General features: G+C 62.8%; 201 protein-coding genes, 1 pseudogene and 2 riboswitches (1 of these 204 running past the window's edge). Of the genes and pseudogenes, 95 read left to right on the forward strand and 107 right to left on the reverse strand.

Features of this window, described 5'->3' with window-relative positions:
- The 11 genes from lpxD to rpsB form a co-directional block, all read right to left on the reverse strand.
- Window positions 1-421, reverse strand: the start of a protein-coding gene (gene lpxD / locus ACP7DW_RS17155; protein WP_426055894.1) for a UDP-3-O-(3-hydroxymyristoyl)glucosamine N-acyltransferase. Its footprint begins 635 nt before the window's first position; only the first 421 of its 1,056 coding nucleotides appear in the window; the start codon lies at window positions 419-421; the stop codon falls past the left edge of the window.
- 70 nt (window positions 422-491) lie between these two features.
- Window positions 492-1,010, reverse strand: coding sequence for an OmpH family outer membrane protein (locus tag ACP7DW_RS17160; protein ID WP_071077751.1), 519 nt, complete (start codon window positions 1,008-1,010; stop codon window positions 492-494).
- A gap of 51 nt (window positions 1,011-1,061) precedes the next feature.
- The gene (gene bamA / locus ACP7DW_RS17165; RefSeq protein WP_426055895.1) at window positions 1,062-3,398 is read right to left on the reverse strand and encodes an outer membrane protein assembly factor BamA; all 2,337 of its coding nucleotides are present in this window, start codon (window positions 3,396-3,398) and stop codon (window positions 1,062-1,064) included.
- Between the two features lie 83 nt (window positions 3,399-3,481).
- Window positions 3,482-4,843: an RIP metalloprotease RseP gene (gene rseP / locus ACP7DW_RS17170; RefSeq protein ID WP_426055896.1), complete on the reverse strand. Its 1,362-nt coding sequence runs from the start codon at window positions 4,841-4,843 to the stop codon at window positions 3,482-3,484.
- Complete coding sequence (gene ispC / locus ACP7DW_RS17175) at window positions 4,840-6,024, reverse strand: 1-deoxy-D-xylulose-5-phosphate reductoisomerase (protein ID WP_426055897.1); 1,185 nt, start codon at window positions 6,022-6,024, stop codon at window positions 4,840-4,842. Before ispC ends, rseP begins: the two co-directional genes overlap by 4 nt.
- Before the next feature lie 8 nt (window positions 6,025-6,032).
- Window positions 6,033-6,866 carry a phosphatidate cytidylyltransferase gene (locus ACP7DW_RS17180; protein ID WP_426055898.1) on the reverse strand — a complete coding sequence of 278 codons (834 nt, stop codon included), beginning with the start codon at window positions 6,864-6,866 and terminating at the stop codon, window positions 6,033-6,035.
- Window positions 6,866-7,633, reverse strand: coding sequence for a polyprenyl diphosphate synthase (gene uppS / locus ACP7DW_RS17185; RefSeq protein ID WP_426055899.1), 768 nt, complete (start codon window positions 7,631-7,633; stop codon window positions 6,866-6,868). Before uppS ends, ACP7DW_RS17180 begins: the two co-directional genes overlap by 1 nt.
- A 99-nt stretch (window positions 7,634-7,732) precedes the next feature.
- Window positions 7,733-8,293, reverse strand: a complete 561-nt coding sequence (gene frr, locus ACP7DW_RS17190; protein ID WP_426055900.1) for a ribosome recycling factor — start codon at window positions 8,291-8,293, stop codon at window positions 7,733-7,735.
- A 163-nt stretch (window positions 8,294-8,456) separates the two neighbouring features.
- On the reverse strand, window positions 8,457-9,173 hold the full coding sequence (gene pyrH, locus ACP7DW_RS17195) for a UMP kinase (RefSeq protein ID WP_071077758.1): 717 nt from the start codon (window positions 9,171-9,173) through the stop codon (window positions 8,457-8,459).
- Between the two features lie 148 nt (window positions 9,174-9,321).
- Complete coding sequence (gene tsf, locus ACP7DW_RS17200) at window positions 9,322-10,233, reverse strand: translation elongation factor Ts (protein WP_298405017.1); 912 nt, start codon at window positions 10,231-10,233, stop codon at window positions 9,322-9,324.
- Between the two features lie 158 nt (window positions 10,234-10,391).
- Window positions 10,392-11,144: a 30S ribosomal protein S2 gene (gene rpsB, locus ACP7DW_RS17205; protein WP_071077760.1), complete on the reverse strand. Its 753-nt coding sequence runs from the start codon at window positions 11,142-11,144 to the stop codon at window positions 10,392-10,394.
- A 390-nt stretch (window positions 11,145-11,534) separates the two neighbouring features.
- On the opposite strand from rpsB, the gene map reads away from it, so the two are divergent.
- The 4 genes from map (at window position 11,535) to ACP7DW_RS17225 (ending at window position 16,637) form a co-directional block, all read left to right on the forward strand.
- Window positions 11,535-12,347: a type I methionyl aminopeptidase gene (gene map, locus ACP7DW_RS17210; RefSeq protein WP_096238442.1), complete on the forward strand. Its 813-nt coding sequence runs from the start codon at window positions 11,535-11,537 to the stop codon at window positions 12,345-12,347.
- Between the two features lie 36 nt (window positions 12,348-12,383).
- Complete coding sequence (locus ACP7DW_RS17215; RefSeq protein WP_426055901.1) at window positions 12,384-14,951, forward strand: [protein-PII] uridylyltransferase; 2,568 nt, start codon at window positions 12,384-12,386, stop codon at window positions 14,949-14,951.
- 41 nt (window positions 14,952-14,992) lie between these two features.
- Window positions 14,993-15,742, forward strand: a complete 750-nt coding sequence (locus ACP7DW_RS17220; protein WP_096235107.1) for a pseudouridine synthase — start codon at window positions 14,993-14,995, stop codon at window positions 15,740-15,742.
- 130 nt (window positions 15,743-15,872) lie between these two features.
- Complete coding sequence (locus ACP7DW_RS17225; RefSeq protein ID WP_426055902.1) at window positions 15,873-16,637, forward strand: flagellar brake protein; 765 nt, start codon at window positions 15,873-15,875, stop codon at window positions 16,635-16,637.
- A gap of 177 nt (window positions 16,638-16,814) precedes the next feature.
- Here the strand turns inward: ACP7DW_RS17225 and def are convergent, their stop codons facing one another.
- The 7 genes from def to ACP7DW_RS17260 all read right to left on the reverse strand — a co-directional run bounded on the left by def (window position 16,815) and on the right by ACP7DW_RS17260 (window position 26,886).
- Window positions 16,815-17,351, reverse strand: a complete 537-nt coding sequence (gene def / locus ACP7DW_RS17230; protein ID WP_099759510.1) for a peptide deformylase — start codon at window positions 17,349-17,351, stop codon at window positions 16,815-16,817.
- A complete protein-coding gene (gene galU / locus ACP7DW_RS17235; RefSeq protein ID WP_426055903.1) occupies window positions 17,348-18,241 on the reverse strand; it encodes a UTP--glucose-1-phosphate uridylyltransferase GalU in 894 nt (297 codons plus the stop codon). Before galU ends, def begins: the two co-directional genes overlap by 4 nt.
- Window positions 18,242-18,266: 25 nt before the next feature.
- Window positions 18,267-20,618 carry an NAD-dependent DNA ligase LigA gene (gene ligA / locus ACP7DW_RS17240; RefSeq protein ID WP_426055904.1) on the reverse strand — a complete coding sequence of 784 codons (2,352 nt, stop codon included), beginning with the start codon at window positions 20,616-20,618 and terminating at the stop codon, window positions 18,267-18,269.
- 14 nt (window positions 20,619-20,632) lie between these two features.
- Window positions 20,633-21,799, reverse strand: coding sequence for a cell division protein ZipA C-terminal FtsZ-binding domain-containing protein (locus ACP7DW_RS17245; RefSeq protein WP_426055905.1), 1,167 nt, complete (start codon window positions 21,797-21,799; stop codon window positions 20,633-20,635).
- The gene (smc, locus tag ACP7DW_RS17250; RefSeq protein ID WP_426055906.1) at window positions 21,796-25,323 is read right to left on the reverse strand and encodes a chromosome segregation protein SMC; all 3,528 of its coding nucleotides are present in this window, start codon (window positions 25,321-25,323) and stop codon (window positions 21,796-21,798) included. The genes ACP7DW_RS17245 and smc overlap by 4 nt, the downstream gene beginning before the upstream one ends.
- Before the next feature lie 194 nt (window positions 25,324-25,517).
- Window positions 25,518-26,153, reverse strand: coding sequence for a phosphatase PAP2 family protein (locus tag ACP7DW_RS17255; protein ID WP_426055907.1), 636 nt, complete (start codon window positions 26,151-26,153; stop codon window positions 25,518-25,520).
- Between the two features lie 148 nt (window positions 26,154-26,301).
- Complete coding sequence (locus ACP7DW_RS17260; protein ID WP_426055908.1) at window positions 26,302-26,886, reverse strand: ATP-dependent Clp protease proteolytic subunit; 585 nt, start codon at window positions 26,884-26,886, stop codon at window positions 26,302-26,304.
- A gap of 169 nt (window positions 26,887-27,055) precedes the next feature.
- Window positions 27,056-27,142, forward strand: a riboswitch (glycine riboswitch).
- Between the two features lie 27 nt (window positions 27,143-27,169).
- Window positions 27,170-27,275, forward strand: a riboswitch (glycine riboswitch).
- An 80-nt stretch (window positions 27,276-27,355) separates the two neighbouring features.
- Here ACP7DW_RS17260 and gcvT point away from each other — a divergent pair.
- The 3 genes from gcvT (at window position 27,356) to gcvP (ending at window position 31,940) form a co-directional block, all read left to right on the forward strand.
- Window positions 27,356-28,477 carry a glycine cleavage system aminomethyltransferase GcvT gene (gene gcvT, locus ACP7DW_RS17265; protein WP_426055909.1) on the forward strand — a complete coding sequence of 374 codons (1,122 nt, stop codon included), beginning with the start codon at window positions 27,356-27,358 and terminating at the stop codon, window positions 28,475-28,477.
- Window positions 28,478-28,546: 69 nt separating this feature from the next.
- On the forward strand, window positions 28,547-28,927 hold the full coding sequence (gcvH, locus tag ACP7DW_RS17270) for a glycine cleavage system protein GcvH (protein ID WP_071077771.1): 381 nt from the start codon (window positions 28,547-28,549) through the stop codon (window positions 28,925-28,927).
- Between the two features lie 112 nt (window positions 28,928-29,039).
- Entirely contained in the window at window positions 29,040-31,940 is a 2,901-nt protein-coding gene (gene gcvP, locus ACP7DW_RS17275; protein WP_426055910.1) for an aminomethyl-transferring glycine dehydrogenase, read from the forward strand.
- 174 nt (window positions 31,941-32,114) lie between these two features.
- Here the strand turns inward: gcvP and ACP7DW_RS17280 are convergent, their stop codons facing one another.
- Complete coding sequence (locus ACP7DW_RS17280; protein ID WP_426055911.1) at window positions 32,115-32,273, reverse strand: hypothetical protein; 159 nt, start codon at window positions 32,271-32,273, stop codon at window positions 32,115-32,117.
- A gap of 147 nt (window positions 32,274-32,420) precedes the next feature.
- Between ACP7DW_RS17280 and ACP7DW_RS17285 the strand changes: the two genes are divergently transcribed.
- Window positions 32,421-33,638: a Bcr/CflA family efflux MFS transporter gene (locus tag ACP7DW_RS17285; RefSeq protein ID WP_426055912.1), complete on the forward strand. Its 1,218-nt coding sequence runs from the start codon at window positions 32,421-32,423 to the stop codon at window positions 33,636-33,638.
- A 25-nt stretch (window positions 33,639-33,663) separates the two neighbouring features.
- On the forward strand, window positions 33,664-34,272 hold the full coding sequence (locus ACP7DW_RS17290) for a TetR/AcrR family transcriptional regulator (protein WP_426055913.1): 609 nt from the start codon (window positions 33,664-33,666) through the stop codon (window positions 34,270-34,272).
- Between the two features lie 427 nt (window positions 34,273-34,699).
- On the opposite strand, the gene ACP7DW_RS17295 is transcribed toward ACP7DW_RS17290, so the two are convergent.
- The 4 genes from ACP7DW_RS17295 to ACP7DW_RS17310 form a co-directional block, all read right to left on the reverse strand.
- Window positions 34,700-36,019, reverse strand: coding sequence for a DUF4145 domain-containing protein (locus tag ACP7DW_RS17295; RefSeq protein ID WP_426055914.1), 1,320 nt, complete (start codon window positions 36,017-36,019; stop codon window positions 34,700-34,702).
- Between the two features lie 90 nt (window positions 36,020-36,109).
- Window positions 36,110-36,787: a DUF5677 domain-containing protein gene (locus ACP7DW_RS17300; RefSeq protein ID WP_426055915.1), complete on the reverse strand. Its 678-nt coding sequence runs from the start codon at window positions 36,785-36,787 to the stop codon at window positions 36,110-36,112.
- A 338-nt stretch (window positions 36,788-37,125) separates the two neighbouring features.
- Window positions 37,126-37,536, reverse strand: a complete 411-nt coding sequence (locus ACP7DW_RS17305) for a GNAT family N-acetyltransferase (RefSeq protein WP_426055916.1) — start codon at window positions 37,534-37,536, stop codon at window positions 37,126-37,128.
- 16 nt (window positions 37,537-37,552) lie between these two features.
- Window positions 37,553-37,906, reverse strand: a complete 354-nt coding sequence (locus ACP7DW_RS17310; RefSeq protein ID WP_426055917.1) for a hypothetical protein — start codon at window positions 37,904-37,906, stop codon at window positions 37,553-37,555.
- A 508-nt stretch (window positions 37,907-38,414) separates the two neighbouring features.
- On the opposite strand from ACP7DW_RS17310, the gene mgtA reads away from it, so the two are divergent.
- The 3 genes from mgtA to ACP7DW_RS17325 are packed head-to-tail and all read left to right on the forward strand — an operon-like array spanning window position 38,415 to window position 42,010.
- Window positions 38,415-41,099: a magnesium-translocating P-type ATPase gene (gene mgtA, locus ACP7DW_RS17315; protein ID WP_426055918.1), complete on the forward strand. Its 2,685-nt coding sequence runs from the start codon at window positions 38,415-38,417 to the stop codon at window positions 41,097-41,099.
- Window positions 41,100-41,135: 36 nt separating this feature from the next.
- Window positions 41,136-41,477 carry a hypothetical protein gene (locus tag ACP7DW_RS17320; RefSeq protein ID WP_426055919.1) on the forward strand — a complete coding sequence of 114 codons (342 nt, stop codon included), beginning with the start codon at window positions 41,136-41,138 and terminating at the stop codon, window positions 41,475-41,477.
- The gene (locus ACP7DW_RS17325) at window positions 41,459-42,010 is read left to right on the forward strand and encodes a ribonuclease HI family protein (RefSeq protein WP_426055920.1); all 552 of its coding nucleotides are present in this window, start codon (window positions 41,459-41,461) and stop codon (window positions 42,008-42,010) included. The genes ACP7DW_RS17320 and ACP7DW_RS17325 overlap by 19 nt, the downstream gene beginning before the upstream one ends.
- 5 nt (window positions 42,011-42,015) lie before the next feature.
- On the opposite strand, the gene ACP7DW_RS17330 is transcribed toward ACP7DW_RS17325, so the two are convergent.
- The 3 genes from ACP7DW_RS17330 to ACP7DW_RS17340 form a co-directional block, all read right to left on the reverse strand.
- Window positions 42,016-43,653: a methyl-accepting chemotaxis protein gene (locus ACP7DW_RS17330; RefSeq protein ID WP_426055921.1), complete on the reverse strand. Its 1,638-nt coding sequence runs from the start codon at window positions 43,651-43,653 to the stop codon at window positions 42,016-42,018.
- Between the two features lie 79 nt (window positions 43,654-43,732).
- Window positions 43,733-45,361 (reverse strand): methyl-accepting chemotaxis protein, encoded by a 1,629-nt coding sequence (locus tag ACP7DW_RS17335; RefSeq protein ID WP_426055922.1) that lies wholly within the window; start codon window positions 45,359-45,361, stop codon window positions 43,733-43,735.
- 216 nt (window positions 45,362-45,577) lie between these two features.
- Window positions 45,578-46,069 carry a chemotaxis protein CheW gene (locus ACP7DW_RS17340; protein WP_035818113.1) on the reverse strand — a complete coding sequence of 164 codons (492 nt, stop codon included), beginning with the start codon at window positions 46,067-46,069 and terminating at the stop codon, window positions 45,578-45,580.
- Between the two features lie 334 nt (window positions 46,070-46,403).
- Between ACP7DW_RS17340 and ACP7DW_RS17345 the strand changes: the two genes are divergently transcribed.
- The 4 genes from ACP7DW_RS17345 (at window position 46,404) to ACP7DW_RS17360 (ending at window position 50,194) form a co-directional block, all read left to right on the forward strand.
- Window positions 46,404-47,054 carry an HD domain-containing protein gene (locus ACP7DW_RS17345; RefSeq protein ID WP_426055923.1) on the forward strand — a complete coding sequence of 217 codons (651 nt, stop codon included), beginning with the start codon at window positions 46,404-46,406 and terminating at the stop codon, window positions 47,052-47,054.
- 72 nt (window positions 47,055-47,126) lie between these two features.
- Window positions 47,127-48,407 (forward strand): TCR/Tet family MFS transporter, encoded by a 1,281-nt coding sequence (locus ACP7DW_RS17350; RefSeq protein WP_426055924.1) that lies wholly within the window; start codon window positions 47,127-47,129, stop codon window positions 48,405-48,407.
- Between the two features lie 100 nt (window positions 48,408-48,507).
- The gene (locus ACP7DW_RS17355; protein WP_426055925.1) at window positions 48,508-49,329 is read left to right on the forward strand and encodes a substrate-binding periplasmic protein; all 822 of its coding nucleotides are present in this window, start codon (window positions 48,508-48,510) and stop codon (window positions 49,327-49,329) included.
- A 7-nt stretch (window positions 49,330-49,336) separates the two neighbouring features.
- Entirely contained in the window at window positions 49,337-50,194 is an 858-nt protein-coding gene (locus tag ACP7DW_RS17360) for an EamA family transporter (RefSeq protein ID WP_426055926.1), read from the forward strand.
- Here the strand turns inward: ACP7DW_RS17360 and ACP7DW_RS17365 are convergent.
- Window positions 50,191-52,134, reverse strand: coding sequence for a CocE/NonD family hydrolase (locus ACP7DW_RS17365; RefSeq protein WP_426055927.1), 1,944 nt, complete (start codon window positions 52,132-52,134; stop codon window positions 50,191-50,193). The two genes, ACP7DW_RS17360 and ACP7DW_RS17365, sit on opposite strands and share 4 nt — an antisense overlap.
- Before the next feature lie 297 nt (window positions 52,135-52,431).
- On the opposite strand from ACP7DW_RS17365, the gene trpS reads away from it, so the two are divergent.
- The 4 genes from trpS to ACP7DW_RS17385 all read left to right on the forward strand — a co-directional run bounded on the left by trpS (window position 52,432) and on the right by ACP7DW_RS17385 (window position 57,238).
- Window positions 52,432-53,508: a tryptophan--tRNA ligase gene (trpS, locus tag ACP7DW_RS17370; protein WP_426055928.1), complete on the forward strand. Its 1,077-nt coding sequence runs from the start codon at window positions 52,432-52,434 to the stop codon at window positions 53,506-53,508.
- 119 nt (window positions 53,509-53,627) lie between these two features.
- A complete protein-coding gene (locus tag ACP7DW_RS17375; RefSeq protein WP_426055929.1) occupies window positions 53,628-55,217 on the forward strand; it encodes a pyridoxal-dependent decarboxylase in 1,590 nt (529 codons plus the stop codon).
- A 36-nt stretch (window positions 55,218-55,253) separates the two neighbouring features.
- Window positions 55,254-56,510, forward strand: coding sequence for a voltage-gated chloride channel family protein (locus tag ACP7DW_RS17380; protein WP_426055930.1), 1,257 nt, complete (start codon window positions 55,254-55,256; stop codon window positions 56,508-56,510).
- Window positions 56,507-57,238 carry a class I SAM-dependent methyltransferase gene (locus tag ACP7DW_RS17385; protein ID WP_426055931.1) on the forward strand — a complete coding sequence of 244 codons (732 nt, stop codon included), beginning with the start codon at window positions 56,507-56,509 and terminating at the stop codon, window positions 57,236-57,238. Before ACP7DW_RS17380 ends, ACP7DW_RS17385 begins: the two co-directional genes overlap by 4 nt.
- On the opposite strand, the pseudogene ACP7DW_RS17390 reads toward ACP7DW_RS17385, so the two are convergent.
- Window positions 57,230-58,147: pseudogene (locus tag ACP7DW_RS17390) on the reverse strand (ADP-ribosylglycohydrolase family protein); the annotation flags it as partial. The gene ACP7DW_RS17385 and the pseudogene ACP7DW_RS17390 sit on opposite strands and share 9 nt — an antisense overlap.
- Before the next feature lie 15 nt (window positions 58,148-58,162).
- Window positions 58,163-58,720 (reverse strand): helix-turn-helix domain-containing protein, encoded by a 558-nt coding sequence (locus ACP7DW_RS17395; RefSeq protein WP_426055932.1) that lies wholly within the window; start codon window positions 58,718-58,720, stop codon window positions 58,163-58,165.
- Window positions 58,721-58,771: 51 nt separating this feature from the next.
- Between ACP7DW_RS17395 and ACP7DW_RS17400 the strand changes: the two genes are divergently transcribed.
- The gene (locus tag ACP7DW_RS17400) at window positions 58,772-59,683 is read left to right on the forward strand and encodes a DMT family transporter (RefSeq protein WP_426055933.1); all 912 of its coding nucleotides are present in this window, start codon (window positions 58,772-58,774) and stop codon (window positions 59,681-59,683) included.
- On the opposite strand, the gene ACP7DW_RS17405 is transcribed toward ACP7DW_RS17400, so the two are convergent.
- The 5 genes from ACP7DW_RS17405 to ACP7DW_RS17425 all read right to left on the reverse strand — a co-directional run bounded on the left by ACP7DW_RS17405 (window position 59,680) and on the right by ACP7DW_RS17425 (window position 65,861).
- Window positions 59,680-60,627, reverse strand: a complete 948-nt coding sequence (locus ACP7DW_RS17405; RefSeq protein WP_426055934.1) for a cupin-like domain-containing protein — start codon at window positions 60,625-60,627, stop codon at window positions 59,680-59,682. The genes ACP7DW_RS17400 and ACP7DW_RS17405 overlap by 4 nt on opposite strands.
- A gap of 226 nt (window positions 60,628-60,853) precedes the next feature.
- Window positions 60,854-61,597, reverse strand: coding sequence for a DNA-binding protein (locus ACP7DW_RS17410; RefSeq protein WP_426055935.1), 744 nt, complete (start codon window positions 61,595-61,597; stop codon window positions 60,854-60,856).
- Window positions 61,598-61,739: 142 nt separating this feature from the next.
- Entirely contained in the window at window positions 61,740-62,357 is a 618-nt protein-coding gene (locus ACP7DW_RS17415) for an LON peptidase substrate-binding domain-containing protein (protein ID WP_426055936.1), read from the reverse strand.
- Between the two features lie 66 nt (window positions 62,358-62,423).
- Entirely contained in the window at window positions 62,424-63,662 is a 1,239-nt protein-coding gene (locus tag ACP7DW_RS17420; RefSeq protein WP_426055937.1) for a DEAD/DEAH box helicase, read from the reverse strand.
- A gap of 117 nt (window positions 63,663-63,779) precedes the next feature.
- Entirely contained in the window at window positions 63,780-65,861 is a 2,082-nt protein-coding gene (locus tag ACP7DW_RS17425; protein ID WP_426055938.1) for a TonB-dependent receptor plug domain-containing protein, read from the reverse strand.
- A 384-nt stretch (window positions 65,862-66,245) separates the two neighbouring features.
- On the opposite strand from ACP7DW_RS17425, the gene asd reads away from it, so the two are divergent.
- A complete protein-coding gene (asd, locus tag ACP7DW_RS17430; RefSeq protein ID WP_426055939.1) occupies window positions 66,246-67,094 on the forward strand; it encodes an archaetidylserine decarboxylase in 849 nt (282 codons plus the stop codon).
- Between the two features lie 17 nt (window positions 67,095-67,111).
- On the opposite strand, the gene ACP7DW_RS17435 is transcribed toward asd, so the two are convergent.
- Window positions 67,112-68,017 (reverse strand): LysR family transcriptional regulator, encoded by a 906-nt coding sequence (locus ACP7DW_RS17435; protein WP_426055940.1) that lies wholly within the window; start codon window positions 68,015-68,017, stop codon window positions 67,112-67,114.
- 114 nt (window positions 68,018-68,131) lie between these two features.
- Here ACP7DW_RS17435 and ACP7DW_RS17440 point away from each other — a divergent pair, with 114 nt between their 5' ends.
- The 3 genes from ACP7DW_RS17440 (at window position 68,132) to ACP7DW_RS17450 (ending at window position 70,737) form a co-directional block, all read left to right on the forward strand.
- Entirely contained in the window at window positions 68,132-68,731 is a 600-nt protein-coding gene (locus tag ACP7DW_RS17440) for an FMN-dependent NADH-azoreductase (protein ID WP_426055941.1), read from the forward strand.
- A 56-nt stretch (window positions 68,732-68,787) separates the two neighbouring features.
- Complete coding sequence (locus ACP7DW_RS17445) at window positions 68,788-69,663, forward strand: pirin family protein (RefSeq protein ID WP_426055942.1); 876 nt, start codon at window positions 68,788-68,790, stop codon at window positions 69,661-69,663.
- Window positions 69,664-69,780: 117 nt separating this feature from the next.
- A complete protein-coding gene (locus tag ACP7DW_RS17450; protein WP_426055943.1) occupies window positions 69,781-70,737 on the forward strand; it encodes a cation diffusion facilitator family transporter in 957 nt (318 codons plus the stop codon).
- 88 nt (window positions 70,738-70,825) lie between these two features.
- Here ACP7DW_RS17450 and ACP7DW_RS17455 read toward each other — a convergent pair whose 3' ends face one another.
- The 3 genes from ACP7DW_RS17455 to ACP7DW_RS17465 are packed head-to-tail and all read right to left on the reverse strand — an operon-like array spanning window position 70,826 to window position 74,389.
- Entirely contained in the window at window positions 70,826-73,078 is a 2,253-nt protein-coding gene (locus ACP7DW_RS17455) for a RelA/SpoT family protein (RefSeq protein ID WP_282409158.1), read from the reverse strand.
- Window positions 73,079-73,110: 32 nt separating this feature from the next.
- Window positions 73,111-73,461, reverse strand: coding sequence for a RidA family protein (locus tag ACP7DW_RS17460; RefSeq protein WP_099759545.1), 351 nt, complete (start codon window positions 73,459-73,461; stop codon window positions 73,111-73,113).
- A gap of 46 nt (window positions 73,462-73,507) precedes the next feature.
- Window positions 73,508-74,389 carry an alpha/beta fold hydrolase gene (locus ACP7DW_RS17465; RefSeq protein WP_426055944.1) on the reverse strand — a complete coding sequence of 294 codons (882 nt, stop codon included), beginning with the start codon at window positions 74,387-74,389 and terminating at the stop codon, window positions 73,508-73,510.
- A gap of 226 nt (window positions 74,390-74,615) precedes the next feature.
- Between ACP7DW_RS17465 and ACP7DW_RS17470 the strand changes: the two genes are divergently transcribed.
- Both ACP7DW_RS17470 and ACP7DW_RS17475 read left to right on the forward strand, forming a co-directional pair.
- The gene (locus ACP7DW_RS17470; RefSeq protein ID WP_426055945.1) at window positions 74,616-75,953 is read left to right on the forward strand and encodes a dicarboxylate/amino acid:cation symporter; all 1,338 of its coding nucleotides are present in this window, start codon (window positions 74,616-74,618) and stop codon (window positions 75,951-75,953) included.
- 236 nt (window positions 75,954-76,189) lie between these two features.
- A complete protein-coding gene (locus ACP7DW_RS17475; RefSeq protein WP_099764159.1) occupies window positions 76,190-76,600 on the forward strand; it encodes a DoxX family protein in 411 nt (136 codons plus the stop codon).
- 49 nt (window positions 76,601-76,649) lie between these two features.
- Here ACP7DW_RS17475 and ACP7DW_RS17480 read toward each other — a convergent pair whose 3' ends face one another.
- Both ACP7DW_RS17480 and ACP7DW_RS17485 read right to left on the reverse strand, forming a co-directional pair.
- Window positions 76,650-77,300: a CoA transferase subunit B gene (locus ACP7DW_RS17480; RefSeq protein WP_072454554.1), complete on the reverse strand. Its 651-nt coding sequence runs from the start codon at window positions 77,298-77,300 to the stop codon at window positions 76,650-76,652.
- A 20-nt stretch (window positions 77,301-77,320) separates the two neighbouring features.
- A complete protein-coding gene (locus ACP7DW_RS17485; RefSeq protein ID WP_034784215.1) occupies window positions 77,321-78,022 on the reverse strand; it encodes a CoA transferase subunit A in 702 nt (233 codons plus the stop codon).
- A gap of 147 nt (window positions 78,023-78,169) precedes the next feature.
- Between ACP7DW_RS17485 and ACP7DW_RS17490 the strand changes: the two genes are divergently transcribed.
- A complete protein-coding gene (locus ACP7DW_RS17490; protein ID WP_298412661.1) occupies window positions 78,170-78,736 on the forward strand; it encodes a LuxR C-terminal-related transcriptional regulator in 567 nt (188 codons plus the stop codon).
- 30 nt (window positions 78,737-78,766) lie between these two features.
- Here the strand turns inward: ACP7DW_RS17490 and ACP7DW_RS17495 are convergent, their stop codons facing one another.
- The gene (locus ACP7DW_RS17495; protein ID WP_034752351.1) at window positions 78,767-79,543 is read right to left on the reverse strand and encodes an SDR family oxidoreductase; all 777 of its coding nucleotides are present in this window, start codon (window positions 79,541-79,543) and stop codon (window positions 78,767-78,769) included.
- A gap of 251 nt (window positions 79,544-79,794) precedes the next feature.
- Here ACP7DW_RS17495 and ACP7DW_RS17500 point away from each other — a divergent pair, with 251 nt between their 5' ends.
- From ACP7DW_RS17500 to ACP7DW_RS17550, 11 genes are all read left to right on the forward strand, one after another.
- Window positions 79,795-81,471, forward strand: a complete 1,677-nt coding sequence (locus ACP7DW_RS17500; protein WP_426055946.1) for an electron transfer flavoprotein-ubiquinone oxidoreductase — start codon at window positions 79,795-79,797, stop codon at window positions 81,469-81,471.
- Window positions 81,472-81,733: 262 nt separating this feature from the next.
- The gene (locus ACP7DW_RS17505; RefSeq protein WP_426055947.1) at window positions 81,734-84,295 is read left to right on the forward strand and encodes a tetratricopeptide repeat protein; all 2,562 of its coding nucleotides are present in this window, start codon (window positions 81,734-81,736) and stop codon (window positions 84,293-84,295) included.
- Window positions 84,296-84,299: 4 nt separating this feature from the next.
- The gene (locus ACP7DW_RS17510; RefSeq protein WP_426055948.1) at window positions 84,300-85,322 is read left to right on the forward strand and encodes a 3-oxoacyl-ACP synthase III family protein; all 1,023 of its coding nucleotides are present in this window, start codon (window positions 84,300-84,302) and stop codon (window positions 85,320-85,322) included.
- A 33-nt stretch (window positions 85,323-85,355) separates the two neighbouring features.
- Window positions 85,356-85,580 (forward strand): acyl carrier protein, encoded by a 225-nt coding sequence (locus ACP7DW_RS17515; protein ID WP_426055949.1) that lies wholly within the window; start codon window positions 85,356-85,358, stop codon window positions 85,578-85,580.
- A 68-nt stretch (window positions 85,581-85,648) separates the two neighbouring features.
- Window positions 85,649-86,410, forward strand: a complete 762-nt coding sequence (locus ACP7DW_RS17520; RefSeq protein ID WP_426055950.1) for an SDR family NAD(P)-dependent oxidoreductase — start codon at window positions 85,649-85,651, stop codon at window positions 86,408-86,410.
- A 7-nt stretch (window positions 86,411-86,417) separates the two neighbouring features.
- The gene (locus ACP7DW_RS17525; RefSeq protein ID WP_426055951.1) at window positions 86,418-87,050 is read left to right on the forward strand and encodes an acetyltransferase; all 633 of its coding nucleotides are present in this window, start codon (window positions 86,418-86,420) and stop codon (window positions 87,048-87,050) included.
- A 121-nt stretch (window positions 87,051-87,171) separates the two neighbouring features.
- Window positions 87,172-88,293 (forward strand): DegT/DnrJ/EryC1/StrS family aminotransferase, encoded by a 1,122-nt coding sequence (locus ACP7DW_RS17530; RefSeq protein WP_426055952.1) that lies wholly within the window; start codon window positions 87,172-87,174, stop codon window positions 88,291-88,293.
- Window positions 88,294-88,351: 58 nt separating this feature from the next.
- A complete protein-coding gene (locus ACP7DW_RS17535) occupies window positions 88,352-89,449 on the forward strand; it encodes a class I SAM-dependent methyltransferase (RefSeq protein WP_426055953.1) in 1,098 nt (365 codons plus the stop codon).
- Between the two features lie 263 nt (window positions 89,450-89,712).
- On the forward strand, window positions 89,713-92,652 hold the full coding sequence (locus tag ACP7DW_RS17540) for a tetratricopeptide repeat protein (protein ID WP_426085222.1): 2,940 nt from the start codon (window positions 89,713-89,715) through the stop codon (window positions 92,650-92,652).
- A 207-nt stretch (window positions 92,653-92,859) separates the two neighbouring features.
- A complete protein-coding gene (locus ACP7DW_RS17545) occupies window positions 92,860-94,041 on the forward strand; it encodes a flagellin (protein ID WP_426055955.1) in 1,182 nt (393 codons plus the stop codon).
- 98 nt (window positions 94,042-94,139) lie between these two features.
- Window positions 94,140-95,237 carry a hypothetical protein gene (locus ACP7DW_RS17550; protein ID WP_426055956.1) on the forward strand — a complete coding sequence of 366 codons (1,098 nt, stop codon included), beginning with the start codon at window positions 94,140-94,142 and terminating at the stop codon, window positions 95,235-95,237.
- Window positions 95,238-95,345: 108 nt separating this feature from the next.
- Here the strand turns inward: ACP7DW_RS17550 and ACP7DW_RS17555 are convergent, their stop codons facing one another.
- From ACP7DW_RS17555 to ACP7DW_RS17585, 7 genes are read right to left on the reverse strand one after another with little or no spacing between them, the layout of a single operon-like run.
- A complete protein-coding gene (locus tag ACP7DW_RS17555) occupies window positions 95,346-97,433 on the reverse strand; it encodes a flagellar biosynthesis protein FlhA (protein ID WP_426055957.1) in 2,088 nt (695 codons plus the stop codon).
- Window positions 97,430-98,569: an EscU/YscU/HrcU family type III secretion system export apparatus switch protein gene (locus tag ACP7DW_RS17560; protein WP_426055958.1), complete on the reverse strand. Its 1,140-nt coding sequence runs from the start codon at window positions 98,567-98,569 to the stop codon at window positions 97,430-97,432. The genes ACP7DW_RS17555 and ACP7DW_RS17560 overlap by 4 nt, the downstream gene beginning before the upstream one ends.
- Window positions 98,562-99,359 (reverse strand): flagellar biosynthetic protein FliR, encoded by a 798-nt coding sequence (locus ACP7DW_RS17565; RefSeq protein ID WP_426055960.1) that lies wholly within the window; start codon window positions 99,357-99,359, stop codon window positions 98,562-98,564. The genes ACP7DW_RS17560 and ACP7DW_RS17565 overlap by 8 nt, the downstream gene beginning before the upstream one ends.
- Before the next feature lie 12 nt (window positions 99,360-99,371).
- Entirely contained in the window at window positions 99,372-99,644 is a 273-nt protein-coding gene (locus ACP7DW_RS17570) for a flagellar biosynthetic protein FliQ (RefSeq protein ID WP_034757874.1), read from the reverse strand.
- 3 nt (window positions 99,645-99,647) lie between these two features.
- Window positions 99,648-100,418 (reverse strand): flagellar type III secretion system pore protein FliP, encoded by a 771-nt coding sequence (gene fliP / locus ACP7DW_RS17575; RefSeq protein ID WP_426055961.1) that lies wholly within the window; start codon window positions 100,416-100,418, stop codon window positions 99,648-99,650.
- Window positions 100,415-100,780: a FliM/FliN family flagellar motor switch protein gene (locus tag ACP7DW_RS17580; protein WP_426055962.1), complete on the reverse strand. Its 366-nt coding sequence runs from the start codon at window positions 100,778-100,780 to the stop codon at window positions 100,415-100,417. Before ACP7DW_RS17580 ends, fliP begins: the two co-directional genes overlap by 4 nt.
- Before the next feature lies 1 nt (window position 100,781).
- Entirely contained in the window at window positions 100,782-101,660 is an 879-nt protein-coding gene (locus ACP7DW_RS17585) for a FliM/FliN family flagellar motor switch protein (protein ID WP_426055963.1), read from the reverse strand.
- A gap of 551 nt (window positions 101,661-102,211) precedes the next feature.
- Here ACP7DW_RS17585 and ACP7DW_RS17590 point away from each other — a divergent pair.
- The 17 genes from ACP7DW_RS17590 to ACP7DW_RS17670 all read left to right on the forward strand — a co-directional run bounded on the left by ACP7DW_RS17590 (window position 102,212) and on the right by ACP7DW_RS17670 (window position 115,958).
- Window positions 102,212-102,550: a flagellar hook-basal body complex protein FliE gene (locus ACP7DW_RS17590; RefSeq protein WP_426055964.1), complete on the forward strand. Its 339-nt coding sequence runs from the start codon at window positions 102,212-102,214 to the stop codon at window positions 102,548-102,550.
- Between the two features lie 60 nt (window positions 102,551-102,610).
- Window positions 102,611-104,347, forward strand: a complete 1,737-nt coding sequence (gene fliF / locus ACP7DW_RS17595; RefSeq protein ID WP_426055965.1) for a flagellar basal-body MS-ring/collar protein FliF — start codon at window positions 102,611-102,613, stop codon at window positions 104,345-104,347.
- Window positions 104,322-105,365, forward strand: coding sequence for a flagellar motor switch protein FliG (locus tag ACP7DW_RS17600; protein ID WP_099759564.1), 1,044 nt, complete (start codon window positions 104,322-104,324; stop codon window positions 105,363-105,365). Before fliF ends, ACP7DW_RS17600 begins: the two co-directional genes overlap by 26 nt.
- On the forward strand, window positions 105,362-106,051 hold the full coding sequence (gene fliH / locus ACP7DW_RS17605) for a flagellar assembly protein FliH (protein WP_426055966.1): 690 nt from the start codon (window positions 105,362-105,364) through the stop codon (window positions 106,049-106,051). The genes ACP7DW_RS17600 and fliH overlap by 4 nt, the downstream gene beginning before the upstream one ends.
- The gene (gene fliI / locus ACP7DW_RS17610; RefSeq protein ID WP_282409128.1) at window positions 106,048-107,358 is read left to right on the forward strand and encodes a flagellar protein export ATPase FliI; all 1,311 of its coding nucleotides are present in this window, start codon (window positions 106,048-106,050) and stop codon (window positions 107,356-107,358) included. Before fliH ends, fliI begins: the two co-directional genes overlap by 4 nt.
- Window positions 107,359-107,366: 8 nt before the next feature.
- Complete coding sequence (locus tag ACP7DW_RS17615) at window positions 107,367-107,804, forward strand: flagellar export protein FliJ (RefSeq protein WP_426055967.1); 438 nt, start codon at window positions 107,367-107,369, stop codon at window positions 107,802-107,804.
- A gap of 86 nt (window positions 107,805-107,890) precedes the next feature.
- Window positions 107,891-109,306: a flagellar filament capping protein FliD gene (gene fliD / locus ACP7DW_RS17620; protein WP_426055968.1), complete on the forward strand. Its 1,416-nt coding sequence runs from the start codon at window positions 107,891-107,893 to the stop codon at window positions 109,304-109,306.
- 72 nt (window positions 109,307-109,378) lie between these two features.
- A complete protein-coding gene (gene fliS / locus ACP7DW_RS17625; RefSeq protein WP_373629684.1) occupies window positions 109,379-109,765 on the forward strand; it encodes a flagellar export chaperone FliS in 387 nt (128 codons plus the stop codon).
- On the forward strand, window positions 109,758-110,066 hold the full coding sequence (locus tag ACP7DW_RS17630) for a hypothetical protein (RefSeq protein ID WP_426055969.1): 309 nt from the start codon (window positions 109,758-109,760) through the stop codon (window positions 110,064-110,066). Before fliS ends, ACP7DW_RS17630 begins: the two co-directional genes overlap by 8 nt.
- Entirely contained in the window at window positions 110,063-111,250 is a 1,188-nt protein-coding gene (locus ACP7DW_RS17635) for a flagellar hook-length control protein FliK (RefSeq protein WP_426055970.1), read from the forward strand. Before ACP7DW_RS17630 ends, ACP7DW_RS17635 begins: the two co-directional genes overlap by 4 nt.
- Before the next feature lie 11 nt (window positions 111,251-111,261).
- Window positions 111,262-111,726, forward strand: a complete 465-nt coding sequence (locus ACP7DW_RS17640) for a flagellar basal body-associated FliL family protein (protein ID WP_298412522.1) — start codon at window positions 111,262-111,264, stop codon at window positions 111,724-111,726.
- A gap of 33 nt (window positions 111,727-111,759) precedes the next feature.
- The gene (locus ACP7DW_RS17645) at window positions 111,760-112,503 is read left to right on the forward strand and encodes a FliA/WhiG family RNA polymerase sigma factor (protein ID WP_071078416.1); all 744 of its coding nucleotides are present in this window, start codon (window positions 111,760-111,762) and stop codon (window positions 112,501-112,503) included.
- Window positions 112,504-112,572: 69 nt separating this feature from the next.
- Window positions 112,573-113,487: a flagellar motor stator protein MotA gene (motA, locus tag ACP7DW_RS17650; RefSeq protein WP_096235033.1), complete on the forward strand. Its 915-nt coding sequence runs from the start codon at window positions 112,573-112,575 to the stop codon at window positions 113,485-113,487.
- Window positions 113,471-114,475: a flagellar motor protein MotB gene (locus ACP7DW_RS17655; protein ID WP_298412509.1), complete on the forward strand. Its 1,005-nt coding sequence runs from the start codon at window positions 113,471-113,473 to the stop codon at window positions 114,473-114,475. Before motA ends, ACP7DW_RS17655 begins: the two co-directional genes overlap by 17 nt.
- Before the next feature lie 16 nt (window positions 114,476-114,491).
- Window positions 114,492-114,782 (forward strand): flagellar biosynthesis anti-sigma factor FlgM, encoded by a 291-nt coding sequence (gene flgM / locus ACP7DW_RS17660; protein WP_071077837.1) that lies wholly within the window; start codon window positions 114,492-114,494, stop codon window positions 114,780-114,782.
- The gene (gene flgN / locus ACP7DW_RS17665) at window positions 114,779-115,219 is read left to right on the forward strand and encodes a flagellar export chaperone FlgN (protein WP_426055971.1); all 441 of its coding nucleotides are present in this window, start codon (window positions 114,779-114,781) and stop codon (window positions 115,217-115,219) included. Before flgM ends, flgN begins: the two co-directional genes overlap by 4 nt.
- Window positions 115,206-115,958, forward strand: a complete 753-nt coding sequence (locus tag ACP7DW_RS17670) for a glycoside hydrolase family 73 protein (protein ID WP_426055972.1) — start codon at window positions 115,206-115,208, stop codon at window positions 115,956-115,958. The genes flgN and ACP7DW_RS17670 overlap by 14 nt, the downstream gene beginning before the upstream one ends.
- Window positions 115,959-115,963: 5 nt before the next feature.
- Here ACP7DW_RS17670 and flgA read toward each other — a convergent pair whose 3' ends face one another.
- The gene (gene flgA / locus ACP7DW_RS17675) at window positions 115,964-116,560 is read right to left on the reverse strand and encodes a flagellar basal body P-ring formation chaperone FlgA (RefSeq protein ID WP_426055973.1); all 597 of its coding nucleotides are present in this window, start codon (window positions 116,558-116,560) and stop codon (window positions 115,964-115,966) included.
- Window positions 116,561-116,865: 305 nt separating this feature from the next.
- Between flgA and flgB the strand changes: the two genes are divergently transcribed.
- From flgB to ACP7DW_RS17740, 13 genes are all read left to right on the forward strand, one after another.
- Window positions 116,866-117,228, forward strand: coding sequence for a flagellar basal body rod protein FlgB (gene flgB, locus ACP7DW_RS17680; RefSeq protein WP_034758109.1), 363 nt, complete (start codon window positions 116,866-116,868; stop codon window positions 117,226-117,228).
- A gap of 8 nt (window positions 117,229-117,236) precedes the next feature.
- On the forward strand, window positions 117,237-117,653 hold the full coding sequence (flgC, locus tag ACP7DW_RS17685) for a flagellar basal body rod protein FlgC (RefSeq protein WP_071077840.1): 417 nt from the start codon (window positions 117,237-117,239) through the stop codon (window positions 117,651-117,653).
- A gap of 3 nt (window positions 117,654-117,656) precedes the next feature.
- Entirely contained in the window at window positions 117,657-118,313 is a 657-nt protein-coding gene (locus ACP7DW_RS17690; RefSeq protein WP_426055974.1) for a flagellar hook capping FlgD N-terminal domain-containing protein, read from the forward strand.
- 58 nt (window positions 118,314-118,371) lie between these two features.
- Window positions 118,372-119,550 (forward strand): flagellar hook protein FlgE, encoded by a 1,179-nt coding sequence (locus ACP7DW_RS17695; protein ID WP_426055975.1) that lies wholly within the window; start codon window positions 118,372-118,374, stop codon window positions 119,548-119,550.
- A gap of 26 nt (window positions 119,551-119,576) precedes the next feature.
- Window positions 119,577-120,305, forward strand: coding sequence for a flagellar basal body rod protein FlgF (locus ACP7DW_RS17700; RefSeq protein ID WP_426055976.1), 729 nt, complete (start codon window positions 119,577-119,579; stop codon window positions 120,303-120,305).
- A 42-nt stretch (window positions 120,306-120,347) separates the two neighbouring features.
- On the forward strand, window positions 120,348-121,136 hold the full coding sequence (gene flgG, locus ACP7DW_RS17705; RefSeq protein ID WP_180287771.1) for a flagellar basal-body rod protein FlgG: 789 nt from the start codon (window positions 120,348-120,350) through the stop codon (window positions 121,134-121,136).
- Window positions 121,136-121,810: a flagellar basal body L-ring protein FlgH gene (flgH, locus tag ACP7DW_RS17710; protein ID WP_426055977.1), complete on the forward strand. Its 675-nt coding sequence runs from the start codon at window positions 121,136-121,138 to the stop codon at window positions 121,808-121,810. The genes flgG and flgH overlap by 1 nt, the downstream gene beginning before the upstream one ends.
- A gap of 9 nt (window positions 121,811-121,819) precedes the next feature.
- The gene (locus ACP7DW_RS17715) at window positions 121,820-122,932 is read left to right on the forward strand and encodes a flagellar basal body P-ring protein FlgI (RefSeq protein WP_426055978.1); all 1,113 of its coding nucleotides are present in this window, start codon (window positions 121,820-121,822) and stop codon (window positions 122,930-122,932) included.
- Window positions 122,932-123,324: a rod-binding protein gene (locus ACP7DW_RS17720; RefSeq protein WP_426055979.1), complete on the forward strand. Its 393-nt coding sequence runs from the start codon at window positions 122,932-122,934 to the stop codon at window positions 123,322-123,324. Before ACP7DW_RS17715 ends, ACP7DW_RS17720 begins: the two co-directional genes overlap by 1 nt.
- Before the next feature lie 83 nt (window positions 123,325-123,407).
- Window positions 123,408-124,769: a flagellar hook-associated protein FlgK gene (flgK, locus tag ACP7DW_RS17725; RefSeq protein WP_426055980.1), complete on the forward strand. Its 1,362-nt coding sequence runs from the start codon at window positions 123,408-123,410 to the stop codon at window positions 124,767-124,769.
- Window positions 124,770-124,779: 10 nt separating this feature from the next.
- Window positions 124,780-125,691, forward strand: a complete 912-nt coding sequence (flgL, locus tag ACP7DW_RS17730) for a flagellar hook-associated protein FlgL (RefSeq protein WP_426055981.1) — start codon at window positions 124,780-124,782, stop codon at window positions 125,689-125,691.
- Between the two features lie 5 nt (window positions 125,692-125,696).
- Window positions 125,697-126,740 (forward strand): hypothetical protein, encoded by a 1,044-nt coding sequence (locus ACP7DW_RS17735; protein WP_426055982.1) that lies wholly within the window; start codon window positions 125,697-125,699, stop codon window positions 126,738-126,740.
- 129 nt (window positions 126,741-126,869) lie between these two features.
- Complete coding sequence (locus ACP7DW_RS17740) at window positions 126,870-127,970, forward strand: glycosyltransferase family 9 protein (RefSeq protein ID WP_426055983.1); 1,101 nt, start codon at window positions 126,870-126,872, stop codon at window positions 127,968-127,970.
- Here the strand turns inward: ACP7DW_RS17740 and ACP7DW_RS17745 are convergent.
- Both ACP7DW_RS17745 and ACP7DW_RS17750 read right to left on the reverse strand, forming a co-directional pair.
- Window positions 127,955-130,120, reverse strand: a complete 2,166-nt coding sequence (locus ACP7DW_RS17745; RefSeq protein ID WP_426055984.1) for a putative bifunctional diguanylate cyclase/phosphodiesterase — start codon at window positions 130,118-130,120, stop codon at window positions 127,955-127,957. The genes ACP7DW_RS17740 and ACP7DW_RS17745 overlap by 16 nt on opposite strands.
- Before the next feature lie 117 nt (window positions 130,121-130,237).
- Window positions 130,238-130,681, reverse strand: a complete 444-nt coding sequence (locus ACP7DW_RS17750; RefSeq protein ID WP_426055985.1) for a hypothetical protein — start codon at window positions 130,679-130,681, stop codon at window positions 130,238-130,240.
- Between the two features lie 194 nt (window positions 130,682-130,875).
- Between ACP7DW_RS17750 and ACP7DW_RS17755 the strand changes: the two genes are divergently transcribed.
- Window positions 130,876-131,343 (forward strand): PACE efflux transporter, encoded by a 468-nt coding sequence (locus tag ACP7DW_RS17755; protein ID WP_426055986.1) that lies wholly within the window; start codon window positions 130,876-130,878, stop codon window positions 131,341-131,343.
- On the opposite strand, the gene ACP7DW_RS17760 is transcribed toward ACP7DW_RS17755, so the two are convergent.
- On the reverse strand, window positions 131,319-132,200 hold the full coding sequence (locus tag ACP7DW_RS17760) for a LysR family transcriptional regulator (RefSeq protein ID WP_426055987.1): 882 nt from the start codon (window positions 132,198-132,200) through the stop codon (window positions 131,319-131,321). The genes ACP7DW_RS17755 and ACP7DW_RS17760 overlap by 25 nt on opposite strands.
- 68 nt (window positions 132,201-132,268) lie before the next feature.
- Here ACP7DW_RS17760 and ACP7DW_RS17765 point away from each other — a divergent pair, with 68 nt between their 5' ends.
- Window positions 132,269-132,472: a DUF3460 family protein gene (locus ACP7DW_RS17765; protein ID WP_426055988.1), complete on the forward strand. Its 204-nt coding sequence runs from the start codon at window positions 132,269-132,271 to the stop codon at window positions 132,470-132,472.
- 6 nt (window positions 132,473-132,478) lie between these two features.
- Here ACP7DW_RS17765 and ACP7DW_RS17770 read toward each other — a convergent pair whose 3' ends face one another.
- Together ACP7DW_RS17770 and ACP7DW_RS17775 are read right to left on the reverse strand one after the other, a co-directional pair.
- On the reverse strand, window positions 132,479-133,228 hold the full coding sequence (locus ACP7DW_RS17770; RefSeq protein ID WP_426055989.1) for a YcbK family protein: 750 nt from the start codon (window positions 133,226-133,228) through the stop codon (window positions 132,479-132,481).
- A 90-nt stretch (window positions 133,229-133,318) separates the two neighbouring features.
- The gene (locus ACP7DW_RS17775; RefSeq protein WP_426055990.1) at window positions 133,319-134,164 is read right to left on the reverse strand and encodes an EAL domain-containing protein; all 846 of its coding nucleotides are present in this window, start codon (window positions 134,162-134,164) and stop codon (window positions 133,319-133,321) included.
- 232 nt (window positions 134,165-134,396) lie between these two features.
- Here ACP7DW_RS17775 and ACP7DW_RS17780 point away from each other — a divergent pair, with 232 nt between their 5' ends.
- Window positions 134,397-135,209, forward strand: coding sequence for a class II glutamine amidotransferase (locus ACP7DW_RS17780; RefSeq protein ID WP_426055991.1), 813 nt, complete (start codon window positions 134,397-134,399; stop codon window positions 135,207-135,209).
- Window positions 135,210-135,275: 66 nt separating this feature from the next.
- Here the strand turns inward: ACP7DW_RS17780 and ACP7DW_RS17785 are convergent, their stop codons facing one another.
- Entirely contained in the window at window positions 135,276-135,806 is a 531-nt protein-coding gene (locus ACP7DW_RS17785; RefSeq protein ID WP_298407000.1) for a GNAT family N-acetyltransferase, read from the reverse strand.
- A gap of 302 nt (window positions 135,807-136,108) precedes the next feature.
- Between ACP7DW_RS17785 and ACP7DW_RS17790 the strand changes: the two genes are divergently transcribed.
- Window positions 136,109-137,164, forward strand: coding sequence for a sulfate ABC transporter substrate-binding protein (locus ACP7DW_RS17790; RefSeq protein ID WP_426055992.1), 1,056 nt, complete (start codon window positions 136,109-136,111; stop codon window positions 137,162-137,164).
- A 37-nt stretch (window positions 137,165-137,201) separates the two neighbouring features.
- Here ACP7DW_RS17790 and ACP7DW_RS17795 read toward each other — a convergent pair whose 3' ends face one another.
- Entirely contained in the window at window positions 137,202-138,383 is a 1,182-nt protein-coding gene (locus ACP7DW_RS17795) for a helix-turn-helix transcriptional regulator (protein WP_426055993.1), read from the reverse strand.
- A 236-nt stretch (window positions 138,384-138,619) separates the two neighbouring features.
- On the opposite strand from ACP7DW_RS17795, the gene ACP7DW_RS17800 reads away from it, so the two are divergent.
- Window positions 138,620-138,838: a TOBE domain-containing protein gene (locus ACP7DW_RS17800; protein WP_034757699.1), complete on the forward strand. Its 219-nt coding sequence runs from the start codon at window positions 138,620-138,622 to the stop codon at window positions 138,836-138,838.
- 65 nt (window positions 138,839-138,903) lie between these two features.
- On the opposite strand, the gene ACP7DW_RS17805 is transcribed toward ACP7DW_RS17800, so the two are convergent.
- Both ACP7DW_RS17805 and ACP7DW_RS17810 read right to left on the reverse strand, forming a co-directional pair.
- The gene (locus ACP7DW_RS17805) at window positions 138,904-139,653 is read right to left on the reverse strand and encodes a LytR/AlgR family response regulator transcription factor (RefSeq protein ID WP_426055994.1); all 750 of its coding nucleotides are present in this window, start codon (window positions 139,651-139,653) and stop codon (window positions 138,904-138,906) included.
- Window positions 139,650-140,909 carry a sensor histidine kinase gene (locus tag ACP7DW_RS17810; protein WP_426055995.1) on the reverse strand — a complete coding sequence of 420 codons (1,260 nt, stop codon included), beginning with the start codon at window positions 140,907-140,909 and terminating at the stop codon, window positions 139,650-139,652. Before ACP7DW_RS17810 ends, ACP7DW_RS17805 begins: the two co-directional genes overlap by 4 nt.
- 417 nt (window positions 140,910-141,326) lie before the next feature.
- On the opposite strand from ACP7DW_RS17810, the gene ACP7DW_RS17815 reads away from it, so the two are divergent.
- Window positions 141,327-142,205 carry a serine hydrolase gene (locus tag ACP7DW_RS17815; protein ID WP_035826880.1) on the forward strand — a complete coding sequence of 293 codons (879 nt, stop codon included), beginning with the start codon at window positions 141,327-141,329 and terminating at the stop codon, window positions 142,203-142,205.
- Here the strand turns inward: ACP7DW_RS17815 and ACP7DW_RS17820 are convergent, their stop codons facing one another.
- The gene (locus tag ACP7DW_RS17820) at window positions 142,206-143,138 is read right to left on the reverse strand and encodes a DMT family transporter (protein ID WP_426055996.1); all 933 of its coding nucleotides are present in this window, start codon (window positions 143,136-143,138) and stop codon (window positions 142,206-142,208) included.
- Window positions 143,139-143,247: 109 nt separating this feature from the next.
- Between ACP7DW_RS17820 and ACP7DW_RS17825 the strand changes: the two genes are divergently transcribed.
- A complete protein-coding gene (locus ACP7DW_RS17825; RefSeq protein ID WP_426055997.1) occupies window positions 143,248-144,147 on the forward strand; it encodes a LysR family transcriptional regulator in 900 nt (299 codons plus the stop codon).
- 12 nt (window positions 144,148-144,159) lie between these two features.
- On the opposite strand, the gene ACP7DW_RS17830 is transcribed toward ACP7DW_RS17825, so the two are convergent.
- Window positions 144,160-146,112 carry a methyl-accepting chemotaxis protein gene (locus ACP7DW_RS17830; RefSeq protein WP_426055998.1) on the reverse strand — a complete coding sequence of 651 codons (1,953 nt, stop codon included), beginning with the start codon at window positions 146,110-146,112 and terminating at the stop codon, window positions 144,160-144,162.
- Window positions 146,113-146,310: 198 nt separating this feature from the next.
- Here ACP7DW_RS17830 and ACP7DW_RS17835 point away from each other — a divergent pair, with 198 nt between their 5' ends.
- A complete protein-coding gene (locus tag ACP7DW_RS17835; protein ID WP_426055999.1) occupies window positions 146,311-146,973 on the forward strand; it encodes a thiol:disulfide interchange protein DsbA/DsbL in 663 nt (220 codons plus the stop codon).
- A 1-nt stretch (window position 146,974) separates the two neighbouring features.
- Here the strand turns inward: ACP7DW_RS17835 and recD are convergent, their stop codons facing one another.
- The 15 genes from recD to ACP7DW_RS17910 all read right to left on the reverse strand — a co-directional run bounded on the left by recD (window position 146,975) and on the right by ACP7DW_RS17910 (window position 172,235).
- Window positions 146,975-148,933, reverse strand: a complete 1,959-nt coding sequence (recD, locus tag ACP7DW_RS17840; protein ID WP_426056000.1) for an exodeoxyribonuclease V subunit alpha — start codon at window positions 148,931-148,933, stop codon at window positions 146,975-146,977.
- Entirely contained in the window at window positions 148,923-152,585 is a 3,663-nt protein-coding gene (gene recB / locus ACP7DW_RS17845) for an exodeoxyribonuclease V subunit beta (protein ID WP_426056001.1), read from the reverse strand. The genes recD and recB overlap by 11 nt, the downstream gene beginning before the upstream one ends.
- Window positions 152,582-156,025, reverse strand: a complete 3,444-nt coding sequence (gene recC / locus ACP7DW_RS17850; protein ID WP_426056002.1) for an exodeoxyribonuclease V subunit gamma — start codon at window positions 156,023-156,025, stop codon at window positions 152,582-152,584. The genes recB and recC overlap by 4 nt, the downstream gene beginning before the upstream one ends.
- A gap of 75 nt (window positions 156,026-156,100) precedes the next feature.
- On the reverse strand, window positions 156,101-159,088 hold the full coding sequence (locus tag ACP7DW_RS17855; RefSeq protein WP_426056003.1) for a CHASE domain-containing protein: 2,988 nt from the start codon (window positions 159,086-159,088) through the stop codon (window positions 156,101-156,103).
- A 203-nt stretch (window positions 159,089-159,291) separates the two neighbouring features.
- Window positions 159,292-160,071: a uroporphyrinogen-III C-methyltransferase gene (cobA, locus tag ACP7DW_RS17860; RefSeq protein ID WP_426056004.1), complete on the reverse strand. Its 780-nt coding sequence runs from the start codon at window positions 160,069-160,071 to the stop codon at window positions 159,292-159,294.
- Window positions 160,072-160,085: 14 nt separating this feature from the next.
- Window positions 160,086-161,264: a CmpA/NrtA family ABC transporter substrate-binding protein gene (locus ACP7DW_RS17865; RefSeq protein ID WP_426056005.1), complete on the reverse strand. Its 1,179-nt coding sequence runs from the start codon at window positions 161,262-161,264 to the stop codon at window positions 160,086-160,088.
- 157 nt (window positions 161,265-161,421) lie between these two features.
- A complete protein-coding gene (locus tag ACP7DW_RS17870; protein ID WP_426056006.1) occupies window positions 161,422-162,060 on the reverse strand; it encodes an ANTAR domain-containing response regulator in 639 nt (212 codons plus the stop codon).
- A gap of 75 nt (window positions 162,061-162,135) precedes the next feature.
- Complete coding sequence (locus ACP7DW_RS17875; RefSeq protein ID WP_426056007.1) at window positions 162,136-163,635, reverse strand: CoA-acylating methylmalonate-semialdehyde dehydrogenase; 1,500 nt, start codon at window positions 163,633-163,635, stop codon at window positions 162,136-162,138.
- A 14-nt stretch (window positions 163,636-163,649) separates the two neighbouring features.
- Window positions 163,650-164,444: a 5-deoxy-glucuronate isomerase gene (gene iolB, locus ACP7DW_RS17880; protein ID WP_426056008.1), complete on the reverse strand. Its 795-nt coding sequence runs from the start codon at window positions 164,442-164,444 to the stop codon at window positions 163,650-163,652.
- On the reverse strand, window positions 164,441-165,355 hold the full coding sequence (iolE, locus tag ACP7DW_RS17885; RefSeq protein ID WP_426056009.1) for a myo-inosose-2 dehydratase: 915 nt from the start codon (window positions 165,353-165,355) through the stop codon (window positions 164,441-164,443). The genes iolB and iolE overlap by 4 nt, the downstream gene beginning before the upstream one ends.
- Before the next feature lies 1 nt (window position 165,356).
- Complete coding sequence (iolD, locus tag ACP7DW_RS17890; RefSeq protein ID WP_426056010.1) at window positions 165,357-167,198, reverse strand: 3D-(3,5/4)-trihydroxycyclohexane-1,2-dione acylhydrolase (decyclizing); 1,842 nt, start codon at window positions 167,196-167,198, stop codon at window positions 165,357-165,359.
- Complete coding sequence (locus ACP7DW_RS17895) at window positions 167,195-169,141, reverse strand: bifunctional 5-dehydro-2-deoxygluconokinase/5-dehydro-2-deoxyphosphogluconate aldolase (protein ID WP_426056011.1); 1,947 nt, start codon at window positions 169,139-169,141, stop codon at window positions 167,195-167,197. The genes iolD and ACP7DW_RS17895 overlap by 4 nt, the downstream gene beginning before the upstream one ends.
- An 8-nt stretch (window positions 169,142-169,149) precedes the next feature.
- The gene (locus ACP7DW_RS17900) at window positions 169,150-169,935 is read right to left on the reverse strand and encodes an ATP-binding cassette domain-containing protein (RefSeq protein WP_426056012.1); all 786 of its coding nucleotides are present in this window, start codon (window positions 169,933-169,935) and stop codon (window positions 169,150-169,152) included.
- 3 nt (window positions 169,936-169,938) lie between these two features.
- Complete coding sequence (locus tag ACP7DW_RS17905; RefSeq protein ID WP_426056055.1) at window positions 169,939-171,060, reverse strand: ABC transporter permease; 1,122 nt, start codon at window positions 171,058-171,060, stop codon at window positions 169,939-169,941.
- Between the two features lie 170 nt (window positions 171,061-171,230).
- Window positions 171,231-172,235 carry a sugar ABC transporter substrate-binding protein gene (locus tag ACP7DW_RS17910; RefSeq protein WP_298407164.1) on the reverse strand — a complete coding sequence of 335 codons (1,005 nt, stop codon included), beginning with the start codon at window positions 172,233-172,235 and terminating at the stop codon, window positions 171,231-171,233.
- Between the two features lie 260 nt (window positions 172,236-172,495).
- On the opposite strand from ACP7DW_RS17910, the gene ACP7DW_RS17915 reads away from it, so the two are divergent.
- From ACP7DW_RS17915 to ACP7DW_RS17925, 3 genes are read left to right on the forward strand one after another with little or no spacing between them, the layout of a single operon-like run.
- A complete protein-coding gene (locus ACP7DW_RS17915; protein WP_426056013.1) occupies window positions 172,496-173,362 on the forward strand; it encodes a MurR/RpiR family transcriptional regulator in 867 nt (288 codons plus the stop codon).
- Window positions 173,355-174,347, forward strand: a complete 993-nt coding sequence (gene iolG, locus ACP7DW_RS17920) for an inositol 2-dehydrogenase (RefSeq protein WP_426056056.1) — start codon at window positions 173,355-173,357, stop codon at window positions 174,345-174,347. The genes ACP7DW_RS17915 and iolG overlap by 8 nt, the downstream gene beginning before the upstream one ends.
- Before the next feature lie 50 nt (window positions 174,348-174,397).
- Entirely contained in the window at window positions 174,398-175,420 is a 1,023-nt protein-coding gene (locus ACP7DW_RS17925) for a Gfo/Idh/MocA family oxidoreductase (protein WP_426056014.1), read from the forward strand.
- 15 nt (window positions 175,421-175,435) lie between these two features.
- On the opposite strand, the gene ACP7DW_RS17930 is transcribed toward ACP7DW_RS17925, so the two are convergent.
- Both ACP7DW_RS17930 and ACP7DW_RS17935 read right to left on the reverse strand, forming a co-directional pair.
- Entirely contained in the window at window positions 175,436-175,783 is a 348-nt protein-coding gene (locus ACP7DW_RS17930; RefSeq protein WP_426056015.1) for a DNA-binding protein, read from the reverse strand.
- Complete coding sequence (locus ACP7DW_RS17935; RefSeq protein ID WP_426056016.1) at window positions 175,740-176,105, reverse strand: type II toxin-antitoxin system RelE/ParE family toxin; 366 nt, start codon at window positions 176,103-176,105, stop codon at window positions 175,740-175,742. Before ACP7DW_RS17935 ends, ACP7DW_RS17930 begins: the two co-directional genes overlap by 44 nt.
- 236 nt (window positions 176,106-176,341) lie before the next feature.
- Between ACP7DW_RS17935 and ACP7DW_RS17940 the strand changes: the two genes are divergently transcribed.
- Both ACP7DW_RS17940 and ACP7DW_RS17945 read left to right on the forward strand, forming a co-directional pair.
- The gene (locus ACP7DW_RS17940) at window positions 176,342-177,559 is read left to right on the forward strand and encodes a hypothetical protein (RefSeq protein ID WP_426056017.1); all 1,218 of its coding nucleotides are present in this window, start codon (window positions 176,342-176,344) and stop codon (window positions 177,557-177,559) included.
- A gap of 25 nt (window positions 177,560-177,584) precedes the next feature.
- Entirely contained in the window at window positions 177,585-178,613 is a 1,029-nt protein-coding gene (locus ACP7DW_RS17945) for a ParB/Srx family N-terminal domain-containing protein (RefSeq protein ID WP_426056018.1), read from the forward strand.
- Between the two features lie 71 nt (window positions 178,614-178,684).
- Here ACP7DW_RS17945 and ACP7DW_RS17950 read toward each other — a convergent pair whose 3' ends face one another.
- From ACP7DW_RS17950 to ACP7DW_RS17970, 5 genes are all read right to left on the reverse strand, one after another.
- The gene (locus ACP7DW_RS17950) at window positions 178,685-179,794 is read right to left on the reverse strand and encodes an ABC transporter ATP-binding protein (RefSeq protein ID WP_071077885.1); all 1,110 of its coding nucleotides are present in this window, start codon (window positions 179,792-179,794) and stop codon (window positions 178,685-178,687) included.
- 9 nt (window positions 179,795-179,803) lie between these two features.
- Window positions 179,804-180,679, reverse strand: coding sequence for a carbohydrate ABC transporter permease (locus ACP7DW_RS17955; RefSeq protein ID WP_141168740.1), 876 nt, complete (start codon window positions 180,677-180,679; stop codon window positions 179,804-179,806).
- On the reverse strand, window positions 180,676-181,560 hold the full coding sequence (locus ACP7DW_RS17960) for a carbohydrate ABC transporter permease (RefSeq protein WP_071077887.1): 885 nt from the start codon (window positions 181,558-181,560) through the stop codon (window positions 180,676-180,678). The genes ACP7DW_RS17955 and ACP7DW_RS17960 overlap by 4 nt, the downstream gene beginning before the upstream one ends.
- Before the next feature lie 113 nt (window positions 181,561-181,673).
- Window positions 181,674-182,927, reverse strand: coding sequence for an ABC transporter substrate-binding protein (locus tag ACP7DW_RS17965; RefSeq protein WP_298407156.1), 1,254 nt, complete (start codon window positions 182,925-182,927; stop codon window positions 181,674-181,676).
- 245 nt (window positions 182,928-183,172) lie between these two features.
- The gene (locus ACP7DW_RS17970; RefSeq protein ID WP_426056019.1) at window positions 183,173-184,459 is read right to left on the reverse strand and encodes a maltoporin; all 1,287 of its coding nucleotides are present in this window, start codon (window positions 184,457-184,459) and stop codon (window positions 183,173-183,175) included.
- A gap of 344 nt (window positions 184,460-184,803) precedes the next feature.
- Between ACP7DW_RS17970 and ACP7DW_RS17975 the strand changes: the two genes are divergently transcribed.
- Window positions 184,804-186,717: a glucokinase gene (locus tag ACP7DW_RS17975; protein ID WP_426056020.1), complete on the forward strand. Its 1,914-nt coding sequence runs from the start codon at window positions 184,804-184,806 to the stop codon at window positions 186,715-186,717.
- Entirely contained in the window at window positions 186,701-187,774 is a 1,074-nt protein-coding gene (locus ACP7DW_RS17980) for a LacI family DNA-binding transcriptional regulator (protein ID WP_426056021.1), read from the forward strand. Before ACP7DW_RS17975 ends, ACP7DW_RS17980 begins: the two co-directional genes overlap by 17 nt.
- Window positions 187,775-187,779: 5 nt before the next feature.
- Here the strand turns inward: ACP7DW_RS17980 and ACP7DW_RS17985 are convergent, their stop codons facing one another.
- The 4 genes from ACP7DW_RS17985 to ACP7DW_RS18000 all read right to left on the reverse strand — a co-directional run bounded on the left by ACP7DW_RS17985 (window position 187,780) and on the right by ACP7DW_RS18000 (window position 191,796).
- Window positions 187,780-188,703: a carbohydrate kinase family protein gene (locus ACP7DW_RS17985; protein ID WP_426056022.1), complete on the reverse strand. Its 924-nt coding sequence runs from the start codon at window positions 188,701-188,703 to the stop codon at window positions 187,780-187,782.
- Window positions 188,700-189,914: an AGE family epimerase/isomerase gene (locus tag ACP7DW_RS17990; RefSeq protein WP_426056023.1), complete on the reverse strand. Its 1,215-nt coding sequence runs from the start codon at window positions 189,912-189,914 to the stop codon at window positions 188,700-188,702. Before ACP7DW_RS17990 ends, ACP7DW_RS17985 begins: the two co-directional genes overlap by 4 nt.
- Window positions 189,915-189,979: 65 nt before the next feature.
- Complete coding sequence (locus ACP7DW_RS17995) at window positions 189,980-190,975, reverse strand: tetratricopeptide repeat protein (protein WP_426056024.1); 996 nt, start codon at window positions 190,973-190,975, stop codon at window positions 189,980-189,982.
- Window positions 190,972-191,796: a tetratricopeptide repeat protein gene (locus ACP7DW_RS18000; RefSeq protein ID WP_426056025.1), complete on the reverse strand. Its 825-nt coding sequence runs from the start codon at window positions 191,794-191,796 to the stop codon at window positions 190,972-190,974. Before ACP7DW_RS18000 ends, ACP7DW_RS17995 begins: the two co-directional genes overlap by 4 nt.
- Window positions 191,797-191,948: 152 nt before the next feature.
- Here ACP7DW_RS18000 and ACP7DW_RS18005 point away from each other — a divergent pair, with 152 nt between their 5' ends.
- Window positions 191,949-192,347, forward strand: coding sequence for a DUF1090 family protein (locus tag ACP7DW_RS18005; protein WP_426056026.1), 399 nt, complete (start codon window positions 191,949-191,951; stop codon window positions 192,345-192,347).
- On the opposite strand, the gene mmsB is transcribed toward ACP7DW_RS18005, so the two are convergent.
- The 3 genes from mmsB to ACP7DW_RS18020 all read right to left on the reverse strand — a co-directional run bounded on the left by mmsB (window position 192,344) and on the right by ACP7DW_RS18020 (window position 196,124).
- The gene (gene mmsB, locus ACP7DW_RS18010) at window positions 192,344-193,237 is read right to left on the reverse strand and encodes a 3-hydroxyisobutyrate dehydrogenase (protein WP_426056027.1); all 894 of its coding nucleotides are present in this window, start codon (window positions 193,235-193,237) and stop codon (window positions 192,344-192,346) included. The two genes, ACP7DW_RS18005 and mmsB, sit on opposite strands and share 4 nt — an antisense overlap.
- Before the next feature lie 10 nt (window positions 193,238-193,247).
- On the reverse strand, window positions 193,248-194,762 hold the full coding sequence (locus tag ACP7DW_RS18015) for a CoA-acylating methylmalonate-semialdehyde dehydrogenase (protein ID WP_426056028.1): 1,515 nt from the start codon (window positions 194,760-194,762) through the stop codon (window positions 193,248-193,250).
- A 144-nt stretch (window positions 194,763-194,906) separates the two neighbouring features.
- Window positions 194,907-196,124 (reverse strand): ABC transporter substrate-binding protein, encoded by a 1,218-nt coding sequence (locus ACP7DW_RS18020; protein WP_426056029.1) that lies wholly within the window; start codon window positions 196,122-196,124, stop codon window positions 194,907-194,909.
- A gap of 121 nt (window positions 196,125-196,245) precedes the next feature.
- Here ACP7DW_RS18020 and ACP7DW_RS18025 point away from each other — a divergent pair, with 121 nt between their 5' ends.
- From ACP7DW_RS18025 to ACP7DW_RS18035, 3 genes are all read left to right on the forward strand, one after another.
- The gene (locus ACP7DW_RS18025) at window positions 196,246-197,163 is read left to right on the forward strand and encodes a LysR family transcriptional regulator (RefSeq protein WP_426056030.1); all 918 of its coding nucleotides are present in this window, start codon (window positions 196,246-196,248) and stop codon (window positions 197,161-197,163) included.
- 50 nt (window positions 197,164-197,213) lie between these two features.
- A complete protein-coding gene (locus tag ACP7DW_RS18030) occupies window positions 197,214-197,744 on the forward strand; it encodes an isochorismatase family protein (RefSeq protein WP_426056031.1) in 531 nt (176 codons plus the stop codon).
- Window positions 197,745-197,850: 106 nt separating this feature from the next.
- Window positions 197,851-199,722, forward strand: coding sequence for a hypothetical protein (locus ACP7DW_RS18035; RefSeq protein WP_426056032.1), 1,872 nt, complete (start codon window positions 197,851-197,853; stop codon window positions 199,720-199,722).
- A 7-nt stretch (window positions 199,723-199,729) separates the two neighbouring features.
- Here ACP7DW_RS18035 and ACP7DW_RS18040 read toward each other — a convergent pair whose 3' ends face one another.
- Both ACP7DW_RS18040 and ACP7DW_RS18045 read right to left on the reverse strand, forming a co-directional pair.
- Window positions 199,730-200,893 (reverse strand): DUF1624 domain-containing protein, encoded by a 1,164-nt coding sequence (locus tag ACP7DW_RS18040; RefSeq protein WP_426056033.1) that lies wholly within the window; start codon window positions 200,891-200,893, stop codon window positions 199,730-199,732.
- Window positions 200,894-200,896: 3 nt separating this feature from the next.
- The gene (locus ACP7DW_RS18045) at window positions 200,897-202,999 is read right to left on the reverse strand and encodes a TonB-dependent siderophore receptor (RefSeq protein ID WP_426056034.1); all 2,103 of its coding nucleotides are present in this window, start codon (window positions 202,997-202,999) and stop codon (window positions 200,897-200,899) included.
- A 240-nt stretch (window positions 203,000-203,239) separates the two neighbouring features.
- Here ACP7DW_RS18045 and ACP7DW_RS18050 point away from each other — a divergent pair, with 240 nt between their 5' ends.
- The gene (locus ACP7DW_RS18050) at window positions 203,240-203,560 is read left to right on the forward strand and encodes a tetratricopeptide repeat protein (protein WP_426056035.1); all 321 of its coding nucleotides are present in this window, start codon (window positions 203,240-203,242) and stop codon (window positions 203,558-203,560) included.
- A 6-nt stretch (window positions 203,561-203,566) separates the two neighbouring features.
- Here ACP7DW_RS18050 and bla read toward each other — a convergent pair whose 3' ends face one another.
- The 12 genes from bla to ACP7DW_RS18110 all read right to left on the reverse strand — a co-directional run bounded on the left by bla (window position 203,567) and on the right by ACP7DW_RS18110 (window position 214,752).
- Complete coding sequence (bla, locus tag ACP7DW_RS18055; RefSeq protein ID WP_426056036.1) at window positions 203,567-204,517, reverse strand: subclass B3 metallo-beta-lactamase; 951 nt, start codon at window positions 204,515-204,517, stop codon at window positions 203,567-203,569.
- A gap of 59 nt (window positions 204,518-204,576) precedes the next feature.
- Window positions 204,577-206,340 carry a M56 family metallopeptidase gene (locus ACP7DW_RS18060; RefSeq protein WP_426056037.1) on the reverse strand — a complete coding sequence of 588 codons (1,764 nt, stop codon included), beginning with the start codon at window positions 206,338-206,340 and terminating at the stop codon, window positions 204,577-204,579.
- The gene (locus ACP7DW_RS18065; RefSeq protein WP_298408012.1) at window positions 206,337-206,729 is read right to left on the reverse strand and encodes a BlaI/MecI/CopY family transcriptional regulator; all 393 of its coding nucleotides are present in this window, start codon (window positions 206,727-206,729) and stop codon (window positions 206,337-206,339) included. The genes ACP7DW_RS18060 and ACP7DW_RS18065 overlap by 4 nt, the downstream gene beginning before the upstream one ends.
- A 61-nt stretch (window positions 206,730-206,790) precedes the next feature.
- Window positions 206,791-208,287: a hypothetical protein gene (locus ACP7DW_RS18070; protein ID WP_426056038.1), complete on the reverse strand. Its 1,497-nt coding sequence runs from the start codon at window positions 208,285-208,287 to the stop codon at window positions 206,791-206,793.
- 75 nt (window positions 208,288-208,362) lie between these two features.
- Window positions 208,363-209,709 carry a DUF3422 family protein gene (locus ACP7DW_RS18075; RefSeq protein WP_298408007.1) on the reverse strand — a complete coding sequence of 449 codons (1,347 nt, stop codon included), beginning with the start codon at window positions 209,707-209,709 and terminating at the stop codon, window positions 208,363-208,365.
- Window positions 209,710-209,831: 122 nt separating this feature from the next.
- A complete protein-coding gene (locus ACP7DW_RS18080) occupies window positions 209,832-211,040 on the reverse strand; it encodes a multidrug effflux MFS transporter (protein WP_426056039.1) in 1,209 nt (402 codons plus the stop codon).
- Window positions 211,037-211,699: a CerR family C-terminal domain-containing protein gene (locus ACP7DW_RS18085; RefSeq protein ID WP_426056040.1), complete on the reverse strand. Its 663-nt coding sequence runs from the start codon at window positions 211,697-211,699 to the stop codon at window positions 211,037-211,039. The genes ACP7DW_RS18080 and ACP7DW_RS18085 overlap by 4 nt, the downstream gene beginning before the upstream one ends.
- Before the next feature lie 123 nt (window positions 211,700-211,822).
- On the reverse strand, window positions 211,823-212,293 hold the full coding sequence (locus ACP7DW_RS18090) for a copper chaperone PCu(A)C (protein ID WP_426056041.1): 471 nt from the start codon (window positions 212,291-212,293) through the stop codon (window positions 211,823-211,825).
- Between the two features lie 17 nt (window positions 212,294-212,310).
- The gene (locus ACP7DW_RS18095; RefSeq protein ID WP_298407998.1) at window positions 212,311-212,907 is read right to left on the reverse strand and encodes an SCO family protein; all 597 of its coding nucleotides are present in this window, start codon (window positions 212,905-212,907) and stop codon (window positions 212,311-212,313) included.
- A gap of 64 nt (window positions 212,908-212,971) precedes the next feature.
- Window positions 212,972-213,370: a DUF2946 domain-containing protein gene (locus ACP7DW_RS18100; protein ID WP_426085224.1), complete on the reverse strand. Its 399-nt coding sequence runs from the start codon at window positions 213,368-213,370 to the stop codon at window positions 212,972-212,974.
- Window positions 213,371-213,394: 24 nt separating this feature from the next.
- Window positions 213,395-213,988 (reverse strand): hypothetical protein, encoded by a 594-nt coding sequence (locus ACP7DW_RS18105; protein WP_426056043.1) that lies wholly within the window; start codon window positions 213,986-213,988, stop codon window positions 213,395-213,397.
- Between the two features lie 62 nt (window positions 213,989-214,050).
- Window positions 214,051-214,752: a Crp/Fnr family transcriptional regulator gene (locus tag ACP7DW_RS18110; RefSeq protein WP_426056044.1), complete on the reverse strand. Its 702-nt coding sequence runs from the start codon at window positions 214,750-214,752 to the stop codon at window positions 214,051-214,053.
- 113 nt (window positions 214,753-214,865) lie between these two features.
- Here ACP7DW_RS18110 and ACP7DW_RS18115 point away from each other — a divergent pair, with 113 nt between their 5' ends.
- Window positions 214,866-216,500 (forward strand): acyl-CoA synthetase, encoded by a 1,635-nt coding sequence (locus ACP7DW_RS18115; RefSeq protein WP_426056045.1) that lies wholly within the window; start codon window positions 214,866-214,868, stop codon window positions 216,498-216,500.
- Window positions 216,501-216,502: 2 nt separating this feature from the next.
- Here the strand turns inward: ACP7DW_RS18115 and ACP7DW_RS18120 are convergent, their stop codons facing one another.
- The 3 genes from ACP7DW_RS18120 to ACP7DW_RS18130 all read right to left on the reverse strand — a co-directional run bounded on the left by ACP7DW_RS18120 (window position 216,503) and on the right by ACP7DW_RS18130 (window position 219,881).
- Complete coding sequence (locus ACP7DW_RS18120) at window positions 216,503-217,915, reverse strand: MFS transporter (protein WP_426056046.1); 1,413 nt, start codon at window positions 217,913-217,915, stop codon at window positions 216,503-216,505.
- A 77-nt stretch (window positions 217,916-217,992) separates the two neighbouring features.
- Window positions 217,993-218,709, reverse strand: a complete 717-nt coding sequence (locus ACP7DW_RS18125; protein WP_426056047.1) for a ribonuclease T2 family protein — start codon at window positions 218,707-218,709, stop codon at window positions 217,993-217,995.
- 71 nt (window positions 218,710-218,780) lie between these two features.
- Window positions 218,781-219,881: a branched-chain amino acid aminotransferase gene (locus ACP7DW_RS18130; protein WP_116744072.1), complete on the reverse strand. Its 1,101-nt coding sequence runs from the start codon at window positions 219,879-219,881 to the stop codon at window positions 218,781-218,783.
- A 196-nt stretch (window positions 219,882-220,077) separates the two neighbouring features.
- Between ACP7DW_RS18130 and ACP7DW_RS18135 the strand changes: the two genes are divergently transcribed.
- The 4 genes from ACP7DW_RS18135 (at window position 220,078) to ACP7DW_RS18150 (ending at window position 223,885) form a co-directional block, all read left to right on the forward strand.
- On the forward strand, window positions 220,078-222,633 hold the full coding sequence (locus ACP7DW_RS18135) for a PepSY domain-containing protein (RefSeq protein ID WP_426056048.1): 2,556 nt from the start codon (window positions 220,078-220,080) through the stop codon (window positions 222,631-222,633).
- Between the two features lie 111 nt (window positions 222,634-222,744).
- Window positions 222,745-222,930 carry a hypothetical protein gene (locus ACP7DW_RS18140; RefSeq protein WP_099402374.1) on the forward strand — a complete coding sequence of 62 codons (186 nt, stop codon included), beginning with the start codon at window positions 222,745-222,747 and terminating at the stop codon, window positions 222,928-222,930.
- A gap of 149 nt (window positions 222,931-223,079) precedes the next feature.
- Window positions 223,080-223,235, forward strand: a complete 156-nt coding sequence (locus tag ACP7DW_RS18145; protein WP_426056049.1) for a hypothetical protein — start codon at window positions 223,080-223,082, stop codon at window positions 223,233-223,235.
- Between the two features lie 251 nt (window positions 223,236-223,486).
- Complete coding sequence (locus ACP7DW_RS18150) at window positions 223,487-223,885, forward strand: bacteriohemerythrin (RefSeq protein ID WP_071077924.1); 399 nt, start codon at window positions 223,487-223,489, stop codon at window positions 223,883-223,885.
- Between the two features lie 2 nt (window positions 223,886-223,887).
- On the opposite strand, the gene ACP7DW_RS18155 is transcribed toward ACP7DW_RS18150, so the two are convergent.
- Window positions 223,888-224,727, reverse strand: coding sequence for a hypothetical protein (locus ACP7DW_RS18155; protein WP_426056050.1), 840 nt, complete (start codon window positions 224,725-224,727; stop codon window positions 223,888-223,890).
- Window positions 224,728-225,052: 325 nt separating this feature from the next.
- Here ACP7DW_RS18155 and ACP7DW_RS18160 point away from each other — a divergent pair, with 325 nt between their 5' ends.
- A complete protein-coding gene (locus ACP7DW_RS18160) occupies window positions 225,053-227,287 on the forward strand; it encodes a TonB-dependent siderophore receptor (protein WP_426056051.1) in 2,235 nt (744 codons plus the stop codon).
- Window positions 227,288-227,613: the final 326 nt, after the last annotated feature.

Consider the following 227,613-nt stretch of genomic DNA (forward strand, 5'->3'; position numbering starts at 1 on the left):
TGACGCAGCCGGCACCGACGATGGCGCCGGCCTCGATCACCGCGTGCACGCCGACAGAGGCGCTGGCATCGACCTGCGCGCTGGCATCGACAAAGGCGCGCGGATGGATGCCGGCCGGCGCCTTGATCTCATGCAGGGCGGCGAAATACTGCGCCGCGCGCGCGAAATACACATAGGGATTCGGTGTGACAATGCGCGCGCCGGCGTACTCGGCACCGATCAGCGCAGCGTCGGCCGGCGTGAGTATCAGCGCGGCAGCGCCGCTCTGGGCGGCCTGCGCGCGAAATTTGCTATTGCTGAGAAAGCTGATGTGCGAAGCGCCGGCGTCGGCCAGCGGCGCGATCCCTGAAACTTCCAGGTTGGGATCGCCCGCCAATTGACCACCGAAGCGTTCGACCAAGTCTCCTAGTCGAGTGCCCATCTGATTACCTTTATAAATACGCCTGCCGGTGCACGCAGCGCATGCACTGGCAGGCTTGAAACCGTTACTGTTACTTGTCCAGCGCCTTCAAGACCTTGTCGGTAATGTCGATGCGCGGGCTGGCCCACAGGGCTTCCTGCAGCACGATGTCATAGCCTTCGATATGCGCCATCTGCTGGATGATGGTGTTGGCTTTTTCCGCGATGGCGCTGCGCTCTTCGTTCGTGCGCTGGCTCAGGTCTTCGCGAAATTCGCGCTGGCGGCGCTGCAGCTCCTTGTCCAGCTCGAAGAACTCGCGCTGGCGCTTGGCACGCTCGGCCTCGCTCAGGGTGGGCATATCCTTTTCCAGGGCCTCGTTGGCCACCTTGAAGCGGCTGCCCAGTTCCTGCACGGCTTTTTCGCGCGAGCGGAACTCTTCGGCCAGCTTGGCGCTGGCCGCTTTGGCCAGCCTCGATTCGTTATAAATACGTTCGCTGCTGATCCAGGCGATCTTCGACTCCTGAGCCTGCGCCTGCACCGGCAACAGCGAACTCCAGCACAATGCGATCACGGCAAGGGACTTGGGCAGGGTAGCGGATGCGGTGTTCATGATACTCCATGGTCAAAAGGTAAAAGCTGTCGCCCCGGTTCAGATGGCCGGTCAGAAACCGGTGCCCATCTGGAACTGGAAGCGCTCCAGGCGGTCCGTCGGCTTGGCGTTCAGCGGTTTGGCATAGCTCAGCTTGAGCGGGCCCACCGGTGAAATCCAGCTGATGCCCAAGCCAGCAGAATAGCGCAATTGCGAGATCCGCATTTTTTCGCCTTCCTGGTAGACCTGGCCGCCGTCAAGGAAACCGAACCAGCGCAGGCTGCGGTCATTGCCCGAACCGGGGAACGGCATCTGCAGCTCGGCGTTGCCGAACATGCGCGAGGCGCCGCCCAGGGCATCGTTGGTGCTCGGTTCGACCGCGCCCAGCGAGGAACTCAGGTAGCCGCGCACCGAACCGATGCCGCCGCCGTAGAAGTTCTTGAAGACCGGGTACACGTGCTTGCCGATGCCGTGGCCGTAATCGATCTCGCCCCTCAACGCCAGGGTGACCTTGCTGAACAGCGGACGGAAATACTGGTGCTCATAGATGGCACGGAAGTACTTCTGGTCGCCGATCAGGTCAGCCTCCAGGTTGACGCGCTGTAAGCGGCCGATCGATGGCGTCAGGGCGCTGTCGCGGCTGTCACGCTGCCATGCCGCCGTCAGCGGGATGGAATTGGTGGTGGCAGAACCGATGCCGTCCGACGGGCCGCCGTTGTCTTTCACGTACTGCTTGAAGCGAATCGGGCTGGTGATGTCGGTTTCGATGCGCGAGCGCTCGGCGCCGATGCCGAAGAAGACGGTGTCGACTTCCGAGAATGGCACGCCGAAACTGACGCGGCCACCGGTTTGCTTGATCTTGTAGCTGCCGACGTTCAGCGCCGGCGGTTCCGTCGTGCGCAGGTACACTTCAAAGCTGCGCGAAATGCCATCGTCCGTAAAATACGGATTGGTTTGCGAAAACGCAATCGTGCGGCTGTAATGGCTGGTATTGAGTTCAATGCCGACCGTGTTGCCGCTACCGGCGAAGTTGGCCTGTGAAATCGATGCCGACAGGGTGAACTTCTCCGACTGCGAAAAGGCGCCGCCGATCAGGAAGTTACCCGTTGGTTTTTCCACCACCGTCACGTTGACGTCGACCTGGTCGGTCGTGCCCTGCGCTTCCGGCGTGTCGATGGTCACGTCCTTGAAGTAGCCCAGGCGGTCGACACGGTCGCGCGACAGCTTGATCTTGTTGCTGTCGTACCAGGACGATTCGAACTGGCGGAATTCGCGGCGGATGACTTCATCGCGCGTGGTGGTGTTGCCGGCGATATTCATGTGGCGCACGTACACGCGCTTGCCCGGATCGATGAAGAAAGTAAAACCCACTTCATGCTTGTCACGGTTGATTTCGGGATTGGCATTGACGTTGGCAAAGGCATAGCCGAACGTGGCCAGGCGGTCCTGGATGCGCTTATTCGTGGCCGTCAGGCGCGCGCCCGAGTAAATCTCGCCTTCGCGCATCAGGTTCAGCGCTTTCAGCTCTTCTTCGCGGCCGAACATCTCGCCTTCGAACTTGGTGCCGGCGATCTTGTACTTTTCACCTTCGGTGATATTGATCGTCAGGTAAATATCTTTTTTATCAGGCGTGATCGACACTTGCGTGGAGTCGACCTGCATCTCGATATAGCCACGGTCCAGGTAGTAGGACTTCAGCGACTCGATGTCGCCCGTCAGCTTGGTCTTCGAATACTGGTCGGCCTTGGTGTACCAGCTGAACCAGCCGCCCGTGTTCAGGGCCAGCTGTTCGCGCAGTTCCTTGTCCGTGAAAGCCTTGTTGCCGACGATGTTGATCTGCTTGATGCGGGCCACGTCGCCCTCGTCGACGGCGAACACCACGTTGACGCGGTTGCGCTCGATCGGCGTGACGGTGGTGGTGATCTTCACGCCGTACAGGCCATGCGACAGATACTGGCGCTTGAGCTCCTGCTCCGCGCGGTCGACCGACGCCTTGTCGAAAATTTTCGCTTCGCCGACGCCGATTTCCTTCAAGGCCTTGACCAGCACATCTTTTTCAAATTCCTTGGTGCCCGTGAATTCCACGGCAGCGATGGCCGGGCGCTCCTCGACCAGCACCACCAGCACGTCGCCATCGACTTCCAGGCGCACGTCCTTGAAAAAACCCGTCGCGTACAGGGCTTTGATGGCGGCGATACTCTTCTCGTCGGAGAACGTTTCGCCGACGCGCACCGGCAGATAGCTGAAAACAGTACCCGCTTCAGTACGCTGGATCCCTTCGACCCGGATGTCCTTGACAGTAAATGGCTGGACGGCCAGCGCATGGCCGGCACAGAAGGCCATGACGGCGGCGCCGATCAGGCTGCGACGAAAGGAAGGCAAGGCAAAACGAGCAGAATGTAATTTCATTGGGGTTATTCAATGGGTAAATCAATGGACAACATACACAAAAGATTGCTTGTGCGACTCACGCAATGGCATCAACCACCGCCCTAATTCAGCAATCGCAACACGTCATTAAAGACGGCAAGCACCATCAAGGTCAGCAACACACCGATCCCCAGGCGCTGGGCAATCTCGCCTACGCGCTCCGGCAAGGGGCGTCCGGTCAAAACTTCCAGCGAATAATACAGCAAATGCCCGCCATCCAGAACAGGAATGGGTAGCAAATTCATCACGCCCAGACTGATACTGATGAAGGCGATGAAGCTCAGGTAGCTTACCAGGCCGGTGCGCGCCGTCTGGCCCGCGTAATCGGCGATGGTAATGGGCCCCGTCACATTCTTCAGCGAGACCTGGCCGGTAACCATTTTACCCAGCATTTTCAGGCTCATGACGCTGGTGTCCCAGACCTTGGTGGACGCCTTGCCCACGGCAGAGAACGGTCCGGAGGCCACGCTGATCATATCCGGCACCTGCCCCAGCTTTGCCTGGATCTTACCAACTGTTACAGCTCCCTCTGTCCCCGCACCCGGCACGGCGTCCGGTGTAATGGGCAAGGTCAGGTCCTGGCCCTGGCGCAGGAGTTGCAATTGCAAGGTCCGGCCCGGCGCCTGGCTCAGGGTGGCGATGACGGCCGCCACGTCGTGCACGGGCTGCTCGTCGATGGCCAGAATCTGGTCGTTTTTCTGCAGACCGGCGCGTGCGGCGGCGCCGCCAGGCATGATTTCCATCAGGGTCGGCGCGGAACGGGCCAGGGTCAGGCCCAGCTTGCCCAGCACGTCGCCTTCCAGGTCCGTCTCCGTCAGGCTGGCCGTCGGCAAGGTCGCCTCCTGCTGGCCACGGTCGGGACGGCGCACTTCGATGCGCGCCGGCTGCTTGTCGAGGGTGGCCTGGATCAGTTCCCAGCGCAGCTCGGACCAGCTGGCCACGGCCTTGCCATTGACCGTTTCAACCGTATCGCCGCTGCGCAAGCCGGCGGCATAGGCGGCCGTTTGCTCGGCCACGGGACCGAGCTTGCTCGACGGCTCTTCGATGCCGTGCATGAACAGGCCCGCGTACAGCACGATGGCGACGAGGAAATTGGCCAGCGGGCCGGCGGCCACGATGGCGATGCGGCGCCACACGCTCTGGCGCGTGAATTCGCGGCGCAATTCGCTTTCCGGCAAATCGCTGAGGTCTTGCGCGCGGCTGTCGAGCATGCTGACATAGCCGCCCAGCGGCAGCGCGGAAATCGCCCATTCCGTCTGGTCCTTGCCGAACTTGCGCGAATACACCACTTTTCCCATGCCGATCGAGAAGCGCAGCACTTTCACGCCGCACCAGCGCGCCACCAGGTAGTGGCCCAGCTCGTGCAGGGTAATCAGTGAACCGAGCGCGACGATAAAGGCCAGCAAGGTGGTAATGAGCGTCATGCGGCCAGCCTTTGGGCGATATACGCGTGCGCGGCCGCTCTGGCCAGGCGGTCCTGCTCCATCACGGCCTCGATGCTGGAGGCGGCGCCATGCGGCACCGTCTCGATCACGTGGGCGATGACGCGGTCGATCTGGCGGAAGCCGATCTGCTCGTCGAGGAAGGCTTGCACGGCCACTTCATTGGCCGCGTTGAGCAGGGCCGGCGCCGTGCCGCCCGCGCGCAAGGCGTCGAACGCCAGCGCCAGACAGGGGAAACGGCGGAAATCGGGACGTTCGAACTGCAGCGTGGCCACTTGCGCCAGGTCCAGCTGCGCCACGCCGGAAGCGATACGCTGCGGGTAGGCCAGCGCATGGGCGATCGGCGTGCGCATGTCCGGGTTGCCCAGCTGGGCCAGCACGGAACCGTCGACATACGACACCATCGAATGGATCACGCTTTGCGGATGGATCAGCACCTCGATCTGCTCGGCCGGCGCGCCGAACAGCCAGTGCGCTTCGATCACTTCCAGGCCCTTGTTCATCATGGTGGCCGAATCGACGGAAATCTTGCGTCCCATGGCCCAGGTCGGATGCTTGCAGGCCTGGTCCGGCGTGACCGTGTCGAGCGTCTCGACGTCGCGCGTGAGGAAGGGGCCGCCGGAAGCCGTCAGCACGATTTTTGCCACGCCCGCGGCGCCTGGCGCGCGGCCATGCGCGTGCGGCATGCATTGGAAGATGGCGTTATGCTCGCTGTCGATGGGCAGCAGCACGGCGCCGTTATCGTGCACGGCATCGATGAACAGCTGGCCGGACATGACCAGCGCCTCTTTATTGGCCAACAATACTTTCTTGCCGGCGCGTGCCGCCGCCAGGGTGGGCGCCAGGCCGGCCGCGCCGACGATCGCCGCCATCACGCCCGTCACCTGCGGCGCGCTGGCGATGGCGCACAGGGCTTCCACGCCGTACTCGACCTGCGTAGCGACGCCCTGCCCGCGCAGCAAACGCGTCAGTTCAAGGGCGCCGTCCGCCGTGCCGACGACGGCGCGCTGCGGACGGAACTGCAGGCACTGGGCGGCCAGTTCGGCCACGCGGCTGTGCGCGCTCAGCGCATACACGCTGTATTGCTCGGGATGACGCGCGAGCACGTCCAAGGTAGACACGCCGATCGAGCCGGTCGCGCCAAGGATGGTGATGTATTGCATGAGTTTCCTTAAAGCCAGCTGGCCACGAGGGCGGCAAATGGCAGGACCGGGATCAGCGCATCGATACGGTCGAGTACACCGCCATGGCCAGGCAGCAGGTTGCTGCTGTCCTTGATGCCGGCGCGGCGCTTCAATTGGGATTCGAACAGGTCGCCGACGATGCTGGCCGCGACGACCAGCAGCAGCACCAGCAGGGCCACCAGCCAGCCGCGGCGCAATTGCAGCTGCACGGCGAAGGTGTCTTGCAGCACCGGCAACGATGGCGCGGCGATGATGGTGATGGCGGCGATGACGAGCACGGCGATGCCGCCGCCGATGGCGCCTTCCCAGGATTTACCCGGGGAAATGCTGGGCGCCAGCTTGCGCTTGCCGAACGCCTTGCCCGAGAAATACGCGCCGATATCGGCGATCCACACCAGCGCCATGACGGACAGCAGGTACAAGGGGCTATGCAGGAACAAGGCGATGATGGCGACGAAGCAGCCGACGATGGTCACCGGGTACACCAGGCTGAGCAAGGTATTGCCCAGGCCTTCGGTGGGCGGCAAGCCCGTCGCCAGCGAGGGCACGAAGCGGATCAGCCAGATGGCCACGCACAGGGCGAACCAGAAATTGAGCTGCGCCATGCCGTTACCGACAAAAAACGTATACGCAAAGGCGGCAGTCCAGACGGCAGCAATCAGGAGCGCCTGGCGATTTTTGAAAATGCGGAAGCTTTCCCAGACGGCGGCGCCGAAGAACGCCGTGGCGATCACGGCGAAGGCGGGGAAGTAATTCAGATACAGAACCGGCAGCAAGACCGCCAACAGGACCAGGGCGGTGATTATCCGTGTTTTCAGCATCAGTTTGTCTTTTCAGTTAATTGCGCGCTGGTACGGCCAAAGCGCCGTTCGCGCTGCTGGTAAGACGCGATTGCCGCGTCGAGGCACTCGTCATTGAAGTCGGGCCAGAAAGTCTCGGTAAAAAACAGCTCAGTGTACGCCAGTTGCCACAGCAGGAAATTGGAAATGCGCTGCTCGCCGCCCGTGCGGATGAACAGGTCAGGCTCGGGCGCATAGGCCATGGCCAGGTGCGGCGCCAGTTGTTCTTCCGTGTAAGCCTGCCCGGCGCTCTGGCCGTTGGCAGCGGCCTCGACCGTCATTTTATTGACTGCCTGCATGATGTCCCAGCGCCCGCCGTAATTGGCGCAGATGGACACCGTCAGGCGCGTGTTGTTCGCCGTCTTGCGCTCGGCATTGGCGATCAGGGTTTGCAGCTGTTCATTGAAGCGCGACAGGTCGCCCACCACTTTCAGGCGAATGTCGTTGGCATGCATCTTGACCACTTCGCGTTCCAGCATGGTGACGAACAGGCGCATCAGCATCGACACCTCTTCTTCCGGGCGGCGCCAGTTTTCCGAACTGAAGGCAAACAGGGTCAGGTACTCGACACCGCGTTCGAGGCAGGTCTCGACGATGCCGCGCACGGCGTCAGCGCCCTTGACGTGGCCAGCCACGCGCGGCAGGAAGCGTTTGGTTGCCCAGCGGCCATTGCCATCCATAATGATTGCCACATGGCGCGGCACTGTGCCAACCTCAGGTACTGCCGTTGTCGAACTCGAATAGATCATGAAAACACGAATACCAAAAATAAAAGATAACCATTATGCGCCAAATAGCACTGCCCGGAAAAGCCATGCTTTCCCGGGCAGCGTCAAAAGGACTGAAAACTAGACCGTCAGCACTTCTTTTTCTTTGTCGATCACCATCTTGTCGATGTCGGCAATAAACTTGTCCGTCAGTTTCTGCACTTCTTCCGACGAGCGGCGCTCATCGTCCTCGGAGCAGGCTTTTTCCTTGACCAGTTTCTTCAGCGACTCGTTCGCATCGCGGCGAATGTTGCGCACGGCGATCTTCGCGTCTTCCGCTTCGCTCTTGACCAGCTTGACCATTTCCTTGCGGCGCTCTTCCGTCAGCGGCGGCGTCGGGACGCGGATCATGTCGCCCTGTGCCGATGGGTTCAAGCCCAGGTCGGCGTCGCGGATGGCTTTTTCAACGGTCGAGGCCATCTTCTTTTCGTACGGCTGCACACCGATGGTGCGCGCGTCGATCAGGGTCACGTTGGCCACCTGGGTCAGCGCCGTCGGCGAACCGTAGTAATCGACCATCACGTGGTCCAGGATGCCCGTATGGGCGCGGCCGGTACGCACTTTGGCCAGGTCGGCCTTCAGTGTTTCCAGCGACTTCGTCATGCGTTCCTGGGTGTTCTTTTTAACGTCAGCTAAGGACATTACCTACTCCTTGTCTTGATAATAATGAATATTCTATTGCGCTTGCGGCTTGAATGCTGCCGCAGCCGGGAGTGCCGAAAACCGCTCAGGGCAAGGCGCGGCGCCGAATGTACGGCGAGGCGCTGCAACGCAGCCATGGACGGTTTCTCGGTGCTCCTTACTTCTATACGTGAACCAGCGTGCCTTCATCTTCACCCATGATGACGCGCATCAGCGCGCCTGGCTTGGTGATCGAAAACACTTTGATTGGCAGTTTCTGGTCGCGGCACAGGGCGAATGCGGTGGCATCCATCACTTGCAGGTGCTTGGCGATGGCGTCGTCGAACGTAATCGTGTGGAACAGGGTGGCGTTCGGATCCTTCTTCGGATCGGCCGTGTAGACGCCGTCGACCTTGGTGGCCTTCAGGACGATCTCGGCGCTGATCTCGGAACCGCGCAGGGCGGCTGCCGTGTCGGTGGTGAAGAACGGATTACCGGTACCGGCGGCGAAGACCACCACTTTGCCTTCTTCCAGGTATTGCAGGGCTTTCGGACGGACGTACGGCTCGACGACTTGCTCGATGCCGATGGCCGACATGACGCGCGCGACGATGCCGACGTGGCGCATGGCATCGGCCAGGGCCAGTGCATTCATCACGGTGGCAAGCATGCCCATGTAGTCGGCGGTGGCACGGTCCATGCCTTGCGCGCCAGGCGCGACGCCGCGGAAGATATTGCCGCCGCCAATCACGATTGCCAGTTCCACACCCAATTTCGCCACCTCGGCCACATCGGCCACCATGCGCTCGATCGTGGCACGGTTGATGCCGTAGGGATCATCGCCCATCAGGGCTTCGCCGGACAACTTGAGGAGGACGCGCTTGTAGGCTGGTTTTGACATGAGCTGGGGCTCCATAAATGAGGTTATTCGAGTATGACATGGCGCAGCGCCCTGCAGCGCCGGATAGGCGGGAGGAAGCTGCCCATGCCGCCGCCCGGCACGACAGGTGCGGGCGGGCCAAAAAAACGGGCCTCTCGGCCCGCTTTACTTACGCTCCCTGGGAGGCAGCCATCTGTGCTGCGACTTCTGCTGCGAAGTCGTCTTGCTTCTTCTCGATGCCTTCGCCTACCACGTACATGGCAAAACCTTTGACGCTGGTGTTAGCCGCCTTCAGCATTTGCTCAACCGACAGCTTGTCGTTTTTCACGAAAGCCTGGTTCAGCAGCGATACTTCTTTCAGGAACTTCTGTACGGAACCTTCCAGGCGCTTGGCCAGGATTTCCGGCGATTGCGCTGGTTTGCCTTCGGCGGCCGCTTTGGCTGCGTCTTCTTCGGCTTTCAGTTGGGCAACCGAACGCTCTTTTTCGATCAGTTCCGCTGGAACTTCGTTCGACGACAGCGACACTGGCTTCATGGCAGCGATGTGCATGGCCACGTCTTTGCCGACTTGCTCATCGGCACCGTCGAATTCGACGATCACGCCAATGCGCGCGCCGTGCAGGTACGACGCCAGCTTGTTGCTGGTTTCGAAACGCTGGAAGCGGCGGATGGTCATGTTTTCGCCGATTTTGCCGATCAGGGCAGCGCGCACTTCGTCCAGGGTCTTGCCATCGAGTGGCAAGGCCAGCAGGGCAGCGACGTCAGCCGGATTGTGTTCTGCTACCAGACGGGCAGCGTTGTTGGCCAGTGCCAGGAAATCGTCGTTTTTCGCAACGAAGTCGGTTTCCGAGTTCACTTCGACCAGGGCGCCTACGCCATTGGCGATGTAGGTTGCCACGACGCCTTCAGCGGTGATGCGTGCCGATGCTTTCGATGCCTTGCCGCCCAGTTTGACGCGCAGGATCTCTTCCGCACGCGCCATGTCGCCATCGGCTTCGGTCAGTGCTTTTTTGCATTCCATCATTGGTGCGTCGGTTTTGCCGCGCAATTCGCCTACCATCGCTGCTGTAATCGCTGCCATGTGTTTCTCCTGATTCGGTGAGTCGACAGTCGCGGCCGGGCAGATATGCCTCGCCAGCGGTCACTATCGTTTTTTTGTTAAAAAAAAGGGGGAGCTGCTGCCACCCCTTTTCCCTTACTGCTGTGCTTACAAACGGCTATCTCGCGATAGCCTGGCCATTAAGCCTGTTCGTTTACTTCGACGAATTCGTCGCCAGCGGCTGCTTTAACCATTTCAACAACTTCGTTACCGGCAGCTGCACGGCCTTCGATGATTGCATCAGCAACACCGCGAGCGTACAACATGATGGCTTTCGAGGAGTCATCGTTACCTGGGATCACGAAGTTCACGCCTTCTGGGGAGTGGTTGGTATCGACAACGCCGATGACCGGGATACCCAGTTTAGCTGCTTCGGTGATCGCACCTTTGTGGTAGCCGACGTCGACGACGAAGATTGCGTCAGGAATGCCGCCCATGTCCTTGATGCCGCCGATCGATTTTTGCAGCTTGATCATTTCGCGGGAGAACATCAGCGCTTCTTTTTTCGACAGCTTCTCGATCGAACCGTCTTCAACCATGACTTCCATGTCTTTCAGACGCTTGATCGAGGTTTTGATCGTTTTGAAGTTGGTCAGCATGCCGCCCAACCAACGTTGATCAACGAAAGGCACACCAGCGCGTTGTGCTTCAGCAGCGATGATTTCGCGCGCTTGACGCTTGGTGCCAACCATCAGGATGGTGCCACGGTTTGCAGCCAGTTGACGCACGTGCTTCATTGCGTCCTGGTACATCGCCATGGTTTTTTCCAGGTTGATGATGTGGATCTTGTTGCGATGGCCGAAGATGAACGGTGCCATTTTTGGATTCCAAAAACGGGTTTGGTGACCAAAGTGGACACCGGCTTCCAGCATTTCGCGCATTGTTACGGACATTATTAACTCCAGGGTTGGGTCTGGAATCCGATCAGTCACCATACAGGCACCCTTGTCGACCGGATTCGCGTGTTTATATAAATTAAAGACACTGTTTTACTGCATTGCCCAAAAGAGAATTCAAGCAACCCGGGATTCTACACCGAAATGCCCATTCCATCAAGTCCCCGGCGCAAATCGCGCGCGCAGCGACGGCCAGCATTGCACCACACTGGTGCAATGCGTATCGGCCATGGGCTTTCCCGCAAAAATCGCCTGCCAGCCATAGGATGGTGGCGGCGGATGCGGGGCGCCTCGTTTATAATTTCGACATATTTGCAGACGTTTCCTCCTCCGCTGAGATTCGTCTGTGCTTTTCACCTGAACATCTTGCAGATTGCGAATCACACCATGTCCACCATCCGTATCAACAGCGCCGCCGACATCGAAGGCATGCGCGTAGCCGGCAAGCTCGGCGCCGAAGTACTCGATTACATCACTCCCTTCGTCAAGGTCGGCGTCACGACCGGCGAACTGGACCGCCTGTGCCACGAATACATGGTCAACGTGCAAGGCACCATCCCTGCCCCGCTGAACTACTGCCCGCCAGGCTACACGCCTTACCCGAAGGCCATCTGCACCTCCGTCAACGACGTCATCTGCCATGGCATTCCCGGCGACAAGGTCTTGAAGAGCGGCGACTCCGTCAACCTCGACATCACCGTCATCAAGGATGGCTACCACGGCGACAACAGCCGCATGTTCCTCGTCGGCACGCCCACCATCCTGGCCAAGCGCCTGTCGGAAATCACCTATGAATGCATGTGGCTGGGAATCGACCAGATCAAGCCGGGCGCCCACCTGGGCGATATCGGCCACGCCATCCAGCAACATGCGGAAAAAGCCGGCTACAGCGTGGTGCGCGAATTCTGCGGCCACGGCATCGGCAAGGTCTTCCATGAAGAACCGCAAGTGCTGCATTACGGCAAACCAGGCACCCTGGAACGCCTGGAAGCGGGCATGATCTTTACCGTCGAACCGATGATCAACTCGGGCCGCCGTGAGATCCGCGAAATGAACGATGGCTGGACCATCAAAACCAAGGACCGCAGCCTGTCGGCGCAATGGGAACACACGGTGCTGGTGACGGAAACGGGCTATGAAGTGCTGACCGTCTCGCCCGGCATGCCGCCACCGCCGGCCCTGATCCTGAACAAAGCCTGATTCTTCCATCCCACGCACCGCCACCCCAGGGCCCAGATGAAAAAGCAGATTCGGGAACAGCTGAAACAGCAACTGAAAACCGACCGCCAGGTCGTCATTGCGGCCTTCCAGGCCGACGGCAAGCCTGAAAAACTGCTGCGCAGCCTGCGCCACAGCGTCGATGGCGTGCTGGCGCGCGCCTGGCAGGAAGCGGGTTTGCCGCCCGGCACGGCCCTGGTGGGCGTGGGCGGCTACGGACGCGGGGAACTGTTTCCGTATTCCGACGTCGACCTGCTGATCCTGCTGCAGCAGGCGCCCGATGCGGCCGCGCAGGAAAAGCTCGAGGAACTGGTGCAGCTGCTGTGGGACCTGGGCCTGGAAATCGGCCACAGCATCCGCACGGTCGAGGAATGCATGGTCGAATCGAAGGCCGACATCACCGTGCAAACCAGCTTGCTCGAAGCGCGCCTCGTGTGCGGCAACGCGGACCTGTTTGCGCAATTGCAGCAGCGCTACGAGGCAGCCATGGACCCGCAGGCGTTTTTCCAGGCGAAAACCGCGGAAATGCGCCAGCGCCATGCCAAATACGAAGACACGGCTTTCAGCCTGGAACCGAATTGCAAGGAAAGCCCGGGCGGCCTGCGCGACTTGCAGGTGATTCTGTGGGTGGCCAAGGCGGCCGGTCTGGCCAATTCCTGGCGCACGCTGGCCACAGGCGGCCTGATCACCCTGACGGAAGCGCGCCAGCTGATGGAAAAGGAGCGCGCCTTCAAGGATATCCGCGTACGCCTGCACCTGCATGCGGGACGGCGCGAAGACCGCCTGGTATTCGACGTGCAGACGGCGATCGCCGAATCGCTGGGCTTGCAAGCCACGGGCAGCGGGCCGCACATGCGCCGCGCCAGCGAATACCTGATGCAGCGCTATTACTGGGCCGCCAAGACGGTGACCCAGCTCAACACGATTCTGCTGCAAAACATCGAGGCACGGCTGTTTCCGCAAGACGACGTGGCCGTGCCCATCAACGAACGCTTCAATGAAGTCAACAGCCTGATCGACATCAGCGCCGACGATACGTTCGAGCAATACCCGTCGGCCGTGCTGGAAATCTTCGTGCTGATGACGGAACGCCCGGCCCTGAAGGGCATGACCTCGCGCGCCACGCGGGCCCTGTGGCACGCGCGCTTCAAGATCGACGCCGCCTTCCGCCAGGACCCCGTCAACCGCGCCCTGTTCCTGCGCATCATGCGCGCGCCCGTGGGCATCATCCATGCGCTGCGGCGCATGAACGAGATGAGCATCCTGGGACGCTACCTGCCGAATTTCCGCCGCATCGTGGGCCAGATGCAGCATGACCTGTTCCACGTGTACACGGTCGACCAGCACATTTTGATGGTGGTGCGCAACATGCGCCGCTTCACCATGAGCGAACATGCGCACGAATACCCGTTCTGCAGCCAGCTGATGGCCGATTTCTCGCAATCGTGGCTGCTGTACGTGGCGGCCCTGTTCCACGACATCGCCAAGGGCCGCGGCGGCGACCATTCCAAGCTGGGCGTGGCCGACGCCACCCAGTTCTGCCAGGACCACGGCATGTCGGCAGAGGACACGGAACTGGTCGCTTTTTTGGTGGAAAATCACCTGACCATGTCGCAAGTGGCGCAAAAGCAGGACCTGTCCGACCCCGACGTCATCGCCGCGTTCGCGAAAGTGGTCAAGGACGAGCGCCACCTGACGGGCCTGTACCTGCTGACGGTGGCCGACATCCGCGGCACCAGCCCGAAAGTGTGGAACGCGTGGAAGGGCAAGCTGCTGGAAGACCTGTACAAGATCACCCTGCGCGTGCTGGGCGGCGAGCCGCACACGGCCGACCGCGAACTGAAGAACCGCCAGCAGGAAGCGCTGGCCACCCTGCGCCTGTACGGCTTGCCGCCCGATGCCCATCTGAAACTGTGGCAGCAGCTCGATGTAGCGTATTTCCTGCGCCACGACGCCTCCGACATTGCCTGGCAGACGCGCTCGCTGTACGACAAGCTCGACAGCAAGTTGCCGGTGGTAAAATGCCGGCTGGCGCCCATCGGCGAAGGCTTGCAGGTGGCCGTGTACATTCCCGACCAGCCTGACCTGTTCGCGCGCATCTGCAGCTATTTCGACCGCAAGAATTTCAGCATCCTCGACGCGAAGATCCACACGACCAGGAATGGCTACGCGCTCGACACCTTCCTCGTCACGGAGCAGAACTTCGCCAAGAGCTACCGCGACATCATCAGCCTGATCGAGCATGAGCTGGGCGAACTGCTGCAGTCGCAAACGCCGCTGCCGCCGCCGGGCAAAGGACGGCTGTCGCGCCTGTCGCGCACCTTCCCCTTCCAGCCGACGGTGGACTTGCGGCCCGATGAAAAGGGCCAGTACTACCTGCTGTCGGTGGCCGCCAACGACCGCACGGGCCTGCTGTATGCGATCGCCAATGTGCTGACCAAGTACCGCATCAACCTGCACACGGCCAAGATCATGACCCTGGGCGAGCGGGTCGAAGACGTCTTCCTCGTCGACGGCCCCGCGCTCAACAATGCCCGCAACCAGATATTGCTGGAAACCGATTTACTCGATGCGCTGAAGGTGTAAACCTTGCGCGCAGCGCCTACCCTTACTGAAACTGAAACAACATGACCGAAGAATTATTACGCTTGTCCAAACGCATGTCCGAACTGGGCCTGTCCTCCCGCCGCGAAGCCGACGAATGGATCGCGCGCGGCTGGGTCCGCGTAGATGGCAAGGTGGTGTCCGAGCTGGGCAGCAAGGTCTATCCCAGCCAGAAAGTCACCGTGGAACGCCAGGCGGCGGCCGAGCAATCGAAGCGCGTCACCGTCCTGATCAACAAGCCGATGGGCTATGTCAGCGGCCAGGCCGAGGATGGCTACACGCCCGCCGTGGCCTTGATCAAGGCCGAGAACCGCTGGGCGGAAGACCGCAGCCCGGAACAGTTCCACCCGACCCAGCTGCGCAGCCTGGTGGCCGCCGGGCGCCTGGACATCGATTCCGTCGGCCTGCTGGTCCTGACACAGGATGGGCGCGTGGCCAAGCAGCTGATCGGCCACGATACCGATATCGACAAGGAATACCTGGTGCGCGTGAGCTACACCAAGGGCGACGTCCTGCCCGACAGCGAGCTGAAAAAGCTCAACCACGGCCTGTGGCTCGACGGCAAGCCGCTGCTGCCGGCCAAGGTGCGCTGGCAAAATGAAGACCAGCTGAGCTTTACCCTGCGCGAAGGCAAGAAACGCCAGATCCGCCGCATGTGCGAAGCGGTCGGCCTGAAAGTGCTGGGCCTGAAACGCGTGCGCATCGGCAAGGTCAAGCTGGGCGACTTGCCGACGGGCCAATGGCGTTATCTGAGTGCGGACGAACAGTTTTAAGCGTGCCGGGATCTATATCCAGCAGGCAACAAGAGTAGTGAGGAAAAGGCAATTATTGTGATTTAGTTAGCAAATATTGCCTTGAACCTATACACTATTCACCATTAGAAATTACAAGAGATACGCTGTCGTGAACGATCCCATCCCCAATCCCCTGCGCAAAGGCGCGCCCAGCCTGGCCGATGTGGCCGAGCCGATGGAGCCAGGCACCAAGCCGCACCATATGAGCGATCCGTGGGATATCGGCGAAACCCTGTGCAGTCTGGCTGATAACGGCGATGCCATTTCCATCTACCCGACAGGCGGCGAAGACGTCATCATGGCGCGCATCTTGTCCGTCGACGACGACTTGCCGCAATTCGTGCTGGAGCTCAATGAGGGGACCGCCCTGCCCGAAGGCGGCGCCACGTTTGTGTCGTGGGTGCAAAACGCCAAGCTGCAATTTACCATCAATGGCGAATGGGAGGCGTATCCCGAGCGGCCGAACGTCTACCTGACGAACTTCCCCAGCCATTGCCTGGTGCTGGAACGGCGCGAGTCGGCGCGCCTGGAAACGCCGCTGGGCGTGTACTACCTGGCCGCCTTTGTGCTGGAAGGCCGACCGTATGAATTGCAACTGTATGATTTCTCGGCCGGCGGCATCGGCATGCGTGCCCACCCGCGCGATACGATCGGCCTGTATGTGGGCCGCAAACTGTCGCGCGTACGGCTGGAACTGGGGCCGGACAAGGTCATGATCGCCGACCTGGAAATCCGCCTCTCGCGCACCTTCCGCTCCTTCCTGCTGGGCGAGCAAGTGCAGATCGGCTGCCGCTTCCTGAACCTGACGGATGCGATGCAGGATGAATTGAAGACGCTGCTGGATAACCTGGGCAGCAGCCGCAAGGTGCGCTAGGTTTGCTTCACGCATGAAAAATGGCCGCCCAGCTCATGCTGCGCGGCCATTTTTTGTTGAACAGCCAAAGTCACGAGGCGCCTGAAAAACGTTCAGGGCAAGGCGCATTGCCGAAGACAGTACGAAGAGTACGGCGAGGCAATGCAACGCCGCCATGGGCGTTTTCTCAGGCGCCGATCAATCGTCGTCGTTGGGGTCCAAGTCCGGGAACATGACTTCCGTGTAGCCGAACTGCGTAAAATCAACGATGCGCATCGGATACAAAATGCCGTGCAGGTGGTCCACTTCATGCTGCACCACGCGGGCGTGGAAGCCGTCGCAATCGCGGCTGATGGGTTGGCCGAACTGGTCCACGCCTTCATAGTGCAGCTCGCTCCAGCGCGGCACGCTGCCGCGCAAACCAGGCACGGACAGGCAGCCCTCAAAGCCCTCTTCCTTGCGCTCCGTCAACGGTGTCAGCACAGGGTTGATCAGCACGGTTTCCGGCACTTGCGGCGCATCGGGATAGCGCAGATTCTGCTTGAAGCCGTAGATCACCAGCTGCAGGTTGACGCCGATCTGCGGCGCCGCCAGGCCCGCACCATTGGCCGCATGCATGGTATCGAACATGTCGGCGATCAGCGCATGCAATTCGGGCGTGTCGAATTCGCGCACGGGCTCGGCCATGCGCAGCAGGCGCGGATCGCCCATCTTGAGGATTTCACGTACCGTCATTTTGTGTCCAGTGTCGATTGCAGTTGTTGCAGGTAAGCGCGGAAAGCGGCGCCCGTTTCCGGATGCTTCATGCCCATCGCCGTCGTTGCCTTCAGATAACCGAGCTTGGAGCCGCAATCATAGCGCTGCCCCTGATAGCGGTAAGCCAGCACGCGCTCTTCGCGCATCAGGGCGGCGATGCCGTCCGTCAGCTGGATTTCGCCGCCGGCGCCCGTCCCCAGGTTTTCCAGATGATTAAAGATGCGGCTGGTCAGCACATAACGGCCCACCACGGCCAGGGTCGACGGCGCCTCTTCGGGCGCAGGCTTTTCCACGATGGCCGACACCAGTTCCAGGTCGGGCTGATAATTCTTTGCCGACACGATACCGTACTGCCTGGTTTCCGCGCGCGGAACGTCCTGCACCGCCAGCAGCGAACAATTTTCATACTGGAAGACATCGGTCATCTGCGCCAGCACGGGGCGCACGCCCTCTTCCACATCCATGAAATCGTCGGCCAGCAAGACGGCAAACGGTTCGTCGCCGATCACGGGACGGGCGCACAGCACGGCATGCCCTAGGCCCAACGGCGCCGACTGGCGGATGTAAATGCAATTGATGTGCTTGGGAATGACGTTTTGCACCATGTCGAGCAACAGGCGCTTGCCGGCCGCTTCCAGCTCCGACTCGAGCTCGTACGCCGTATCGAAATGGTCTTCGATGGCGCGTTTATTGCGGCCCGTGATGAAGATCATTTCCGTGATGCCCGCCGCCACCGCTTCTTCCACTGCGTACTGGATCAACGGCTTGTCGACGATCGGTAACATCTCCTTCGGCTGCGCCTTGGTTGCAGGCAAGAAACGACTGCCCAGGCCGGCAACGGGGAAAACTGCTTTTCTGATTTTTTTCATGGGTCTTCTGCAATATTTTGAACGATTAGTCCTGCGCGAGCAAGGCCAGCAGGCCAGCCTCGTCGAGTATGGCCACACCCAGTTCCTGGGCCTTGGCCAGCTTGCTGCCGGCGTCCGAGCCGGCCACGACATAGCCTGTCTTCTTCGACACGGAACCGCTGACCTTGCCACCGGCCGCCTCGATCAGCTCCGCGGCCTCGTCGCGGCTCATGTTGGGCAAGGTGCCCGTCAGGACGAAAGTCTTGCCGTCCAACTTGCCGCCAGCGGCTGACATTTCAGGTAATTGTGACAGTAATTCATTGCGCAGGGCGTCCAGTTGACCGAGCAGCTTGACATTGCTCTCATCGGCCAGCCATTGCGCCAGCGCTTCGGCCACGGCGGCGGGCAAGCCCGCGTGGAAGCTGGCGCCTTGCGCCGCCAGGCTGGCCAGGGTCACGCCCCGCTCCACCAGCTGCTTGCTGCGCGGTTCCGTCAGCTTGGGGATGCCGATGGCCGCCAGCAACGTCGTTTGCTCCAGCTGCGTACGCAGCTTGGCGCTGGGCGCGTGTTCGCCTTGCGGCGTGACGCCAGCGTCCAGCAATGCCTGCAGCGCCTGCTGGTTCTTTTCTTCCGCAAAAAAGTCGGCGATGGACTCGGCCACGGTGCCGCCGATGTCGGGCAGCACGCGCAGCAGGGCTGCGGGCGCACGGCGCACATAGTCGAGGCTGCCGAGCCACTCGGCCAGGGTCTTGGCCGTCGATTCGCCCACGTGGCGAATACCCAGCGCAAACAGGAAACGCTCGAGCGGCGGCCGCTTGCTTGCTTCTATGCCGGCCAGCAAGTTTTCCGCCCATTTGGTGGGAATCTTGCCTTGTTGCACTGTTTCTGGCGTCGAACCATCGCGCTCGTCGGCGCGCACTTTCATTTCCAGCAATTTGTCCAGGGTCAGGCTGTACAGGTCAGCCAGGCCATGCACGTATTCCAGTTCGACCAGGGTATCGATATAACGTTCCCCCAGGCCGTCGATATCCATCATGCGCCGCCCGGCGAAGTGACGGAACGCTTCCTTGCGCTGCGCCGAACAGAACAGGCCGCCCGAGCAGCGCGCGATGGCCTCGCCCTCTTCGCGCACCACGTGGGAATCGCAGACAGGACAGCGCTCCAGCATCTTGAACGGCAGCGGCGCCGGTTCCGGGCGCTTCTCCAGCACCACGGACAGCACTTCCGGGATCACGTCGCCGGCGCGGCGCACGACGACGGTATCGCCCACGCGCACATCCTTGCGCAGCACCTCGTCTTCATTGTGCAAGGTGGCATTCGTCACCGTCACGCCGCCCACGGACACGGGCGCCAGGCGCGCCACGGGCGTCATGGCGCCCGTGCGGCCCACCTGGATATCGATGCCCAGCACCACGGTCAAGGCTTCTTCGGCGGGGAACTTGTGCGCCAGCGCAAAACGCGGCGCGCGCGAGACAAAGCCCAGCTCCTGCTGGTCTTGCGTCGCGTTCACCTTGTAGACCACGCCGTCGATTTCGTAGGGCAAGGCGGGGCGGCGCGCGCCGATATCGGCGTAGTAGGCCAGCAAGCCCTGCGCGCCTCGCACCACACGGCGCTCCTTCGACACGGGTATGCCCAGCGTTTCGTACCAGTCCAGCAAGGCCGAATGCGAGGCCGGCATGGCGGCGCCATCGAGGGCGCCGATGCCATACGCATAAAAACGCAGCTTGCGCTGCGCCGTGATGCGCGAATCGAGCTGGCGCAGGCTGCCGGCGGCCGCATTGCGCGGGTTGGCGAATTCCTTCTGCCCCGCCTCGCGCTGGCGTTCGTTCAGGCGGGCAAAATCGGCCTTGAACATCATCACCTCGCCGCGCACGTCCAGCAGCGCCGGTACATTCTCGCCATGCAGGCGCAAGGGGATGCCGGAAATGGTGCGGATATTCGCCGTCACGTCTTCGCCCGTGGCGCCATCGCCGCGCGTGGCGGCCTGCACGAACAGGCCGTTTTCATAGCGCAGGTTGATGGCCAGGCCATCGAATTTCACTTCGGCAGCGTAGTCGACTTCTGCACCGTCAAGGTCCAGACCTTCGCGTACGCGGCGGTCGAAGTTGACGATATCGTCATCGGAAAAACCATTATTCAGCGACAACATCGGCACCGTGTGCGTGACTTGCTCGAATTGTGGCAAGGGCGCCGCACCCACGCGCAAGGTGGGCGAATCCGGTGCCCGGAGTTCCGGATGGGCCGTTTCCAGCGCCTGCAGTTCGACAAACAGCTTGTCGTACTCGGCGTCGGGAATGGTGGGATTGTCGAGCACGTGGTAGGCGTACAGATGCCGATTGAGCTCGGCAGTGAGTGCCAGAACGCGGGCAGCGGCGTCCTGGTTGGTCAGATCAGTCATTATTGCAGGATTCTTCAGCTAAATAAACGCAGGGCGCGGGTGGAACCGGCCGCAATGTCGGCCGCGTCCATTTCCTGGTAAAACTCTTGCACCTGGCCGGCGATCTCGGCCAGCGCCGCGTCCGACAGGGCCTGGTTGTAATCGTCGACGATGGTGGCGTCGAGGCGGCCCACCAGTGCCTTGGCGCAAGCGACCATGGCGCCGAAGCCGTCGCGCGCGGGCGCCACGCAAGGCACGTCCAGCAGCAGGGTCAGGCGGGACGTGGTTTCCTCGGCCAGGGTGACATTCGTCGACAGCGAGAACAGATAGCTGCCGTCGCCATCGGGCATGACGAAGCGGCCGTCCGGACGCACGTCGAAGCCCTGCTTTTCCAGCGCAAACAGCAAGGTGGAAATGGCCCACGGCGCGCCGTTCGTGTGCAGGTTGACGCCCAGTTGCGCGTCGTGGCCGGCGACGAAGCGGTGCAGATTGCGCGCTTCGGCCATCACTTCCATCATGTCGGGCACTTCCGGCTCGGCACCGATCTCGTCGGCCACGCCACGCAGGCGCGTGACCAGTTCCGAGTATTCGAGTTCATTCAGGGCCGTGCTGCGGCTGGCCAGCTGTACGCCGCCCTGCATCTTCGTATAGACACCGCCATGCGTGATCGGCTCCCAGTCGCCATTCACGTGCAAACCGATGAAGTGCACGGGCTTGTTGCCCACCAGGCGCAGGGTTTGCAACACGGGCAGGATCTTGTCGCCGCGCACGGGCGCTTCCAGCGACAAAGGCAGCAGGCAGTCGATCAGCGGGTCGACCAGGCTGGTCGCCTGTTCGCTGGCGGCGCTCACTTCTTGCACGGGCTCGGCGGCTGGTGCCGCGAGCGTGTCGGCAGGGATATCGCCCAGCGACGGTTCCGCATGCACGGGGGCATCGGATACGGGCGCCGCTGGCGGCGCGCCGAACGACGGCTCGGCCTTGGCGGCTGGCGCGGCGTCAAAGCGCGGTTCCTGGCGCAGGACGGGTTCCTGGGCATCCGCCACGGGGGCGTCGCCCTCGCGCATCAGCACGTCATCGTGGTCGGTGGAAAAGGCCCGTTCCACGCTTTTCTTGGCCTTGTATTCCTGCCATTTGTTGTACGAGAAAACGCCGACGATAAAGACGCCGCCGGCGCCGAACAAGGTAATTTGTAAGTCTGTCATGCTGCTTGTGCCTCGGTTGCAAAATTTGCGGCGGACTCCATGTCCACCGCCACGATGCGCGATACGCCCTGCTCCTGCATCGTCACACCGATCAATTGATGGGCCATTTCCATCGCAATCTTGTTATGCGAAATGAAAAGGAATTGGGTCTGGTCGGACATGCGCTTGACCATGCGGCAGAAGCGTTCCGTGTTCGAATCGTCCAGCGGTGCATCGACTTCGTCGAGCAGGCAGAACGGCGCCGGATTCAGGCGGAACATGGAAAACACCAATGCGGTCGCGGTCAGCGCCTTCTCTCCACCCGATAACAGGTGGATGGTGGCATTTTTCTTGCCGGGAGGCTGCGCCATGACTTGTACACCGGAATCGAGAATCTCGTCGCCCGTCATGGTCAGCCTGGCCTGCCCCCCGCCAAACAGGATGGGGAACAGCTCGGAAAAGTGATGGTTGACCTTGTCGAACGTGTCTTGCAGCAAGTCGCGCGTTTCCTTGTCGATCTTGTGGATCGCGTCTTCCAGCGTGTTGATCGCTTCCGTCAGGTCGGCATTCTGGGCGTCGAGGAAATTCTTGCGCTCGGACGCCTGCGCCAACTCGTCCAGCGCGGCCAGGTTGACGGCGCCCAGGGACGTGATGGCGTTCGTCAGGCGCGTCACTTCGCCCTGCAGGTACGATGGGCGCATGTCCGGGTGCAACTTTTCCGTCAAGGCGGCCTCGTCGGCACCCGATTCCAGCAATTGCTGGGCGAATTGCTCCTGGTTCAGGCGCGCGGCCTGTTCCTTGAGCTGCATTTCCATGATCTTGTCGCGCTGCGGCTGCAGGCTGCGCTCCGATTGCGTGCGCGCATCTTCGGACAGGCGCAACTGCTGCGTGATCTGGTCCAGTTCATGGCGCGCGTCCGCCAGCGCCCGCTCCTGCGTCGTGCGGCGCTCGAGCAAGTCCTGCAAGCCATCGGCCGCCGCGCCGCTTTCCAGATTCGCCAGTTCGAGTTCCCCCGCCTGCAGGCTGGCCGTCACTTGCTGCGCCTGCGTGCTGGCCGTGGCGATATTGCGGCGCAATTCCTCGATCTTCGCGCGGTGGGCTTTTTCCGCGTATTCCGTATCCTTGGCAGCGCGCTCCAGGTCGCGCAAGGCTTCGCGCGCTTCGGCCAGACGCTGTTCCTTCAACAGGAAATCGGTATGGCCGTCTTCGTGCGCTTCCTGCAAGTTGCCCAGTTCCATGTCCAGCTGTTCGAATTTTTCTTCCGATTCCAGCTTGGTCTGCATCTGTTCCGCTTCCTGCGCGGCGATTTCGGCGAGATCCGTACCGATCTGCGTGCTGCGCTGGTTGAAGCGCGCTTCGACTTCCGACAACTTGACCACGTCCAGTTGCAGAGTATGCACGGACGACGTCAGTTGCTGGATGCGCAGGCGCAGGTCCGACAAGTTGCGCGTCAAAGTTCCCACGGCCGCGTCGGCCCGCACGGAGCGGGCGCGCGCCTCTTCGGCCAGCAATTGCTGTGCGCGCAGCTGCTTGCCGATATTCTCGATTTCCTGCTGGCGGCCCAGCATGCCTTCCTGCTCCGAATCGGCCGCATAGAAGCGCACGCTGGACGCCGTGACCACGTGCCCAAGCCGCGTGACGAAATAGCCGCCCGGCGGCAACTTGCCCCGCTCGGCCAGCGCCTCGGCCGCGTCTTCCACGGCGTAGGCGTGGTACAGCCAGTCCTGCAGCAAGCCGCGCAAGCCCGGATCATTCAGTTTGAGCAAGTTCAGGAACGGTTTCAGGCCGGCGATTTCCAGCTGCGGCAGCGGCGGCACGGTGGACGGCGCGTACAGGGCCAGCTTGGCGGGCGGCGCGTCGGCAAAGAATGCCTTGGCCCAGTCGATATTCGACAATTGCAGGGCCGACGTGCGCTCGCGCAAGATCGATTCCATGGCCGCTTCCCAGCCCGCCTCGATCTGCAGCTTTTGCCACAGACGGGGCAAGGTGTCGAGCTCGTGCTTTTTCAGCCACGGCTGGACCTTGCCCTGCGTTTGCACCCGTTCCTGTAATTGTTTCAAGGCGGAAAGACGCGCTTCCAGCTGGGCATTCGCCGCCGTCTCGGCATTCACCTGCGCCTGGGCTTCAGCGCGTTCCTGCTCCAGCTTCGGTTGCTGCTCCAGCGCCTCTTCCAGGTAGAAACCCTGTTCTTCCAGCGTCTGCTGCTTTTCTTCCAGCTGCAGTTTCAGGTTTTCCAGGTGGCTGCTGTCGGGCAAACTGAGGCTGTTCTTTTCCTGCTGCAGGCGCTCGCGGCGCGTCAACAGGCTGGCCAGGATGTTCGAGGCGTTGCGCTGGTGTGCCGATTCCAGTTCCAGTTGCTGCTGCGCCTGCATGATGCGCGCGCGCGATTCCGTGCTCTTGTTCTGTGCGGCGCGCCAGGCGGCGTCCAGCTCGGGCAATTGCTCGCCCTTCTGCTCGGCCATCATTTGCGATTGTTCCACCTTGGCGGCCAGTTCCTCGAGGTGAAATTCCGCCTCTTCGATCTGCTCCTGGTATTCGCCACCCTGCTGCGTCCACTGGTCGCGCTGGGCCGTCAGGGTAGCCAGCTGCGCCTGCAGGCGCGCGCGCGATTCGATGACGAACTTGATCTGCGCTTCCAGGCTGCCGATTTCCGCATTCGTCTGGTACAGATGGCCTTGCGCCGTATGCAGGCGGTCGCCCACGGCAAAGTGCGCCTGGCGCATCTGTTCCAGGGTCAGCTCGACGTTGCGCAGCTTGGCCGTCTGCTCTTCCAGGTCCGTCTGCGCCTGTTCCACTTCGCGGAAATAGCGCGTCTGCTCGTTGTGCGCCTCGTTCTTGCGCAGCAGCCACAGCAATTTCTGCTTTTCTTCCTGGTCCGCCTGCAAGGCGTGGAAACGGGTGGCCACGGCCGCCTGCGCTTCCAGCTTTTCCAGGTTGGCATTGAGTTCGCGCAAGATATCTTCCACGCGCAGCAAGTTTTCTCGCGTGTCCTGCAGGCGGTTTTCCGTCTCGCGGCGGCGTTCCTTGTATTTGGAGACACCGGCCGCTTCTTCCAGGAAGACGCGCAATTCTTCGGGGCGCGATTCGATGATGCGCGAAATCATGCCCTGGCCGATGATGGCGTAGGCGCGCGGGCCGAGGCCCGTGCCGAGGAAGATATCCTGGATGTCGCGCCGGCGCACGGGCTGGCCATTGATGTAATAGGTGGACGTGCCATCGCGCGTCAGGGTGCGCTTGACGGCGATCTCGGCGTACTGGCCCCACTGGCCGGAGGCCTTGCCATCGTTGTTGTCGAACACCAGCTCCACGGAAGCGCGCCCGGCAGGCTTGCGGTGCGTGGAGCCGTTGAAAATGACGTCCTGCATCGATTCGCCGCGCAATTCCGACGCTTTCGATTCGCCCAGCACCCAGCGCACGGCATCGATGATGTTCGACTTGCCGCAGCCATTCGGCCCAACCACGCCCACGAGCTGGCCTGGCACCTGGAAATTGGTGGGATCGACGAAAGACTTAAATCCCGACAACTTGATGGAAGAGAGACGCACGTGTTTTAGAGTTCCTGGCCTATGCTGGCGGTTGAGATCGGCGAACCCGGTTCATATTCAGTTCAGATGCACCATTCAGATGCACCATTGCGACGGCAGTCTGGCCGCTCACCGCAAAAAAGTGGTTCATCATACCATTTCCTGATGCTTTTCTGGCCAAAAAACAGCGGCATCGAGCGCCGGCCGGCACCAGCTCAAGGGGCTGCGCGGCCATCCTGCGCCAGTTTCCAGTCTTCACGGGAAAAAACGCGCTCATGGCCGGACAACACCATGGCCAGTTTTTGCAGCCACTGCTCGGTCGGCATGGGCTCGGCCTTGAAACTCAGCGCCACCATCAGTACCAGGCTGGCCAGCGCCAGCGCATGGCTGACGGTGAAATTGACGGCGCCGCGGGCATTCCACATGAAGCCCAGCGCCAGTGCCAGCCCCAGCACGCAGCCGCTGACGGCTTCCGACACGCTGTGCGCATGCACGACCACGCGGGAAATGGCCACCAGCACGGCAAAGGCCACGCCGACGAGCACACCAGCATGGCGCCAGCGCGGTTCGGCGCGCTGCAGCAGCACATACATCAGCACGGGAAACACGGCACCGGCGCGCATGGCGTGGCCGCTGAAACCGGTAAAATCGAGCGCGCTGCTGCCCACGCCCCAGCTCATGAAGGCCAGCTTCGACAGCACCACGAGGGCCAAGCCGCCGCCGTACCACAGGCTCCAGCTGAGCACCAGGCGCCACTGGCGCGAGACGAGCAGCCACAGGGCAATCGCCACGCCAGCCGGCCCCATCACGGACATGTCGGCCGCAAAAGAAATTCCATTCCACCAAGTCATCGTGCCTGCGCTTATTTCATGATCAGCGTGCACTATGCCACGACTCGGCCCTGTTCCGCGCGGCTTTTGCTGTGCCGCAGCAAAGAATTACATTCCATTACAAAATTTCCGTACCAAAACTATCCACTTGGCAAGTACCAGGCACGCGTCAGATATTCGTCAGGCGCTTGCCCTTGGGCGGCGCAAAGTCGCGGATCGATTCGATCATGCCCACTTCCAGCGCCTGGTCGGCCGTCAGGTGCAGGTCGGAATACGCATGCACCTGCCATTGCTCTTGCGTCAGGTTGACCTGGCTGCGCAGGATGCGCTCGGTACGCATGTCGTCGGCGCGCAAGCCCTCGACGATGATGCTGAGCGCATCGGGGCGCGAACCGGGCGAGGCGGTCGCATGCGACTTGTGCACCATGAAGCGGGCCGTGTCGCTGGCATGGCGATGCCGCCCCGCCAGGAACAAGGTGACGGCGATGGACGCCACGGCGCCTGCGTTGTAGGTAATGATGTCGAACGGCAACTTGCTGAGGAAGTTGTACAGACAAATGCCATCACTGACATAGCCGCCGTTCGACTGGATCAGAATGTGCGCGGTGGTGAGCTTGTCTTCCGTGATGTCGGCCACGGCGTTGAAGACGCGCCGCACCATGTCACTGTTGACGTCGCCCGAGAGGGTAAAGTAACCGTGCTGCTCGGTGTTGTTTTGTGTCTCGTGTTGTGTCCCGCTCTGTGTCGTGTTCATGGCAGCCACCCGCAAGAAAGCCAGGACTTCATCATAGTCCATCCCCGCGCGGCCGGGCGCCCGTTTGCAGTGCATCCGCCCCGTTCCCAGCCCCGCAAACCGGGGGTTTTGCGGCAATTTGGCAACGTCTTTACAGATTGACAGAATACCCCTGCTGACATATATTCCTCACACTTGATCGGGAGAGGGCAACCCAGCGTTGCCGCCGAAGGGGCACTACCCAAAAACTCTCAGGCAAAAGGACCGATCAGGCGGACTGAAGCTGTTGCTTTGGCGACATCTTTAGCTCAACTCTGGAGAGCGGTCGCGGCTATTGCCGGCGGCCCACCGAAGGGGCGCACGGGGCAAGCCCCCGTAATCTCTCAGGTACAAAGGACAGGGGGGTCAGTGATCACGATGGAGTGCCGTTTTGGCGCTCGATATTCTGTGTTCTGTTAACTTCCCCCTTTACCTTCGTCCCGAGGAATCCATGACGCTCAAAGCGACCCCACTCAACAACGCCCACCGTGCCCTCGGCGCCCGCATGGTCGATTTCGGCGGCTGGGATATGCCCGTCAACTACGGCTCGCAAATCGAAGAACACAACGCCGTGCGCGGCGACGCCGGCATGTTCGACGTGTCGCATATGTGCGTGGTCGATATCGAAGGCCCGAACGTGCGCGCCTTCCTGCGCGGCTTGCTGGCCAATAACGTCGACAAGCTGCAAGTGTCGGGCAAGGCGCTGTACTCGTGCATGTTGAATGCCGAAGGTACCGTCATCGATGACCTGATCGTCTACTTCTTCAATGAAAACTGGTTCCGCCTCGTCGTCAACGCGGGCACGGCGGAAAAAGACGTGGCCTGGATGCAGCAGCAAAATACCAACACCAACAGCGGCCTGACGATCACCGAACGCCGCGACGGCAATGACGCGATGGCCCTGGTGGCCGTGCAAGGCCCGAACGCGCGCGCCAAGGTGTGGCAAGTGCTGCCAGAAACGCAGGCCGCCTCCGAAGCCATCAAGCCATTCAACGTCGTCATCGTCAAGGACACCGCGTTCGGCGAAGTCATGCTGGCGCGCACCGGCTACACGGGCGAAGACGGCTTTGAAATCGGCGTGGCCGCGACCCAGGTGGAAGCGCTGTGGAACGCCCTGATCGCCGCCGGCGTCAAGCCGGCCGGCCTCGGTGCGCGCGATACCCTGCGCCTGGAAGCGGGCATGAACCTGTACGGCCAGGACATGGACGAAAGCGTCAACCCGCTCGACGCGGGCCTGGCGTGGACCATCGACCTGGTCAGCGAGCGTGACTTCATCGGCAAGGCCGCCCTGCTGGCCAAGGGCCAGAACGCGCAATTCGTGGGACTGATCCTGCGCGAAAAAGGCGGCGTGCTGCGCGCCCATCAAAAAGTCATCATCGGCGGCAGCGACGCCACGGGCGAAATCACCAGCGGCACCTTCAGCCCCACCATGCAGGAAGCGATCGCCCTGGCGCGCGTGCCCAACGGCGTGAATGTGGGCGACACCGTGCACGTGGAAATCCGCGGCAAGCAACTGGCCGCCTCCGTCGTCAAGCTGCCTTTCGTGCGTAACGGTAAAATCCTGGTTGCGTAAGCGTGTAGAGCCGCCCGCAAGACCGAACAACCATCATCAATAACGAACACTTACCATCTGGAGCCACACATGAACATTCCTGCTGACCTGAAGTACACCGCCTCCCACGAATGGGTACGCCTTGAAGGCGACGGCACCGTCACCGTCGGCATCACCGAGTACGCGCAGGACGCGCTGGGCGACATCGTCTTCGTCGAACTGCCAAGCGTGGGCAACACCTATGGCGCCGGCGACGACGCCGCCGTGGTGGAATCGGTCAAGGCCGCGAGCGACATCTACGCGCCGATCGCCGGTGAAGTCGTGGCCGTCAACGACGACGTGGTCAACTCGCCTGAGTCGATCAACGCCGACGCCTACGCCAACTGGCTGTTCAAGATCAAGCCAGCCGACGTGTCGGCCCTGGACGGCTTGCTCGACGCCGCCGCCTATGGCGCCACCACCAGCGCGTAATCGCGTTTGACTCACGGGCCGCGCTTGCGGCCCGTTTGCTTTGCTTGCAATAAATTACAGCAGCGCCCGCGCGCCGCCTCCCGGTTTTTCAGTCTTTTTTGGCCTCTATATCATGACCCGCACCAGCCTGACCCAACTCGAAGCACGCGATGCCTTCATCGCCCGCCACATCGGCCCTTCTTCCACCGAACAGCAAGCCATGCTGGCGACCCTCGGCTATCCATCGCGCGCCGCGCTGATCGATGCCCTGGTACCGGCCAACATCCGCAACAAGGGCGCCCTGCCCCTGGGCGCGTATTCGCAGCCGATGCCGGAACAAGAGGCCTTGTCGCGCCTGAAAGCCATCGCCGGCAAGAACCAGGTTTTAAAATCGCTGATCGGCCAGGGCTATTACAACACCTTCACGCCAGGCGTCGTGCTGCGCAACATCTTTGAAAACCCGGCCTGGTACACGGCCTACACGCCTTACCAGCCCGAGATTTCGCAAGGCCGCCTGGAAGCCATTCTGAACTTCCAGCAAGTGATCACCGACCTGACCGGCATGGGCATCTCGAACGCCTCGATGCTGGACGAAGGCACGGCCGCCGCCGAAGCGATGACCCTGATCCAGCGCGTGGGCAAGTCGAAATCGAACCTGCTGTACGTCGCCAATGACGTGCTGCCGCAAACCTTGGAAGTGGTGCAGACGCGCGCCCAGCCGATCGGCATCGAGGTGCGCACCTTCGACCCTGCTGAAATCGAGTCGCTCGACGCCTGCTTCGGCGTGCTGCTGCAATACCCTGGCGTGAACGGCGTCGTGCGCGACTACCGCGCCGGCGTGGAAAAACTGCACGCCAATGGCGCCATGGTCATCGTCGCGGCCGACCTGCTGGCCCTGACCATGCTCACGCCACCGGGCGAATGGGGCGCCGACGTCGTCGTCGGCAACAGCCAGCGCTTCGGCGTGCCGCTCGGTTTCGGCGGCCCGCACGCGGGCTATCTGTCCACGCGCGACGAATTCAAGCGCAATATGTCTGGCCGCCTGGTCGGCGTGACCGTCGATGCGCAAGGCAACAAGGCGTATCGTCTGGCCCTGCAAACGCGCGAACAGCATATCCGCCGCGAAAAAGCCACCTCGAACATCTGCACGGCGCAAGTGCTGCTGGCCGTGATGGCCTCGATGTACGCCGTCTACCACGGCCCTGCCGGCCTGCTGCAGATCGCCCGGCGCGTGCACCGCTTCACGGGCGTGCTGGCCGCCAACCTGAAAACCCTCGGCTATGGCGTCGTCAACGCGAGCTACTTCGACACATTGACCGTCCATGTCGCCGATGCGGCGCAACTGCACGCGACGGCCATGCATCACGGCGTCAACCTGCGCAAGATCGACGCCACCCATGTCGGCGTGTCGCTCGACGAAACCACCACGCGCGACGATATCGCGCTGCTGTGGAAGGTCTTCGCGCACGACTTGGTCAACGCGCCTGCCGCACCTGACCTGGACAGCGTGGAAGCTGGCGTTACCAGCGCGCTGCCGGCGAATCTGGCACGCGAGAGCGCCTACCTGACGCACCCCGTCTTCAACAGCTACCATTCGGAACACGAAATGCTGCGCTACCTGCGCAGCCTGGCCGACAAGGACCTGGCGCTGGACCGCACCATGATTCCGCTCGGCTCGTGCACCATGAAGCTGAACGCGACGTCCGAAATGATTCCCGTCACCTGGCCAGAATTCTCGAACATCCACCCGTTCGCGCCGGACGCGCAAACGGTGGGCTACCGCGAAATGATCGCGCAGCTGGAAGAGATGCTGTGCGCGCTGACGGGCTACGCGGCCGTCTCGCTGCAGCCGAACGCCGGCTCGCAGGGTGAATACGCGGGTCTGCTGGTGATCAAGGCGTATCACGAATCGCGCGGCGAAGGCCACCGCAACATCTGTCTGATTCCATCGTCGGCGCACGGCACCAACCCGGCATCGGCCAACATGGTCGGCATGCAGGTGGTCGTCACCAGCTGCGACGCCAACGGCAACGTGGACCTGGCCGACCTGAAAGCGAAAGCGGAAAAGCACAGCGCCAACCTGGCTTGCGTGATGGTCACCTACCCGTCCACCCACGGCGTGTTTGAAGAAGGCATCCAGGAACTGTGCGAGATCATTCATTCGCACGGCGGCCAGGTCTACATCGACGGCGCCAACATGAATGCGCTGGTCGGCGTGGCCGCTCCCGGCTCGTTCGGCGGCGACGTATCGCACCTGAACCTGCACAAGACCTTCTGCATCCCGCACGGCGGCGGCGGACCAGGCGTCGGCCCGATCGGCGTGGGCGCCCACCTGGCGAAATTCCTGCCAAACCAGCGTTCGAGCGGCTATCAGCGCGACGCCGCTGGCATCGGCGCCGTCAGCGCGGCGCCATTCGGCTCGGCCAGCATTCTGCCGATTTCGTGGATGTACATCGCCATGATGGGCGCGGAAGGCTTGACGGCCGCGACCGAGACGGCGATTCTGGCGGCGAACTACATCGCGCGCCGCCTGGCGCCGCACTACCCGGTGCTGTACTCGGGCCACGACGGCCTGGTCGCGCACGAGTGCATCCTGGACCTGCGCCCGATCACGGACGCCACCGGCATCAGCAACGAAGACGTGGCCAAGCGCCTGATGGACTTCGGTTTCCATGCGCCGACCATGAGCTTCCCCGTGCCGGGCACCCTGATGATCGAGCCAACGGAAAGCGAATCGAAAGTGGAAATCGACCGCTTCATCGACGCCATGATCGCCATCCGCGCGGAAATCACCAAGGTCGCCAGCGGTGAATTCGACCACGACGACAACCCGTTGAAACATGCGCCGCACACGGCGCAGGTCTTGATGTCGGACAACTGGGAACGCAAGTACAGCCGTGAAATCGCGGCCTACCCCGTCGCTTCGCTGCGTCAGCGCAAATACTGGCCACCGGTCGGCCGCGCCGACAACGTCTACGGCGACCGCAATCTGTTCTGCGGCTGCGCGCCGATCAGTTCGTACGAAGAAGAGTAAACGCCACGCGCCCGCTTCCGCGGGCGTGCCGACGACAAGAAGGCAGGCCAGACGGCCTGCCTTTTTTCATGCCAGCAAGAGTAGGTCGGATTAGCGCGTGAGCGCGTAATCCGACACCACCACCGGCGTCGCCAACAATGTTGTCGGATTACGGTCCTTCGGCCCTAATCCGACCTACAGCGCCAGCAAGACGGCGCCCGGCAGCCCCAGCACGGTGCCCAGTATCGTCAGCAACACGACATCGCGCCGCTCGCAGCGGGCGCGGTGTGAACTCCAGGCGGCAAACAGCAAGGCTGCGGCCACGCCGCTGAGCGAAATTCCCACTTCTGTCATGTCAATTCTCCCGTCATTGTTTCTTTCTTCATTGCTCTCATCCTTTTCAAATTATTGAACAAGCTACCTACCGGTAGGCAGTAAGTGTACAATAAAAAACACGGCGGCGTCCATGCCCCGTTTTTTTGATGACATGAAGGAATCGCAATGCAGCAGCAAACCACGCTCCCCGCCGCCAGTCTTGGGCTGGCGGCCTCCCTGGCCCTGGTGGCCGTGCTTGGCCCGGCCGGCATCGACATGTACCTGGCCTCGATGCCCGCCATGGCGCGCGAACTGCACACCTCGTATGCAAACGTGCAGCTGAGCCTGACCGTTTTCCTGCTGGCCCTGGGCGCAGGGCAACTGCTGTGCGGGCCGCTGACGGACATGCTGGGCCGGCGCCGCCCGCTCTTGGCCGGCATCGTCGTCTACATCGTGGCGGCCATGTGGGCGGCGCAGGCAGATCAATTGACCACCCTGCTGCTGGCGCGTTTGCTGCAGGGCCTGGGCGCGGCGCTGACCCTGGTGGTGGTGATGAGCATGGTGCGCGACGTGGCCGATGGGGTTAAAGCGGCGCAGCTGTTTGCCCTGTTGATGACCATCGTGGGCCTGGCGCCCGTGCTGGCACCCGCCGTGGGCGGCTTGCTCGATGCGCACTACGGCTGGCGCGCCGTGATGCTGGCCCTGGCCGCGCTGGGCGCCTTGACCCTGCTCAATAGCGCATTGTTCCTGCCGGAAACGCTACCGCCTGCCCGACGCGTCTCGCCGCGCGGCCTGCACCGCACGTATGCGCGCATCGCGCTGGACCGCGCCTTCCTGCTGCCCGCGCTGGCCCTGTCCGCCACTTTCTTTTTCCTGTTTGCGTATATCGGCGGGGCCTCGCTGGTGTACCAGCGCGATTTCGGCCTGTCCGCCGGCAGCTTCGGCCTGGTGTTTGGCGCCACGGGCGTGGCCGTGCTGCTGGGCGCGATGGCCAGCGGCCGCCTGGTGGAAAGGTACGGCGTGGCGCGCCTCTGCGTGGCGGGCAGCGCCGCCATGCTGGGCGGTGCCGTGCTGGCCCTGCTGGGTGCGTGGACGGGCTTCGGCATCACCGCCGTCGTGCCCGGCATGTTCGTGGCCCTGTTTGGCCTGGGCATCGCGGAAGCGGCGCTGATGGCCATGGCCATGGGTTCGCAGCAGCGCGCGCTCGGTTCCACGGCGGCATTGCTGGGCGCCATCCAGATGACCTTGTCATCGCTGGCCACGCCGCTGGCGGCCAGCCTGTCCGAATGGGGGCCGCTGCCCTGGCTGCTGTTCTTGACGGTGGCCGGCCTGCTGGTATCATGGCTGACCCTGGCCACTGCGCGCGTCCATCCGGTCCATGCCAGCAGTCTGGGCGCGCACTGACGCTTCACCCAACCACTACCCTCATATGAAGAAACGCTCGGCCTCGGCCGATAACATCTGCGCCGTCGCCGTCGTGCACTTTTCGGAACACGGCTACGATGCCTCGTCCCTCAGCGACATCGCCGAACAGGCGGGCATGCGCAAGGCTTCGCTGTACTCGCACTTCGCCGGCAAGGACGCCCTGTTCCTCGACGTGTTTGCCGACGCGCTGGCCGAAGAGCAAGCCTTCATGGACGCCTGCTTCGCCGACGAGGCGGCGCTGGCGGCGCCCGGCGGCCAGCAAGCTGGCGCCCTGTACTGCGACCGCATGGCCCAGCGCTATGCAGATTCGGCCCATCTGCGCTTTTTGCTACGCACGGCGTATTTGCCGCCCGCCACCCTGCGCATCGAAGTTGGCACAGGCTACGAAGCCTTGCTGGCGCAGCTGCAGCGACACTACGTGGCCAGCCTGGGCCGATTCGCGCCCGCCCTGCCTCCCCAGCGCGTCGCCCTGTACGCGCAAGCCTACCTGGGCATCGTCGACAGCCTGCATGTGGAACTCATTTACGCGGGTGGCGCCGCGCTGCAGCAGCGCCACGCGGCGCTGTGGCACATCCTGTCCGATTCGCTGGCGATGGCGGCGCAATCGGCCTGATGCGGTATAGGCTGCAGCCACACGCTGAACCGACAAACATGCCTGACACAAGCCGCTATCGGCTCTTCGAAAGCACCGCTTTGCCACCTTCAAATGTGGTACGGCTTGCTGCCGGATTTTTCGCATGCGAAGTTCCGCTTGCACCTCGAAGCGGTCATTCATGGGCTAGGTCGAATGTTTCGGCGAACTCAGCAAACGGGTCGGCAACTTTGACTGCTTGATCTAGCACCACTCAGCTCAACGGCATCATATAACGCTACCGTTCCAAGACCTAGCCACCACCATCGCTGCAAACGTCAGGAAACCAGGGCGTACGCATACATTTCAATGTCTAAATTGTGCTGGGGATGTCCTCATCGGACCCGAGCGACAAGCCATAGTTGCTCGTCCTATCCAGCACGACACCCGGCACTAGCTCACACAAGGTCTACGCCCTGAACTTTGGAAGATGCTGCGCAAGAGGGCTTCGCAAGGGTTTATCTAGCATAGTTTTATTCATGCAACACCATTTAAATTTCCCTCCAGAGCCGCAACTGCATAAGGAGTATGGGTCAGTTGCGACTGTTTTCACGGCCTGTTGAGCAGGCAGTGCCTCCGATAGCATCTTCCCTAATGCCGTAAATCCTCTCTGAATTTCTTCCACTCCGCCGTTGAGCATCAATTCAAGGTATAGGCGCGCTTTACCATGCCCGAGTTTTGAGGCCTTGGTGAGCAGTGCGCGAGCCTTTTCAATGTTCTTCGCTACATGCTCACCTTCGAAATAAGCACGTCCCAAAGAGTCAAGGCAATCTCTGCAATCTTGTTCCGCCCCCTTCTCTAGAAACTCTATTGCGTTCTGAGGTTCCGGCGCGCATGCCTTGCCCTCTGTGTAATATATATATAAACAATGGTATGCACGGGTAACATTATTCTGTGCGGCTAAAAGCCAAAAACGTTCAGCATTTTTGTAGTCCTTCGATTTTAGATACAAATTTACAGCATAGTAATCACAAGCCTCGCCATGACCTGCCTTGGCTGCACTCTCGATTAATACGTTTGCTTCGTCTTTCTTATCCCCATCAATCTTTCCGTCTTGTACGAATTTTGCGTATCTAAAACCAGCCTCAATGTTCGGCTTAAGTTTGTAAGAAGCATAGTAAAAACTCGCCGCCAACTTCCTTAAAAAATCCTGATCAATCTGAAATTCTGTCGTTGCAATGGCATACTTATATGCAAGCTCCCGACGTTCTGCTTCGGCTTCGCACCAAAGACCTGCTTTAAACTTCTTGTGCGCGTCAAGCTCGGTTGCTGCAGAAAAAAGTACATCTTTCCATTCCTGTGTTTCAATGCGTTCCCAAGAATACGAAAAATCTCCTTCGTAATCAAAATCCACACGGTAAGTACTTTCAAGTACCCACAGAATAGCTTTGCGGGCCTCCAAGGCATTCTTGAGCAAATCTTCGTTCTCCTCGGCTAGCTCAGTGAGACTCTCATTTTGTACTAAAGCACTGCCTCGGTGCGCGCCTGGATTACACAAGATCCGAAGACGATGGCAACGATCTTTAAATCCAAATGTGATTTTTCCTGCATCGATCAGTTTATTGATTTTCTCAAATAGCGAAAGATTCCCAACTGGAACACTATGCTTCTTTGCTATCAACTCACATACAGCCTCTAGGACATTGCGGTAACAGATCAATGAGTATGAAGGAAGCGCCGTAGTGAATTCGACTGCTTCTTTGTAAGTTTCACCGACTGTCTTTGACACGGAACATGCCAGGTCTAAATCCGTATTAATCACACAACTCTCTCAGCAGGAAAATAATCATGTACATGATAAGGGAAGACAATATTAAAGCTACTTGCCGATTCCAAGCACCTGGCGCAGCGATTCATTGTCTGTTCGCTGGCGACCAAGCAACCACCGCATCGACGCATGCCCTATACCCATGCACATAGCACCAATGGCTTGCAGGTCAACGATCAGCGCCGCCTCTGAATCTCTGCTATCCCCGTCTATGTCGTGTCCATGCGTAGGCATTGACATGAACCGATAGAACACCTCGTACAAGTCTTCCACCCCGGCTTCAGCCGCCTGATTAATGACCTTCTTCGGCGCTGGCAGTTTTTTGAACTGTTCAGACTTCATGAACTCGGCAGTTGCATCCGCACCAGTCTCACGGTCTCGTATCCTCAAGCTACCCCTCTCGAGATTTATCTTCGCTACCCTAGTGAACTCTGTCAGCCCCGCTTGACTTTGGTGAAGCGCATTCTCTTCCGAGATCTCAACCCACAGGAGAAGGATAAGGCCTTCAACTAGAGTGCGACCGAGAACCCCAAGGGCTACCGAGTTGCGTTGCAGGCCGAGAGCCGAGGCTCCGCGGACCAGTTCAGCACGGCGGCCAGCGATCTTCCGAACCTCTACATCCCTAACACACGGCTCACCCTTTCCGTCCACTGTTGCGACTACGACCAACCGCTTCGCATGCTCTGACAGCCCATGTGCATAGTCTTCAACGGTTACGATTTTCGTCATTAGGGTAGTCTGTGGCATTGGTTACGATAAGGCAAGCATACCTTAGTGGTAAGTTTACGTTAAGCGATCACGCGGCGGCGCATACACGTCGACCGCTGAGGGCATGCAGGTCCGACCGTAGCGGATTGTCGGATACATCTTCGTTCAGATCCGGGGCGTGAGCCGATTCACCAGCGTCCGTTGAAGTAAAAAGACTGCGGGTTGTGAAGTAAAAATGCCACATGCCGGAGTAGCTACTGTCAGGTCGCTGGAATCTACGGCAGAAGGGCGGGACTCGCCCCACGAGAGACATACGTTTTGCTCCCTATCTGTCGTTCAACGATGGCTTGAACGACTGGTCAGGTGGCCGCATTAAATTGCATGCCAGGAGAATCATCCGGTCGTGAGGAAAATCCAAGTTTTTCGTAGAATTTCGACTTGCCTTTGGCGCTAAAAAGCTGCACATCTTTAATGCCAGCGTCGCGACAAGCGTCAAGAATTGAACTGAGCAAAGTTGCTCCGATTCCTAGATATTGAAATTCGGGGTGAACAATCATCTCGGTGACAAACGCGTGTAAGTGACCGTCCGAAATGACACGCACAAAACCAACAAGTCGACCGCCCAAATAGGCTGATCGCGAACACCAAGAGCCGTTAAGTGAATCTTGATAGAACGCGCTCCCGCGTGATATTGGACCCCAGCCAGTCGTGTCGTACAGTGCCTTAAATGCCTGGGCGCATGGCTGATCCGATGTGTAGTTAATATTCATAGGCTAGATTGCATAGTCAGGCATACGCGTGCACCAATAGAAAGCCTGCCAGCGGAACGATGGCAAACAGCACAACAACGCCAAGGCATCCTGATGTAGAGGCAGATCTGGACCCTGCAGCAGAAGCGCTACGCTCACGCTCGCGTGGCGCCCTGGCACGCACCCATTTGAGATGACAGGATTGGCAAAAGAATGTGGTTTTGTTGTTGCGCCAGGCGTCGATGGTGCGATCGGTATGGCGTGCAAGCGTGCCGCAACGGGCACATTCGAAATGTGTTTCTTTGGGCAGTTTTTTTGAAAAGTGCTTGCCGGCAAAGAACATGACAACAAGTCCCGCGATGACTGCCCCGACGATGAATTCCATAGACATGTGTTTTTCTGTATTTGCATAGTGTTCACCATGGCTATTGCCAGCCCATTAGCGTACCCGAGCATAACGGATTGCCAAGCAGAAAGGATCACACATTGTCACAGCAACGCGAATGGCCGCGTCCGGCCAAACAACACCCACACCCACATTACACTTTGGAAACCTAAGATTTCTTCAGTTGACACCCTCGCAGCCCATCCATAAGATGCCCCCATTATTCATTTACGGAGTCCCACGTGGGTACTTGTTCTAGTGACAGTAGCCGATCTTGTATCGGTGATTGCCTCGGCAGCTAAACAGCAAGCAACGCGGAACTCTCTTTCTTCCGTGCCTTGCTGAGCAAGGTGCGGTGTCTCGCGGCCAGTCTGGCCGTGCGTCTCTCTCCCTCTTTCCGATCGCGACCGGCTACTGACCCGGATTGCCCGCCAGCACTATTGTGTCTTGGCGGCACGCAAGTCTTGCCTGCGGCTGCGCCGCCCGTCAACACCTCGTCGTGAAAGGAAGAGCCATGAATCTCTTCACCCGCTTATTCGAATCGTTCCTGCGCAAGCGCCATACGGCCGGCCATTTCCGCCGCCGCGCCATGCCGCTGGAAAACAGCACGGCCCGCCCCGTGCCCGATCATCTGGCGCGCCAGCTGCTGGCCGCCGCCCACGAAGACCTCGATAGCGCCCTGAACCGCCTGCATACGCGGGCCGAAGGCTTGCGCGATGCCGAGGCGCAAGTCATCGGTGCGCAAACGGGTCCGAATGAAGTCGAGCATGAAAAGCCGCTGGCCTGGTACCAGCACCTGTGGCTGTGCTACAAGAATCCGTTCAACCTGCTGCTCACCGTGCTGGCGATTGTTTCCTACCTGACGGAAGACCCGAAGGCCACCATCGTCATCGGCACCATGGTGTTTTTGTCGACGCTGCTACGCTTCGTGCAGGAAGGCCGTTCGAACCGCGCCGCCGAGCGCCTGAAAGCCATGGTCAGCAATACCGCCACCGTGCTGCGCAATGGCCAGCAGATCGAGCTGCCGATCCGTCAACTGGTGCAGGGCGACATCATCGTGCTGTCGGCCGGCGACATGATCCCCGCCGATTGCCGTTTGCTTTCCGCGAAAGACCTGTTCGTCAGCCAGGCCGCCATGACGGGCGAATCCTTGCCCGTGGAAAAGATGGCCGAGCTGGCCGACAGCGCTGGCCGCGACCCGATGGAGCTGGCCAATCTGCTGTTCATGGGCACCAACGTGATCTCGGGTGCGGCCACGGCGCTGGTCCTGGCGACCGGCAACCGCACCTACTTCGGCACCATCGCCACGCGCGTGACGGCCACCGAGCGCACGCCGACGGCGTTTGAAGCGGGCGTGAACAGCGTCAGCTGGCTGCTGATCCGCTTCGCCCTCGTGATGGCGCCGCTGGTGTTCCTGATCAACGGCTGGACCAAGGGCGACTGGATGGAAGCATTCCTGTTTGCCCTCTCTGTCGCCGTGGGCCTGACGCCGGAAATGCTGCCCATGATCGTCACCAGCACCCTGGCCAAGGGCGCCGTGAAACTGTCTAAGAAGAAAGTCGTCGTGAAACGCCTCGATGCGATCCAGAACTTCGGCGCCATGGATGTGCTGTGCACGGACAAGACAGGCACCTTGACGCAGGACAAGATCGTGCTCGAGCGCCATACGGACGTGTTCGGCCAGCCGTCCGATGAAGTGCTGCAATTCGCTTACCTGAACAGCCATTACCAGACGGGCCTGAAAAACCTGCTGGACCGCGCCGTGCTCGACCATGTGGAATTGCAGACGGAAATGCAGCTGGCGCGCGATTACGTGAAGGTCGATGAAATCCCGTTTGATTTCGTGCGCCGCCGCATGTCCGTCGTCGTTTCCGAAAAGAATGACCACCATGAGCTGATCTGCAAGGGCGCCGTCGAGGAAATCCTCGCCGCCTGCAGCCATTTGCGCCTGAATGGCGTGGACGTGCCGCTCGACGCCGTCCTGCTGGCCAAGGTGCTGGACACCACGCATGGCCTGAATGCGGAAGGACTAAGAGTGGTGGCGGTGGCCGTCAAGGAAGTGCCGCCGCATAAAACCGTGTACGGCGTGGCCGATGAAACGGCGCTGACCCTGATCGGCTATGTGGCATTTCTTGATCCGCCGAAGGAATCGACGGCGCCCGCCCTGCGCGCGCTGGCGGAACATGGCGTCACCGTGAAAGTATTGACGGGCGACAACCACCTGGTGACGGCGAAGATTTGCCGCGAAGTGGGCCTGGCCGTGCACGGCGTGCTGCAAGGCCCGCAACTCGACGAGATGGACGACGCCACCCTGGCCCGCGCGGCTGAAGAGCATACCGTGTTTGCCAAGCTCAGCCCCCTGCACAAGGAGCGCCTGGTGCGCGCCCTGCGCGGCAATGGCCATATCGTCGGCTTCATGGGCGACGGCATCAACGACGCGCCCGCCCTGCGCGCGGCCGACATCGGCATTTCCGTCGATTCGGCCGTCGATATCGCCAAGGAAGCGGCCGACATCATCCTGCTGGAAAAGAGCCTGATGGTGCTGGAAGAAGGCGTGCTGGAAGGCCGGCGCACCTTCAGCAACATGCTCAAATATATCCGCATGACGGCCAGCTCGAACTTCGGCAATGTGTTTTCCGTGCTGGTGGCCAGCGCCTTCCTGCCGTTCTTGCCGATGCTGCCGCTGCACTTGCTGGTGCAAAACCTGCTGTACGACGTGTCGCAGATCGCCATTCCGTTCGACAACGTCGACGCCGAACTGATCCAGAAGCCGCTGAGCTGGAACCCGCGCGACATCGGCCGCTTCATGGTGTTCTTCGGTCCCATCAGCTCGATCTTCGACATCAGCACCTTTATCCTGATGTGGCATGTGTTTGGCGCGAATACGCCAGAACAGCAGACCCTGTTCCAGTCCGGCTGGTTCGTCGTGGGCTTGCTGACGCAAACCCTGATCGTGCACTTGATCCGCACGCCCAAGCTGCCCTTCATCGACAGCATCGCGTCCGTGCCCCTGCTGGTGGCCACCACCGCCATCATGGCCGTGGGCGTGTTCCTGCCGATGGGACCGCTGGCGACCTACTTCAAGCTGCAAGCCCTGCCGCTCGGCTACTTCCCCTGGCTGCTGGGCATCCTCGTCTGCTACACCGTGCTGACGACCTTGATGAAACGCGTGTACCTGCGCAAATTCGGCTGGCAATAGTATGATGGAACGCTCTTTCTCCCCACAAAGGCACGCATGAGCGGTTCCCCCCTTTCCAAGCGTAATCTCGCCCTGCTGCTGTCGGCGCTGGTGTTTCCCGGCAGCGGGCATTTCATACTCGGTCGCAAGGTGCGCGGCTGCCTGTTCCTCGTGCCGGCGCTGGTCGCGCTGGTGATGGTATTGCGCCAGATCATGGCACGTTTGGACCAAGTTATGGCACAGATCGACAGTGGCGCCCTGCCCCTCGACGTGCAGCTGATCGTGGAAAAAGTCGATGCACTGTCCGCCAACGACGGCCCCGCCATGACGCTGGCCATGAGCGTGCTGGTGGCCTGCTGGATAGGCAGCCTGATCGATACATGGTTCCTCAAGCCATGACGGCGGAAGCAGAGGCGCGAAAACTGCGCAAGGAAGCGAAGATGCAGGCGCGCCGCGCGCAACTGGCGCTCAGCCGCCAGGACCATGGCGGCCCGCAGGCCTGGCGCGGCTGGTTCGACGGTTCCGCCCATCCGAACCCGGGCAAGCTGGGCATAGGCGCCCTGCTGCTGGGGCCGCATGGCGAGCGCATCGAAGTGAGCCAGGCGGCCGGCCATGGCAGCAGCAGCGATGCGGAATATGCGGCCCTGATCGCCGTGTTGCAGGCGGCGCAGGCCGTGCGCCCGCCGCCCGAACAACTGCTGCTATTCGGCGACAGCCAGGTAGTGATCAATGATGTGCTGGGAACGACGCCGGTCGGCGCCAAGGGACTGGAAATGCACAGGGCCACCGTAGTGGCCCTGCTGGAACAATTCACCGATGTGAGCTTGCGCTGGCTGCCGCGCCACAGGAATGGCGAGGCGGACCGGCTGTCGCAGCTGGCGATTGATCGGGGGTCAGACCCGTCGGGTCTGACCCCAGCCGTTACGGGGTAAGCAACTTAAGCGGCGCGACCGATCTGCAAGCTAGCCTTGGCTTCCTTGCCTGCCGGACGTTTTACACCCTTCAAACCGCTGACACTGGCCTGCTGACCATTCAATTTAAACACGCTGACCACTTGCGCCAGATTGTGTGCCTGGTGCTGCATCGATTCGGCGGCGGCCGCCGACTCTTCCACCAGCGCAGCATTTTGTTGCGTCACGGCATCCATCTGACCGATGGCACGGTTGATCTCGTCGATGCCCACGCTTTGCTCGCTGCTGGCCGCCGTGATTTCCGTGATGATGTCGCTCACGCGCTGCACGCTGTCGACGATATCGTTCATGGTCGAACCGGCTTGCGCCACCAGCATGCTGCCCGCGTTGACTTGCTCCACCGAGGCGCCGATCAGGGTCTTGATTTCCTTCGCTGCCGAAGCCGAACGCTGCGCCAGGTTGCGCACTTCCGAGGCCACGACGGCAAAGCCGCGGCCCTGCTCGCCCGCGCGTGCCGCTTCCACGGCCGCATTCAGAGCCAGGATATTCGTCTGGAAGGCGATGCCATCGATGACGGAAATGATGTCGACGATCTTGTTCGACGAGGCATTGATCGATTCCATGGTGCCCACCACTTGCGCCACCACGGCGCCGCCCTTGACGGCCACTTGCGCGGCCGACGCCGCCAATTGATTCGCCTGGCGCGCATTGTCCGCATTCTGTTTCACGGTGCTGGTCAACTCTTCCATCGAAGACGCCGTTTCTTCCAGCGAACCCGCTTGCTCTTCCGTGCGGGAAGACAGGTCCTGGTTGCCGGCGGCAATTTGCGTCGAGGACGTCGCGATGCTGTCCGTACCGCTGCGCACTTCGCCGACGATATTGAGCAGGCTGGTGTTCATGTCCTTCAGCGCCTGCAGCAGTTGCCCCGTCTCATCCTTGGCGCTGGCGTCGATCTGCGCCGTCAAGTCGCCATCGGCCACCTTGCGGGCGATGTCCACGGCCGTGCGCAGGGGGCGCACGATACCCATCGTCAATACCCAGGCACAGACGACGCCAAAGCCCAGTGCCAGCGCGGCCAGCGCCAGCAGCAGGTTGCGGCTGGTCTTGGCGACGGCATCGATCTCGCGCGCGGTGGCGTCGATGCTGGCGCGCTGGTGTTCCAGCATGTTCATGATGACTTTCTGGTATTTCGTCGAGCCGGGCACGAACACGGCCTGGAAGGCCTTCTCCGCTTCTTCCGTCTGGCCAGCCGCCTTCAGCTTCGATACTTGCTCACGGGCATCCAAATATACCTTGCGCATTTCGCTGACCTGGCGGAACAGTTCCGTTTCTTGTGGGCCAGAAATCAGGGCTTCGATTTTCTTTTGCAACTCGCCCGAGACGACGGACGACTGTTTCGCTTCTTCCGCAAAATACGGTCCCAGCGAGGTGTCGGCGCTGCGCACGATGGCCGTGGTGCGGCGAATGCCGCTGTCGATCTTGCTGTACCAGTCGGAAATATAGCGTTCCTTCGCCAGCGGCTGCTCCATCATGGTGCGCGTGGCGGTGGCCACGTCGTGCAAACGCCAGACGCTGATGCCGGTAATGACCATGGAAAACAGCAAAATGACGGCAAAACCCAGGCCGAGCCGCACACCAATACTGACGTTTCTTAACAAATTCATGTGAATATCCTGAAAGATCGGAACCAGACTATATAAAAGGAGCTGCAAGCTGCGGCTGCAGGGGGCAGCCGCAGCGCATTCAGCGTCCGCCGAGGCGCAAGGCAGTGTGCGGCGCTGCCGGCTGCTTCAGCGTGCTCGCGCCACTCACCTTGGCCTGCTGGCCATTGAGCTTGAACACGCTGACCACTTGCGCCAGGTTGTGCGCCTGGTGCTGCATGGATTCGGCGGCGGCCGCCGACTCTTCCACCAGCGCCGCATTTTGTTGCGTCACGGCATCCATCTGCCCGATGGCACGGTTGATCTCGTCGATGCCCACGCTTTGCTCGCTGCTGGCCGCCGTGATTTCCGTGATGATGTCGCTCACGCGCTGCACGCTGTCGACGATGTCATTCATGGTCGAGCCGGCTTGCGCCACCAGCATGCTGCCCGCGTTGACTTGCTCCACGGACGCGCCGATCAGGGTCTTGATCTCTTTCGCCGCCGAAGCCGAACGCTGCGCCAGGTTGCGCACTTCCGAGGCCACGACGGCAAAGCCGCGGCCCTGCTCGCCAGCTCTAGCCGCTTCCACGGCCGCATTCAGGGCCAGGATATTCGTCTGGAAGGCGATGCCATCGATGACGGCAATGATGTCGACGATCTTGTTCGACGAGGTATTAATCGATTGCATCGTGCCGACCACTTGCGCCACCACTTCGCCGCCCTTGACGGCCACTTGCGCCGCCGACGCCGCCAACTGGTTCGCCTGGCGCGCATTGTCCGCATTCTGTTTCACGGTGGAAGTCAGCTCTTCCATCGACGACGCCGTTTCTTCCAGCGAACCGGCTTGCTCTTCCGTACGGGAAGACAGGTCCTGGTTGCCGGCGGCAATCTGCGTCGAGGATGTGGCGATGCTGTCCGTGCCGCTGCGCACTTCGCCCACGATGTTGAGCAGGCTGGTGTTCATGTCCTTCAGCGCCAGCAACAGTTGCCCCGTTTCATCCTTGGCGCTGGCGTCGATCTGCGCCGTCAGGTCGCCATCGGCCACCTTGCGGGCGATGTCCACGGCCGTGCGCAGCGGACGCACGATGCCCATCGTCAACAACCAGGCGCACACGACGCCAAAGGCCAGCGCCAGCGTCGACAGCAGCAACAGCAAGTTGCGGCTGGTGCTGGCGATGTCATCAATTTGGCGCGCGGTGGCGTCGATGGTGGCACGCTGGTGCTCCAGCAAACCGTACACCATCTTCTGGTACTTGGCTGCGGCGGGCACGAAGGTTTTTTCAAACACTTCGTTGGCGGCCTCGGCCTGGGACTCGCCCTTGAGCTTGTAGACCTGGTCGCGCGAGCCGACATACACTTCGCGCAATTCCAGCAAACTGGCGAACATGGCCTGTTCTTTCGGGTCCTTCAGCAGCGCCGCGATCTTCTTTTGCAGGACAGCCGAGCTGGCGCTCGACACTTTCGACTCTTCGGCGAAAAAGCCGCTCAGCGAGGTGTCGCTGCTGCGGGCGATGGCGATCGTGCGCCGCACGGCGCTGTCGATGCGCGTATACCAGTCGGAAATATACCGTTCCTTGGCCAGCGGCTCTTCCATCATGGTGCGCGTGGCGCTGGCCACGTCATGCAGACGCCAGACACTGATGCCGGTGATGATCATGGAAAACAGCAAAATGACGGCAAAGCCCAGGCCCAGACGGACCCCGATGCTGACGTTTCTTAACAAATTCATGTGACTATCCTAATATCCTGAAGAGAGGCCCTGCAGCCAGCGCCTGGAACAGCATGGCGGACGCCGCCAAATCTGTCCCGCCAAGTAAACTGGCGCACGGTTCGGTTGAACCGTGCGCCAGGAAAATGCGCTAGCGTGCTCCCTGCGGAAACGATATGCAATACTTAATGTCAATAGTTTTTGACAATATACGAGGAAACTCTCTTCACTGCGGCATTACGCCGCCAGTTTCTCGATCAAGCCCATGTCGGCGCTGGACATCAGCTGGTCAATATCGACCAGGATCAGCATGCGCTCGTCGATGGTGCCCAGGCCGATCACATATTCCGTGTTGATCGAGCGGCCCATGTCCGGCGCCGGCTTGATCTGTTCCGGCATCAGGGTCGTGACGTCGGAGACGCGGTCGACGACCATGCCGACCACGCGGTTGCCGATATTGAGGATGATGACGACGGTGAACTGGTCATAGCTGGGCGTGCCCAGGTTGAACTTGATGCGCATGTCGACGATCGGCACGATGATGCCGCGCAAGTTGACCACGCCCTTGACAAACTCGGGTGCGTTGGCGATGCGGGTCGGCGTTTCATAGCTGCGGATTTCGCTGACTTTCTGGATGTCGATGCCATACTCTTCCTGGCCCAGGGTAAAGGCCAGGTATTCGGCAGCCTTGGCAACGGTTGCGCCAGTGTCGCTGGAAATGGTGTTCATGATAATCCTTTCGTTAACTCGCCTGGGGCGCAGGCCAGGACACGCTGTACGCGGCCCTGGACGTGACGAGCCATCCACAATGCAATGAATGGCCGCCACTTGTATGTTTTTTGCAAATACTTTCTAGCAATTAGCTTATGTTTCTAATTTCCGTGCGGCAATGTTACCCCATGTAAATTTTACATGCACTAAAAAAGAGCGATCGCCGGGCCGATGCTTTTGCAAAATGCACTTTTATGTGGCTAACGCGGCACGCCGGGGCGCCACGCTCGCGGCCACCTGTGGCGGCGTTTTATGCCACACTGGCGGCCCCTGCTTTTTACGACCTTGAACCATGGATTCTTTGCTTTCTCAATGGCAACCACGCCTGCTGGCACTGGCCACGGCCGGCCTGGGCGACGACGGCGCCCACGACATCAACCACCTGCAGCGCGTCTGGCGCAACGCCGCCGTCCTGCTGCAAGACCATGCGCAGGCCGACGCCCTCACCGTGATGGCCGCCTGTTATCTGCACGACCTGGTCAACCTGCCGAAAAACCATCCAGAACGCCACCTGGCCTCGCGCCAGGCAGCCGCGCTGGCGTGCCGCCGGTTGGCGGAGCTGGATTTCCCTGCAGAAAAACTGGCGGGCGTGGCCCACGCCATCGAAACGCACAGCTTTTCCGCCAATCTGCCGCCGCACACCATCGAAGCGCGCATCGTGCAGGATGCCGACCGCATCGACGCGCTGGGCGCCGTGGGACTGGCGCGCCTGTTCTATACGGCCGCGCGCATGGATAGCGCGCTGGCGCATGGCGCGGACCCGCTGGCGCAGCATCGTGAACTCGACGACAAGGCGTACGCGCTCGACCATATCGTCACCAAGCTCGACAAGCTGCCCGGCAAGATGCAGACGGCGGCGGGGCGCGCGCTGGCCGAACAGCGCCTGGCCGTGCTGACGGATTTTCGCGCCGCCTTTGCCGACGAATGGGGAATGAGCGCATAAGCTTGGTGGCGATAGCCAGCAGCGCGCATGCTGTCTATAATGCAAGCCTCAGCTATCGCGCCGAAAGCATGCATGTCCGATAAAACCAGCCCCGACAGCCATTCCCCGTCATCCCCCGCCCTAAAGAGCGCCGGCAACCTCAATTTCATTCTCGTCTGCGTCTTCATCGACATGCTGGGCATCGGCCTGGTGGTGCCCGTGCTGCCCATCCTGATCGGCGACTTTGTCAGCGGCAAGGAGGCGCAGGCGTTTTGGTACGGCATCATGGCGGCCGTCTTCGGCTTGCTGCAGTTCATCTTCATGCCCATGCTGGGCGCCATCAGCGACCGCGTGGGACGCCGTCCAGTACTGCTGTACTCGATGGCCGGCATGGGCGTCAATTTTCTCGCCACGGGCTGGGCGCCCAACCTGGCCTGCCTGTTCATCGGCCGCATCATCGGCGGCGTCTCGTCGGCCAGCATGTCGGTCGCGTCCGCCTACGCTTCCGACGTTTCCACGCCCGACAACCGCGCCAAGAGCTTCGGCAAGATCGGCGCCGCCTTTGGCCTGGGCTTCATTTGCGGCCCCATGCTGGGCGGCCTGCTGGGCGAGATCAATCTGCACCTGCCGTTTTACGTGGCGGCGGGCCTGTCGGCGGCCAATTTCATCTACGGCTATTTCTGCGTGCCCGAATCGCTGCAGCCGGGGCCCCGCGCGCCATTTACCTGGGCGCGTATCAATCCGTTTGCCGCCCTGCTGAAACTGCTGCGCCGCGTGGACATCCGCGGCCTGGTGCTGGCCTTCGGCCTGATGACGTTTGCGCAAATGATGCTCAACACCACCTGGGTGCTGTACACGCATTTCCGCTTCGACTGGACGCCGCGCCAGAACGGTATCGCCCTGTTCTGCGTGGGCCTGTGCGCGGCCGTGGTGCAGGCGGGCTTGCTGGGCATCTTGATCAAGCGTTTTGGCGAAGTGCGCCTGTCCTTGCTGGGCATGGCGTCGGGCGCCCTCACCTATTTGCTGTACGGCCTGGCCACGCAGGGCTGGATGATGTATGCGCTGATTTTGTGCAACCTGTTGGCCTTTGCCGCCGGCCCGGCCCTGCAAGGCATCATCTCGAAGGCGTCGGCCGCCAGCGAACAGGGAGAACTGATGGGCTCTCTGCAGTCGATCAGCAGCCTGGGCATCATCATCATGCCTTTGCTCGGCAGCATGATCCTCGGTGAAGTGAGCCACTTGCCGCCGCAAGACTGGCGCATCGGCAGCACCTTCTATCTGTGCGCCATCATGCAAACCCTGGGCATCCTGGTGGCCTGGCGCTACTTCAAGGTACAACGCCAGGCCAGACTTGCGGTTTCCACCACAAAGTAGTCGGCAAGATAATATTGCACTTGGGAAATAAATAGGCGAGAATGGGAGAATCAAGCGGGCGTTGCCGACGCCCGCGATTCGATGGCAAGCAAGGATGGGTATGACTGACTTTTATTCCAGCGCCTGGCGCCGAACCGTAGCCCTGCTGGCGCTGGCGCTGCCATCGCTGGCCGGCGCGCAATGCTCGCGCGACATCCAGGTACCCGTCTCGGCCATCGGCGCCAGCGTGGTCATCAATGGCGCCAGCATCAGCGGCATCTATCCCGACTTGCTGCGCAGCATGGGCGCCAAGCTGGGCTGCAATTTCATCTTCACCCCCGTGCCGCGCGCGCGCCTGGAAGCGATGTTCGAGGCGGGCAAGGCAGACCTGCTGATCCCGGCCAGCAGCACGCCGCGGCGCGACCAGCATGGCTTGTTCATCCCCATGCTGGGCAGCCGTCCCCTGCTGATCTCGCTGCAGGGGGCGCGCGCGCCCATCAACACCATGCAGGAACTGATCGAGCGGCGCGAATTGCGCGTGGCGCTCGTGCGCGGCTACGACTATGGCGCACCGTACCAGGCGCTGGCGAAGGAGCTGAGCAGCCAGGGACGCCTGTTCTACGAAGTCGATGCGCTCTCCGTGGCGCGCCTGATGCAAAGCGGCTTCATCGACGCCACCATCATGAGTCCGACTATCCTCGCCGGCGTGGCGCAAAACGATGCGCGCGTGTACGGCCTGGCCGACCGCCTGCGCCTGGAAGCGCTGCCGGAGCTGCCGTGGGGCATGAGCGGCGTCTACCTGTCGCGCAAGTCGCTGACGGCGGAAGACCAGGCCACTCTGCGCGAATTGCTAGACAAGGCGGGCCGCTCGGGCACCGTGATGGACGCCTTCCAGCGCCATCACCGCCAGGAATTGCTCTCGCTCAGCATCCGCCCGCGCTAAGGCCTGCATGTCCGGTCTGGTCGTCGCCGTCGTCCTGTTTGCCGCCCTGCTGCACGCCAGCTGGAACGCCATCGTCAAGTCGGGCAAGGATACCTTTCTCAGCACGGTACTCGTCTCCGCGGGCGCGGCCCTGATCTCGCTGGCCGTGCTGCCCTTTGTCGAGGCTCCCGCACCGGCCAGCTGGCCCTACCTGGCCGCCTCGGCCGTGGCACAGCTGGCCTATTACTCGCTGCTGGCGGCCGCCTACAAGGCGGGCGACATGAGCCATGCCTACCCTCTGATGCGCGGCAGCGCGCCGCTCATCGTGGCGCTGGCCAGCTGGCCGCTGATCGGCGAGCGGCTGTCTTCCATGCAGATGAGCGCCGTCGCCTGCATCTGCGCGGGCATCTTCGCACTGTATTTCGCCGCGCGCCTGCCCGCCACGGCCGCCGTGCGGAAAAACACGGGACGCGCCACCGCCTTTGCGCTGGGCAACGCCTGCGTCATCGCCAGCTATACCCTGATCGACGGCATCGGCGTGCGCCTGTCCGGCGCGCCAGCCGCCTACACCATGTGGATTTTTGTCTTGAACGGCGCGGGACTGCTGCTGTGGACGGTGCTGCGCCGCCCTGCCGACCTGCTCGCGTATGCGCAAACGCAATGGCATCTGGCCGCGTTTGGCGGTGTCGGCACCCTCGCTTCGTATGGGCTGGCCCTGTGGGCCATGACGCAGGCAAGCGTGGCCGCCATCGCGGCCCTGCGCGAAACGTCGATTCTGTTCGCCATCGCCATTGCGGCCCTGTTCCTGCGCGAAAAAATCAGCCCCCGCCGCTACCTGGCCATAGTCCTGATCGCGGCGGGGGCAGTACTGATGCGCATGGGCTAACGCGCGTCGAGCGGCGCGATCGGCAACTCGATGGCGCTGGCCGCCCCTGCCGCGTGATACACGCGCTGCGTGGCCTTTTTATAATCGCCTGGCTGGGCCAGGAAGATGTTCGGCACGAAGGTTTGCGGGTTGCGGTCGTACAGGGGGAACCAGCTCGACTGCACTTGCACGGCGATGCGGTGGCCGGGCAGGAAGACGTGATTCGCGTTCGGCAAGGCGAAACGGTAGCGCTCCACCTTGCCCGCAGGAATCGGCGTCGGGTGCTCGAAGCTGTCGCGGTAGCGCCCGCGGAAGATGTCCATCGCCACGCCCAACTGGTACCCGCCCATGGCCGGCTGCGACGGCACTTCGTCCGGATACACGTCGATCAATTTCACCACCCAGTCGGCATCCGTGCCGCTGGTGGCGGCGAACAGGTTGACCATCGGCGCGCCGGCGATGCGCACGGCCGTCTTCAACGGCTCGGAAACATAGCTGAGCACGTCCGTGCGGTCCGCATAGCCGCGCTGGTCGCTGACCAGCCATGGCTTCCACACGTCACCGTCGGCGAGGCGCACGGGACGCGCCACGAACGGCACGGGTTTCGCCGGATCGGCCACGTATTCGTCGAAGGCGCCTTGCGCCGCATCCGCAGCCCCCGATGGCCCCGCAAAGCCCAGCTTGTAACCATCCTGCAGGTAGATCGGCGTCAGCCTGGTGTCGCAGGTCTCGCAGGCCAGCGGCCACTGCTGCAGGCGCTGCCACTGGTTCGTGCCGCTCTGGTACGACACCACGGGCGCCGTGTTCGCGTCCGGCGCGCCATCCTTCAGGTAGTGATTGAGGAATGGCTGCATGACTTTTTCACGGAACTGGCGCGCCGTATCGCCGTCAAACTTCAGGGCGCCCAGGCTGGAGCCGTCATAGTTGACGCCGCTATGGCGCCACGGGCCGATGGCCAGGTAATTGAGGTTGTTGCGCTTGTCGCGCCCTTCCATCGCCCAGTAGCTGGCGTAGGGGCCATAGATATCTTCCTGGTCCCATTGCCCCACCACGTGCATGGTCGGCACGATCAGCGGGCGTTTCGCCAGGATTTTATCGAGCGCCTGTTCCTGCCAGTAACTGTCGTAGGCCGGGTGTTCAAACAGCTTTTTCGTGTAGGTCAGCTTGTCGATGCCAAATTTCTTCGCGTAGGCACCGGCCGAGCCGATGCGCAGATACGCGTCGTAGTCGTCGTAGACGCCCAGCGCCGGCGATTCGCCACTGCCGCGCACGCTGGTCTGTCCCGCGATGTACGACAGGCTGGGCATGCGGAAGGCGCCATTATGGAACCAGTCGTCGCCGCGCCAGCCATCGACCATGGCGCTCATGGGTATGGCCACCTTCAGCGCCGGATGCGGGTCGACCAGGGCCATCAGCACCGTATGGCCCTCGTACGAGGAACCCAGCATGCCCACCTTGCCATTCGTTTCCGGCACATTTTTCACCAGCCAATCGATGGTGTCCCACGCATCGGTGACGTTATCGACCTTGGTATGGTTGAGCGGACCGCGCACGGGGCGCGTCATCACGTAATCGCCTTCCGAGCCATGCTTGCCGCGCACGTCCTGGAAGACGCGGATGTAGCCGTTTTCCACCAGGGTATCGTCGCCCTGCGGCAAGGTGGCCAGCATGCTGGGACTGGCGGCGCGCTGGGCGCGGCGGGCCGCGTTGTAGGGCGTGCGCGTGAGCATGATGGGCGCTTTTTGGGCGCCTTTCGGCACGACGATCACCGTGTACAGCTTGACGCCGTCGCGCATGGGGATCATCACCACGCGCCTGACGTAATCATTCACATCGGGCATCACCAGCCTGGCGCCGATATCGGGCGTCATCGGCGGCGTTTGCGCCAGCGCGGAGGCGCTGAACAAGGTGCTGAGCAGCATGGCCAGGCTACTCAGGCGGATGGGGGCTACGACAGGCATACGCTTCTCCAAAAGATTCATGCTGGCAATAGTACCCGCAAAGCAAGTTTGACAGAAATCAAACGTCCGCCCGGGCCGCAGATAAATCGGCACGCAACTTGACAGAACGCGCACGAACTGCAACCATAACGCCATGAAATTTATCCCGTCACAACACGCCTGCTTGAATTGGTGGTCCCGCTCACTTTCGCGCGGCCACTCTATAGTGATGTGAATTTGATCCACGCCGCCTCGATCGGTGGCGTAACAGGCTCAGCCTGGATCATCCCCGATGCAGGCGGCTCAAAAGGAAACTTGATGAGCTTGCCTAATACTCCCGACACCCCCGATACCGACAACACCCCGGCCGCGCCGCTCTCGGCTGCCGCCATCGCTTCGCAATCCGTGATCCTGACGGGCGACCGCCCGACCGGCCCCTTGCACCTGGGCCACTACGTGGGCAGCCTGCGCGACCGCGTCCGCTACCAGAACAGCTACAAGCAATTCATCATGCTGGCCGACGCACAGGCGCTGACGGACAATATGGATGACATCGACAAGGTGCACCGCAACGTCGTCGAAGTGGCGCTCGATTACCTGGCCGTGGGCATCGACCCGAGCAAGACCACGGTCTTCATCCAGTCGCAAATCCCGGAACTGGCCGAGCTGACCTTTTACTACCTGAACATCGTCACCGTGGCGCGCCTCGAGCGCAACCCCACCGTCAAGGAAGAAATCCGCTTGCGCGGCTTCGAGCGCGACATCCCGGCCGGCTTTTTGACCTACCCTGCCAGCCAGGCGGCCGACATCACGGCCTTCAAGGCGGGCGTGGTACCCGTGGGCGAAGACCAGATCCCGATGATCGAGCAAACGAATGAAATCGTGCGCCGCTTCAACCGCATGTACAACCGCGAAGTGCTGATGGAATGCAAGGCGCTGGTGCCCGACATCGGCCGCCTGCCAGGCATCGACGGCAAGGCCAAGATGAGCAAGTCGCTGGGCAACACCATCAACCTGGGCGCGACCTCGGCCGAAATCACGGCTGCCGTGAAAAAAGTCTATACCGACCCGCTGCACCTGCGCGTGGAAGACCCGGGCCACCTGGAAGGCAACATCGCCTTCACGTACCTCGATGCGTTCGACCCGGAAAAAGCGGCGCTGGCCGAGATGAAAGCCCATTACGTGCGCGGCGGCCTGGGCGACAGCATCGTCAAGAAGCGCCTGGACCTGGTCTTGCAGGAAATGCTGGCGCCGATCCGCGCCCGCCGCGAAGAGTTCGCCAAGGACAAGGGCCAAGTCATCCAGATGCTCAAGGAAGGCACCTTCAAGGCACGCGAAGTGGCGGCCCGCACGGCCGATGAAGTCAAGTCGGCGCTGGGCCTGAACTACTTCTGATCACCGGCAGGAATGGCAAACTGATGCGCCCAGGCGGAGTCGGGTAAAATCCCGCTTTCGCCTGGGCGCAATTCGTTTGTCACCGTGGCATCAGCAATCCGTAAAGAAGACAAAGCGCCATGACCGAGACCCCTGTCGAACAGCTGCTGCAGCAGCATTTTTCCATCGATGCGCTGCAACGCTCGCCTGCGCCCTTGCAGCAGGCGCTGCGCATGCTGGGCGGCTGGCTGGCCGCCGAGCGCGCCGAACCATATCCACACACGCCGTACGCGGAACTGCTGACGCAACTGTCCGACACTTGCCTGCCCGCACACGGCATGCCCGTGGCGGCATTCCTGCAAGAACTCGATACCACCGTGCTGGCCAATACGGCCCAGCTGAACCACCCGCAATACATCGGCCACATGACGCAGGCCCTGCCCTGGATCAGCGTGCTGGCCGAGGCGTTTACGGCCACCCTGAACCAGAACCAGGTCAAAATCGAGACGGCGTATGTGTCGACCCTGATCGAAAAACAGATCCTCGGCTGGCTGCACCGCCAGGTGTACCAGCAACCGGATGCCGTCTACACGCAGGCGATGGCCGCCACCAGTGGCGCGCTGGGCAATGTCGTCAATGGTGGCACCATGGGCAACCTGACGGCGCTGGCCGTGGCGCTGGAACAGCAACTGCCTGGCACGCGCAAGCGGGGCCTGTTTGCCGCCATGCAGGCATCCGGCCATGCGGGGCTGGCCGTCATCGGTTCGGCCCGCAGCCACTATTCCGTGAAAAAGGCGCTGGCGACCCTGGGCCTCGGCGAAAACGCCCTGCACCTGGTGGCCGTCGACCGCGACAACCGCATCGACGTCGCCGCGCTGGAAGCCACCATTGCCGATTTAAAACTGCGCAAGATCAAGGTCGTTGCCATGATCGGCATCGCCGGCACGACGGAAACGGGCGCCATCGACCCGCTGGCCGCCATGGCGGCGATTGCCGCACGCGAATCCATCTGGTTCCATGTGGATGCGGCCTGGGGCGGAGCGCTCTTGATCGCGGAACAATACCGCGCGCTGTACGACGGGATTGCTTTGGCCGACTCCGTCGTCATCGACGGGCATAAGCTGCTGTGGGTGCCGATGGCGCAAAGCATGGTGCTGTTCAAGGACAGCGCCAGCCTGAACTTGCTGAAGCACAACGCCAACTACATCTTGCGCGACAACTCGGGCGACCTGGGCCAGACGTCGCTGGAAGGCTCGCGCCGCTTCGACGCCTTGAAACTGTGGACCTCGTTCAAGGTGCTGGGCGTGTCCGGCTACACCACCCTGCTGCGGCAGGCGGCCACCCTGTCCGGCCAGCTGCAGGATTTGCTGGCCGACCAGCAGGATTTTGAACTGGTCACGCGTTCCGACACCTTCATTCTCACTTACCGCTACGTGCCCGCGCACTTGCGCCAGCGCATGGAAAGCTTGCTGACCAGCGGCCAGCTCGATGCGGCGACGGAACTGAACCAGCAGCTGAACACCTTGACCGCCAAACTGCAAAACCGGCAAAAGGCGCAGGGCCACAGCTTTGTGTCGCGCACGGTGCTCGAATCGACGCGCTACCCCGGCCCGACCAATGTACTGCGTGTGGTCATGACGAATGTCAAGACGCGCCCCCACCACCTGCGTGCCATCCTGGCCGAGCAGCGCGCCATCGGCCAGGCGCTGGTGGCGGAACTGGGCCTGTAAAGAAACACCCACCCATCAGCCCTGACTGGATGCACGATGCACCGCCTGAGCGCCCTCACCGACCTGTTACGGCATCTGTTGAAATGGCTGCTGCTCGCGAGCATCGTGGCAGCACTGGCGGGGTCGGCCTCGGCCGGTTTCCTGTTCGCCCTCGACTGGGCCACACGCACGCGCCTGGCGCACGCCTGGCTGATCTGGCTGCTGCCCGTGGCGGGCTTTGCCGTCGGCTGGCTGTATCTGCGCTACGGCAGCAGTGTCGAAGGCGGCGCGAACCTGCTCATCGATGAAATCCACGACCCGAAAAGAATCATCCCCCTGCGCATGGCGCCGCTGGTGCTGGGCGGCACGGTCCTCTCGCATCTGTTCGGCGCCTCGGTCGGACGCGAAGGCACGGCCGTGCAGATGGGCGGCGCGCTGGCCGACCAGCTCACGCGCATGTTTCGCCTGAACAACGAAGATCGCCGCATCATCCTGATGGCCGGCATCAGCGCCGGCTTTGCCTCCGTCTTCGGCACGCCGCTGGCGGGCGCCCTCTTCGGCCTGGAAGTGCTGGCCATCGGTCGCCTGCGCTACGAAGCCATGCTGCCCTGCCTGGCCGCCGCCGTCATCGCCGACCAGGTGGGCCTGTTGTGGGGGCAGTTATTCAACATTCAGCATACTCATTACGCCGTGCCTTTGATTCCCGCCCTTTCAACCTGGACCTTGTGCGCCATGGTCATCGCGGGCGTGCTGTTCGGCATGACCGGCAAACTGTTTGCGCAAGCCACGCACGGCTTGAGTGGCTGGATGAAACGCAAGATCGCCTACGCCCCGCTGCGCCCGCTGGCCGGCGGTCTCGTCATCGCGCTGGCCGTGTGGCTGCTGGGCACGGACAAGTATATCGGCCTGGGCATTCCCACCATCGTCGACGCCCTGCAGGGACCGCTGCCAGCATACGATTTCCTCGCGAAGATGGCATTTACCATCGTCTCGCTCGGCACGGGCTTCAAGGGCGGCGAAGTGACGCCCTTGTTCTTCATCGGCGCGACCTTGGGCAATGCGCTGGGTCCGCTGCTGCACCAGCCCGTCACCCTGCTGGCCGCCATCGGTTTTGTTGCCGTCTTCGCGGGCGCCGCCAACACGCCGATCGCCTCGACCCTGATGGCGATGGAACTGTTCGGCGCGGAGATCGGCGTCTACGCGGCCATCGCCTGCGTCGTCGCCTATCTGTTTTCCGGCCATGCGGGCATTTACCGGGCGCAACGCAGCGGCCACGCCAAGCGCACGACCCACAAGGATTCAGCAGACACATGACACAGAATATCTACGACAACGACGCCTTCTTTACCGGCTACAGCCAGCTGCCCCGCTCCCTCGGCGGCCTCGACAGCGCCCCCGAATGGCCGGCCCTGCGCGCCACGCTGCCCGAGTTACCAGGAAAAAGCGTGCTCGACCTGGGCTGCGGCTATGGCTGGTTCTGCCGCTGGGCTGCCGAGACTGGCGCGGCGCGGGTGCTGGGCGTGGATGTGTCGGAAAAGATGCTGGCGCAGGCGCGCACCATGGGGGAGTACGCGGTGGTCGAGTATGCCCGGCTGGATCTGGAACAACTGGCCTTGCCGCCGGCCAGCTACGACCTCGTCTACAGCTCGCTGGCCTTCCACTACATCGCAGGCTTCGACGCCCTGCTGGCCGCCATCCGCCACGGCCTGAAACCGGGCGGCAAGCTGGTGTTTTCCATCGAGCACCCGATCTTCATGGCGCCGCGCCAGCCTGGCTGGCTGGCCGATGCGCAAGGCCGCAAACGCTGGCCCGTCGACAGTTACCAGCAACAAGGCCCGCGCGTCTCGGACTGGCTGGCGCCGGGCGTGATCAAGCAGCACCGCACCCTCGGCACGACCTTGAACGCCTTGCTACGCGCCGGTTTCCAGCTGGACCATGTGGAAGAATGGAGCCCCACCGACGAGCAAGTCGCGCAGCAGCCGGCCCTGGCCGAAGAGCGGGAACGGCCGATGCTGTTGCTGGTGGGGTGTAGCCTGCGCTAGCCCCGGGCCCGCTGGAACAATTTTGCCCGCCAGCGCTTCGATATCGGCGCGCATGGCCAGCGCTTCCAGCCAGCGCGCAGGAATTGCCTGCGCGCCATAATACGCACCGGCAAGCTGGCCGACGATGGCGCCGGTCGTATCGGCATCCTCGCCTAGGTTGACGGCGCGTAACACGGCCTCCTCCAGTGTGTCGGTATGGAAGAAGCACCAGAGCGCCGCTTCCAGCGACTCCACGCAATAGCCCGTGCCGCGTATCTGCCCTTCCGTCTTGGCGATGAAGTTGCCACTGGCCAGCTCCACCAGCCGCGGTTCGGCAGGACGATAAGCCACACTGTCCATGAGCGCATCTTTCGGCGTACCCGCCAGCACGCTGCACAGCAAGGCCGCGAACAACTGGCAGCTTTCGATCGCTTCCGGCGCCGCGTGGGTCGTGCGCGAGCTATCGGCGGCGTAAGCCACGGCCGCCGGCGCATCCGGATAGGCAAACAGCACGACGGGAGCCAGGCGCATGAGCGATCCATTGCCTGCTGTCATCGGCGCGGTGGAACCACTGTAGGGATTGCCTGTTTCCTGGAAACTGGCCAACGCGTCCCGGACCGTGCCACCGATATCGAAGCAGGTGCCGGTGGAGCTCAGGTAGCCCCATTGCCACCAGTTCAGATACCGCACCATCTGGTCCGCCGGATCGAACACCCCTTTCAGTATCAGACTCTCGGCCAGGCACAGCGCCATCGATGTATCGTCCGTCCATTGTCCTGGCTGCAGACCAAACGGACCGCCGCCCAACATGCCAGTCACCGGCGCAAAGCTGCCGCGCGGGGAAAATTCCACGCTCGTGCCGACGGCATCGCCACAGGCCAGCGCCAGCATGGCGCCCAGATAACGGTTGTGCAAAGTTGGCGTATTCATGGTTTCCATTAACTCTTAGCTGGCCACATTGCGCGTAAAGCGCAAAGTGGATGCACCCGCATTGACATAGGCATACGCTTGCGCGCTGCTGAAGACGAAAAAATCGCCGGTGGCCAGGTGTCTGGCTCCGGCCGCCAGCACGAGCTGCAACTCGCCTTCCAGCACGTAGAGCATTTCGCTGAAGCCAGCCGGATCAGCCTGCGCATCATAGCGCTCGCCCGGCGCCAGGGTCCACGACCACAGTTCCACCTGGCGGGTGGCGGGCGCCGCGCCCAGCAGCACGGCCTGGCTCGCCTGCGATGCGCTTTGCCACATCAGCACGCGCAGGCTGTCGTGCGGCTGCTGGGGAGGCTGCACCAGGTCGACAAAGGCTACTTTCAAGGCGGCGGCCACGTGGTCGAGATTGGCCAGGCTGATGTTGGTGCTGCCCGCCTCGACGCCATTGACCATGCGCCGGCTGAGTCCCGACAGGCGCGCCAGCTCTTCCTGGCTGAGGCCGGCGGCCAGACGCAAGCGCCGCAGATTTGTCGCCAGGTGTGCCAGCACGCCACCGGCCTCGGCTTGACTGCGCAATATATTGCTCCTATGATGATGGGAAATATTTTGCTCATAGCATAGCTCCCCATGAAAACACATGCAAGTCCCCCGCCCGCCCTCGGCCTGCCCGAACTGGCCCTGATCGCCATTACCTTCATCTGGGGCGGCACTTTTCTTGTCGTGCAGCATGCCGTGACGGTCAGCGGCCCGCTGGCCTTTGTCGCTGCCCGCTTCGCCGTGGCCGCCAGCATCGGCGCCCTCGTTTGCCGGGGCCAGCTGCGCCAGTTGACGAAGGCCGAATTGCTCACGGGAATGGCCATCGGTGTCAGCATCTTTGGCGGCTACGCGCTGCAGACCTATGGCTTGATGCATATCACGAGCAGCAAATCGGCCTTTATCACGGCCTTCTATGTGCCCATCGTGCCGCTGGTGCAATGGCTGGTCTTCAAGCAGCGGCCCCGCGCCGCCGTCTGGGCGGCCGTGGTGATGGCTTTCGTCGGCTTGCTGTTGCTCACGGGAACGGATGGCCTGAGCATGGGCCTGGGCAAAGGCGAGCTGATGACGGCCGTGGGCGCCATCGCGATCGCCCTGGAAATTATTTTGATCAGCCGCGTCTCGCCGCAATTGAACATCCTGCGCGTGACCATCGTGCAACTGGCCACGGCATCATTGATCGCCCTGCTGCTGATGCCCGTCACGGGCGAAGCGCCGCCCGCCCTGAGCCAGACGTTCATCCTCAGCGTGCTGGCCTTGGGCTTCGCCAGCGCGCTGATTCAATATGTGATGAACTGGGCGCAAAAGCGCATTTCCGCCACCAAGGCCACCTTGATCTATGCGGGCGAGCCTGTCTGGGCGGGCGTGATCGGGCGCATTGCCGGTGAACGCCTGCCCGCGCTGGCCATCGTGGGAGGGATATTGATCATCGCTGCTGGCATCCTCAGCGAGTGGCGGCCGAAGCGCCTGCGCGCCGATGGCAAGGCCATCACGCCATCAGATTAAGCCTCGGCCCGCCGCAGCGCCGTATCTCCATGCAGCGCCAGCGGCACGGCCCTGGCCCAGCGGTTCGAGGATAGCGAAAACGTCAGCGCGCGCACCTGGTGGTACCAGCCGGCGGGCACGTACAGCATGTCGCCCGGCTCGACGATGCATTCGATCATGGTGGCCTGGCGCGCCAGGGGGAAACGCGCGAAGTCGGGCGCTTCCGGGTCGAAGGGCGAACCGAACAGGATGGCGTTCGCTTCGCTGGGGTACAGGAAGGCATCGTGGTGCGGCGGCGATAAAAAAATGCGCTTGCGGCCCCACACTTGCGCGAAGATATTGTCGTCGTAATCGCAATGCAAGGGCGTGACCGTGCCGGCCGGCCCCACCCAGAAGCGTGGCGGACCCATCTTGTCGAAATACGTGGGCCAGTGGCACAGGCGGTTCAGCTCGCGCAATTCCAGATTGCCCAGGTACGGCGGCAACGCGTCCTTGCCCTCTGCCACCAGGTCCAGGTATTGCCCCATCGACATATCCTGCATGGCGCGGTCGGCCGCGAACGCCGTGTTGATGTAGTCGCCCACCCGCGCACGCACGGGCACGTGGCTGAACTGCTGGCGCAAGACGTCCGGCGCCAGCCCGGACAAGGGCCAGCGCTGCACCAGCCCGCGCATCAGGAAGGGCAAACCGAGCGCGGCGCGCGCGCGGAAGGCGGCGGCACCCTGCATGCCCAGGCGCGGCACCTCGGTGATGCCAGGCAAGTCACGCGCCGCCTGCTTGATGGCCTCGCGCATGGCGTCGATGGACGTGACGCCGCGCACCTGGGCATCCTTGTCTTCGCGCGCCAGCTTGCGCGCCAGTGCCGCTTCGGGCGAACTGCATTCGGCTGGCGGCCTGGGCGGCAAGGCGCGCGGCGCGATGGGGGTGGCCGCAAGCTCGGGCGGCACTTCTTTTTCTACGGACATAAACCTTCTTTGCGATCAGGGCGTCGCGCGGCATGGCGCGACAGTGCGACATTTTAAGCCAGCAAGGCCCGTGCAGCACGCATGAGAGATTCCCTACGACGCATCGACACCTGACAAAACCGTCGCGAGCGGCAGTGATTTGTGGCTAAGAAGCGCAACCGCACTGAGGTGCGGTGAGCATCGCAAGCCGCCTATACCAACGCGCAGCAGGTTTGCTCAGGTGTCCTCAGACAGGCGTCTTGAAGATGGGATCGACGATGAACTGCTGCGCCTTGATGCGCAAGGTGCGCTCTTCGTCGAGCTCGGCGCGCGTTTCGCCCAGCTCTTCGCGTTCCGCTTCCAGTTCCAGGCGGGCGGCCGCCAGTTCCGTTTCCACGCGGGTCAGGCTTTCCAGCTTCAGCTGGGCCTGGATCAGTTCAGCGCGCGCCGCTTCGGCCGCCTCTTCCAGGCGCGGGATGCCTTCGAGCTTGAATTGCGCCTTGGCCAGGTCCATGCGCGCCTGCTCGGCCGCCTCTTCCAGGCGTGGCAAGCCTTCCAGGCGCAGCTGCGCCTTGGCCAGGTCCGTGCGCGCCTGGTTCGCCACTTGCCGTTCGCGTTCGAGTTCCCCGCGCAAGGTTTCCAGTTCGCCCGCCTGCAGGTCGAGCAACTCTTGCTGACGCTCGTTCTCGCTGGCCAGGTCCATCAATTCCTGTTGATTGTCGTTCATCTCGGCTTCGTGCGCGCGGTGGCTGGCGCTTAATTCCTGTCCTACATAATCGAGGATGGCTTGCTGCAGCACGGGCGACAGTTCGGCGGCGGCAGCGATCTGGCGTTGCGCACCCGCCTTGCGGCGCAGCAAGAGCTTGCTGATGGTGCCGAGACAGGCGCCGTTGCCCAGCCGTTCGCGCAAGGCGCGCACCGTGATGGCCTGGCCTTCGCCCGCCATCGCTTCCATTGCCGCATTGATCTGTTCCGCGCTTACTTTTGCCATGTCGTCTGCTCTTGAATGTTGCCCAAGGCAATCTTGCCCAGGGGCACTATCTTATGCCAGCGGCGGCAAAGCGTAAAGTATTTCTCAATAGAGATTGCAATTGCACAACGCCAGCGTGAGAAAACATGCGGCTTCAGCTGATTTACTCTTCGAGCAAACCATTTTCAGTGAGCATATCTTGCACCAGCTCCAGTCGCAGCACGGGATTATCCTGGCTCAGCAGCAATTGCTTTTGCATGGCGCTCAGGGACAGCAGCTCGCACCAGCGGTTCGCCACCCAGCCGCACTCGTCGAGGCGGAAAGGCGGCTGCAGGGGCATTTGCTCGGGCGGGATCTTTTGCTCCTGCAAGGTGCGTATCAGCGCGCCGAGCGCGTCGGCGACGTTCTGCTGCTCTTGCGGAATGGGAATGGTCTTATCGGGCGGCAAGGTTTCGACCTGCGCCATCCACAAGCCATGCTTGAGCTGCTCGCTGGACACGATGTGAAAGCGCTGCAGGCCCATGCATTTGATTTGCAGCAAGCCTGACAGGGGCGCGGCCCAGTCGATGACGCGCGCCAGGGTACCCACTGGCGCCAGCGTTTCCTGCTGGCCCGGCTTGCGCACTTCCGCGCCGTCCAGCAACTGCACCACGCCGAACGGCTGCTCGCCCATGATGCACTTGCGTATCATGTCCAGGTAGCGTACCTCGAAGATCTGCAGGGGCAGATAGCCATCGGGATACAGCACCGTATTGAGCGGGAACAAAGGTATCGTGTTCATAGGCGCATGATGGCACGAATGGCATATCCGTGCTGCGCGCTTGCCTTGTCAGCCTAACTGCGCCGATTACTTGTAAAAGCGCCTTTTCTTGGCTCGCTCGGCCGCCTTCGGCGCCAGTACCTTGACGGCCTTCTTCTGGATGGTGCCACCGGCGGACGTGCCCGGCACGCGGTGCTCGGCCTCGAAACCGGGCTCCTCGTGGCGTTTCAGGGTTTGTCGCGTCAGCGCTTCCACGGCCGACAGCAATTCCACCTCGTCGGCGCAGACGAGCGAGATCGCTTCACCCGAAGCGCCCGCGCGGCCCGTGCGGCCGATGCGGTGAATGTAATCTTCCGCCACGGTGGGCAAGTCGAAATTGACGACGACGGGCAATTGATCGATATCGAGGCCACGGGCGGCCACGTCGGTGGCCACCAGCACCTGCACCTCGGCAGATTTGAAACGGGCCAGCGCGCGCAGGCGGTTCGGCTGGGTCTTGTCGCCGTGGATCGAATCGGCGCGCACGCCCTGCTCCAGCAAGGTGTTCACCAGCAGCTCGACGCCCTTGCGCGTCTTGACGAAGACCAATACCTGGCCCCAGCGCTTTTTCTTCAACAGGTGCAAAAACAGTTCCGGCTTGCGTTTCTTGTCGCACACGATGACCGACTGTTTCACGGCCTTGACCGTGCTGTTGCGCGCGCTGACCTCCACCGAGACGGGGTCCTTCAGCATGGTTTTCGCCATGGCGCGGATGGCGTCCGAGAAGGTGGCCGAGAACAGCAGGGTCTGGCGCTGCTTGGGCATCGTCATCAGCAATATATCGAGCTCGCGCTCGAAGCCCAGGTCCAGCATGCGGTCCGCCTCGTCCAGCACCAGGGTTTGCACTTGCTCGAACTTGACGGCGCCCTGCGTCTGCAAGTCCAGCAAGCGGCCCGGCGTGGCCACCAGGACGTCCAGGCCCTTGCGCAGTTTGCTGATCTGCGGCTCGATGGGCACGCCGCCATAGGCGACAAAGCTGCGCACCGGCAGGTTGCCGCCATAGCTGCGGAAACTGGCATAGACTTGCTCGGCCAGTTCGCGCGTGGGCACCAGCACCAGCACGCGCACGCACTGCGGCGCCACCACGCCTTCCAGGGCCAGGCGCTGCAGCAGCGGCACGGCAAAGCCGGCCGTCTTGCCCGTGCCCGTCTGGGCGGCGGCCATCAGGTCACGGCCGGCCAGCACGGCAGGAATCGCTTGCGCCTGCACGGGCGTGGGCTTGGCATAGCCGAGCTCATCGAGTTTGCGGACCAGGGGATCGATCAGGCCGAGGGAGGAAAACGTCATGGGGAAGCAATCTTGGCAAAGTAAAAGGTGACGCGCACGGACCGGCCGTGCGCGCAATTGCCGAGATTATAGGCCAGCGGGGATGCCGGCCGGGGTTTCACCGTTAAAACAAACGCGTCAAAACTTCATTTCCAGGGTCGCGCGCGCCTGCGGCGAACTCGGCGAAATGCTGTTGCGAACTATCGTGCCGCTGGCATCCGTGTAGATGGTGTCGCTTTCGAAGTCTTGCGCCAGCAAGTTCGACACGGCCAGGCGCAGCTGGTTCTTCGCATCGAATTTCCACAGCGCATAGATGTCGAGGTCGCGCCGCGGCGACGTATAGGCGCTCTGGCGCTCGGTGATGCGCACCGGGCCGCCATTGCGGAAATTGAAGCTGCCACCCGTGGTCAGCACGCCATCGGGCGTCTTGTAGTCGAGACCGAAGTTGCCGCTGACGGGGGGTTGCTGGTCGAGCCGGTTGTTCGGCCCCGGTACCTGCTCCACTTGCGACCAGTTGCGGCTGACACTGGCGCGCAAGTCGATGGCCGGCACGGGTGCGGCCAGCACGGCGCGCAGCGGGAACTTCGCTTCCAGTTCCAGGGTCTGGGTATTGGCGCGGCCGTCGTTGACGGGCGTCGATACCCAGCGGTCATTGATGAACAGCAAGCCCTGGCGCGTATAGCCGTCGATGCGGCGGGCCGAGGCGCGCGCGCTGAGCAAGGCGCCCTCGGCCCAGTAATGTTCGTACGAAGCATCGATGCCCAGCGCCAGCTCCGGTTTCAGATACGGATTGCCTTCGCGGTCGGGGTCCGTCTGGCTATTGTTGGTCGAAGTATTGCGGCGCGGAATCAGGCTCGCCGTGGGCTGCGCCTTGTAGGTGCGCGTCAGGGCCAGGCGCACCTGGTCACCCTTGGTATCGGGTAACTTCCACAGGGTTTGCAGCAACGGACTCCACACGCTGGTGCGCTGATTCACTTCGTCGTAGGTATCGCCCGCGCTGCGCGTGTCGATGCCTTCCCAGCGCACGCCCGCATACATCGACCAGCGCGGCGTGATTTCCCAGTCATCCTGCACAAACAGGGCCAGGCGCTCGATGGTGGCGTCGAAACCCTCGTCGCTGTTGACGGGCGGGCGCGCGCCGGGCACGCCCAGCGCCGCTTCGCGCTGGCGGCGCGTTTCGTCGCGCTGCGTGTGCGCGCCATCCCAGCCCATGGACAGGGCATGGCCCGGCAGCAAGGGCGTGGAATACTTGCCGGTGGAACTGACGCCGTTTTCCGTCGCCTTCACACCCACCTGGCGCTCCAGCGCCAGGCCGCTGCCGTCGATAAAGCCCTGCTGCAGGCTGTCGGACGTATTGCGGGCGGCCGAGGCGCCGATTTTCAGTTCCAGCCTGGCGCCGCCAGCGAGCTTGTGCATCCACGTCAGGTCGCTGCGGCCGAAGGCATTGTGGTTGCTGGAACTGCCCGTATTCGTGTCGTAGTCGGGGCGCAAGCCCTGCTCTGTTTGCGCGCGGCTGACATTGCGGTGATTCGAGCGCCCGCCATTGAAAAAGAACTGCGCCGTCAGATTGTCGCCGCCGGCCAGCACCCAGTTCAGGCGCGGCGACAGATTGATGCCTTCCGGACGGCCGTCGCCGGTGCCATTCGTGCGACGCAGCAGGTTTTGCCGGCCGTCAGGCGCATAGCCCAGTTCCAGCCCGGGATTGTCGTAGTGGTAGTCGTAGCGGAACAGCGAGCCGGCCATCGAATACGAGAAATTGCCGTCGCGGTCGGACAGTTGCAGATTGACGCTGGGCGAGAAACTCACGTCGCTGCCCTGCACACCCAGCTTGAGCTCGCGCTGCGCAGTTTTGACGGCCTTTTTCAGCACCACGTTGATGGTGCCGGCGATCGATTGCGTGCTGTATTCGGCGCTGGCCGCGTGCAAAATCTCGATGCGTTCGATCACGTCGGGCGACAGGGTGTCGAGCGAGAAGCCGGCCGGCGCCCGTTCGCCGTTGAGCAGGATCTGCGTGTAGCCGCTGCCCAGGCCGCGCATGCGGATTTCACCGCCCGAGCGCCCGGCCGCGCCGGACACGGTAATGCCGGGCAAGCGCTTGAGCACGTCGGTGACATTCGTGTCGCCATACTTGAGGATTTCCTCGCTGCCGACGACCATCTTGCTGGCCGTATCGTCGCGGCGCGGATCATAGCCGCCGCCCTTGACTTCGACGCTCTGCATGGCGGGCGCAGCGGCTTTATCGGCCTTCAGCGGCGCGGCGGCGTTATCGGTGGCGGGAGCTTCGGATTGCTGGGCCTGGACATTCCAGGCAAGTAAAACGGCGGAACAAAGGACGGTAAGACGGAGGCAACGGCGCGGCATCATGACCTGGCTAAAAAAAGTTGGCTGAATAAAAATGGCTAAATGCTAAAAAACAGGCCGCTATATTGTGCTGCAATTTTTTCCGACTGACACAGTTTCCTGAAAATATTTCCTATGGCAAATTAAATTCGGCGGCGGGCTGTGATACGCACCCTTGCATACGGCGCATATCATTGCGCGCCACATCGCCGCTATAATGCGTTTTCACCATTGTTCCCATCCCCCCGTCAAAGGCTTCCCATCGTGTCTGACCGTCTTGCCGTCCTGCCTCAATATCTGCTCCCAAAAGGAGCGTTGACCAATTTTGCCGGCCGCATCGCTGGCGCCAAAGGCGGCGCCATGACCACGCGTTTGATCCGCTGGTTCGTCGGCCGCTACAACGTCAACATGGATGAGGCGCTGGACCCGGACATCACGCACTACACGAGCTTCAACGACTTTTTCACGCGCGCGCTGCGCCCCGATGCCCGTCCGCTGGCGCAGGCCGACTACGTCTGCCCCGTCGATGGCCGTATCAGCCAGTTCGGCAGCATCGACAAGGACCAGATCTTCCAGGCCAAGGGGCACAACTTCAGCACCACGGCCCTGGTGGGCGGCGATGCGGCCCTGGCGGCCCAGTTCGAACACGGCAGCTTCGCCAACCTGTACCTGAGCCCGCGCGACTACCACCGCATCCACATGCCGTGCGATGGCCGCTTGACGCGCATGATTTATGTCCCTGGTGAATTGTTCTCCGTCAACCCGACGACGGCGCGCGGCATTCCCGGCCTGTTCGCCCGCAACGAGCGCGTCGTCTGCGTGTTCGACACGGCCAACGGCCCCTTCGTCATGACACTGGTCGGCGCCACCATCGTCGGCAGCATGGCCACCGTCTGGCACGGCGTCGTCAACCCGCCCCGCACGGGCCAGGTGCGCGACTGGAGCTATGCGAACGACAATGTGGTGCTGAAACAGGGCGAGGAACTGGGCCGCTTCCTGCTCGGTTCCACCGTCGTGATGCTGTTCCCGCAAGGCACAATCAATTTCAACGCCAGCTGGCAGCCGGCCGGTCCCGTGCAGCTGGGCGACGTCATGGGCAACGTGCCCAAGTAAGCCAACGGGACGCGCACCTACACGGGCGCGTCCGTTTGATACATTTCCTCCATCAGGTCGAGAAAAGCGCGCGTCTTGGCCGGCATCAATCGCCGGCCGGGAAACACGGCCCAGCCCGTGACCAGCGGGAAACTCCACTCCGGCAACACGCGCACCAGTTCCCCCGTCGCCACATACGCCTTGGCGAAACGGTCCGTGCTGGCCGCGATGCCCACGCCCGTGCAGGCCATGCGCACCAGCAATTCCGGCGAATTGGCCAGCAGGCGCACAGGCAAGTCCCGTTCCCACGTCGTCTTGCCACGGATCAAAGTCCAATGCACGAGACCATGCACGGCCCGTGGCAAGCTCAATAAATCATGGCCGTACAGATCGTCGGGATGCTCGGGCAAACCGTGCACGCTCGTGTATTGCGGCGAGGCATACAGGGCCAGGGTGCTGAAAGCCACGCGGCGCGCCGCCAGGCTGGCATCGTCGGGCAAGTTGCCCATGCGGATGGCCAGGTCAAAATTTTCTTCCAGCAAATCCACGCGGCGCGCCGACAAGTCCAGCTCCAGCGAAATGGCCGGGTAGCGGCGCACGAACTCGGCCAGCACCTGGCGCATCAGCGCGTCGCCGAAATCGGCCGGCATGGAAATGCGCAGCAAGCCGCTGGGTCCCGCCTGGCGGTGCTGGGCCAGCGCGCCGGCCGCTTCCGTTTCCTCGACCACCTTGCGCGCATGGTCGAGCAGGCTGGCGCCAAATTCCGTCAGCGCCAGCTTGCGCGTGGTGCGCAGCAGCAGCCGTTCGCCCAGTTTCGCTTCCAGCTGTGAGATGCGACGCGACAGGGTCGACTTGGGCAAGTCCACGCGCTGGGCAGCGCGCGAAAAACTGCCGCACTCGACGACGCGCGCGAACAGCAGCAAATCTCCGGGATCGATATCCATATTTTTTATTGTTGCATGAGTGGATTAATGTTATCCATTTTAACGGCTTCCGCATCAATTTTGGAATTGCTATAGTTCATCCATCGCAAGACACCTCACAACGGAGAAAACAAGATGAACATCCTGCAAATCAATTCCAGCGCCCGCAGCACCGGTTCCGCCTCGACCCGCCTGGCTGACGCCATCGTTGCCCGCGTGCAAGCCGCCAACCCCGGCGCCACCCTGACGCGCCGCGACCTGGCTGCCGCACCGCACCCGGTGCTCGACGAGCCGACCCTGCAAGCGCTGTTCACGCCAGCGGACAAGCGCACGCCGGAGCAAGCGGCCCGCATCGCCCTGGACGACGCCCTGATTGCGCAAGTGCAAGCGGCGGACGTGATCGTCGTCGGCGCGCCGATGTACAACTTCGGCATCACCGTGCAACTGAAAAGCTGGTTCGACGCGATTGCCCGCGCCAACGTCACCTTCAAGTACACGGAAAACGGCCCCGTGGGCCTCTTGACCGGCAAGAAAGTCTACGTGGGCCTGTCCCGCGGCGGCTTGCACCGCGACAGCGCCAACGATAGCCAGGTGCCTTACCTGAACACCATGTTCGGTTTCCTGGGCCTGACCGACGTGCAATACGTGTATTCGGAAGGCATGGGCATGGGCCCGGAAGCCGTGGCCAAGGCCCAGGCGCAAGCGGACGCCGAGATCAACGCCATCCTGGTGTAATCACAGCAGTGAAAGGGGCGGCGCACTGGCGCCGCCCTGGCCTAGAGGAGAGAACAATGAGCGACATCACCACCGTCAACAAGCCACGCGGCGTCGAGCGCGTGATCGCCGGCCAGGCCGTCATGGATGGCGCCGGCGTGAAGATCAACCGCGTCCTGACGCAGCAGCTGCAGCGCCGTCTCGACCCGTTTTTGATGCTCGACAACTTTGCCAGCGACAAACCGAACGACTATATCGCCGGCTTCCCCGAGCATCCGCACCGCGGTTTTGAAACGGTGTCATACATGATCACGGGCCGCATGCGCCACAAGGACAGCGCGGGCCACGAAGGCTTGCTGACTTCGGGCGGCGTGCAATGGATGACGGCCGGCAGCGGCGTGATCCACTCGGAAATGCCGGAACAGGAAGAAGGCGTGATGGAAGGTTTTCAGCTATGGCTGAACCTGCCTGCACGCGACAAGATGCGCACGCCTTGGTACCGCGATTTCACGAGCGAAGAAATTCCCCGCTACACGACGGACGCTGGCGTGGCCGTGCAAGTGATCGCCGGCGCAAGCCATGGCGTGACGGGCGCCGTGCAGCGCGAGCTGACCGAACCGCTGTATCTCGATATCGACTTGCCGGCCGGCAGCAGCTTCGAGCAGCCATTGCCGCCAGGCCATAACGCTTTCCTCTATACGTTCCGTGGCGAAGTGCAGGTGGACGGCAAGGCCGTGCCCGCCCTGCGCATGGCGATCTTCGCCAACACGCCGGGCAGCGACGGCGTGCGCATCGAAGCGCCGCAAGGCGGCCGCGTGATTCTCGTCGCCGGCCAGCCGCTGAATGAACCGATTGCGCAGTACGGCCCGTTTGTCATGAATACCCAGGCAGAAGTATTCCAGGCCGTGCAGGACTTCCGCGAAGGCAAGTTTGGCGAGACGGCCACGCAGTAACATGATGTGTATCAGGAGAAACCTGCAGAGCCTCCGGGCCTGCAGGTTTTTTGTCGTGCCGACTACCTTGTTGCTTTTCAATTACACTGACGGCAACCTCATTCCACAAAGCACTCCATGTCCCAGATGCACGACTCCACCGACCACGACGCCACCCATTTGCATGCCCACAGGAAAGGCGATGCCGAGCACACCCACTCGTTCGAGGGGCGCAGCCAGAGCATCCTCGCATGGGCGCTGGGGCTGACCCTGTCCTTCGCCGGCATCGAGGTCATCGCCGGCTTCCTGTCCAATTCGCTGGCCCTGATTTCCGACGCGGGCCACATGGTCACGGACGCGGCCGCGCTGGGCCTGGCCCTGCTGGCGCAACTGATCGCGCGCCGCCCGCCGTCGCCGCGCCACTCGTTCGGCTTCGGCCGCGCCGAGGCGCTGGCCGCCTTCGTCAACGGCCTGGCCATGCTATGCGTGGTGGGCTGGATCTGCTATGAAGCCGTGTTGCGTTTTTCCGCGCCGCAACCCGTCAAGGGCGGCATGGTCTTCATCGTCGCCTTCATCGGCCTGGCGATCAATATCGTCGTGGCGTGGGTATTGTCGAAAGACAAGCAAAGCGTCAACACGCGCGCCGCCCTCGTGCACGTGATGGGCGACTTGCTCGGCTCGGTTGCCGCCATCATCGCCGGCGCCGTGATTTATTTTACGGGCTGGATGCAGATCGACCCGCTGCTGTCCGTGCTGGTGTCCCTGCTGATCCTGAAATCGACCTTCGGCGTACTGCGCGAGTCATATCACTTCCTGATGGAAGGTGTGCCCCTGCACATCGACTACATCGCCGTGGGCACGGATGTGGAACAAGTGGACGGCGTGATTGCCGTGCACGATCTGCATGTGTGGGACATGTCGCCAGGCCAGCCAGCCCTGATCGGCCACGTGGAAATCGAACACCTCGACCATTGGCCAAAGGTCTTGCGCGCGATCAAGAAGATGCTGTTGGCCAAGCATGGCATCGACCATATTACCTTGCAGCCGGAGACGGCGGCGATGGCGGGCTTGCATCAAGGTGACAAGACGCACTAATTGAACCCAACGGCAAATACTGGGGTCGGACGGGGACGCCGAGTCCCTTAGGGTACGACCCCGGCCTCTGCTCTTGGGTTGAACAAGATTAACTGCGCCTTGCCTCAAGCACCCCGCTCACATCCTTGATCACATTCAGCGCTTTTAATAACTGCGCCGTCGAGCTGATCTCGGCCGTAAAGGTCATGCGGGCCTGGCCCTTGGCGCTTTGGGTGTTGACGCCGATGACGTTGATTTTCTCGCGCGAAAAGATTTCGGAGATGTCGCGCAGCAAGCCCTGGCGGTCACCGGCGAGAATGAAGACGTCGACCGGATATACCGTGTCGTGCCCGCCCGTGCTGCCCCACTCCGTGAAGATCACGCGTTCGGGCGCCTTGGCGCGCATTTCCTCGAAATTCTTGCACGTGGCACGGTGAATCGACACGCCCTTGCCGCGCGTGACGAAACCGACGATGCTGTCCGGCGGCGCCGGTTTGCAGCACTTGGCCAGCACCGTCATCAAGCCTTCGGTGCCCACCACCAGCACGCCGGACTTGGCGCCCTGCTCCACGCTGGACGCGCGGCTTTTTCCCACCAGCACGGCGTCTTCCGGCACCACCACTTCGCCATTGTCGTGCAGCGCCTGCTCCACGTGGCGCAGGCTGAATTCATCCTTGCCCACCGACAGGAACAGCTCGTCGACCTTGGCAAAGCCCAGCTTTTGCGCCAGCGCTTCCAGATTGACGGCCGTCTTGCCTTCGCGCTGCAACGATTTTTCCACCAGCGCGCGGCCGTGGGCCAGGGTTTCCTGCATGTCGATGGCGTGGAACCAGGCGCGGATCTTCGAGCGCGTGCGCGTGCTGACGGCGTAGCCGGCGCCCAGCCAGTCGCGCGATGGTCCGGCCGTACCCGGCGCACCCTTGGCCGTGATGATTTCGCAGGTCTGGCCATTCTTTAATTGCGTATTCAGGGGCACCATGATGCCGTCGACCTTGGCGCCGCGGCAGCGGTGGCCCACGTCCGTGTGCAGGTGATAGGCAAAATCGACGGGCGTGGCGCCCACGGGCAGTTCCAGCACCCGCGCCTGCGGCGTCATGACGAAGATGCGGTCATCCAGGGTGGCCGATTTGAGCTTTTCCACCCATTCGCGCTGGATTTCTTCCTGGCCCACGACAGCGTCGGCCACTTCCGTCTTCCATGCCAGCAACTGGCGCAGCCAGGCGATCTTTTCGTCGTATTTCTGGCCGGCAAAGTTCGAGCCGCCCTCTTCCTTGTAGCGCCAGTGCGCGGCCACGCCGTATTCGGCAAAGCTGTGCATTTCATTCGTGCGGATTTGCACTTCCAGCGGCCGGCCATCCTCGGCCGTCACCACCGTGTGCAGCGACTGATAGCCATTCGGTTTCGGCCGCGAAATGTAATCGTCGAATTCTTTCGGGATGGGGGTCCAGATATTGTGCACCACGCCAAGCACCGTGTAGCAGGTTTTCACGTCGGAAACGATGACGCGGAAGGCGCGCACATCGTACAGGGCCGTGAAATCGAGTTCCTTGCCGCGCATCTTGTTCCAGATGCTGTAAATGTGTTTCGGGCGGCCAAATACTTCCGCCTGGATACCGGCCGCAGCCAGTTCCGTCTGCAGGCGCAGAATCGCCGAGGAAACAAAGCCCTCGCGCATCATGCGCTTTTCTTCCAGCATCTTGGCGATGCGTTTATACGCTTCCGGTTCGATGAAGCGGAACGATAAATCTTCCAGTTCCCACTTCAGCTGCCAGATGCCGAGGCGGTTGGCCAGCGGCGCGTACAAATCCAGCGTTTCCTTGCCGTATTCGCGCGTCATTTCGTTGAACAGTTTTAGTTCGGCAAAGTAACGCAAGGTCGTCACGCAAGCGGCCAGGCGCACCAGCACGACACGCATGTCGGACGCCATCGCCAGCAGCATCTTGCGCAAGGTTTCCACCTGGGCCACGGCTTGCTGCGCCGCATTCTTGCCGCGACCGGCAGCGCTGCCGTGCTGCGCCTGGGTCAGCGCGCGCAAACGGATCAGCTGGCGCACGCCGGTGGCCAGGTCGCACACCTGCTTGCCGAAGCGCGGCTCGATATCGGCCGCCGTATCCGGCTCCAGCAGGGTCAGCTCGAACATCAGGCCGGCAATGCGCGTTTCCGCATCGCTGCGCAGGAAAGCCAGGGTGGTGGCCACGCCGATGGCGAATTCCAGCGCGGAGCGGCCGGCAAAGGTCTGCTTGTCGCCATACGCTTCGGTGGCATACGCGAACGCGTCCAGCACGCGCGCGCTGTCCGGCGCACTCAAGCCCTCTACCAGTTGTTCCGAGGTGACGCTATTCGGGGCCGAGATGGAAACCATGTAATACCTTATAAACTAAATAACTGAATAACCTAGCGCTCTGCAGCGATGATGACGATTTCAACCAGGCATGCCGGATTGGCCAGCTTCGCCTCCACGGTGGCGCGCGGCGGGGTGTGGCTTGACGCGACCCAGTCATCCCATACTTCATTCATGCCATCGAAGTCTTTCATGTCGGCGATGTAGATCTGGCACGACAGGATGCAGGTCTTGTCGCTGCCCGCTTCCGCCAGCAAACGGTCGACGTGACCGAGCACTTCGCGCGTCTGGCCGACGATGTCTTGCGTGGTGTCTTCGGCGATCTGGCCCGCCAGGTAGATGGTGTTGTTGTGTATGGCTACTTCGGAGAGGCGTTTGCCTACGTGCAGTCGTGTAATTTCCATGCTTCTTCTTTCGGTTGTTTCAAAATCTGTACAGCGTTACTGATTATTACTTGCCCAGCAAAAACTTGCGCGCGATGGCGATCTGGTCGTCGTGCACGAAGGTGGGCGCATGGCCCACGCCGGCGATTTCCACCAGCTGCGCCTTCGGGCCGCGGCCCAGCATGATCTGCGCCGTCGCGTGCGACAGCAAATCGGACTCCGACCCGCGCACCAGCAAGGTGGGGCAGCGCACGGCATCATACGCGGCCCACAGCATGGCTTCGTCGCTGGCCGCCGATTCCGGCGTGGCCGAACGGAACGGCATGGCCAGGCCCATATCATAGTGGCGGCGCCAATGGCCATCCTTATCCTGGCGCAACACATCCACCGCCAGTTTATGCCATTCCGCATCCGTGTGCGGGCCGAAGCTGGCGGACACGTCACGCACAAACCTGGCGCCCTGCTCGAAGGTGTCGAAACGCAAGTCCTGGCCGATGTAGTCGCCGATGCGCTGCAAGGCTTCCGGCGCCAGGGTCGGGCCGATATCGTTCAGCACCAGTTTGCTGATCGGGCTGTCGGGCAACGATGCCAGGCCCAGACCGATCAAGCCGCCCATCGAGGTGCCGAACCAGTCCACCGTCTGACGCTCGCCATTGGCCAGCACGCGCGCCAGCAGGGTCACCATGTCGCTCACATATTGCGGTACACGGTAGAACTGCGGATTGGCCAGCCAACCCGACCGACCGCGTCCGACCACGTCGGGGCAGATGACGCGGTAATCGCTGGCCATGGCGCGTGCCAGGTTGTCGAAGTCGTCCGCCACGCGCGTCACGCCATGGGCGCAGACAAGCACGTTCGGATTGTCGGGCGCGCCCCACTCCTTGTACGACATGGTATGCAAGCCTGCGGGGGAGATGCATTGCACTGACTTGATGCTGGCTTCGATCATGCGATTTCCTTATTTGATATAAAAAGAGCACCGCTTTCTGCCTGCCAAGGGGTGTCCCGCGCGCGACGCTACGGCAGTGTAGCGCAGCGCGGGCAATGCTCCAAGCGCACGGCTGAAATGCTGCGCCGCAACACAGCACTGGCACCTTCGCCATGGCGCAATACCCGATATAGCGAAACTGCATATCTGCGGTTATCCACAATTGAGCCGGCCCGGCAATGGGCGGATGATCGCAGCATCAACCCGCAAGAGGAGACCACTCGTGAAAAAACCATTCTATAAAATCCTGTATGTCCAGGTGCTGTTCGCCATCGTGGCAGGCGTGCTGCTGGGGGTGTTCTACCCATCGAACGCCGTCGACATGAAACCGCTGGGCGACGGCTTTATCAAACTGATCAAGATGATCATCGCCCCGGTGATCTTCTGTACCGTGGTCTCCGGCATCGCCGGCATGCAGGACGTCAAGAAGATCGGCCGCGTTGGCGGCAAGGCGCTGCTGTACTTCGAAGTGGTCTCCACCTTTGCCCTGGCCATCGGCTTGCTGGTTGCTAACATCCTCAAACCGGGCGCCGGCTTCAACGCCGATCCCGCCCACCTGGACGCCAAGTCGATCGCGCAATACACGCACGCCGAAGGCTTGACGACCGTCGACTTCCTGATGAATATCATCCCGAAGACCTTCGTCGATGCCTTCGCCAAGGGCGACATCCTGCAAGTGCTGCTGATCGCCATCCTGTTCGGCTTTTCGCTGTCCCTGCTGGGCGAGCGCGGCCGTCCGGTCACCAAGCTGATCGACGAGCTGTCGCATGCCATCTTCGGCATGGTCAACATCATCATGAAAGTCGCTCCCGTCGGCGCGTTCGGCGCGATGGCCTTCACCATCGGTAAATACGGCCTGGCTTCGCTGATCCCGCTGGCTAAACTGATGGGTTCGTTCTACCTGACCTGCTTCCTGTTCGTCTTCGTCGTGCTGGGCCTGATCGCCAGGTACACGGGCTTCTCCATCGGCCGCTTCTTGCTGTACATCAAGGAAGAACTGCTGATCGTGCTGGGCACGAGCTCGTCGGAATCGGCCCTGCCGGCCCTGATGAAAAAACTCGAGCGCCTGGGCTGCTCGAAACCGGTGGTCGGCCTGGTCGTGCCTACCGGCTACTCGTTCAACCTGGACGGCACCAACATCTACATGACCATGGCGGCCCTGTTCGTGGCACAAGCGACCAACACGGAACTGACCATCTGGCAGGAACTGACCATCCTGGGCGTGGCGATGCTGACCTCGAAAGGTGCGTCCGGCATCACGGGCGCCGGCTTCATCACCCTGGCCGCCACCCTGGCCGTGGTGCCGACGATTCCCGTGGCCGGCATGGCGCTGATCTTGGGCATCGACCGCTTCATGAGCGAATGCCGCGCGCTGACCAATTTTGTGGGCAACGGCGTGGCCACCATCGTCGTGTCGAAATGGGAAAAAGAACTGGACATGGACAAGCTGCACAGCGAGCTGGCCCATCCCACCCACCCCACCGAAGACGCGTATATTGCCCCGGCCGTAAATATCGTCAAGTAAGCGAGACGTCTTCCTGAAAAGCCCCGCAGATCACTCTGCGGGGCTTTTTTTCATTGCGCGCGGGTTGTATCGCATCATCAACCAATAGTAAATCATGCATCAATATTTATCATGATGATCAATGAATCAAAAAGCATTACAGTGCTGTCACCTGTTCGCCGCCAGGCTCCCGCATAATGACATTGCGTTAATGCAAGCCTGACACCGAACCATCCACTTTTTGAATGGAGTACGCCATGTCCCTCTCGCCCGCCCTCTACGCCACCTGGTCCCCACGCTTGCTGGGCCTGCTTCGCATCATCCTCGGTTTCCTCTTCCTCCAGCACGGCACGGCAAAACTGTTCGGCGCGCCGCATGTGGCCATGTTCGATGGTTTGCAACTGTTGTCCGTGATGGGCGCGGCCGGCGTCATCGAGCTGGTCGGCGGCAGCTTGCTGCTGGTGGGCCTGTTCACGCGCCCCGTCGCCTTCATCCTGTCGGGCCAGATGGCGGCCGCCTATTTCATGGCGCACGCGCCAAACGGCTTCCTGCCGATCCTGAACGGCGGCGAAATGGCCGTGATGTACTGCTTCACCTTCCTGTACTTCGCCGCTGCGGGCGCCGGCGCCTACAGCCTGGACGGCTTGCGCGGCAAGGCGGGCGCATAAAAAAGGGCGGACATCGCTGTCCGCCCTTCTATTTCAGACCACAATCCGTTTATACAGCGGAAACATCCAGCTCGGCACCCGTGGCCGCCTGTACTTGCTCCTTGGTCACGCCCGGCGCCAGTTCCACCAGCTTCAGGCCGTTTTCCGTCACGTCGATGACGCCCAGGTCGCTGATGATGACGTCCACCACGCCCACGCCCGTCAGCGGCAAGTCGCACTGTTTCAGCAATTTATGCGACGTCGTGCCATCCTTGGCCGTGGCCACGTGCTCCATCAGCACGACGACGCGCTTGACGCCGGCGACGAGGTCCATCGCGCCGCCCATGCCCTTGACCATCTTGCCTGGAATCATCCAGTTCGCCAGGTCGCCCTTTTCCGACACTTGCATGGCGCCCAGGATGGCCAGGTTGATCTTGCCGCCGCGGATCATGCCAAACGAGTCAGCCGAGCTGAAGTAAGCAGCGCCGGGCAAGGCCGTCACCGTCTGCTTGCCGGCGTTGATCAGGTCGGCATCGACTTCCGCGTCGGTGGGGAACGGGCCGATGCCCAATAAGCCGTTTTCCGACTGCAAAAACACTTCGATATTGTCCGGCACATAGTTCGCCACCAGGGTCGGCAAGCCGATGCCCAGGTTCACATAAAAGCCATCCTGCAATTCCTTTGCCGCGCGCGCGGCCATTTCATCTCTCGTCCAAGCCATGATAATCTCCGTCTTCTTTTTTATGCTTCAGTGCGCACGGTGCGCTGCTCGATGCGTTTTTCCGGGTTCGCGTTGACCACGATGCGGTGCACGAAGATGCTCGGCGTATGCACCTGGTCCGGATCGATCTCGCCCACTTCGACCAGTTTTTCCACTTCGACGATGGTGATTTTGCCGGCCATGGCCACGTTCGGGTTGAAATTGCGCGCCGTCTTGCGGTAAACCAAATTGCCGGCGCGGTCGGCCATGTAGGCTTTCACCAGAGACACATCGGCCACGAGGCTGCGTTCCATCACGTATTGTTCGCCGTCGAATTCGCGCAGTTCCTTGCCGTCGGCAACGATGGTGCCCACGCCCGTCTTGGTGAAGAAGGCGGGAATGCCGGCGCCACCGGCGCGCAGTTTTTCGGCCAGCGTGCCTTGCGGCGTGAATTCCAGTTCCAGTTCGCCGGCCAGGTACTGGCGCGCGAATTCCTTGTTTTCGCCCACGTAGGAGGCGATCATTTTCTTGATCTGCCGCGTGGTCAAGAGCTGGCCCAGGCCGAAGCCGTCCACGCCGGCGTTGTTGGAAATGGCCGTCAGGCCCGTCACGCCCGAATCGCGCAAGGCGCCGATCAGGGCTTCGGGAATGCCGCACAGGCCGAAGCCGCCGACGGCGATGGTCTGGCCATCTTGGACGATACCGGCCAGCGCCGAGGCGGCGTCAGGATAAACTTTATTCATGGGTGTCCCTCTATCTTTTGTTAAGCTTTGGTCTTGAGTCCATGACTCAGGCAGCGCCTCAGCATAAAATACGCGAGTGGAAAGTACAATACCGTAGAACTACCGGCGCCGTGCCAGCAATCCCACTGTGAGAGTGATACGTATCAGATGAACGCCGCGTCAGCCATCGATTATGAAAGCATCTTCCTGCACGCGCCCGTGGGCATGTGCATGTCGGAAAACCGCATCATGCGCAGCTGCAACGAGGCGCTGGCATCCATGTTCGGCTATGCGCGCGCCCAGCTCGACGACCAGTCCTTCGAAGTACTCTACCCCACGCACGACGAATTCCTGCGCACGGGTGACCGCATCATCCCCATCATGAACGCCAAGGGCCGCTATTCGGACGAGCGCATCATGCGCCGCAGTAATGGTGAATTGTTCTGGTGCCATGTGACGGGCCACGCCATGCTGCCGGGCCAGCCACTGGGAGCGGGCATCTGGACGTTCGAGGATGTCAGCGAGAAACGCCCCGTGACGGCCCAGTTGACCCCGCGCGAGCGCGAAATCGCCGCGCTGCTGGTGGAAGGCAAGACCAGCAAGGTCATCGCCCGCCAGATCGACCTCAGCCCCCGTACGGTGGAAATGCACCGCGCCAAGCTGATGCGCAAATTCGCCGCCGCGACCTCATCCGAGCTGGTGCACAAGCTGGTGGGACTGCAGCTGCAGCGCTAGGGGCCGCAACTGCCGGTTTCAGCGCGGGGATTAGAACGTGCTCATGCCGCCATCGGCCGAGATAATCGCACCGTTGATGAAATGCGAATCCTCGCCCGCCAGCAACAGCAGCAGTCCGTCCAGATCTTCCGGCTTGCCCGGGCGCTTGTTCGGCAGCATCTCGATCAGCTTCTTGCCCTGCTCGGTGGCGAAATAATCTTCATTGATCTCGGTGGAAATGTAGCCGGGGCAGATGGCGTTGGTGTTGATGCCATACTTGCCCCACTCCACCGCCATGGCGCGCGTCATGTGCACCATGCCGGCCTTGCTCATGCAATACACGCCGATCTGCGGCAGCACCTGCAAGCCCGCCATCGAGGCGATGTTGATGATGCGGTGCTGTTTCTTCGGATCGCCCTTGGCGCGCGCGATCATGCGCTTGGCCGTCTGCTGGGCCACGAAGAACGAGCCGCGCAGGTTGGTGTCCATCACGAACGAGTAATCTTCGGGCGTGACGTCGACCAGGCGTTGCGTGGTGGAGACACCGGAATTGTTGACGAGGATATCGATGGGGCCCGCTTCCGTTTCCGCATGCGCGATGGCCGACTTGATGCTGGCGAAGTCGGTCACGTCGAGCGACACCACGTGCGCGGCGCCGCCATCGGCTTCGATTTCGGCGCGCAATTCCTTCAGGCGTTCGGTGCGGCGCGACGCCAGCACGACCTGCGCGCCCGCCTGGGCCAGCACTTTCGCAAAGCGCGCGCCGAGGCCGCTCGATGCGCCGGTAATCAGGGCAATCTTGCCCTCGAAATTGACTTCTATGCCCACGAGCTACTCCTGTTTTGTTTTAGATAACACTTTACACCGTGCCACTGGCACAGGGGCAAAATACCCTGCGTCACACTTGAGCAAAGGTAAACGCCATCATTACACAAAATGGCCGGATTTAGATTGCGGCGAGGGGCAATGTCACGCAAAATGGCGCCAAAGTTGCAATCCTCGCCAAAAACAAGCACACTCGTGCTTAAATTTATCCGAAGATTCCTCACCCACCCATTTAGTGACTAACAATCGAGACCATGACACAGCCTAATAACTTAGTTGAACAGTACGGACCGCGCGAGACCATGGAGTATGACGTGGTGATCGTCGGCGGTGGCCCCGCAGGCTTGGCGGCGGCCATCCGCCTGAAGCAGCTGGCCGCTGAAAAGAGCCAGGAAGTGTCCGTCTGCGTGCTGGAAAAAGGCGGCGAACTGGGCGCGCATATCCTGTCCGGCGCCATCATGGACCCGAAAGCGTTGAGCGAACTGATACCGAACTGGAAAGAACTGGGCGCGCCCCTGAACACGGCAGTGACGGAAGACCGCATCCTGTTCCTGACGGAAACCAAAGCGTATAAAACGCCGAACTTCGCCGTGCCGGCCTGCTTTGAAAACCACGGCAACTACATCGTCTCGCTCGGCAATGTGGTGCGCTGGATGGGCCAGCAGGCGGAAAATCTGGGTGTGGAAATCTTCCCCGGCTTCCCTGCCGCGGAAATCCTCTACAACGACGACGGTTCCGTGAAAGGCGTGGCGACCGGCAATATGGGCGTCAAGCGCGATGGCGAACCGGGTCCCGACTTCCAGCTGGGCATGGAATTGCACGCCAAGTACACCCTGTTCGCCGAAGGCGCGCGCGGCCACCTGGGCAAGCAGCTGATGGCCAAATATGACCTGAACGCCGGCAAGGACCCGCAATCGTACGGCATCGGCATCAAGGAACTGTGGGAAATCGACCCGGCGCAGCACAAGCCGGGCCTGGTGATCCACTCCACCGGCTGGCCGCTGGACGCGAAGACCTACGGCGGCTCCTTCCTGTACCACCTGGAAAACAACCAGGTCATGGTCGGTTATGTGGTGGGCCTGAACTACGAAAACCCGTACCTGTCGCCATACGAGGAATTCCAGCGCTATAAAACGCATCCGGAAATCCGCAAGTTCTTCGAAGGCGGCAAGCGCATCTCGTACGGCGCGCGCGCGATCACGGCCGGCGGCCTGCAATCGTTGCCGAAACTGGTGTTTGCCGGCGGCGCGCTGATCGGCTGCGATGCGGGCTTTTTGAACATGAGCCGCATCAAGGGCAGCCACGCCGCCATCAAGAGCGGCATGCTGGCGGCGGACGCGGCCTTCGGCGCGCTGGGCGAACAGCGCCAGCACGACGAACTGTCCAGCTACCCTGTCGCGTTTGAACAATCCTGGCTGCATGAAGAGCTGCACGTGGCGCGCAACGTCAAGCCTTGGCTGTCGAAAGGCCTGTACCTGGGCAGCGTGATGACGGCCGTCGACCAGCTCCTCTTCCGCGGCAAGGCGCCGTGGACCCTGCACCACACGCATGGCGACCACGAATGCCTGAAACCGGCGGCCCAGTCGAAAAAGATCGTGTATCCGAAACCCGATGGCAAGCTGACCTTCGACAAGATGTCGTCCGTCTTCATCTCGAACACCAACCACGCGGAAGACCAGCCGATCCACCTGACGTTGAAGAACGCCAGCGTGCCCGTCGACGTCAACCTGGCCATGTATGCGGGGCCGGAAGCGCGCTACTGTCCCGCCGGCGTGTACGAGTTCGTGAAGAATGACGACGGCGCCGAGCGCCTGCAGATCAATGCGCAAAACTGCGTGCACTGCAAGACCTGCGACATCAAGGACCCGACGCAGAACATCGTGTGGGTGACGCCGGAAGGCGGCGGCGGACCGAATTATCCGAATATGTAAACTGCTGATTCTTGGCAAGCTGAGATATAGAATGGCATGGACGTCGCAAGACGGACATGCCATTTTTTTCAAACTGAACTTTCTGAAAAAGATGTTTCTATAAAGCACTGCCAACCGTTACAATCGAAGGTGGCATACACTCTCCCCTCCTCTCATGCACGCTACCGATCCCGCAACATCGCCGCCGAGCGACGTTCAACAGCCGAGTCAACAGGAAATCGATCACATCGTTCGCCTGTATGAAAGCGGTGAGCAGGTCAAAATGGAGGAGGCGACACGCGCCATGGTGGACGCCTGCCCCATGTCGGCGCTGGCCTGGAGCGTGCTGGGCATGGCCTTGCGGCTGCAGGGCAAGGACGCCTTGCCAGCCCTGCAGAAGACGGTGGAACTGGCACCCGACGACGCCGAAGCCCATCTGCACCTGGGCAATGCCCATATGGATGGCGGCCATCCCGACCTGGCCATGCCGTATTTCATGCGCGCCCTGGAACTGGCGCCAGCCTTTGCCGAAGCGCTGAGCCGCCTCGGTGATGCATTGCAAGCGCAAGGGCACCTGAAGGAAGCCGCGGAATGCTATGGCGGCGCGCTGGACATCGATCCCGCGCTGGCCATGGCGCATCGTGGCAAGGGCGATGTCTTGGTGGCGCAGCAACAATTTCAGTCGGCGCAATCGAGCTATCGCCAGGCGCTGACACTGGAACCGGGCGCAGCCGACATTCATCGCAAGCTGGGCGACGTGCACGTCGCCCTGAACCGGCCGGATGCGGCAATGCAAAGCTATGCGGCAGCGCTGGAAATGGATCCTGAAAACGCCATGGCGCATGGCGGCATGGGCAATGTGCTGTTCCGGCTCGATCGCAATGCGCAGGCGGCGGCCAGCTATCGCAGCGCCACGGCGCTGCCGACGGCAAACGCGGCTCACTACCATGGCCTGGGGCGCAGCTTGCATGCGCTCGGCGCAACGGCCGAGGCCGAAAGCGCGTACCGGCAATCGATCGCACTCGACGCCTCGCTCGCCGCACCCATGCTGCATTACGCCGACCTGTTGCGTGAAACCCGGCGCAAGGAGCCGGCCATCGCCATCTACCAGGCGGTGCTACTGTTGGAACCCAATAATATCGACGCCCTCAACAACCTCGGCATGGCCCTGCAGGAAGACGGCCAACTGGAGGCGGCGCTGGCGTCCTTCCGGCAAGTGGCCCTGCTGGCACCGGACAATCCTGTCACCCACAGCAATATCGCCGCCGCCCTGAACGACATGGGACAGCGCGAAGCCGCGCTGGAAAGCTGCCGGCGCGCCGTGAAGCTGGGGCCAAAATCGACCGCCGCGCATGTCAACCTGGGCACTTGCCTGATGGAGATGGGCCGCCTGAGCGAAGCCGTCAACAGTTTTGAAACCGTGGTCAAACTCGATCCGCATCACCGCCGGGCGTATGTCAATATCAGTGCTGCATTGAACCGCCTGGGCCGTATCGACCAAGCCATCGTGCATTGCCGCAAGGCACTGAAGATCAACCCGGACTGGGATGAATTGCACAGCAACCTGCTGTTCTACCTGACGCATAGCCAGGACATCGACGCGGCCACCCTGTTTGCCGAACACCTGAAGTATGCCGAGCATTTCGAGGCGCCGTTGCGCGCCTCCTGGCCGCAGCATACCAATGTACGTGATCCCGAGCGCACGCTGCGTATCGGTTTTGTTTCAGCCGACCTGTACAACCACGCGGTGGCAAATTTCATCACGCCCATCCTCGAATGCTTGAGTCAATCCCGGCAAGTGGAAATCGTGGCCTACGCCAACAGCTTTCACGATGACCATGTCAGCCGGCACCTGCACGGCCTGTTCGCGGTCTGGCGCCAGGTTGAAAAACTGAGCCATGCGGAACTGGCGCAACTGATCACCAGCGACACCATCGACATCCTGATCGACCTGTCGGGCCATACCGGCTTCAACCGCCTGCCCACTTTTGCGCGCAAGCCGGCACCGCTACAGGTGACCTGGATCGGCTATCCGGGCACCACGGGGTTGCAGGCGATGGATTATTTTCTGACGGATCGCTATTTTTCACCGCCCGGCGAACTTGACGACCAGTTCACCGAGAAACTGGTGCGCTTGCCTGCTACCGCGCCTTTCCTGCCATCTCCCGAAGCACCTGCGATCAGCCCGGCACCGGCGATCGAAAATGGCTACATCACTTTTGGCAGTTTCAATCGGGCTGGCAAACTGAGCCGGGGAACCATCGCCCGTTGGTCCAAATTGATGCGCATGGTGCCTGATGCGAGAATGGTGCTAGCGGCAATGCCGAACAAGCAAACCAGTGACATGATACGTTCCTGGTTCACTCGGGAAGGAATCGACGCCAACAGACTCACCTTCCACGGTTACACCAATATGCCAGATTATCTTGCGCTGCATGCGCAAGTCGATCTGTGTCTCGATACCTATCCCTATACCAGTGGCACGACAGGTCTTCACGCCATGTGGATGGGCGTACCGACACTGACATTGGTAGGTCCAACCTTGCCCGGTCATGTGACATCGGCCATACTGTCCCAAGCGGGGCTCAATGACTTTATTACTTACCAGGAAGAAGATTTTTTGAAAACAGGACAGGCATTTGCCAATGACTTCAGTCTTTTTGCAGATCTGCGCCCTGGAATGCGGGACCGCATGCAAAACTCGGGCAATGGGCAAATTACGCTTATTGCAGAAGGGCTGGAAAGCGTCTTGCGCAAGATGTGGCAGCGCTGGTGCGCAAAATTGCCCGCCATCTCATTTTCCAGCGATGAGAAAATGACACTCGCAAAACCCGATGAGGACTGAGGGCATGGGAATGCAAACCGCCCGAATCGCTGCCATTGCCTATCATTTGCCTACGGCGACGCTGGATAATGACGCCCTTGCACAAATTTTCCCTGAATGGCCTGCGCAAAAAATTACCGACAAGACCGGTATCGTTCGGCGCCATATTGCGGCAGCGGATGAAACGGCCGGGGATCTTGCATTTCATGCAGCAATCTCGCTGTTTACCTCGAACGATATCGAGCGCCATGCAATCGACTTCCTGATCCTGTGCACGCAGACGCCTGATTATTTGCTGCCGACCACTGCCTGCCTGTTGCAGAATCGGCTGGGCTTGCCAACCTCGTGTGGCGCACTCGATATCAATCTCGGTTGTTCCGGATACATCTATGGCTTGGCGCTGGCAAAGGGCTTGATAGAAGCAGGCATACGCAAGAATGTATTGCTGTTAACTGCTGACACCTATTCAAAACTGATCAATCCCCATGACCGCAGCGTGCGCACACTGTTTGGCGATGGCGCTTCAGCCACGTTAATTGCCGCCAAGGATGGCCCAAGCGCGCTCGGCCCCTTCGTGCTTGGCACCGACGGTGCTGGTGCCTCCAATCTGATCGTGCCTGCAGGCGGCATGCGCCTGTCGCACAGCCCCGCAAGCGCCGTGGAAACGGAAGATTCGTCGGGCAATATTCGCAGCCAGGACGAGCTCTTCATGGATGGCGCCGAAATCATGCAGTTCACCCTCTCTTCGGTACCGCGCGTGATGCGCGAACTGCTCGATGCCGCTGGCAAGACGCTCGATGACATCGACCATGTGATCTTTCATCAGGCAAATCTCTTCATGCTGCAAGCATTGCGCAAAAAGATTAAAATTCCGGCGGAAAAATTCATCATTGAACTCGATACCGTCGGCAATACCGTGTCATCGACCATTCCCATCGCCATTGCCAGAGCGCGTGCAAGCGGGCGCATCCAACCCGGCGATACCGCCTTGCTACTAGGCTTTGGTGTGGGCTATTCTTGGGCTGGCACGCTGGCAATATTGCCGTGAGCCCTATACTAACTTTTTCATAGAGGAACAATCATGCAAGAATTTTTCGATGGTCTGGCCGACATCCTGGAAATCGACGCCGTCGATGTGACGCCTGCGCTCAAGCTGGGCGACCATGGCTGGGACTCTCTAGCCACCATCTCCGTCATTGCACTGATTGATGACCTGTTCGGCCAGATGGTATCTGGCCAGGCATTGAACCAATGTGACACTGTCGCGGATATCCTGGCATTGATCAAACCTCAAAACAAGGACTGATGATGGCCGCATTCGCAATTGTGCATGCCTGCTGCCGCATCAGTGCATATTTTTTATAACGGCGCTTCATGATCTTCAATCCTGACATGCTCGCTGGTCAGCGCATTCTCGTGACTGGCGCTTCATCCGGTATCGGCCGCACTACTGCCATCATGCTCGCCAGATGTGGGGCGCAGGTCATCATTACCGGCAGGGATCAGCAGCGCCTGGCGCTGACTCTGTCTGAACTGCAGGGCGATCATCATTTGGCGCGTGAATTCAACTTCGATGGCGGCGACGGCATAGTTGAGTTTTTGAAGGACATTACTGCCCGCGAACAGCCGCTGTCGGGCATGTTTCATGCCGCTGGCGTGGAGCTGGTGCGTAGCATCAAGCTCACCAAAGCACAACACGTCGAACAAGTTTTTTCGTCGAGCATCCATAGTGCGCTGGCACTGGCCCGCGGCGCGGCACTGCGCGGCGTGATGCAGGATAAAGCGGCATTGCTGTTCATGTCTTCGGTGTCGGCACAAAGCGGACAGGCAGGCATGGCCGTATATGCGGCGGCAAAAGCGGCCATCGATGGAATGGTGCGCTCTCTGGCGGTGGAACTGGCGCCGCGCGGCATGCGCGTCAATAGCATTGCGGCCGGCGCCGTACACACGGAAATGCATGCACGCATGGTAAATGGCCTGGCAGAAAATGCGCTGCAAGCCTATGCGGATCGCCATCCGCTGGGCTTCGGCGATGTGCAAGACATTGCTCAAGTAGCAGCTTTCCTGTTTTCCAATGCAGGCCGCTGGGTCACGGGCGCCACCTGGGCAGTCGATGGCGGCTATCTGGCGCGCTAACGACATCATGCAAAATATTATTATCGTCGGCGCAGGAGCTTTCGGACGCGAAGTGTGCTGCTGGCTGGAAGACATGCTCGATTCCACCACCATGCGCATTGCGGGCTTTCTCGATGACACGCGCGCCAAGGCGCCGTATTTGAACGAAAACTACCGCTATCCCCTGCTTGGCTCCATCAGCGACTATGAAGTCGGCAATCATGACGCCTTCATCATTGCCATCGGCGATCCTGCGGCAAAACTGCGACTGGCGTCCACTTTACGCGAAAAAGGTGGCGCATTTTTTACTTTGGTACACCCCACCGCCTTGCTAGCGCGTACGGCCAACATCGGTGCCGGCGTCATTGTCTGCCCGTTTGCACTCGTCTCGGCCGATACCCGAATTGGGGACTTTGTCACGATTAATACCTATTCCAGCATTGGTCACGATGCGGTGATTGCCCAAGGCACGACGATAAGTTGCCATGTTGATATCACTGGTGGCGTGATTATCGGAGAGGGCGTTTTCCTTGGCTCCAATGCGTCGGTATTGCCTAATGTCCGTATTGGCGATGGCGCCAAGGTGGGTGCCGGCGCTATCGTCATGCGCAAGGTTGACGCGGGTAGCACTGTTTATACGATGCCTGCAAAAAAACTCTGAACAGCGCCTCATTTAACACAAAGTGCATCAATGCATGAATATTGCAAGGGCAAACAGCTACAATTACCCCAAAGAAACGATTACGCCATGACGTCCATGTACCGCCAGACACGACTTATCCATGAACAATAATACCGACAAAAAACCTATTTATGTTACCCAGCCGTCGTTGCCGCCACTGGAAGATTTCCTGCCATATCTGGAACAAATCTGGAGTAACAAGATACTGACGAACGGTGGTCCATTCCACCAGCAACTGGAACTGGCGTTGGCAGATTACCTCGGTGTAAAGCATATTTCTCTGTTTGCCAACGGTACCCTTGCACTGATGACAGCTTTGCAGTCATTGCGCATCACCGGAGAAATCATCACCACGCCGTACTCTTTTGTCGCTACCGCGCATTCGATGCTATGGAATGGCATAAAGCCGGTGTTTGTCGATATTCAACCTGGCGGATTTAATATCGACCCGGCAAAAATCGAGGCGGCCATCACGCCGCAGACGACCGCCATCATGCCGGTTCACTGTTACGGGCATCCATGCGATGTGGAGCGCATCGAGAAGATCGCCAGCGACTACGGTCTCAAAGTCATCTATGACGCCGCGCATGCGTTCGGTGTCCAGTGCAGTGGCGGAAGCGTGCTTAACCAGGGAGACCTCTCCATCCTGAGTTTCCATGCAACCAAAGTGTTCAACACGTTCGAAGGCGGAGCCATTGTTTCCCCCGATGCCAAGACCAAGCGGCATATCGACCATCTGAAAAACTTTGGAATTGTCGACGAGGTGACGGTCGTCGCCCCGGGAATCAATGGAAAAATGAACGAAATCAGTGCGGCATTCGGACTGCTGCAATTGAAAAATATCGATATCGCCTTGCAGAAACGCGCAACAATCGATGCGCATTATCGCGCCGGCTTGCGTGCCGTTGCCGGCATCGTTTGTCCCTCCGCACCAGCAGGAGCAGTGACCAATCATTCCTATTTCCCGATCCTGGTTCAACCGAGCTATCGCATCAGCCGCGACGCACTGTTCCAGAAACTGCGTGACGCTGACATCTATGCTCGGCGCTATTTCTATCCACTCATCAGTGAGTTCCCCATGTATCGTGGAATGCCGTCAGCTGCCAGCAGCAACCTGCCGGAGGCGTCCCGTATGGCCTCCCAGGTTATTTGCCTGCCAATCTACCCCGACTTGTCAGATATCCAGATCGAGAATATTCTGAACATCATCAAAGACGTCTAGCCTCAGTGCGGACAGTTCATCCTCGATCATCACCTCTTCTTCTTTGGCAAAAATTACCATGACCCAAGTAGCCAGTACAGGCAAACCCATTCTTATTTTCCCGGCCGGAATGCCCCGTTCCATCGAATACCTGGAACAGTGCCTGCGCAATGGCCAGCCGGTCCTCGGTTCGTCGTCAGTTGCCTACGATGTGGCAAAAGTCAGGTACCCAGCCTGGGCAGCCTTGCCGTACATTACCGATCCCGCCTTCAACGATGCCTTGGTCGCATTGATTGCGGAACATGACATTGCAGGCATCTACACGCCGAACCTGGTCGCCTGGTCCTATCTGAACCGTGTGCTAAAAGTGATTGCGCCAAGCACGCCGCTGGTCAACGGCTCGCCGACGCAGGAAGAAGTCAGCGGCTACCACGCCGCAACGCGGCGTAGCCAGGATCTGTTGGAACGCTCCCTGTCACTGGCGTCTGGCGTGCCGCAGAAGCCTTCGGCTGCTGAACTTGAACTCAGTACACTGTTCCGTCACGCCAGTATTATCCCCGGGATGTGCGACGACGAAAAAATCGGAGCGTTGTGCGAAATCGCCCGTCACAGTGTGCAGGGCGACATTGTCGAAATTGGCAGCGCTTATGGCAAGTCGGCTTTCGTTTTGTCCCGCCTTGCCCGCCTGTATGACATAGGCAACACCCTCTGCGTCGATCCATGGAAAAACGAGTACCTCGTGCAGCATGATAAAGCCGGACTTGTCGACACTTATGTCAAGGAAATCGACAGTGATGAAATATTGCGCGTCTTTGAAATGAGCTTGCTGCCTTACAGCAACGGCAGCCTCAACTATTTGCGACTGCCGTCCACGCAAGCCGTGCATCACTACAGCACGCAACACGAGGTGACCACTGCCTCCTTTGGCACCACTGTCTATTGTGGAAAGATAGCCATATTGCATGTCGACGGCAATCACAGCTACGACGCGGTACGCGATGATGTCGCGGCATGGAGCGGCCATGTAGCCAAGGGCGGCTGGATCATCATCGACGATTACGTCTGGCCGTATGGCGATGGTCCGCAGCGGGTGGGTGATGAATTCTTGGCGGCGAATCAATCGCGTATCAGTTCCGCGTTCGTGATGGGCACGGCCCTGTTTTTGCAGCTGCGTTAATACTTTTGTCGTGGCGTCGAACTAACGCCACGCTGTCAAGTGCAGGCACCTCGCAGGCGGATACCACATTCTAACCAGCAGGCTGTTCCACCTAGCACGTCAGCAGTTACAATTACTGCTGGCAAACTATTTACCTATCGTATTCCATGCCCACTCAGCCAAAATCAGCATCGTCAGCCGCCCCCGATTCATTGCAGAAAGATAGCGTACGAGCGTTGCCTGCCTCCACCAAGGTGGAAGTGGCTATCGCGCCAAGCGCCATCATGCCAACCGATGCAACAGCCTGCTGCGAACTTGGCCAGCGCTTGCAGGATGCCGGGCAATATGAGGAAGCCGAGGCCGCCTACCGGCGCGCCATCGAACTGACGCCATCCTCAGTGGCTGCATGGTCACAATTAGCCATAATAATGCACCTTTGCAAGCGCGACGAAGAATCCATCGCCGCTTATCAGGCAGTATTGCGCATCGAACCAAAAAACTCCTCGGCGTATAATGAGATGGGGATGTTATTGCAAGCGGCAGGCAGGTGCGATGAGGCGCTTGCGGCCTACCGCGAGCTGCTGCAACTCATACCTGACGACCACGTCGTTTACAACAATATTGCTACGGTATTACAGGAGCAAGGGCACTTTGAAGCCGCCCTAGAGCAGTATCGAACGGCGCTGAAAATAATGCCTAACTTTGCTTTAACCCATTGCAATCTAGGTACTTGCTTGTTAAAAATGGGGCGACTTGATGAGTCTTTGCAATGGTTTGCCAACGGCATCGAACATGATCCCTTGTTATACCTAGCGCATCACAACCTCGTCGCAATCCTGAGCGAGTTGGGACGTACCGATGAGGCGATTGCCGTATGCCGTCATGCAATTAAGATTAATCCGGAATGGAGCGATATGCACAGCAGTCTGCTGTTCATCTTGTCTCATGGCGCGGGTATTAACGCTACCGAGTTATTCAAGGAACATCAACGTTTCGGGAAGCAATTTGAGACGCCTTGGCTTACCAAGCAACTAGCGCATGGCAACGAACGCGACGCTGAGCGTGTGCTGCGCGTTGGCTTTGTGTCGGCCGACTTGTATAACCATGCGATGGCCAACTTTATCACACCAGTGCTGGAAAACTTGACCGATGCGACGGGACTAGAACTATACATCTATTGCAATAATCGGGTTGACGATCATATCACAACCCATCTGCGAAAATTAATTCCGAAATGGCAAGAAATACAATACTTATCCAATGACCAGCTTGCGCAGCGCATCACCGCCGACGGCATCGATATACTGATTGACCTCTCCGGCCACTCCGGGCACAACCGCCTGCCCGTCTTCGCGCGCAAGCCCGCACCGCTGCAACTATCTTGGATAGGATATGCCATGACAACCGGCTTGCAAGCCATTGATTACTATGTGAGCGACCCATTTTTATCGCCACCGGGCTTGCTGGACGATCAATTCACCGAGAAATTGTTGAGCCTTCCCGCTGGGGTCGCCTACCTGCCCGCGCAAGACGTGTCGCCGATTGCCCCGGCGCCAGTCAGCGCGAATGGTTACCTCACCTTTGGTAGTTTCAACCGCGCCAATAAATTGAGCCGCGGGTTGCTGGCACGCTGGGCTGCCTTGTTGCGTGCTGTCCCAGATGCAAGAATGGTCATCGCAGCCATGCCGGATGAAAAGGCAATCGCGATGATACGTGACTGTTTTGCCAGCGAAGGCATCGTGCAAGAACGGCTGAGCTTTCACAAGCGCACCGGAGCACGCGAGTACATGGACTTGCACAGATTGGTGGACGTCTGCTTGGATACGGCGCCATATCCGGGTGGTACGACAACATACAACGCCCTATGGATGGGGGTACCGACCCTGACAATGACAGGCCCGACTCTGCTCGGCAGGATAGGCGCGGCGATTGCCGGACATATGGGCCTGCCTGAATACATCGCCCAAGACGAAGCCGACTTTATACGCAAAGGCGTTGCGATTGCTGCGAATGTCAGTCAAGTAATCAGTTTACGCGGCAAACTGCGCGCACGCTTTGCCGAGTCGGCGATGGGACAGCCCGCGCTGATCGCCGCCGGACTCGACAGCGCGCTGCGCGCCATCTGGCGACGCTGGTGCGCGGGGCTGGCGCCGGTCGCGTTCACCGCGGATGCGACGCAAAGCTCGCTGAGCCTACGTGCGTCTAGCAACAAGGCATTGCACGCAGTAAACGTCGATGTTGCTATCGTCCTGGCTATCGAACATCATCAGGCCGGCCACCTGGTCGAAGCTGAAACGCTGTATCTGGCCATCCTGCACGGCCAGCCGCAGCATGCCGTCGCCAATCACAATATGGGCTTGCTTGCCGCGCAAATTGGCTATTATGACCGCGCATTACCCTATTTACGCGCGGCAACGCAGTCCTCCCCAGGGGAAGTCCAGTTTATTCTTTCTTACACGCAATGCCTATTGCAGGCGGGGCAGGCGCATGACGCCATAGAGGTTATTTCAAACGCCATAGACCAAGGAATGCCTACCGGTCCATTGCAAGCCCAGTTGTTGCAGGCCCGCTCCGAAGCGGCTGGAGATATTCCTGCCCCCACCGAGGCGGAAGCGAACCAAATTATCGGACTGTACGAAGCAGGCTACCACAATGAAATGGAAAATGCCGCGCAAAGGATGGTCGTGCGCTATCCCAGATCCGTCTTTGCCTGGAGCGTATTGGGTACCGCGTTGCAAGCACAGGGCAAGGATTCGATACCGGCCTTGCAATACGCCGTGCAAGTGGCGCCCGATGATGCCCAGGCGCATGAAAATCTGGGCAACGCCTGGCAAGGCAAGCAAGAACATGCCCGCGCCATCGCTTGCTATTTGCGCGCGATTGACCTTGACCCTACCTTTGCGCAGGCTTACAGCAACATGGGCAGCGCCCAACACGCCATGGGTGATGCCGTCGGAGCCGCTGACAGCCTTCGGCGTGCGGCGTTGATCGATCCGATGAACGCACTCGCGCATGCCAATCTCGGCAACGTACTGGCCGAACTGGGCAACTTGCAGGAAGCCGCCGCCAGCTACGATGCCGCACTGGCCATCATTCCCGACGATGTGCAATTGCATCGCGACCTGGCACAGGTGTTGCGGGCGCTAGGAAGAATCGACGAAGCGGCGGCCAGCAACCGGCAGGCCGACCTGCTCACCGAAACGCAGGCAAGCACCTCCGTCTGAGTAGTTTGACCCCGCGCATGCTGCCCTGCAGCGCGGGGCAACAAGCGGCCTTGAAGGCGGCATTCGATAGCGCTGATTCAAGCAGCTAAAGAAAACTTAAAAAATTTCTCAAAAGAATTTAATTTTATTGAAGGAACGGTCGTCTTGTACTTGGGAGAGCGCAAAAATGCTGCTCCGAAACGCAACCAACTAACTGGAGTATCTTTCATGCTGAGCCTTCACACCAACTCCGCGGCCTTGTCCGCACAGAATTCGATCTCGAAAACCCAGCAATCGCTGTCGACCTCGATGACGCGCCTCTCCACCGGCTTCCGCATCAATTCGGCAATGGACGACGCTGCCGGCCTGCAAATCGCAACCCGCCTGAAAGCACAAACCAGCGGTATGGCCATGGCCATGCGCAACACGCAAAACGCCACCTCGATGATCCAGACCGCCGACGGCGCGCTGGGTGAAACCGTCAACATCCTGGTCCGCATGAAGGATCTGGCCACGCAAGCGGCCGATGGTTCGTCGACTGTTGACGATCAAAAAGCCATGCAAGCTGAATTCGATACGCTGACCAACGAACTGAGCAACGTTCTGGGTAATACCTCGTTCGCTGGCGCCAAGCTGATGTCGAAGCAGGCTACCGCAAGTGACGCCGCGGCTGCCTTGCTGGCAAAAAATCTCGACACAAGCGCTGTTGGCACGACCAATACCGGCACGTCGGGCACTGCATATGCCGCCACATCTGCACTGGCAGCCGCGCAAGTCTCTTACACCGCAGATCCAAGCAACGCAGGCCTCGCCACAGCTCTGACGAACGCGGCAAAAACCAGTGCTGACGCAAACAAAGCCAACGCTATCGCCGTCGCCAAATTGGCCGCCTCGACCGCGTTCGAAAATTTGGCAAACACAAGCTTCAACAGCGGTCCTGCCGGCTCGGGCGACGGCAAATTCGGCGCCAACCTGGACTTCCAGATCGGCGCCTCGACCAGCGAATCGATGAGCTTTGACCTGTCGTCGCAACTGGGCGCGATGCACACAGCTATCTCCGGTGCGACAAGCGAATACAACACCTTTGGCGCGGCCGCAGCTGGCCCAGGCGTGGAACTGACGACCAAAGGCTCTGCCTCGGCTTCCATCGACAAACTGCAAGCGGCCATCGACGCTGTCGGCACCACCCGTTCGGCACTGGGCGCCGCTGGTAACCGTCTGGACCACGTTGCCACCAACCTGGCCAACGTCAGCACCAACACCGCCGGCGCAACGGGCCGCATCATGGACACCGACTTCGCGACCGAAAGCTCGAACATGACCGCTTCGCAAATGCTGCTGCAAGCTGGTACCGCCATGCTGAAACAAAGCAACAGCATGTCCTCGATGGTCATGTCCCTGCTGCAATAATAGTAAGCGCGTCCTGACCTGGCTCAGGTCAGGCCGACCAGAGCCAACTGCGCAAGCAGTTGGCTTTTTTTTATTCATCCCATGCGGGAGGAGCAGCAATGGCGATAGAGCGTGTGTCCGCAGGCAATCCCCTGCCCCTGATTACCCAGCGCTTCGACGTCAGCCCTGCTACGCCGATGACACCGGGCGTGGTGCAGCCGCTGGTGCCCATCGGCCCCTACATGGCGCCCGCGCCCGACGCCGGCACCCTGCCCGCGCAGTTGGCGCAAAAAGGCCAGGACAGCCTGGCATCCCTGATCAAACCGAATGCCGATGGAACGGGCGGCGCCATGCCGCGCGACAGCAGTGCCATGCAGGTCAATCAACTGTTCTTCACGCGCCAGCTGGTCTGGCAACCGCCCGACGCGGCGCAGCTGGCCGCCTCGTGGCGCGTGATGGTCAAGACGTATGGCGAGCAATATGCCGCCCTGCAGGAACAGGCGCGCGGCCAGCATGTGCCGGGCAATCTGTTTATGGCCGAGCAGCAACCGGCCCTGCTGCGCGAAGGTGCCCGTCCACCGTTGACGGTCGACAGCGAAGCGTGGCGCTTTGCCGTGTATGGCTGGGGCGGCCAGCGCCTGCTGCTGCGCGTGCTGGCCAGCGACGAAGACGAAGAGGCAACGCCCAAGCGGCGCGGCAAGGTGGCGCTGCGCGTCGAACTGCGGATTGCCGGCATCGGCCGGGTGGTGATCCAGATGGAACCGTCCGGCGACGGCGTGCTGCTGGAACTGGCGGCCGACGAGGAAGCCGCGCTGCGCCACTTGCGCCTGGCCCTGCCCGAGATTGCCGCCGCCGTGCGGCGCGCGGGCCTGCGCGTGCTGCGCTGCCGCCTGAACCGCCAGCTGCACGCGCAGCGCGTGCATGGCAATTACCCGATGCAGGCGGGCGCCGCCTCGCTGTCGCTGTCCCTGTTCCGCGCCATGGCCGAAGTGGCGCTGCTGCTGACGCAGCCGGAAGCGGAAGTGGCGGCCGATCCCGAAGCGCCCGCGGCACACGCCGCCGACGCCGAAGAGGAGCCCATCATCGTCTCGAAGGAAGTGGCGGCGCCGCTCGGTTACGACTATGGCGATGAGGAAGAAACGGCGCAAGGCCGCACCGTGCTGCTGGCCGACGGCCAGGAGCACGAGCTGCTGCCACCGATCGACGAGCAGGATTGAAGCAACAGAATTGATACGGCAAGATTGATACAACAGAATTGATACAGCAGGATTGATGCAGCATAAAAAAACGGCGCCCGATGCGCCGTTTCTTGTTTATTCCACCGCTTACCCCACCGTGCCGATGATGCTCACTTCGCGGTTTTCCGGGATTTCGTTATACGACAGTACATGCAGGCCCGGCGCGAACAGGCGCGCATAGCGGGCCAGCAGCGGACGGATCTGCGGCAGCACCAGCAGCAGCGGCGGCGTGGCCTGCTGCTTCATCTGCTCGCGCGCCACCGGCATGTTCACCTGCAGTTGCGACAGCAGGTGCGGGTCGATCGGGTAATTATCCAGGGTCACCTTGCCCGACTGGCGCGCCTGGTTCAGCGAACCGAGCAGCATGTTTTCCAGCTCGCCACCGAGGTTAAACGCCTGCATTTCCATCTTCTGCCCAAACAGGCCGCTGACGATCTGGCGCCGCAGCGCGCAGCGCACTTCGGCCGCCAGCAGGATCGGATCCTTGGTGGTTTCCGAACTGTCGAGCAAGGTGGTGGCGATGGGCACGATATCCTTCAGTGACACGTTTTCTGCCAGCAAGACGCGGAACACGCGCAGCATTTGCGTGTGCGTGAGGGCCTTGTCCAGCGCGCCGGCCAGCTTGGGCGACAGGGCCGTCAGGCGCTCCATCATGTTCGAGACGTCTTCATGGCGGAACAGTTCCGGCAAGTATTCGCGCACCATCTTCGACAAGTGCGTGGCGATCACGCTGGGCGCCTCGATGACCTGGTAACCGAGGCCCAGCGCATGCGCCTTCTCTCCGGGCTCGATCCAGGTGACGGGCATGCCGTAGGCCGGTTCGATGCCGGGAATGCCATCGAGCTGGCCATACACGTTCGGCGACGGGATCGCCATCAGCCGGTCGGCCTGCACTTCCGCCTGCGCCACCACGGTGCCCGACAGCACGATGGCATACTGCGACGGCTTCAGGGCCAGGTCGTCGCGCACGCCGATGTTCGGCAGCAGCAAGCCCATCGCTTCGGACAGGCTCTGGCGCACGCCCTTGACGCGCTTGGTCAAGGGTTCGCCTTGTGTCTTATCCACCATGCCCACCAGTTTATAGCCGAGCATCACCATCAGCGGTTGCACGGCAGGCAGTTGCTGCCACTCCATCTCGGCAGGCTTGTCCTCGCGCAAGGCCGCCTCGATGGCCGCCATGCCGGCCGTATCGGGCCCCTTCACGCGCTTGGTCAGACGCCAGGCCACGAAGGCCAGCACGCCGGCAAAGGTCATGAACATGAACCACGGCATGCCCGGGATCAAGGCCAGTGCCACCATCATGCCGGACGCGCTGAAGATCACCGTTGGCGACGTCAGCACCTGACCCGCCACTTGCTGTTCGAAGTCGCCCGAATCGCTGATACGGGTCACCAGGATGGCGGCCGCGGCCGACAGCAGCAGCGCCGGGATCTGCGCCACCAGGCCATCACCGATGGTCAGCAGTGCGTATTGACGGAAAGCATCGCCGAACGACAGGTCGTGCATCAGCGAGCCGATGGCCACGCCGCCGACCATGTTGATGATCAGGATCAAAATACTGGCGACGGCATCGCCGCGCACGAACTTCGACGCGCCGTCCATGGCGCCATAGAAATCGGCTTCAGCGGCCACGTCCTTGCGGCGGATCTGGGCTTTTTCCTGGTTGATCAGGCCGGCGTTCAGGTCGGCGTCGATGGCCATCTGCTTGCCCGGCAAGGCATCGAGGGTAAAGCGCGCGGACACTTCGGAAATACGCTCGGCACCCTTGGTGACGACGGCGAAGTTGATGATCATCAAGATCACGAAGACCACGATACCGACGACGAAGTTACCTCCGATCACGACGTTACCGAAGGCCTCGATCACCTTACCGGCCGCGTCCGCGCCCGTATGGCCGTGCAGCAACACCACGCGCGTCGACGCCACGTTCAACGTCAGCCTGAGCATGGTGGTGGCCAGGATCACCGTCGGGAAGACGGAGAAATCGAGCGGTCGCTTGGCCGACACGCTGACCAGGATGACGATCAGGGCCAGCACGATATTGAAAGTGAACAAGATATCGAGCAGCACCGGCGGCAGCGGCAGGATGATCATTGCCAGGATCACCAGCAGGAACAGCGGCGTGGCGAACTTGTGGCGGCGCATTTCGGCAACCACTCGGTTCAGGAAATTCATGAAGGGACTACCTCGCTCAAATGAGATGGCACGGCCATCTCGGTGGGTAATACGGGCTGGGCAGCACGCTGCCCAGCCCGGAATGCTTTCAGTTGCAGTATGTAGTTGAGCACCTGCGACACGGCCTGGTACAGCTGCACGGGAATCTGCTGCTGTACCTGGCTGGTGTTGTAGATGGCGCGCGCCAGCGGCGGCAACTCCAGCGTTTCAATATGATGTTCTTTCGCCACTTGCCGGATATACAGCGCCATCTCGTCGACGCCCTTGGCAACGACAAACGGCGCCTCGGCGCGGTCCTGGTCATACTTCAAGGCAACGGCGTAATGCTCGGGGTTGACGATCACCACGTCCGCATCGGGCACGGTCTTGCGCACGCTGCGCCGGCCGATCTGCTGCTGCAACTGGCGGATGCGCTGGCGCACTTCGGGCCGGCCTTCGCTGCTTTTATGCTCTTCCTTGACGTCCTGCTTGCTCATGCGCTGGTCGCGGGCAAAAAAGAACGCCTGCGCCGGCACGTCGATGATGGCAAACAGGATGAAGACGGAAATGAGGGCCATCAAGCCGTCGAGCATCAGCGCCGAGCCATCGAGCATGGCTTGCTGCAGGGGCCGGTGTTGCAAGTCCACGTACTGCGTCAGGCTGGAACGGCAGACATGCACGATCACCATGCCCAGCACGCCGGCCTTGGCGATGGACAGGCCGAATTCAAAGCCATGCTTGGGCGACACCAGGCGGCCCAGATTCTTGGCCGGGCTCAGGCGCTCCATCTTCGGCATCCAGTTCTTCCCGCTGATGACCCAGCCGCCGGGGATCAGGGAGCCGAGCACGACAAACAGGGGCACGCAAAACAGCGGCACGATCATCTTGATCAGCAAGCCCACCGAGGTGGTAAACGCCATCGACATGGCATTGTCGAGCGCGCCCTTGCTGTCGAGCGGCATGAAAGCCATGGCGAACAGTCCGCGGAAGGTATCCAGATAAGAAGGCAGCAGAAACACGAACAGCTTCATGCTGATCAGGATGCCCAGCGCCGTCGACAGGTCGCGCGAGCGCACCACCTGCCCTTCCTGGCGCGACTTCTTCAGCTTTTGCTGTGACGCCTTTTCGGTCTTGTCGCCGGTGCTATTGTCAGCCATGGGCCACCCGCATCTGTTCGGCGATCATATCGAGCACGCGATTCGTCATGGCGATGTAGTGCTCGGGAATAAAGCGCACGATCTGCGCCAGCATCAGCAGGCCGAACACGGTGATCATGGAAAAACCCAGCGAAAACAGATTCAGCGATGGCGCCACGCGGTTCAGGAAGCCGAAGCCCAGCTGCACCACCATGGTGGAAAAAACGATGGGCAAGGCCAGCAGCATGGCGGCGGCGAAGATCCACGCCACGTTGTAGGCCACCGTCTGCAGCAGCAGCGGGGCATAGCCCTGCCCCACGGGCCAGGCCTTGAAACTGGCGCCGATCACGCCCGTCAGCACCAGATGGCCGTCGATGGCAAAAAACACGATCATGCACATGATGGTGAGCAGGCCCGTGATCACGTCCGACGAGGTGCCGTTGAGCGGATCGTTCATGACGGCCATGGAAAAGCCCACCTGGCTCGACACCAGGTAGCCGAGCACCGACATCACCGACATGGCGAAGTGGAAGGCCAGGCCGAGGACGAAACCGATGACGGCCTGCTCCAGGGTGGCGACGATGGCGTACAGCGAAAACGGATCGATTTTCAACAAGTCCTGCGAGATGCCCGAGGCCTGCATCACGGGCAGCATCAGGATCGCCAGCACCAGCGACAGCAGGATGCGCACGGTGACGGGCACGGCGCCGTCGCCGATCACGGGCGAGGCGCTGAGCATGGCCAGGATGCGGCAGAACGGCCACCATACGGCCAGCAGAAACGGCAGCACCTGATTGAAAATCTGATCCATGGGCGCGCGGCGCTATCCGACCAGGGTGGCCGCGCGCTGAAAAATGGACACGCAATAATCCATCAGGTAACCGGCCATCCAGCGTCCGGCCAGGATCAGCGCCAACAGGGTGACCAGCAGGCGCGGCAGGAAACTCATGGTCTGTTCATTGATCGAGGTGGCCGCCTGCACCAGCGCGACCAGCAAGCCCATGAGCAAACCTGGCACGACCAGGATCACCACCAGCAGCATGACGACATGCAACGCTTCGATGATCAGGTCGACGGCGACTTCAGGGGTAAACATCGCTCAATAGCCCTGTATGCTGGTAACGAGGGTGTTGACGGTCAGGGTCCAGCCGTCGACCAGCACGAACAGCAGCAGCTTGAACGGCAGCGAAATGACCAGCGGCGAGAGCATCATCATGCCCATCGCCATCAGCACGGACGCCACCACCAGGTCGATGATGAGGAACGGTATGAACAGCATGCAGCCGATCTGGAACGCCGTCTTGAGTTCGGACAACACAAACGCCGCCAGCTTGACCGTGAAACTGTGGTCTTGCGGGCGCATGCTCGACGGCTCACCGGCCAGGTGCGCGATCTGCGCCAGCGCGGCCTTGCTCGTCTGCGCCAGCATGAAGCGCGAAATCGGCACTTCGGCGATCTTCAGCGCTTCCTGCATGCCGATCTGGTCGCGGTCGTAGGGCACGAACGCGTCCTTCCACACCTGCTCGCCGATGGGGCGCATGACCAGCAGGGTGAGAATCAGGGCGATGCCGGTGACGATACGGTTGGGCAAACCCTGCTGCAGGCCCAAGGCCTGGCGCAGCAGGGACAGCACGATGACGAAACGGGTAAAGCTGGTCATCATCATGACCATCACGGGCAGCAGCCCGAGCAGGGTCATGACGACGAGGATCTGCATCTTCACCGACAGGTCGGTCTTCGCGCCCGGCACCACGCCGGACAACAAATCCTGCGCCCCGGCGGCACTGCAGCACAGCATCAGAATGGGGACAGCCAGCGCGGCAGCCAGCGCGCCGCGGCGCCGGCTCAAACCGGGTACCGCCAGCTTCATGCTGTCATCAGGTCGAGATTAAGACCGTCGAGGTCAATGACTTTCAGGCCATAGTTCTCGCCGGCCACCACCACTTCGGCACGACCGATCGGCGTGCCGTTGACCTTGATCACCAGCGGTTCGCCGGCCAGCATGTCGAGCTCAATCACGCTGTCCGGGCCGATGGCCATCAGTTCTTCCAGCGAAATGCGGGCCGAGCCCACTTCCAGCGTCAGGGTGACGGGGATCTTGCGCATCATCTGCGGAATGTCGCGCCGCGCGCGGGTGCTGGCCACGTCGGAGACGTCGCCCTGGTCGATGATCATGTCATCGCCCAGGTCTTCCAGCAGGGTTTCGCTCTGGTTGGTATCGGTGATATTCATATTATTCGACATCTTCAAATGAGGTTAAACAGAGCTTGCCCTTGTGTTCGGAAACAGCCGCTGTAAATAAACGGGAATCGTCGAGCATGACGTCGGTGCGGCTCAGGCTGACGGGAATCACGTCGCCCACGCGCAGGTCGAACAAGGCGCCCAGTTGCACCTGCTTGCTGACGAGCCGCCCTTCCAGGGTCACTTGCAGGCGCGAAGCGAGCGGGCGCACGCTGCCACGCAAGGCTTTCTTCGCCTGCGCGCGCTCGGGCAGCAAGCCGCGCAGCACGTCGGCCATCAGGCGCTTGTCCAGCGAGAACCAGAAGTGGCCGCTTTGCCCCGCCTCGACGTCGCTGAGCGCCACGCTGACGATCCAGCTGCCGCGCGCCGGATGCACGCCCGACTGCACGGCGACCTCGGCACTGGTGTCGATGTCGCTGCTTTTGCCCACGCTTTGCAGATTCTTGTGGATGCGGGTAAACAAGCTGTTCACCAACTGTTGTCCCAGCACCACAGCGAGGCGCTCCTCGGTGGCCGTCACGCGCACCTGTGCGGGATCGGGCAGCACGCCCTTGGCGCCGGCACTACCGTAACGATAGTTCAACACACTCAATAATATCTGCCGTTCGAGCGTAAAGCCCGTCTGTCCGGCCGGCGTGGAAAAACTCAGCCAGCGATTCACGCTGTCCTCGTTTTCCGCGCGCGACAACGTCACCGCGCCAATCTGGAAATTACCCCAGTAGCGACGGCTCATCGGCTGGCGCAGGGCCACGGCCAGGTCGTCGCGCAGCTGGGCGCCGAAGACATGCAGCAAATGGACAGGACGTCCAAGCAGACAGGAATCGAGGACTTGATGGCGCACAGTTTGATCTGTCTTGGTAATGATTGTCATGTAGTAGTCATGTCGGTATTGCGGTGGCAGAACAAATTATACGGATCGCCCGAAATTAAATACAGCATCATCTTGGCTTTGCCGACAGGTGCGCAAGCAAACGATTGCGCATCGTATCGCATGCTAGATGACTACGGTGCTGAACAATACAGGAAAACGCTGAATATTGCCATGCATCAATATTCCTTGAGCCAATCCTCTCTTTACTTTATAGTTGCCGCGAGGTAAGCTTATAGTGACAAAATAGTGATTTGCAGTGCGCCATTCCGCTTACCTGATTCCGGTTTTTATGGCAGTTTTCATTTCTTCCTATTGCCACCAGCAGAAACTTTTATCAGATAAGTATTGGTTGTCATGGCCATGTAAATCATCTCACAGTGGATTTACCGGGTTTGTTTGAGTCTGCTTTAGCGGATGGTGTGGCAACTGATAAAACTGATGGGCCTTGCGGATCGGGCCGGGCAGGATGGCATTGATATGCACGACTGCCGGATTGGCAACACCAGTAATTCTGATTGATACGTCACCGCATATTGAAAGTAGAGGGCAAGATGAGCAACGAACTCGTAGGTCTGATCAAGGCCGATCTGGCAGCACTGAGCAATGACGCGCACGCCCTGGGCGCCAGCATCGCGCCCGCCGCCCAGTTCGGCACGCCGGAACCATCCGGCTTCTCCTTCGCGCAAAGCATGAAAGACGCCATCGGCAAGGTGAATGGCGATGACCGCATGGCAGCGCAGAAAATGAGCGACGTCGACAGTGGCAAGAGTGACGACATGGTCGGCGCCATGCTGGCCAGCCAGGAAGCGAGCCTGTCCTTCTCCATGTTGATGCAGGTGCGCAACAAGGTCATGGGCGCCGTCGACGAACTCATCAAACTGCCTCTGTAATCTTCACGCCCTGATCCACGCCCAGCCTCCCAGCGAAAGTTACCCCAAGTGATTACCCCCATGAAGTCCGCATTTGCGCGCTGGCGCCTTGGTGCCCAGCCCGCCATCCCGCCCGCCCTGCTGAAAAACCTGGTTCCCATCGTCGTGCTGGCCATCGGCATCACCGCCATGGTGACCATGTATGCCTGGCGCGACCAGGCCAACTACAAGCCGGTGTTTGGCGCGCGCGAAAAAGTGGCCGTGACGGACATGATGGCCACGCTGGACGCCGAGCACATCCCCTACCGCTTGCATCCGGACAGTGGCCAGGTGCTGGTGCCCGATGCCATGCTGGGCAAGGTGCGCATGCTGCTCGCCTCGAAGGGCGTGACGGCGCAGCTGCCGGCCGGCCTCGAGCTGATGGACAAGAATGACCCGCTGGGTGTATCGCAATTCGTGCAGGACGTGCGTTTCCGCCGCGGCCTGGAAGGCGAGTTGGCGCAAAGCATCATGACGATGGACGCGATCGCTTCGGCGCGCGTCCATCTGTCGATTGCCAAGTCGACCTCGTTTGTCGCCAGCGACGGCGACAAATCGTCGGCCTCCGTGGTGGTGGCGCTGAAACCGGGCCGCACCCTGGCGCCGGAACAGATCGCCGCCGTCATCAACATGGTGGCCGGCAGCGTCGCCAGCCTGGCGCCTACGCGCGTGAGCCTGGTCGACCAGGGCGGCAACCTGCTGTCTTCGCACGTCGACCTGACGGACGGCTTCGACGCCTCGGCCGCTGGCAATGAAGGCGCGAAGCGCTTCCAGGATGAAATCCGCCGCAACGTCACGGGCCTGCTCGGTCCCGTGATCGGCGAAGACAACTTCAAGCTCAGCGTGACGGCCGCCGTGAACAACGACCGTGTGGACGAAACGCTGGAAAAATACGGCGAAGCCCCGAAAGTGACCAGCGAAGCGATGCGCGAAGAGCAGGAACGCAACCGCACCGTGGCCGGCGTTCCCGGCAGCCTGTCGAACCGCCCACCAGCGGCCGCCGTGCCGGCACCGGCTGACGCCGCAGGCGCCGCGCCGGCCAATGGCGCACCGAGAGCGGCCGACGACGGCACTGCGCGCAAGAACGCCACCACGCGCCAGTACGCGTATGACCGCAGCATCACGCAGATCAAGCGCAGCCGTGGCCGCCTGGAAAAACTCAGCGTGGCCGTCGTGCTCAACAGCGCCGCCGCACCGAATCCGAAAACCGGCTGGACCCCTGCTGAACTGGGCAATATTGAAAAAATGCTCAACAGCGGCCTGGGCATCAACGCCCAGCGCGGCGACAGCCTGAGCCTGACTGCGCTGGCCTTCCCTGCCAAGCCGCCTGTGGCGCAGTGGTGGGAAGAGCGCGATACCGTCGTCGATTTCAGCAGCTGGCTGCTGTACGCCCTGGGCGCTGTGCTCGGCTACTTCCTGATCCTGCGTCCGCTGATGCGTTTGCTGACCACGCGCATGGCGCCGCCGCCACTGAAACAGCTCGATCCCGCCGTGGCACTGGCCGGCAGCAGCGCCGCCGGCACGCCTGGCGTGGCCGCCGCTGGCGCGCCGGCACTGGGCGTGAATGGCAGCCCGCTGGCGCTCGAAGGCGAGGCGACCGGCGCTGGCAGCATGCCGGTCGTGCCGCTGCTGGAAAACTATGATTTGCCGCCACCAGGCTCGGCGGTCGACGTGATGGTCGATCACCTGAAAGTGCTGGCTGAAAAAGAACCCGAGCGTGTCGCCGAAGTCGTCAAACAATGGATGCAGAAAAATGGCCGAACTCAACAACAACAATAATCCCTCCGACGGTGCCGAGTACGAAAGCGCCAGCCTGAATCCCGTGGAGCAGGCCGCCATCGTGCTGCTGAGCATAGGCGAGGAGCAGGCAGCCAACGTGCTGCGCTGCCTGTCGCGCGAAGAATTGCTGGAAGTCACGCAAGTGATGTCGCGCATGAGCGGCATCAAGGTCGAATCCGTCAAAACGGCCATGCAGACCTTCTTCGACGACTACCGCCAGCAGAGCGGCGTGCACGGCGCCTCGCGCAGCTACCTGAAGCGCTCGCTGGACCTGGCGCTGGGCAGCGATATCGCAAATAGCGTGCTGAACAACATTTACGGCGACGCCATCCGCCCCAAAATGGCGCGCCTGCAGTGGGCCTCGCCAAAATGGCTGGCCGAATACATCGTCAACGAGCACGTGCAGATGCAAGCCGTGTTCCTGGCCTTTTTGCCGCCCGCGCTGGCCGGCCAGATCCTTGACGCCCTGCCCGTCGAAGGCCGCGACCTGGTCTTGCTGAACCTGGCGCGCCTGGACGAGATCGACCGCGACCTGCTGGTCGAGCTCGATGAACTGGTCGGCCGCTGCCTGGGCACGCTCGACACGCAAAGCACCAGCGTCGAAGGCATACGCCAGGCAGCCGAAATCCTCAACCGCATGCCGGGCAACCGCGCCGCGCTGGTCGAACTGCTGCGCGCGCACGACCCGGACGTGGTCTCGGAAATCGAACTGAGCATGTACGACTTCCTGATCCTGTCCACGCAAAGCGATGTCACGCTCACGCGCATCCTGGAAGACGTGCCGATGGAACAGTGGGCCATCGCGCTGAAGGGCGCGGAACCGGCGATCCGCGACGCCGTGCTGAAAACCATGCCGCGTCGCCAGGCACAGAGCTTCGAAGACATGATGCGCCGTTCCGGCCCCGTGCCGCTCTCGCGTATCGAACAGACGCGCCAGGAAATCATGGCCACCGTCAAGGGCCTCGCCGATGCGGGCGAGATCGAAGTGCAATTGTTTGCCGAAGCGGTGATCGAATGAAACACTTCCGCTCGTATCGTTTCCCGCCCCTGTCGCAATTCATCGCCGCCGGCCAGCGTGCCTCCAACGAGGATACGGATGGCCAGTGGCAGGCGTCCGTCTCGGAAGGCTTCGAGCAGGGCCAGCGCGATGGCTACGAAGTGGGCCTGGTGCAAGGCCAGCAGGACGGCTACGACACCGGACGCAGCGACGGCTTGGTGCAAGGCCGCGAAGACGGCCGCAATGAAACCCTGGTGGCGCTGGACCGCCTGGCGCGCCCCGTCGACGCCATCTTGCGCGACCTGAAAAAAGTGCGCGCCGATTACCGCGAAGCGCAGCGCAAGGAAGTGGTCGACCTGGTGGCCAAGGTGGCGCGCCAGGTGATCCGCGCGGAACTGGCGCTGCAGCCGGTGCAATTGCTGGCCCTGGTCGACGAGACCCTGGCCTCGATGCCGCCCACGCGCGAGGAAATCGACGTCTTCCTCAATCCGGAAGAACTCAAACGCATCAGCGAACTCGATCCTAAGCGCGCCAAGCGCTGGAACCTGATCGCCGACGCGCGCCTCGACGCGGGCGAATGCCGCATCAAGGCGGGCGACAATGAAGTCGACGCCGGCTGCCACCAGCGCCTGTCGGCCTGCATGGAACAGGTCAGCAGCCATCTGGCGCTGGCCGCCGAACATGCGGACCAGGGCGCGCCTGCATGATCGCCGACACGCTGCGCAGCTTCGAGATCGGCGATATCCCGGTCGCGACACCGACCGGCCGCCTGGTCGGCGCCTCCGGCCTGCTGCTGGAAAGCGCCGGCTGCCGGCTGCACACGGGCCAGCGTTGTCAAATTGAAACTGTGAGCGGCGAGTGGCTCGATGCGCAAGTCGTCGGCTTCCGCGAAAAACTGTCATATTTAATGCCGTTCAAGAAGGCCACGGGTCTGACCACCGGCGCGCGCGTGCTGCCCCTGCCCGACAAGGCCAGCCTGCAGATCGGCCCCTCGTGGCTGGGCCGCATGGTCAATGGCCTGGGCGAGCCGATCGACGACCTGGGCCGCCTCGGCGGCGAACACATCCTGGAAGTGACGCCGCCGAAAATCAACCCCCTGAAGAAACAGCCCGTCATCGAACCGCTGGACGTGGGCGTGCGGGCGATTAACAGCATGCTGACCCTGGGCAAGGGACAGCGCGTGGGCCTGATGGCCGGTTCCGGCGTCGGCAAGAGCGTGCTGCTGGGCCTGATCACGCGCCAGACGGTGGCCGATGTGGTCGTCGTCGGCCTGATCGGCGAACGGGGCCGCGAAGTGCGCGAATTCGTGGAAAAGTCGCTCGGCGCCGAAGGCTTGAAGAAAGCCGTGCTGGTGATCGCGCCGGCCGACGAGTCGCCGTTGATGCGCATCATGGCCACTGAGCTGTGCCACTCGATTGCCGCGCATTACCGCGACCAGGGCAAGCACGTGCTGCTGCTGGTCGACTCGCTGACGCGCTATGCCATGGCCTTGCGCGAAGTGGCGCTGGCCCTGGGCGAGCCACCCGCCACGCGCGGCTATCCGCCGTCCGTCTTTTCCAATTTGCCGCAACTGGTCGAGAGCGCCGGCAACGGCGCCCACCAGGATGGCAGCATGAGCGCCATCTACACGGTGCTGGCCGAAGGCGACGACCAGCAAGACCCGGTGGTCGACACGGCGCGCGCGATTCTCGACGGCCACATCGTGCTCACGCGCGAACTGGCCGAGCGGGGCCACTACCCCGCCATCGACATCGCCGCCTCGATCAGCCGCTGCATGGCGCAGGTGATCACGCCCGAGCACATGCAGGCGGCGCGCGCGCTGAAAGCGTCGATGGCGCGCCATGCGCGCGTGCGCGACCTGATCCCGCTGGGCGCCTACGTGCCGGGCGCCGATCCGATCACCGACCGCGCGGTGCAGTTGCACGCCCCCATCGAGGCCTTCCTGTGCCAGGGCACCAAGGAAGAGGCGCCTATGGGGCCGTGCATCGCCCAACTTGAACAGATCATGGCCTAGGAGCATATGTGAACGACGCGCATACCATCCGCAACCTGACCACCCTGGTCGGCCTGCGCAGCACGGAAGTGGAACGCCTGCAAGGCGAAATGGCGGCGCAGACGGCCGTGCGCGAACGCTACCAGAAAAACCTGGAACGCCTGACGGGCCTGTACACGGATAGCGGCCCCAGCGGCGCCCTACCCCTGGCCCTGTCCGTCAATTGCGGCAACTTCAAGCAAGCGGTCATGCAGATGGCTGACCAGCACCGCACCGATTTGCACCTGCACGAGGCCAACATGGCCGTCTCGCAGCGCGCCCTGAATACGGCCTGGGCGAAACGCGAGGTGCTGGACCAGGTGTTGACGCAAAAACAAAAGCATGTTGCAAATGAGCAACAACGTGTCGATGCCAAGCGGCAAGATGAGCTGGCGACGCAGTTCTGGTTCCGCGGGCAGGTAAAATAATGTTTTACAGAAATAATTTCAGAAAAGTGAATATTTGGTCGCCTTGTCATTGGGTATATCCTGCATGCTAATTTTAGGAGTTTGACATGGCCTTTTCCACTTCCGCTTCGAATACCTACGACCCGACGGCGTCGGCCCAGGCATTGACCGACAAATACACGGCCGATCTGCAGGCGCGCATCACTGCCCAGACCAAGGCCGCCACGGCCACTTCGGGTGGTTTGGTGAACCTGAAGATGGCCTTGACCTCCTTCAGCTCCAGCTTGCTGAGCCTGACGAGTGGCAAGACCATGCTCGTGCAAGGCGCCACCTTCAGCAATACGGCGCTGGGCAGCGCCACGGCGTCGGAATCGGCTGCCGCCGGCACGTATTCGCTATTCGTGGAAAAGGTTGCCACAAACAATCAGGTTTCGCTGGGCGGGCTGAGCAACATGGCCATGCCGGCTGCCGACAAAGGCACGCTGAAAATCAAGCTGGCCAACAATACCGATTTCACGGTGGACTTGAGCAAGGCCAATACGGATGCCGACAGCGCCACCCTGTCAGCCAAGGATATCGCCGCCGCCATCAATGCGGAACCGAAGAACAACTCGCGCGTGACGGCGTCCGTCATCACCATCGGCGGTATCGCCCAGCTGGTGCTGACGTCGAATGTCAGCGGCGAGGAAGGCGCGCTGTCGCTCGATACGAGCGCGATGGACCCGGGCGCGCTGAAAGATGCGCTCGATGTCGCGCCCAAGCAGCTGGTCGCTGCCCAGGATGCCGTCATCTGGGTCGGCGGCAAGCCTGCCGATCCGCTCGACACCAGCAACCGCGTCAAGCAATCGTCGAATACCTTCAGCAACATCGATGGCGTGAAGATGACCTTCACCAAGGCGCAGGCGAGCGGCGACGCGCCGATGACCCTGACCGTGGCGCTCGATTCGTCCGCCACGACGACCAATGCGCAAAGCTTTGTGACTGCCTACAACAAGCTCAAGGCCGTGCTGGACGGTTTGACCGACCCGGGCGATCCGGCATCGGCCAAGGCGGCCGGCGTCTTTTCGTCCGACAGCGGCGTGCGCGTGCTGCGTGACCAGCTGGTGCGCACCTTGCGCGAAACGGCGACGGGCGCCCTCGCCAATTTCGGCATCACCGCTCAGCGCAACGGCACGCTGGCCCTCGATGCCACCAAGCTGACGGCAGCGCTGAAGACGAATCCGGGCGGCCTGGACAAGGCAATCGGCAACAATTCCGCCAGCGCGCCGAGCGGCATCGCCGGCAAGCTCGATAAATTCATCGAAACCTGGACTTCGGCCAATGGCCAGCTGTCGCAGCGCGAGACATCGGTGGCCAAGCTGCAAAAATCGCTGGGCGAACGCCAGACCAAGTTCGAGGCCGACTACACGGCGATGTACAACCGCTACAAGGCGCAGTTCACCCAACTGCAATCGTTGCAGGCGCGCATGGCGCAAACGACCGATATGTTCGATGCCCTGTTCAGCAGCGACAAGACTAAATAGAGGCCGGCGCCGTCTGCATGACGGCGGCGCCGGCCTTCCAGCCGCACCAAGCTTTTACAGTGAGAAAAAATAATGAATCACGATGCATACAGTAATTACCACGCCGTCAACCTGGATGCGCAGACGTCGCGCGCCACCCCGGTCGAACTGGTCTTGCTGCTCACCGACGGCTTGCTGGAAGAACTGGCGCGCGCGCGCGGACATATCGTCGGCAAGCGCTATGAACAAAAGGCCATCAGCCTGAACAAATGTACGGAAATCATCAACGGACTGTCGAGCTCGCTCGATTTCGAGAATGGCGGCGAAGTCGTCGCCAATCTGGGCCGTCTGTACGAGTACTGCACCGGCCGCCTGTATTCGGCCGGCATCACGCTCGATCCTGCCCTGATCGACGAGGTGACCACGCTGTTGACGACGATCAAACAAGGCTGGCTCGGCGTCCAGGCCAAGAATGGATAGCACCCCCTTGTCGCTCCAGCTGACGCGCGAAGTGCTGGCGGCCAGTGCCAGCCAGAACTGGGACGCGCTGGAGTTACTCGACAGAAAACTGGCGCAGCACCTTGCCAGCCTGGACCTATTGAGCGAACGTGAAAAAGCCGCCCTGCTCGCCTTGCGCAAGGCGCATGCGCAGGCATACCAGGCGTGTTCCGACGAAAAACATCGGCTGGGCATGCAGTTGGGCGAAATCCATTCGAAACAGGAAGGCTGGGTCGCGTATGCGATTGAAAATGCCATGTATCAAGATGAGAATCCAGCATGAAAATGAGCTTCAACACAACAACGAGCAGCGCGATCACGCCACCGAGGAGCGCCGAGGCGGGCGTTAACGCGTCCGTGAGCAAGAGCGCGCCCGAGAGTGACACAGCGCGCAACCTCCTGTTCTCCCTGCCGGCGCCAGCGCAGGGAACGCTCGCCAGCGATGCCGCCCTGGCGCAAGACCTTGCCGCGAACCTGACGGACGATGGCGCCCCCGCCACCGACGTCCCTGCCGACAACGACGTCCCTGCCGACATCACTCAGGCGGCGACAACGCAGGACGCGGGCCTGCCCGCCATGACGCCACCGCTGATGGCGCCCATGCTCCCCGTCTCGCCTCAAGCCGACGCTGCCGCAGCCGCAGCCGCAGCCGCAGCCAAGGGAAACGCTGACGTAGCGGCTACGCAACAAGGCAATGCACAGCAGCCCCTGGACCTGAACAGCCGCCTGCATCCCGATGGCCTTGCTTTCAATGTGCAGACCGCCAGGATGGCGCCTGCGCGCGATCTGGGCGAACCGGTGGCGGCAGCCCAGCCAACACCAGCCTCTGCGGCCGGCAGCAAAACCGCGCTGCCAGCGGCCGGCTTCGATGCGGCGCCGGCCATGACGGCCACTTCCGCAGCAGCGGCAGCGGCGCCCGCCGCCACGCGCGATGGCGAGCGCGGTGCTGCCACGCCCGTCAGCCCGGGCCCGGCAGGCGGCGTGCACAATGGCCCCGCTGCAACGCCGGGCGCCGAGACGATCAAACTCAACGGCCCTGCCCAGCAATGGCAGGAACCGTTGCGCGAAGCGCTGGGCGAACGCCTGCAGACACAGATCGGCCGCAACAGCGAACACGCGACGATCCGCCTCGATCCGCCCATGCTGGGCCGCATTGAGATTTCCATCCGCCACACGGCCGGCGCGCTGCAAGTGAACGTCACGGCGTCGAACTCGGAAGTGTTGCGCCAGTTGCAAGGCATAGGCGAAAACATGCGCAGCGACCTGGCACAGCGCCAGTACACCGACGTGGCCGTGACTATCAGCGCCACCCCGCGCAGCCCTGCCGCCCAGGCGTTTGCCGAAGGCGATGCACGTGGTCAGCGTCAGCCCGGCCGTCAGAACGACGACGCCGAGCCGGGGCATGCCCTGTCCGACGGCAGCACTGCCACCACCACTTACGCCATGCATGAGCGAGATACTGCCTGATGAATACGAAAATGAAATTGATAGCCGGCTTCATCGCCGTGGCCGTGCTGGCTGCCGGCGCGGCCGGTGGCGCCATGTGGTACCTGTCCAAGCCGGTCGCCGGCCATGCCGAGGCTGCCGACGCCAAAGCCCCGCCACCGCCCGCCACGGGCAAGAAGGCGCGCAAATTCATCACCCTGGACAAGGTCATCGTGATGCTGCGCCGCGGCCCCGGCGACAGCGATACGCATTACCTGTCGGCCGACCTGGTGATCGCCACCACCGAGGAAAAGGAAAAGCTGACCAAGGATCATCTGCCACTGATGCGCTCGATCGCCGTGAGTACCTTGTCGAGCTTTCCGATGGACAAGGCACAGTCCATGACGGTGGAGCAATTTGCCGAACAGATCAACAAGGCCTTCAATGTCAGCTATGAACGCGAACAGATGGAAAAACCCTACACCGAAGTCATGGTCGGCAAGCTGATCATTGAATAAGCCAACACGCCAGCCGACCTAGTGGGAGACCCCGTGGCCTATGTAGAGCAATACCAGGAAGCGTATGGCGCCGGCGAATATGCCGCGGCCAGCGCTTGCGCGGCCGTGCTCAGCGTTGCTGAAGAGCAACAACATCTGGTGGCGTACGCCCCTTTGGTGAAACGCATCGTGCGCCAGCTCAATTCGCAGGTGTCGGGCGCCATCGACCGCGACGACATGGAACAGATCGGCCTGATGGGTTTGCTGGAGGCGCTGCGCCGCTACGGCGTGCCGGACCAGTCTTTCGGCAGCTATGCCAGCCTGCGCATTCGCGGCGCCATCCTCGATGAGCTGCGGCGCCAGGACTGGCGCCCGCGCGCCGTGCGCCAGGAAAGCCATCGATTGCGCGACAGCGTGCGCGCCCTGACCCGGCGCCTGGGGCGCGAACCGCTGGAAGCGGAAATCATGGCCGCCCTGAAGCTGACGCCGGAAGCCTTCCAGGAATACCAACTGGCGGAAAACGCCGAGCTGATCGTCAGTTTCGACGAAGTGCTGCAGGAAAGCCTGGGACAGGCCGACAGCGCACCGAGTCCGGAAGAGCAATTGATGGTGCGGCGCAGCCTGGAACAGGCGCTGCGTACCCTCGACGAGCGCGAGCAGCGCGTGATCCAGATGTACTACGAATTCGAACTGAGCTATAAAGAAATTGCCGCCGTGCTGGACCTGAGCGACGCCCGCGTCTGCCAGTTGAACAAGACGGCACTGGGCAAGATGAAAGCCATGCTGCAAGATACATAAAAGTGAAGCAGTAGTTTCAGCAAGACCCATCAAATTGATGTAGCACAATGACGCAGAAAGGCAGTTGACATGGTAATTATCGGTATCTTAATCGTGATGGGGTGTGTATTCGGAGGCTTCGCCCTGATGGGCGGCACCGTCCACGCGATCTGGCAACCGGTCGAGTTGATCATCATCATCGGCGCCGCCGTCGGCGCCCTGGTGCTGGGCAACCCGAAGCATGTACTCGGGGAAATGCTGCACCAGATGCGCAAGATCGTCACGCACAAGAAGCAAGGCTCGGAATTCCAGCGCCAGTTGCTGCTGCTGATGTATGAACTGCTGCAAACGGCCGCCGGCGGCCTGAAGGCGCTCGACGCCCACGTCGAGGCGCCGCGCGAAAGCGCCCTGTTCCAGCGCTATCCGCTGGTGCTGGAAGAGCCGAAGCTGCTGGCCTTCATCGTCGACAACTTCCGCTTGATGGCGATGGGCAAGATCAACGCGCATGAACTCGAAGGCGTGCTGGAACAGGAACTCGAAGCCATCCACGACGAGCTGCTGCAACCGTCGAAGTCGCTGCACAAGATCGCCGAAGCCATGCCCGGCTTCGGTATTCTGGCGGCCGTTCTGGGTATCGTGATGGCCATGAATTCCGTGGCCGACGGCGCCGATGCGGCGGAAATTTCGGAAAAAGTGGGCGCCGCCATGGTCGGTACCTTCATCGGCATCTTCTTTTGCTACGGCGTGCTCGATCCGATGTGCAACATGATGAAACAGCTGGTGGGCGAGGAAGGCTCGACCATGGAATGCGTGAAGGTGGTGCTGGTCACGCACGTGGCGGGCAAGCCGCCCCTGCTGGCCATCGATGCGGGCCGCCGCCTGGTGCAACTGAACATCAAGCCGAGCTTCGCGCAGCTGGAAAGCTGGATCAATGCGCTCGAAGGTGGCGGCGCCGAACAAGAGCAGGGCCAAGGCCGGGGAGGCCGCCGTGCTAAAGCCGCATGAGAAACATGAACAGGCCATCATCAAGCGTGCCGGCCGCAAGCATGACGACGATGGCCATGGCGGCGCCTGGAAAGTGGCGTTCGCCGACTTTTGCCTGGCCCTGCTGTCGCTCTTCCTCGTGCTGTGGCTGATGGCCGCGCGCGAGCAGCAGGCGATGAAGGAGATCATGATGGACGCGTCGGCCAGCAGCCGCCAGGGCGAAGGCCAGGGCGTCATGCCGGAACAGAGTGGCGGTCCGCGCGGCAGCCTGATCGAGCGTTTCCCCATGCCCCGCAAGGGCTCGGGCGACACGCGCACGGAAGGCAAGCAGACGCAGGACGGCAAGGCCGGCGCAGCGCCGCAAAACCAGACCAAGGTCAGCTACCAGTCGCCGGAAGACCTGCTGTCGCTGTCGCGCGCGCTCGACAAGCTCAGCGACGAAGCGGGATTGAAGAGCAATCTGCAATCGGTGATCACGCCGTACGGCTTGCGCGTCATGCTGCACGACACGGACAAGCAAGGCATGTTCGTGCGTGGCAGCGCCGTGCCGACCGACCGTTTCCGCAAGCTGCTGCGCCAGATGGGCCCTGTCTTCGCGCAGATGGACAACCAGATGCTGATCGTCGGCCACACCGACTCGCTGCAATACGCCAATAACGGCTATGAAGGCTATTCGAACTGGACCCTGTCGGCCAACCGCGCCATGTCGGCGCGCGCACAATTGTTGATTGGCAGCATGAGTCCGGACAGCGTGCTGCAAGTGGTGGGCATGGCCGACCGCGCGCCGCTGGACGTGAAAAATGCCAGCGCCGGCATCAACCGCCGCATCGAACTGTTAATATTGACGCGTGGCCAGGCCGACAGCATCGCCGCCATGTTCGGCATGGCGGGGCAAAAGGCGCAAGGCGAAGAACTGCAAGTGGGTGAACCGGACTCGGGAACCTTGCAGCGCCTGCGCGACAAACTGGGCCTGCCCGCAAAGAAGGAGCGCGATGAGCATGCAAATTAAGGGCAAGGGACAACGTATGAAAATCTCCTCCGGCAATACCGGCGCTGCCGTACGCAGCAGCGCCATCGCGCCGGCCGAGGCGATCGCCGAGAACGCGGGCGCCGCCGGCGCCATGGGTGGCTCGTCGGCCGGGGCGGAACTGCAATCGGCCGTGCTGCAGCCGGCCATGGCCGCCCTGCGCGCCATGCCAGAGATCGACCACGAGCGCGTGGCCATGCTGCGCGATGCGCTGGCCAAGGGCGAATTGCCATTCGATCCAGCAAAACTGGCAGGCCTGATCCAGCGTTTCCACGGCGGTGAATCGTGACCGCAGCGCGCAAGGGCATCACGCGTCAGGAAGCCGTGCGCCGCGTGCTGCAAGGCATGACGGACGACAGCGTCGGCTACGGCGCCTTGCAAACCTTGCTGGAAGAGCAATTCCAGGCCACCTTGCAGCACCAGAGCACCCGGCTGACGGCACTGGCCGACCAGGTCATCGCCGCCGTCGAGCCCCTCGATGCGCGCCGCCGCCAGCGCGTGAGCCTGGTCACTGCCCTGCTGGGCCCGCAAGGCGATATGCCGCAATTGTTTGCGTTGTTGCAAGAAGACGCGCGCAGCAAGGCCGAGGCCGACTGGGTCGCGCTGGAGCAGATGGTACTGGAATGCAAGCGCCTGAATGCCCGCAACAGCGATTTATTAACAGAGCAGTACAGCATCATGCAGCGCGTGCTGCATGGCGAGGAAGATACGTATGCGCCAGGCTGATTTCGCCACACCCCGCGCCATGGCGGCGACGCCATCGACGGCGGCCACATCCGCCGTGCAGAGCAATATGCGCGCCACCGACGCCACCGGCGCCGGTGGCAACTTCAGCAGCGTGTTCCGGCAAGTGCAGGGCGAAGTGGCCCGCTTCATCGAACAGGGCGGCGGCAACGCCACCAGCCTGAGCCCGCAAGGACGCGCCTACCTGGAGCAGAGCCAGCCCGTGAATGTGCTGGGCAGCATCAACCAGGGCGGCGAGATCGGCGAAGTGCAGCAGCAGTTCCTCGCCTCGATCAAGCCGTGGACGGAAGAAACGGGCGCGCGCCTGGGCGTGGCGCCGGAAATCGTCGCCGCCCACGCCGCGCTGGAATCGGGCTGGGGCCAGCGCCCGTTGCGCCAGAGCACGGGCGCGGACACGAATAATCTGTTCGGCATCAAGGCCGGCGGCAAATGGCAGGGGGACGTGGCCAGCAATGTCACCACCGAATACGCGGCCGGCAGCGGCACGGCGCTGAAGAAAACCGAGCGTTTCCGCAGCTATCCGGACCAGGCCAGCGCCTTCCGCGACTATGCGCAAGTGTTGCTCGACAATCCACGCTACCGCGCCGCCCTGAACACGGGCGCCAACGCGGGCGCCTTTGCGCAAGGCCTGGCGCGCGGCGGCTATGCCACCGATCCCGACTACGCCGCCAAGCTGACCCAGCTGGCGACGCGCTTGCAGCGCACGGCCGCCGCAGACTGACCTCCTTAACGGCCGGCAATATCGGCCGGTTCCACCACGCCCGCATCGACCACCCTGGCACGTATCACCGTGCCGCTGGTGGCGTTGCGCACGCGGATCACCTCTCCCAGGGCGCCCGGATCGAGCGCTTCGCCGGCCATGCTCACTTCCACCTGCTCCTTGCGCGCCACGATATTCACCGCACTGCCCCGCTTGATCAGCATGGGTGCGGCCAGCTGCCCCTGGCGCAGCACTTCGCCGGCACGCAAGCTGCGCCGGCTCGACAGGCCGATGGCGCCGGGCAAGGAGGAAATACTGTCGGGCACCATCGTCACGTCGCGCCGCGCCAGCGCCATGTCGCCCGCCTGCAACGGCGTATTGGCCGTGACGGGGGCGCTGGTGACGGCCACCTGGGCCGTGATGCTACCGCGCGCCAACATTTCATAACGCCAACCGTTGCTTCCAGGACACACTGCCACAAAGCGCATGCGCTGCGCCGAACGGCTGTCCGCCGTTTCCAGCGTGACGGGCGCCGCGCAAGCGGGCACGGGGCGCGTGCTTTTCACCACGGCCACCTGGAACTGCGGTTCCAGCAATCCTGCCGTGGCTGCCTGCTGCGCCAATTGCTCTCGCGCCAACTGTTCCACACGCGAAAATATATTGTCGGCTGGCAATTCTGCGCGTCCTGCACTACTATATAGGCTGGTCACTAAAAATAGGCCAGGAAGCAGTATATAAGGACGTGGCACCTTGTTTCGGATCATCGTAATGCTGTTGAAATGAATCATTGCTAACCTTAATCAAAGATACTGAAGCGGCATGACCTTACCATGCGTCAACATGACCAGGCTGGGATTTTACCTCTGCACCGCCTATTTTCTAGCCCGAACCGCAAAAAGCACGATCGAATTCAATACAAAGGAAGACCATGGGGATTAATTTCAAGGATGCGCTGGGCGTGCACGCCGATGCACTCGCGCTGCGTGCCGACCGTACCCGCGTGCTGGCGGCCAATATTGCCAATGAAAATACGCCCGGCTTCCAGGCCATGGACATGGATTTCGGCAGCGCCCTGCAGCAGTTGCAGGACAACGAAGCGGGCCTGCTGTCGACCGATGACGATGCCAGCGCCCTGTACCGCGTGCCCTACCACCCCAGCCGCGACGGCAATACCGTCGAAATCGGCGTCGAGCAGGCGGCGTTCTCGCAAAATGCCACCGACTTCCAGACCAGCCTGACTTTCGTCAACATGAAACTGAAAGGTCTGTCCAAGGCCATTTCCGGACAATAAGGATCAGCATGAGCTTCCAGGATATTTCCAAGATCGCCGGTTCGGCGATGGCGGCGCAGACCGTGCGCCTCAATACCATCGCCAGCAACCTGGCCAATGCCGATTCCGTTGCCGGTTCCGAAGGTGAAACCTACCGCGCACGCAAGCCCGTGTTTGCGGCCGTGATGGATGGCTCCGGCGCCAGCGGCGCAGGTGGGCGGGTGCAGGTACTCGACGTGGTGGAAAGCGACGAGCCGCTGCGCAAGGTGTATGAACCGGGCCACCCGATGGCCAATGCCGATGGCATGGTGTTCTACCCCAACGTCAATCAGGTCGCCGAGATGACCGACATGATGTCGGCTTCGCGCGCGTTTGAAACCAATGTCGAAGTTCTCGGTCGCATCAAGTCGATGCAGCAATCGCTCCTCAAATTAGGTGAAGCATAATCCATGGAAACCAATCTCTTTACAAACAACAACAGTGGCGCCAGCAACAACGGCAGCAATGCCGTCAAGTCGCAGAGCAATGCCACCCAGGATATGTTCACCAAATTGCTGGTCGCGCAGATCAAGAACCAGGATCCGCTCGCGCCCACCGATCCGAGCCAGTTCGTCAATCAATTGACGCAGCAGGCGCAAACGGAAGCGATGCAGAACCTGTCCTCGCTGACCAGCGCCAATGCCAGCGTGCTGCAATCGATGCAAGTGCTGGCCCTGGGCGCGCAAGTGGGCTCCGAAGTGATGGTCAACAGCGAAACGGTACAGCTCGACAAAAGCAAGGTCAGCGGCAGCATCGCGCTGGCCGCCGGCACCACCAAGACCACCGTGACCCTGAAAGGCCTGGACGACAAGGAATACAAGATCGAACTGGGCGCCAAGTCGGCCGGTACCGTCCCCTTCACCATCGACCCCGTCGCGCTGGGCTTGCCTGCTGGCACCTATACCATGGCAGTCACCACCAACGGTACCGAAAAGCCATCGGTCGACATTGCAGGCAAGCTCAACAGCGTGCGCCTGTCGTCCGGCGGCAGCATGATTCTGAACGTGTCGAACCTGGGCGAAGTCAACCCCGGCGCGATCACCGGCTTTAACGGTAAGACGGCCTGATCCGCTCGCCCCTTCGTTTCCTGAACACTAATCTCGTCCTTCACTAAAGGAAGTCAACATGAGTTTCGACATCGCCCTGTCCGGCATCCAGTCCATCAACCAACAGTTGAACAGCACCAGTAACAATATCGCCAACGCCGGCACCTACGGCTTCAAGAGCAGCCGCGCCAACTTTTCGGCCATGTACGCCGGTTCGCGCGCCACGGGCACGGAAATCGGCTCGCTGACGCAAAGCATCTCGATCAACGGCGGCGTGCTGAACACGGGCCGCGCGCTCGACGCCGCCATTGACGGCCGCGGCTTCTTCGTCTCGCGCGACGCGCAAAACACCATGAACTACAGCCGCGTCGGCATCTTTTCGGCCAGCAATGAAGGCAAGCTGATCGATGCAAACGGCCGCCTGGTGCAGGGCTATGCCGCCGTCAAGGACAGTACCGCTCTGGGCACCATGGGCGACATGCTGATTCCAACCGGCCAGATTCCCGCCGTGGCGTCGACCAAGCTGGCGTATGCCGCCAACATGTCGTCCGAATGGCCCATCAAGGCCGCGACCTTCGACAAGACCAACGAACTGAGCTACAACAGCGGCAAGTCCTCGATCCTCTACGATTCGCTGGGCGCCAAGCACTCGCTGGGCCAGTACTTCGTCAAGACGGCGGCGGGCGTGGACGTGCATTACACCTTCGATAACGCCGATGTGACGCCGGTGACGAAGATGACCTTCGACACCTCCGGCAAGCTGGTGACGGGCACGTCTGCCACGCCGGTCCTGCCGACGCCGCCTGGCGCGGCGCCGATGTCGGTCGCCATCGACTACACGGGCACGACCCAGTTCGCCGGCGAATCGACCACCTCGACCGACCGCGCCGACGGCTATGCCTCGGGCACCTTCACGGGCGTGGAACTGGCCGCCGACGGCTCCGTCGTGGCGAAATACACGAACGGCCAGAAGCAAAGCATCGGCGTGATCGCCCTGGCCACCTTCCCCGACGAAGGCGCCTTGACGGCCGTCAACGATACCAGCTGGATCGCCTCGACCACGTCCGGCACCGCCATGTATGACCGTCCGGGCGTCGGCATGACCGGCAAACTGGAGACGAGCTCGCTGGAACAGTCGAACGTCGACATCACCTCCGAACTGGTGGGTCTGATGACGTCGCAGCGCAATTACCAGGCGAACTCGAAGGTCATCTCGACCGAGAACGCCATGCTGCAATCGCTGATGCAAGCGCTGTAATCCACGATACGCAAAGGTAAAGAGCAATGGATGCGCTGATTTATACCGCCATGAGCGGGGCCGACCGTGCCCTGCGGGCACAGCAGGTACACGCCAACAACCTGGCCAATATCGAGACGGGCGGCTTTCGCGCCAACCTGGAAGTGTCCACTGCCCAGCCGCTGCAAAACGGCTATGGCTACGACGACCGCCACATGACGCAGACGCAGTCGAGCGCCGTCGGCACGCGCACGGGCGCCATCAAGGAAACCGGACGCGAACTCGACGTGGCCGTCACGGGCCCCGGCTTTCTCGCGGTGCAATGGCAAAACGGCGAAGCCTACACGCGCGCCGGCGCCATGGACCTCGATGAAACGGGCGCGCTGACCATCAACGGCCGGCCCGTGCTGGGCGAAGGCGGCCCCATCACGATTCCCGAGCACACCAGCCTGTCGATCGGCGCCGATGGCACGATTTCCATCCAGGTGCCGGGCACCGCACAGATGCAGACCGTCGACAAGCTCAAGCTGGTCAACGCCGAAGCGGGCGAGCTGACCAAGAACGAGGCGGGCCTGATCGTGGCGCGCAGCGGCGAAGACTTGCAAGCCGATCCGACGGTGCGCCTGCGCGACCGCCACCTGGAAGGCAGCAACGTCTCGGCCGTCGAGGAAATGGTCGCCACCATGAGCCTGAACCGCAGCTTCGAGATGCAAATGAAAGTATTCAAGGCCAGCGATTCCATGACGGAATCGGGCAACCGCCTGCTCGCTACCTAAGCGTACCGGGCTCAACGCGACGAAATATTCAAGGAGTAAACCATGAATCCAGCAATGTGGATCAGCAAGACCGGCGTGCAGGCACAAGATGCCAAACTGCAAGCCATCGCGAATAACCTGGCCAACGTCAACACGGTCGGCTTCAAGCGCGACCGCGTCGTCTTCGAAGACCTGTTTTACCAGGTCGAGCAGCAGCCGGGCACGCAGCGCGCCGACAATACCCTGTCGCCATCGGGCGTACAGCTGGGTAACGGCACCCACATGGTCGGCACGCAAAAGGTGTTTACCACCGGCAGCCTGCAAACGACCAGCCGCGAATTTGACGTCGCCATCACCGGCAATGGCTTTTTGCAAGTACTGCGCCCGAACGGCGAAGCGGCCTACACGCGCGCCGGCCAGCTGGGCATCAATGAAAACGGCGTGATGGTCAATGCCCAGGGCTTGCCGCTGGTGCCGCAGATCACCGTGCCGAACAATGCCACGGCGATCACCATCGGCGAAAACGGCATGGTCACGGCCAGCGTGCCGGGCAATGTCAACGGCACCCAGCTGGGCCAGCTGAACCTCTCCAGCTTCATCAACCCGACGGGCTTGCTGGCACTCGGTGAAAACCTGTTCCAGGAAACGGCATCGAGCGGCACGCCGACGGAAGGCCGTCCCGGCGAAGGCGCACTGGGCAAGCTGAAGCAGTTTGCGCTGGAAGGCTCGAACGTGCAGGTGGTCGAAGAGATGGTCGACATGATCGCGGCCCAGCGCACCTATGAAATGAACACCAAGGTGCTGTCGGCCGCCGACAATATGCTGCAATACCTGGCGCAAGCGGCACGCTGATGACGCTCGTCATGAAAGCCACGGCGGCCCTGCTGCTGGTATTGACGGCCGGTTGCGCCAGCCGCCCGGCCGCGCCCGTGGCGCCCAGCTTTTCCGACACGCCCCTGCCGGTGGCGCCGCGCAGCGCAGCGCGCGGCGGCGTGGGCGGCGGCGTGTTCAATCCCGATGCGGGCCTGGACCTGATCTCGGACAGCCGCGCCTTCCGCGTCGGCGACGTCGTCACGGTAGCCCTGCAGGAAACCACGCAGGCCAGCAAGAAGGCCGGCACCTCGTTCAACAAGGGCTCGTCCGTCGGCGTGAAGGCGGCCAACCTCCTCGGCAAAACCTTCCCCAAGACGGGCATTGATCTCTCCGCCGACCGCAACTTCGCCGGCGACTCGACCAGCACGCAGCAAAATGCCTTGTCCGGCGCCATCACCGTGATCGTGCAGGAAGTGCTGCCGAACGGCTTGCTGCGCGTGCAGGGCGAGAAAACGCTGACCCTGAACCAGGGCGAGGAATTCGTGCGCCTGCGCGGCTACCTGCGCGCGGCCGACATCGATTCGAACAACCAGGTCTCGTCCTTGCGCATCGCCAATGCACAGATCGCCTATTCCGGCCAGGGCACCCTGGCCGAAGCCAATACACCGGGCTGGCTGACGCGCTTCTTCGTCGGCCCATGGATGCCGTTTTAAGGTGACCTCATGAAATTTCGTTCCGCCCTGCCCCTGGCAGCCATGCTGGCCGTGCTCTCCGGCCTTGCCCTGCCCGCCAGCGCCGCGCAAGTGCTGCGCAACCTGGTCAGCATTGAGGGCGTGCGCGACAACCCGCTGATCGGCTACGGCCTCGTCGTCGGCCTGAACGGCAGCGGCGACACCACCCAGGTGAAGTTTTCCAGCCAGTCCGTGGTCAACATGCTCAAGCAGTTCGGCGTGAAGATGCCCGATGGCGCCGAAGCGAAAAGCAAGAACGTCGCCACCGTCATGGTCAGCGCCGTGTTTCCACCAGGATACCGCCGTGGCCAGGCCATCGACGTCACCGTCTCCTCGCTGGGCGATGCGAAAAGCTTGCGCGGCGGCACCCTGCTGCTGACGCAACTGCGGGCGGCCGACAATGAAACGTATGCGCTGGCGCAAGGCAACGTGGTCGTCGGCGGCTTGAACGCCACCGGCAAGAGCGGCTCGTCCGTCACCGTCAACACGCCCACCTCGGGCCGCATTCCCAACGGTGCCAACATCGAGCGCGAGATTCTCAGCGACTTTTCCACCAAGCCTTCCGTCACCCTGAACTTGCGCCACCCGCATTTCGAGACCGCCATCAATATCGTCGAAGCCGTGAACCGCCGCTTCGGCGCCGTCGCCACCACGCGCGACGGCACCAGCGTGGACGTGCTGGCGCCGGAAAACCCGACCCAGCGCGTGGCGTTCATGGCCAAGCTCGAAGCGCTGACCGTCGATGTGGGCGTCGACACGCCGAAAGTGGTCTTCAATTCGCGCACCGGCACCGTGGTCATCGCCGAAGGCTTGCGCGTGAAGGCCGCCGCCGTCACGCACGGCTCGCTCAAGGTCGTCATTTCCGAAAGCTCGGCAGTGAGCCAGCCGGCGCCGTTCGGCCGGGGCCAGACCACCGTCACGCCGCAGTCGAAGGTCTCCGTCGACCAGGGCAATGGCAATATGTTCAAATGGCCGGCCGGTGCCAAGCTGCAGTCGATCATCGACGTGGTCAACAGCCTGGGCGCTTCACCCGATGACATCATGGCAATCTTGCAAGCCCTTGACCAGGCCGGGGCCATCGAAGGCGAACTGGTGGTAATTTGATGATGAATATCAACGACAGCAGCAGCGCCCTGCCCTCGGCGCTCGATGACAAGACCCCCGCCGCGGCCACGCCGGCCGATCCCCGCTACGCGGCCAAGGCCACCGAGGCGGCCGTCAAGTTCGAAGCCTTCTTCATCTCGCACATGCTGCGCCAGATGCGTTCGGGCACGCGCGAGATGGCGGGCGAGGACAGCGTCTTCAAGGACCCCATCAACAGCGACATGCTGGAAATGGCCGACAACCTGGTGGCCGACAAAATGGCCGGCCAGCGTGCCTTCGGCATCGCCGACGCCATCCTGCGCCAGCTGCTGCCAGCGGCCAGCGCGCCCGTTTCGGCCAAAAGCACTGTCAAGACCGACAATATTGCGGCGCCGCTTAATAAAGCTGTCTGAAACGTCGCCTGTAGAAGGTAATAACGATTCACTGCCTGCCCCCCCCCGCACGCGCCACACTCTTCACGAAAGAAAATTGCCCAATGAGCATCATCAGCAATGCATTGTCAGGCAGCATCGCCGCCCAGGCCGCACTGAATGCGGCCAGCCAGAACATCGCCAACCTGCAAACGGCAGGCTATACCCGCCAGGGCGTGCTGTTGTCCTCGCTTGGCGCCGGCGCGGGCGTGCGCTCGGCCGGCAATGGCGTGGAAGTGTCGGCCCTGCTGCGCTTTGCCGATGCGTATAAAAGCCAGCAAATGTGGCGCGCCGCGTCCGACCAGGGCGCCCGTGCGCAGACCCAGCCTTACCTGACGCAGCTCGAGCGCGTGATGGGTGACGACGCCTCCAGCATCAGCAACGGCATCGACGGTTTCTTCAAGGCCCTGAACGCGGCCGCCGTCGACCCGACGTCAACCCCGCTGCGCCAGCAGATCGTCACCTCCGCCGACGCCATGGCGCAACGCTTCAACAGCATCAGCACCGTCATGGGCAACCAGCTGCTGTCGGTGCAGCAGCAACGTACGGCGATCGTGCCGCAAGCCAATACCGCCCTGGCCAACATCGCCGTGCTGAACCAGCGCATCAGCGCCTCCGCCGCCTCGGGCACGAATGTGTCGTCGCTGATGGATGCGCGCGACCAGCTGATCGATGGCCTGGCCGCGCAAATGGGCATCGACGTGCTTGACCAGCCGGACGGCTCGCGCAATGTCGCACTGAAATCGGGCCAGCCGCTGGTCATCGGCAGCCTGGCCGCTACCCTCAGCAGCAACATGACGAACACGGGCGACCAAACCCTGAGCCTCGATTTCGCCAAGTCGTCGTACACCCTCGATCTGGTCGCCATCGGCGGCCAGATGGGCGGCCTGGGCGACTTCGAACAAAATACCCTGAAACCGCTGCAGCAGTCGCTGCAAGACATGGCCACCCAGTTAACCAGCAAGGTCAACACGCAGCTGGCCCTGGGCAAAACCATGGCGGGCGCCGCCGGTGGCCCCCTGCTGGTCTACGCAAATGGCAAGCTGGGCATTACTCCCGGCTTCAACGCGAAGGATCTGGCGCTGTCGCTGACGGGCGCCGCTGGCGATAGCGGCAACTTGCAGAAATTAATCGACATCAAGAATCAATCGATCAGCGTCAGCTGGGTGGGGAATGTCCTGATGAGCGATGCCGACACGCAGCTGGTCGGCAAGCTGGGCGTCTACAGTCAGCAGAACCAGGCCCTGCTGAAGACATCCAACACCGTGCGCGCGCAAGCCATCGACGACTGGAAATCCACCAGCGGCGTGAACAAGGACGAGGAAGCGATGAACCTGGTCGAATTCCAGAATATGTACCAGGCAAACATGAAAGTCATTTCCGTGGCGAATACCTTGTTTGATGCCACTTTGCAAATGATGGGTTAAGGAGAAGAGCATGCGTGTCGCCAGCAGCCAGTACCAAACGCTGATTAATATTTCTCTTCAGCAAAATCAGGAGCGCATCAATTACCTGACCCAGCAGATGTCCTCGGGCTTGCGCATCCAGCTGCCATCGGACGATCCGATCGGCAATGTGCGCATTTCGCGCCTGACGCGCGAGCAAGCCATGGTGACCCAGTACCAGGACAATATCGCGACGGTGAAAGTGCGCCTGCTGAAAAACGAAAACTACCTGTCGAGCATGGTTACCGACATGGGCCAGGCGCGCGACCTGCTGGTATGGGCCGCGGACGGCAGCAATGCGCCGGACGACCTGAATGCGATGACGCAATCGCTGATCGCCATGCGCGACAGCGTACTGTACACGGCCAACCTGAAGGACCAGGAAGGCCGCTATATGTTTTCCGGCACCGCTACCGACCAGCCCGCAATCAAATTCGATCCGCTGGCAACTGCCGGTTCGCGCTACACCTACATCGGCAATACCGACACGCAGACCGTGGTGGTGGGCAATGGCGTGACGCAGACGGCCAACGTCGATGTGGACAAGCTGCAAGTATGGCTGAACAAGATCGACCAGGCCATCGACACGCTGGGCAAGCCCGGCGTCAGCCCCAGCGATCCGGCCGTGCGCGGCGTGGTCGTCGCCGCGCTCGATGGCACCGATGACGGCATGGAATTGCTTTCAGGCAAGATCGCCATCTTCGGCGGCGCGCAAAACATCCTCTCCACGCTGTCCGGCAATCTGAGCAACGTCTCGCTGTCGAACGACATGGCCTTGTCAGATCTGAAGAAGACCGACATGGGCGCGGCAGCCATTGACCTGAACGGCTACCAGACGGCGCTGCAGGCCACGTACAAGGCCTATTCCAAGGTGGGTACCATTTCCCTGTTTGATCTTCTCTGACCATCATGCAAATCGTTCAGACCTCCTCCTCTTCCGGCGTCAATGCCAAAGGCGCGGGCACTGCCCGCGTCGTCGATGACGCGTCCGCTACCATCAATGGCAGCGCCAGCACGCGCAGCGAGGCGACGGCGGCGAGGAGTTCGACGGCAAGCCTGAAGCCCGGCCTGAACAACTGGGATCACCAGCTGCAGGGAGAAATTTCCAACGCGCAACAAACGCTCGATTACCTGGAACGCAGCAGCAGCCAGCTGCAAGCGCTGAAAAGCGAGCTGGCGGCCAAGCTGGCCGCGCGCCAGGGCCGCGAGGGACAAGTGGAAGCGCGCGTGCGCCAGTTCAGCAATACCTGGCGCCAGCGCGCCAGCGCCTCGGCCGGCTCGCTCGACGCACAGCTCGGCTATACCAGCCCGCAGTCGGCACAGCAGCAGTTCAGCATCCGCGGCCTGACCATGGCCAGCCTGCAGGAAGGTCCGCAGGAAGTGCTGGCGTTTTCCGTCGGCGGCGCGAACCAGGCCTTGCGCTCGGTGAATATCGAACCGGGCCTGAGCGAGAGTGAAATCGTGTCCCGCTTCGACCGCGCACTCATGCCGTCAGGCATCAGCGTCAAGCTGGGCGAGAATGGCGAGCTGGTGTTCAGCACGTCAGAAGCGGCCTGGGCCAACGTGCGCGACAGCCTGTCCGTGCGCGGCAGCGGCATCCGCTACCCGACCGGCCAGATGAGCCGCGTGCGCACGGATGAGGAACCGGCCGCCATCGCCCCGGAAGAATGGCATACCGGCGACGTGGAAGCCCTGCGCGCCACCTTGCAGAAAGTGGTGCAGGCGCTGGCACAGTTGCAGGCGGCGCGCAGCTCCGTCAGCCTGGCGCTGGCGCAAGCGACGGGACGCGTGGCCAAGGCGCAGCCGGTGCAAGAGAGCGTCAGCATGGACACCCTGGCGGAAAACTTCACGCAAAAGGCCAGCCAGCCCGGCTATGAATCGCTGCTGGCGATCAGCTCGGCATTGGTCGGCATCAGCCGCGAACGAGTGGTCGCCCTGCTGGGTTTGCGCTGATCGCTGGCGCAGGGCCTGGCCAATGCATCATCTCCCCTAGCTACGGGCGGTGGAAATCCGTAAGATGCTGCTTGCATGTCGGCATGTTGTTTGGACCGCCAGCGCCTGTCATCCATACCCGGAGTCCCCTTGATAAAAACCGCCGCCCGGCTGATCAGTTACGCCCTGCTGGGCAAATCCGACAAGCAGCCCCTCGATATCGCCAAGGTGCGCAAGGTATTAATCTTGCGCAACGACAAGATCGGCGACATGATCGTCACTACGCCATTGCTGCGCGAGCTGAAGAAAAACTACCCGCACTGGAAAATCGACGTGGCCGCCAGCAGCGCCAACCGTGCAGTGCTCGCCGACAATCCGCATGTCAACGACATCATCATCTGGGACAAGCAGCCGCTGCTGCGCGACTTGCGCACCACCATCGCCGACCTGCGCCGGCGCCGCTATGACGTCATCTTCAATCCCTACAACCGTTTCTCGATTCCCTTGCTGTTACGCATCAAATGGCTGGGCGCGCGCTATCTGACGGGCTTCGCCATTCCCAAGTACGGCAGCTCGACGGCCAAACTGGGCATGTTCGACTACACGGTGCCGTGCGACCGCAGCCGCCACATCCTGCATAGTTTCTTCGCCGCGTTCGGGCAATTTGGCTTGCGCGACATCGACATGCACTACGAACTGTTCGGCGTGGACGCGCACGCGGCACAGGTCGACACCGCCTGCGACACCCTGCTGCAGACCCATGAAGGCTTGTTTTGCCTCAATTTCCAGGGCAGCAATGCGCAACGCACGGTCAGCGTGGCCGATGCCCAGCACTGCTGCGCGGCCCTGGCGGCGCGCTACCCGCGCCATGCGCTGCTGGTGATCGCCGCGCCGGGCACGGAGGCGCGCGCGGCCGAGATCGTGCACGGTGCCGGCCATGCCAACGTGATGGCCGCGCCGCCCACCGGCCACATCCTGGAGCTGGCGGCCCTGATACGGCGCTGCGAACTGGTGCTCTCGCCCGACACCTCGGTGATCCACCTGGCCTCCGTGTACGACAAGAAAATCGTCGGCTACTATATCCGCACCGACAACTACCGCTGGTTTTATCCCGCCAGCCGCCACTACCGCGTCATCGTGGCGCCCGGCCTGACCCTGGAAACGGTCAGCACGGACGCTACCCTGGGTGCCGTCGATGAGCTGATGGCCGGCGCTACGCCGCTGCAAGCCACCGCTCAAGCAGCGGGCTGAGCGGCCAAGAGGGCCGCGAACTGTCCCGCCGGTAACGCACGGGAAAAGAAATATCCCTGCGCATAATCGCAGCCGGCGGCGCGCAGCAAATCGCGCTGCGACGCCGTTTCCACGCCTTCGGCCACGACTTTCAGCCCCAGCCGCTGCGCCAGCACAATGAGCGCCTCGCACAGGCCCAATCCGGCATCGTCGCGCCCCAGTTCGCCGACCAGGGAACGGTCGATCTTGAGCATGTCGATATCGGCCGTTTTCAGGCATGCGAGCGAGACCTGGCCGCTGCCGAAATCGTCGAGCGCCAGCGCCAGACCCATGGCGCGGAACTGGCGTAGCCGGTCGACCACCTGACACGCCTCGTCGAGCAGCACCGCTTCCCTGGTTTCGATGACGATGGCGCCCGGCGCCAGGCCCTGGCGCGCCAGGTGCCCGCCCCAGTCCTGGTACAGCGCGGCGTCGCAACGAAATTCCACGGCCGACTTGTTGATGCTGATCTGGAACGCGGTCCCATGCTCGTCTTGCCACTGCCGTGCCTGGCGCACCACCTGCCGAAACACCCACTCGCCGATATCGATGATCAGACCGTTCGCCTCGGCAAAGGCGATGAAATCGGCGGGCAGCAGCAGGCCGCGCAGCGGATGACGCCAGCGCAGCAGCGCCTCGGCCCGCTCGATGACGCCATCGCACAGGCGGATGATGGGCTGGTAATGCACTTCGAACTGGTCCTGCGCCAGCGCCAGGCGCATCTCGCGCACCGTGTTGCGGCGCACTTCGGCCGCCTGCTGCACGGCCGGCGTGAAATAGCTGTAACCGTTGCGCCCCGCGTTCTTGGCCGCATACATGGCCTGATCGGCATGCCGCAGCAAGCTGTCCGGCGCCTCGCCGTCAGCCGGATACAGCGCCACGCCCACGCTGGCCGACACGTGCGCCGTATCGCCGTCGAGCAAGAAAGGCAGGGCCAGCGCGCCCGTCAACTCCTGCAGCACGCGCTCGATGCCGCCCAGCTGCCCCACGCCGGCCAGGATGACGGTGAATTCATCGCCGCCCAGGCGCGCTACCGTATCGGTGGCGCGCACGCGTTCGCTGATGCGCCGCGCCGCCTGGCGCAGCAGCATGTCGCCCTTCTCGTGGCCCAGGCGGTCATTCACCTGCTTGAAGTGGTCGAGGTCAATGAACAGCAGGGCCAGGCAAGCGCCTTCGCGCCCGGCGTGGTGCGCCTCGTGCTGCAGCCGGTCGAGAAACATGTGGCGGTTCGGCAAGCCCGTCAACTGATCGAAATTGGCTTGCCGCCAGATGCGCTCGGACGCCGCGCGCTGCGCCGTGATGTCGCTGACCAGCGCCAGCGCACCGAGGTAGGTGCCGCCGGAGTCGAAGATGGGGTTGGTGGCCAGGGTGGCCCACAAGGTGCTGCCGTCACGCCGCAGGAACTTGAATTCATGGCGTTCAGCAATGCCATCCTGGCGCCGCGCAATGTTGCGCTCCAGGATGGCGCGTCCCTCGTCATCCATGAAGGCCGCCAGCGGCTGGCCCAGCATCTCCTCGATCTGGCAGCCCAGCATGTGCGCCATCTTCGGATTGACAAAGCTGGTCAGCGCCTGCGCATCGATTTCCCAGATGCCCTCCTCGGCACTGTGCACGATGCGCCGGAAGCGCTCTTCGCTGCGTTCAAGCGCGGCCAGCTTGCCCTCGGCCTGCTCCAGCACCAGGCGCAGCGCCTGGCCGTTCGGATCGGCGCTGCCCAGCAGGCTGACGGGCAAGCCGGCCGCGCGCGCGCCGGGACAGGAGCGCAACGGCAGCTGAATACGCTCGGGCTCGCTGCTATTGAGCACGCGCTGCACGAACTGCTCGTAATCGTGACGGAAGGCCTCGTGGATATAGGAACGGAACAGCACGTGGCCGGGCCGTTCCCGCGGCAGGCCGAGCAATTCGGCCGCCACCAGGTTCATCTGCACGATGACGCCATCGAGACCCAGCACGAAATAGGCGACGGGCGCCAGCAGGTATAAATCGTTGAAATACGCTTGTTCGCGTTCAGCCTTCACCCGTTCCGGGCTGAAAACGCCATCGTCGAGCAAAGGCGCGGCATGCTGCGGCACGCCGTCGTGGCAGCGCGGGGAGGAATCCGGAGCAGGTACCGCTTGCGGTGGTGTGTCCATGGCTGTCCTTTGCACCGCCGCCCAGGCAAACAGGCAGGTGCAGTGGCAAGACTAGCACGCGCCATGCGCAGTGTCGAGCGATGCCTGGCGCAGATAACGTTTCTGCCACAAGACCCCTCAGCGGCCCATACTGCGCCGGCGCAAGCCGAAATCATGGCCCACCACCAGCAAGGTGCTGGCCACCAGGCTCGATAGCCCCACGATCAGCTGGATCAGCTTATCGTCAGGCAAGATCCACAGTGACGAGTCCGGCGCCTCGCAGCCCGTCGCAGCACTGATGAGGGGCGCGACCCAGGCCGCGTCCGGCGTCACGTCGAGCACGACGGCGCCGTCGGCGCTGGTCTGCATATAGATGTCGCCCCCTTCGGCGAGGGTAAAGCAGATGCCCACGCCCGTTTCCGTGGCGCGGATATTGTCCTGCATGCTGCGGTTATGCTCCTCGATCCATACTTCCACATCGTATGGCGTTTCCAGGTGCTGCCACGGAACGGGGCGAAAACGGGGACGTTCGTCCGCGCTGGCGGGGGTGTCTGGGATGTTGCTGTCTGCTGCGCCTTGCATGCTCGTTGACCTTTTCTGCGGTGATGTTCTGCGGTGATGCGCGGGACCGGTTGCCCGCCAGCGGCCATTATCCACCGTTCATGGCCAGCATGGTATTGCTGGCGCACATTCATCAGAAAAACTGACAGCTATCAACTTTTAACATCAGCATACCTGACTTAAAATACGCGCCATCTCTTCTTTACAGGCTTTACATGCAAGGCATCAAACGCAAAATCGTCTACGTCACCGCCTTTGAAATCATCGGCATGGCCATTTCCACTGCCTGGCTGACCCTGCTTTCTGGCGAGTCGCCCACCAGTACGGGCCCGCTGGCGCTCATGATCACGACCATCGCCGTGATCTGGAATCTGCTCTACAACACGGCCTTCGAATACTGGGAAATCCGCCAGGTGTCGCGCACGCGCACCGTCTGGCGCCGCATCCTGCACGCGATCGGCTTCCAGATCACGCTGGTGATTTACCTGATCCCGCTGATCGCCTGGTGGCTCGATATCAGCCTGTGGCAGGCGTTCGTGCTGGACTTCGCGCTGATGCTGATCATCCCGTGCTACAGCTTCATCTTCAACTACTTCTTCGACGGCCTGTTCGGCGTGCCGCTGTCGGCGCAGCAGCCCAAGGAAGAGCCCAGCGACGTTCAGGCCGCTTCGTTGAGCAACTGAAGAAAGGAGCGCGCCGCCATGCCCAGCGGCCGGTCCTTCATCCACACCAGGTGGATGGGCACGACCAGGCCATTGCCGGTATTCTTGAACGCCACGCGGCGCACCCGCCCCGCCGCCAGCGAGTGGCCGATGGCCGAGGCGGCAAAATTGCCCCACCCCAGTCCCGCCTCCACCATCGCCAGCGCCATCGGCAAGCTGTCCGTGCGCCAGTAAGACAAGCCCACCACGGGGCGCGCATCGGCCAGGTCGAGTTCGCGGCTGGCCACGATGATCTGGCGCAAATTCACCAATTCCTCGATATACAGGGGCCGGCCCGCCACGTCGGGCGGATGCTGGGTGGAGATAATCGCCAGCAAGGCGTCGCTGCCCACCAGCTGGAACTGTTCCTCGTGATTGATACGCCCGCCAGCGAAGGCCATGCAGGCGCTGATGCGGCCCCGGTGCAGCATGTCGAGCACATCGTCCTGCGGCGCCGTCAGCACCTCGATGTCGAGCAGCGGATGGCGCTGCGACAGCGCGCGCACGGCGGCCAGGAAGGGCGTATGGTCGAGTTCGGCCGCGATGCCCAGCGAAATGCGGCTTTCCAGACCCTGCGACAATTCCTGCACGTGCAGGTGCAACTGCTTCAGCTGTTCGGCGATCAGGCGCGCATGCGGCAGCAGCGCCATCGCGGCCGGCGTGGGCACGGCTTCGCGCGCGCCCCGGTCGAACAGGGCGATGCCCAGTTCCGCCTCGATGTTGGCCATCGCCATGCTGACGGCGGACGGCGCCCGCCGCAGGGCGCGCGCGGCGGACGAGAACGAGCCGCCGTCGACGACGGCCAGGAACAGTTCGATGTTATGGCTGGAGAGTTTCATGGAAAAGAGCGCGGCACTTTTGCGTGCGCCAGAGGTCAAAAGCCAGGCAAGGCAAGAAAGGAGCAGCCATGCCGCATCGACTTCCCTACCGCCGCAGCGGTTATGTATCGGACTTTACCCGCTTTATCGACGGCTATCTGCAAGCGCATCCCGCAGTGCGGGAAAGCCAGTGCCAAGGCTGGCGCATCTGGTGGGAGCGCCCCGCCAACCTGCACGAACTGAAACTGATCCAAGCCGACAGCGTGCCCGAGCCGCCCTACCACTACGACTAAAAAGTCTTAGCCTTTCCAGACGCGCTGCAATCCCGTATCGGCATGAATCCAGCCGCCACGGGGACCGTTGCGGTAATAGAAGCCCACGCCGCCCTGCTTGAAGCTGCGCACCAGCGAACCGAGCACTTCCGCGTTCAGATTCGCCACGCGGATGTCGGCGGCGCGGCCCGAGATGTGCAGCGACTGGCGCGCGGCCGGCACGCCCGCTTCGCGCAGCTTGCCGTTCGACTCGGCCGTGCGGTAGCCCGACAGGATCTCCAGCGGCTGCTCGATGCCGTAGCGGGCCACGAACGCTTGCGTGCCCCACAGGGTTTCCAGCAGTTTCGGGTCGATGGGCGCCGTCTTCTTGCCGTTCACGTCGCGCAGCAGGTGGCACAGTTCCTGGTAGGCCGAATCGATGACTTCGCCATCTTTCCAGTACAGCAGTTTCGCCTTTTCATTGCTGGCCGGGCGCACCACTTCCAGGGTGCGCGGCTTGAGCCAGAATTCCAGGTCCAGCGCCTGCGCATCGAAGATGTCGGGAGGCGGTGCCATCTCCGTGATGGCCTGGCGCGACTGCGACGTGATCGAGCGGTCGACGCTGGCCAGTTGCGTCGGCTGGGGCGGCACGCCCGTGCGCGGCGCGCGCGGCTTGGCGCTGGCCGAAGCCGAGGCGGGAGCGGCCGTGCGCGAGGCGCAGCCGATGAGCGGGGTGGCTACCAGGCCCAGCGCGGCCAGGCCCATACCGTGATGTAGAAAATTTCTGCGCGATGCCATAGTCAGTCCAATTTAACGATGGGAATACTATAGCGTATTGTGCTGCGAAGAAAAACCCTCAATGCCTATCGTGCCGCCCTCATTTCGGCATCAGGCGCCTTGGGCGGCCGCCGCGCTGGCCGCGACGGCCCTGTTTGCCTGCGCCAGCGCCGTCAACGGTTTATCCAATAAATAGCCCTGGGCCACGATGGGCAAGCCCGTGGCGGCGGCGACGCGCTGCAGCGCGGCCAGCGCCGCCGGCGTGTCGAGGCGTTTAAAAATGACGCGGATGTTCGCCGCATGGCACACGGTGACGAAGCTGGCAACGGCTTGCTCGTCGCTGAGGTTGCCCGCGTCGAGCTTGAACGCATGCGGATGCAAACGCTCCAGCATGCCTGTGGCCTCCTGCACGCTGGCCACGTTGATGGCCAGGCGGAAACCGTTGCGCCGGTAATTGTCGGCCACGTAATTGAGCAGCCAACCCTGGTTCGGCGTGACCGTCGGCAATTGCAGCACGATGCGCTCGATGGGCAAGCCCAGCGCGTCGAGGATGCGCTGGAAGGCGTGCCCGTGATTGCTGCTGACGGCGCTCAGCAGGCGATCGTGCACGTTCAGGTACAGGTCGGACTGCTCCGCTTCGCCCTGGCGAAAGAAATTGATGGCGTGCAGCATGCGGCACAGCCGGTCCAGCTCCACGGATTCGTCGTCGCTGGCCGCGTGATCGAGCAAACGCCACAGCGACAAGCCCTCGTCCGCCTTCGACACGCTGCGCGCCAGGCCCTCGAACGCCACCAGCTTGCCGCTGTCCAGTTCGCGCAGCGGCTGGAAGGCGCTGGTCATGGTGCAATTGAAAAAGCGCCCCAACGCCCTGCCCTCCCCGTCGAGCCAGACGCTGGTGCCAGCCTGGGTTTGATGCGACAAACGGGCCAGGTAGTTTTTCAGGACGGGAAATGCCATACGTGCTCCTTCATCGGGCTGCGCCGGCATCCCGCATGGGGAAGACGACGCCAAAGTGTGCAGAGTAAGGCGGCGCCAGGCAAAGGAGAACGAATGGTTTCGCCATTTGATATGCGGCCAGCACATAAGGGAGGCGACAGCCAGCGCATAACGATAGTCGGAAACATTCCTTCCAGCACCCTGCCACGGCCTTTACTGTGGACGTGTACCGATACCATCAGGAAGGGCCGCCATGTGCCAGTTACTCGCAATGAACAGCAGCAAGCCGGCCGCGCTGGGATTTTCCTTTGCCGGCTTTGCCGAACGGGGCGGCCGCACGGACGAGCACCGCGACGGCTGGGGCATCGCCTATCATTCCAGTGGCGGCTGCACCTTGCTGACGGACCACCTGGCGGCCATCGATTCGCCGCTGGCCGCCACCGTGCAGCAGCATCCCGTGAAGGCGAAAAACATCGTCGCGCACATCCGCAAGGCCACGCAGGGCCGCATCGCACCGGAAAACACCCACCCGTTCGCCCGCGAACTGTGGGGCAAGACCTGGTCCTTCGCCCACAATGGCGACTTGAAAACCTGGCGCCCGCCCGCCAATGCCTGCTACCGCGCCAACGGCGACACGGACAGCGAACAGGCTTTCTGCCACCTGCTGGCCCGCTTGCGCACGCAGTTTCCCGCAGGTGAACCGGCGCGCGCGGCCTTGCGCGCCGCCATCGGCGAGGTGGCGCGCGAGCTTGCCGCGCACGGCAGCTTCAATTTCATCCTGTCAGACGGCGAACTGCTGTTTGCCCACTGTTCCACGCATTTGCACTATGTAATACGCGAGTACCCCTTTTCCGTGGCGCAACTGATCGATTGCGAGCGCAGCATCGACTTTCGCCAGCACAACCATCTGGACGACCGCATCGCCGTCATCGCCACGCATCCGCTGACGCAAAACGAGGAGTGGCTGGCATTCGCGCCCGGCGAACTGAAACTGTTTGCCGGCGGAACCTTGCTGCCGGAAAACGATAGCGCACAGCCGGGCGTGTATATCCAGATCAGTTACTGAAGGGAAATATTCAAAGTGAGGGAAAGGCCCGCCGCCGGATGGGCGGGCTGAAGTGCGGGATAGCCGTCAGGCCGAATTGCAGTTGCAAAAGCGCTTGCGCTTGGGGTCGCCGCTAGCGATCCCTGCGGGGTCAATCTGTTTCCAGCAAAAAATCGTTTCCACGCCATACGGCGAACGCACATTGCCCGCCTCGATATAGCCCTGCCTGACGAAAAAGGCCTGGCTGCTGGCCGTGCTGTGCAATTGCAGGGCCTTGATGCCCCACTCGCGCGCCTGCGCTTCCAGTTGTTCCACCAGGGCCTTGCCGCCGCCCTGGCCTTGCGCCTCGGGCAGCAGGTAGCACAGGGCCAGCTTGCCGGCGCGCGTCAGCAAGCCGACGCCGACGACGGCGCCCTGCTCGACTGCGACCAGCGAAAAATTGGTCGGCGACGCAAACCAGCACGCCACCATCTGCGGTGTTTTATTGCCCAGCCAGGCTTCCAGGATGGCCGGATCGTCCCGATGATCGAGGCTGCAGCATTCGACGATGGAGCGTCGTAATACGTTGCACGCCTCGAAAGCGTCGGTCGATGTTGCAATACGAATTTCAAGACTCATGTACGCTCACAAAATATTCCAGTTGCCGATGCAGACGGTTTTACCCCTGTATCGCGCCATTCGACTATACACCAAGCGGCGCGATCGGGTTTTTTCGCGCCACGCCACAGGATGGTTTTGCCTATGACGCAATGGCTGCAGACTAAGTGCTGATGCGCATCTTGCCCACGAATGTTTCCAGAAATCGATATCTGTTTTTTAGCGCAAACGGGAATCGAATCTAAGCATATTACGAAAAATTCGTTTCTTTTCCGGCCGGAATTTTAGACTATGACTGTCTATTCTCACAACAAGAGTTCAACATGACCCATTCCAACGCCGTATCGACTGCCGCAGCGACATTCACCCAACGCTCGCGCCGCTGGTTCCTGGCCAGCGCCCTGGCCGCTTCCGCCGCCGCCATGAGCCTGCCCATGAGCGTGTCCGCCGCCGAACCCGTGGTCTTGCTGAACGCCTCGTACGACGTGATGCGCGAATTGTTCAAGGATGTGAATCCCGCGTTTATTGCTGATTGGAAAGCCAAAACGGGCGAAACCATCACCATCAAGCAGTCGCACGGCGGTTCCAGCAAGCAGGCGCGCTCCGTCGCCGATGGCCTGGAAGCGTCCGTCGTGACCATGAACCAGGCCAATGACATCGACATCCTCGTCGATCGCGGCCTGGTGGTGGCCGACTGGGCCAAGAAATTCCCGAACAATGCGGCGCCGTTCTATTCCACCATGGTGTATCTGGTACGCAAAGGTAACCCGAAACACATCAAGGATTGGGACGACCTGGCCAAGCCCGGCATCAAGGTCATCGTGCCGAACCCGAAAACCTCGGGCAACGGCCGCTACACGTATCTGGCAGCCTGGGGCTATGCCGTGAAAAAAGGCGGCAGCGAAGCGCAGGCGCGCGACCTCGTCACCAAGCTGTTCAAGAACGTGCCCGTGCTCGACGGCGGCGGCCGCGGCGCCACCACCACATTTACCCAGCGTGAAATCGGCGACGTACTGGTGACGTTTGAAAATGAAGTGCAACTGGTGCGCGCCGAATTCGGCGACAACTTCGAGGTGGTGTATCCAAGCATCTCCATCCTGGCCGAGTCGCCGGTGGCCGTCGTCGACAAGGTCGTTGACCGCCGCGGCGTGCGCAAGGAAGCCACGGCCTACCTGCAATACCTGTACTCGGAAGCGGGCCAGGAACTGGTCGCCAAGCACTACCTGCGTCCCCGTTCGGCCGCCGTCGCGAAGAAATACGCGGCCAGCTTCAAGCCGATCAGCCTGTTTACCATCGATGACGTGTTTGGCGGCTGGAAACAGGCGCAAAAGAAACATTTTGACGACGGTGGCGAGTTCGACAAGATTTATCAGAAGTAATCATTCTCAGCGACAACCGGGGCTTGCCCCGGTTTTTTTATGGCGGCGCGCCGGCGCCCCACTCCATGGCGCTGAACAGGCTGGCGATCTCGCTGCTGCGGCGCGTCCCCGTCTTGGCCAGGATGGCCTGGATCTGGCTGCGTACGGTACTGATGCGCACGCCGTGGCGCCGCGCATACTCGGTCGGCTCGACGCCATCGGCCAGCGCCTGCGCCAGCGCCCATTGCGCCGCCGTCAGGCCGCACGGGCGTTCCGCGGCCAGCGGCCACGGCCGCGCCGCCGTGCGGAACAGGGGCCGCAGCGCCAGCATCGCCAGGCGCGCGGCATCGCCGCACGCGCCCGGCCCCGCCGGAATGGGCAAGGGCAGGATGCCGATTTCCAGCGCGGGCCGGCCCGCGCCATCGGCCAGGTACAGGGGCGCGGGGCTGGCGCAGGCCTGGCCCGCGCACACCTGGCGCACGCGCTGGGCCAGCCGCTGCTGCAGGGGGCTGGCGCGCAAGCCCACGCTGCCGCCACGCAGCACGATGGCGGCCGTGGCCGCCGCCAGGGCTGGCACCAGCGGCGGGCCGCACAGCAGGCACTGCGCGGCGCGATTCATGAAAACCAGTTGCAGGCATGCATCAACCAGCAAGATGGCACGCGGCAACTCGTCGAGCGCCGCCCAGGCCAGCGCGCCGTGCACCTGGGCCTGCTGCGCCGTGTCGCGCAGGCGGAACACATTCGGCAAGTGGTCGAGCACGCGCTGCAATTGCAGCCGCGTGCGCTTATCGTAGCGCCCTTGCCCCGCCGTCCGGTGCGCCGACAGGATGGTCAGGCCGCTGCCGTCGCTGAGGGTGCCGCTGCAGGAATAGCGCAGGCCCGCGCGCAGATAAAAGTCCTGGAAGTATTCGCTGCGGGTCACGGCCCGCTCGCCGATGTAGTCCTGCATCAGGTACATGCGGCCCGGTACGCCACGCACCAGCACCGTATAGCCGGGGTCGATCGCATGGTAGTAGCGGCGGTAGCCCGCTTCCCAGGCCTGCTCGTCCAGGCCACTGATATGCGCGCGCGACGGCGCCAGGCCCGCCTCGGCCTTCAGGAAACAGCAGGCGACGTCACCGCCCGCCAGCCGCGCGAACGCGCTCAGGGCGGCATCCCACTGCCCAGGCTCCAGTGCCGCCCGGTAAAAAGCGGCAATGACTGGATCGGCGCCGTCATTTTCCATCGTCGGTACGACCACAAAGACACGTCCTGCAGATAACATCCACGCGCACGCGCAAGGGCACACAGGAACGCCATGCCACTAAGACAGCAGCCCAGGCCACAAGTTCCGCACCGCGCCACGGCAAGTGCCGTGCCGGCATGGCCCGCTTTCCGCATAACCATATGCGCATCGATTCGTGGTCAAACGCGGGCGCGCGCCGTACTCTGGCCATGTCGCGCCGCACGGCGTTTTACGGGCACAAAGGAAATATCATGGCTATCTCGGAAGTGAATGTACGTAACCAGTTTCGCGGCAAGATCAAGGAAATCATCTTTGGCCCCGTGGTCTCGGAAGTGGACGTGGAAACGCCGCACGGCATCGTCACGTCGGTGATCACCTCGCGCTCGATCAAGGACCTGGACTTGAAAGTGGGCAGCGAAGTCATCGCCCTGGTGAAATCGACAGAAGTGTCGATCGCCAAGATCCAGTAAGCGTCACCCACCCATCGACGCCGCACCCTTGCCATCCGGCAGCGGCGCGGCGTTTGCATTGCAGGCTAATCGCGAAACAGATACGTAAACGTGCGGCTGACGGGCAGCTTTTCCGTGCTGCCACGCACCAGTACCTGCATGCGCTCGGCGTCGATGCGTTCGGCCGCCTCGATGGCTTTCACGTTGACCATGGTGCCGCGGTGGATTTGCCAGAACTGTTCCGGATCGAGCCCGCCCAGCAAATCCTTCAGCGGCGTGCGCACCAGCGCTTCGGAACCGGCCAGCACCACGCGCGTGTATTTGGTGTCGGCCTGAAAGAACAGCACGTCGTCGATATCGATCAGGCGGATCTGCTTGCCCACGCTGGCCTTGATCCATTTTATTTTTTCGCGCGGCGGCGCGGGCAACGCGGCGCGCAGCGACTGCAATAAATTGGCCATGTCGGCCGGCTGCGCACCGAGCTTGTCGCGCAGCCGGGCCAGCGCCCGCTGCAGCCGCTCGGCCTGCACGGGTTTCAACAGATAGTCGACGGCGCCCGCGTCGAAGGCATCGACGGCGTACTGGTCGTAGGCCGTGACGAACACCACGTGGGCGCGCTTGCCGATGCGCTCGGCCACTTCCAGGCCCGACAGGCCAGGCATGCGGATGTCGAGGAAGACCACGTCCGGCTCGTGCTCAAGAAAACCGTCCCAGGCATCGTTGCCGTTTTCCGCCACCAGCACGACTTGCGCCTCGGGCCAGGCTTGCGCCAGCAGCATTTGCAGGCGCTCGCGCATCAGGGGTTCGTCTTCGGCGATCAGGATGGAGGTGTTCATGCGGCAGGTTCTTTCAGGCTGGAGGCAATGTTAATGGGCAACACGATTTCAGCGATCACGCCGCCCTCGTCGCCGTCGCGCAGGCTCAGGCTGGCGGACGGATCGGACAGCAACAGCCGGCTGCGCACGTTTTCCAGGCCCAGGCCGCCTCCGGGCACGCTGCCAGCGCCGCTGGCCGGCAAGCCCATGCCCGTGTCCTGCACGCGCAGGCGCAGCATGCCGTCCACCCGCAGCGCCGACAGGCGGATCTCGCCACCGCGCAACGATGGTTCAATACCGTGCTTGATGGCATTTTCCGCCAGGGTCAGCAAGATCATGCTGGGGATCGTCACGTGCGCACACCCGGCCGGCAAGTCCAGCGCATAGCGCAGGCGCGACCCCATGCGCGCCTGCATCACACGCAAATACGCGGCCACCATGTCGAACTCGCTTTGCAAGGGCACTTGCTCGCTGCGCATCTCGGCCAGGCTGGCGCGCAGGAAGGCGATCAGATCGGCCGTCAATGCCGCGGCCCGGCCGGCGCCTTGCGCGCCCTGCTCGGCCAGTTGCTGCACGGCGCCCAGGGTATTGAACAGGAAATGCGGCTCGATCTGCGCGCGCAGCAGGCGCAGCTGCGATTCGCTCAGTTCGCGCGCCAGCCGGTCGCGCTCGGCATCCTGCTGCAGCTGCACCGTCAGCGCTTCGTATTGCCGGTTGCGCCAGGTGGTGACGATCGCCAGCGGCACCATGTAAAACAAACCGGCCACCAGCAAGGCGATGCCGCCCACGCGCAGCAAGCGCTCGAAGGCCATGCCCATGGAACCGCTATCGCTCCAACCGGCCAGCAGCACGCCGACGGCGACCCCTGCCGCACAGGTCGAGACGATCAGCAAGAGTCTCCTGAACTTGTTGCGCACGGAACTGCGGTAATTGAACCAGACGCCCACCAGACCCCACGCCAGCGCAAAACCCATGCCGTTGCTGAAAGCGAGGGCCTTGAGCAATTCGAACCGGGCCGGCAGCAGCAGGTGCAGGGCGACGCCGATGGCGCTGAACAACAGCATCAGCTTGAACGCGGCGATGTAAAAACCGGCGCCACGATACTTGAGCAGGAAAGCGTGCAATTGCTGGCGCTCGATCGGCGTCAGTTTCACCAGCTTCATGGCGATGTAGCGGCGCACTCTTCCCTGGACCTGCTCGGCCAGCTCGGGATGTTGCAACACCCGCAGCGTTTCTTCGTCGATGCTGCGATACCATTGCGTATATTTTTTTAACACGATGCGTTCTCCGTGGTCCGTGATTCAGGCATGAACGCAGTCTACGGCGCCCCTGTTGCGGGGCATAGCGCGGGGCGACGAAACACGAAGCGGCAGGCATCAACGACGAAGCGCGTGGCGCTTGCCGGACCATGGCTGCCAATCTTGCTGAAATAATACGAAGTTTCCAGGATGAAATCAATAATTGCCCAACAATTTTCACTACGGCAAGAATAGCCCCATTTATTTGCCAAATTGCCCGCAACGCCGCCTGTTGCGGGCGTGTACCGTAGACATCGCTTGATCTTTAATGGTATTGTTTAAGCTTGGCAAATATTGCCTCCGAGATACACGCCGCGTCCCCGCGCGGCCCCGTTCCGGATTTGCGCGCAGCGCCCTTGATGGCGCCCCAAAACTGCTTTCCCACATACAAATCCCATGCTCAAAAAAATGTTCGCCGCGGTGCTGATGACGCTTTCGACAGCGGCCATCGCCGTGCCCTTCGGTTCCCAGTCGATCCTGGTGGTCGAAGATGGCACAGGCAAAGTCTTGCTTGAAAAAAATTCCAACGTGGTGGTGCCCATCGCCTCGCTGACCAAACTCATGACGGCCATGGTCGTGCTCGACTCCAAGGCGAACATGCAGGAAGAGATCAGCATCGACCGCGAGGATGTCGACACCTTGAAACACAGCACCTCGCGCGTGCCCGTGGGCGCGACCCTGAGCCGCCACGACGTGCTGCAGCTGGCGCTGATGTCATCCGACAACCGCGCCGCCGCCTCGCTGGCGCGCACCTTCCCCGGCGGCCCGACGGCGTTTGCCGTGGCCGTCAACGCCAAGATCAAGGCCCTGGGCATGCGCCAGACGGTGATCGAAGAACCGACGGGCTTGTCGCCGAATAACCAGTCGACGGCAGCGGACCTGGTCAAGATGGCCGTGGCCGCCTCGCGCTACCCGGAAATCAGCCGCATCACCACCGACTCGAAGGACGTCATCCAGATCAAGGGCCGCGACGTGGAATACCACAACACCAACCGCCTGGTGGGCGCCAAGGGCTGGGACATCGGCCTGTCGAAGACGGGCTATACGAATGAAGCGGGCCGTTGCCTGATCATGCGCATCAAGTCGGCCGGCAAGTTCGCCACCATGATCCTGCTCAACGCGCGCGCCAATTCCGTGCGCGCCATGGATGCCGTCAACATCCGCCGCATGCTGGCGGCCGAGAACGGCATCGAAGAGCCGAAGGTGATGCGCGCCTCCGTCAGCCGGCACAAGAAGGCGCCGGCCAAGCCATCCAAGCGCCGCCGCGCCAAGTAACTATTTCGATTGCCGGTTGGTCATGATGACGCCGGCAATCGTCACCGCGCCGCCCACCAGCATCGAGGCGAGCACGGGCTCGCCCAGCAGCGCCGCCGCCAGCACGATGCCGAACACGGGCACGAGGTTGTTGAACACGGCCGTGCGCGACGGGCCCAGCGCTTTGACGCCCTCGTAATACCAGACAAAACCGATCACCGTGCCGAACACGCCCAGGTAGCCGATGGCGGCCCACACTTGCCAGCCAAAGCTGTGCCATGGCACCGTCGGGAATTCCACCGCCGCCCCCACCAGCAGGAAGGCCAGGCCCCACATCGATGCATACGTGGTGGCGGCGATCGGGCTCAGGCCCTTCAGCGCCACGCGGCCGATCAGGGTATAGGCGGCCCAGCTGGAAATGCCGCAAAACATGAACACCTCGCCCATGCCGATGCCGCCGCCCGTGCCGTGCAGCACGCCCGCGAGATCGCCGCGCGTGATGACGATGGCCGTGCCGCAAAACGCCAGCAGGATGCCCAGCCACTTGAAAGAGCCGAGCCGCTCGCGGAACAGCATGGCCGAGGCCAGCGCCGTGACGATGGGATTCAGGGCCACGAACAGGGCCGTGCGCCCGGCCGGCATGCGCGACAGGGCCGCCAGGAAGCACAGGTTGTACAGAAAGATGCCCGTCAGGCCCAGCGCCGCCGTCGTCATCAATTGCTTGCGGTCCAGGCGCGGCAAGCCCCCTTCCAGTTTCCACGCCAGCACGACGAGCAGCAGCACGGCCACGCCGAAGCGTCCGCTGGCCGCCGTCATCGGCGGCATCTGTTGCGCCAGCACGCGCCCCGCGATGAAGGTACCGCCCCAGAACAGGGCGACGAAAATCAGTTTCAGGTAGACGAGCGGCGACTGCACGGAAGGCAAGGCGGCGGAAGGTACGGCGGAAGAAGACATGGGAGTTCCTGTTTGACCGCTTGCGCGGCGGGTGGTCTGGTTATATATTAATACTAATATCAACTCATGAAATAATGAGCAAATACTCATAGCACAGGAAAACCACAGCATGACCTTCACGCAACTGGAAATCTTTACCCTGGTGGCCGAACTGCACGGTTTTTCCGCCGCCGCCGCGCAGCTGGGCATCAGCCAGTCGGCCGTCTCGCATGCGTTAAAAGCGCTGGAAAAGGAGATGGGCGTGGATCTGATCGTGCGCCACCAGGCGTCGGCCGAGCTGACGGACGTGGGCCGCCAGCTGCTGCTGCGCGCACGTGAAATCCTGGGACTATCCGAAGCCATGCGCCAGGAAGCGGCCGACGTGCTGGGCCAGCGCCAGGGCAGCCTGCGCATCGGCTCCTTCGGCCCCACCTCGTCGTTGAACCTGCTGCCGGCCATCACGGCGCAATTTCGCCTGCGCTATCCGGGCATCACCCTGCGCATCGACGAAGGCGCCGACCACGAGGTGGTGCAGTGGATACGCGAACGCCGCGTCGACGTCGGCTTCGTCGTGCTGCCCGACGAGCGTTTCGATACGGCGCCGCTGGTGGAAGACCAGATGATGGCGCTGGTGCCGCGCAGCCACCCGCTGGCCGGCGAAACGGCCATCACCCTGGCGCAGTTGTGCGAAGGGCCGTTCATCATGTCCGAGGCGGGCTGCGCCTGCCTGATCGAACCGCTGTTCGCCAACGCGGGCTTGCAGCCCAATGTCCCCTACCGCATCAGCCAGGTGATCACCATCCTCGACATGGTCAGCCGCGGCGACGGCCTGTCCATCGTCGCCGAACTGGCCCTGCCGCAGCGCCTGCGCGAGCAGTATCCGGAGCTGGTCGCCCTGCCGTTACATCCGCCCGTCAGCCGCAAGGTGGGACTGGCCGTGCGCGACCGGCGCCAGAACACGCCGGCCACCAACGCCTTTTTCGAGGTAGCCAGGCAGATGGCGCCGGCCCTGGCGCCACGGCGCGCTTGACAGTTTAAAAGTTTAAAACGTCTCCCACTCGTCGCTGCGCTCGGGCTTGGCGACGGGCGTTTTTGCGGGACGGCTGGCGAGGCGCGGCGCGATGGCTGCGCGCGCCACGGGGCGGACTGGCTGCGGCTGCGGCCGCGGTTGCGGTTTCTGCTGCTGCGCTGCTTGCCCGTCCTCGAGCTTGAACACGCCCACCACCTCCGCCAGGGTGCCGGCCTGGTCTTGCAGGCTTTCCGCCGCGGCGGCAGCTTCCTCCACCAGGGCCGCATTCTGCTGCGTCACCTGGTCCATTTGTGCAATCGCCTGGTTCACCTGCTCGATGCCGGAACTTTGTTCCTGGCTGGCGGCCGTGATCTCGCCCATGATGTCGGTGACGCGGCGCACGCTGTCGACGATTTCCTGCATCGTCGCGCCGGCCTCGTCGACCAGGCGCGCGCCCGAATCAACCTTGCCCACCGAATCGTCGATCAGCAGCTTGATTTCCTTCGCTGCGCCAGCGGAGCGTTGCGCCAGATTACGCACTTCCGTCGCCACCACGGCAAAGCCGCGTCCCTGCTCGCCCGCGCGCGCCGCTTCCACCGCCGCATTGAGCGCGAGGATATTCGTCTGGAAGGCGATGCCGTCGATGACGCTGATGATGTCGACGATCTTCTTCGACGAATCGTTGATCGAGGCCATGGTCTCGACCACCTGCGCCACCACTTGCCCGCCCTTGCTGGCCACGCCGGACGCCGATTGCGCCATCTGGTTGGCCTGGCGCGCATTGTCGGCATTCTGTTTCACGGTGCTGGTCAGCTCCTCCATCGAGGCGGCCGTTTCTTCCAGCGAACTGGCTTGCTGTTCCGTGCGCGACGACAGGTCCTGGTTGCCGGCGGCGATTTCCATTGATGACACCTTGACCGATTCGCTGGCCGTGCGGATTTTCACCAGCACGGCGGCGATCTTGTCGATGAAGCGGTTGAAGGCGTCCGCGATCTGCGCCAGTTCGTCCACGCCGGAAGCGTCGAGCCGGCGCGTCAGGTCGCCTTCGCCCGAGGCGATGTCATCGAGCGCGTCGCGCACCAGCTCCAGGCGCTTGAGCATTTTAAAGACCAGCAGCGACAACAGCACCGCCGCCAGCCCTGTCAGCAGCGCGGCCGTCACGGTCGCCGTCGTCAGCATCGTCTGCAAGGCTTGCATGGCTTCCTGCTGGTCCAGCACCACGGCCAGCAGCCAATCGGTGCCCGCCACGCGCGTGACGTACAGCTTGCCGTCGCGCTCGTTCAGGCGCACGGCATCGATCGTGCGCGTGCTTTCCAGCCGGTTGACCTGCGCGGCCGACAGCGCCGCATCGATTTTGGCCAGCGGCTGCAGGCTCAGTTCCTTGTCCGCATGGGCGATGATGGTGCCGGCCTGGTCGACCAGGAAGGCAAAACTGTGCGGCGTGGGCTTGATCGCCACCACATTGGCGATCACCGTATCGAGCAGCACGTCGGCCCCAGCCACCCCCAGCAACGCCTCTTTTGGGCCGACGGGCGCCGTAAACGACACCACCAGCTTGTGGCTGGCCGCGTCCACGTACGGCGGCGTGAGCATCGGCACGCCCGCCTTGACGGTGTCCGTGTACCAGGCGCGCGCCGTCGGGTCGAAATCGGCCGGGCGCCCCGGATGGGTAAACACGGAGCGCTTGTCCGCGTAACCGATGAACACTTCGGCAAAATCGCCGGCCTTTTCGGCGATCTGGAAGGCGCGCAGCGGATCGGGCGTCTCGGCCGACATGACGACGGACGCCATGACCTTTTTCTTGCCATCGACCCATTGGGCCAGCACGGCGGACTGGCTCTGCAGCAGTTGCTGCATCTGCTGGTCAGCCGAGGCCAGCATGCTGTTGCGCGTGGTGATGTAATTGGCGACCGACAAGGCCAGCATGGACAACACGACGATGGAAACGCAAATCAGCACCAGACGCGTGCGCAACGATGAAAACATGGTGTACTCCTTTGTGGTGATTTTTATGGTGTGAATCAGCGGCCTTGCCACGCACACTCGCCACCATTTTTACATAAAAATCGGAACATTATTATTCAATATTCGGAATAATGAATGTTTATTACATCAAAGCAACACCATCGACTATTGACGCTCCAGCATGATTGCCTCATAGTTAATTTTTTCAAAGGAGCTTCCATGCGTTTGCACCACTTTATCCTGGCTTGCGCCAGCTTCGCCGTCTCCAGCGCCTTCGCCTCGCCGCAAGCGCCCGTGCCGGGTGCCGACTATCTGGTGCTGGCCACGCCGCAACCGGCGCAGGCGGCGCCGGGCAAGGTGGAAGTGATCGAATTTTTCATGTATCACTGCCCCGCCTGCAATGCGTTCGAGCCGAGCCTGGCGCGCTGGGTGAAGGAAAATGCCGCCACGGTGTCGTTCCGCCGCATCCATTTGCCGCACACGCCGGACAATGATCCGGAAGCGCATCTGTTCCTGACTCTGGAAGCGCTGAAGAAGGAAGAGGCGCTGCACGCGCAAGTCATGCACACCTGGCACGTGGAACGCAAGCGCCTGGCCAGCGACAGGGACAACCTCGACTGGGCGCTGAAAAATGGCCTGGACAAAGCCGCCTTCGAAGGCGCCTACCAGTCGTTTGGCGTGCAGACCAAGCTGAAAAACCTGCCCCGCCTGGCCGCCGCCTACCAGGTCGACAGCACGCCCACCCTGATCGTGGGCGGGCGCTACCTGACCAATCCCTCGATGGTCGCCGGCGCCAATCCGGGCTTGCCGCGCCAGAGCGTGGAGCAGGCCACCCTGCAAGTGGTGCAGGCGCTGGTGGCCAAGGCGAAGCTGGCGAAGTAACTCAGCCGATCAAGCCGCGCAGCCCGCTGGCGCGCTGCGTGCGGCGCAAAATCGCGTCGAACAGTACGGCTTGCGTGGGCGAGACGAGGGTAAAGAAGTCGCGCGCGCGCGTGATGCCCGTATAGACCAGTTCGCGCGCCAGCATGGCGCCGCCCTCCTGCGGCAGCACCAGCACCGTGTGGCGAAATTCCGAGCCCTGCGATTTATGCACGGTCATGGCGAACGCCGTTTCCACGTGGCGCAAACGCGTGGCCAGCACGCTGCGCACGTTCTCGCCTTCCAAAAAATACACGCGCAGGGAACCGGGCCGCGCCGGGTCGCGCAAGGTCAATCCGATGTCGCCATTGAACACGCCCGTGCCATAGTCGTTACGCGTGACCATCACGGGGCGCCCCACATACCATTCGCTGCGGCGTATCAGCCCCTCTTTTTCCAGCCGCAGTTCGATGGCCGTGTTCAGCCCCGCCACGCCCCACTCGCCTTCACGCACGGCGCACAGGATGCGGAACGCTTCAAATGCGTGCAGCACGGCGCGCACCCAGTCGTCATGCTGCGCGTACGCCGCCTCGCCGGCATGCACCAGTTGCAGATACGGCTGATACCCGCCCGGCGCATCCGGACGTCCGCGCAAGGCCAGGCGCAGCACGTCTTCCTGCTGCGCCGGCACCGTCCACGCTAGCTGGCCGCCGCTATCGCCGGCGAAGCAGGCCCTGGCCAGATCGGGCCTGCCGCCATTCACGGCCAGCGCCAGCTCGCCGATCGGGCCGCTGAAGCGGTGGCTGTGGCGCAGCATCACCGTCTGCTGCGCCAGCGCGCCGGCCGACCCTGCGAAGGCGGCTGGAATGGCCACGCCGCTGGCCGCCTGCGCATACGCGATGGTGGCCGGCGTGTAGCCGCCCGCCTGCGCATCGTGGCACAAGTCGCCCAGCACGGCGCCCGCTTCCACCGACGCCAGTTGATCCTTGTCGCCCAGCAGGATCAGGATGGCCGTCGGCGGCAAGGCGTCGAGCACCGAGGCCATCATCTCCAGGTGCACCATCGACGCTTCATCGACGATCAGCACGTCGACCTCGAGCGGATTGCCCGCGTGGTGGGCAAAGGCGCGCGTGTCGGGCCGCGCGCCCAGCAAACTATGCAGGGTGCGCGCCGCGCCCATGCGCCGCGCCAGTTCCAGCAGGGGCAAGGCTGCACCCGCCTTCGCCGCCAAGCCTTCCAGCGCCTTGTCGATCGACTGCTTCAGGCGCGCGGCCGCCTTGCCGGTCGGCGCGGCCAGCGCGATGCGCAGCTGCTGCGGTTGCGGCGAGACGGCAAACAGCAGGGTCAACAGGCTCGCCACCGTGTACGTCTTGCCCGTGCCGGGACCGCCCGTGATGATGGCCACCTTGCCGCGCAGGGCGATGGCGCACGCCACCTTTTGCCAGTCCGGGCCAGCGTCCTGCGTGGGCTGGTCGAACAGGATGTCGAGCCATTGCCGCACCTGCGCCAGCGGCGGATTCGTCAAACCCTGCGCGCGCACGGCGATCTTTTCACCGACCAGTGTCTCGTCGCGCCAGTAGCGGCGCAGGTACAGGCGATCGCCGTCGAGCACCAGCGGCTGGCGCATATCGGCCGCATCCACCTGCCACACCTGCGGCGCGCGGGCCAGCAGCGCGCGCCAGCCGTCAAGCGATGCGGGCAGCGGACCGGAAACGGCCAGCACGGCATGCCACAGCTCCTCGCTCCAGCCCAGCAGCTGCGACGGTTCGCCAGCCAGCTCAGCCAGCATCAGACAGCTATGCCCCCGCCCTTCCAGCTCGGACAGCACCACGCAGGCCACGGCCACGGCGGCGGCATCCGGCGCCTGCTCGTCCAGGCTGGCGATGAAGCGGGCAAAGGCGGCGCTCAGGCGGCGCAGGTGGCCATCTTCGGCAACGCCGTCGATGTGGGTCAACAAGGCATTCATGTGCTCACTATGCTGCATGATGTTCCGCTTCTTCAGATAACAGTTGATCGAGTCCGTCGAGCAGTTCCCGCTGCGGCGCCAGCCAGTAGCAGCCGTGCGTGTCCGCATTCGCGATGCCGCGCAGGAACAGGAAGATGGCGCCGCCCAGGTGCTCGGCCGGGTCATACGCGTCACCGAGCCGGCTTTTCAGCAGCCGGTGCAGGGCCAGCATGTAGATGGCGCCCTGGATATCGTAGCGGTGCTGCGCCATGCCGGCCGCCAGCGCTTGCGTGTGGTAGGCGGCGTCGTTGGGGCCCAGCGCATTCGACTTGTAGTCGAGCACCCAGTAGCGGCCATCCCGTTCGATGACCAGGTCGGCAAAGCCTTTCAGCATGCCGTGCAGCTGGCGCCGCGGCAGCACGGGACGCGGCGCGCCATCGAGCAGCAAGCGCGTGCACAACTGGTCGAGCGCTGCGGTGGACAAATGCTCGCTGGGGAACCAGAACTCCATCTCGGACAGGGTGCTGTCCAACTGCGACAGCGACGCATCGAGCAGCGGCAGCGGCGTGACGGCGATTTCCCTGAGCCAGGCGATGGCGTCTTCCTGGCGGTGCCCCCAGCCCGCCCGCTCGCAGCGCGCCGCCAGGCGCGTGTCGAAATTGGCATCGTGGACGCCATCAAAACCTTCGCCGCCCATCCACTCGAGCTGCTCGTGCAGGAAATTGCCGGGCACGGAACCGCGCGGGAAGCGGTGCCATGGCGCGTCGCCCATGTGCATCGGCGAGACCACGGCCACAGCCGTGCCATCTTCCAGCAAGGTCTCTTCCAGCGCCCGCTGCGGCACGTGCGCGGGCGCCATGGCGCCGATCTGCCGCGTCAACGAGGTAAAGCTGCCCACCGACCAGTCGCGTTCGAACTCGCCCACGAACACGGGCGCGGGCCGCAGCTCGGGGCGCCGCTCGACGCGGTCGAGCACCGTGCAGGCATCGGGCTGCGCCAGGGAGCCCACGTAGATGGCGTCGCAATCGCCCGCCACCTGCTGCCAGCGCAGCAGCAACTGGTCGGACGGCAGCTTGTCGCCGCCCGTCAGCAGGTAGCCGAGCGCCGATTCGTGCAAGGTGTTCTCGCCCGCCTTGCGCGCCGCCTGGGCGGCCACGCCCAGCCACAGGAAGTGGCGCGCGCGCGTCAGGGCCACATACAGCAGGCGCAAGTCTTCCTCGATGCGCGCTTCCTCGACCGCCGCCATGGCTTCGTCGGACAGCGACAGGTCGAGGCGGCGTTCGCCTTTTTCATCCGCATAGTCGAAGAAGCTGCGGTTGCGTTTATCCACCTTGCGCGCCGTGACGGCGAACGGCAGATACACGAGCGGGTATTCGAGGCCCTTGGATTTGTGCACGGTGATGACTTTCACCAGCTCCGCATCGCTTTCCAGGCGCAGCACGCGCTCGTCGCCACCCTCGCCTTCACCGGCGATCTGCTCGGCCAGCCAGCGTATCAGCGCCTGCTCGCCATCGAGCTGGCGGCTGGCCGATTGCAGCAGTTCGGCCAGGTGCAGCAGATTCGTCAGCCGCCGCTCGCCGCCCGTCTGCTGCAGCAGCATGGCGGGCAGCTGCAGTTCGTGGATGAAGCGGCGCAGCATGGCCAGCACGCCCTGGCGCTGCCAGATCAAATGCAGGGCCTTCAGTTGCTCGACGCGCCGCTCCCATTCCAGCTCGTCGCTCGACAGGCGCGCCAGCTCGCCCAGCGACAGGCCGATGGTGCGCGTGGCAAACGCGGCGCGCGCCAGCCCGCCGTCGAGCGGGTTGGCCAGCGCCGCCAGCCAGCGCAGCACGTCCTGCGCTTCCTCGCTGTCGACGACGGAATCCTTGTCGGACAGGTAGACGCTGGCGACCCGGCGGCGCGCCAGCGCGCGGCGGATGGCCGCCGCTTCCTTGCGGTCGCGCACGAGGATGGCGACATCGGCCGGCTGCAGGCGCGTAAAACCGTCGGGGCCGGTGAAACCGGCTTGCGCATCGCCCAGCATGGCGACGATGTGTTCGGCGCAATGCTGCGCGAAATACTCGCGGTAGCTGTCGCCGCGCAGTCCTGCATCGCTGGCGCAGGCGGCCAGCAGGGCCGGCAGCGGGCCGCCGGCGTTCACCAGCCATTCATCGCGGCCCTTGGCGTCGACGGCCTCGAACGGCAGCGGATTGTCATCCCCTTTGCGGTAGCGGAAAGCACCGGCCGGCACCTCGGCGCGCTCGGCGTGCAGGAACAGCTGGTTGACGGCCGCCACCAGCGGCGCCGTCGAGCGGTAATTGGTGCCCAGCTGGTAATGGCGGCCGGCGGTGGCGCGCCGCGCCGCCAGGTAGCTCTGGATGTCGGCGCCGCGAAAGCCGTAGATCGACTGCTTCGGGTCGCCGATCAAAAACAGGCCCAAGGCCGGGTCGTTGTCGGCAATGCGGTACAGCAGATTGAAGATCTGGTACTGCGCCGGCGCCGTATCCTGGAATTCATCGACCATCGCCAGCGGGTATTGATCGACGATGCGCTGGCGCAGGGCCGCGCCGTTTTCGCCCGCCAGCGCATCGTGCAAGCGCTGCAGCATGTCGGCAAAGCCGAACTGGCGCGACTGGCGTTTTAACTGATCCATGCGCCGCGCGATGGCCGCCGCCGCATGCAGGTGCAGCGTGTGCGTCAGCGGCGTCAAGGCCGCCAGGGCGAGCCCCAGCGCCTCGGTATGCGCGAAGCACTCGGGCACCTGGGCCGTGAAACTCTTGGCAAACGCATCCTCGATGCCGAACGGCGTTAATCTCTCCCACGCCTTGGCCGTGATGGCCGGCTGCAGCAGCAGCGGATCTTGCGCCCAGCGGCGCAAGCCATCGAACCACTTCGCCAGGTTCTCCGGCTTCATCTTGACGCCGTTAAAACACTTGGGATTGGCGGCGCGATGGTCGTTGATCCAGGCGGCCATGCCGTCCACGCGCTCGACCCAGCCCGCCTTCAGCGTGGCCAGCTGCGCGGCCAGCGCCCGCTGTTCGCGCGCGATCAGCGCGGACAACGGTTCCTCGTGCGCCATGCCCATGATGTCCGCGCGGCGCGCCAGCTCGCGCGCGCCTTTCTTCAGCGCCCCCACATCGGGCCAACAGGCCAGCAGCACGTCGAGCGCCTGCGGCGGCAAGGGATAGACTTGCTGGCGCCAGTAATCGTGGGCCGCATCCTCGAACAGCGCTTGCTCGTCGCTGACCAGTTCTTCGTCGAACAGGCTGCCGCTGTCGAACGCGTGCTCGCGCAGCATGCGCTGGCACCAGGCGTCGATGGTGAAAATGGCCGCTTCATCCATCGTCTCGGCGGCCAGCATCAGCCGGTGCGCGGCCTTTTGCCGCTCGTTTTCGTCCGGATAGGATTCCAGCAAGGCGTCGAGAAACGGATCGCGGCCACCGGATTCGTGGCGGAAATAGGCGGCCGCCTCGATCAGGCGTTCGCGCACGCGGTTCGACAATTCGCGCGTGGCGGCGCGCGTAAACGTCATCACCAAAATGTCGGCCGGCAGCAGGGGACGCGTAAAGCGGCTGTCGTCGTCGCCGTGTCCCAGCACGAGCCGCACGTACAGCGCGGCGATGGTCCAGGTCTTGCCGGTACCGGCCGAGGCTTCGATCAGGCGCGAGCCGTGCAGCGGGAACGCCAGGGGGTTGAGCAGATGGCTCGTCATTGTTCTTCTCCCGCGCCATCATTGGGCGCGCTGATCGGGTCGATCGTGATGTGTTGTTGCAGCCAGTCGGCCAGCGGGCCATACAGCTCGCGCGTGCAGTCCTGCCACGCCTCCTCGGCGGCCAAGGCGGAAAACTCGGGCCACAGGCGCGCCAGGCACAGTTCATCGCGCTCGCCAGACAGTTCAAAGCCGCCATCGTAGACGGCGCGCGGGTCGCCCTGCTGCACCAGCGCCAGGCCCGTCTTGCACGCCGTGGGCAGCGGATGGTTCATGCCTTCGCGCCATAGCGCCAGCAAGGTGGCCAGCGCCTCGCGCGACGTGGCCGGATCGAGCGGCGCCATGCTGACGATGGCGTCGCGCGCCACCAGATAGCCGGTGACGGGAAAGCCGAGGGCGGCGGCGGCCAGCTGGCGCAGCCACATCAGCATCAGCTTGTCGCCGCGCGCCAGGCCGCCCTTGTCCGTCACCTTCGAGGAAATCTGCATCAGCCAGGCCGTCTCCTGCCCGTTGCTGCACAATTTGTCGAGCCAGTCGTCGATCTGCAGTTCGCCAAACGGCAAATTGATGGCGCGCTTGTCGGCCGCCAGCGGGAACGAGGCGCGCAAGGACAGCCACGCGCTGCGCACGGGCACCAGCGCCTCGACCAGCTGCGCCTGCACCTGCTGGCCGATCAGGCCGATGGGCAGCACGCCTTCGCGCGCCAGCTTCTGCGCGCGCGCTTGCAGGCTGGCGCGCACGTCGTCCAGCGCTTCGACGGCGCCGCCGTCGTCGAGCATGGTGTCTTCCAGCAGATAGCGCTCGAGCGCATTCAGGCCGAACGGCTCTTCATCCTCGCCCAGCATGGCCGCATCGGCAAAATACACGCTCAGGCGGCGGCGGAAAAAGTATTTGACGGGCTGGCGCAAAAAGCTGGCCAGCTCGCCCAGTTTCAAGCGCATGCCGGGATCGAGCTCGTAAGGGCCCAGCGGCAGCACGGCGGCCTGCGCTTGCGCATCGGCCGCATCGGCCGCATCGGCATCGGTATGGACTACGCGCCATTCGCGCGCGTAGGTCAGCAAGCCATCGGCCTCGAAATAGCGGCGGCTGAACGGCTGCAGCGCATGCTCGGTCGTCAGGCTTGCCAAATGCCGGTCCAGCGACCAGCCGGCGGCCAGGTAATCGCGCAACTGCGACACCAGCACGGACGGCGGCTGCTCGGAATTGTCGCGCACATTGCGCCCCACCCAGCTCACATACAGTTTGTCGCGCGCGGCCAGCAAGGCTTCGAGCATCAGGTAGCGGTCATCGTCGCGGCGCGAACGGTCGCCCGGGCGCGCCATGCCGGGCAGCGCCAGCAAGTCGAAATCGGCCTTCTGCGCGCGGCGCGGGAAGTCGCCATCGTTCATGCCCAGCAGGCACACCACGCGGAACGGCACGGCGCGCATCGGCATCAAGGTGCAGAAGGTCACGCCGCCGGAGACGAATTGGTGGTTCAGGGTCGGCTCGTCGAGCGCGCCCAGCCACGCCACGCGCAGCACCGACAGCGGCACCTGCTCGACAAAGCCCGCATGCTCGCAGGTTTCCAGCCAGCCCTGCAAGGCGCCTTCGAGCTGCGCCAGGGTCAGACGGTCGCCCTCGTCGTCGGCATCAAAGAAGGCGGCCAGCAGCGCACGCGCCTGCACGCCCCATTCGGCTGGCGTGTGCGCGCCGGCCAGCACGCTGCGCCAGTGCAGCAGCGCCTCGACCAGCTGCGCCAGCGAGCCCGCCAGCGCCGCATCGAGGCCGCCCACTTCCGCATACGGTTCGATGCCGCCAAAGCTGGCGCCACTGCCGCTGGCATAGCCGAGCAGCATGCGCCGCACGCCGAAAATCCACGCATTCTGTTCCCCGGCCGCGCCCAGCCCCAGGCCGGCGCGGTGCGCCTGGTCCAGGCCCCAGCGCACGCCCGCCCCTTCGATCCAGGCGCCCAGGGTGGGCAGCTCGTCCGGCTGCAGGCCGAAGCGCGCCGCCAGCGCGGGCACGTCGAGCAGGTCGCGCACTTCGCTCTGGCGGCAGCGCTGCTGCGGCAGCTGCAGCAGCCATTCGAGCGCGACGAGCAGCGGATTGACGCTGCGGTCCTTCACGTCGCCGATCTCGAACGGAATGAAACGCTCGTCATTGCGCCGGTACTGGCCGAAGACGGCGTGGATGGCGGCCGTGAACGTGTCGATGTCGGGCACCATCACCACCACGTCGCGCGGACGCAAGAGCGTTTCGGCGCTGTGCGCGAACATGGCCAGCAGCTGGTCATGCAGCACTTCCACTTCGCGCTGCACGCTGTGCGCCACGTGAAATTCGATCGAGCGGTCGCCGGCCTCGGGAGGCACCTGCTCATGCTCGGCCAGCGGGCGCAGTTCGCGGATGGCCACCTGCACCTGCTGCAGCAGGGTCTCGCCCGTTTCTTCGCCAAACAGGTCGATGCGCAGGCTGTCGTCGCGCCCCTCGGCTTGCGCGTGTTCGTCGAACTCGTCGAGCATGCGGATGAAATCGCGCCCTTGCCTGCCCCAGCTGGCCAGCAGCGGATGGCTGTGCGCATGCAGCGCTTCGAGCGGAATTTGCGCCAGGTCGGTGCCGTTGCGCTGCCGCTGGCGCTTGTTTTCCGCGCGCAGCAAGTCGCGCCCGTCGATGATGTCGCCCCAGTAAAACTGGCACGGATTGGGCACGGCCAGCACCACCTGCGTGTGGCGCGCCAGCGCGGCCAGCGCCTGCAAGGTCTGGTATGGCAGGGCCGACACGCCAAACAGCACCACGCGGCGCGGCAGCTTGCCGGCAGGCGCATCGCCGGCGGCGATCGCCGCCAGGAAGGCGTCGTGGATGTCGGCGCGGCCCGTGTCGCGCTCGAAGGCCTCGACGTCGGCAGCCACGGCGCGCCACAACTGCGCCTGCCAGCGCTGGTCTTCCTTCAATGGGATAGCTTCGCCGCGCGCCGTGCGCAGCTGGTCGCGCCCCGCCGCCCAATCGGCCAGCCAGTCGGCGCGGTAGACCTGGTACTGGTCGAACAAATCGGCCAGGCGCTCGGCCAGCTGCAGCCGGCGTTCGCTATCGCCATCGGCAAGGAAGTAGCGCAGCGGCGCAAACACCGGGTCGGCCAGCAGCGACGGCAACAGGCGCATCAGGCGCCAGGTCAGCGGCGATTTATCAAATGGCGACACGCGCGGCACGCGCTCGCGCCCCAGCATGCCGCGGTAGCCTTCCCACAGCAGGCGCGCCGGCAGCGCGATGCGCGTGGCGGCGCACACCCCCATCTCCTCGGCCAGGGCGATCTTCAACCATTCGGCCACGCCGTTCGACTGCACCAGAAAGATATCCGTTTCCAACGGCGCCAGCGGATGCTGGCGCAGCCACTGGAAGACGGCGGCGCGCAGCTGTTCCAGCTGGTTGCCATGCAGGATGAGAAGGCCGGGCGTGACGGGAGTATGCATGCTGATCCGATGGGTTGCCGCGTCTCTGGCCGGGTGGCCGGAGACGTCAAACGCATATTATCGCCGCTGCCTGCGTCAGGGGGCGTCGCTGACGGCAAATTCCATGGAAATTTGTTCCGCCACCAGCGCCAGCGCCGGCCCCAGGGCCGTCAGCAAGGCGCGCGCCTGCTGCAGGTCGCCGCCCAGGCGCAAGCGTTCGATCGACACGCACAGGCTGGCGAAGGCATGGGCGCCCACGGCCAGCGCCGATGATTTGCTGCGGTGTCCCAGGTCGGCCAGGCGCCCCAGGTCTTCCAGCGCCATGGCCTGCTCCATTTCAGCGATGCCGTCACGCGCCGTATCGAGAAACAGCTGGGTGTATTTGCGCATCTTCACGGCGTCATTGCTGAACGTGAGCGCCAGGGTGGTCAGATCGAGGACGGCCATGTCGCGCAAGTCCGGCGCGGCGGCCGACGGCGGCGCTTTCGGCAGCGCCGCCAGCCTGTCGCCCACGCGCGCATGAGCAAGGCTGCCGATGCCGCCGATGCCGCCACGCAGGCGAAACCATTTCGCCAGCAGGCGGAACAGCAGATTCGGGGCGATCGGTTTGGTCACGAATTCATCCATGCCGGCCGCCAGGCAGCGGGCGCGGTCTTCGCTGCCCGCATTGGCCGTCATGGCGATCACCAGCAGGCCGCTGAGCCTGGGGTCGGCGCGGATGCGGCGCGTCGCCTCGAAGCCGTCCATCTCCGGCATCTGCACGTCCATCAGCACGCAGTCATAGCGCTGGCGGGTCAGCAAGTCCAGCGCTTCGCGGCCATTGCTGGCGATGCAGACGGTGGCGCCGGCGTCTTCCAGCAGTTCGCAACCCACCTGCTGGCTGAAGACGTTGTCTTCCACCAGCAGGATGGAGGCGCCACGGATCACGTCCAATACCTCGGGCTCGACCTCGGTGATGCGTTCATCGCCCGCTTGCGCGCTTTTCTCCAGGCGCGCCGTGAACCAGAAGGTGCTGCCCTGGCCCGGCTGGCTGTACACGCCCACCTTGCCGCCCATGAGTTCCACCAGCTGCTTGCTGATCACCAGCCCCAGGCCGCTGCCGCCATACTTGCGCGTGGTCGAGGGATCGGCCTGGTGGAAGGAGCGGAACAGCTGCGCCACCTCTTCCTGCTTCATGCCGATGCCGCGGTCCTGCACTTCGAAGCGCAGCATGGCGTGGCTGCCGCGTTCCTCCGACTGGCGCACGCGCACGAAGATGCTGCCGTTGTCGGAAAACTTGATGGCGTTGCTGGTCAGGTTCAGCAAGACCTGCTCCAGGCGCAGCGGATCGCCGCGCCAGCGCTGCGGCAACTCGGGCGCGATATCGAACTGCAGCGCCAAGCCCTTCACGGCGGCCGCATCGCCGAGCTGGCTGGCGATATTCGCCAGCAGGGTGTCGAGGCGGAAGTCCAGCACTTCCAGCTCCAGCTTGCCCGCCTCGATCTTGGAAAAGTCGAGGATGTCGTTGATCAGGCCCAGCAAATGCTGGCCCGAATGGAAGATTTTTTGCAGATAGTCGCGCTGGCGCGCATCGGCCACCGATTTCAGCGCCAGGTGCGCCATGCCGATGATGCTGTTCATCGGCGTGCGGATTTCATGGCTCATGTTCGACAGGAAGTCGCTCTTGGCCTGGCTGGCCGCATCGGCCTGCTCCTTCAGCCGGTGCAGCTCCGTCACGTCGGTGGATAGCCCGATCAGGCCCGTGACGGGACCGGGCAAGCCCAGCGGCACCTTCACGCTCCACAGATGGTGCACCTGGCCCTGCGCATCGACGAAGCGCTCTTCGCCGACGAATTTGGCGCCGCTGTCGAACACCTGGCGCTCGGTCAGCTGCGCGGCGGCGGCCGCATCGCCGAGCATCAACTCGCCATCCTGGCGGCCGATCACCTGGTCCACCGAGCGGCCCAGAATGGCCGCCGTGCGCGCATTCACGTAGCGGTAGCGCAGGTCTTCATCCTTCATGTAGACGTAGGCATCGACGCTGTCGAGCACCGTATCGAGCAGGGTGCGCTGCGCCACCGCGTTGCGGCGCGAACGGTACAGGGTAAAGATGTAGCCATAAATAAGCAGGGTGCCGGCCACGCCGACGGCCAGCGCCAGCCACGGGAAATAGCGGTCAAAGGGGCTGTACAGCTCCGCCTTGCGCACGCGGAAATGGGCTTTCCATACGCCCCCCTGATACACGATGGGCAGGACCTGGTCGAAATACGCGGCATCGCCGCCCGGTTGCGGCGGCGCTGCCGCCAGGTCGCCGTCATCGTTGAACAGCAGACGGTCCTGCGGCGCGATGCGCAGGACGCCTTGGGCCGGCAGAGGTTCGACCGCGCTGTACAGGGTCAGGTGCAGCGGTTCCAGGGCGCTGCGTTCGAGCGCGCTGTGCACCAGTTGCGCCACGCCAAAGCCGATGCCCACGGATCCCTGGTAGGCGGCGCGGCGCTCGGCCACGCTGCCTTGCGGCATGCCATTGCGGTACACGGGCAGGCGCATGCCCAGGCCCACATGCGCGGGCGGTCCCTTGATCATGATCACCTGCCCCGACGCGCTGACTTCGCCGCTGTCGCGCGCCTGCGCCAGGGCTTGCGCCACCAGCGGGTTGGCGCCGATATCAACGCCCATGCGTTCGGCCAGCAGGGAATCGGGCTCCAGGTAAGTGAGCACCGTGTATTCGGGTCGCTCGCCAGGCGGGCGGATGGTGAAGGCGGGATAGCCGCGCGGCGCCAGGCTGGTGTCGCGGCGCACGGCCTCGATATAGGCGGCGCGCTGCGCAGACGGGACGGCCACCGCATAGTTGACCGATTCGATGGCGGGGAACTGGCGCGCGATATCGAGGCCGGCCACGTAATCGTGGAACTGGCGGCGCGTCAGCTGCTCGCTGGTGCGAAACAGCGCTTCGAGGCCGCGCAGCAGGTCGGAATAGCTTTTGACGCGCGTGGCCAGGCTATGCTGGGCAGCGTGCGTGAGGTTGTCGAAACGCTGTTCGGCGTCGTCATTGACCGTGCGCGCCGCGCCCGCGTACAGGGCGCCGCCCACCGCCAAAGCCAGCAACAGCCCACCTGCCCAGATCCTGACGCCTGGTCCCGCCCCGCCCTTGCTCAAAGTGTGCATTGTCAATCGCTTATTCCGGTTTCCTCGAATGTGCGGCACTCCGGCCACCCAGCAAGCACGAGGATACTATCAAAGCTCACGCCCGACGCGCTTGTGCAAGAAAAAAAACGCGCATGATGGTTGCACTGGAAAACACCTGGTGCTTAAGCCTCCCGCAGCACGCCTGCCAGCAAGGCGCCGGCGCCATGCGCATCCCACGCATCGGCGCAGCGCACCACGTCGCCCACGACGATGATGCTGGGGCTGCCCAGGCCGCTGGCCAGCAAGTCGGCGGGCAAAGCGTGCAAAGTGCTCAGCAATTCGCGCTGCGCCGGCAAGCTGGCCGATTGCACCACGGCCACGGGCGTGCCGGGCGCCATGCCGCCGGCCAGCAAGCCCGCCTGGATGGCCGCCACCCGCGCCACGCCCATGTAGATGACCAGGGTCAGGCCGCTTTGCGCCAATGCCGCCCAGTTCGGCTCGGAAGCGCTATCCTTGCCATGGCCCGTGACGAAGATCGCGCCCTGGCTCCAGCTGCGGTGCGTCAGCGGCACGCCGATGGACGATGGCGCGGCCAGGCCGCTGCTGATACCGGGGATGACCTCGACGGCTACGCCGTGGCTGCGCAGGTAGGCGCGCTCTTCGCCGCCGCGCCCGAACAGGTACGGGTCGCCCCCTTTCAGGCGCACCACATGCTGTCCGGCGCGCGCCTCGGCCAGCATCAGGCGCTCGATGAAGGCTTGCGGCGTGGAAGCGCAGCCGCCCCGCTTGCCCACCTCGACCACGCGCACGCCTTGTGCCGCATGCGCGAGGATGGCTGGATTGACGAGGTCGTCGATCAGCACCACGCCGGCCCGCGCGATGGCCTTCACCGCTTTTAATGTCAACAGGTCCGGGTCGCCGGGACCGGCGCCGACCAGGGTCACACTTCCACATTGCGCCATGATGCAGTCTCCAATCAGAAAAAATGGCCGATGGCAAACGATGCCGCGTACGCTTCCGGCGCGCTGCCGTCCCACACGACGCCGTCGCACAGGGTCGAGCTGCGCATGGGGGATTTTGGTACGGGCGTGGCCGTCATTTCCGCCGCCTGACGGTACAGGTCGAGGCGATTGACTTGCCTTGCCACCGCCAGGTAATCGGGTTCGTCGCGCAGCAAGCCCCAGCGCCGGTGCTGGGTCATGAACCACATGCCGTCGGACAAGTAGGGGAAATTCACGGCGCCGGCACCATAAAACTTCAAACCGTGCGTCTCGTCCCAGGTCTTGCCCAGGCCATCCTGGTAGTGACCGAGGATGCGCGGCGCCAGCATTTCCTGCGGCGTATTCAGATAAGCGGGCTCGGCCAGGGTGGCCGCCATGGCCAGCCGGTTGGCGTCGCTGGCGTCGATCCAGCGGCCCGCCTCGAGCACGGCGGCGATCAGGGCGCGGCAGCTGTTCGGATGCTGGCGCGCAAACGCGGCGCTGGTGCCCAGCACCTTGCCCGGATGGTCGGGCCAGATGGCGCCGCTGCTGGCGGCCGTCACGCCCACGCCATCGACGATGGCCTTGTAGCCCCACGGTTCGCCCGCGCAAAAGCCATCCATCTGGCCAGCGCGCAAGGCGGCCACCATCTGCGATGGCGGCACCGTCATCACGCGCGCGTCGCGCAGCGGATCGATGCCATGCGCGGCCAGCCAGTATTGCAGCAGCATCGCGTGATTGCCGGTCGGGAAAGTATGCGCGAACGCAAACGGCCGCGCCGCAGCGCCCATGTACCGCGCCAGGGTGAGGCCATCGTGGACGCCTTCGCGCGCCAGCGCCGCCGACAATGTCACGGCCTGGCCGCTGTGATTGAGGTTCATCAGCACGGCCATGTCGCGCTGCTGCCCGCCGATGCCCATCTGCACGCCATACACGAGACCGTACAACACGTGGGCCGCATCGAGTTCGCCATTGTTCAATTTGTCGCGCACGCCGGCCCACGACATCTCCCGGCTCAGTTCGATCTTGATGCCGTATTTTTCATCCAGGCCCAGCTTCGAGGCCATCACCAGCGAGGCGCAATCGGCCAGCGGCAGGTAGCCGATGCGTATCGTCTGCTTTTCCGGCTGCAGCGTGCGTACCAATTGGACGCTGTCCGCCATTTTCTCTGTCATACCATTCCTTGCTGATAAGTACTGTTTTGCCGCGCCGACATGGGCAGGGTCATGCCCATCCAGCAGCAAGGACCATGCCTGCGCATGCCCCGCCCGAGGCAGCCGGAGACGCACCGCGATGGTGCACTGCACCAGCATGTATCAGGTAATGGACGATTCATCCCAGCAAGTCCTCCACGTCGAGGATACGCTGGGCAATGTCCGCCAGCTTCAGCTTTTTATTCATCGCCATGCTGCGCAGCCGCTGGTAAGCCTGCTCTTCCGTCAAGCCCTGATGCGTCATCAGCAGGCCCTTGGCCCGCTCGATCACCTTGCGCTCGAGCAGCTTGTGCCGCGTGTCGAGCAATTCGGCGCGCAGTTTTTCTTCCTGGCGAAAGCGCGCCAGCGCCACGTTCAGCACGGGTTGAATGCGCTCGGCCTGCAGGCCGGCGACGATGTAGGCGGACACGCCGGCCGCCATGGCCGCGTCGATGCTGGCCGTGGCGCCGTCTTCCGTGAACAGGACGATGGGGCGGCGCTCGTCGCGCGTGGCGATGACGATGTGTTCGAGCACGTCGCGCGCATCCGATTCGGCATCGATGATGATGAGATCAGGCTGCAGTTGCGCGATGCGCTCGGGAAGGTAGAGGTCGGCTGGCAGCGAGGCGACGATGTCGAAACCCGATTCCAGCAAGCCGATGCGCAAGGCATTGCCGCGCTGCACTTGGGCAGCCAATGCCGCGTCCGCGTGCACACCGTGCTCGACAATAGTGTTGACGACAACGATGCGCAAAGGCTGGGTACGGCTGGACGTCATGGGAGCGATCTGCAATGGCTAAACGATTAACCATTGCAGTAAGCAAGAAGCGAACCAGCCGGTTTTACAGCGGGATTACTTCAAGGTCGGCATGGCAAACTCCGCCCCGGCCGCCGTCGAGGCCGGCCAGCGCTGCGTCACGGCCTTCTGTTTCGTGTAGAAGCGCACCGATTCCGGGCCATGCGCGTGGTGGTCGCCGAACAGGCTGCGCTTCCAGCCGCCGAAGCTGTGGAACGCCATCGGCACGGGAATCGGCACGTTCACGCCCACCATCCCCACCTGCACCCGGTGCGTGTATTCGCGCGCCGTGTTGCCGTCGCGCGTGTAAATCGCCGTGCCGTTGCCATACTCGTGCGCATTGACCAGGTCCAGCGCCGCCGTGAAATCGGGCACGCGCACGATGCACAGGACTGGCCCGAAGATTTCCTCCTTGTAGATCGTCATTTCCGGCGTGACGTGGTCGAACAGGCTGCCGCCAAGGAAAAAGCCGTGCTCATGGCCGGGCAGCACGAAACCGCGCCCATCACTGACCAGCTTGGCGCCTTCCTTGACGCCGGTGGCGATGTAGCCGGCGATCTTCTCCTTGTGCACTTGCGTGACCACCGGCCCCATCTCGGCCGACAGATCCATGCCCTGCGTAATCTTGAGTGCTGCGATGCGCGGCACCAGCGCTTCGACCAGCTGGTCCGCGACATTGCCCACCGCCACGACGACGGAAATGGCCATGCAGCGCTCGCCGGCCGAACCGAAGGCCGCGCCCATCAGGGCATCGACCGTCTGCGGAATGTCCGCGTCCGGCATGACGACCATGTGGTTTTTCGCGCCGCCCAAGGCTTGCACGCGCTTGCCCTGCGCGCAGCCGGTGGCGTAGATGGTTTCGGCGATCGGCGTGGAGCCGACAAAGCTGACGGCGCGCACGTCCGGATGGTGCAGCAAGCCATCGACGGCTTCCTTGTCGCCCTGCACCACATTAAACACGCCATCGGGCAAGCCCGCATCCGTCAACAGTTGCGCCAGCAGCAGGCTGGCCGACGGGTCGCGCTCGGACGGCTTTAATACAAACGTATTGCCGCAGGCAATCGCCATCGGAAACATCCACATCGGCACCATGACGGGAAAGTTGAACGGCGTGATGCCGACGCAGACGCCGAGCGCCTGGCGGATCGACCAGGCGTCGATGCCGCCGGCCACCTGCTCCGAATATTCGCCTTTCATCATCTGCGGGATGCCGCAGGCAAACTCCACCACTTCGATGCCACGCGTCACTTCGCCCTTGGCATCCGTGAACACCTTGCCGTGCTCGCTTGTGATCAGCGCGGCCAGCTTGTCGGCGTTTTGCTCCAGCAATTCCTTGAACTTGAACATGACCCTGGCGCGGCGCAGGGGCGAGGTTTGCGACCAGGCGGGAAAGGCCGCGTGGGCGGCGGCCACGGCCGCGTTCAGCTCGGCGGCGGTGGCCAGGGCCACCTTGGCGGTCACCGCGCCCGTGGCAGGGTTAAAAACGTCGCTCGTGCGCTCGGAGCGCGACGCCATGGGGTTGCCACCGATAAAGTGGCCGATCTGTTGCGTTGTCATTGTCTTGTCCTTGGTTATTTCGTCATCAGCCATTCATGGGCCGGGTCGTTTTTAAAATGCCACACGCGTTGCGGGCCGGCCATCACGTTCAGGTAATAGCCGTCATAGCCATACGGCACGGTAACGGGGTGGTAACCCCTGGGCACCATCACCACGTCGTGGTTTTCCACGGCCATGGCTTCGTCGATGGAACGGTCATCCGTGTAGACCCGTTGAAAGGCGAAGCCCTGCTCCGGGTTCAGCCGGTGGTAGTACGTCTCTTCCAGCGAGCTTTCCAGCGGCACATTGTCGCTGTCGTGCTTGTGCGGCGGATAGCTCGACGAATGACCGGACGGCGTGACCACCTCGACCACCAGCAAGCCGTCCGCCTCGGCCGTCTGCGGCAGGATGTCGCACACATAGCGGGTATTGGCGCCCTTGCCGCGCACGGAGCGCGTCATGGCAGACGGCTCGATCAGGCGCGCCGGACGGTGCGTGGTGGCCGGCGCGCTGCACAGGGCGACCTCGGCGGCGCTCACGGCCGTGATGCTGACCTGAGTATCGAGCGGCACATACACGGCGTAGGGCGAGCGATCCTCGAAGACGCTGGCGCGATTGCCGATGGTTTCCCACATCTGTTCACCGGCCCGCACGGTGACCGTGCCCGTCAACACGACGATGCACAGTTCACGGCTGCCCGTTTCCAGGCTGATGTGCTCGCCGGCCGCCAGGCGGTGCGCGGCAAAGCCCACATGCGTCCAGCCGGCCGACTCGGGCGTGACTTCGACGATGGTCTGTCCCTGCCCTGCTTTCACCAGCAGCGGGCTCATGCCGCCTCCCTGCCCAGGCGGGGAATGGCCTCGACCAGATGCGCCAGGTAGTCGTGGCCCATCTTTGCATACTGGTAACTGGGCGCCACGGCCGGGTCCTGCTCCGCCTCCACCACCAGCCAGCCCGCGTAGCCATGCAGATACAGCCGCGTCAGGATGGCCGGGAAATCGATGCAGCCGTCGCCGGGCACGCTGAAGGCGCCATTGATCACCGCTTGCAGGAAACTCCAGTGGCCATTACGGGCCAGTTTCACCACGTTGGGGCGCACGTCCTTGCAATGCACGTGGCAAATCCTGTCGATATGTTTATTGAGCACCGCCAGCGCGTCGCCGCCGGCAAAGGTGATGTGGCCGGTGTCGAACAGCAAGCCGACCTCGGACCCCGTCAGGGCCATCAATTGATCCACGTCCGCCGGCGTTTCCACGTAGGCGCCCATGTGGTGGTGGTACGCGAGGCGCACGCCGTGGTCGAGCAAGTGCTTCGCAAACGCCGTCAGCTTGTCGGCGTAATCCTGCCATTGCTGCGGCGACTGGAAACGCGGGCGCTTATACAAAGGCCGCGCTTCGCCCTGGATGGCGTCGGCCACTTCGCCGTACACCATGACGGTGGCGCCGCTGTCGGCCAGCAGGCGCAAGTGCGATGCCACGGAGGCGATCTCTTCCTCGACAGAGCGGTGCGCCAGCCGTCCCGAATACCAGCCAGAGACGCACGCCAGGCCATACTTGCCCAGCACGGCGTTCAGGGACGGGGCGTCTTTCGGAAACTTGTTGCCCAATTCAAAACCCACGTAGCCGATTTCGGCGCCTTCCTTCAGGGCCGTTTCCAGCGGCGTCTCGCCGCCCAGCGATGGCAAATCGTCGTTCATCCACGAGATCGGGTTGATGCCGATCTTGACATTCCAGGTAGTCATCTCAATTCCTTTGTTTCAGGCGATCATTTTCATAACGGGCGCGCGCAGCTTGCACGCCTGGCTGGGTGGACACTTCCGGTACGGCCACTTCCCACCAGCAGCCGCCCTCTTGCGTCGTGCGCGTGTCGTCCGTGTCGATGCAGATCAGATAGGTACGCGCGGCGGCGCGGGCGCGCAGCATCGCCTGTTCCAGTTCGGCAATGTTGGCCACGTGTTCGGAGAGCGCGCCCATCGCTTGCGCATGCAGGGCGAAGTCGATACGCGGGGCGCTGTCGGGCAACATATTGTTGAACGAGGCATTGCCGCACGCCTGCTGCAATCGGTTGATGCAGCCGTAGCCACGGTTGTCGAGCACGACGATGATGAGCTTTTTATCCAGCATGACGGAAGTGGCGATTTCCGAATTCATCATCAGATAGCTGCCATCGCCCACCATGACGATCACCTCGGCATCGGGCTTGGCCATCTTGACACCGAGGCCGCCGGCGATTTCATAGCCCATGCACGAATAGCCGTATTCCATGTGGTAGCCACCCGGTGTTTCCGTGCGCCACAGTTTGTGCAATTCGGCCGGCAAGGTGCCCGCCGCGCAGACGACGATGTCGCGGGTGGTGGAGTCCTTGGATGAACGCTGCACGGCGCCGATGACTTCGCCGTCATACGGCAAGCCGGCCACTTCCCGCTGGCCCGTGATGGCCAGCACGGCAGTGCGCCATTGCTGTCCTTCCTGGCACGCGCGATCGCGCCACTCATCGGCGCTGCGCCACTGATCCAGATGACGCGACAAGCCTTGCAAGCCCAAGCTCGCGTCCGCCTGCAAGCCCAGGCCGCGGCGTTTCAGCGCATCGAAAGCGTTGACGTTCAGGCTCACCAGTTGCGCCTGCGCAAACAGGGAGTTCGATCCCGTCGTGAAATCCTGCAGGCGCGTGCCGACGGCCAGCACCACGTCGGCCTGCGCCGCCAGCGCGTTGGCGGCGGGCGAACCGGTGACGCCGATGGCGCCCAGCTGCAGCGGATGGTCCCACGGCAAGCTGCTCTTGCCCGCCTGGGTTTCCGCCACGGGAATGCCATGGCGTTCGGCAAACGCCCGCAGCGCGGCGCTGGCCTGGCCGTACAGCACGCCGCCGCCGGCCACGATCAGCGGCTGCTTCGCGTTTTTCAACTGTGCGGCCGCTTCTTCCAGTTCCTGCTCGACGGGCGGCACGGCGCGGAAACGCACGATGCGCGGCATAAAGAATTCTTCCGGATAGTCATACGCCATCGTCTGCACGTCTTGCGGCAGAGATAACGTGACGGGACCGCAGGCGGCCGGGTCCGTCAAGGCGGCAATGGCGCGTGGCAAGGCCGTCAGCAATTGCTCTGGATACACGATGCGGTCGAAGTAACGCGACAGCGGTTTGAACGCATCGTTCACCGAGACGCTGCCGTCGCTGCCATCTTCCAGCTGCTGCAAGACCGGGTCCGGCGCACGCGACACGAAGACGTCGCCGGGCAGCAAGAGCACGGGCAAGCGGTTCACGTGCGCCAGGGCGGCGGCCGTCAGCAAATTGGTGGCGCCGGGGCCGATGGAACTGGTCACGGCCAGCATGCGCCGGCGCATGTGCGCTTTCGCGTAGGCAATGGCCGAATGCGCCATCGCCTGTTCGTTGTGCGCGCGGTAGGTGGGGAAGGATTCCCGGTATTGGTACAGCGCCTCACCAATACCTGCCACGTTGCCGTGGCCAAAGATGGCGAAGGCGCCGCCGAACAGGGGGGTCAAGGAACCATCACCGTCCTCCGTGCGCAGGGCGGCCAGATAGCGTACCAGGGCCTGCGCCATGGTCAAGCGGATCGTCGTCTTCATGCGGCACGCTCCAGACGGTTGCGCGTGCGCTGCCAGAGGGAAATCAGCTGCTCGAAGTTGGCGCGCACGGCGGCGATCAGGCCCGCATCGTCGAGCTCTCCGGCCAGCCAGCGGCGGCTCGGTTCCTGGAAGATGGTGCGGCCCACCATGAAGCCACGGCACGTGGTGCTGGCACTGGCTTGCTGAAAACTGGCGGCCAGTTTCTCGATCGGCGCATTCAAGCCCAGCAAGACAACGCCACGGCAATACGGATCGCGCTCATGCACCAGGGCATCGATGGCTTGCCATTGCTTGGCCGACATGCTTTCCAGCTTCCACCATTCCGGATAGATGCCCAGGTTGTACAGGCGCTTGACGGCGCGCAAGACGGTATCGTCACTGTGCGGCAGGGATTCCGACGGGATCACCTCCAACAGCAGTTCGTGACCGCTCACTTGCGCCGCGTCGTACAGGGCCTTGATCTGCGCTTCCTGTTCCAGCCGGTTTTCCACGGTGTCGTCCGGGTGCAGCTGCACCAAGCATTTGATCACGTGTTCCTTTGGCCAGCTGAGCAGATGCGAACCGATGGAGCGGCCCCAGTCGAACTGCAGCGGATTCGAGCCCGGCAATTCCACCGGACGGCCTATCCACCAGCCGCGCCCCGTCGCATCGTTGAGCGCGTCGACGCCATAGCGGCCATCGATCAGCACGCCCGTCTTGCCGGCCAGCTGCAAGGCCGTTTCCGTCTGCGCCACGGCTTGCACCATCAATTGCTTCAGGGCCGAGATACGCGACTCGGCTGAGCCCGTCTGTTGCGCCAGCTCAAAGAATTGCGTGCGGTGGTCGAAGGCAAACACGCACAGCTCATCCCACTCTTTGCGCGCGACCGTCGTGCGGTGCAAGCGGGACAAGGTGGCGTCCTGGTCCGGCTGCGTCAGCCTGGCCGCATTGGCCAGGAAATAGTCGAGTTCCACGGGCGACGGCATGGCCGGCGCGCAGCCATGGCGCGACACGACGAGGGCGCCGCAGCCATTCGCGTAGCGGCAGCACGCTTCGTAATCCTCGCCGCGCAGCCAGCCTTTCAGGAAACCGGAGAGGAACGCATCGCCCGCACCGAGCACGTTCAGCACTTCCACGCGCACGCCACGGTAGTTATATGCATCGTCGAGGCTTTGCGGAATGGTGGCGTCGATGACGGCGCTGCCCAGCGGGCCCCGCTTGACAACGAGCGTCGCCAGGGTAGCGGCCCGCACGGCGCGCAGGGACGCCATGATGTCGGCGCCGCCGCCGGCGATCATGAATTCCTCTTCCGTGCCGACGATCAAGTCGAATTGCGGCAGGATCGCCTGCAAATGGCTGGTCACGCCGTCGTTCGAGACGAAACGCGTTTCGCCGTCCGCCTTGCCGGAGAGTCCCCACAGCACGGGCCGGTAATCGATGTCGAGCACGGTGCGCACGTTGTTGGCGCGGGCCAGTTGCAATGCTTGCGTGCTGACGGCGTGCATGGCACTGGTAGAAAAATGCGTGCCAGTGATCAACAGCGCTTTGCTGGAGGCAATGAAGGCCGCATCCACCGACGACGCGTCGATGGCCATGTCGGCGCAATTTTCCCTGTAGAAGATCAGGGGGAAGGTGTTTTTATCCTTGATGCCCAGCATGACGAGGGCCGTGAGGCGGTCGCGGTCGATGCCGACATGGCTGACGTCGCAGCCCTCTTTCGACAAAGTGTCGGTGAGGAAACGGCCCATGTGGTCGTCGCCCACTTTCGACAGCATGGCCGATTTGAGGCCCAGGCGGGCCGTGCCGAAGGCGATGTTCGCCGACGAGCCGCCAAGGTATTTGGCGAAACTGGTCGCGTCTTCCAGCGGGCTGCCGATCTGCTGCGCATACAGGTCCACCGCCAGGCGGCCCAGGCAGATCACGTCGAGCGCGCGGCCGTGGGCAAATTGTGTCGGGTTATTCATGGTTATCCTTAAATCGTGACACCGTCGAGTTCAGCCATCAGCGTTTGCATTTCCGCACCGCCCGCCATCATGTCCAGTACTTCATCCTTGGAAACGGTTTCCTTGGTGTAAGTGCCCAGCGACTTGCCCCGGTTCAAGAGGGTGAACGAGTCGCCCACGGGGTAGGCATGGTGCACATTATGGGTAATAAAAATCACGGACAAGCCCCGCTCGCGCGCCTTGTAGATCAGTTTCAGCACATTGAACGACTGTTTCACGCCCAGGGCCGCCGTCGGCTCGTCGAGGATCAGCACGCGCGCGCCGAAGTGGATGGCGCGGGCAATGGCCAGGCACTGGCGTTCGCCGCCCGACATGGTGCCCACGGCCTGATGCGGGTCGCGCACCATGATGCCCATCTCGGCCAGCTTGTCGCGCGCCGTGGTGGCCGCATACTCCATATCCATCACGGGCAGCACGCCGAACATTTTTTTGATCGGCTCGCGGCCCATGAAGAAATTGCGCGCCACGGACAGCAAGGGCACCAGCGCCAGGTCCTGGTAGACGGTGGCCACGCCCAGGTCGAGCGCTTCCTTCGGCGAATTGAAGCAGACGGGCTTGCCGTCGACCAGATATTGCCCGCTGGTGGGCCGGTGCACGCCGGCCAGGGTCTTGATCAGGGTCGACTTGCCGGCGCCGTTGTCACCCAGCAGGCAATGCACTTCGCCCGGTTTCAGGCGCAGGGTGACGTTTTGCAGGGCGATGACGGAGCCGAAACGTTTGCTGATATTTTCCAGCGCAAGGATGTATTCGCTCATGGCTTATCTCGCTTCCGTGACACGTGCACGGACAAAGTTGTTGAACAGTACCGCGATCAGCAGCATGACGCCGAGGAAGACGCGGAACCAGTCCGAATTGATATTGGTGTAAGTAATGCCGATCTGCACCACGCCGAAGATCAGCGCGCCGAAACAGGCGCCGACGACGGAACCATAGCCGCCCGTCAGCAAGGCGCCGCCGATGACGGCCGCGATGATGGCTTCGAACTCCTTTTGCATGCCGCGGTCGGCGGCGGCCGAGCCCACGTCAAAGACTTGCAGCGTGGCAAACAGGCAGGCGCAGAAGGCGGTGAAGACAAACAGCGATACCTTGATGGTTTTCACGGGCACGCCCACGTTCTTGGCCGCGTTGGCGTCGCCGCCGACGGCGAAGATCCAGTTGCCGATGCGGGTGCGGGCCAGCACGAAGCCGGACACCAGCGCCAGGCCGGCCCACCAGACGATGACCTTGGGGATGCCCTTGACCAGCGGCGCGCCATTGTCGAGCGCCGTGATCCAGCCCGCCTTGGCCATCCAGGCGAACAGCGACGTGCCCACTTCGCCATGGAACAGGGTCAGGGCCAGCCAGTCGTCGGCGGCCAGCGCGCCGATGCCGCTGACGATGGTGCGGTTGGCAAACATGATGGACAGGGCCAGGGTCAGGCCGCGCAAGATGAACAGGAAGGCCAGGGTGACGATAAACGACGGCAAGCGCGTCTTGATGACCAGGTAGCCGTTGAGCCAGCCCAGCGCCATCGAACCGGCAAAGGCGAACAGGATGGCGGCCCACACGGGCCAGTGGAAATACACGGAAGGGATGGCGATCATCATGCCGGAAAAGCCGATCATGGAGCCGATCGACAGGTCGAATTCGCCGGCGATCATCAATACGCAGGCGCCGATGGCGATGATGCCCAAGTAGGCGGCCACTTGCGCCCAGTTGATCACGCCGTCGAGGTTGAACATGCCAGAGTCGCCGGCCGTCAGGATGAAGAAGGCGAACACCAGGATGGCGCCCGAGATCGAGGCGAATTCGGGACGGCTGAACAGCCGCTTGAGCCAGCTGACCTGCCCCACGCGCTCATCGGCAGCCTGTTTTTGCGGCGGCGCGCCCGAGGCGGCCATGCCGCCCTGTTCCACGCTGAATTTCACGGTACTCATGCTATGTCTCCCTTGTTTTATAGCAACCTGCCAGCCTCGACAACAATTCCAGGGCGGCAGGACCCGCGCGCCGGCAAGCTTGGCCTGCGCGCGGGGACAACAACTAAGTATTGATTGAATTGAGAAGCCGGTGCTTAACGGAACTGGCCGGCGTACTTCTCCACCTTGCCGATATTGTCCTTGGTCACATACCCAGGACCGGAACCGATATGGCGCGGGCCATACGATGGTGCCAGGCCATATTCGGCCAGGCGCGCCTTGAACTTGGCGTTATTGATCAGCTTTTCGCGTACCTTGGCCATGTCGCTGGTCTTGTCCTGCTTCATGATGGCCAGCACGGCAACGGGGATGTAGCCTTGCAGGTAAGGTTGCTGGTCGATGGCGAACTGAATGCTGCCATCCTTGATCGCTTTCGAGATTTCATCGGACAGGTCGAAGGTGGCAAACCACATCTTGCCCTTCAAGCCCATTTTTTCCAGCGCCTTGAGCGAAGCGTGGGCCGAGGTCGGGCCCAGCGCCAGCACGGCTTGCGTCTTCGGATTGTTGCGCAGGAAAGCGCTCAGCTTGCTTTCGATGGTGGTCGGGTCTTCGCCCGCATCCAGCGTGGCGGCCTTGAAGTCGACGCCGATCGCATCGGCAAAACCGCGGCAGCGCTCGAACGACGATGGATTCGTCGCGTAATGGTTGACGCAGACGAAGGACTTGATGCCGGCCGCCTTGGCTTTTTCGCCCGCGCCCTTGCCTGCCTCGTACTCAGGCTGGCCCACATGCATCACGGCGCCCAGCTGTTCGCTTTGCGCCAGGGTGCCGGAATTGATCGTGATGAAGGGGATTTTCTTCGCCGCCACCAGGCCCAGCGGTTTTTGCAGCACGCTGAAATCGGCGATGCTGACGATCACGCCATCGTAGTTGCGGGCCGCCGATTGCTCGACCAGGCGCGCCATGTCGGCCAAGTCGCCATTCGGCGGATTGCGGTAGTCGACCGTGACATTGAAGTCTTCACCTGCTTGCTTGACAGAATTTTTGATCGTATTCCACCAGGAATCGGAATCGGGCGCATGGCTGATCAACACGAATTTCTCGCCCGCCGCGTGGCTGGCGTTCATGCCCAGACCCAGTCCCAGGCCGAGGCCCAGCATGGCCAGGCTCTTCAGAAATCCCTTACGCTTATTGCTTTGCATGAATGTCTCCTTGAAGGATTAATTTTTATAGTTGCCAGCTTTTGAAGCGTGTCAACGGGGAGCCGGAAAGCCGGCAAGACCCGATGCACTGCGCACAGCTTAGGCCACAAAAAAGACAAATGCAATAAAATTTTCAAAATAAATATAAATAGAAAATCATTTCTATTTTCTGCATTCACTCCTATAATTCTCGCCAGAACCAGCCCAAAGGAAACAGCATGGCAGCCACCGCCCCCATCGAACAACTGATGCAACACATCGCCGCCGAGTACGACAATCTGTCGCGCCAGTTGAAAGTCATCGCCCAATACATCGAGAAGCACCGGGCCAGCCTGATGCTCGAACGCATCAGCGAAATCGCCACCGCTTGCGACGTGCAGCCGTCCGCCATCGTGCGTTTCGCACAGCGCTTCGGCTACACGGGCTTTTCCGAAATGCAAGATGTGTTCCGCCAGGCTTATACGGACCAGGCCGGCGCCACGCCCGATTACCAGCAGCGCATCCGCAAGCTCATTTCCACACGCGACGCCGCCCTCAGCGCAGGCGACCTGACGCGCGAATTCGTCGGCGCCAGCCGTGCCGGCCTGGACGACCTGGCCGCCGGCCTCGACGACGCGCAGCTGGAAGCGGCCGTCAACCTGCTGTTAAAAGCAGACAATATCTATGTGATCGGCGTGCGCCGGTCCTTCCCGATCGCCTCCTACATCGCCTACGCGCTGGAACACACGGACAAGCGCGTGCACCTGATCAGCGGACTGGGCGGCATGCACCGCGAACAGATGCGCAGCGTGCGCGAACGCGATGTGGCGATCGCCATCAGTTTCTCGCCGTACGGCAAGGAAACCCAGCAGTGCATCAAGGCGGCGCAAGACAAGGGCGCCAAGGTCCTGGTGATTACCGACAGCAAGCTGGCCCCGCTCGCGCGGGCCGCCGACGCGCTGCTCACTGTCACCGAGGGCAGCGCCTTCGCCTTCCGCTCGCTGACCAGCACCATCTGCCTGTGCCAGGCGCTGTTCATCGCGCTGGCATATAAATTAGAGCTCGACATCGAAGAAATCCACACCCCAGGAGAACATGATGATTGAAGTAGCATTGTTTGGCGCCGGACGCATCGGCAAAATCCACGCGGCCAACCTGGCTGCCCAACCCGGCGTACAGTTCAAGTACGTGGTCGACGTCAACCAGGAAGCGGCCGCCGCGCTGGCCGACTTGCATGGTGGCAGTAGCGCCACGGTGGAAGCGGCGCTGGCCGACCCGGCCGTCAAGGCCGTCGTCATCGCTTCCAGCACGGACACCCACGCGGACCTGATACTGCGCTCGGCCGCCGCCGGCAAGGCCATCTTTTGCGAAAAACCCGTCGATTTGACGCTGGACCGGGCGCGCGCCTGCGCCGCCGCCGTCAAGGAAGCCAGGGTCATGTGCATGCTGGGATTCCAGCGCCGCTACGACCCCACCTTCAATGCCGTCAAGACACGCATCGAGGCGGGCGAAATCGGCACGCCGGAGCTGCTCATTGTGACCAGCCGCGATCCGGGCCCGCCACCGGTCAGCTACATCAAGGTCTCGGGTGGCATCTTCAAGGATATGCTGATCCATGATTTCGACATCTTCCGCTGGATACTCGACGATGAAGCCGTCAGCGTGCACGCCACGGGTAGCTGCCTGGTCGATCCGGCCATCGGCGAAGCGGGCGACCTGGACACGGCCGTCGTCACCATCCGCACGGCCAAGGGACGCTTGTGCCAGATCAATGCCTCGCGCCGCGCCGCCTACGGCTACGACCAGCGCTTCGAAGTGCTGGGCAGCGCCGGCATGCTGCAGGCGGGCAACCACAAGCCGACGGAAGTGACGGCCTATGGCGCCGTGAACGTCAGTGTGGACAAGCCGGAAGATTTTTTCCTGGAACGTTACCGCGTGGCGTACGCGCAGGAAATGGCGCACTTCTTTGACGCCCTCAGCCACGGCACGCCGCTGCGCACCACCGTCCACGATGGCTTGAAAGCGCTGGAACTGGCCGAGGCGGCCACGCTGTCGTGGCGCGAAAGTCGTGTTGTAAACCTCGTGTCGTGACCCTGGCGTCGTAACTTTATAAACCAAAAATAAAAATATCTGGAGACAGCATGTCATCCCCAACATTAAACCTCGGCATCGTCGGCCTGGGCCGGCTGGGCCAGCGCCACGCCATCAATCTGGCGCAGCGCGTGCCCAATGCGCAAGTGGTCGCCGCCTGCAGCCCCGTACCGGCCGAACTGGACTGGGCCGCCAGCCAGCTCGGCATCACCACCGGCTATGCGGACTACGACGCCCTGCTGGCCCATCCGGGCCTGGACGCCGTGTTTCTCGTCACGCCCACCTCGCTGCATGCGGACCAGATCATCGCCGCCCTGCGCGCCGGCAAGCACGTGTTTTGCGAGAAGCCGCTGTCGCTGGACCTGGCCGACTGCCTGAAGGTGGAAGCGGAAGCGGCGCGCCACCCGCAGTTGACCATCATGATCGGCTTCGTGCGGCGTTTCGACGCCAGCTACCATGACGCGCAGCAAAAGATCGCCCAAGGACTGATCGGCAAGCCGTATCTGGTGCGGTCGCAGACCTGCGACCAGAACGACCCCAGCGGCGCCTTCATGCGCTTCGCCCCCACCAGCGGTGGCATCTTTCTCGATTGCAGCGTGCACGATATCGACCTGGCGCGCTGGCTGCTGGGCAATCCCGTGCCCAAGCGCGTGTATGCGAGCGGCACCAACGCCATCCACACGGGCTTGCAGGCATTCGGCGACGTCGACAACGGCCTGGCCACGGTCGAATTTTCCGACGGCAGCATGGCCAGCTTCATGGCCTCGCGCACCATGGCGCATGGCCATGAAACCCTGACGGAAGTGTTCGGCACGGGCGGCCGCCTGGCCGTGGGCAGCAATCCGCGCCTGAACCGGGTGGAAATTTCGGATGCGCATGGCGTGCGCAATGAATGCACGCCGGACTTCTATGCCCGCTTCGCCGACGCCTTCCTGATCGAGGCGCAGGAATTCACGGATGCGGCGCTGGGCCGGCGCACCCTGTCACTGACCTTGCACGACGCGACGGAAGCGACGCGCATCGGCCTGGCCATGACGCAGGCGATGCGCGAAGCACGGCCCGTGGAATTTTAAGCCCAAGGCAGGGACTCAGGCAGCCGGTGCAGGAAATGGACGTTCGGGCTGCCTGGGTTCCACTGCCAGGCGCAAGCCCATGGCGTCGAGGATGGCCGTCAGGGTGGCGAGCGATGGATTACCGTCCCGCGACAGGGTACGGTACAGCTGGGTAGGATTGAGCCCGGCCGCCTGCGCCACGGCAGGCACGCCGCCAAAGGCGCGCGTCAGCTGGCGCAGTACGGCCAGCAGTTCGCCGTGGTCGCCATCGACGAGGATATGGTTGATCAGTTCCAGGGCGAGCTCGGGATCGTCGCGGTACAGTTCGGCCATCGCCTCGTCATGCGAGCGGTCTCTCGGTGGTTTGCGGATGTGCTCGCTCATGTCCTCTCTCCTTCCAGTCGTGCCAGCAGGCACAGGCGTATTCGATATCTTTCGGCTGCGTGCGCTTGTCACCACCACACAATAATAAAATGATCTGCCCGTCAGCAATCGCATGATAGATGCGGTAGCCAGGCCCCACGTCGATGCGCAACTCCCACACGCCGTCATGACAAAATTTATGGTCGCCAAAGTTGCCTGCTATCAGACGCAACACGCGCCTGACTACGGCCACTTTAGCCGTGCTATCGCGTTGCCGCTTCAGCCATTCCGTGTACAAATCCCTGCCCGATGACGTCAGATAGTGCCGGATCTCATACATCATATTCGTCCATAAACGAAGAAAGATCAAGAAAAAAATCACGTGTACACATAAAAAGAAGACCACGCCATCTTGCTACCAAAGCCGCACGCGCAGGCCGTGAATGCAGAGGTCACTGATGTACATCAAGATGCGTTTCCCCAGTTGCTGTAGATAAATGATGTGACGCGTACACGCCTCACGCGCGTCCGATTGCGCTATACAATAAGCGCTGCCCAACCGCGAAAACCCAGGCCACCATGACGTACTACGCCCGCAACTCCCCCTCCCTCGCCGACGTGGCCGAACGCTACGTCAAGCTGGTTTTGGCCATGGGCCAGCACGACGCCTCGTATGTGGACGCGTATTACGGCCCACCCGCCTGGCAGCAGCAAGCGGTGGAACAGCCACAGGGTTTGAGCGAGATCCAGGATGGTGCACATGAAGCGCTGACCCTGCTGGCCGATGACGCATCCTTGCGCGCCCTCAACCTGCGCAAGCAGTTGCAAGCCGTGCTGGCCAAGGCCGACATGCTGCAGGGATCACGCCTCGATTTCGATACGGAAAGCGCGCGCCTGTACGATGCCGTCTCGCCCCATCACGGCCGTGCATACTATGAAGCACTGGTGGCGGCAATCGACGCCTTGCTGCCCGGCGAGGGCACGGTCAGCGAACGCGTGAATGCCTTGCGTGCGCAACTCATCATTCCCGCCGACAAGCTGCGCGCCGTCATGGAGGCGGCCATCCGCGCGGGCCGCGAACGCACCCTGCAGCACATCGCCCTGCCAGCAGGCGAAGATTTCATGCTGGAATTCGTCAGCGACAAGCCATGGAGCGGCTACAACTGGTACAAGGGCAACTACCAGAGCGTGATCCAGATCAATACGGACTTGCCCGTGTATATCGATCGCGCCGTCGACCTCGGTTGCCACGAGGCCTATCCGGGCCACCACGTCTACAACGTGCTGCTCGAACGTGACCTGGTGCGCGCCAAGGGCTGGATGGAATACTGCATTTATCCGCTGTACTCGCCGCAATCCTTGATCGCCGAAGGCACGGCCAATTACGGCATCGAACTGAGTTTCACGGATGCAGAGCGGCTGGCGTTCGAGCAGCAGGTGCTGTACCCGCTGGCCGGCCTGGACCCGGCGCTGGCGCCCCGCTATGCGCAACTCAATGCGCTGCTGGCCAAACTCGGCTACGCCGACAACGACATCGCGCGCCAGTACCTCGAAGGCAGCATCACGCGCGAAGAAGCGCTGGAATGGCTGGTCAACGTGCGCCTGTATCCGGCCGAGAAATCGGCGCAGCGCCTGCAGTTCTATGATGCCATGGGCGCTTATGTCATCAATTACAACCTGGGCCAGGACATGGCGAAAGCCTATGTCGAACGCCAGGGCGGTACGCGCGCCGAGCACTGGGCCGCCTTCGGCGATTTGATGTCTTCGCCACGCGTGCCCAGCGCGCTGCTGGCATAAGGCGCACACCGTAAAGGAGAGTCACATGCACACCACACATACTGCCAGCGCCCTGCTGCTGGTTCTGTCCCTCAGCCATGCGGCGTGGGCCAGGGATGCCGCCGTCGCCACGGCACCCGCGCCGAGTGCGCGCCAGCAGGCATTGATGGCCACCGTCGTGGGCAGCGCCGCCCATCCGCGCATCCTGCAGGTGCGCCTCGATGAACTGCATCCGACCCAGCCCGCCATCGGCTACGACCAGGTGTACTACAAGCTGGGACGCTATGCGGCCGAAGAAAAGCACATCGCCGACATCGCCAGGCCGAAGAAATTTTCCGACCTGTGCGAGGCCAATGGCCAGGGCGACGTCTTGCCCGACACGGCCAATGTGCCTGGCGCCACCCTGGCCGCGCCACCGGCCGGCTACCGCTGCAAGGCGGCCGTGGGCAGCCGCCCGGGCGACATGAAAACTGTCGTCATCGGCCCGCGCGGCGTCGTGTACCTGACCGATGGCCACCACACGTTTTCCACCTTCTGGGATGCCGATGGCGGGCGCAATCATCAATTGAAGGTGTGGGTCAAGGTCAGCGACAATTTCAGCGCGCTGGGCGAAGCGGCGTTCTGGACGCGCATGCGCGCAGAAAACAAGGTGTGGCTGAAAAATGGCAGGAACCAGGCCATCACGCCGCAGCAGCTGCCACCCGCCATCGGCCTGGCGGCGCTGGGCGACGACCCGTACCGCTCGCTCGTCTACTTTACGCGCGAGATCGGCTACAAGCCGCCCGCGCAGGCCACGGAATTTCTCGAATTTTACTGGGCCGGCTGGCTGCGCGACAAACCGGCGCTGGACCTGGCGCGCATCGACCTGCTCGATCGCGCCGCGTATGCAGGCGTCATCCTGCAAGCGGCGCAGGCCATGGTGGCGCTGCGGCCTGATGACATCGTCAGCGGCGGCAAGCGCGCCGCCGACCTGGGTGCACTGGACAAGGTCGACCGCGAAACGCTGGAAGAATTGACGCAGAACAAAGGCAAGCTGAGCTACGCCATCGCGTACAGGAAATCGCTGGCGCAGTAAGCGCGCCGGCGCAAACGACAACGGCCCGCCTGTCAGCTGACAGGCGGGCCGTTCTCTATGGCAGGTGCCGCTTACGCGATGCGTTCGCCATTGGCCGGATCAAACAGGGCCGCTTTCGACAGGTTGAACGACAGCTGCATGGTCTGCCCCGGCAGCACGGCTTCGCGCGGGTGCGTGCGGCACGTCACGGCCGCGCCGTTCAGGCGCGTCGTCAGCAGGGTATCCGGGCCGGTCGGCTCGACCAGGTCGATCAGACAACCGAGTTCCTGGCCCACGTCGCCGTGCGCGCTGCTCATGTCCGTGATCTGTTCCGGACGCACGCCCAGGACCACCTCCCGGCCCGCGTAGGCGCGCAGCTTGTCGGCGTCGAAAGGCAAGGCCAGGCGCATGCTCTTGCCCGCGTTGTCGATGGCGACAAACACCTCGTTACCCTCGATGACAGGCTTGACGGTAATGAAATTCATCGACGGCGAACCGATGAAACCGGCGACGAACAGGTTGGCCGGATTGTCATAGATTTCCTGCGGCGTGCCCAGTTGCTGCACCACCCCATCCTTCATGACGGCGATCAGGTCGCCCATGGTCATCGCTTCGATCTGGTCATGCGTGACGTAGACGATGGTGGCTTTCAGGCGCTGGTGCAGCAGCTTGATCTCGGCGCGCATTTCCACGCGCAGCTTGGCGTCCAGGTTCGACAGCGGTTCGTCGAACAGGAACAGCGAAGGCTTGCGCGAGATGGCGCGGCCCATGGCCACGCGCTGGCGCTGGCCGCCCGACAGCTGCGCCGGACGGCGGTCCAGCAAGTGCGTGATCTGCAGCGTTTCGGCAACGCGCGAGACGATTTCTTCCTGCTCCGCCTTCGGCACTTTTTTCACGTTCAGGCCGAACGCGATGTTTTCGCGCACCGTCATCGACGGGTACAGCGCGTAGGACTGGAACACCATGGCGATGTCGCGGTCCTTCGGCGGCAGGTCGTTGACCACCTTGCCGTCGATGAGGATTTCGCCCGAGGTGACGCTTTCCAGGCCGGCCACCATGTTGAGCAGGGTCGATTTGCCGGAGCCGGAGCCGCCGACGAGGATCAGGAACTGGCCATCCTTGATCTCGATGTCGATGCCTTTCAAGACTTCGACGCCATTCGTGTACACCTTGCGGATACCGCGTATCGATAAACTGGACATATTATTTCCTTAACCTTTGACTGCGCCTGCGGTCAGACCGCGCACAAAATATCGGCCTGCGACCAGATAGACCAGCAGGGTAGGCAGCGCGGCAATCACCGCGGCCGCCATGTTGACGTTGTATTCCTTCACGCCCGTGGACGTGTTGACCAGATTGTTCAAGCCCACCGTGATCGGCTGCGAATCGCCGCTGGCGAAGACGATGCCGAACAGGAAGTCGTTCCAGATCTGCGTGAACTGCCAGATGATGCAGACGACGAAAATCGGACCCGAAATCGGCAGCACGATCTTGCGGAAGATCAGGAAGAAGCCGGCGCCGTCGATGCGCGCCGCCTTGATCAGTTCTTCCGGCACGCCGATGTAGTAGTTACGGAAGAACAGGGTCGTGAAGGCCGTGCCATATACCACGTGCACGAAGACCAGGCCGGTGGTGGTGTTGGCCAGGCCGAATTCGCCCAGCAAGCGCGCCATCGGCAGTATCACCACCTGGAACGGAATGAAGCAGCCCACCAGCAAGGCGGCGAACAGCATTTCCGAACCACGGAAGCGCCAGTGCGCGAACACGTAGCCGTTGAAGGCGCCCAGGAAGGTCGAGATCAGCACGGCGGGTATCACCATCTTGATCGAGTTCCAGAAGAACGGCTGCATGCCGTCGCAGGTGACGCCCGTGCAGGCCGAAGACCAGGCCTTGGCCCAGGAATCGAACTGCCATACGTGCGGCAAGGCCAGCAGGTTGCCGCTGCGGATCTCGTCGAGCGACTTGAACGACGTCGACAGGGTCACGTACAGGGGCACGATGTAGTACACCGCGAACAGAATCAGCAGCAGGTACAACACCACCCGTCCCAGGGTGAGTTTGTTGTTACGTGTAGGAGTGTGTGTCATCTCATCGCCTTTGCGCTGCGCGTTTCCAGGTACATCAGCGGCACGAGCACGGCCACGATGGTGGCCAGCATCATCATGGCCGATGCCGAGCCCAGGCCCAGCTGGCCGCGGGTGAAGGAAAACTGGTACATGAAGATGGCCGGCACGGACGACGAGTTGCCAGGTCCGCCAGCCGTCAGTGCGATGACCAGGTCGAAGCTCTTGATGGCGATATGCGCCAGGATCAGCAGCACGCTGAAGAACACGGGACGCATGGCGGGAATCACGATGCGCCAGTAGATCGTCGGCAGCGATGCACCATCAACTTGCGCCGCCTTGATGATTTCATCATCGATGCCGCGCAGGCCAGCCAGGAACAGCGCCATGACAAAGCCCGACGATTGCCACACGCCGGCAATCACCACCGTGTAGATGGCCATGTCGGAATTGACCAGCCAGTCGAAGGTGAACGAGGTCCAGCCCCAGTCGTGCATGACCTTTTCCAGGCCCAGGCTGGGATTGAGCATCCATTTCCAGGCAGTACCGGTGACGATGAAGGACAGCGCCATCGGATACAGGTAGATGGCGCGCAGCGCGCCTTCGGCGCGGATTTTCTGGTCCAGCAGGATCGCCAGGAACAGGCCGATGGCGATGCTGCAACCGATGAACAGGACACCGAAGATGCCGAGGTTCTTGAGCGAGGTCCACCAGCGCTCATTGTCGAACAGCTCGACGTATTGCACCAGGCCGGCGAACTCGTAGTTCGGCATCAGCCGCGATTCGGTCAGCGACAGCCAACCGGTCAAAAAGATAAAACCATAGACGAATAGCAGACTGGCGATGAGCGTGGGGCCCAGCACCATCTGCGGTATCCATCGGTCGAATTGCTTGCGTATGGACATAGGAGAGCCGTAGAGAGAACTGCGTGTGGCGCCGGCCTGGATGAACGCCAGGGCGGGCGCCTGCGATGCATGCGATGCAGCGGGCGCCGGCGGGAGTGCCGGCGCCGGCGTGATTACTTCACCTTTGCCGCTTTGGCCAATGCTGCAACCGCGTCTTTCGAGCTCATGTTGGTATTCATGAACTTGGCGATGACGTCAGTCACGGCACCTTGCGTGGCCGATGGCAGCGCCATGCCGTGCGCGAACGATGGCACCAGGCCGCCGGTCTTGTTGGTGGCGTCCATGTCTTCCATCGATTTCAGGGCGCAAGCGTCAAACTTGTCCTTGGAAACGCCGGAACGCACGGGGATGGAACCCTTGTTCAGGTTGAAGATCGCCTGGAACTTTGGATTCATGATGGCGTTGGCCAGGGCGATCTGCCCTTTCTTCGCATTCGCATCCTTTTGCGTGAACATGGCAAACGAATCGATGTTGAAGGTGTAAGCCTTGTCCGTGCCAGGCGCTGCCACGCACAGGTAGTCCTTGCCCGGCACCTTGCCGGCAGCCGTGAACTCGCCCTTGGCCCAGTCACCCATGAACTGGAAGCCGGCCTTGTTGTTGATGACCATGGCGGTGGCCAGGTTCCAGTCGCGGCCGGCCGCATCCTTGTCGATGTAGGTCTTCACCTTGCCCAGGGTGTCGAACACCTTGAGCATGGTCGGGCCGGTCAATTCCTTCTGGTCCAGCTTGAGGATGGCCTTCTTGTAGAATTCCGTGCCGCCCACGCCCAGCGCGACCGATTCAAACACGGTGGCGTCCTGCCAAGGCTGGCCGCCGTGGGCGATCGCGATGCCGCCCGATTTCTTGATTTTCTCGGCCGCGTCGAAGAACGCATCCCAGGTGGTCGGGGTGGTGGCCACGCCGGCTTTTTTCAGCACTTCCGGATTGACCCACATCCAGTTGACGCGGTGGACGTTGACGGGAGCGGCAACGTAGTGGCCCTTGTATTTCATGATGTCGGCGACGACTTTCGGCAGCACGGCATCCCATTTGCCTGGAACGGCGGCATCATCGATATTGGCCAGCACGCCTTCGGCGCCCCACTCCTGGATCGATGGACCCTTGATCTGGGCGGCCGTTGGCGGGTTGCCGGAAATGACGCGGGTTTTCAGCGCGGTCGCGGCGTTTTCGCCAGCGCCACCAGCCACGGCGAAGTCTTTCCAGCCGAAGCCGCTTTCCTTCACGATTTGCTGCAACTGGCCCACGGACTTCGCTTCGCCGCCGGAGGTCCAGTAGTGCAACACTTCCACGTCGGTCGCAAAGGCGCTGCCGGCAAATGCCAGGGTGGTCAGTGCGGCCAGTTGGGTAATCTTGAATTTCAGTTTCATCTCCACATTCCTTTTTTGATCAAGCTTTTAGGGGGCTTCGGCATACGGGGGCCGAAAAAGGTGAAATCTGCGCCTGTACCGGCGCTCTTGTGCTCAGACCCGCTTGCAAACGGGCATCATCTTCAGTGAAAAGACGGCGCCGTGATCCATGACATGCTTACATCGTATTTATATCACGGGACGGCGCCAAAAACGCATCCGCGAAGGATGCGCCAGGTTGATTTAGACTTACAACGCCTGCTAACTTAGAACCAGGTTTCCACTTGGAAACCGTACGAGGTGCCGCTGGTATTGTTGTTGTAGATCGGGCCGCCGTTGTTCGACGCATTGACCGACGCGGTGGCCGCATCGTTCCATTTGCCGTAGGTGACAAAAGCGCGCAGTTCAGGACGCGACCACAGGCCAGGGCCGGCCGAGATCGTCGGCGCGATGGTCAGCTTGGTCAGGCGCTTGGCCGGCTGGCCGCCCGCTTGCGTCACGCGGTCCGTGCCCAGTTCGCCCACCAGTTTGAAGTTGTCGGTGAATGCATACACAGGACGCACGCCGACCGAGGTCCAGGTCGAGGAACCTTTGGCGTTCGACTCGTCTTTTTGCCACAGGGCGACGAATTCCATGCCGAAGTTGGCCATCGGCTGGATCGCCATGTCATTGAAGATGCGCGTGCGTTTCACGTCCGAACCAAAATTGGTGTCGCCCGAAGCGCCGAACTGCGCGCCATTGCCGGTGCCAGGACCGACGCCGTACTGCACGCCGAAGGTGTTGCCGCCGCCGAACACTTTACCTTGACGGTGGAAGGCCGACAGTTGCCAGCCGTTATTGCGCTTGCCCGTGGCGACATCATCCTTGCCTTCGCCGATGATGTAGGTCGCGGCCAGGTCCAGCGTGCCGTTTTCATTGACGGGAATCTCACCAAAGATGAAGTTCTGGCGCACGGCCGATTTGGTGTTGACGCCGCCGTTCGGCAACGCGATCTTGATGTCGTTGTCCTTGAAGAAGGCATACGAGAATTTACCCGGGCCGGCAGGAATGCGGTCCAGGCCGGCGCCCGTGCCGTTCATGTTGATGTATTGCAGATCCAGCATGTGGATGTCGGGACGGTAGTAGAAACGTTTACCGATCCAGGCCGTGCCGCCGTTCAGGAAATCGAGTCCCTGCGCTTCGACGTAGGCCTTGACGATACCCAGTTTGTTGTCGCCGAAATCGGAGTTTGGCGCGTAGGCGTTGACCCAGATGGTGGCCAGGTAGTTCACGCCGCCGGACTTGGCGACGGACTTGGTGTAGCCGAATTCCGTGTAGGCGTCGCACTCATTGCCCAGACGGTATTTCATGGTATTGCCACCCAGGCCGAAGCAGCCTTGCGAACCGCCGTCGCCCGACGTATTGCTGCCGGCGCCGGCGCGCAGGTAGCCGTGGAAGCCTTCGGAGTCGGATGGATACATGGGATCGGCGGCAGCGGAACCGCTGGCGATGGCTAAGACGATGGCAGCTGGCAGCGTTTTCAACACGGCCTTCAACATGGTGCGATGCAGCATGGTAAGTCTCCTCAGTAGTTATTTTTTATCTAGTCATTCGTGGCCGAATGTACTGGCCAGAATTCTTTCCAGCAGGGACATAGTAACTATACTACGAACAAATATCAACATATTATGTTGTAATCCTACGACTACTCTGCGACACTTTATTTGCGTACTGATGTGCGAGTTGACTGCCCTGCTTTTCCGCTGGCGCCAGCGTTTCCGGCGCTGCATGCAGGCATTTGCGCAGGCACCCTGCATTTTTCGGCACGCGGCACGTATACGAATTAAAATCCTTGGTTTTTGCCCATAACGACAGTGCGCCGCCACGACCGCGCACGCAGACGAGACTAAGCACCGCCATGAAAATTGATGAAAAAATGGAAGTAGCAGGCAGCGATCCGGCGGAGCGTTTCAGTGAAGGGCCGCGTTTGCTGGCCGACATCGGCGGCACCAATGCCCGCTTCGTGCTCGAAACGCGCCAGGGCCACCTGGAAGCGGTGGCCGTGCTGCCCTGCGACGACTACGCTTCGCTGCTCGACGCCATCACCGCGTATATGGATAGCAGCGAGGCGCGTGCCGCCGGTTCGGCGCGCGTGCGCCATGCGGCCATCGCCATCGCCAATCCCATCGACGACGACAATATCCGCATGATGAACCATCACTGGTTCTTCTCGATCGAGGCGATGCGCGCCACGCTGGGCCTCGACACACTGCTGGTGGTAAACGACTTCACGGCGCTGGCCATGGCCCTGCCCTATCTGCGGCCCGACCAGCGCCAGCAGATCGGCGGCGGCATGGCGCGCGCCGACAGCGTCATCGGCCTGCTCGGTTCGGGTACGGGCCTGGGCGTGTCGGGCATGATACCCGCCGAAGACCGCTGGATCGCGCTGGGCAGCGAAGGGGGCCACGTCAGCTTCGCGCCCTGCGACCAGCGCGAGATGGACGTGCTGTCCTTCGCCTGGCGCGAACTGTCGCACGTCTCGGCCGAGCGCCTCGCCTCCGGGCGCGGACTGGAACTGATCTACCGCGCCCTGTCCGAGCGCGCAGGCAAGCCCGATGCGCCACCGCTGCTGGCGGCCGACATCACCAGCCGCGCCCTGAACAATGAATGCGACGTGTGCATCGAAGCGGTGGACTGCTTTTGCGCCATCCTCGGCTCCATCGCCGGCAACGTGGCCATGACGCTCGGTGCGCTGGGCGGCATCTATATAGGCGGAGGCATCGTGCCGCGCCTGGGCCCCCTGTTCGAACAGTCGCAGTTCCGCGCCCGCTTCGAACAGAAGGGCCGCCTGAACGAATACCTGGCGCAGATCCCCACTTTCCTGATCACGGCCGAACTGCCTACTTTTCTGGGCATCGCCGCCATCCTGGCGCAAAAGCTCAAGCGCGCCCATTCCGGCGCGCCCGTGCTCGAATCGGTGCGCCAGGCGCGCGGCAGGATGAGTCCCTCGGAATGCAAGGTGGCGGACTGGGTCTTGAAGGAGCCGAACGCCATGCTCACGTTGCCGATCGCCGAAATCGCCCAGCGGGTCGGCGTGAGCCAGCCGACCGTGATGCGCTTTTGCCGCTCGATCGGCGTGCAGGGCCTGGCCGACTTCAAATTGAAGCTGGCGTCGGGCCTGACGGGCGGCGCCATCACGGTGGCCCACTGCCACGTGGAGATCTCGGATTCCGACGCGGAACTGGCGCGCAAGGTGCTGGGCAATAACGCCTCGGCCGCGCTGGCCCTGCGCGACATGCTCGACGTGAAGGCGCTGACGGCCGCCATCGAACTGCTGCGCGGCGCGCAGCGCGTGGAATTGCTGGCCGTGGGCAGCGCCCGCGTGGTGGCCGACGACATGCAGCATAAATTGCTCAACCTGGGCATCGTCAGCAGCTTCTTTGCCGATCCGCAGGCGCAGGAAATGAGCGCCGCCATGCTGAAGCCGGGCGACGTGGCGCTGGTCATTTCCCGCTCGGGCGCCCTGCCCGAGCTGCTGCGCACCGTCAAGGTAGCGCAGGGCTGCGGCGCGCGCGTGCTGGCCATTACCGCCAGCGGTTCGCCGCTGGCCAAGCTGGCCGACGTGCTGCTGACCCTGAACCACCCGGAAGGCAACCTCAATTTCGTGCCCATGATCGTGCGCCTGCTGCAGCTGATGATGCTCGATATCCTGTCGGTGGGCCTGGCACGGCGCGACACGGCGCAGCGCACCAGCGCCGCCGAACTGGAAGAAGGTCAATTGCACGGCATGCGCATCAGCGGCAAGCTGAAATTCGGTGGCCACCTCGAATAAGGCGGCGCCCGCCGCCCACGCCCCCTCCGACGCCGCCAGCGGCGCCACCGTGCACGACGTGGCGCGCGTGGCCGGCGTGTCGGCCATGACGGTGTCGCGCGTCATCAACGGACGCGCCAGCGTCAGCGCGGCCACGCGCGACAAGGTCGAGGCGGCGATCGCCAGCCTGCACTACCAGCCCAACCTGGCGGCCAGGGCCGCGCGCACGGGCACCCTGCGCATCGGCCTGCTGTACAGCAACCCCAGCGCCGCCTTCCTCAGCGAATTTTTAGTTGGCGCCATGGATCAATGCCGCCAGGGCGGCGGCCAGTTGCTGCTCGAACGCTGCGAAGACATCGACAGCCAGCGCGCCGGCATCGATTGCCTGGTGGCGGCTGGCGTGGACGGCATCCTGGTGCCGCCACCGCTGTGTGATTCGCCCGCAGTGCTGGCTCAGCTGAATCAGATGGGCATTCCCGCCATCGCCGTGGCCACGGCGCGCCCCTCGCCCGATGTGTCGGCCGTGCGCATCGACGACTACCAAGGCGCGCTGGCCATGACGCGCCACCTGCTCGCGCTGGGCCACCGCGACATCGGCTTCATCGAAGGCGATCCGGCGCACACGCCCGCCCTGCTGCGGCGCCAGGCTTTCGAGGACGCCATGCGCGAAGCGGGCTTGCAGGTGCCGCCGCACAGGGTGGCGCAAGGCTACTTCACGTATCGCTCGGGACTGGACGCGGCGCGCCTGCTGCTGGCGCAAACACCGCGCCCCAGCGCCATCTTCGCCAGCAACGACGACATGGCCGCAGCCACCCTGGCCGTGGCGCACGGCATGGGCTTGCAGGTGCCGGCGCAATTGAGCGTGTGCGGCTTCGACGACACGCCCGTCGCCACCACCGTCTGGCCCGAGCTGACCACCATCCACCAGCCCATCGCCGACATGGCGCGCGCCGCCGTCAGTCTCGTCATCGACGAGATACGCCAGCGCCGCGCGGGAGAACCGGCGCCCGCCACGCATCGCCTGATGGAATTTACCTTGATGGCGCGGGCGTCGTCGGGACCCGTGACGCGGGGGTGATACGGCTACCGCACCACCGTGCGCTGCGCCAGCGACTCGACCAGTTCCACCGAGGGCGGCGAACCGCCGGCCGCCAGGCAGGCGCCCGCGCCGGCCGCCACGGCAAAGCGCAAGTGTTCCCCGCCGTCGGCCTCTGGCCGGTACATCAGGCTGTACAGCAAGCCGCCGATGCTGGCGTCGCCCGCCCCCACCGAGTCGACCACCTCGATGACGGGCGGCGCCGCCTGCCATGTCTGCTCGCCCCGGTACAGGGCCGCGCCCTGCGCGCCACGCGTATACAAATACGTGGCGTGCCGATTCCAGCTACGCAGCACGGCGAACGCGCCATCGATGTCATCGTGGCGGAACAGGCCCGCCAGGTCTTCGTCCGACACCTTGACCACGTCGGCCAGTTCCACCATGCGGCGCAGGGTGGCGTCGTAGCGCTCATCCATCATGATGCGGAAATTCGGGTCGTAGCTGATCTTCACGCCAGCGGCCTTGAGTTCCTGCGCCAGCGCCACCAGCTTGCCGGCCAGCGGTTCGCGCGCCAGGCTGATGCCGCCGAAATGCACCCATTGCGCGCCCGGCATCCAGCCGGCAGGCAGCTGCGCCGCGTCGAAATGCAGGTCGGCGCTGTCGTCGCCGATGAAGTAATAGGTGGGTGGATGCAGTTCATGCACGATGGCCAGCAGCGGCGACTTCGCATGGCGCTGCAGGAAGCGCATGTCCAGGCCCGCCGCCTCGGTGGCATCGGCCAGCGCGTCGCCGAAGACGTCGCGGCTGACGGCGCCGGCAAAGGCGCTGGGCACGCCCAGGCGCGCCATCACGCGCGCCACGTTCCAGGTCGAGCCGCCCACCTGGCTGCTCCAGGAATCCGGCCCCGTGCGCAGCATGTCCGTCAGCGCTTCTCCGGCCGACACAAAGCGTGGGAAATTGGCGGCGTTCATGCGGCACCTTTGAGCACGTTCAGCACTTCATAACAGGCGCCCATGGTGTGGTAATCGACCTTGCCGGCCGGGCTTTTCTCGTTGCTGATTTTTTGATTCTCGGGCGTCAAAATGCGGTACCAGGCGCCGTGTTCATGGTCGACGAAATGCGTCCAGCTGTAATCCCAGATCTTGTCGTAGCTTTGCCAGTAGGCGTCGTCGCCCGTGCGCGCGGCCAGCACGGCAGCGGCGGCGAAGCTTTCCGCCTGCACCCAGAAGTATTTGTCGCCATCGCAGATCTCGTCCTGCGGGCCGAAACCGTAATGGATGCCGCCATGCGCGCCATCCCACGCCTTGGCCAGCGCCGTATCGTACAGGGCGCGCGCGCGCGGCAGCAGCCAGTCGGACGGGCCGGCCATGAATTTTGAATGGCGCTCCATGATCAGCAGCAGCTTGGCCCATTCCGTGAAGTGGCCGGGCTGGTAGCCCCAGGGACGGAAGATATTGCTCTTGTCGTGCAGGTTGTAATCCCAGTCGATAGCCCAGTCGGGCGTGTAGTGTTCCCAGATCATGCCGTTCGCCAGACCCGCCTGGCGCACCGTGATGTTGTGCGCCAGCGTCTCGGCGCGGTGCAGATAGCGCGCTTCGCCCGTCGCCTCGAACGCGGCCAGCATGGCTTCACAGGCGTGCATGTTGGCGTTCTGGCCCCGGTAGCCGTCCAGCGTCGCCCAGTCGGCACTGGCCACGTCCGCGTACAGGCCGTGTTCGGGCAGCCAGAAGCGCTGTTCCATCAGTTCAAACGTTTCGTCCAGATACGCGCGCGCTTCCGACATCCCCGCCTGCAAAGCGTGCGCATACGCGAGCAGCACGAAGGCCAGGCCGTAACAGTGGTTGGCGCCGTCTTCCACCGTCTTGACGCCGTCTTGCCATGTCAGTTGCCAGGCGTAGCCGCCCGTGGCAGGGTCGCGGTGCACGTCGCGCAGGAAGGCCACGCCGTGGCGCAGGGCCGCCTGGTAATCGTCGTCGCCGAACCGGCGGTAAGCCATGGCGTAATTGAAGATGAAGCGCGTGCTGCTGACCAGATGCCGCGTGGCCGCGTCGTACACCGTGCCGTCGTCGAGGAAGAAGTGGTAAAAGCCGCCGCTCGGATCAACAGCGCGCGGGTGGTAAAAGTGCATCGTGTGCAGGATATGATCTTCAAGCATCTGCCTGGAGCGGAAGTCGGGATTCATGGGTCTCTCATGATATTGTTATCGATAACAATGATGATAGCATGCCGTTTTCACGCCGTCTCGGTCTACCTGGCCAGTCTGCGCTTTTCGCGCCACAGTGCCGCTTGCGCGGGGTCGGCTGCCTGTTCCAGCTCGCCCTTATCGTACACCTTGATCAGCCGTTCCATCGCTTCCACATCGCCCTGCCTGGCCGCCAGCAGGTACAGCGCGAAGGGCTGGGGCGCCGGCCCTTGCCGGGTGGGGCCGCCACGCCCCTGCTCCAGCAGGCGCGCGAAACCCGTCTGGCCCGGTGGACTCTTGGCGATGGCCGCCATTTCGTACCAGCCCAAAGCCGCCTCGTCGCTCTGCGGCACGCCCTGCCCCACTTCGTACGAGTAGGCGACGTTGTTCAAGCCGGGCGGGTCGAGCGCCTTGGCCGCGCGCATGTACCAGCCAAACGCTTCCTTGCGCTGCGCCTCGTCCTTGGCCGTCATCATCAGGCGGTAGCCAATCTCATTGCAGGCGTAAATAAAGCCGTTTTCGGCATAGTATTTGAGCCAGTGCAGCGCATGCGCCTGTTCTTCCGGACTGCTGTGGATATTTTCAAAGTGCATGGCCACGGTGAAATTGGCCAGCTCCACGCCTTGCGCGGCGCCCTTGCGCGACCAGTATTCGCCTGATTTTCGGTCGATGGCCATGCCCTGCCCCAGCGTATAAGCCACGCCGAGGAATGCCTGCGCCGGGCCATAACCGCCTTCGGCCGATTTGCGCATCCACGCCAGGCCGGCGTCGACATCGCGCGGCGTGCCCTCGCCGCCGTGCAGCATCTGCGCCAGGTCCAGCTGGGCGACCGTGTCGCCCGCTTGCGCCGCGCGGCGTGTCTTGTCGAAGGCGGCGACCTTGTCCGGCGACAGGTCGGCCGGGCGGTTGATCACGGCCTGCACGCGCGCGCGCATGGCGTCGAGGCCGGACATGTCGAATTCGGCCAGCGCCGGATGCTGGTGCGGCGCTGTCAGGGACACTGGCTGCGCCAGCACACTCTGCGCCAGCGCCAGGGTGAATATACACAGGATGGTTCTCATTTCTTTTCGCTTTCCGCCAGCTTGGCGCGCCATTCGGCGGCGTCTTCGGCATTCGCCTGCTGTCCCAGTTCGCCCTTGGCATACACGTCAAGCATGCGCCGCATGGCGGGCAGGTCGCCGCGCCATCCGGCCCGCTCGTACCAGACCAGGGCCAGCTTGTCCGACTGTGCCACGCCCAGGCCCAGCTCGTGCGCGCGGGCCAGGTTGCGCATGCCGGCCGGCTGCTTTTCGCGCGCCGATCTGTCATACCAGTGGTAGGCCTCGCCGCGCTCCTGCTCATCGGTGGCTGCGCGCATCAGGTGCTCGCCCAGCGCGTTATACGCGGGCACAAAGTGCTCTTCGAGCGCGGCTTTCTTCAGCCAGATGATGGCCAGCGCCTGCTCTTCGGCACTGCTGTCGCCATCGATGAATTCCAGCGCCAGGATGGTCTGCGCCAGCGCATCACCCTGCGCCACGCCCTGGCGCAACCAGTATTCTCCCTGCACGCGGTCGATGGGCACCTTGCCGCCTACGGTACAGGCCAGCCCCAAAGCCGCTTGCGCCGGCGCATAGCCGCCTTCGGCCGACTTGCGCAGCCAGGCCATCGAGTGCGCCGTGCTTTGCGGCGCGCCGACACCCAGCTGCAGCATGCGCGCCAGGTCCAGCTGCGCTTCGACATCGCCCGCTTCGGCCGCACGCCGGGTCTCGGCAAACTCGGCGATGCTTTCCGGGCTATGGGTCGTCACATCGGCCCTTGCCTTGATGGCGATCAGCTGCAGATCGAGCAAGGTGGGCGAGGTTTGCGCCAGAACAGGCAGCGGCAATAGTAAAGGGATCAGCAACAGTAATTTCCTGGGCATGCGGCGGAGTCGGGAAGAAGAAAACAGGCATGGTAGCCGATGGCGCGCCAGAACGGCGCGCACGGTACGCGAAGTTTGACAGGGTACGCCGGCAGGCTTACATTGCACGGGCTCACCACTTAGACAGGAACACCATGAACCGCCTCGCCACCACCGCCTTGACCCTGCTGCTCGCCGCAGCCTCCGTGGGCGCCAGCGCCGCAAGCGTCGCCAATTCCCAGCTGACGGGCTGCGCCGCCAAGCGCGAAAGCATCCGCAGCGAATTACGCCAAGCGCAGGAGCAGGGCCTGTCCGACAAGGTCGCGGGCCTGACGCGCGCGCTCGACGAAGTCAACGCCCACTGCCGCGATAGCACCCTGGTCGAACGCCACAACAAGAAGGTGCTGAAGGCGCAGGCAAAAGTAAACCAGACGGAGCGTTCGCTGCGCCTGGCCCAGGAAGCGAATAAAGAGCCGAAAAAGATCGCCAAGCTGGAAGGCAAGCTGGAAAAAGCCAGGGCGGAACTGGCCGCCCTGCAGGCGCAGCAGCCCTAAGCTTTCTCGCCCAGCATCTGATAGATGCTGGAAAAGTCCAGCGCGCCGGCCCCCGCCTTGCTGTGCAAACTATATAAATTGCGCGACAGGGCGCCCAGCGGCACGGCAGCGCCGCTGGCCAGCGCGCTTTCCACGGCCAGTCCCAGGTCTTTGAGCATCAGGTCGACGCCAAAGCCGCCCGTGTAGCCGCGCGACGCGGGCACGTTCTCGGCCACGCCGGGACACGGGTTGTACACCTCCAGGGTCCAGTTGCGGCCCGAGCTCTTCGCCATCACGTCCGACACCACCTTAGCGTCCAGGCCATTGGCCACGCCCAGGCGTATCGCTTCGCTGGTGCCGATCATCAAAATCCCCAACAGCATGTTGTTGCAGATCTTGACCGTCTGCCCGCAACCGGAGCCGCCCGCGTGGAAGATCGCCTTGCCCATGACGTCCAGGCAAGGCCGCGCCGCCGCCAGCGCGGATGCTTCGCCGCCCACCATGAAGGTCAGGGTACCGTTGGTGGCGCCCGCCGTTCCGCCGGAGACGGGCGCGTCCAGCATGGGCATGCCCTTTTCCTCGGCCGCGCGGCCCACCTGGCGCGCCACCTCGGTGGAAATCGTCGAACAGTCGATCAGCAGGGTGCCGCGCCGCGCTTGTGCCAGGATGCCGGCATCCCCCAAATACGCGCCCAGCACGTGGCGGCTGGCCGGCAGCATGGTGATGACGATGTCGGCCGCGCCTATCGCCGCCGCCTGGTCGTCGGAGACCAGGCCGCCGCCATCGGCAAACTGCTGCACGCTGGCCGGCAGCAAATCAAAACCCGTGACGGCATGGCCGGCGCGCACGAGGTTTTGCGCCATGGGCAAGCCCATGTTGCCGAGGCCGATGAAAACGATATTGGTGCTCATCGCCGCCTCCTTATTTCATCGAGATGGTGGTATTGACGCCGCTGCCGCCGTCGTCCGGGGCAAACCAGCGCGCCGTGACGGTCTTGGTCTGCGTCCAGAAGTACAGGGCCTGCTTGCCGTTCGGGCCCAGGTCGCCCAGTTTCGAGGCGCGCGAGCCCGTGAAACTGAAATAGGCGACGGGCACGGGAATGGCCACGTTGATGCCCACCTGCCCCACGTCGATCTCGTGCTGGAACTTGCGCCCCGCCCAGCCGGACGAGGTGAAGATCGAGGTGCCGTTGCCGTTCGGGTTGGCGTTAATAAAAGCGATGGCCTGGTCCAGCGTATCGGTCTCGACCACGCACATGGCGGGGCCGAAGATTTCCTGCGTGTAGACGGAGTTCGACGCTTCAACCTTCGAGAAAATCGTCGGCCCCATGAAATTGCCGCCCTCGTAGCCGGCCACCTTGAGGCCGCGGCCGTCGAGCAGCAGCTGCGCGCCCTCGTCCACGCCCGCCTGGATCAGCTTTTCCGCGCGCTGCATGGCCGCTTTCGAGACCATCGGACCCAGGTCGGCCGTGCGGTCGCTGCCCGGCCCCACTTTCAGCGCTTGCGAGCGGGTGACGATTTCCGGCAGCCAGGAACGCGCCTCGCCCACCAGCACGACGACGGAATTGGCCATGCAGCGCTGGCCGGCCGCGCCGAAGGCGGCGCCGATCAGGTTATTGATCGCCTGCTCCTTGTTGGCGTCGGCCAGCACCACGCAATGGTTTTTCGCGCCCATCATCGATTGCGCGCGCTTGCCCGATTCGCTGGCGCGGCGGTACACATGCGTGCCCACGTGGGTCGAGCCGATGAAGGACACGGCCTTGATGTCGGCATGGTCGCACAGCATGTTGACGACATCGGCGCCGCCGTGCACGACGTTCAGCACACCGGCCGGCAAGCCCGCCTGGTACATCAGTTCGACCAGGTACATGGTCGATGACGGGTCCTGCTCCGACGGTTTCAGCACAAAGGTATTGCCGCAGGCGATGGCGATCGGGAACATGAAGCATGGCAGCATGACGGGAAAATTGAAGGCCGTGATGCCGGCGCCCACGCCCAGCGGCTGGTAGATATTGTAGACATCGACGCCGGTGGCCGCGTTTTCCGCGATCTCGCCCAGTTGCAGGGTGGCGATCGAGCACGCGTGCTCCACTACTTCCAGGCCGCGCATGACTTCCCCTTCCGCGTCGGGCAGCGTCTTGCCGTGCTCGCGCGTGATCAGCGCGGCCAGGGCGCCGATGTTGTCGCGGATCAGCTGCTGGTACTTGAGCATGATGCGCATGCGCGCCGCCAGCGGGGTATTGCGCCACGTCTTGAACGCTTCCTTTGCCGTGGCGACGGCCAGGTTGACTTCATCGGGCGTGGCAAACGGCACCCTGGCGACGATTTCCTGCGTGGCCGGGTTGACGACGTCGCGCCACTCGGTGCTGGTTGAGGCGTGGTGCTTGCCGGCTATGTGCAGGGGGATGGAGGGGATTGAGGTGAGGGCTTGGTTCATGGTTGAGACTCCGGGTGTGCGATGTTCATAGGACTCGACGGAGCAGCGGAAATCTGGGGTCAGTTCCTTCGGAATCGGGATTTTCCCCACTAGGGAAAATCCCCCCGGCGGGTCTGACCCCGGCTCTCTGCTGCTCAGCCACAATTATTTTTTAACGAGATTGCACGCCGCCGCGTCCATCGGCTTGAAGGCCTGGTCGGCGGGGATGGTGGACAGCACTTTCAGGTAGTCCCACGCGCCTTTCGATTCGGCCGGGGTCTTCACCTGCACCAGGTACATGTCGTGGATCACGCGGCCGTCGGGGCGGATCGAGGCATTGTTCATCACAAAGTCCTTGATGGGCAGCTCGCGCATTTTCTGGGCGACGATCTTCGAGTCGTCGCTTTTCGCCGCCGCCACCGATTTCAGGTAGTGGTAGACGCTGGAATACACGCCCGCCTGCACCATGGTCGGCTTGGCGCCCTTGTTGAGCGCTTCAAAGCGTTTCGCAAACGCGCGGCTGCGGTCATCGACATCCCAGTAAAAACCGTCCGCGTAGACGAGGCCCTGGGCCGTTTCCAGCCCCAGCGCATGCACGTCGGAGAGGAACACCAGCAAGGCGGCCAGGCGCTGGTCCTTGCCGCTGCCGATGCGGAACTCGCGCGCCTGCTTGATGGCGGAGACCGTGTCGGCGCCGCCGTTGGCCAGGCCGATCACCTGCGCCTTGGAACCCTGCGCCTGCACCAGGAACGATGAAAAATCGGAGGCGTTCAGCGGATGGCGCACGGCGCCCAGCACCGTACCGCCATTGTGCTTGACGACTTCGCTGGCGTCTTTTTCCAGCGAATGGCCAAACGCGTAATCGACGGTGACGAAGTACCACGATTTCTGTCCCAGCTTGGTCAGCGCCGCCGCCGTGCCGGCCGCCTGCGAATAGGTGTCGAACATCCAGTGGAAGCCGTTCGGCGAGCAGTCTTCATTGGTCAGGCGCGTGGTGGCCGGGCCGCTGAACATGGCGATGCCGCCCTTCTCTTTCATCAGCTTTTGCACGGACAGGGCCACCGAGGAATTGGTCAGGTCGGCGATGGCGTCGACCTTGTCGCGGTCTATCCATTCACGCGCCTTGGAGGCGGCGATGTCGGCCTTGTTCAAGTGGTCGGCCGAGACGATTTCGATCTTCATGCCCTTGCATTCGGCTTTCAGACAATCCTCGACGGCCATCTGGCTGGCGACGACGGAGCCGCGCCCGCCCATGGCCGAATACGGGCCGGACATGTCGGTCAGGATGCCGACCTTGACGACGCCATCGGAAATCTGCGCCTGCGCGCCGCCAAAGGAAAGGGTGAGCGCCAGCGCGCCCATGGCCAGAACGGTTTTTTTCATGCGTGTCTCCAGGTGGATGGGTTTTCTTATAGGTGTAGATGCATTCTGCATGTGTAAAAATATGCACTCAAGTGAAATTAATGCATAATTCCTTTGCAAAAATGCACAGAGAGGGATTGCCATGCTCGATTGGGACAATGTACGGGTCTTCCTGGAACTGACGCGCAGCGCGGGACTCGTCGATGCGGCGAAAAAGCTGGGCATCGACCATTCCACCGTGTCGCGGCGCATGCGCAAGTTCGAAGAGCAGGTGGGCACGCAGCTGTTCGACCGCAATTACGTGGGCTACCAGCTGACGCCCGAGGGCCACCGCCTGATGGAATACGCGGAAACGATGGAAAGCACGGTATTTGCCGCCACCGAGGAGCTGGGCGAACATAACCGCCTGCTGTCGGGCCAGGTGCGCCTGGGCGCCACCGAAGGCTTCGGCGCCATCGTGCTGGCGCCGCACCTGGCGCAGTTTTGCGGCCGCTATCCGCACATCAGCGTGGACCTGATCGCCGTGCCGCGTTTCGTCAGCCTGTCCAAGCGCGAGGCGGACGTGGCCATTTCCATCGAGCGCCCCCTATCCGGCCCGTACGTGGTGACGAAGTTGTCCGACTACCGCTTGAAACTGTACGCCACGCCAGGCTACTTGGCGCGCCACGCGCCGATCACCAGCGTGGCGCAGCTGGCGCAGCACCCGATCATCGGCTACGTGGACGACCTGGTCTTCAGTTCGGAGCTGCGCTACATGGACAACGTGGCGCCCGATTCCCTGCGCGCGTTTCGCAGCACCAGCGTGATCGCCCAATACCACGCGGCGCGCGCGGGCCAGGCGCTGGCGATTTTGCCCTGCTTCGTGGCGCAGCAATCGAACGAACTGGTGCCCGTGCTCGACGGCGAGATCGACCTGCTGCGCGCCTTCTGGATGATCTCGCCGAGCGAGCGGCGCAACATCGCCAGGGTCAGCGCCCTGTGGAATTACCTGCGCGCCGCCATCGACGTCAATCACGCCTATCTGATGGGCGAGACGGCCACGCCCAGCTGGCCAGCCTGAGCAAGCCGCAGCGCGCTACACTGTCGTCACATACTAATAAGGAGAACGCCATGTTGATGGATGCAAGCCAGGCCGTACTGGTCATTGTCGACCTGCAAGGCCGCTTGATGCCGGCCATCCACGACGCCGGCCTGGTGCTGGCGCAAAACCTGCGCCTGGCGAAGATCGCCCGTCTGCTCGACGTGCCCGTGCTGGGCACGGAACAGAACCGCCAGGGACTGGGGCCGAACGTGGAGGAAATCGCCGCGCTGTGCGAACGGACCTTGCACAAGACGCATTTCGGCGCCTGTTCTGATGGCTTGCAGGACATGCTGCCCGCCGGGCGCAAACAGATCGTCGTCACGGGCTGCGAAGCCCATGTGTGCATGCTGCAGACGGCCATCGGCCTGCTGCAGCTGGGCTACGAGGTCATCATCGCCATCGACGCCGTCGGTTCGCGCCAGGCCGCCAGCCGCGATGCGGCGCTGGCCCGCCTGGACAGGCTGGGCGCCCATCTGGTGACGGTGGAAATGCTGGCCTTTGAATGGTTGCGCGACTGCAAGCACCCGCGCTTCCGCGAAGTATTGGCGCTGATCAAATAGCCACTCCTTTACGCAGGATCAAGCCCGAAGGCTATTGATTTGCTAACTTGGTAACAGCGCCGCCATTCTGAGCGGTACAACTGTCCAACTGAGCTGGAGAACCATCATGGCCTATATCCTGCGGGGCAAACTGTGCGGCTTGATCTGTGCCGAGTGTCCTGAAGCCTTGTCGCACGTCATCGTGCGCCTGTACCGCCCGCGCGCGGCGCAAAACGTCACGGCCCTGGCCGTGGCCAGCGCCAAGGAAACCTTCGCCATTCTCACGGACGAGGAAGTGCAGGCGAAGGCGCCGTTTTTGCTGGCCGAAGCGCGCACGGATGACGATGGCAACTACAGTTTTACGCTGGAAGGCGATTACCAGGGCGAGGCCGTCGAAGTCGATGTGCTGTGCTCCACCGTGCCGCACCTGAAGCCGGGGCCGAAACACCCCGTGCCGCTGCAGTTTTCCATCACCACGGTCCAGCCGCGCTGGCGCCAGGTCGACAACGATTTCCTCGCCATCTGGGATTATTGCCTGCCGCAACGCTTCTGGTGCCTGGTGCGCGCCCGCTTCGGCGCCTGGACCATCTGCGGCCGGCTGCGCACCTGCGAGGCGCCGCACACGCCGATCGCCGGCGCCACCGTGCGCGCCTTCGACGCCGACTGGCTGCAGGACGATGCGCTGGGCGTGGCGGTGACGGACGCCGGCGGGCGCTTCCGCATCGATTACCTGACGTCGGATTTCACGCTCACGCCGTTTTCACCATTCATCAACGTGGAATTCACGAGCGGCCCCGACGTGTATTTCACGGCCCAGCTGGGCAGCGTCACCATCCTGTCGGAAACCCAGGCCAACGGGCGCCAGCCGGGCCGCGAAAACGTCGGCCACTGTTTCTGCGTGGAATTATGTTCGAAAGACGTCCTGCCGCCCGACGTGGAAGGCGTGCCGCACTGGCAGCAGGTGGAAATCTTCGACATCCACCCGTTTCCCTCGCTGGCCGGCTTTTCCGCGCAAGGCTATGCGGGCGGCGCGGCCGCCTCGTATGTGTTCGCCGGTGGCGTCACCTTGAAAGGCAATTGCCCGCTGCGCAATAGCGCCATCCCCGCCAATCCGCTCGAATACCGTTTCCTCATCGGCGAATGGTCCTGGCCGGGCGGCAGCGACGACCCGACAGCCATCCCCACGGTGGCGCCGGCCAGCCTGGCGCCGCTCACGCAAGTGCTCGGCACCCTGGTCGGCTATGTGTTCTATACGAACGGTCTGGGCCTGGCCGACTCGGCACCCGTCATCATCGACGCGGGAGATTTGAAACCGGGCGGCTGGATACGGGTCGATGGCAAGCAAGTCACGGTGGACATGCGCGACGGTACGACGGCCATCGTCATCGTGCAGCAGAATATCTTCCTGCGCACCTTCGACTTGCTGACCGTGAATACGCCTGCCATCACCAGCCTGCATCCGGCCAAGCTGCCGGGCGGCTTGCCGATACTCGACGCGGGCCGCAGCCTGACGGCGGCCGAAAGCGAACCGATACGCCGCTACCGCCTGGGCTTCGAGGTGCGCGATGGCAATACCCTGGCGCTGGTGGCCACGGACGGCCTCGACTCCATCGTCTTCGACAACTCGCCCGTCATCGTGGCGCTGGACCTGGAAGAGTTGCGCAGCAATGCCTGCAACCCCGTCTCGGGCGGCCTCGTGCATATCCTGTACACGATCGACCATCCGCATCTGCGCTTTTTCAATATCACGATATCCAACAACAACGGCATCGCGCACCCGCCGCCACCGCTGCCGGCCGCCAGCTTCACGCCACCGCCGCCACCGAGCAATTACCTGTTCCGCGGTGGCGCGGGCGGGCCGCATTTATCGGGCAACAATGGCGGCTTCCCCGTCAACGTGGCGCTCGACCCGCCGTGCGCCTACCGCGTGGCCATCGGGTGGCAGACGCGGCATTACCTGGCGTCCAGCCACAGCATCGACAGGTTGTACTGCAAGTAGGCATGCTTCAGAAATAACGCACCCACGCCTGCCGCGACGTGCGCTTGTAATGGGCAAACGCGCGGCAGGGAAAGTACAGCACGGGCATCAGCAGCAAGGCCAGCAGCCAGACTTGCCAGATGTGCTCGACGCCATAGCGGGTGCCGTGGTTGGCGCCCAGCACGGCCGTCAGGGTGATGCCGATGACCAGCAGCAGATACAGGTGCAGCAGATAGTAAAACATCGGTGCGCCGCCAAAGGTGGCGCAAGCGCGCGTGAACCAGTTATCGACGCTTTCCAGCCAGGCCAGGCCCAGCAGGCCCAGGCCCAGGGTGAACAGCAAAAAGTCCAGCGACGGCGGGTACTTGGTGAAGTTCAGCACGCTCATGACCGTGCGCACGGCCGTGTCGCCCGCCACCCACGGCAGGGTTTCGCCATACAGATTGATGCCGCGCAAGACGGCCAGCAGCAGCAAGCTGCCCGTGCCCAGCGCCAGCAGCAGGCGGCGCCGTCCCTCCGGTGAACGGCTGCGCGCATACAGCGGCCCGGCCGCATAGCCGAGCACGATCACGCCTATCCACGGCAGCAGCGGATAGCTGACCTTGATCTTCATGGCGCCATCGGCCACCAGGTAGCCGCGTTGCAGCAGCACCGTCAGCAGATAGTAGCCAAGGCTGCCCTCTTGCGCGCGCAAACCCGTGAACAGATGCTGCCCTGCGATAATCGCCACGCCCAGCAGCGCCAGCACTTTCAATGGCAGCCGGTGCAGCACGGCCAGCGCCATCATGGCAAGGCCGATGACCCAGATCACCTGCAGATACAGCACGGCCGGTGGAAACGCCCCGCTCCAGGCGAAGTTGACGAACACCAGTTCCAGCACCACCAGCAGCAAGCCCCGCTTGAACAGGAAACCAGTAGCGCTGCGGGGCCCGGCGGCCGGATGCGCGTACAACCAGGCCGACAGTCCCGTCAGGAAAACGAACATGGGCGCGCACACGTGGGCCGCCAGACGCGTGAAGAACAGGGCCGGATCGACGTGGGCCGCATCCATCGGGTCGCCCACCTGATGGTGTAAAAAGACCGTTTCGCGCACATGGTCGAACAGCATGATCAGCATGACGAGGCCGCGCAGTACGTCGATGACGGCGATACGGGCGCGCAAGGTGGCGGGGGAAGTCAAGGTCATCGTCATCGCTTAAAAACGGTAGTGTGCATGCACAGTCAGCGTGCGCTCAGCCCCCGGCGCCACCCACAGCTGGCTATAGGAACTCGCATAGTAGCTGCGGTTGAACAGGTTTTCCACGTTCAAGGCCAGGCGCCATTGTGCGTTGGGCGAATACGACGCCAGCAATCTGGCCGTCGTGTAGGCCGGCAAGGTGAAACTGCTGCTGGCGGCGACGTCGCCCAGGCGCTCGCCCACGTACTGCGCGCCGCCGCCCACGCTGGCCGTGCCCGTGCCCAGCGCGAATTGCTGCGTGGCCAGCAGGTTGGCGCTGTGGCGCGGCACGTTGGCCAAGCGGCTGCCCGTCAGTATCGTAGTGTCGCCGCGCGTGACGCTGGCGTCCGTGTACGCATAGGCGCCCGAGACGCGCAAGCCGCGCGCCACTTCGCCCGACACATCGAGTTCCAGGCCCCGGCTGCCCACCTCGCCCGCCGCGATGGCAAAATCCGTGTTGGCGGGATTGGTCGTCAGCACATTGCGCTTGCGGATGTCGTACACGGCCAGCGTGCCCGTCAGCTTGCCCGTTTCCAGTTTCGCGCCCAGCTCATACGCGCGGCTGCGCTCGGCCGGAAACGCCTGGTTGGCGATGCTGATGCCGCTGTTGGGGCGGAAACCCTTGGCCGCGCTCGCATACAGCGACCACATTTTCGACGGCTGGTAGACGAGGCCCGCGCGGGGACTGGTGGCCGACAGCGACTGGCCGTTGCTCACCTTCAGGCGATTATTCGTCACATCCTGCGTGTACGTGTCGTGGCGTACGCCGACCAGCGCCTTCCATTGCGCGCCCAGGTCCAGTTGATCTTGCGCATACAGGCCGCGTGCCTTTTGCGCTTCCTGCGTGTCGATGGACAGGGCCAGCGGATCGGCCCTGCCGCCGTACACGGGCGCATAAATATCGATGGCATATGGATTGCCAGCGGACGGATTGCGGCGCAGCTGCACCCGGCGGTCGTCGAAGTGATAGGCGTCGACACCGGCCAGCACCTCGTGCGCCAGCGCGCCCGTTTTGAACTTGCCCAGTACTTCGACGCGGGCCGACACGTCGGTGGCCGAAAAATCGCGGTGGCGGCGCTGGCGGTTCAGGCTGCGGCCATCGGCCAGCAGCTTGTTCGCCTCGGTCGAATAGCCGGACAATTCGCTGTCGCGGTAGGAAGCGCCCGCCTGCAGCGTCCAGTCGTCGGACAGCGCATGGTGGATGAACAGCTGCTGCCCCAGCGACTTGACCGTCATGGGGCCGTCGCCCGGTTCGCCCAGGAAGCGTGAAACAGGGACAAGACCCAGCTGGCCATGCACGGCCACGACGCCGCGGTCGAACGGCACACGCTGGCGCACCGCTTCGATTTCATACGACACGGTCGTGTGCTCGCCCGCCAGCCAGAGGAACGAGGGAGAAAACAGGCTGCGCTCGACTTTCACCGTATCGCGGAAGCTGTGCCCCTCTTCATGCGCCGCGTTCAGGCGGTAGGCGACGGTATCGCTCAACGGTCCCGTCAAATCGACGGCGGCGCGGCGCGTCCGGAAGCTGGCGAGGGAAACGTCGGCGCCGTATTCCGGCGCGAACTTCGGCTTTTTCGTCGTGATGTTCACCGTGCCACCCGGCTCGCCCCGGCCGTACAGGGCCGACGCGGGGCCTTTCAGCACTTCCACAGTCTGCGTATTGCCGGCGTCGCGCAGGCCGTTGTAGCCACGGCTGGAACTGAAACCGTTGACCATATAGTCGGAACCGAAATTCGGGTCGCCCGTGAAGCCGCGCATGGCATAGCTATCCCACAAGCCGCCCAGCGGACTTTGCTTCGCGATGCCGCTGGCCAGGTCCAGCGCGCCGGCCAGTGTTGTCACGCCCGCATCGCGCAACAAGTCGCCGGTCAGCACGCGCACGCTTTGCGGCAAATCCATCAATAAAGCGTCCGTCTTGGTGGCGCCCGTGGCCGACAGGCTGCGGTAGTGCAGGCGCTCGGCTTTCACAGTGACGACATCCTGCGCATCGGGCCTGTCGGCGGCAGGGTCAGCTGCCAGCGCCAGAGGGCTGGCGGCGGCCAGCAAAAGCGCCACGGGGCGGCGTAAAAACACGGACATGGGATTCCTGATAATGGGCAATTTAATGCAATAGGCTTGCATTATAATTGATAATCAATTCTCATTAAAGTCGTCGTGAAAAATCTGCGCCAGAAAATCCACGAACACTTGTACCTTGGCCGCGCGCAAGTGGCAAGGCCCGGCGCGATGCGCGCATGGCCAACTCGGCGCATCCTTGTTTTCCCGTGGCTGAGGCGTTAATATGCAAGAATACACTTGCATAATAAGATGGAGCCGGACATGCGTGAAAGACTGGAAAAACTGCTGGCGCAGGGACGCGACAACGCCCTGCTGCGCTTTGGCCTGGGCGACGCCTGCCTGAAAGAGCATGACGCCGAGCAAGCCGCCCTGCACCTGGCGCAGGCGACGCAACAGCAAGCGGGTTATTCGGCCGCGTGGAAATTGCTGGGCAAGGCCCTGCAGCAGCTGGGTCGGCTGGAGGAAGCGCAGGCCGCCTGGACGACGGGCGTGACCGTGGCCCGGCAGCAAGGCGACCTGCAAGCCGTCAAGGAAATGACGGTGTTCGTCAAACGCCTGCAAAAACAGCAGGCGGCAGAGTAAAAAATCTTAATGCACGTGCGCGGCGCCCTTGGCCTCAAGAGGCAACGCTTCGCCCCGTTCCTTCGCCAGGCGCTTGGCCAGCAAGCCGCCCGCTTCGGCCGCATAGGCGCGGCAGGCGCTGGCGTCGATCAGGGGATTGTCCGTGCCGCTGCGCCTGGCGGCCTTGCCCAGCACGTCCGTTGTGCCCGGATGCACGGGGATGATGATGTCGCATGGCAAGGCGGCCACCTTGGCGATGCTCGCTTCGAACGAAGCCGAAATGTCCGGCGTCTTGCCTTTGCCCGTATAGCGGAAATCGCCGCTGGCATACGGGTTCAGGCTGTCCGCATACACGACGTCCAGGCAACGGTCGCCTTCGCACGAGGTCCACGTCCACGTCGTGCCGCCTGGCGTGTGACCGGGCGTCATGTGCGCCGTCAGGGTCAGCGGCCCCACCTTGACGGTCTCGCCCTCGCCCACCACCTTCACCTTGGCCACTTTCGCGACATGCACGACGGGATTCGCCTGGTACTGCGGATCGTCCTTGCCATTCGTGCCGCTTTGCAGACCCAGCGCACCCGAGGCGCTGGCCATCACGGTGGCGCCGCTGGCCCGTTGTAGCGCGGCAATACCGCCCGCATGATCCCAATGCGCATGCGAATTGAGGATGACTTTCACGTCCTCGATGCGAAAGCCCAGCGCCTTGATGCTGGCGATGATCAACGGCGCCGATTGCGGCAGCGCGCCGTCGAGCAGGATATGGCCCTGCGGACTCGTCACCAGCACGGCGGACAGGCCGGCCGTGCCCACATACCAGCTATTGCCATGGATATTGAATGGCTTGACGGGCGCGTTCCATTCCTTGCAACTGTCGCAATTAACCGGTTTATCCTGCCCAGGCGCCGGCGTCTTCGCCTGCACCGTGCCAGCCGCCATGGTCGCAACCGTCGCCAGCATCAACTTCGCCAATAGTGTCATCTTCATCTCCAGAGTGTCAAAAAGAAGGGCGCGCGCGATGGCGCGCCCAGGGGGGGGTATCAATGCATGCGGCCGGTCCTGTCAGCCAGGGTGTCGCGGATGTGTCCGGCGTCGAGCGAGCGCCGCTGCGCGCCGTCGGCGTCCAGCAGCACCACGGTGACGTGCTTGCCGCCGCTGCGCATGCGCATCGTCAGGCAGCTGCCCGCCTCATGGCTGCTGCCCGTCTTGGACAGCAAAATGTCCCAGTCCTTGCCGCCCACCAGCGGGTTGGTGTTGTGCAGGGTGCGCACCTTGCCATTGACGGCCACACTCGCTTGCGGGTGGCTGGTGATGCGCGCGATGTCGGGATAGCGCGCGGCCGCCGCGACGATCTTCGCCACCTCGCTGGCCGTCGATGTATTCGCGGGCGAACTGCCGACCGGGTCCAGCAAGGTAGTGCGGTGCAAACCCAGGTGGCGGATCTTCGCTTGCAAGGCTTGATGAAACGCCGCGCCGCCGCCGGGATAGGTGCGCGCCAGCGCGGCGGCGGCACGGTTTTCCGATGGCAGCAGCGCCAGCTGCAGCAGCGCGCCGCGCGACACGGCCACGCCATCGGCCAGCAGGCTGTGGCGCTGCATTGAAGAGTCGCCATCGGCGCGCACGATGCGCAGCTGCTCGTCGGGATCGAGTCCCGCGTCCAGCACCACCATGGCCGTCATCAGCTTGGTGATCGAGGCGATGGGCACGACGGCATCCGCATCTTTCGCCATCAGTACCTGGCCCGTGCTGTCGTCAAATACCAGCATGTGTTTCGCGCTGACGGGCAAGTCCAGCATCGCGACGGCGGCCTCGGCCAGGGCCGCCCCGCTGACGGCAGGCTTGTCCTGCACCTGCAACAGCAAGGTGGCGCAGGCCAGCAGCAAGGCCGGCACGGCCAGTTTCCAGCCGGCCGTATCAAGCCCGGGGGCCATCAGGCGTTCTATGCGCGTCAGCAACGCCCCGCCGCGGGCCGACATCAGCAAGCCGGAATGTTGCGGCGCGGCCGCGTGCAGGGACAAGGCATGCAGCGCCGTGGCCAGCTGCTGCGGGTCTTGCAGCGCTTGCGCGGCCAGGGCGTCGGCCACCTGTTCCCGCTCGGCCCGCATGCGCGCCGACAGCCACCAGACGACGGGGTGAAAGAACAGCAGCGCCTCGGCCACGCTTTGCAACAAATTGACCAGGTAATCCCAGCGCCGCACGTGCGCCAGTTCATGCGCCAGCAGCGCTTCGAGCAAGGCAACGGGCATGCCGCTCAGCAGGGCGGCCGGCAGCAGGATGACGGGGCGCCAGAAGCCCACGGTGACGGGGCTGGCCAGTCCCGCATGCAGCTTCAGCGGAATCCGACCACTGCGGCGCAAGCCCATGCGCAGCGCCAGCGCATCGAGGCGCGCCTGCCAGATGGCCGGCGCGGCCACTGCCTGGCGCCGCAGCCTGCCGACCCAGGCCAGACCCAGGCAGAGGCGCAAGCTCATCAGGCCAACGCCGGCGCTCCAGGCCAGCACCAGGGCCGGCATCCATGCTTGCAGCGCGGCGCGCCAGGCGGGCGGCGCAGCCATCGGCAGCTGGGCCAGTGAAGTGCCGGACAGCAGAGACAGCAGATGGACGGCGGGAATACACAGGCACAGCAGCAGCGCCAGCGCGCAGACGGCATAGCGCCAGCGCGCGCTGGAATGGCGCAGCAGCCAGAGCAATACGGCGGAGACGGCGCCGACGATCACGCCTTGCCAGACAAAATACAGCAAGACCCAGCCCAGCGCCGGGACAAGGTTGCCCAACTCGATGCCGAGGCGCAGGTCCAGGTTCATGGCGCCTTGCCATCCTTGCTGCGCAGGATTTTTTCAATTTCCAGGCGCTCCGCGTCGCTCACGTGCTCGCGCAGCGCCGTCAGCACCAGCGCCTTGCCGGAACCGGAAAACACCTTGCCGATCAAGTCCTTGAGCAAGCTCGTTTGCAACTTTTCCTGCGCCTCGACGGCCGCATACAGCTGCGGCCGCTGGCTTTCATCGCGGCTCAGGAGACCCTTGCCATGCATCAGTTGCAACTGGCGCAGCACGGTGGCGTAGCTGGCGTCGGCACGCTCTTCGGCCAGCGCGTCATACACGGCGCGCGCGTCGGACGGACCGCGCCGCCACAAGATGCGCAGCAGGTCCAGTTCGGCGGCCGTGGGATGGGGAGTGGAGGTATTTTTCAGCATGCCGCTAGAATACCGATTCTAGAACGACATGTCTAGAACTTTTTTTCTAGTTCGTGAAAAACTAAAAATCGCGCAGGCGGTCGAACAAGGCATACAGCGCCGCTACCTCGGGCAGTTGCGCCTGCGTCAGCACCTGCTCCAGCGCGACGTAGATTTCATCGCGCTCCACCGTTTCGATGATGCTGGAACGCCGCTCGATCTGGTTGAACACGGCGACATAGGCCGTGACCATTTCCTGCGCCATGGCATGCACAGTCTCGGCATCGCTCACGCCGTCAAGGGTGCGCGCCGTGGTCAGCAGTTTTTTATACGCCTGCGCGGCCTTCCTGGCATACGCCGCCGAGATGTGCTCGCGGCCATCCCAGTCGCGGAACGGGTTGTCCAGGTTTTCCGCCAGCCACTCGGGCTTGCGCGGCCGCGTCACCGACAGGTTCGAGCCCAGCGCCGCCGCCTTTTTATAGCTGGCCTTGATGGCCTTGGCCGCGTCCAGCGGCAGGCTGGCAAGGGACAGGCTGGACAAGGATGGCAACTGCGCCGGAGCGGGAAAGTCGTCAGGGCCGTAGCCAAACAGTTCATACGCGGTGAACGCTTGCAAGCGGGTCAATGTGGCGATGCTGGCCACGTTCGACGCCAGCCCGGGCTTGCCCCAGACGGTCAGCTCAGTCAGCCCGGGGAAACGCTGCGCCACCACGTCGAAATCCACGGCCGGCATCGCGCTCAGCGATAGGTGCATCAATTCATCGAGGCCGTGGAATGGCGCCAGGGCGCCGCCACACTGCAGGCGCAGGAAGCGCCCCGCATGCGCGTCGTCGATGCGCAGCGATGGCGACGGCGTGCCATTCAGTATCAGGGTGCTCAAGCCCTCGTTCAGGCGCAGCGTCTGCAAGCCTTCGGCATGCACGATGAGGCGGCTGACATTGCTGTTGCTTAAGTCGAGTTCACCCACCGTCGATGACTGCCACTGCACTTCATTGATGATGGGGTTGCCGTTGATATAGGCGGCCAGCGCCGCGCTGCCGTGGCGCGTCTCGATCGCCGTCAGGCAAGGCAGCTGGTCCAGTTCGGACAGATCGCCGAGCGCCTGCAGGACGCCATCGCCGATGCGGCTCGTATTCTGGCGCACGGCCTGGCCGCCAATGCGCACTTCCGCGCCCGATGCCGCCTTGAAGCGCTGGCGCCTGTCCGGGTCGACCTGCTCCCAGCGGCGCTGGCGATACAGGCTGTCGCCCATGTGCCAGCCGCCGCTGTAGCTCTTCACTTGCGTATCGACCAGGGGCGCGATATTGGCCACCAGGGTGTAAGTCCGCGGCACCTTGGCATTGACGAAACTGTGGTCGTGGCGGCGGTTCCAGAAATAGTAATCGCACACCAGCGGGCGCATCGCCTGCACGGCCGCCGCATCGGGCAAGGCGTCGCCCGTCCAGTCCAGCTCCAGGACGGCGGCCAGCGGCGCTCTGCCGGACGAAGCGTCGTCCTCGATGGCGGTGACCTGACAAGCCACATACTGCTGCAGCCTGGACGAAAACACGCTGTAAATATCTCCAACCTTGGCAAGCACGCTGACTCCTTGTATCGAACGGTGAGGCCCGCACGATAGCAAAGATTGGCGGTGCGCGGCGTACGCGCCGCCGGCTCAGTCCGCGTGCAGCTTGTGATGCATGCGGCGCAGCCCCAGCCACACGCCGGCCGCCACGAACGGCACCAGCGCGCCGACGAGGATTTCCGGATTCACGGGCAGGCCCAGCACCTTGGCCGCCTTGCCCGTATAGCTGAACAGGCCGATCACATAATACGAAATGGCGGCCACGGACAAGCCTTCCACCGCTTGCTGCAAGCGCAGCTGCTGCGCCGCGCGCGCATTCATCGATTGCAGGATTTGCCGGTTCTGCAATTCCTGCACGATGCCCACGCGCGTGCGCAGCAAGTCATTCGTGTTGGCGATGCGCTGCGCCATCGCTTCCTGGCGGCTGGCCATCGCTGCGCAGGTATTCATGGCGGGCGTCAGGCGGCGGTCCATGAATTCCTCGACCGTGGGCATGCCCTCGATGCGCTCTTCGCGCAACTCGTCGATGCGCGCCTTGACCAGGCCCATGTAGGCTTTCGAGGCGGAAAAACGGTAGCTATTGTCGAGTGACAGCTTTTCAATGCGGGCCGCCAGGCGCGTGATGCGGTCAAGCAAGGCTTGCTCGGCAACGCCCTCGTCCGCCTTGCTGGCACCCGGCGCATCGTCCGTATCGACCATGGCGGCGGCCAGGGTCGCCAGTTCGTTTTCGATGGCGTTCAACGAAGGCGCCGCCTGCATGGCGTAGGGCAAGCCCAGCAAGGCCATCATGCGGTAGGTTTCGATTTCCAGCACGCGCTGCACCAGACGGCCCGACTGCTGCGAGTGCATGCCCGCATCGCGGATGACGAAACGGCTGAAGCCATCGGACTGGATCGTAAAATCCGTCCACAATTCGCCGCCCTGCAACACTTTGCTGCCGGCCAGGGTATTGCCCTCGAACACGCGCGACAAGCCCTGCATGAAAATCTCGGCTGGCTCTGTCGCTTGTTCCAGCACCACGTGCGCGGCCACCATCAGCTTGCCCTTCAAGCCCGCCAGCCACTGCTGCGGCAACTGCTCCAGGGGCATGCGCTCGAACGCCTGCTCCAGGGGCAAGGCGGCACCAGGATGTTCGGCAAACGTAAACGTGGCAAATTCCGTATGGCATTCCCATTTCAGGCGGAAGCGGCCAAAGTCGTAATAAAAATACTTGGCTTCGGCGGCGGGCGGCGTGACGCCGAAATGCGTGCACAGGGCAGCCAGAGTGGCATGCTGGGCCGCCATATTCGACGCACCGGGCGCCGCGCTGTCATCCTTGTAGACGGCCAGATGGGTGATCAGCTCGGGGGCATCGAGCTGCAAAAACGGCCGCGAGTGGATTTCCGCAGCCAGCGGCACGCGCAAGGCGTGGTTCAAACTGGAGTTAATCAAGTGCATGATAGCCAAAGGTAAAGTTGCAAAACTGCTTAGACCCGCGCGCGTGCTGCTGTGCCCGCGACGGAGGTCTGATTGTCACAGTGTAACAAAGCAGGAAGCATGCCACTTTTTTTCAATGCCACTCATGTCGTTTTAATAAGTGCAGTTGCACCCTGCCCCGCCCCTTGGCGGCTGCCCAGCCACCAGAATACGGCGGCGAGCGCCACGGCCGAAGCCTGTCCCAGCGCCAATTTAAAAGCGCTGTCGAACAGCAACGGTGCGACAAAACCGGACACCAGCGCAAACACCAGCATTTGCACGAAGTTTTGCAAGGAGGCGGCCAGGCCCCGCATCTGCGGAAAAATGTCGAGCGTGGACATGGTCATGCCCGGCAAGGCCAGCGACATGCCGAACGCGTACAGCATCACGGGCACGACGGCGAACGGGATGCTGGCCGCGAACCAGTGGTTGTAGATGATATTGAGCGCGCCCGTGGCCGCCATGACCAGCAAGCCCCAGCGCACCAGCACGGTGCTTTTCACCGCATGGGCCAGCTTGCCCGACAGCGCCGAGCCGCCCACCAGGCCGGCCACCATGGGGATGAACATCCAGCCAAACGCCGTTTCCGGCAGGCGCAGCAATTCCAGGATGAAATGCGGGGCCGAGGCGATGTACAGGGCGAAGCCGCCAAAGGCGAAGGCCACGGCCAGCGAACGCAGCAGGAACGCCCGGTGGCGCAAGGCCAGCCAGTAATTGCGCGCAATATTGCCTGGGTGGAAGGGTTGGCGTTGCTCGACGGCTAAACTTTCCGGCAATCCTTTCAGGCAGGCCAGCGCCAGCAGCACCGTGACGGAAAACGTGAAGACGAACGTCGACTGCCAGCCATACGCCACGTGCAGCCAGCCGCCGATGATGGGGGCGATGGCCGGTGCGATGCCGAACACCATCATGATGTTGGCCAGCATCTTTTGCGCGGCCGCACCTGACAGGGTGTCACGCACGATGGCTTGCCCGATCACCCTGCCCGCGCCCGCCGAGGCGCCCTGCATGCCGCGGAAGAACAGCAGCCAGCCAAAGCTCGGTGCAAACGCGGCGCCGATGGAGCCGACGGCAAAGATCAGCAGGGATGCCAGGATCACGGGACGGCGGCCGAACGAGTCGGACAAGGTGCCATAGAACAAGGTCATGAAGGCATAGGCGGCCAGGTAGACGCTCAGGGTTTGCTGCACCAGCACGCTGCTGACGTCGAAATGCGTGCCGATCGCGAGAAACGATGGCAAAAAAGTATCGGTGGCGAACGGACCCAGCATGGCCAGGCCGGCCAGCACCAGGGTCAGCTTGCGCGCCTTCATGCGCCCACCTGCGCAGCATACTGGCGGCACAAGCCGTCGAGAGCCGCCAGCGAGAATTGCGACACATGGCGCGCAATGCTGGCGATGCCCGCCTCGTCATACGTCATTTCCGGCACCACCAGTTCATGCACGATGCGCGACCGGGCATAGAACACGGCCTGGCCGATCACGCTGAACACGCATTTCTGCACCACGTCGTCCGGCATGGCAGGCCCCACCACGCCACGGATCAAGCCCGTAAACAAGGCGTGCTGGGGCCGCACATTGCGCTCGGCCAGCTTGTGGATGGCGGCCGTCGGCTCGATCAGTTCGCGCGCCACCAGGCGGCTGAACAGCGATGCGTGCCCCGAACGCAGCATGTCGGACACGAGCGCCTCGATAGCCAGGCGCAACTGTTCCACAGGCGGCACCTGCGCCCGCGCACTGGCGGCAGCCACGTCGGCGGCCGAGGCCCGCGCCAGTTCGCGCGCATGGTCGAAGGCGGCCAGGTGCAGCTCTTCCTTGCTATGAAAATAGTAATTGACCATCGCCACATTGACTTTCGCCGCCTCGCAGATCCTGCGCACGGAGGTGGCCTTGTAGCCCTCGTCGGCAAACAGGTCCGCCGCCGCCTGCAGGATGCGCGCGCGCGCCGGTTCGCCTTCTTTCTGTTCTGTCATGCCAATCCCATCATTTAAACAGCCGTTTAATATTTTTCAGCATTGTATCAAACAGCTGTTTAATTTTCAAATGGGCGCAAAAAAGCCCGGCGAACCGGGCTTTTCACGGGTGTGGCGGGAAGCTTAGTGCTTCATCGCCGGCATCGGGGCCGAGGCGGCGCCCAGCGGACGGGCCACGGCGGTCACTTCGATGGTTTCGCGGCGCTTGTCTTCGCCCTCGACGACGAGGGTCAGTGGAATCTTGTCACCCGCCTTCACCTGCCCTTTCAGGTCCAGCAGCATCACGTGGTAGCCGCCCGGCTTCAGTTCCACGGCCTTGCCGGCTGGCAAGCTGATTTCCTTGACCTGGCGCATGCGCATCATATTGTCCGTCATGCTCATTTCATGGATTTCCGCCACGCCGGCCACGGGCGAGCGCACTTCCAGCAGGCGCATGGCTTTCGGCGCCGTGATCTGCATGAAGGCGCCCGTGGCTTTTTGCTGCGGCACGGTGGCGCGTACCCACGGGTCGGTAATCTGCACGGAAGTCTGGGCAGCGGCGGAGAAGGACAGCACGGTCAGGGCCGTGGCCAGCAGGGTTTTCAAATGGGTCATGATCATTTCCTCGGTAGTTATAAGGTGTATTTCGATTGCATCAGGGTCTTGATGTCTTGCACGCATTCGTCGCCCGTCAACTGGTGCTTCAAGCCCAGGCGCATGCGTCCCTCGGTATCGAGCACATAGCTGATGGCCGTGTGGTCCATCGTGTACGAGCTGCCGCTCGGTACGCGGCGGTAGAAAACCTTGTAATTGAAGGCCGTCTGCGCCGTCGCCTGCGGGTCCGTGCGCAAGCCCAGGAAACTGGGGTCGAAGGCGCGCATGTACTCGCCCAGCAAGGCGGGCGTGTCGCGTTCGGGATCGATGCTGATGAAGATCACTTGCAGTTTATCCCCATCGGCGCCCAGTTTCTGGCGGATTTCCAGCGCGCGCGACAGGGCCGTCGGACACACGTCCGGGCATTGCGTAAAGCCAAAGAAGACCATTACATACTTGCCCTTGAAATCGGCCAGGGTATACACCTTGCCGTCAGGGCCGCTCAATTTGAAGTCGGGCTTGTAATCGCCTCCCGTCAAGTCGAGGCCGTTGTAATGGGGTTTCGGCGCTTGTTCGCAAGCGGCAAGCGTGAGCAATCCCGCCGTGCCGGCGAGAAGGAAAAGACGACGTTTCATGGTAATTCCAGCCCGATGGGCGTAGTTGAGACAAGTTGGGACGTAGAAGGCGTGACTGCTGCGTTCAGACAGCCAAAGGCGGACCGCGCGGACTGGCGCCCAGCCACGCAAACTGGGGCCGCGGCGCCTGGTAAAACAATGGCGGATAGTGGTCGTGGCCCGTGATGACGGCCAGCGGAGACAAGGTCGGCGGCGGCAGGGCCACGCTGCCCGCATGGTTCATGCAGAAGGGGCAATGCTCGATGTGGTGCAGTACGGAATCGGTGGTGGATTTGACGGCCGGCGCCAGGTCCGCTTGCGTGTAGACGGCGCCGCTGGCCGAGCAGATCTCGACGGCGGCGCTGTTCGCGTTCGCGTGCAGCGAGGCAAACGCATACGACAGGGATGGCGACAGCGCATTGAGCAGTATCGCCAGGCAGGCGAACCACATATGCCACTGTTTGCGCTTCAATAAAGATCCCATGGTCACGATTATAACGGAGTCTGACTATCCGGGCGCCGGCCCGCGCAGGAACAGGCTGGGGCGCACGCCGGCCACGTCCACGCAGGCGTCGCAAAACGCGGGGATCGAGGCGAAACCGGAGCCGGCCGCCACTTGTGCCAGGTCGCGCTCGCCGTGTACGCCGTCGGCGTCCGCTTGCGCCGCCGTGTGCAGCGCGTGCGCCAGGCGCTGCTCGCGCACCAGGCTGAGCAATGCCTCGCCCTCGGAAAACAGGCGCGCCCGGGCCTTGTGCGGCGTCACTTGCCACAGGGCCGCCAGGCGCGCCGCCGTCCATTTGCCTTGCGGCGTATCAAAGATGTGCTGCGCCAGCGCCTGGCTCCAGCGCTTGCCGCCGCCGTGGCCGCCATCCTGCTCGTCGCCTTCCAGCGCCAGGGTGAACACGGCGGGCTTGCCCCGTCCCGGCATCACGTCGCAGGCGAAACGCAAAAAAGCGGGCACGACAAAACTGTCGCCGCTGCCCAGTTTCTTGGTGGTGATTTCATTATGCAAGGTGACAAAACCCTGGCGCACGGTGACGCGCAGCCGGAGCGGAAAGCGCAAGCCCAGCAAGTACAAAGGATGATCGGAAACGAGGGCCATGCGTCAGGTCAAGGTGGTGAACGAGCCGCCAGCATGCCACACATCGCGCACGCAGTCTGTCATCACAGCGACGCCACGCCATAGCGGCGCAAGCCATCGAGGTCGACGACGCGGATCGATTGGTAGGCGATGCTGATCAGTTTCAATTCGGCCAGGCGGCCCAGAGCCAGGTTCACGCGTTGGCGCGAAATGCCGGTCAGCAAGCCAATTTCTTCCTGCGACAGCTCAAGCACGCTGGAGGTGCGCGGGTATAGCATGGGGTGGAACAGCTGCGCGATCGCTTGCGCCACCTGCGCGTCGACGGCCAGCAGGCGCTGGTTCTGGATGGTGGCGATGAATTGCCCCATGCGTTCGTTCAGCTGGCGGATGACGAAGGCGTTAAAGGAAAGGCTCTCGGCCAGCAGCAGATGAAACAGGTCCACCGGCACCAGGATGATGTTCGCGGCGCGCACGGCCACCACGTCGTAGCGGCGCAGTTCGCGCTTGAGCACGCTGCCCTCGCCGCACCAGCCGCCGGCCGGCACGCCGGAAAACGTGGCGCCGCGCCCATCGGCGTTATAGACGGCCAGCTTGATCAAGCCCGTGTGCACGCCGATCCAGTGCGCCGACGGTTCGCCGCGCCGCGTGATGAAGGCGCCCGCCTCGACATGGCGGAGCACGCTGCCGGCGCGCAACAGGGCCTGATGCCCGGCATCGAGGGCCGTGAACCAGTCGTGGCTATCGAGTTCGGGCACCGCACGGTCTACACTATCGTTGCTATCCATTCCATCCTTCAGTTGTCACTAAGATGACAGTGATTTTTCAGCACCGGTGCTATGCTAACCGGTATCAATCCCGAAACAGGGAGCTACAGCATTTTATTTAACAGGAGACAAGCATGACACCTGATTTCAATACCGGCCTCGACAAAAACAGCGCCAACTACGCCGCCCTCACCCCGCTCGACTATATCGCCAGGGCAGCGGCAGTATATGGCAATCGCCTGGCAATTGCACATGGCGCCGTGCGGCAGACGTGGCAGCAAACCTATGCGCGCACGCGCCGCCTGGCCTCCGGCCTCATCAAGCTGGGCGTGGGCACGGGCGACACGGTGGCCGTGATGCTGCCGAACACGCCCGCCATGGTGGAAGCGAGTTTTGGCGTGCCCATGGCCGGCGCCGTCCTCAACGCCCTCAATATCCGCCTCGACCTGGCGGCGCTGACCTTCATGCTGCGCCATGGCCACGCGAAAGTCTTGCTGGCCGATACGGAATTTGCCGGGCTGGCGCGCCAGATGGCGGCGCAGATTCCCGGCCTGCGCGTGATCCAGGTCAATGACGTGCTGGGACCGGAAGTGGAGGCCTTTTCCGACCTCGACTACGAAAGCTTGCTGGCCAGCGGCGACCCCGATTACGACTGGCAGGGGCCTGCGGACGAGTGGGACGCCATCGCCCTCAACTACACGTCCGGCACCACGGGCGACCCGAAAGGCGTGGTCTACCACCACCGGGGCGCGGCCCTGAATGCCCTGTCGAACATCTTAGAGTGGGACATGCCCAAGCATGCCGTGTATTTATGGACATTGCCGATGTTCCACTGCAATGGCTGGTGCTTCCCGTGGACCATCGCCGCGCGCGCCGGCGTCAACGTGTGCCTGCGCAAGTTCGAACCGAAACTGGTATTCGACCTGATGCGCGAATTGCGCATCACCCACTATTGCGCGGCGCCCATCGTGCACGCGGCCCTGGCCAACGCGCCGGCCAGCTGGCGCGAGGGAATCGACTGGACCGTGCGCGGCATGGTGGCCGGCGCGCCGCCGCCGGCCGCCATGGTGGCAAAGATCGAAGCCATGGGCTTTGACTTGATCCACTCGTATGGCTTGACGGAAGTGTACGGCCCCGCCGCCATCTGCGCCGAGCAGGACGAGTGGGCGGCCTTGAGCCAGGAAGAGCGCGCCGTATTAAAGTCGCGCCAGGGCGTGCGCTACCACTTGCAAAGCGCCGTCGCCGTGATCGACCCGGAAACCATGCAGCACGTGGCGGCCGATGGCGAACAGATCGGCGAGATCATGTTCCGCGGCAACATCTGCATGAAGGGTTATTTAAAAAATGAAAGGGCGACGCAGGAAGCGTTCGCCGGTGGCTGGTTCCACACGGGCGACCTCGGTGTCATGTATCCGGACGGCTATATCAAGCTGAAGGACCGCAGCAAGGACATCATCATTTCCGGCGGCGAGAATATTTCCAGCGTGGAAGTGGAAGATGCGCTGTACCACCACCCGCAAGTGCTGGCCGCCGCCGTCATCGCCCAGCCGGACGAGAAATGGGGCGAGACGCCATGCGCCTTCGTCGAGCTGCGCGAAGGGGCCAGCGTGACGGAAGCGGAATTGATCGCCTTCTGCAAGAACAACCTGGCGGGATTCAAGGTGCCGAAAGCCATTTATTTTGGTCCCCTGCCCCGCACGTCCACGGGCAAGATCCAGAAGTTCGAATTGCGCAAGCGCATGCAGTCGGACAAGGCCATCGACGTCTAGGCTTAACCGCCCTTGCCCAGCCACGCCGGCTGCGCCACCGCCAGGCGCGCAAAGCTGGCGATGCTGGCCACGGCGGCAAATCCTGCCGCCAGGCACAGCGCATACGTCGTGCCCCTGGCCGCGGAAACCGTGAAGCAGTAGGCGACCAGCGCGGCGCCCGTCGCTTGGCCGATCAGGCGCGAGGTGGCGACCACGCCGCTGGCGCCGCCTGCCCGCTCGGGCGGCGCGCTGCCCATGATGGCTTTCAGATTGGGCGCCTGGAAAAAGCCGAAACCGATGCCGCACAAGGCCATGCGCCAGCCGATGTCAAACGCGCTCGGGTGCGCCGGTATCCACACCAGGGTCAGCAAGCCGCCGGCCAGCGCCGCCAGGCCGATGCCGCCCAGCACGCCCGGCGAGTACCGGTCGCTGAGGCGCCCGGCCACGGGCGCCATCACGGCCACCAGTGCGGCCCACGGCGTCATCAAAAAACCCGTCTCGACGGGCGAGCGGCCCAGCGTGACTTCAAAATAGAATGGCAGCGAGACGAAGGCCAGCCCTTGCGCGGCAAACGTGCAGATGGCCGTCAGCGACGACAGCAAAAACAGGGGACGGCGGAACAGGTCGATCGGCAGCATCGGTGCCGCATGTCCCGCCTGGCGGCGCAGCAGCAAAACAAAGAACACGGCCACGGCCACCAGTTCCGCCAGCAAGGTCGACAGCGCCGCGTGATGGGCCGCGTCGCCGAACAGCAAAATGAGCAAGCCGAAGGCGCCCACGTTGTACAGCGCCGTGCGCACATCCAGGGTGTGGCCCGAGAGACTGGTGGCCGGCAGCATGCGGCGGGCGAGGAAGAAGCCCGCCACGCCTAGCGGCACATTGATGGCGAACAGCCACGGCCACGACGCCGTCGCCAGGATCAGCGAGGCGGCCGTGGGCCCGATGGCGAACGCGACGGCGACCACCAGCGCATTGTTGCCGAAGGCCCGTCCCAGCAAGTGTTTCGGATACAGGGCGCGCAGCAGCGCCGTATTGACGCTCATCATGGCGCTGGCGCCGACGCCCTGGAACAGCCTTGCCACCACCAGCGACGGCAAGGACCAGGCCAGCGCACAGGCGAGCGACGCCACGGTGAATAACAGCATGCCGGAGATAAACACGCGGCGGTAGCCAGCGATTTCACCCAAGGCGGAGAACGGCAGCAGGGTCGCCACCATGGCCAGCTGGTACACGTTGACGATCCAGACCGAGGCGGCCGGCGTCGTGTGCAGCTCGCTGGCGATGGCCGGCAAGGCCGTGTTGGCGATTGCCGTATCGAGCGAGGCCATGCCCACGCCGATGGCCAGCGCCAGCATGGCCCATACACGGGCGCCGGGCGGCAAGCCGTCCTCGCCCACCATCACGGCTTGCGTTTGCCGCTGCATAGACTGCTGCATAAATACACTACCTGTTCATCTTGCTGATCCGGGCAATACACTAGCATGCATGCAAAAAACCTGCAGAGCAGGCAAGCTTACTTCTGGCAGTCGATCACTTTAAAATCTTTCGAATAACAGATGCGCAGCTCGCCCGAGTGCTTTTCATAGCCGAGCCAGCGGCCCTTCAGTTGCGGGTTGTGCTGCTTCATCCACTGGAACAGCTCGTTTTTCGGCATGGTGGAGTCCGGCAATTTCAAGGCCTGGAACAGCTCGCGCTCCTTCTCGAAATACTGCTTGGCCGTATCGAAATCACAGGCGCCATGCTTTTCCCATTCCCCCTGCAGCAAGGCTTCACCGGGCTGCATGCACATGTAGGGCAGGATCTCGGACGGCGCCAGTTTCGGCAAATTGCCCTTGCAGTAACGCGGATGCAAGTCCGTCTTGCGCGGCGGCGTCACGGAAATGTCGTCGCAGGTGGCGGGATTGGCCGACTGCGCCCACAGGCCATGCACGATCCAGCCGAACTGATTGCTCTCGGCACACTGGAAGGCAGCCTTTTTCGACACGGCGCCGCGGCGGCGCTGGCTGTCGCAAAAGCCTGGCGACCACGACAGCGCCAGCATGAAGTAATCGGTGGGCACGTTGGTGCTTTGCTTGTAGCAGGTGTTTTTCTCGTCCGACGGCTTGACGTCGTAATCGACATAACTGACGTTGCGCGGAATGGCGCAGCTGGCGTCGGCCGCGTGGACGGCGCCAGCGGACAGGCTGAGGAAAACGGCGGCCAGCGCGGGCACAACAGTTCGAAATTGCATCAGGTTTCCTTTTCAGAATATAAAACGCCGGCAACTGCGTGCCGGCGCGGTATTAAAATGACACCGTCAATTTAGCAGACGGTGTGCATCCAGCCGTGGGTATCCGGTGCCGTGCCATGCTGCAAGCCCAGCAGCGCTTCGCGCAGGGCCAGGGTGACGGCGCCGTTTTCATTGTTGTTGATGGTCATTTCAAAGCCATTCGCCTTGGCTACGCCCACGGGCGTGATGACGGCGGCCGTGCCGCAGGCAAACACTTCCGTCATGCGGCCCGAAGCGATGTCGTCGCGCCATTGCTGGACCGACAATTTACGCTCTTGCGTCGCATAGCCGAGGTCTTTCGCCATTTCCAGCAGGCTGCGGCGGGTGATGCCTGGCAGTAAAGTGCCCGTCAGTTCCGGCGTCACCACCGTGATTTTCTCGCCATCCTTGTAGACGAAGAAGAGGTTCATGCCGCCCATTTCTTCGATGAATTCGCGGTGCACGGCGTCGAGCCAGACGACCTGGTCGCAGCCCTTCTCTTGCGCTTGCGACTGGGCCATGAGACTGGCCGCGTAGTTGCCTGCGCACTTGGCTTCACCGGTGCCGCCGGGCGCGGCGCGCACGAAGTCTTCGCTGATCCACACGGTGACGGGCTTCACGCCTTTCGGGAAATAGGCGCCGGCTGGCGAGGCGAACAGCACGAACAGGTATTCTTCCGAAGGGCGTACGCCCAGGTAAGGATCGGTGGCGATCATCAGCGGACGCATGTACAGGCTTTCGCCCGTGTTCTTCGGCACCCAGTTGCGGTCTTGCGCAATGAGCGCATCGCCCGCTTCCAGGAACAGTTCGACAGGAATGGCCGGCATGGCCAGGCGTGCCGCGCTGCGGTTGAAGCGCTCGGCATTTTGTTCTGGACGGAAAGTCTTGATGCTGCCATCGGGCTGGGCAAACGCTTTATAGCCTTCGAAGATGGCCTGGCCGTAGTGCAGCGATGAAGCGGACGGGTCCAGCATCAGCGGACCGTACGCCTTCAGTTCACCCTGCTGCCACTTGCCGTCACGGTAAGGAATCACCACCATGTGGTCGGTGAAGATGCGGCCGAAGGCGGGATTGACCATGCGCGCGGCGCGCTCGGCGTCGGACAGGGGGTGGGCGGACGGGGTGACGACGAGATTCGGTGTGGAAGTGGTCATGGCGGCAATGGGAACTAGTGAACAGTATCCCTATTGTAGCGCCTATAGCGGCCAATCAGGCAAACGAGGATGGCCCCCGCCTCGCGAAAACAGCGCGCCATCATTTGCGAATGATTCTCGTTTGCGTTACTATGTCAGCCTTCTCTTCCCCGCCATGCCTGATGCCCTGCATGGCAGCGCTATCGAAAGCCGCTTCATGACGACCTCCTCCCTGCCACAACCCCAGCTGCGCGCCAGCGCCGACGATGCGCCGCAGACTCGCCAGCAGCGCCGCCAGCAGCACCAGCGTGCCGCCGCCCCGCAACAACAGCGCTGGCACTGGAGCTGGAAGCAGGTCTGGTTTCAATTGCATTGGTTCATCGGCATCACGGCCGGCACGGTGCTGGTGATCATCGGCCTGAGCGGCGCCACCCTGGCCTTCAAGGAGGAATTGCTCGACCTCATGAACCCCGACGTGCGCCATGTGCCCGTGGAAACACGCGCGCCGCTGACGCCGGCCCAGTTGAGCAACATTGCCGCCGCCGAACACGGCCAGCGCGTGGCTTCCATCACCCTGTATGCGCAGGCGGGCGCGGCGCCACGCCTGTTCTTCGCGCCGAAGAATGGCCAGCGGCGCGGCGCGTCCATTTATGTGCACCCGTACACGGGCGCGACCCAGCCGGCGCTGGCGGGAGCGGGCTTTTTCGAGTGGACGGAGTCCTTGCACCGCTGGCTGCTGCTGCCGCGCGATCCGGGCCGGCAAGTGGCGGGGGCGCTGGCCCTGTGCCTGCTGGGCCTGGCATTGTCGGGCCTGTATCTGCGCTGGCCCCGCCGTCCGCTGGACTGGCGCACCTGGCTGACCTTCGATCCTGCATTAAAAGGCCGCTCGTTTTTGTGGAATCTGCACGCCGTGGCCGGCACCTGGTGCCTGGTCGTGTACGTGGCGCTGACCCTGACGGGCATTTACTGGAGCTATGACGTGGTGCGCGACAATATCGATGCCTGGGCCGGCAAGCCCCCGCGGGTGGCGCAAGCACCGGGCAAGCAAGGCGCGCCGAAGCAGTCATCACCGCCCGTTGACATCGGCCTGGCCTGGAGCAGCTTCCAGCAGCACGCCCCCGGCTGGACCCTGGCCACGCTGCGCCTGCCCGCGCGCGCCGGCGAAGCCGTGCAATTCACGTGGCTGGCCAGCGACGCGCCACACGAGCGGGCGCGCAGCCGCATGAGCATTGCTCCGGCCGATGGCACGCTCACGGAAAACGAACCGTACAGCCAGCAGGCGCTGGGGCCGCGCCTCGTCAACATCATTTATCCGCTGCACATGGGCACGTATTTCGGCTTGCCGGGCCGCATCATCGTCACCCTCGCCAGCCTGGGCCTGCCCCTGTTCGCCATCACGGGCTGGATGCTGTACCTGGGCCGCCGCAAGGCCAAGCGCGCTGTGCAGGCGCAGCGGGCTCTGCTGGCTGACATTGCGGGCAAGACGGACACGGGCTTGCCCACCCTGGTGGCCTACGCCAGCCAGTCAGGCCAGGCCGAACGGCTGGCGCTGGAAAGCGCGCGCGCCCTGCAGCAGGCTGGCGTGGCCGTCGATGTGCAGTCGCTGGAGCGCTTTGATCCCGCGCAATTGCGACAGTACGAGCGGGCCCTGATCGTCGCCAGCACCTTTGGCGAAGGCGAAGCGCCGGACGGCACGCGCCGCTTCGCGCGCCTGCTGCAAGCGACCTCCGGCACGCCGCTGGCGGGACTGGAATTCGGCATGCTGGCCCTGGGCGACCGCCATTACAGCGACTTCTGCGGCTTCGGCCATGCACTGGAGCGGCAATTGCGCGCGCTGGGCGCCACGCCTTGGTTCCCGCTGATCGAAGTGGACAAGCACGACCCCGCCGCCCTGGCCGACTGGTCGCAAGCGCTGGCCCGTTGCAGCGGCAGCGCCATCGACGCCATCGGCGTGCAGGAAGAAGCGTCATATGCCGAGTGGCGCCTGGCGCGCCGCGTGCTGCTCAACCCTGGCAGCCTGGGCGGCGAACTGCATGAGATCACCTTGACGGGCCCGGCCGGCGCCACCTGGGAAGCGGGCGCGCTGGCCGAAATCATCGGATGCAACGCCGATGGCAGCGAGGGTGACGCGCAGGGAGAGCATAAAGCCCGGCATGCGCCGCGCAGCTACTCGCTCGCTTCGCTGCCATCCGATGGCGAACTGCAGTTGCTGGTGCGCCAGGAGCGCCATGCGGGCAGCGAAAACGAGGGGTACGGCCTGTGTTCCGGCTGGCTCACGCGTTTCGCCCCGCCAGGCGCCATCATCCGCCTGCGCCTGCAAGCCAATCCCGCCTTCGCCCCCGCCCTGGTCGACGTGCCCTGCATTTTTATCGGCAACGGTTCCGGCCTGGCGGGCCTGCGTGCGCACCTGCGCGCGCGCCAGCGGGCGGGGCTGGCACGCAACTGGCTGCTGTTTGGCGAACGGCAGCGAGCTTTTGACAGCGTCTGCGGCGAAGAGTTGCAAGGCTGGCTGAACGCTGGCCACCTGGCGCGCCTGGACCGTGTATTCTCGCGCGATGGTGACGAAGGTGGCAAACGTGAATACGTGCAGGACCGCCTGCGCACCAGCACGGCTGAACTGCGCGACTGGCTGGCGCAAGGCGCCATCGTCTACGTATGCGGCAGCCTGCACGGCATGGCGGCAGGAATCGATGCTGTGCTGCAAGAAGTGCTGGGCCAGGAGGGACTCGACGCCCTGCTGGCGGCGGGACGCTACCGCCGCGACGTGTATTGATATACGTCAATCTGCCTCCGGCGCCGCCCGGCTATGTGGGCGGGCGCACAGTCAGCACCAGCCATCGGACTAGAGTGGAGGCATTCCCACCCACCGTCTGCGAGGCACCCCATGAAAAACCCCTGGATGAGCATGTACCTGAGCGCCGCCAACCGCATCGCCAACACGGCGCGCGGCCACGCCACGGCCGCCGTCAAGCGTGAAGCGGCGAAAAATACACGGCAGTTGACGCAAGTGTGGTTCGATTCCTTCCTGCCGCCAACTGGCAAGCCACGACGCAGCCGCAAGGCCAAATAAGCCCCTGGCAACAGGCGAACTGGTGCGGTGCATCACAGCAATTCGTTGACGTCTCCATCAGATGAACTAAACTGCAAGCATGGTAGTACATAAGAAGTGACCGGCAGACGCCGCATCCCCGCGCGCCACCGGGACACCGGGAGACGACCATGTTGACGCTCAAAGTGCTGGCCTGCCTTGCCCTGTCTGCCTTGCTGCTTGTGCCCCTCGTGTTGAGGGATACGATGCAGACGTCGGCCGGGCAGCAGATGCAGGTGCCGAATGTCGATGCGCATGCCATGTGGAGCCATTGGCCTCGGCAATAAGGCGCGGCTGAGAAAACACCGCTGACTGCGTTGCCAGCGGCGTTTTTCAGCGGCGCTCGGTAACGTGCATCATCGATGAAAACCGCTTTGTTGCGGTTGGGGAATTGTTCCTTCTCGCATTTGTTTTTGTCTCGTTTTCCCCATCCCCTCTTCAACAAACTTTTGATCCAGATCATGGATTTCCCCCTTTGCTGCGGCCACACTGGAGCAGTCCGCTTCACATCGCGACGGACTTAACCGGGAGCATCGGCATGGGTATATCGGCTTGGAAAGATGAGATGGCGCTGGGCGTTCCCGCCATCGACGAGGCACATGAGGCGCTGTTTCAGGAGCTGGCGCGGCTGGGGCAGTTGAGCGACCAGCATTTCAGCGTGGCGTTTCGCGAGCTGATTGCGGCCGTCGAGCGCGATTTCCGCGAGGAAGAGGATTTGATGGAACAAATCGCCTTCCCCTCGCTGGCGAATCACCGCGAACAGCATGCGCGCGTGCTCAGCGGCTTGCACCATGCGTGGGCCGCCGTCGATGAAGGCGACCTGGAACAGGGACGCCATGCGCTGTCGCTGCTGCCGCAATGGCTGATCTTCCACCAGGCCACCATGGACCTGGCCCTGGCGGCGGCCCTGGAGCTGGTGCAGCGCCAGCCCAACTAGATCTACAGCAGCAGCACCGTGGCTTGCTCGGGCAGGACGACGCGGTAGTGTCCCGGATATTTGTCTTCGCCGTCGAAAATCTTGCAAAACACGGGCTGATTGATGTCGTTGACGGCCGGTTCATTCATGGGCAAGGTGGCGATCATCTGCTCGCCATCCATCAGCTGCAAGGCGCTGCCCCGCTCGGTCGCGCAAAAGGCCAGCGATTGCACATCGCTGGCGAACGGCCGCTTGTACCACGGCGTGATGGCCCGCACGGCGCGCCGCGCGTCGCGCAGGACTTGCCCCACGCGCGTGACATTCCACGCATCGCGCGCCACGGACGGCTGCAGCACGATATTGGCCGTCAGCTCGCCTCGCCCCTTGTTCACCAGGAAAGTGCCATCTTGCGCGGCGACGTCGTCGTTGAGCGGCACGACAAACACGCCACCGGCAGACACCTTGATCGGCACGGCAGCACCATTGCCTTGCAGGGCCACGCGCACATCGTCGATGGTGGCGCTGAGCTTGGCGGGAATCAGGCGCAGGGCCATGACCACGCTGCCACTCGACACTTGCCACACCTTCCTGGCCGTCAGATAACTCTCGCGGTAAGCCATGAAACGGATGCGCGGCACCTTGGCGTCGCTATTGGCCGTGATCGTCACCGTTTGCGATGGCAAGGCGTCCTCCGCGGGCGCCGGCGCCGCCGACGCAGCAGCTGTGGCGGATGCGGCATCCATGGCGGGCGGCACGCTGGCGCTGTGCAGCGGCGCGGGAACAGCCGGCGGCGGCGCGTGTTCCTGGGCTTGCCCCAGCGACACGACACACAACCATCCGGCACAAGCGATCCATGTACGCATGCATTTCTTTCAATGAGGAAAATATTTTATCAGCGCCTGCATTATCGCAGAAGGCCAGCCTGCGCGCCGCCCTTGGCCTGTCTGCACTCTGTTGGTGCGCACGCTTGATTATTTGGCAAATACAGCCTATATTGATAATGATTCTTATTCACAAAGTGAGGGGAAGCGCGCACCCTTCTTTTCCACTGCCCGACCGCGCCGGGCCTTGCGGTGGAACTGCTATCCAAGCCAGACCACGGGCCAGCCTCATGCCATCCCCCCAGCTACTGCGCACCTCGCCAGACGAGATAGGAACACACACGACTAAAAATACTCCAGGAAAATGATGCAATCGACCACCGCCTTCTCTTCTTCGCGCCAGCCCGCCTTGCGCCCCCTCCCCCGTTTATTACACATCAGCCTGCTCAGCCTTGCCGCTGGCGTGGCCCTGCCGGCCCAGGCCGCCGAAGCCGCGCCGGCCGACGTCACCATGCCGGCCGTCACCGTGACCGGCCAGTCGACAGCGACGACGGAAGGCACGCAATCGTACACGGCAGGCGAAACGCGCAGTGCCACGCGCATGGACCTGTCCTTGCGCGAGACGCCGCAATCGGTCAGCGTCATCACGCGCCAGCTGCTCGACGACCTGGGCGCCGTGCGCCTGGACCAGGCGCTGGCGCAGACGACAGGCATCCAGGTGGGCCAGAACGACACGGAGCGCACGCGGTTTTATGCGCGCGGCTTCGGCATCAACAATCTTCAGATCGACGGCATGGCGCGCGGCGGCAATGCGCCGCTGCAAGACACCATCCTGTACGACCGCATCGAGGTGGTGCGCGGCGCCACGGGCTTGATGGGCGGCACGGGCGACCCCTCGGCCACCATCAACATGATACGCAAGCGGCCGACGCAAGAGTTCCAGGCCAGCGCCGGCCTCATCATGGGGCGCTGGGATGACCAGCGCTTCGAAGCCGACCTCTCCACGCCGCTGAACGCGCAGGGCAGCGTGCGCGCGCGCACGGCCCTGGCCTGGCAAAAACGCGATTCCTATCTGGACATGTATCACGAGCGCAAGACCGTCGGCATGGTCATCCTTGAGGCGGACTTGCGTCCCGGCACCCTGCTGACGGCCGGCGTCGACTTCCAGGACAACACGCCGACAGGCGCCACCTGGGGCGCCGTGCCCTACTGGAATGCGGATGGCAGCCTGGCGAACTTGCCGCGCAACACCAGCCTCACGACGCCATGGAGCACCTGGGCCAACAAGCAGCACACCGTATTCACGTCGCTGGACCAGCGCCTGCCCGGCAACTGGAACATGCACCTGGGCTATGCGCGCACGGAAAGCACGAACCGCACCACCGTCGCCTACGCGGGCGCGGGCTACCCGGACCCGGCCACGGGCAAAGGCATGCGCCTGTGGACGGGCGCCTGGGGCGCGGGCAAGAACACGGGCGACAACTTTGACGTCTACGCCAGCGGCCCGTTCGCCTTGCTGGGGCGCCAGCACACGGCCATCGTCGGCTGGAACGGCGGCAACCAGCGCGCCCGCTCGCTGGGCGGCGAGGCGGAAATCAACTACCCGAACGTCGTCCCCGATTACCGCAGCTGGACGGGCAACATTCCCCGTCCCGTGTTCCACCCGGATGGCTCGCACACGGAAACCGTCACGCGCCTGGCAGGCGGCTACGTGGCCACGCGATTGAGCCTGGCCGACCCGCTGCACGTGATCATCGGCGCGCGCAGCAGCACTTACCGCACGGATACGCGTAACTACAATACGCAAGGCACGTACACGGGCAGCGGCGACTTGGTGGAAACGCGCAATGAAGTCACGCCGTATGTGGGCGCCGTGTTCGATATCAACAAGCAATATTCGGCCTACGCCAGCTTCACGCAGCTGTTCAACCCGCAATCGAGCAAGGACCGCAACAACCAGTTCCTGGCGCCGGAAACGGGCGACAATGCGGAACTGGGCATCAAGGGCGAATTTTATGAAGGCAAGCTGAACGCGTCGGCCGCCCTGTTCCATACGAAGAAAAAGAACATGGCCGAACTGGACGGCACGGTACCGCCCGGCTTTTTGCTGCCCGACGGCGGCCAGGCCATGGTGGCCAATGGCGCCGGCGTGACGGCCAAGGGCGTCGAGTTCGACGTTTCCGGCCAATTATCGCCCGGCTGGGAAGCGAGCGGCGGCTATACCTATCTGCATGCGGCCGAGGCCGATGGCCGCCGCGCCGCCACCACGCAGCCGCGCCATTTGCTGCGCCTGGCCACCAGCTACCGCTTCGACGGTCGCCTGGCAGGCTTGAAGGCGGGCGCCAGCATGACGGCGCAAAGCGCCACCTACAGCGCATCGTGGTACGGCCGCCCGCCATCGGGCGAGATGACGAATATCCCGCAAGCGGCCTATGCACTGGTCAACGCCATGGCCAGCTATGCCATCAACCGCCACGCCAGCGTGCAGCTGAACGTGAATAACTTGCTCGATAAAAAGTACTACCGCACCGTAGGCTTCTACGACAGCGTGTTCTGGGGCGAACCGCGCAACGTCAGCCTGGCCGTGCGCACGGCGTTTTAGGAGCCTATCGCGGTAGGGAGCGTCTTCTGCTGGCAGTTCCTCAGGAGCGCGGACAAGGCGTGAGGAGGACGCGTGGCGAGCCACGCGACGACGATCAACGCAGTCCCCGCTTCCGAGGGGCGCCAGCAGGAGATGTATTCATCTACTGGGATAGGCTCTCAGCACCACCCCTTTAAAGGTGTGTCGTCACAGATGAGATAAAAAACTGCACTCTTTGTAGCAAACATCATCTAACTGGGACAGGAGGACACTGCCATGATGATGAATGCTGTGGTATCGCACTGCGCAAAAATCAGCCCGCTGACTGTAATGGCAAGGCTGGCGCT

The sequence above is a fragment of the Janthinobacterium sp. PSRC1-1 genome, assembly GCF_049897525.1.
GTDB classification, from domain to species: domain Bacteria; phylum Pseudomonadota; class Gammaproteobacteria; order Burkholderiales; family Burkholderiaceae_D; genus Janthinobacterium; species Janthinobacterium tructae.

What these genes read in the sequence shown, in the direction of transcription:
- ACP7DW_RS17160 (WP_071077751.1), bottom strand. Translation starts at nt 1,010, where the DNA reads ATGAACACCGCATCCGCTACCCTGCCCAAGTCCCTTGCCGTGATCGCA.
- bamA (WP_426055895.1), bottom strand. Translation starts at nt 3,398, where the DNA reads ATGAAATTACATTCTGCTCGTTTTGCCTTGCCTTCCTTTCGTCGCAGC.
- rseP (WP_426055896.1), bottom strand. Translation starts at nt 4,843, where the DNA reads ATGACGCTCATTACCACCTTGCTGGCCTTTATCGTCGCGCTCGGTTCA.
- ispC (WP_426055897.1), bottom strand. Translation starts at nt 6,024, where the DNA reads ATGCAATACATCACCATCCTTGGCGCGACCGGCTCGATCGGCGTGTCT.
- ACP7DW_RS17180 (WP_426055898.1), bottom strand. Translation starts at nt 6,866, where the DNA reads ATGCTGAAAACACGGATAATCACCGCCCTGGTCCTGTTGGCGGTCTTG.
- uppS (WP_426055899.1), bottom strand. Translation starts at nt 7,633, where the DNA reads ATGATCTATTCGAGTTCGACAACGGCAGTACCTGAGGTTGGCACAGTG.
- frr (WP_426055900.1), bottom strand. Translation starts at nt 8,293, where the DNA reads ATGTCCTTAGCTGACGTTAAAAAGAACACCCAGGAACGCATGACGAAG.
- pyrH (WP_071077758.1), bottom strand. Translation starts at nt 9,173, where the DNA reads ATGTCAAAACCAGCCTACAAGCGCGTCCTCCTCAAGTTGTCCGGCGAA.
- tsf (WP_298405017.1), bottom strand. Translation starts at nt 10,233, where the DNA reads ATGGCAGCGATTACAGCAGCGATGGTAGGCGAATTGCGCGGCAAAACC.
- rpsB (WP_071077760.1), bottom strand. Translation starts at nt 11,144, where the DNA reads ATGTCCGTAACAATGCGCGAAATGCTGGAAGCCGGTGTCCACTTTGGT.
- map (WP_096238442.1), top strand. Translation starts at nt 11,535, where the DNA reads ATGTCCACCATCCGTATCAACAGCGCCGCCGACATCGAAGGCATGCGC.
- ACP7DW_RS17215 (WP_426055901.1), top strand. Translation starts at nt 12,384, where the DNA reads ATGAAAAAGCAGATTCGGGAACAGCTGAAACAGCAACTGAAAACCGAC.
- ACP7DW_RS17220 (WP_096235107.1), top strand. Translation starts at nt 14,993, where the DNA reads ATGACCGAAGAATTATTACGCTTGTCCAAACGCATGTCCGAACTGGGC.
- def (WP_099759510.1), bottom strand. Translation starts at nt 17,351, where the DNA reads ATGACGGTACGTGAAATCCTCAAGATGGGCGATCCGCGCCTGCTGCGC.
- galU (WP_426055903.1), bottom strand. Translation starts at nt 18,241, where the DNA reads ATGAAAAAAATCAGAAAAGCAGTTTTCCCCGTTGCCGGCCTGGGCAGT.
- ligA (WP_426055904.1), bottom strand. Translation starts at nt 20,618, where the DNA reads ATGACTGATCTGACCAACCAGGACGCCGCTGCCCGCGTTCTGGCACTC.
- ACP7DW_RS17245 (WP_426055905.1), bottom strand. Translation starts at nt 21,799, where the DNA reads ATGACAGACTTACAAATTACCTTGTTCGGCGCCGGCGGCGTCTTTATC.
- ACP7DW_RS17255 (WP_426055907.1), bottom strand. Translation starts at nt 26,153, where the DNA reads ATGACTTGGTGGAATGGAATTTCTTTTGCGGCCGACATGTCCGTGATG.
- ACP7DW_RS17260 (WP_426055908.1), bottom strand. Translation starts at nt 26,886, where the DNA reads ATGAACACGACACAGAGCGGGACACAACACGAGACACAAAACAACACC.
- gcvT (WP_426055909.1), top strand. Translation starts at nt 27,356, where the DNA reads ATGACGCTCAAAGCGACCCCACTCAACAACGCCCACCGTGCCCTCGGC.
- gcvH (WP_071077771.1), top strand. Translation starts at nt 28,547, where the DNA reads ATGAACATTCCTGCTGACCTGAAGTACACCGCCTCCCACGAATGGGTA.
- gcvP (WP_426055910.1), top strand. Translation starts at nt 29,040, where the DNA reads ATGACCCGCACCAGCCTGACCCAACTCGAAGCACGCGATGCCTTCATC.
- ACP7DW_RS17280 (WP_426055911.1), bottom strand. Translation starts at nt 32,273, where the DNA reads ATGACAGAAGTGGGAATTTCGCTCAGCGGCGTGGCCGCAGCCTTGCTG.
- ACP7DW_RS17285 (WP_426055912.1), top strand. Translation starts at nt 32,421, where the DNA reads ATGCAGCAGCAAACCACGCTCCCCGCCGCCAGTCTTGGGCTGGCGGCC.
- ACP7DW_RS17290 (WP_426055913.1), top strand. Translation starts at nt 33,664, where the DNA reads ATGAAGAAACGCTCGGCCTCGGCCGATAACATCTGCGCCGTCGCCGTC.
- ACP7DW_RS17300 (WP_426055915.1), bottom strand. Translation starts at nt 36,787, where the DNA reads ATGACGAAAATCGTAACCGTTGAAGACTATGCACATGGGCTGTCAGAG.
- ACP7DW_RS17305 (WP_426055916.1), bottom strand. Translation starts at nt 37,536, where the DNA reads ATGAATATTAACTACACATCGGATCAGCCATGCGCCCAGGCATTTAAG.
- ACP7DW_RS17310 (WP_426055917.1), bottom strand. Translation starts at nt 37,906, where the DNA reads ATGTCTATGGAATTCATCGTCGGGGCAGTCATCGCGGGACTTGTTGTC.
- mgtA (WP_426055918.1), top strand. Translation starts at nt 38,415, where the DNA reads ATGAATCTCTTCACCCGCTTATTCGAATCGTTCCTGCGCAAGCGCCAT.
- ACP7DW_RS17320 (WP_426055919.1), top strand. Translation starts at nt 41,136, where the DNA reads ATGAGCGGTTCCCCCCTTTCCAAGCGTAATCTCGCCCTGCTGCTGTCG.
- ACP7DW_RS17325 (WP_426055920.1), top strand. Translation starts at nt 41,459, where the DNA reads ATGGTTCCTCAAGCCATGACGGCGGAAGCAGAGGCGCGAAAACTGCGC.
- ACP7DW_RS17330 (WP_426055921.1), bottom strand. Translation starts at nt 43,653, where the DNA reads ATGAATTTGTTAAGAAACGTCAGTATTGGTGTGCGGCTCGGCCTGGGT.
- ACP7DW_RS17335 (WP_426055922.1), bottom strand. Translation starts at nt 45,361, where the DNA reads ATGAATTTGTTAAGAAACGTCAGCATCGGGGTCCGTCTGGGCCTGGGC.
- ACP7DW_RS17340 (WP_035818113.1), bottom strand. Translation starts at nt 46,069, where the DNA reads ATGAACACCATTTCCAGCGACACTGGCGCAACCGTTGCCAAGGCTGCC.
- ACP7DW_RS17345 (WP_426055923.1), top strand. Translation starts at nt 46,404, where the DNA reads ATGGATTCTTTGCTTTCTCAATGGCAACCACGCCTGCTGGCACTGGCC.
- ACP7DW_RS17350 (WP_426055924.1), top strand. Translation starts at nt 47,127, where the DNA reads ATGTCCGATAAAACCAGCCCCGACAGCCATTCCCCGTCATCCCCCGCC.
- ACP7DW_RS17355 (WP_426055925.1), top strand. Translation starts at nt 48,508, where the DNA reads ATGACTGACTTTTATTCCAGCGCCTGGCGCCGAACCGTAGCCCTGCTG.
- ACP7DW_RS17360 (WP_426055926.1), top strand. Translation starts at nt 49,337, where the DNA reads ATGTCCGGTCTGGTCGTCGCCGTCGTCCTGTTTGCCGCCCTGCTGCAC.
- ACP7DW_RS17365 (WP_426055927.1), bottom strand. Translation starts at nt 52,134, where the DNA reads ATGCCTGTCGTAGCCCCCATCCGCCTGAGTAGCCTGGCCATGCTGCTC.
- trpS (WP_426055928.1), top strand. Translation starts at nt 52,432, where the DNA reads ATGAGCTTGCCTAATACTCCCGACACCCCCGATACCGACAACACCCCG.
- ACP7DW_RS17375 (WP_426055929.1), top strand. Translation starts at nt 53,628, where the DNA reads ATGACCGAGACCCCTGTCGAACAGCTGCTGCAGCAGCATTTTTCCATC.
- ACP7DW_RS17380 (WP_426055930.1), top strand. Translation starts at nt 55,254, where the DNA reads ATGCACCGCCTGAGCGCCCTCACCGACCTGTTACGGCATCTGTTGAAA.
- ACP7DW_RS17385 (WP_426055931.1), top strand. Translation starts at nt 56,507, where the DNA reads ATGACACAGAATATCTACGACAACGACGCCTTCTTTACCGGCTACAGC.
- ACP7DW_RS17400 (WP_426055933.1), top strand. Translation starts at nt 58,772, where the DNA reads ATGAAAACACATGCAAGTCCCCCGCCCGCCCTCGGCCTGCCCGAACTG.
- ACP7DW_RS17405 (WP_426055934.1), bottom strand. Translation starts at nt 60,627, where the DNA reads ATGTCCGTAGAAAAAGAAGTGCCGCCCGAGCTTGCGGCCACCCCCATC.
- ACP7DW_RS17410 (WP_426055935.1), bottom strand. Translation starts at nt 61,597, where the DNA reads ATGGCAAAAGTAAGCGCGGAACAGATCAATGCGGCAATGGAAGCGATG.
- ACP7DW_RS17415 (WP_426055936.1), bottom strand. Translation starts at nt 62,357, where the DNA reads ATGAACACGATACCTTTGTTCCCGCTCAATACGGTGCTGTATCCCGAT.
- ACP7DW_RS17420 (WP_426055937.1), bottom strand. Translation starts at nt 63,662, where the DNA reads ATGACGTTTTCCTCCCTCGGCCTGATCGATCCCCTGGTCCGCAAACTC.
- ACP7DW_RS17425 (WP_426055938.1), bottom strand. Translation starts at nt 65,861, where the DNA reads ATGCAGAGCGTCGAAGTCAAGGGCGGCGGCTATGATCCGCGCCGCGAC.
- ACP7DW_RS17435 (WP_426055940.1), bottom strand. Translation starts at nt 68,017, where the DNA reads ATGGATATCGATCCCGGAGATTTGCTGCTGTTCGCGCGCGTCGTCGAG.
- ACP7DW_RS17440 (WP_426055941.1), top strand. Translation starts at nt 68,132, where the DNA reads ATGAACATCCTGCAAATCAATTCCAGCGCCCGCAGCACCGGTTCCGCC.
- ACP7DW_RS17445 (WP_426055942.1), top strand. Translation starts at nt 68,788, where the DNA reads ATGAGCGACATCACCACCGTCAACAAGCCACGCGGCGTCGAGCGCGTG.
- ACP7DW_RS17450 (WP_426055943.1), top strand. Translation starts at nt 69,781, where the DNA reads ATGTCCCAGATGCACGACTCCACCGACCACGACGCCACCCATTTGCAT.
- ACP7DW_RS17455 (WP_282409158.1), bottom strand. Translation starts at nt 73,078, where the DNA reads ATGGTTTCCATCTCGGCCCCGAATAGCGTCACCTCGGAACAACTGGTA.
- ACP7DW_RS17460 (WP_099759545.1), bottom strand. Translation starts at nt 73,461, where the DNA reads ATGGAAATTACACGACTGCACGTAGGCAAACGCCTCTCCGAAGTAGCC.
- ACP7DW_RS17465 (WP_426055944.1), bottom strand. Translation starts at nt 74,389, where the DNA reads ATGATCGAAGCCAGCATCAAGTCAGTGCAATGCATCTCCCCCGCAGGC.
- ACP7DW_RS17470 (WP_426055945.1), top strand. Translation starts at nt 74,616, where the DNA reads ATGATCGCAGCATCAACCCGCAAGAGGAGACCACTCGTGAAAAAACCA.
- ACP7DW_RS17475 (WP_099764159.1), top strand. Translation starts at nt 76,190, where the DNA reads ATGTCCCTCTCGCCCGCCCTCTACGCCACCTGGTCCCCACGCTTGCTG.
- ACP7DW_RS17480 (WP_072454554.1), bottom strand. Translation starts at nt 77,300, where the DNA reads ATGGCTTGGACGAGAGATGAAATGGCCGCGCGCGCGGCAAAGGAATTG.
- ACP7DW_RS17485 (WP_034784215.1), bottom strand. Translation starts at nt 78,022, where the DNA reads ATGAATAAAGTTTATCCTGACGCCGCCTCGGCGCTGGCCGGTATCGTC.
- ACP7DW_RS17490 (WP_298412661.1), top strand. Translation starts at nt 78,170, where the DNA reads ATGAACGCCGCGTCAGCCATCGATTATGAAAGCATCTTCCTGCACGCG.
- ACP7DW_RS17500 (WP_426055946.1), top strand. Translation starts at nt 79,795, where the DNA reads ATGACACAGCCTAATAACTTAGTTGAACAGTACGGACCGCGCGAGACC.
- ACP7DW_RS17505 (WP_426055947.1), top strand. Translation starts at nt 81,734, where the DNA reads ATGGAGGAGGCGACACGCGCCATGGTGGACGCCTGCCCCATGTCGGCG.
- ACP7DW_RS17510 (WP_426055948.1), top strand. Translation starts at nt 84,300, where the DNA reads ATGGGAATGCAAACCGCCCGAATCGCTGCCATTGCCTATCATTTGCCT.
- ACP7DW_RS17515 (WP_426055949.1), top strand. Translation starts at nt 85,356, where the DNA reads ATGCAAGAATTTTTCGATGGTCTGGCCGACATCCTGGAAATCGACGCC.
- ACP7DW_RS17520 (WP_426055950.1), top strand. Translation starts at nt 85,649, where the DNA reads ATGATCTTCAATCCTGACATGCTCGCTGGTCAGCGCATTCTCGTGACT.
- ACP7DW_RS17525 (WP_426055951.1), top strand. Translation starts at nt 86,418, where the DNA reads ATGCAAAATATTATTATCGTCGGCGCAGGAGCTTTCGGACGCGAAGTG.
- ACP7DW_RS17530 (WP_426055952.1), top strand. Translation starts at nt 87,172, where the DNA reads ATGAACAATAATACCGACAAAAAACCTATTTATGTTACCCAGCCGTCG.
- ACP7DW_RS17535 (WP_426055953.1), top strand. Translation starts at nt 88,352, where the DNA reads ATGACCCAAGTAGCCAGTACAGGCAAACCCATTCTTATTTTCCCGGCC.
- ACP7DW_RS17540 (WP_426085222.1), top strand. Translation starts at nt 89,713, where the DNA reads ATGCCAACCGATGCAACAGCCTGCTGCGAACTTGGCCAGCGCTTGCAG.
- ACP7DW_RS17545 (WP_426055955.1), top strand. Translation starts at nt 92,860, where the DNA reads ATGCTGAGCCTTCACACCAACTCCGCGGCCTTGTCCGCACAGAATTCG.
- ACP7DW_RS17550 (WP_426055956.1), top strand. Translation starts at nt 94,140, where the DNA reads ATGGCGATAGAGCGTGTGTCCGCAGGCAATCCCCTGCCCCTGATTACC.
- ACP7DW_RS17555 (WP_426055957.1), bottom strand. Translation starts at nt 97,433, where the DNA reads ATGAATTTCCTGAACCGAGTGGTTGCCGAAATGCGCCGCCACAAGTTC.
- ACP7DW_RS17560 (WP_426055958.1), bottom strand. Translation starts at nt 98,569, where the DNA reads ATGGCTGACAATAGCACCGGCGACAAGACCGAAAAGGCGTCACAGCAA.
- ACP7DW_RS17565 (WP_426055960.1), bottom strand. Translation starts at nt 99,359, where the DNA reads ATGGATCAGATTTTCAATCAGGTGCTGCCGTTTCTGCTGGCCGTATGG.
- ACP7DW_RS17570 (WP_034757874.1), bottom strand. Translation starts at nt 99,644, where the DNA reads ATGTTTACCCCTGAAGTCGCCGTCGACCTGATCATCGAAGCGTTGCAT.
- fliP (WP_426055961.1), bottom strand. Translation starts at nt 100,418, where the DNA reads ATGAAGCTGGCGGTACCCGGTTTGAGCCGGCGCCGCGGCGCGCTGGCT.
- ACP7DW_RS17580 (WP_426055962.1), bottom strand. Translation starts at nt 100,780, where the DNA reads ATGAATATCACCGATACCAACCAGAGCGAAACCCTGCTGGAAGACCTG.
- ACP7DW_RS17585 (WP_426055963.1), bottom strand. Translation starts at nt 101,660, where the DNA reads ATGACAATCATTACCAAGACAGATCAAACTGTGCGCCATCAAGTCCTC.
- ACP7DW_RS17590 (WP_426055964.1), top strand. Translation starts at nt 102,212, where the DNA reads ATGAGCAACGAACTCGTAGGTCTGATCAAGGCCGATCTGGCAGCACTG.
- fliF (WP_426055965.1), top strand. Translation starts at nt 102,611, where the DNA reads ATGAAGTCCGCATTTGCGCGCTGGCGCCTTGGTGCCCAGCCCGCCATC.
- ACP7DW_RS17600 (WP_099759564.1), top strand. Translation starts at nt 104,322, where the DNA reads ATGGCCGAACTCAACAACAACAATAATCCCTCCGACGGTGCCGAGTAC.
- fliH (WP_426055966.1), top strand. Translation starts at nt 105,362, where the DNA reads ATGAAACACTTCCGCTCGTATCGTTTCCCGCCCCTGTCGCAATTCATC.
- fliI (WP_282409128.1), top strand. Translation starts at nt 106,048, where the DNA reads ATGATCGCCGACACGCTGCGCAGCTTCGAGATCGGCGATATCCCGGTC.
- fliD (WP_426055968.1), top strand. Translation starts at nt 107,891, where the DNA reads ATGGCCTTTTCCACTTCCGCTTCGAATACCTACGACCCGACGGCGTCG.
- fliS (WP_373629684.1), top strand. Translation starts at nt 109,379, where the DNA reads ATGAATCACGATGCATACAGTAATTACCACGCCGTCAACCTGGATGCG.
- ACP7DW_RS17630 (WP_426055969.1), top strand. Translation starts at nt 109,758, where the DNA reads ATGGATAGCACCCCCTTGTCGCTCCAGCTGACGCGCGAAGTGCTGGCG.
- ACP7DW_RS17635 (WP_426055970.1), top strand. Translation starts at nt 110,063, where the DNA reads ATGAAAATGAGCTTCAACACAACAACGAGCAGCGCGATCACGCCACCG.
- ACP7DW_RS17640 (WP_298412522.1), top strand. Translation starts at nt 111,262, where the DNA reads ATGAAATTGATAGCCGGCTTCATCGCCGTGGCCGTGCTGGCTGCCGGC.
- motA (WP_096235033.1), top strand. Translation starts at nt 112,573, where the DNA reads ATGGTAATTATCGGTATCTTAATCGTGATGGGGTGTGTATTCGGAGGC.
- flgM (WP_071077837.1), top strand. Translation starts at nt 114,492, where the DNA reads ATGAAAATCTCCTCCGGCAATACCGGCGCTGCCGTACGCAGCAGCGCC.
- ACP7DW_RS17670 (WP_426055972.1), top strand. Translation starts at nt 115,206, where the DNA reads ATGCGCCAGGCTGATTTCGCCACACCCCGCGCCATGGCGGCGACGCCA.
- flgB (WP_034758109.1), top strand. Translation starts at nt 116,866, where the DNA reads ATGGGGATTAATTTCAAGGATGCGCTGGGCGTGCACGCCGATGCACTC.
- flgC (WP_071077840.1), top strand. Translation starts at nt 117,237, where the DNA reads ATGAGCTTCCAGGATATTTCCAAGATCGCCGGTTCGGCGATGGCGGCG.
- ACP7DW_RS17690 (WP_426055974.1), top strand. Translation starts at nt 117,657, where the DNA reads ATGGAAACCAATCTCTTTACAAACAACAACAGTGGCGCCAGCAACAAC.
- ACP7DW_RS17695 (WP_426055975.1), top strand. Translation starts at nt 118,372, where the DNA reads ATGAGTTTCGACATCGCCCTGTCCGGCATCCAGTCCATCAACCAACAG.
- ACP7DW_RS17700 (WP_426055976.1), top strand. Translation starts at nt 119,577, where the DNA reads ATGGATGCGCTGATTTATACCGCCATGAGCGGGGCCGACCGTGCCCTG.
- flgG (WP_180287771.1), top strand. Translation starts at nt 120,348, where the DNA reads ATGAATCCAGCAATGTGGATCAGCAAGACCGGCGTGCAGGCACAAGAT.
- flgH (WP_426055977.1), top strand. Translation starts at nt 121,136, where the DNA reads ATGACGCTCGTCATGAAAGCCACGGCGGCCCTGCTGCTGGTATTGACG.
- ACP7DW_RS17715 (WP_426055978.1), top strand. Translation starts at nt 121,820, where the DNA reads ATGAAATTTCGTTCCGCCCTGCCCCTGGCAGCCATGCTGGCCGTGCTC.
- ACP7DW_RS17720 (WP_426055979.1), top strand. Translation starts at nt 122,932, where the DNA reads ATGATGAATATCAACGACAGCAGCAGCGCCCTGCCCTCGGCGCTCGAT.
- flgK (WP_426055980.1), top strand. Translation starts at nt 123,408, where the DNA reads ATGAGCATCATCAGCAATGCATTGTCAGGCAGCATCGCCGCCCAGGCC.
- flgL (WP_426055981.1), top strand. Translation starts at nt 124,780, where the DNA reads ATGCGTGTCGCCAGCAGCCAGTACCAAACGCTGATTAATATTTCTCTT.
- ACP7DW_RS17735 (WP_426055982.1), top strand. Translation starts at nt 125,697, where the DNA reads ATGCAAATCGTTCAGACCTCCTCCTCTTCCGGCGTCAATGCCAAAGGC.
- ACP7DW_RS17745 (WP_426055984.1), bottom strand. Translation starts at nt 130,120, where the DNA reads ATGGACACACCACCGCAAGCGGTACCTGCTCCGGATTCCTCCCCGCGC.
- ACP7DW_RS17750 (WP_426055985.1), bottom strand. Translation starts at nt 130,681, where the DNA reads ATGCAAGGCGCAGCAGACAGCAACATCCCAGACACCCCCGCCAGCGCG.
- ACP7DW_RS17755 (WP_426055986.1), top strand. Translation starts at nt 130,876, where the DNA reads ATGCAAGGCATCAAACGCAAAATCGTCTACGTCACCGCCTTTGAAATC.
- ACP7DW_RS17760 (WP_426055987.1), bottom strand. Translation starts at nt 132,200, where the DNA reads ATGAAACTCTCCAGCCATAACATCGAACTGTTCCTGGCCGTCGTCGAC.
- ACP7DW_RS17765 (WP_426055988.1), top strand. Translation starts at nt 132,269, where the DNA reads ATGCCGCATCGACTTCCCTACCGCCGCAGCGGTTATGTATCGGACTTT.
- ACP7DW_RS17770 (WP_426055989.1), bottom strand. Translation starts at nt 133,228, where the DNA reads ATGGCATCGCGCAGAAATTTTCTACATCACGGTATGGGCCTGGCCGCG.
- ACP7DW_RS17775 (WP_426055990.1), bottom strand. Translation starts at nt 134,164, where the DNA reads ATGGCATTTCCCGTCCTGAAAAACTACCTGGCCCGTTTGTCGCATCAA.
- ACP7DW_RS17780 (WP_426055991.1), top strand. Translation starts at nt 134,397, where the DNA reads ATGTGCCAGTTACTCGCAATGAACAGCAGCAAGCCGGCCGCGCTGGGA.
- ACP7DW_RS17785 (WP_298407000.1), bottom strand. Translation starts at nt 135,806, where the DNA reads ATGAGTCTTGAAATTCGTATTGCAACATCGACCGACGCTTTCGAGGCG.
- ACP7DW_RS17790 (WP_426055992.1), top strand. Translation starts at nt 136,109, where the DNA reads ATGACCCATTCCAACGCCGTATCGACTGCCGCAGCGACATTCACCCAA.
- ACP7DW_RS17800 (WP_034757699.1), top strand. Translation starts at nt 138,620, where the DNA reads ATGGCTATCTCGGAAGTGAATGTACGTAACCAGTTTCGCGGCAAGATC.
- ACP7DW_RS17805 (WP_426055994.1), bottom strand. Translation starts at nt 139,653, where the DNA reads ATGAACACCTCCATCCTGATCGCCGAAGACGAACCCCTGATGCGCGAG.
- ACP7DW_RS17815 (WP_035826880.1), top strand. Translation starts at nt 141,327, where the DNA reads ATGCTCAAAAAAATGTTCGCCGCGGTGCTGATGACGCTTTCGACAGCG.
- ACP7DW_RS17820 (WP_426055996.1), bottom strand. Translation starts at nt 143,138, where the DNA reads ATGTCTTCTTCCGCCGTACCTTCCGCCGCCTTGCCTTCCGTGCAGTCG.
- ACP7DW_RS17825 (WP_426055997.1), top strand. Translation starts at nt 143,248, where the DNA reads ATGACCTTCACGCAACTGGAAATCTTTACCCTGGTGGCCGAACTGCAC.
- ACP7DW_RS17830 (WP_426055998.1), bottom strand. Translation starts at nt 146,112, where the DNA reads ATGTTTTCATCGTTGCGCACGCGTCTGGTGCTGATTTGCGTTTCCATC.
- ACP7DW_RS17835 (WP_426055999.1), top strand. Translation starts at nt 146,311, where the DNA reads ATGCGTTTGCACCACTTTATCCTGGCTTGCGCCAGCTTCGCCGTCTCC.
- recD (WP_426056000.1), bottom strand. Translation starts at nt 148,933, where the DNA reads ATGCAGCATAGTGAGCACATGAATGCCTTGTTGACCCACATCGACGGC.
- recB (WP_426056001.1), bottom strand. Translation starts at nt 152,585, where the DNA reads ATGACGAGCCATCTGCTCAACCCCCTGGCGTTCCCGCTGCACGGCTCG.
- recC (WP_426056002.1), bottom strand. Translation starts at nt 156,025, where the DNA reads ATGCATACTCCCGTCACGCCCGGCCTTCTCATCCTGCATGGCAACCAG.
- cobA (WP_426056004.1), bottom strand. Translation starts at nt 160,071, where the DNA reads ATGGCGCAATGTGGAAGTGTGACCCTGGTCGGCGCCGGTCCCGGCGAC.
- ACP7DW_RS17865 (WP_426056005.1), bottom strand. Translation starts at nt 161,264, where the DNA reads ATGACAGAGAAAATGGCGGACAGCGTCCAATTGGTACGCACGCTGCAG.
- ACP7DW_RS17870 (WP_426056006.1), bottom strand. Translation starts at nt 162,060, where the DNA reads ATGACGTCCAGCCGTACCCAGCCTTTGCGCATCGTTGTCGTCAACACT.
- ACP7DW_RS17875 (WP_426056007.1), bottom strand. Translation starts at nt 163,635, where the DNA reads ATGACAACGCAACAGATCGGCCACTTTATCGGTGGCAACCCCATGGCG.
- iolB (WP_426056008.1), bottom strand. Translation starts at nt 164,444, where the DNA reads ATGAGCCCGCTGCTGGTGAAAGCAGGGCAGGGACAGACCATCGTCGAA.
- iolE (WP_426056009.1), bottom strand. Translation starts at nt 165,355, where the DNA reads ATGACTACCTGGAATGTCAAGATCGGCATCAACCCGATCTCGTGGATG.
- iolD (WP_426056010.1), bottom strand. Translation starts at nt 167,198, where the DNA reads ATGAAGACGACGATCCGCTTGACCATGGCGCAGGCCCTGGTACGCTAT.
- ACP7DW_RS17895 (WP_426056011.1), bottom strand. Translation starts at nt 169,141, where the DNA reads ATGAATAACCCGACACAATTTGCCCACGGCCGCGCGCTCGACGTGATC.
- ACP7DW_RS17900 (WP_426056012.1), bottom strand. Translation starts at nt 169,935, where the DNA reads ATGAGCGAATACATCCTTGCGCTGGAAAATATCAGCAAACGTTTCGGC.
- ACP7DW_RS17905 (WP_426056055.1), bottom strand. Translation starts at nt 171,060, where the DNA reads ATGGCCGCCTCGGGCGCGCCGCCGCAAAAACAGGCTGCCGATGAGCGC.
- ACP7DW_RS17910 (WP_298407164.1), bottom strand. Translation starts at nt 172,235, where the DNA reads ATGCTGGGCCTCGGCCTGGGACTGGGTCTGGGCATGAACGCCAGCCAC.
- ACP7DW_RS17915 (WP_426056013.1), top strand. Translation starts at nt 172,496, where the DNA reads ATGGCAGCCACCGCCCCCATCGAACAACTGATGCAACACATCGCCGCC.
- iolG (WP_426056056.1), top strand. Translation starts at nt 173,355, where the DNA reads ATGATTGAAGTAGCATTGTTTGGCGCCGGACGCATCGGCAAAATCCAC.
- ACP7DW_RS17925 (WP_426056014.1), top strand. Translation starts at nt 174,398, where the DNA reads ATGTCATCCCCAACATTAAACCTCGGCATCGTCGGCCTGGGCCGGCTG.
- ACP7DW_RS17930 (WP_426056015.1), bottom strand. Translation starts at nt 175,783, where the DNA reads ATGAGCGAGCACATCCGCAAACCACCGAGAGACCGCTCGCATGACGAG.
- ACP7DW_RS17935 (WP_426056016.1), bottom strand. Translation starts at nt 176,105, where the DNA reads ATGATGTATGAGATCCGGCACTATCTGACGTCATCGGGCAGGGATTTG.
- ACP7DW_RS17940 (WP_426056017.1), top strand. Translation starts at nt 176,342, where the DNA reads ATGACGTACTACGCCCGCAACTCCCCCTCCCTCGCCGACGTGGCCGAA.
- ACP7DW_RS17945 (WP_426056018.1), top strand. Translation starts at nt 177,585, where the DNA reads ATGCACACCACACATACTGCCAGCGCCCTGCTGCTGGTTCTGTCCCTC.
- ACP7DW_RS17950 (WP_071077885.1), bottom strand. Translation starts at nt 179,794, where the DNA reads ATGTCCAGTTTATCGATACGCGGTATCCGCAAGGTGTACACGAATGGC.
- ACP7DW_RS17955 (WP_141168740.1), bottom strand. Translation starts at nt 180,679, where the DNA reads ATGACACACACTCCTACACGTAACAACAAACTCACCCTGGGACGGGTG.
- ACP7DW_RS17960 (WP_071077887.1), bottom strand. Translation starts at nt 181,560, where the DNA reads ATGTCCATACGCAAGCAATTCGACCGATGGATACCGCAGATGGTGCTG.
- ACP7DW_RS17965 (WP_298407156.1), bottom strand. Translation starts at nt 182,927, where the DNA reads ATGAAACTGAAATTCAAGATTACCCAACTGGCCGCACTGACCACCCTG.
- ACP7DW_RS17970 (WP_426056019.1), bottom strand. Translation starts at nt 184,459, where the DNA reads ATGCTGCATCGCACCATGTTGAAGGCCGTGTTGAAAACGCTGCCAGCT.
- ACP7DW_RS17975 (WP_426056020.1), top strand. Translation starts at nt 184,804, where the DNA reads ATGAAAATTGATGAAAAAATGGAAGTAGCAGGCAGCGATCCGGCGGAG.
- ACP7DW_RS17985 (WP_426056022.1), bottom strand. Translation starts at nt 188,703, where the DNA reads ATGAACGCCGCCAATTTCCCACGCTTTGTGTCGGCCGGAGAAGCGCTG.
- ACP7DW_RS17990 (WP_426056023.1), bottom strand. Translation starts at nt 189,914, where the DNA reads ATGAATCCCGACTTCCGCTCCAGGCAGATGCTTGAAGATCATATCCTG.
- ACP7DW_RS17995 (WP_426056024.1), bottom strand. Translation starts at nt 190,975, where the DNA reads ATGAGAACCATCCTGTGTATATTCACCCTGGCGCTGGCGCAGAGTGTG.
- ACP7DW_RS18005 (WP_426056026.1), top strand. Translation starts at nt 191,949, where the DNA reads ATGAACCGCCTCGCCACCACCGCCTTGACCCTGCTGCTCGCCGCAGCC.
- mmsB (WP_426056027.1), bottom strand. Translation starts at nt 193,237, where the DNA reads ATGAGCACCAATATCGTTTTCATCGGCCTCGGCAACATGGGCTTGCCC.
- ACP7DW_RS18015 (WP_426056028.1), bottom strand. Translation starts at nt 194,762, where the DNA reads ATGAACCAAGCCCTCACCTCAATCCCCTCCATCCCCCTGCACATAGCC.
- ACP7DW_RS18020 (WP_426056029.1), bottom strand. Translation starts at nt 196,124, where the DNA reads ATGAAAAAAACCGTTCTGGCCATGGGCGCGCTGGCGCTCACCCTTTCC.
- ACP7DW_RS18025 (WP_426056030.1), top strand. Translation starts at nt 196,246, where the DNA reads ATGCTCGATTGGGACAATGTACGGGTCTTCCTGGAACTGACGCGCAGC.
- ACP7DW_RS18030 (WP_426056031.1), top strand. Translation starts at nt 197,214, where the DNA reads ATGTTGATGGATGCAAGCCAGGCCGTACTGGTCATTGTCGACCTGCAA.
- ACP7DW_RS18035 (WP_426056032.1), top strand. Translation starts at nt 197,851, where the DNA reads ATGGCCTATATCCTGCGGGGCAAACTGTGCGGCTTGATCTGTGCCGAG.
- ACP7DW_RS18040 (WP_426056033.1), bottom strand. Translation starts at nt 200,893, where the DNA reads ATGACGATGACCTTGACTTCCCCCGCCACCTTGCGCGCCCGTATCGCC.
- ACP7DW_RS18045 (WP_426056034.1), bottom strand. Translation starts at nt 202,999, where the DNA reads ATGTCCGTGTTTTTACGCCGCCCCGTGGCGCTTTTGCTGGCCGCCGCC.
- ACP7DW_RS18050 (WP_426056035.1), top strand. Translation starts at nt 203,240, where the DNA reads ATGCGTGAAAGACTGGAAAAACTGCTGGCGCAGGGACGCGACAACGCC.
- bla (WP_426056036.1), bottom strand. Translation starts at nt 204,517, where the DNA reads ATGACACTATTGGCGAAGTTGATGCTGGCGACGGTTGCGACCATGGCG.
- ACP7DW_RS18060 (WP_426056037.1), bottom strand. Translation starts at nt 206,340, where the DNA reads ATGAACCTGGACCTGCGCCTCGGCATCGAGTTGGGCAACCTTGTCCCG.
- ACP7DW_RS18065 (WP_298408012.1), bottom strand. Translation starts at nt 206,729, where the DNA reads ATGCTGAAAAATACCTCCACTCCCCATCCCACGGCCGCCGAACTGGAC.
- ACP7DW_RS18075 (WP_298408007.1), bottom strand. Translation starts at nt 209,709, where the DNA reads ATGCACTTGATTAACTCCAGTTTGAACCACGCCTTGCGCGTGCCGCTG.
- ACP7DW_RS18080 (WP_426056039.1), bottom strand. Translation starts at nt 211,040, where the DNA reads ATGAAGGCGCGCAAGCTGACCCTGGTGCTGGCCGGCCTGGCCATGCTG.
- ACP7DW_RS18085 (WP_426056040.1), bottom strand. Translation starts at nt 211,699, where the DNA reads ATGACAGAACAGAAAGAAGGCGAACCGGCGCGCGCGCGCATCCTGCAG.
- ACP7DW_RS18090 (WP_426056041.1), bottom strand. Translation starts at nt 212,293, where the DNA reads ATGACCCATTTGAAAACCCTGCTGGCCACGGCCCTGACCGTGCTGTCC.
- ACP7DW_RS18095 (WP_298407998.1), bottom strand. Translation starts at nt 212,907, where the DNA reads ATGAAACGTCGTCTTTTCCTTCTCGCCGGCACGGCGGGATTGCTCACG.
- ACP7DW_RS18100 (WP_426085224.1), bottom strand. Translation starts at nt 213,370, where the DNA reads ATGGGATCTTTATTGAAGCGCAAACAGTGGCATATGTGGTTCGCCTGC.
- ACP7DW_RS18105 (WP_426056043.1), bottom strand. Translation starts at nt 213,988, where the DNA reads ATGGCCCTCGTTTCCGATCATCCTTTGTACTTGCTGGGCTTGCGCTTT.
- ACP7DW_RS18110 (WP_426056044.1), bottom strand. Translation starts at nt 214,752, where the DNA reads ATGGATAGCAACGATAGTGTAGACCGTGCGGTGCCCGAACTCGATAGC.
- ACP7DW_RS18115 (WP_426056045.1), top strand. Translation starts at nt 214,866, where the DNA reads ATGACACCTGATTTCAATACCGGCCTCGACAAAAACAGCGCCAACTAC.
- ACP7DW_RS18120 (WP_426056046.1), bottom strand. Translation starts at nt 217,915, where the DNA reads ATGCAGCAGTCTATGCAGCGGCAAACGCAAGCCGTGATGGTGGGCGAG.
- ACP7DW_RS18125 (WP_426056047.1), bottom strand. Translation starts at nt 218,709, where the DNA reads ATGCAATTTCGAACTGTTGTGCCCGCGCTGGCCGCCGTTTTCCTCAGC.
- ACP7DW_RS18130 (WP_116744072.1), bottom strand. Translation starts at nt 219,881, where the DNA reads ATGACCACTTCCACACCGAATCTCGTCGTCACCCCGTCCGCCCACCCC.
- ACP7DW_RS18135 (WP_426056048.1), top strand. Translation starts at nt 220,078, where the DNA reads ATGACGACCTCCTCCCTGCCACAACCCCAGCTGCGCGCCAGCGCCGAC.
- ACP7DW_RS18140 (WP_099402374.1), top strand. Translation starts at nt 222,745, where the DNA reads ATGAAAAACCCCTGGATGAGCATGTACCTGAGCGCCGCCAACCGCATC.
- ACP7DW_RS18145 (WP_426056049.1), top strand. Translation starts at nt 223,080, where the DNA reads ATGTTGACGCTCAAAGTGCTGGCCTGCCTTGCCCTGTCTGCCTTGCTG.
- ACP7DW_RS18150 (WP_071077924.1), top strand. Translation starts at nt 223,487, where the DNA reads ATGGGTATATCGGCTTGGAAAGATGAGATGGCGCTGGGCGTTCCCGCC.
- ACP7DW_RS18155 (WP_426056050.1), bottom strand. Translation starts at nt 224,727, where the DNA reads ATGCGTACATGGATCGCTTGTGCCGGATGGTTGTGTGTCGTGTCGCTG.
- ACP7DW_RS18160 (WP_426056051.1), top strand. Translation starts at nt 225,053, where the DNA reads ATGCAATCGACCACCGCCTTCTCTTCTTCGCGCCAGCCCGCCTTGCGC.